The organism is Streptomyces sp. NPDC001714 (assembly GCF_042892755.1).
Taxonomy (GTDB): Bacteria; Actinomycetota; Actinomycetes; order Streptomycetales; family Streptomycetaceae; genus Streptomyces.
Window position 1 is genome coordinate 171,077 of sequence record NZ_JBIAUL010000013.1, and the last position, 184,241, is coordinate 355,317.

At 71.2% G+C, this 184,241-nt stretch carries 162 protein-coding genes, 2 pseudogenes and 1 riboswitch; of the genes and pseudogenes, 106 read left to right on the forward strand and 58 right to left on the reverse strand.

Going from position 1 to position 184,241, the window contains the following annotated elements:
* Positions 1 to 239: 239 nt before the first annotated feature.
* The 4 genes from ACFY0P_RS31210 to ACFY0P_RS31225 are packed head-to-tail and all read right to left on the reverse strand — an operon-like array spanning position 240 to position 3,764.
* Positions 240 to 863, reverse strand: a complete 624-nt coding sequence (locus ACFY0P_RS31210; protein ID WP_388920431.1) for a response regulator — start codon at positions 861 to 863, stop codon at positions 240 to 242.
* Entirely contained in the window at positions 860 to 2,056 is a 1,197-nt protein-coding gene (locus ACFY0P_RS31215) for a sensor histidine kinase (protein ID WP_388920860.1), read from the reverse strand. The genes ACFY0P_RS31210 and ACFY0P_RS31215 overlap by 4 nt, the downstream gene beginning before the upstream one ends.
* Positions 2,053 to 2,901: an ABC transporter permease gene (locus tag ACFY0P_RS31220; RefSeq protein ID WP_388920434.1), complete on the reverse strand. Its 849-nt coding sequence runs from the start codon at positions 2,899 to 2,901 to the stop codon at positions 2,053 to 2,055. Before ACFY0P_RS31220 ends, ACFY0P_RS31215 begins: the two co-directional genes overlap by 4 nt.
* Entirely contained in the window at positions 2,898 to 3,764 is an 867-nt protein-coding gene (locus ACFY0P_RS31225; RefSeq protein WP_388920437.1) for an ABC transporter ATP-binding protein, read from the reverse strand. Before ACFY0P_RS31225 ends, ACFY0P_RS31220 begins: the two co-directional genes overlap by 4 nt.
* Positions 3,765 to 3,910: 146 nt before the next feature.
* Between ACFY0P_RS31225 and ACFY0P_RS31230 the strand changes: the two genes are divergently transcribed.
* The 3 genes from ACFY0P_RS31230 to rpsD all read left to right on the forward strand — a co-directional run bounded on the left by ACFY0P_RS31230 (position 3,911) and on the right by rpsD (position 6,908).
* Positions 3,911 to 4,567: a vitamin K epoxide reductase family protein gene (locus ACFY0P_RS31230; protein ID WP_351487740.1), complete on the forward strand. Its 657-nt coding sequence runs from the start codon at positions 3,911 to 3,913 to the stop codon at positions 4,565 to 4,567.
* 59 nt (positions 4,568 to 4,626) lie between these two features.
* Positions 4,627 to 5,982, forward strand: a complete 1,356-nt coding sequence (locus ACFY0P_RS31235; RefSeq protein WP_388920440.1) for a replication-associated recombination protein A — start codon at positions 4,627 to 4,629, stop codon at positions 5,980 to 5,982.
* Positions 5,983 to 6,293: 311 nt separating this feature from the next.
* A complete protein-coding gene (rpsD, locus tag ACFY0P_RS31240) occupies positions 6,294 to 6,908 on the forward strand; it encodes a 30S ribosomal protein S4 (RefSeq protein ID WP_093505354.1) in 615 nt (204 codons plus the stop codon).
* A gap of 27 nt (positions 6,909 to 6,935) precedes the next feature.
* Here rpsD and ACFY0P_RS31245 read toward each other — a convergent pair whose 3' ends face one another.
* The gene (locus ACFY0P_RS31245) at positions 6,936 to 9,101 is read right to left on the reverse strand and encodes an ATP-binding protein (RefSeq protein WP_388920443.1); all 2,166 of its coding nucleotides are present in this window, start codon (positions 9,099 to 9,101) and stop codon (positions 6,936 to 6,938) included.
* A 180-nt stretch (positions 9,102 to 9,281) separates the two neighbouring features.
* Here ACFY0P_RS31245 and ACFY0P_RS31250 point away from each other — a divergent pair, with 180 nt between their 5' ends.
* The 13 genes from ACFY0P_RS31250 (at position 9,282) to nusB (ending at position 22,397) form a co-directional block, all read left to right on the forward strand.
* Entirely contained in the window at positions 9,282 to 9,722 is a 441-nt protein-coding gene (locus ACFY0P_RS31250; RefSeq protein ID WP_388920863.1) for a DUF948 domain-containing protein, read from the forward strand.
* 12 nt (positions 9,723 to 9,734) lie between these two features.
* Entirely contained in the window at positions 9,735 to 10,082 is a 348-nt protein-coding gene (locus tag ACFY0P_RS31255) for a hypothetical protein (RefSeq protein ID WP_362584750.1), read from the forward strand.
* Entirely contained in the window at positions 10,082 to 12,754 is a 2,673-nt protein-coding gene (gene alaS / locus ACFY0P_RS31260; RefSeq protein ID WP_388920446.1) for an alanine--tRNA ligase, read from the forward strand. Before ACFY0P_RS31255 ends, alaS begins: the two co-directional genes overlap by 1 nt.
* 14 nt (positions 12,755 to 12,768) lie before the next feature.
* Positions 12,769 to 13,233: a Holliday junction resolvase RuvX gene (gene ruvX / locus ACFY0P_RS31265; protein WP_388920449.1), complete on the forward strand. Its 465-nt coding sequence runs from the start codon at positions 12,769 to 12,771 to the stop codon at positions 13,231 to 13,233.
* Positions 13,234 to 13,356: 123 nt separating this feature from the next.
* Entirely contained in the window at positions 13,357 to 15,099 is a 1,743-nt protein-coding gene (mltG, locus tag ACFY0P_RS31270) for an endolytic transglycosylase MltG (protein WP_388920452.1), read from the forward strand.
* Positions 15,080 to 15,919 (forward strand): shikimate dehydrogenase, encoded by an 840-nt coding sequence (locus ACFY0P_RS31275; protein WP_388920455.1) that lies wholly within the window; start codon positions 15,080 to 15,082, stop codon positions 15,917 to 15,919. Before mltG ends, ACFY0P_RS31275 begins: the two co-directional genes overlap by 20 nt.
* A 166-nt stretch (positions 15,920 to 16,085) precedes the next feature.
* A complete protein-coding gene (aroC, locus tag ACFY0P_RS31280) occupies positions 16,086 to 17,270 on the forward strand; it encodes a chorismate synthase (RefSeq protein WP_388920458.1) in 1,185 nt (394 codons plus the stop codon).
* 32 nt (positions 17,271 to 17,302) lie between these two features.
* A complete protein-coding gene (locus ACFY0P_RS31285; protein WP_388920866.1) occupies positions 17,303 to 17,785 on the forward strand; it encodes a shikimate kinase in 483 nt (160 codons plus the stop codon).
* Positions 17,782 to 18,873, forward strand: a complete 1,092-nt coding sequence (gene aroB / locus ACFY0P_RS31290) for a 3-dehydroquinate synthase (protein ID WP_388920461.1) — start codon at positions 17,782 to 17,784, stop codon at positions 18,871 to 18,873. Before ACFY0P_RS31285 ends, aroB begins: the two co-directional genes overlap by 4 nt.
* A gap of 142 nt (positions 18,874 to 19,015) precedes the next feature.
* Positions 19,016 to 19,840 (forward strand): Pro-rich N-terminal domain-containing protein, encoded by an 825-nt coding sequence (locus tag ACFY0P_RS31295; protein ID WP_388920464.1) that lies wholly within the window; start codon positions 19,016 to 19,018, stop codon positions 19,838 to 19,840.
* A gap of 397 nt (positions 19,841 to 20,237) precedes the next feature.
* Entirely contained in the window at positions 20,238 to 21,344 is a 1,107-nt protein-coding gene (locus ACFY0P_RS31300; protein ID WP_388920467.1) for an aminopeptidase P family protein, read from the forward strand.
* A gap of 52 nt (positions 21,345 to 21,396) precedes the next feature.
* Positions 21,397 to 21,963 (forward strand): elongation factor P, encoded by a 567-nt coding sequence (gene efp, locus ACFY0P_RS31305; RefSeq protein ID WP_388920470.1) that lies wholly within the window; start codon positions 21,397 to 21,399, stop codon positions 21,961 to 21,963.
* 2 nt (positions 21,964 to 21,965) lie between these two features.
* On the forward strand, positions 21,966 to 22,397 hold the full coding sequence (gene nusB / locus ACFY0P_RS31310) for a transcription antitermination factor NusB (RefSeq protein WP_093505380.1): 432 nt from the start codon (positions 21,966 to 21,968) through the stop codon (positions 22,395 to 22,397).
* A 252-nt stretch (positions 22,398 to 22,649) separates the two neighbouring features.
* Here the strand turns inward: nusB and bldD are convergent, their stop codons facing one another.
* Positions 22,650 to 23,153, reverse strand: a complete 504-nt coding sequence (gene bldD / locus ACFY0P_RS31315; RefSeq protein WP_293993121.1) for a transcriptional regulator BldD — start codon at positions 23,151 to 23,153, stop codon at positions 22,650 to 22,652.
* Positions 23,154 to 23,406: 253 nt separating this feature from the next.
* Here bldD and pyrR point away from each other — a divergent pair, with 253 nt between their 5' ends.
* The 14 genes from pyrR to ACFY0P_RS31385 all read left to right on the forward strand — a co-directional run bounded on the left by pyrR (position 23,407) and on the right by ACFY0P_RS31385 (position 40,351).
* Complete coding sequence (gene pyrR, locus ACFY0P_RS31320; RefSeq protein WP_388920474.1) at positions 23,407 to 24,006, forward strand: bifunctional pyr operon transcriptional regulator/uracil phosphoribosyltransferase PyrR; 600 nt, start codon at positions 23,407 to 23,409, stop codon at positions 24,004 to 24,006.
* Positions 24,007 to 24,091: 85 nt separating this feature from the next.
* Positions 24,092 to 25,072, forward strand: a complete 981-nt coding sequence (locus ACFY0P_RS31325; protein ID WP_388920477.1) for an aspartate carbamoyltransferase catalytic subunit — start codon at positions 24,092 to 24,094, stop codon at positions 25,070 to 25,072.
* 5 nt (positions 25,073 to 25,077) lie between these two features.
* A complete protein-coding gene (locus tag ACFY0P_RS31330; protein ID WP_388920480.1) occupies positions 25,078 to 26,364 on the forward strand; it encodes a dihydroorotase in 1,287 nt (428 codons plus the stop codon).
* Positions 26,361 to 26,930 carry a hypothetical protein gene (locus ACFY0P_RS31335; RefSeq protein ID WP_388920483.1) on the forward strand — a complete coding sequence of 190 codons (570 nt, stop codon included), beginning with the start codon at positions 26,361 to 26,363 and terminating at the stop codon, positions 26,928 to 26,930. Before ACFY0P_RS31330 ends, ACFY0P_RS31335 begins: the two co-directional genes overlap by 4 nt.
* Positions 26,927 to 28,069 (forward strand): glutamine-hydrolyzing carbamoyl-phosphate synthase small subunit, encoded by a 1,143-nt coding sequence (carA, locus tag ACFY0P_RS31340; protein WP_388920486.1) that lies wholly within the window; start codon positions 26,927 to 26,929, stop codon positions 28,067 to 28,069. Before ACFY0P_RS31335 ends, carA begins: the two co-directional genes overlap by 4 nt.
* A complete protein-coding gene (gene carB / locus ACFY0P_RS31345; protein ID WP_388920489.1) occupies positions 28,062 to 31,370 on the forward strand; it encodes a carbamoyl-phosphate synthase large subunit in 3,309 nt (1,102 codons plus the stop codon). The genes carA and carB overlap by 8 nt, the downstream gene beginning before the upstream one ends.
* A gap of 129 nt (positions 31,371 to 31,499) precedes the next feature.
* The gene (locus tag ACFY0P_RS31350) at positions 31,500 to 32,606 is read left to right on the forward strand and encodes a quinone-dependent dihydroorotate dehydrogenase (protein WP_388920492.1); all 1,107 of its coding nucleotides are present in this window, start codon (positions 31,500 to 31,502) and stop codon (positions 32,604 to 32,606) included.
* Entirely contained in the window at positions 32,603 to 33,448 is an 846-nt protein-coding gene (gene pyrF, locus ACFY0P_RS31355) for an orotidine-5'-phosphate decarboxylase (protein ID WP_388920495.1), read from the forward strand. The genes ACFY0P_RS31350 and pyrF overlap by 4 nt, the downstream gene beginning before the upstream one ends.
* A 278-nt stretch (positions 33,449 to 33,726) precedes the next feature.
* Complete coding sequence (locus ACFY0P_RS31360) at positions 33,727 to 34,050, forward strand: integration host factor (protein ID WP_003977346.1); 324 nt, start codon at positions 33,727 to 33,729, stop codon at positions 34,048 to 34,050.
* 60 nt (positions 34,051 to 34,110) lie between these two features.
* The gene (gene gmk / locus ACFY0P_RS31365) at positions 34,111 to 34,704 is read left to right on the forward strand and encodes a guanylate kinase (RefSeq protein ID WP_352364534.1); all 594 of its coding nucleotides are present in this window, start codon (positions 34,111 to 34,113) and stop codon (positions 34,702 to 34,704) included.
* A 51-nt stretch (positions 34,705 to 34,755) separates the two neighbouring features.
* Positions 34,756 to 35,028 (forward strand): DNA-directed RNA polymerase subunit omega, encoded by a 273-nt coding sequence (gene rpoZ, locus ACFY0P_RS31370; RefSeq protein ID WP_005319902.1) that lies wholly within the window; start codon positions 34,756 to 34,758, stop codon positions 35,026 to 35,028.
* Between the two features lie 97 nt (positions 35,029 to 35,125).
* Positions 35,126 to 36,331, forward strand: coding sequence for a bifunctional phosphopantothenoylcysteine decarboxylase/phosphopantothenate--cysteine ligase CoaBC (gene coaBC / locus ACFY0P_RS31375; protein WP_388920869.1), 1,206 nt, complete (start codon positions 35,126 to 35,128; stop codon positions 36,329 to 36,331).
* Positions 36,332 to 36,570: 239 nt separating this feature from the next.
* The gene (gene metK, locus ACFY0P_RS31380) at positions 36,571 to 37,779 is read left to right on the forward strand and encodes a methionine adenosyltransferase (RefSeq protein ID WP_388920498.1); all 1,209 of its coding nucleotides are present in this window, start codon (positions 36,571 to 36,573) and stop codon (positions 37,777 to 37,779) included.
* A 406-nt stretch (positions 37,780 to 38,185) separates the two neighbouring features.
* On the forward strand, positions 38,186 to 40,351 hold the full coding sequence (locus ACFY0P_RS31385; protein WP_388920501.1) for a primosomal protein N': 2,166 nt from the start codon (positions 38,186 to 38,188) through the stop codon (positions 40,349 to 40,351).
* 98 nt (positions 40,352 to 40,449) lie between these two features.
* Here the strand turns inward: ACFY0P_RS31385 and ACFY0P_RS31390 are convergent, their stop codons facing one another.
* Positions 40,450 to 41,001 (reverse strand): hypothetical protein, encoded by a 552-nt coding sequence (locus ACFY0P_RS31390; RefSeq protein ID WP_388920509.1) that lies wholly within the window; start codon positions 40,999 to 41,001, stop codon positions 40,450 to 40,452.
* Positions 41,002 to 41,485: 484 nt separating this feature from the next.
* Here ACFY0P_RS31390 and fmt point away from each other — a divergent pair, with 484 nt between their 5' ends.
* The 3 genes from fmt to ACFY0P_RS31405 all read left to right on the forward strand — a co-directional run bounded on the left by fmt (position 41,486) and on the right by ACFY0P_RS31405 (position 44,732).
* Positions 41,486 to 42,418: a methionyl-tRNA formyltransferase gene (fmt, locus tag ACFY0P_RS31395; RefSeq protein WP_388920512.1), complete on the forward strand. Its 933-nt coding sequence runs from the start codon at positions 41,486 to 41,488 to the stop codon at positions 42,416 to 42,418.
* 82 nt (positions 42,419 to 42,500) lie between these two features.
* Positions 42,501 to 43,919: an RsmB/NOP family class I SAM-dependent RNA methyltransferase gene (locus tag ACFY0P_RS31400; RefSeq protein ID WP_388920515.1), complete on the forward strand. Its 1,419-nt coding sequence runs from the start codon at positions 42,501 to 42,503 to the stop codon at positions 43,917 to 43,919.
* Between the two features lie 270 nt (positions 43,920 to 44,189).
* Positions 44,190 to 44,732: an RICIN domain-containing protein gene (locus tag ACFY0P_RS31405; protein ID WP_388920518.1), complete on the forward strand. Its 543-nt coding sequence runs from the start codon at positions 44,190 to 44,192 to the stop codon at positions 44,730 to 44,732.
* Between the two features lie 170 nt (positions 44,733 to 44,902).
* Here ACFY0P_RS31405 and ACFY0P_RS31410 read toward each other — a convergent pair whose 3' ends face one another.
* The 6 genes from ACFY0P_RS31410 to ACFY0P_RS31435 all read right to left on the reverse strand — a co-directional run bounded on the left by ACFY0P_RS31410 (position 44,903) and on the right by ACFY0P_RS31435 (position 50,260).
* Positions 44,903 to 45,736: an SDR family oxidoreductase gene (locus ACFY0P_RS31410; protein ID WP_388920521.1), complete on the reverse strand. Its 834-nt coding sequence runs from the start codon at positions 45,734 to 45,736 to the stop codon at positions 44,903 to 44,905.
* Positions 45,723 to 46,994 (reverse strand): NAD(P)/FAD-dependent oxidoreductase, encoded by a 1,272-nt coding sequence (locus ACFY0P_RS31415; RefSeq protein WP_388920524.1) that lies wholly within the window; start codon positions 46,992 to 46,994, stop codon positions 45,723 to 45,725. Before ACFY0P_RS31415 ends, ACFY0P_RS31410 begins: the two co-directional genes overlap by 14 nt.
* A complete protein-coding gene (locus ACFY0P_RS31420; protein WP_388920527.1) occupies positions 46,991 to 47,209 on the reverse strand; it encodes a ferredoxin in 219 nt (72 codons plus the stop codon). The genes ACFY0P_RS31415 and ACFY0P_RS31420 overlap by 4 nt, the downstream gene beginning before the upstream one ends.
* Entirely contained in the window at positions 47,206 to 47,745 is a 540-nt protein-coding gene (locus ACFY0P_RS31425) for an aromatic-ring-hydroxylating dioxygenase subunit beta (RefSeq protein WP_388920530.1), read from the reverse strand. Before ACFY0P_RS31425 ends, ACFY0P_RS31420 begins: the two co-directional genes overlap by 4 nt.
* A gap of 2 nt (positions 47,746 to 47,747) precedes the next feature.
* Positions 47,748 to 49,124 carry a Rieske 2Fe-2S domain-containing protein gene (locus ACFY0P_RS31430; RefSeq protein ID WP_388920533.1) on the reverse strand — a complete coding sequence of 459 codons (1,377 nt, stop codon included), beginning with the start codon at positions 49,122 to 49,124 and terminating at the stop codon, positions 47,748 to 47,750.
* 179 nt (positions 49,125 to 49,303) lie between these two features.
* Entirely contained in the window at positions 49,304 to 50,260 is a 957-nt protein-coding gene (locus tag ACFY0P_RS31435; RefSeq protein WP_388920536.1) for a LysR family transcriptional regulator, read from the reverse strand.
* A gap of 208 nt (positions 50,261 to 50,468) precedes the next feature.
* On the opposite strand from ACFY0P_RS31435, the gene ACFY0P_RS31440 reads away from it, so the two are divergent.
* From ACFY0P_RS31440 to ACFY0P_RS31470, 7 genes are all read left to right on the forward strand, one after another.
* Positions 50,469 to 51,401, forward strand: coding sequence for a VOC family protein (locus ACFY0P_RS31440; RefSeq protein ID WP_388920538.1), 933 nt, complete (start codon positions 50,469 to 50,471; stop codon positions 51,399 to 51,401).
* Positions 51,402 to 51,522: 121 nt separating this feature from the next.
* A complete protein-coding gene (locus ACFY0P_RS31445; protein ID WP_388920541.1) occupies positions 51,523 to 52,407 on the forward strand; it encodes an ornithine cyclodeaminase family protein in 885 nt (294 codons plus the stop codon).
* 16 nt (positions 52,408 to 52,423) lie between these two features.
* Positions 52,424 to 53,902, forward strand: a complete 1,479-nt coding sequence (locus ACFY0P_RS31450) for an NAD-dependent succinate-semialdehyde dehydrogenase (RefSeq protein WP_388920871.1) — start codon at positions 52,424 to 52,426, stop codon at positions 53,900 to 53,902.
* Between the two features lie 96 nt (positions 53,903 to 53,998).
* Positions 53,999 to 55,018, forward strand: coding sequence for a dihydrodipicolinate synthase family protein (locus ACFY0P_RS31455; RefSeq protein WP_388920544.1), 1,020 nt, complete (start codon positions 53,999 to 54,001; stop codon positions 55,016 to 55,018).
* Positions 55,015 to 55,992, forward strand: a complete 978-nt coding sequence (locus tag ACFY0P_RS31460) for a cyclase family protein (RefSeq protein ID WP_388920547.1) — start codon at positions 55,015 to 55,017, stop codon at positions 55,990 to 55,992. Before ACFY0P_RS31455 ends, ACFY0P_RS31460 begins: the two co-directional genes overlap by 4 nt.
* 22 nt (positions 55,993 to 56,014) lie before the next feature.
* Positions 56,015 to 56,998, forward strand: a complete 984-nt coding sequence (locus ACFY0P_RS31465; RefSeq protein ID WP_388920550.1) for a fumarylacetoacetate hydrolase family protein — start codon at positions 56,015 to 56,017, stop codon at positions 56,996 to 56,998.
* 547 nt (positions 56,999 to 57,545) lie between these two features.
* A complete protein-coding gene (locus tag ACFY0P_RS31470) occupies positions 57,546 to 58,172 on the forward strand; it encodes a TetR/AcrR family transcriptional regulator (protein WP_388920553.1) in 627 nt (208 codons plus the stop codon).
* A 115-nt stretch (positions 58,173 to 58,287) separates the two neighbouring features.
* On the opposite strand, the gene ACFY0P_RS31475 is transcribed toward ACFY0P_RS31470, so the two are convergent.
* From ACFY0P_RS31475 to ACFY0P_RS31485, 3 genes and pseudogenes are all read right to left on the reverse strand, one after another.
* Positions 58,288 to 59,637, reverse strand: coding sequence for a ferric reductase-like transmembrane domain-containing protein (locus ACFY0P_RS31475; RefSeq protein WP_388920556.1), 1,350 nt, complete (start codon positions 59,635 to 59,637; stop codon positions 58,288 to 58,290).
* Positions 59,638 to 59,971: 334 nt separating this feature from the next.
* A complete protein-coding gene (locus ACFY0P_RS31480) occupies positions 59,972 to 60,316 on the reverse strand; it encodes a DoxX family protein (protein ID WP_388920559.1) in 345 nt (114 codons plus the stop codon).
* 464 nt (positions 60,317 to 60,780) lie between these two features.
* Positions 60,781 to 61,621: pseudogene (locus tag ACFY0P_RS31485) on the reverse strand (IS5 family transposase).
* A 61-nt stretch (positions 61,622 to 61,682) separates the two neighbouring features.
* On the opposite strand from ACFY0P_RS31485, the gene ACFY0P_RS31490 reads away from it, so the two are divergent.
* A complete protein-coding gene (locus ACFY0P_RS31490) occupies positions 61,683 to 62,384 on the forward strand; it encodes a transposase (protein ID WP_388920562.1) in 702 nt (233 codons plus the stop codon).
* A 112-nt stretch (positions 62,385 to 62,496) separates the two neighbouring features.
* Here ACFY0P_RS31490 and ACFY0P_RS31495 read toward each other — a convergent pair whose 3' ends face one another.
* Positions 62,497 to 63,249, reverse strand: a complete 753-nt coding sequence (locus ACFY0P_RS31495; RefSeq protein ID WP_351924646.1) for an EthD domain-containing protein — start codon at positions 63,247 to 63,249, stop codon at positions 62,497 to 62,499.
* Between the two features lie 265 nt (positions 63,250 to 63,514).
* Between ACFY0P_RS31495 and ACFY0P_RS31500 the strand changes: the two genes are divergently transcribed.
* Positions 63,515 to 64,432, forward strand: a complete 918-nt coding sequence (locus tag ACFY0P_RS31500) for a LysR family transcriptional regulator (RefSeq protein WP_351924644.1) — start codon at positions 63,515 to 63,517, stop codon at positions 64,430 to 64,432.
* A gap of 502 nt (positions 64,433 to 64,934) precedes the next feature.
* On the opposite strand, the gene ACFY0P_RS31505 is transcribed toward ACFY0P_RS31500, so the two are convergent.
* The 3 genes from ACFY0P_RS31505 to ACFY0P_RS31515 all read right to left on the reverse strand — a co-directional run bounded on the left by ACFY0P_RS31505 (position 64,935) and on the right by ACFY0P_RS31515 (position 67,696).
* Positions 64,935 to 65,840, reverse strand: coding sequence for a LysR family transcriptional regulator (locus ACFY0P_RS31505; protein ID WP_388920566.1), 906 nt, complete (start codon positions 65,838 to 65,840; stop codon positions 64,935 to 64,937).
* Positions 65,841 to 65,942: 102 nt separating this feature from the next.
* Positions 65,943 to 66,878 (reverse strand): dihydrodipicolinate synthase family protein, encoded by a 936-nt coding sequence (locus tag ACFY0P_RS31510; RefSeq protein ID WP_388920569.1) that lies wholly within the window; start codon positions 66,876 to 66,878, stop codon positions 65,943 to 65,945.
* 32 nt (positions 66,879 to 66,910) lie between these two features.
* Positions 66,911 to 67,696 carry an SDR family oxidoreductase gene (locus tag ACFY0P_RS31515; RefSeq protein WP_388920572.1) on the reverse strand — a complete coding sequence of 262 codons (786 nt, stop codon included), beginning with the start codon at positions 67,694 to 67,696 and terminating at the stop codon, positions 66,911 to 66,913.
* A 248-nt stretch (positions 67,697 to 67,944) separates the two neighbouring features.
* Here ACFY0P_RS31515 and ACFY0P_RS31520 point away from each other — a divergent pair, with 248 nt between their 5' ends.
* The 3 genes from ACFY0P_RS31520 to ACFY0P_RS31530 all read left to right on the forward strand — a co-directional run bounded on the left by ACFY0P_RS31520 (position 67,945) and on the right by ACFY0P_RS31530 (position 71,392).
* Positions 67,945 to 69,048 carry a zinc-binding dehydrogenase gene (locus ACFY0P_RS31520; RefSeq protein ID WP_388920574.1) on the forward strand — a complete coding sequence of 368 codons (1,104 nt, stop codon included), beginning with the start codon at positions 67,945 to 67,947 and terminating at the stop codon, positions 69,046 to 69,048.
* Positions 69,038 to 70,216 carry a DUF3500 domain-containing protein gene (locus tag ACFY0P_RS31525; protein ID WP_388920577.1) on the forward strand — a complete coding sequence of 393 codons (1,179 nt, stop codon included), beginning with the start codon at positions 69,038 to 69,040 and terminating at the stop codon, positions 70,214 to 70,216. The genes ACFY0P_RS31520 and ACFY0P_RS31525 overlap by 11 nt, the downstream gene beginning before the upstream one ends.
* Positions 70,217 to 70,525: 309 nt before the next feature.
* Positions 70,526 to 71,392, forward strand: coding sequence for an alpha/beta hydrolase fold domain-containing protein (locus ACFY0P_RS31530; protein WP_388920579.1), 867 nt, complete (start codon positions 70,526 to 70,528; stop codon positions 71,390 to 71,392).
* A 218-nt stretch (positions 71,393 to 71,610) separates the two neighbouring features.
* Here the strand turns inward: ACFY0P_RS31530 and ACFY0P_RS31535 are convergent, their stop codons facing one another.
* The 5 genes from ACFY0P_RS31535 to ACFY0P_RS31555 all read right to left on the reverse strand — a co-directional run bounded on the left by ACFY0P_RS31535 (position 71,611) and on the right by ACFY0P_RS31555 (position 76,967).
* The gene (locus ACFY0P_RS31535) at positions 71,611 to 72,165 is read right to left on the reverse strand and encodes a TetR/AcrR family transcriptional regulator C-terminal domain-containing protein (RefSeq protein ID WP_388920582.1); all 555 of its coding nucleotides are present in this window, start codon (positions 72,163 to 72,165) and stop codon (positions 71,611 to 71,613) included.
* Positions 72,166 to 72,291: 126 nt separating this feature from the next.
* Positions 72,292 to 73,617: an amidohydrolase family protein gene (locus ACFY0P_RS31540; RefSeq protein WP_388920584.1), complete on the reverse strand. Its 1,326-nt coding sequence runs from the start codon at positions 73,615 to 73,617 to the stop codon at positions 72,292 to 72,294.
* Positions 73,614 to 75,212, reverse strand: coding sequence for an FAD-dependent oxidoreductase (locus ACFY0P_RS31545; protein WP_388920586.1), 1,599 nt, complete (start codon positions 75,210 to 75,212; stop codon positions 73,614 to 73,616). Before ACFY0P_RS31545 ends, ACFY0P_RS31540 begins: the two co-directional genes overlap by 4 nt.
* Positions 75,209 to 76,114, reverse strand: a complete 906-nt coding sequence (locus ACFY0P_RS31550) for an alpha/beta fold hydrolase (RefSeq protein ID WP_388920589.1) — start codon at positions 76,112 to 76,114, stop codon at positions 75,209 to 75,211. The genes ACFY0P_RS31545 and ACFY0P_RS31550 overlap by 4 nt, the downstream gene beginning before the upstream one ends.
* A 19-nt stretch (positions 76,115 to 76,133) precedes the next feature.
* On the reverse strand, positions 76,134 to 76,967 hold the full coding sequence (locus tag ACFY0P_RS31555; RefSeq protein WP_388920591.1) for an alpha/beta fold hydrolase: 834 nt from the start codon (positions 76,965 to 76,967) through the stop codon (positions 76,134 to 76,136).
* 71 nt (positions 76,968 to 77,038) lie between these two features.
* On the opposite strand from ACFY0P_RS31555, the gene ACFY0P_RS31560 reads away from it, so the two are divergent.
* From ACFY0P_RS31560 to ACFY0P_RS31575, 4 genes are all read left to right on the forward strand, one after another.
* Complete coding sequence (locus tag ACFY0P_RS31560) at positions 77,039 to 77,488, forward strand: TetR/AcrR family transcriptional regulator (RefSeq protein WP_388920594.1); 450 nt, start codon at positions 77,039 to 77,041, stop codon at positions 77,486 to 77,488.
* Positions 77,410 to 77,715 (forward strand): TetR/AcrR family transcriptional regulator C-terminal domain-containing protein, encoded by a 306-nt coding sequence (locus tag ACFY0P_RS31565; protein WP_388920597.1) that lies wholly within the window; start codon positions 77,410 to 77,412, stop codon positions 77,713 to 77,715. Before ACFY0P_RS31560 ends, ACFY0P_RS31565 begins: the two co-directional genes overlap by 79 nt.
* 582 nt (positions 77,716 to 78,297) lie before the next feature.
* Positions 78,298 to 78,984, forward strand: a complete 687-nt coding sequence (gene rpe / locus ACFY0P_RS31570) for a ribulose-phosphate 3-epimerase (RefSeq protein WP_133026031.1) — start codon at positions 78,298 to 78,300, stop codon at positions 78,982 to 78,984.
* A gap of 78 nt (positions 78,985 to 79,062) precedes the next feature.
* Entirely contained in the window at positions 79,063 to 80,106 is a 1,044-nt protein-coding gene (locus ACFY0P_RS31575) for a sugar-binding transcriptional regulator (RefSeq protein ID WP_388920600.1), read from the forward strand.
* Positions 80,107 to 80,185: 79 nt separating this feature from the next.
* Here ACFY0P_RS31575 and ACFY0P_RS31580 read toward each other — a convergent pair whose 3' ends face one another.
* Positions 80,186 to 80,779, reverse strand: coding sequence for a TetR/AcrR family transcriptional regulator (locus ACFY0P_RS31580; protein WP_388920603.1), 594 nt, complete (start codon positions 80,777 to 80,779; stop codon positions 80,186 to 80,188).
* A 96-nt stretch (positions 80,780 to 80,875) separates the two neighbouring features.
* Positions 80,876 to 82,183, reverse strand: coding sequence for an MFS transporter (locus tag ACFY0P_RS31585; protein ID WP_388920606.1), 1,308 nt, complete (start codon positions 82,181 to 82,183; stop codon positions 80,876 to 80,878).
* 381 nt (positions 82,184 to 82,564) lie between these two features.
* Here ACFY0P_RS31585 and ACFY0P_RS31590 point away from each other — a divergent pair, with 381 nt between their 5' ends.
* The 5 genes from ACFY0P_RS31590 to ACFY0P_RS31610 all read left to right on the forward strand — a co-directional run bounded on the left by ACFY0P_RS31590 (position 82,565) and on the right by ACFY0P_RS31610 (position 86,671).
* The gene (locus tag ACFY0P_RS31590) at positions 82,565 to 83,530 is read left to right on the forward strand and encodes a Dyp-type peroxidase (RefSeq protein ID WP_388920609.1); all 966 of its coding nucleotides are present in this window, start codon (positions 82,565 to 82,567) and stop codon (positions 83,528 to 83,530) included.
* 5 nt (positions 83,531 to 83,535) lie between these two features.
* Entirely contained in the window at positions 83,536 to 84,204 is a 669-nt protein-coding gene (locus ACFY0P_RS31595; RefSeq protein WP_388920612.1) for an alpha/beta hydrolase, read from the forward strand.
* Between the two features lies 1 nt (position 84,205).
* A complete protein-coding gene (locus tag ACFY0P_RS31600; RefSeq protein WP_388920615.1) occupies positions 84,206 to 84,517 on the forward strand; it encodes a barstar family protein in 312 nt (103 codons plus the stop codon).
* A 159-nt stretch (positions 84,518 to 84,676) separates the two neighbouring features.
* Positions 84,677 to 86,119, forward strand: coding sequence for a GuaB1 family IMP dehydrogenase-related protein (locus tag ACFY0P_RS31605; protein WP_388920618.1), 1,443 nt, complete (start codon positions 84,677 to 84,679; stop codon positions 86,117 to 86,119).
* A 99-nt stretch (positions 86,120 to 86,218) separates the two neighbouring features.
* Positions 86,219 to 86,671, forward strand: coding sequence for an Lrp/AsnC family transcriptional regulator (locus ACFY0P_RS31610; RefSeq protein WP_046726552.1), 453 nt, complete (start codon positions 86,219 to 86,221; stop codon positions 86,669 to 86,671).
* A 205-nt stretch (positions 86,672 to 86,876) separates the two neighbouring features.
* On the opposite strand, the gene ACFY0P_RS31615 is transcribed toward ACFY0P_RS31610, so the two are convergent.
* Complete coding sequence (locus tag ACFY0P_RS31615; protein WP_388920620.1) at positions 86,877 to 87,617, reverse strand: GntR family transcriptional regulator; 741 nt, start codon at positions 87,615 to 87,617, stop codon at positions 86,877 to 86,879.
* Positions 87,618 to 87,854: 237 nt separating this feature from the next.
* On the opposite strand from ACFY0P_RS31615, the gene ACFY0P_RS31620 reads away from it, so the two are divergent.
* The 10 genes and pseudogenes from ACFY0P_RS31620 (at position 87,855) to ACFY0P_RS31665 (ending at position 99,302) form a co-directional block, all read left to right on the forward strand.
* Positions 87,855 to 89,015 (forward strand): ABC transporter substrate-binding protein, encoded by a 1,161-nt coding sequence (locus ACFY0P_RS31620; RefSeq protein ID WP_388920623.1) that lies wholly within the window; start codon positions 87,855 to 87,857, stop codon positions 89,013 to 89,015.
* Complete coding sequence (locus ACFY0P_RS31625; protein ID WP_388920626.1) at positions 89,012 to 89,911, forward strand: ABC transporter permease; 900 nt, start codon at positions 89,012 to 89,014, stop codon at positions 89,909 to 89,911. The genes ACFY0P_RS31620 and ACFY0P_RS31625 overlap by 4 nt, the downstream gene beginning before the upstream one ends.
* Entirely contained in the window at positions 89,896 to 90,714 is an 819-nt protein-coding gene (locus tag ACFY0P_RS31630) for an ABC transporter permease (protein WP_388920629.1), read from the forward strand. The genes ACFY0P_RS31625 and ACFY0P_RS31630 overlap by 16 nt, the downstream gene beginning before the upstream one ends.
* Before the next feature lie 6 nt (positions 90,715 to 90,720).
* Complete coding sequence (locus ACFY0P_RS31635) at positions 90,721 to 91,785, forward strand: ABC transporter ATP-binding protein (RefSeq protein WP_388920632.1); 1,065 nt, start codon at positions 90,721 to 90,723, stop codon at positions 91,783 to 91,785.
* Between the two features lie 42 nt (positions 91,786 to 91,827).
* Entirely contained in the window at positions 91,828 to 93,279 is a 1,452-nt protein-coding gene (locus ACFY0P_RS31640) for an HAD-IA family hydrolase (RefSeq protein WP_388920635.1), read from the forward strand.
* Positions 93,280 to 93,376: 97 nt separating this feature from the next.
* Positions 93,377 to 95,683, forward strand: coding sequence for a nitrate- and nitrite sensing domain-containing protein (locus ACFY0P_RS31645; protein ID WP_388920637.1), 2,307 nt, complete (start codon positions 93,377 to 93,379; stop codon positions 95,681 to 95,683).
* A 97-nt stretch (positions 95,684 to 95,780) separates the two neighbouring features.
* A pseudogene (locus tag ACFY0P_RS31650) lies at positions 95,781 to 96,200 on the forward strand (roadblock/LC7 domain-containing protein); the annotation flags it as partial.
* 8 nt (positions 96,201 to 96,208) lie between these two features.
* Positions 96,209 to 96,595, forward strand: a complete 387-nt coding sequence (locus ACFY0P_RS31655; protein ID WP_388920640.1) for a DUF742 domain-containing protein — start codon at positions 96,209 to 96,211, stop codon at positions 96,593 to 96,595.
* Positions 96,596 to 96,749: 154 nt separating this feature from the next.
* Positions 96,750 to 97,538, forward strand: coding sequence for a carbon-nitrogen hydrolase family protein (locus ACFY0P_RS31660; RefSeq protein WP_388920643.1), 789 nt, complete (start codon positions 96,750 to 96,752; stop codon positions 97,536 to 97,538).
* Between the two features lie 51 nt (positions 97,539 to 97,589).
* The gene (locus tag ACFY0P_RS31665) at positions 97,590 to 99,302 is read left to right on the forward strand and encodes a flavin monoamine oxidase family protein (RefSeq protein ID WP_388920646.1); all 1,713 of its coding nucleotides are present in this window, start codon (positions 97,590 to 97,592) and stop codon (positions 99,300 to 99,302) included.
* An 11-nt stretch (positions 99,303 to 99,313) separates the two neighbouring features.
* On the opposite strand, the gene ACFY0P_RS31670 is transcribed toward ACFY0P_RS31665, so the two are convergent.
* The 3 genes from ACFY0P_RS31670 to ACFY0P_RS31680 form a co-directional block, all read right to left on the reverse strand.
* Positions 99,314 to 100,243 carry an LLM class F420-dependent oxidoreductase gene (locus ACFY0P_RS31670; RefSeq protein WP_388920649.1) on the reverse strand — a complete coding sequence of 310 codons (930 nt, stop codon included), beginning with the start codon at positions 100,241 to 100,243 and terminating at the stop codon, positions 99,314 to 99,316.
* Between the two features lie 96 nt (positions 100,244 to 100,339).
* Complete coding sequence (locus ACFY0P_RS31675; protein WP_388920652.1) at positions 100,340 to 101,026, reverse strand: DUF5995 family protein; 687 nt, start codon at positions 101,024 to 101,026, stop codon at positions 100,340 to 100,342.
* A gap of 102 nt (positions 101,027 to 101,128) precedes the next feature.
* A complete protein-coding gene (locus tag ACFY0P_RS31680; RefSeq protein ID WP_388920655.1) occupies positions 101,129 to 102,508 on the reverse strand; it encodes a uracil-xanthine permease family protein in 1,380 nt (459 codons plus the stop codon).
* Positions 102,509 to 102,636: 128 nt separating this feature from the next.
* On the opposite strand from ACFY0P_RS31680, the gene ACFY0P_RS31685 reads away from it, so the two are divergent.
* Positions 102,637 to 103,896: an alginate lyase family protein gene (locus tag ACFY0P_RS31685; protein ID WP_388920658.1), complete on the forward strand. Its 1,260-nt coding sequence runs from the start codon at positions 102,637 to 102,639 to the stop codon at positions 103,894 to 103,896.
* An 86-nt stretch (positions 103,897 to 103,982) separates the two neighbouring features.
* Positions 103,983 to 104,441: an acyl-CoA thioesterase gene (locus ACFY0P_RS31690; RefSeq protein ID WP_388920660.1), complete on the forward strand. Its 459-nt coding sequence runs from the start codon at positions 103,983 to 103,985 to the stop codon at positions 104,439 to 104,441.
* Here the strand turns inward: ACFY0P_RS31690 and ACFY0P_RS31695 are convergent.
* Positions 104,401 to 105,615, reverse strand: a complete 1,215-nt coding sequence (locus ACFY0P_RS31695) for an MFS transporter (RefSeq protein ID WP_388920663.1) — start codon at positions 105,613 to 105,615, stop codon at positions 104,401 to 104,403. The genes ACFY0P_RS31690 and ACFY0P_RS31695 overlap by 41 nt on opposite strands.
* Before the next feature lie 123 nt (positions 105,616 to 105,738).
* On the opposite strand from ACFY0P_RS31695, the gene ACFY0P_RS31700 reads away from it, so the two are divergent.
* The 10 genes from ACFY0P_RS31700 to ACFY0P_RS31745 all read left to right on the forward strand — a co-directional run bounded on the left by ACFY0P_RS31700 (position 105,739) and on the right by ACFY0P_RS31745 (position 115,048).
* Positions 105,739 to 107,037 carry an ROK family transcriptional regulator gene (locus ACFY0P_RS31700; RefSeq protein WP_388920666.1) on the forward strand — a complete coding sequence of 433 codons (1,299 nt, stop codon included), beginning with the start codon at positions 105,739 to 105,741 and terminating at the stop codon, positions 107,035 to 107,037.
* 277 nt (positions 107,038 to 107,314) lie between these two features.
* Positions 107,315 to 107,445: riboswitch (FMN riboswitch) on the forward strand.
* Between the two features lie 156 nt (positions 107,446 to 107,601).
* Positions 107,602 to 108,207, forward strand: coding sequence for a riboflavin synthase (locus ACFY0P_RS31705; protein WP_388920669.1), 606 nt, complete (start codon positions 107,602 to 107,604; stop codon positions 108,205 to 108,207).
* A complete protein-coding gene (pnuC, locus tag ACFY0P_RS31710) occupies positions 108,204 to 108,854 on the forward strand; it encodes a nicotinamide riboside transporter PnuC (protein ID WP_388920672.1) in 651 nt (216 codons plus the stop codon). The genes ACFY0P_RS31705 and pnuC overlap by 4 nt, the downstream gene beginning before the upstream one ends.
* Complete coding sequence (locus ACFY0P_RS31715; protein WP_388920675.1) at positions 108,851 to 110,140, forward strand: bifunctional 3,4-dihydroxy-2-butanone-4-phosphate synthase/GTP cyclohydrolase II; 1,290 nt, start codon at positions 108,851 to 108,853, stop codon at positions 110,138 to 110,140. Before pnuC ends, ACFY0P_RS31715 begins: the two co-directional genes overlap by 4 nt.
* 75 nt (positions 110,141 to 110,215) lie before the next feature.
* Positions 110,216 to 110,701, forward strand: coding sequence for a 6,7-dimethyl-8-ribityllumazine synthase (gene ribH / locus ACFY0P_RS31720; protein ID WP_388920678.1), 486 nt, complete (start codon positions 110,216 to 110,218; stop codon positions 110,699 to 110,701).
* A gap of 34 nt (positions 110,702 to 110,735) precedes the next feature.
* Positions 110,736 to 111,008: a phosphoribosyl-ATP diphosphatase gene (locus tag ACFY0P_RS31725; protein WP_030946750.1), complete on the forward strand. Its 273-nt coding sequence runs from the start codon at positions 110,736 to 110,738 to the stop codon at positions 111,006 to 111,008.
* A gap of 47 nt (positions 111,009 to 111,055) precedes the next feature.
* Positions 111,056 to 111,904: an ATP phosphoribosyltransferase gene (gene hisG / locus ACFY0P_RS31730; RefSeq protein WP_388920681.1), complete on the forward strand. Its 849-nt coding sequence runs from the start codon at positions 111,056 to 111,058 to the stop codon at positions 111,902 to 111,904.
* Positions 111,905 to 111,922: 18 nt separating this feature from the next.
* Positions 111,923 to 112,378, forward strand: a complete 456-nt coding sequence (locus tag ACFY0P_RS31735) for a PH domain-containing protein (protein ID WP_388920688.1) — start codon at positions 111,923 to 111,925, stop codon at positions 112,376 to 112,378.
* Positions 112,379 to 112,634: 256 nt separating this feature from the next.
* Positions 112,635 to 113,963, forward strand: a complete 1,329-nt coding sequence (locus ACFY0P_RS31740; RefSeq protein WP_388920691.1) for a hemolysin family protein — start codon at positions 112,635 to 112,637, stop codon at positions 113,961 to 113,963.
* Entirely contained in the window at positions 113,960 to 115,048 is a 1,089-nt protein-coding gene (locus ACFY0P_RS31745; protein ID WP_388920694.1) for a hemolysin family protein, read from the forward strand. The genes ACFY0P_RS31740 and ACFY0P_RS31745 overlap by 4 nt, the downstream gene beginning before the upstream one ends.
* A gap of 245 nt (positions 115,049 to 115,293) precedes the next feature.
* Here ACFY0P_RS31745 and ACFY0P_RS31750 read toward each other — a convergent pair whose 3' ends face one another.
* The gene (locus ACFY0P_RS31750) at positions 115,294 to 117,153 is read right to left on the reverse strand and encodes an AAA family ATPase (RefSeq protein WP_388920697.1); all 1,860 of its coding nucleotides are present in this window, start codon (positions 117,151 to 117,153) and stop codon (positions 115,294 to 115,296) included.
* Between the two features lie 429 nt (positions 117,154 to 117,582).
* On the reverse strand, positions 117,583 to 118,203 hold the full coding sequence (locus ACFY0P_RS31755) for a uridine kinase (protein ID WP_388920874.1): 621 nt from the start codon (positions 118,201 to 118,203) through the stop codon (positions 117,583 to 117,585).
* 246 nt (positions 118,204 to 118,449) lie between these two features.
* Between ACFY0P_RS31755 and ACFY0P_RS31760 the strand changes: the two genes are divergently transcribed.
* From ACFY0P_RS31760 to ACFY0P_RS31780, 5 genes are all read left to right on the forward strand, one after another.
* The gene (locus ACFY0P_RS31760) at positions 118,450 to 119,400 is read left to right on the forward strand and encodes a hypothetical protein (RefSeq protein WP_388920876.1); all 951 of its coding nucleotides are present in this window, start codon (positions 118,450 to 118,452) and stop codon (positions 119,398 to 119,400) included.
* Positions 119,401 to 119,479: 79 nt separating this feature from the next.
* Complete coding sequence (locus ACFY0P_RS31765) at positions 119,480 to 120,934, forward strand: amino acid permease (RefSeq protein WP_388920879.1); 1,455 nt, start codon at positions 119,480 to 119,482, stop codon at positions 120,932 to 120,934.
* A gap of 186 nt (positions 120,935 to 121,120) precedes the next feature.
* Positions 121,121 to 122,545: a peptidase C39 family protein gene (locus ACFY0P_RS31770; RefSeq protein WP_388920700.1), complete on the forward strand. Its 1,425-nt coding sequence runs from the start codon at positions 121,121 to 121,123 to the stop codon at positions 122,543 to 122,545.
* Between the two features lie 106 nt (positions 122,546 to 122,651).
* Positions 122,652 to 122,792, forward strand: coding sequence for an SCO1431 family membrane protein (locus ACFY0P_RS31775; protein WP_388920703.1), 141 nt, complete (start codon positions 122,652 to 122,654; stop codon positions 122,790 to 122,792).
* Positions 122,793 to 122,845: 53 nt separating this feature from the next.
* Complete coding sequence (locus tag ACFY0P_RS31780) at positions 122,846 to 123,505, forward strand: TetR/AcrR family transcriptional regulator (RefSeq protein WP_388920706.1); 660 nt, start codon at positions 122,846 to 122,848, stop codon at positions 123,503 to 123,505.
* Positions 123,506 to 123,597: 92 nt separating this feature from the next.
* Here the strand turns inward: ACFY0P_RS31780 and ACFY0P_RS31785 are convergent, their stop codons facing one another.
* Positions 123,598 to 124,830: a glycoside hydrolase family 18 protein gene (locus ACFY0P_RS31785; RefSeq protein WP_388920709.1), complete on the reverse strand. Its 1,233-nt coding sequence runs from the start codon at positions 124,828 to 124,830 to the stop codon at positions 123,598 to 123,600.
* A 329-nt stretch (positions 124,831 to 125,159) separates the two neighbouring features.
* On the opposite strand from ACFY0P_RS31785, the gene ACFY0P_RS31790 reads away from it, so the two are divergent.
* Positions 125,160 to 126,332: an acyl-CoA dehydrogenase family protein gene (locus tag ACFY0P_RS31790; protein WP_388920712.1), complete on the forward strand. Its 1,173-nt coding sequence runs from the start codon at positions 125,160 to 125,162 to the stop codon at positions 126,330 to 126,332.
* On the opposite strand, the gene ACFY0P_RS31795 is transcribed toward ACFY0P_RS31790, so the two are convergent.
* Positions 126,295 to 126,546, reverse strand: coding sequence for a hypothetical protein (locus ACFY0P_RS31795; protein ID WP_388920715.1), 252 nt, complete (start codon positions 126,544 to 126,546; stop codon positions 126,295 to 126,297). The genes ACFY0P_RS31790 and ACFY0P_RS31795 overlap by 38 nt on opposite strands.
* Before the next feature lie 146 nt (positions 126,547 to 126,692).
* Here ACFY0P_RS31795 and ACFY0P_RS31800 point away from each other — a divergent pair, with 146 nt between their 5' ends.
* Together ACFY0P_RS31800 and ACFY0P_RS31805 are read left to right on the forward strand one after the other, a co-directional pair.
* Positions 126,693 to 127,793: a hypothetical protein gene (locus tag ACFY0P_RS31800; protein ID WP_388920718.1), complete on the forward strand. Its 1,101-nt coding sequence runs from the start codon at positions 126,693 to 126,695 to the stop codon at positions 127,791 to 127,793.
* 14 nt (positions 127,794 to 127,807) lie between these two features.
* On the forward strand, positions 127,808 to 128,911 hold the full coding sequence (locus ACFY0P_RS31805) for a phosphotransferase family protein (protein ID WP_388920721.1): 1,104 nt from the start codon (positions 127,808 to 127,810) through the stop codon (positions 128,909 to 128,911).
* Between the two features lies 1 nt (position 128,912).
* Here the strand turns inward: ACFY0P_RS31805 and ACFY0P_RS31810 are convergent, their stop codons facing one another.
* Positions 128,913 to 129,371 carry a hypothetical protein gene (locus ACFY0P_RS31810; protein WP_388920723.1) on the reverse strand — a complete coding sequence of 153 codons (459 nt, stop codon included), beginning with the start codon at positions 129,369 to 129,371 and terminating at the stop codon, positions 128,913 to 128,915.
* A gap of 267 nt (positions 129,372 to 129,638) precedes the next feature.
* Here ACFY0P_RS31810 and ACFY0P_RS31815 point away from each other — a divergent pair, with 267 nt between their 5' ends.
* From ACFY0P_RS31815 to fxsA, 4 genes are all read left to right on the forward strand, one after another.
* The gene (locus ACFY0P_RS31815; protein WP_066997022.1) at positions 129,639 to 130,079 is read left to right on the forward strand and encodes an Lrp/AsnC family transcriptional regulator; all 441 of its coding nucleotides are present in this window, start codon (positions 129,639 to 129,641) and stop codon (positions 130,077 to 130,079) included.
* 298 nt (positions 130,080 to 130,377) lie between these two features.
* Entirely contained in the window at positions 130,378 to 131,982 is a 1,605-nt protein-coding gene (locus ACFY0P_RS31820) for an amidohydrolase (RefSeq protein WP_388920726.1), read from the forward strand.
* A 587-nt stretch (positions 131,983 to 132,569) separates the two neighbouring features.
* Positions 132,570 to 133,364 carry a polyprenol monophosphomannose synthase gene (locus ACFY0P_RS31825; RefSeq protein ID WP_388920729.1) on the forward strand — a complete coding sequence of 265 codons (795 nt, stop codon included), beginning with the start codon at positions 132,570 to 132,572 and terminating at the stop codon, positions 133,362 to 133,364.
* 78 nt (positions 133,365 to 133,442) lie between these two features.
* The gene (fxsA, locus tag ACFY0P_RS31830) at positions 133,443 to 134,006 is read left to right on the forward strand and encodes an FxsA family membrane protein (RefSeq protein WP_388920732.1); all 564 of its coding nucleotides are present in this window, start codon (positions 133,443 to 133,445) and stop codon (positions 134,004 to 134,006) included.
* 138 nt (positions 134,007 to 134,144) lie between these two features.
* Here fxsA and ACFY0P_RS31835 read toward each other — a convergent pair whose 3' ends face one another.
* From ACFY0P_RS31835 to ACFY0P_RS31850, 4 genes are all read right to left on the reverse strand, one after another.
* Positions 134,145 to 134,519: an RNA polymerase-binding protein RbpA gene (locus ACFY0P_RS31835; RefSeq protein ID WP_351492306.1), complete on the reverse strand. Its 375-nt coding sequence runs from the start codon at positions 134,517 to 134,519 to the stop codon at positions 134,145 to 134,147.
* Positions 134,520 to 134,774: 255 nt separating this feature from the next.
* A complete protein-coding gene (locus ACFY0P_RS31840; RefSeq protein WP_388920735.1) occupies positions 134,775 to 136,121 on the reverse strand; it encodes an MFS transporter in 1,347 nt (448 codons plus the stop codon).
* Positions 136,122 to 136,162: 41 nt separating this feature from the next.
* A complete protein-coding gene (locus ACFY0P_RS31845) occupies positions 136,163 to 136,930 on the reverse strand; it encodes a glycerophosphodiester phosphodiesterase (protein ID WP_388920738.1) in 768 nt (255 codons plus the stop codon).
* Positions 136,927 to 137,580, reverse strand: coding sequence for a YitT family protein (locus tag ACFY0P_RS31850; RefSeq protein WP_388920741.1), 654 nt, complete (start codon positions 137,578 to 137,580; stop codon positions 136,927 to 136,929). Before ACFY0P_RS31850 ends, ACFY0P_RS31845 begins: the two co-directional genes overlap by 4 nt.
* Positions 137,581 to 137,705: 125 nt before the next feature.
* Here ACFY0P_RS31850 and ACFY0P_RS31855 point away from each other — a divergent pair, with 125 nt between their 5' ends.
* Positions 137,706 to 139,208, forward strand: coding sequence for a PLP-dependent aminotransferase family protein (locus ACFY0P_RS31855; protein ID WP_388920744.1), 1,503 nt, complete (start codon positions 137,706 to 137,708; stop codon positions 139,206 to 139,208).
* A gap of 237 nt (positions 139,209 to 139,445) precedes the next feature.
* On the opposite strand, the gene ACFY0P_RS31860 is transcribed toward ACFY0P_RS31855, so the two are convergent.
* Together ACFY0P_RS31860 and ACFY0P_RS31865 are read right to left on the reverse strand one after the other, a co-directional pair.
* Positions 139,446 to 141,002, reverse strand: coding sequence for a hypothetical protein (locus tag ACFY0P_RS31860; RefSeq protein WP_388920747.1), 1,557 nt, complete (start codon positions 141,000 to 141,002; stop codon positions 139,446 to 139,448).
* 37 nt (positions 141,003 to 141,039) lie between these two features.
* Entirely contained in the window at positions 141,040 to 141,234 is a 195-nt protein-coding gene (locus ACFY0P_RS31865) for a hypothetical protein (RefSeq protein ID WP_189268091.1), read from the reverse strand.
* A 340-nt stretch (positions 141,235 to 141,574) separates the two neighbouring features.
* Here ACFY0P_RS31865 and ACFY0P_RS31870 point away from each other — a divergent pair, with 340 nt between their 5' ends.
* The 5 genes from ACFY0P_RS31870 to ACFY0P_RS31890 all read left to right on the forward strand — a co-directional run bounded on the left by ACFY0P_RS31870 (position 141,575) and on the right by ACFY0P_RS31890 (position 147,096).
* The gene (locus ACFY0P_RS31870) at positions 141,575 to 141,967 is read left to right on the forward strand and encodes an ankyrin repeat domain-containing protein (RefSeq protein WP_388920750.1); all 393 of its coding nucleotides are present in this window, start codon (positions 141,575 to 141,577) and stop codon (positions 141,965 to 141,967) included.
* 301 nt (positions 141,968 to 142,268) lie between these two features.
* Positions 142,269 to 143,687, forward strand: coding sequence for a HEAT repeat domain-containing protein (locus ACFY0P_RS31875; RefSeq protein ID WP_388920753.1), 1,419 nt, complete (start codon positions 142,269 to 142,271; stop codon positions 143,685 to 143,687).
* A gap of 228 nt (positions 143,688 to 143,915) precedes the next feature.
* Positions 143,916 to 145,046 (forward strand): glycosyltransferase family 4 protein, encoded by a 1,131-nt coding sequence (locus tag ACFY0P_RS31880; protein ID WP_388920756.1) that lies wholly within the window; start codon positions 143,916 to 143,918, stop codon positions 145,044 to 145,046.
* Positions 145,043 to 146,248, forward strand: a complete 1,206-nt coding sequence (locus ACFY0P_RS31885; RefSeq protein ID WP_388920759.1) for a glycosyltransferase — start codon at positions 145,043 to 145,045, stop codon at positions 146,246 to 146,248. The genes ACFY0P_RS31880 and ACFY0P_RS31885 overlap by 4 nt, the downstream gene beginning before the upstream one ends.
* Complete coding sequence (locus ACFY0P_RS31890) at positions 146,245 to 147,096, forward strand: SGNH/GDSL hydrolase family protein (RefSeq protein WP_388920763.1); 852 nt, start codon at positions 146,245 to 146,247, stop codon at positions 147,094 to 147,096. The genes ACFY0P_RS31885 and ACFY0P_RS31890 overlap by 4 nt, the downstream gene beginning before the upstream one ends.
* A 50-nt stretch (positions 147,097 to 147,146) precedes the next feature.
* Here the strand turns inward: ACFY0P_RS31890 and ACFY0P_RS31895 are convergent, their stop codons facing one another.
* The 5 genes from ACFY0P_RS31895 to ACFY0P_RS31915 form a co-directional block, all read right to left on the reverse strand.
* Positions 147,147 to 148,016 (reverse strand): biotin-dependent carboxyltransferase family protein, encoded by an 870-nt coding sequence (locus ACFY0P_RS31895; protein ID WP_388920766.1) that lies wholly within the window; start codon positions 148,014 to 148,016, stop codon positions 147,147 to 147,149.
* The gene (locus ACFY0P_RS31900) at positions 148,013 to 148,636 is read right to left on the reverse strand and encodes an allophanate hydrolase subunit 1 (protein ID WP_388920882.1); all 624 of its coding nucleotides are present in this window, start codon (positions 148,634 to 148,636) and stop codon (positions 148,013 to 148,015) included. The genes ACFY0P_RS31895 and ACFY0P_RS31900 overlap by 4 nt, the downstream gene beginning before the upstream one ends.
* Before the next feature lie 104 nt (positions 148,637 to 148,740).
* A complete protein-coding gene (locus ACFY0P_RS31905) occupies positions 148,741 to 149,499 on the reverse strand; it encodes a LamB/YcsF family protein (protein WP_388920769.1) in 759 nt (252 codons plus the stop codon).
* Between the two features lie 19 nt (positions 149,500 to 149,518).
* Complete coding sequence (locus tag ACFY0P_RS31910; protein WP_388920772.1) at positions 149,519 to 150,367, reverse strand: putative hydro-lyase; 849 nt, start codon at positions 150,365 to 150,367, stop codon at positions 149,519 to 149,521.
* Positions 150,364 to 151,683 carry an MFS transporter gene (locus ACFY0P_RS31915; RefSeq protein WP_388920775.1) on the reverse strand — a complete coding sequence of 440 codons (1,320 nt, stop codon included), beginning with the start codon at positions 151,681 to 151,683 and terminating at the stop codon, positions 150,364 to 150,366. The genes ACFY0P_RS31910 and ACFY0P_RS31915 overlap by 4 nt, the downstream gene beginning before the upstream one ends.
* A gap of 173 nt (positions 151,684 to 151,856) precedes the next feature.
* On the opposite strand from ACFY0P_RS31915, the gene ACFY0P_RS31920 reads away from it, so the two are divergent.
* The 4 genes from ACFY0P_RS31920 to ACFY0P_RS31935 all read left to right on the forward strand — a co-directional run bounded on the left by ACFY0P_RS31920 (position 151,857) and on the right by ACFY0P_RS31935 (position 159,913).
* Positions 151,857 to 152,558: a GntR family transcriptional regulator gene (locus ACFY0P_RS31920; protein WP_388920778.1), complete on the forward strand. Its 702-nt coding sequence runs from the start codon at positions 151,857 to 151,859 to the stop codon at positions 152,556 to 152,558.
* Positions 152,559 to 152,717: 159 nt separating this feature from the next.
* Positions 152,718 to 154,247 carry a hypothetical protein gene (locus ACFY0P_RS31925; protein ID WP_388920781.1) on the forward strand — a complete coding sequence of 510 codons (1,530 nt, stop codon included), beginning with the start codon at positions 152,718 to 152,720 and terminating at the stop codon, positions 154,245 to 154,247.
* 134 nt (positions 154,248 to 154,381) lie between these two features.
* Positions 154,382 to 155,251 (forward strand): hypothetical protein, encoded by an 870-nt coding sequence (locus ACFY0P_RS31930; RefSeq protein ID WP_388920784.1) that lies wholly within the window; start codon positions 154,382 to 154,384, stop codon positions 155,249 to 155,251.
* 51 nt (positions 155,252 to 155,302) lie between these two features.
* Positions 155,303 to 159,913: a hypothetical protein gene (locus ACFY0P_RS31935; RefSeq protein ID WP_388920787.1), complete on the forward strand. Its 4,611-nt coding sequence runs from the start codon at positions 155,303 to 155,305 to the stop codon at positions 159,911 to 159,913.
* Positions 159,914 to 159,947: 34 nt separating this feature from the next.
* On the opposite strand, the gene ACFY0P_RS31940 is transcribed toward ACFY0P_RS31935, so the two are convergent.
* Positions 159,948 to 160,418 (reverse strand): hypothetical protein, encoded by a 471-nt coding sequence (locus ACFY0P_RS31940; RefSeq protein WP_388920790.1) that lies wholly within the window; start codon positions 160,416 to 160,418, stop codon positions 159,948 to 159,950.
* 433 nt (positions 160,419 to 160,851) lie between these two features.
* On the opposite strand from ACFY0P_RS31940, the gene ACFY0P_RS31945 reads away from it, so the two are divergent.
* Genes ACFY0P_RS31945 through ACFY0P_RS31965 form a run of 5 tightly spaced genes read left to right on the forward strand, consistent with a single transcriptional unit; the run spans position 160,852 to position 168,822 of the window.
* Positions 160,852 to 163,695: a nitrate- and nitrite sensing domain-containing protein gene (locus ACFY0P_RS31945; RefSeq protein ID WP_388920793.1), complete on the forward strand. Its 2,844-nt coding sequence runs from the start codon at positions 160,852 to 160,854 to the stop codon at positions 163,693 to 163,695.
* Positions 163,692 to 164,126, forward strand: a complete 435-nt coding sequence (locus tag ACFY0P_RS31950; RefSeq protein ID WP_388920796.1) for a roadblock/LC7 domain-containing protein — start codon at positions 163,692 to 163,694, stop codon at positions 164,124 to 164,126. The genes ACFY0P_RS31945 and ACFY0P_RS31950 overlap by 4 nt, the downstream gene beginning before the upstream one ends.
* Positions 164,127 to 164,135: 9 nt before the next feature.
* Positions 164,136 to 164,531, forward strand: coding sequence for a DUF742 domain-containing protein (locus ACFY0P_RS31955; RefSeq protein WP_388920799.1), 396 nt, complete (start codon positions 164,136 to 164,138; stop codon positions 164,529 to 164,531).
* Between the two features lie 24 nt (positions 164,532 to 164,555).
* On the forward strand, positions 164,556 to 168,236 hold the full coding sequence (locus ACFY0P_RS31960) for a hydantoinase B/oxoprolinase family protein (protein ID WP_388920802.1): 3,681 nt from the start codon (positions 164,556 to 164,558) through the stop codon (positions 168,234 to 168,236).
* The gene (locus ACFY0P_RS31965) at positions 168,217 to 168,822 is read left to right on the forward strand and encodes an ATP/GTP-binding protein (protein ID WP_388920804.1); all 606 of its coding nucleotides are present in this window, start codon (positions 168,217 to 168,219) and stop codon (positions 168,820 to 168,822) included. The genes ACFY0P_RS31960 and ACFY0P_RS31965 overlap by 20 nt, the downstream gene beginning before the upstream one ends.
* Positions 168,823 to 168,882: 60 nt before the next feature.
* On the opposite strand, the gene glpK is transcribed toward ACFY0P_RS31965, so the two are convergent.
* The 5 genes from glpK to ACFY0P_RS31990 all read right to left on the reverse strand — a co-directional run bounded on the left by glpK (position 168,883) and on the right by ACFY0P_RS31990 (position 174,940).
* Positions 168,883 to 170,400 carry a glycerol kinase GlpK gene (gene glpK, locus ACFY0P_RS31970; RefSeq protein WP_388920806.1) on the reverse strand — a complete coding sequence of 506 codons (1,518 nt, stop codon included), beginning with the start codon at positions 170,398 to 170,400 and terminating at the stop codon, positions 168,883 to 168,885.
* 110 nt (positions 170,401 to 170,510) lie between these two features.
* Positions 170,511 to 171,248, reverse strand: coding sequence for an MIP/aquaporin family protein (locus tag ACFY0P_RS31975; RefSeq protein ID WP_388920808.1), 738 nt, complete (start codon positions 171,246 to 171,248; stop codon positions 170,511 to 170,513).
* A 306-nt stretch (positions 171,249 to 171,554) separates the two neighbouring features.
* Entirely contained in the window at positions 171,555 to 173,195 is a 1,641-nt protein-coding gene (locus tag ACFY0P_RS31980; protein WP_388920810.1) for a GGDEF domain-containing protein, read from the reverse strand.
* A 111-nt stretch (positions 173,196 to 173,306) separates the two neighbouring features.
* A complete protein-coding gene (locus ACFY0P_RS31985; protein WP_388920812.1) occupies positions 173,307 to 174,497 on the reverse strand; it encodes a lipid-transfer protein in 1,191 nt (396 codons plus the stop codon).
* Entirely contained in the window at positions 174,494 to 174,940 is a 447-nt protein-coding gene (locus ACFY0P_RS31990; RefSeq protein ID WP_388920815.1) for a Zn-ribbon domain-containing OB-fold protein, read from the reverse strand. The genes ACFY0P_RS31985 and ACFY0P_RS31990 overlap by 4 nt, the downstream gene beginning before the upstream one ends.
* Before the next feature lie 194 nt (positions 174,941 to 175,134).
* Here ACFY0P_RS31990 and ACFY0P_RS31995 point away from each other — a divergent pair, with 194 nt between their 5' ends.
* Positions 175,135 to 175,668 (forward strand): NUDIX domain-containing protein, encoded by a 534-nt coding sequence (locus ACFY0P_RS31995; protein ID WP_388920818.1) that lies wholly within the window; start codon positions 175,135 to 175,137, stop codon positions 175,666 to 175,668.
* A 10-nt stretch (positions 175,669 to 175,678) separates the two neighbouring features.
* Here ACFY0P_RS31995 and ACFY0P_RS32000 read toward each other — a convergent pair whose 3' ends face one another.
* Entirely contained in the window at positions 175,679 to 178,039 is a 2,361-nt protein-coding gene (locus ACFY0P_RS32000) for a glycoside hydrolase family 31 protein (RefSeq protein ID WP_388920821.1), read from the reverse strand.
* Positions 178,040 to 178,253: 214 nt separating this feature from the next.
* Between ACFY0P_RS32000 and ACFY0P_RS32005 the strand changes: the two genes are divergently transcribed.
* The gene (locus tag ACFY0P_RS32005; RefSeq protein ID WP_388920824.1) at positions 178,254 to 180,221 is read left to right on the forward strand and encodes an acetoacetate--CoA ligase; all 1,968 of its coding nucleotides are present in this window, start codon (positions 178,254 to 178,256) and stop codon (positions 180,219 to 180,221) included.
* A gap of 18 nt (positions 180,222 to 180,239) precedes the next feature.
* Here the strand turns inward: ACFY0P_RS32005 and ACFY0P_RS32010 are convergent, their stop codons facing one another.
* Complete coding sequence (locus tag ACFY0P_RS32010; RefSeq protein WP_388920827.1) at positions 180,240 to 180,524, reverse strand: hypothetical protein; 285 nt, start codon at positions 180,522 to 180,524, stop codon at positions 180,240 to 180,242.
* A 116-nt stretch (positions 180,525 to 180,640) separates the two neighbouring features.
* On the opposite strand from ACFY0P_RS32010, the gene ACFY0P_RS32015 reads away from it, so the two are divergent.
* Complete coding sequence (locus ACFY0P_RS32015) at positions 180,641 to 181,534, forward strand: hypothetical protein (protein WP_388920830.1); 894 nt, start codon at positions 180,641 to 180,643, stop codon at positions 181,532 to 181,534.
* A gap of 73 nt (positions 181,535 to 181,607) precedes the next feature.
* Here the strand turns inward: ACFY0P_RS32015 and ptsP are convergent, their stop codons facing one another.
* Complete coding sequence (ptsP, locus tag ACFY0P_RS32020) at positions 181,608 to 183,278, reverse strand: phosphoenolpyruvate--protein phosphotransferase (RefSeq protein ID WP_388920834.1); 1,671 nt, start codon at positions 183,276 to 183,278, stop codon at positions 181,608 to 181,610.
* A gap of 105 nt (positions 183,279 to 183,383) precedes the next feature.
* Positions 183,384 to 183,833, reverse strand: coding sequence for a PTS glucose transporter subunit IIA (locus ACFY0P_RS32025; protein ID WP_388920836.1), 450 nt, complete (start codon positions 183,831 to 183,833; stop codon positions 183,384 to 183,386).
* Positions 183,834 to 184,241: the final 408 nt, after the last annotated feature.

Below are 184,241 nucleotides of genomic sequence, written 5' to 3' on the forward strand. Positions count from 1 at the left end.
CCCACCACCCGACTCGGTCGGCCGGGAAGCGAATCGCACCGCGAGGCGATCGGAGAAGCGGGCGGCGCGCAGCGCGCGAGGAAGCGGGTTGGGAAGCCGGGAGGGGCGCGGGTGCGGCGGCGGGTCGTCAGGGCGTGGAGAAGCGGGTGGGCGGGGCGGGTGGTTGTGGGGAGATGCGATGAGAGGGGCTCGACCTCGCTGCTCAACCGACCGAGTCTGGTGGGCGGGTGGGCGAGAGGTCAGTCCAGCAAGCCCAGCCGCATCGCGCCCGTGACCGCGGCCGTCCGGTCGTCCACGCCCAGCTTGGCGAAGGCCCGCAGCAGGTGTGTCTTCACCGTCGACTCCCCGATGAAGAGCCTGCGCCCGATCTCCGCGTTCGTGCAGCCTTCCGCCACCAGGCGCAGTACCGCCACCTCGCGGTCGGAGAGGCGCGGTCGCTCCGGCCGTACCCGCAGCTGGTCCACGAGCCTCGCCGCCACCGACGGCGCCAGCACGGTCTCGCCCCGCGCAGCGGCCCGTACCGCGTCGGCCAGTTCGCCCCGGGGCAGGTCCTTCAGCAGGTAGCCCGCCGCGCCTGCCTCGACCGCCCGGAGAATGTCCCGGTCGTTCTCGTAGGTCGTCAGCACGACCACCCGGCAGGGCAGGCCCGCCTCGGTCATGCGCACGATCGAGTCGACGCCCCCGCCGCCGGGCATCCGGAGGTCCATCAGCACGATGTCGGGGCGCAGTTCCGCCGCCAGCGCCTCCGCCCGCGGCCCGCTCGCCGCATCGGCGACCACCTCCAGGTCCGGCTCGGCGCTCAGCATCGCGCGCAGCCCCTCGCGGACGACGGGATGGTCGTCGGCGAGCACGATCCGGATCACCGTGGACCACCTCCCACGGGCAGCCGTACCGTCACCGTCGTACCGGCCCCCGGCGCGCTCCGCACCGTCGCCGTCCCGCCCGCCTCGGCCGCCCGGGCCCGCAGCCCCGCCAGGCCGTAACCGGAGCACACGGCCGCCGGGTCGAAGCCGCGGCCGTCGTCGTGGACGGCGACGGTGAGGCTGTCGGCGTCGTAGCGCAGACGGATACCGACCGAGACCGGACTGCCCGCGTGCTTACGGGCGTTGGTCAGGGCCTCCTGACAGGACCGGAGGGCGACCACCTCGGCGCCGGCGGGCAGCGGCCGTACCGGGCCGGTCACGTCCAGGCCCGCCGCCCCGTGCCGGTCCACCAGCCGGCGCAGCGCGTCCGGCAGCGAGGCGCCGTCCAGGTCGGCGGGTGTGCCGCCGGCGACGAGCGCACGGGCCTCGGCGAGGTTCTGCCGGGCCGTCTCGTCCATCAGGGCCAGGTGGCGGCGGGCCTGGGGCAGGTCGTGGTCCAGTTCCGCCTCGACCGCCTGGACCAGCATCAGCAGGCTGGTGAACCCCTGGGCGAGGGTGTCGTGTATCTCGCGTGCCATCCGCTCCCGCTCCGCGAGCGCGCCGTGCGCCGCGGAGAGCCGGGAGACCTCGTGCCGGCTGGCGTCCAGCTCCGCGATCAACTCGGCCCGTTCCTCGCTCTGCTCGATGATCCGGATGATCCAGCTGCCGATCACGACGGAGAACACCAACGTCACCGTGGAGAAGAGGAGGTTGCCGAACAGGGCCGCCGCGTCCGGCCGCCACAGCAGCGCCCAGCCCGCCACCGGCGCCAGGTTGATCACGGTGACGGCGATCAGCGCCCTGCGCCTGCGCAGGGTCATGAAGCACTGGGGGATCAGCGCGAACGCCATCAGCCGGGTCTCGCCGACCAAAACCGCCGACGGCAGGAACAGCACCATCGCGCCGGCCAGGTAAGGCGTCGTCAGTCGCTCGGCCGGCTGCTCCAGCTGGATCAGCGCCCGCCCGACCATCAGGTACCAGGGCACCAACGGCACCAGCAGCAGCGCCGCGACGAGCCGGACCGGCCACCCCGGGAACTCCGCGCCGAGCACGAAGGCCAGGGTCGCCGCCCACGCGATCGCGAAGTACACGTCCCAGAGCCGGATCGTGCGGTCCCAGGCGTGGGCGTCGCGCGCCGTGCCCCGGCCGGTCATCCGTCGCGCCGGTTCTTCCACCGGAAGGTCAGCAGACACAGCACCAATCCTCCGACGCACCAAGCGGCCAGCACCAGGGCGACCCGGCCGAACTCCCAGGCGCCCGCCTGCTCCAGGACCTTCGCCGAGTCCGGCAGGAACACCCCGCGCAGCCCCTGGCACAGCCACTTCAGCGGGAACAGGGCACCGATGTCCAGCATCCAGCCGGGGATCGTGTCCACCGAGATGTACACGCCGGAGATGAACTGCAGGACCAGGAAGGGGAGTACGACCACGGAGCTGGCGCTCTTCGCCGACTTCGGCACCGAGCTGATCGCGATGCCGAGCAGCGCGCACCCGGTCAGGCCCAGCACGAAGATCCACGCGAAGTCCAGCCAGCGCCCGGCGTCCGACGGGAGCGAGACGTCGTAGAGCGTCGTGCCGACGGCCAGGAGGATCGCGGTCTCCAGCACGCCCGTGCAGAGAACCAGCCAGATCTTGCCCAGGAAGTACGCGGCCGGCGGCATCGGCGTCCCGCGCAGCCGGCGCAGCGCCTTCTCGTCGCGTTCGACCGCGATCGAGATGCCCAGCGACTGGAAGCTGGTGGACATGATCCCGGAGGCCATCATGGCGGGCACGTAGAGCTGGGAGGCCGTGACGCCGCTGCCCCGGACGTCGTCGTGGAAGATCGACGCGAACAGGAAGAGGAAGACGACCGGGAAGGCGAAAGTGAAGACCACCTGGTCGCGCTGGCGGAAGAACTGTTTGATCTCCAGGGCGCCCCGGCGCAGGCCCGTCTTCCAGGCGCTCGGCAGGCGGGCGTCGCCGCTGCGGGCCCGCACGGACACGGTGGTCGTCGTGGTCATCGCGCGCTCTCCTGTCCGGTCAGGCGGAGGTAGACGTCCTCCAGGGTGGGGCGGCTCACCCGCAGCCCGGGTATCTCGCCGTCGAAGCGGCGCATCAGCTCGGCGACCTTCCTGGTCGGGGTCTCGGTGTGCTCCGCCCGCGTGGTGCCGTCGGGCTCGGTCCACTCGACGGTGGCGCCGGTGCCGAAGCGGTCCCGGAGCGCCTGCGGCTCGCCCTCGGCGACCACCCGGCCCCGGGCGACGATCGCCAGCCGGTGGGCGAGCGCCTCGGCCTCCTCCAGGTAGTGGGTGGTGAGCAGGATCGTCGTGCCCTCGTCGGCGAGCAGGCGGATCAGGTCCCAGAACCGCCGCCGGGCCGCCGGGTCGAAACCGGTCGTCGGCTCGTCAAGGAGCAGGAGCTCCGGGTCGCCGATCACACCGAGGGCCACGTCCAGGCGGCGGCGCTGGCCGCCCGAGAGGGCCTTGATCCGGCTGTCCGCCTTGGCCTCCAGACCGACCAGGCCGATCACCTGCTCCGGGTCGCGCGGCCTCGGGTAGTAGTGCGCGAAGTGCCGTACCGTCTCGCGGACCGTCAACTCGGCGGGCGCCGATTCGTCCTGCCAGACGATGCCCACCCGGGACCGCCACGCACGCGTGCCCGTCGCCGGGTCCGTGCCCAGGACCGACACCTCGCCCGCGTCCCGGCTCCGGTTGCCCTGGAGGATCTCCACCGTCGTGCTCTTGCCCGCTCCGTTGGGTCCCAGCAGGCCGAACACCTCGCCCCGCCGGATGCCCAGGTCGATGCCGTCCACCGCGGTCACGTCGCCGTACCGCTTGCGCAGCCCGCGGACGTCCACCGCGAGTTCGTGTCCCTGTGCTGTCATGGCCCCGAGCATCGGCCGGAACCGAGCGATCCGGGACGACCGTGCGTACTTCCTTATGTCCACCGAACGGTGGACAGGGCGCCTCGTGCGGCACAATGGCCCCTGCCCGAAGAAGTTCCAACTCTCAAACAGACGGAATCGGCGTGATGAGCAAGACGACAGTCAAGGACGTCTCCACCGAGCCCGAGCCCGAGCACGCTTCCGCGGCACCGCGCACGGAGGGCGGCAGTCGGGCCTTCGCGCTGCTGCTGATCATCACCGGCGCCGCCGGGCTGCTGGCCGCGTGGGTCATCACGATCGACAAGTTCAAGCTGCTGGAAGCCAAGGTCGAGGGCAAGACGTTCACCCCCGGGTGCAGCCTCAACCCGGTGGTCTCCTGCGGCAGCGTCATGGAGTCCAAGCAGGCCGCCGCCTTCGGTTTCCCGAACCCCATGCTCGGCCTGGTCTGCTACGGCATCGTCATCTGCGTCGGCATGAGCCTGCTGGCCCGCGCCCGCTTCCCGCGCTGGTACTGGCTGACCTTCAACTTCGGCACCCTCTTCGGCGTGGGCTTCTGCACCTGGCTGCAGTTCCAGTCCCTGTACCGGATCAACGCGCTGTGCCTGTGGTGCTCGCTGGCCTGGGTCGCCACGATCACCATGTTCTGGTACGTGACCTCGTTCAACATCCGCAAGGGCTTCCTGCCGACCCCGAACTGGCTGAAGTCGTTCTTCGGCGAGTTCACCTGGGTGCTGCCGGTCCTGCACATCGGCATCATCGGCATGCTGATCCTGACGCGCTGGTGGGACTTCTGGACCAGCTGACTACCGGGGCCGTCGACGGCCCCGGCGGGATTGTCAGTGCCGTGACTTAGGGTTTCAGCGTGGAACCCGACCTGTTCACCGCCGCCGCAGAAGAACGCCAGGAGAAGGACCCGACCGGGAGCCCCCTGGCGGTGCGGATGCGCCCGCGCACCCTCGACGAGGTGGTGGGCCAGCAGCATCTGCTCAAGCCGGGATCGCCGCTGCGCAGACTGGTCGGCGCGGGTTCCGGCGGCCCGGCCGGACCGTCGTCCGTGATCCTCTGGGGGCCGCCCGGCACCGGCAAGACCACCCTGGCGTACGTCGTCTCCAAGGCGACCGACAAGCGGTTCGTGGAACTGTCCGCGATCACCGCAGGCGTCAAGGAGGTCCGCGCGGTCATCGACGGCGCCCGCCGTGCCACCGGGGGCTACGGCAAGGAGACCGTCCTCTTCCTGGACGAGATCCACCGTTTCAGCAAGGCCCAGCAGGACTCCCTGCTCCCGGCCGTCGAGAACCGCTGGGTCACCCTGATCGCCGCGACCACCGAGAACCCGTACTTCTCGGTGATCTCCCCGCTGCTGTCCCGGTCCCTGCTCCTCACCCTCGAACCGCTCACGGACGAGGACGTCCGGGGCCTGCTGCGCCGGGCCCTCACCGACGAGCGGGGCCTCAAGGAGGCCGTCTCCCTCCCCGGGGACACCGAGGAGCACCTGCTGCGCATCGCCGGCGGCGACGCCCGCCGCGCCCTGACCGCCCTGGAGGCCGCCGCCGGGGCCGCCCTCGACAAGGGCGAGACGGAGATCGGCCTGGGCACCCTGGAGGAGGTCGTCGACCGGGCCGCGGTGAAGTACGACCGCGACGGCGACCAGCACTACGACGTCGCCAGTGCACTGATCAAGTCCATCAGGGGGTCGGACGTCGACGCGGCCCTGCACTACCTGGCCCGCATGATCGAGGCCGGTGAGGACCCCCGCTTCATCGCCCGCCGCCTGATGATCTCGGCGAGCGAGGACATCGGCCTCGCCGACCCGAACGCCCTCCCGATAGCCGTGGCCGCCGCCCAGGCCGTCGCCATGATCGGCTTCCCCGAGGCCGCCCTCACCCTCAGCCACGCCACCATCGCCCTCGCCCTCGCCCCCAAGTCCAACTCCGCGACCACCGCGATCGGCGCCGCCCTGGAGGACGTCCGCAAGGGCCTGGCCGGCCAGGTGCCCCCGCACCTGCGCGACGGCCACTACAAGGGCGCCGCCAAGCTGGGGCACGCGCAGGGCTACGTCTACCCGCACGACCTGCCCGAGGGCATCGCCGAGCAGCAGTACGCCCCGGACACGGTCAGGGACCGGGAGTACTACACCCCGACCCGGCACGGCTCCGAGGCGCGGTACGCCGACGCGGTCGAGTGGACCAGGAAACACCTCGGTCGCAGGCGGTCCTGAGCAGCCTGTAGACTTCCCCGAAGCGCCGAGTCCCGCGCAGTCAGAGCGGGACAACCGGCCGGAACCCCCGACAGGGGGATCCAGGAGCGTCGCGCACCGTCGAACGGTGTCGCGGGCAGCCCACCACCATCCGTCGGGTCACACACGACGGGACCGGTCGGTGGGCCACTCGCGTGCTGCACGTATGTGCCCAGACCAGGGGAGCGGCTGCCCACCAGAACCCGGCAACGGGATCCGGCGGGTTTCCCCGGCTGCGGATTGCGACCTCCCTCAACCCTGACAAGCCGAATATCAGAAGGAAGAAAGAGACAGTGGCGAACCAGTCCCGCCCCAAGGTCAAGAAGTCGCGTGCCCTCGGCATCGCACTGACCCCGAAGGCCGTCAAGTACTTCGAGGCCCGCCCCTACCCGCCGGGTGAGCACGGCCGCGGCCGCAAGCAGAACTCGGACTACAAGGTCCGTCTGCTTGAGAAGCAGCGTCTGCGCGCGCAGTACGACATCTCCGAGCGTCAGCTGGTCCGCGCCTACGAGCGTGCCTCCAAGGTGCAGGGCAAGACCGGTGAGGCCCTGATCGTCGAGCTCGAGCGCCGCCTCGACGCGCTGGTCCTGCGTTCGGGCATCGCCCGCACGATCTACCAGGCCCGCCAGATGGTCGTCCACGGCCACATCCAGGTCAACGGCCAGAAGACCGACAAGCCGTCCTTCCGGGTCCGCCCGGACGACGTCGTGCAGGTCCGCGACCGTTCCAAGGACAAGACGCTCTTCCAGATCGCCCGTGAGGGTGGCTTCGCCCCCGACGGCGAGACCCCCCGCTACCTGCAGGTGAACCTCAAGGCCCTGGCGTTCCGCCTGGACCGCGAGCCGAACCGCAAGGAAGTTCCGGTCATCTGCGACGAGCAGCTCGTCGTCGAGTACTACGCCCGCTGATCACCGGCCGGGTGTAGCACCTCAGCGTCAGCCCGCCGTCTCCCCGCCCTTCCGGGTGGGCGAGGCGGCGGGCTTCCGCATGTCGCCGCCCTCCCGCCGCTGCCGTACCGGCCCGCGCGGCGCGGGCAGCGCGTCCAGCGGCCGTACCCCGAAGTAGTCCAGCGCCCGGGCCACCGCCGCCTCCCGGTCCAGCAGCGCGCCCTGCCGTACGCACTCCGTGTACCGCGCGTCGCCCAGCGCCCGCCGGGCCGTCGCCTCGCACAGCTCGTGCGGGGCCTTGTAGTGCGCCGAGCCGAACAACGGCAGGCCCACCGAGGGCCACATCCGCCCGGCCGCGCCCTGCAGCACCGCCGCCTCCGCCGGGTCGCCCTGCGCCACCGTCACCAGGGCGAGCAGTTCGATCGACAGCACCGAACCCAGCAGGTCCCGGAAACCGTGGGCGTGGCCCAGGCAGTCGGTCAGCAGCTCCCGGGCTGCCGCGTGGTCGCCGTCCTGCCAGGCCGCGTACGCCAGCACGTACAGCGCGTACGAACGGGCCCAGCGCTCGCCGTGGTCCTCGCACACCCGGCGCACGTCCTCGCACAGCCGGACCGCGTCCGGCAGATCGCCGAGGAACGCCCTGGTCATCGCCAGCTCGACCTGAGCCATCAGGACATTGCTGTTGAGCTCGCCGATCTCCTGGTAGCGGCCGAGGGCCGAGCCCAGCAGCGTCTCCGCGCGCGCCATGTCGTCCGTGACCAGCGCCAGACACCCGGTCCGGTGCTCCGCGTACGCCACCGCCGTCGGGTCCGCGGCCAGCTCGGCCTCCGCACGGCACTCCTGGAGCGCGGCAAGGGCGGGCACCGCGTCGCCCTGGAGGATCGCCACATAGCCGAGCACCCACAGCGCCTTCAGCCGGGACCGCGGATACTCCGAGTCCAGCTCCAGGCTCCGCTCCAGCCAGCGCCGCCCCTCCGAGAGCCGCCCGCAGCCCGCCCAGTAGAACCACAGCGAACCCGCCAGATACTGGCCCAGATGCGCCTCGTCCGGCTCGGTCAGGCAGTGGTCGAGCGCCGCCCGCAGATTCGGCAGCTCGGCCTCCACCCGCGCCGCCACCTCGCCCTGCCGCGGCGAGAACCACTCCAGCTCGCACCAGGTCGCCAGCCCCATGAACCAGTCCCGGTGCCGGCGCCGCAGCCGCCCCGCGTCCCCCGCCGCCGCCAGCCAGTCCGCGCCGTACGCCCGCACGGTGTCGAGCATCCGGTAGCGCACACCCGACCGCGTCTGCGCACGCGAGACCACCGACTGGGCGAGCAGCTCCGCCAGCACGTCCAGGATCTCCTCGGCCGCCAGCCCGTCCCCGCTGCACACGTACTCGGCGGCCTCCAGGTCGAAGGTCCCCGCGAACACCGACAGCCGGGCCCACAGCAACCGCTCGGCGGGCGTGCACAGTTCGTGGCTCCAGCCGATCGCGGTGCGCAGCGTCCGGTGGCGGGGGAGCGCGTCCGGCCCGCCGCCGGTCAGCAGCCGGAACCGGTCGTCGAGCCGCTCCAGCAACTGCCCCGGCGACAGCGCCCGCAGCCGCCCCGCCGCCAGCTCGACCGCGAGCGGGATCCCGTCCAGGCGGCGGCACACCTCCCGCACCTCCGCGCAGTCCCGCACCCGAAGTCCCTGCCGCCCGGCACGCTCGGCGAGCAGCTCCACCGCCTCGTCCTCGCCGAGCGGCCCCAGCGGGAACAGCCGCTCGCCGGCCACCCCGAGCGGCCGCCGGCCCACCGCCAGCACGGCCAGGTCCGGCAGCCGCCGCAGCAACTCGGCCACCAGCTCCGCGCACGCGTCGACCAGGTGCTCGAACCCGTCGAGGACCAGCAGGACCCGGCGGCCGGCCAGCTGCTCGAGGAGCGTCTCGCGCGGCAGCCGGGTGGTGTGGTCGGTCAGGCCGAGCGCCTCCACGACCGCGTAGGCCACGAACTCCGGATCGCGCACCGGCGCCAGCTCCACCCGCCACACCCCGTCCGGGGGCGCCGCGCAGGCCGCCGCCCGGGCCGCCAGCCGGGACTTGCCGACCCCGCCGGCCCCGGTCACCGTCACCAGCCGGCCGGCCTGCAGGGCCCGGGACAGCTCGCCGAGTTCGGCCGAGCGGCCCACGAAGGCGGTCAGTTCCAGGGGCAGATTGCCGCCCGCCGAAGGGCCGGGGCGCTGAGGACCTCGCATGGGACACGGAGCGTACTTAACCGTGTTCGGTCCGTGCAATCGCTTCCCGTGACTCCGCCTCCCGCGCGCGGTAATCCGGTACGGAGTCCCATCCCCGGCGCGATAGGCTCGGTGCAGACTTTTCGATGTTGATCCACGTTGCAGTTGATCCACGTGGTCCAGGCACGAGACAGGGAGCGGGTGCGCGCGGTGTCCGGTGGAGAGGTGGCCGGGATGCTGGTGGCCGTCTTCTGGGCGATCCTGGTCTCCTTCCTCGCGGTGGCGCTCGTGAGGCTGGCCCAGACGCTCAAGGCGACCACCAAGCTCGTGGCGGACGTGACCGACCAGGCCGTCCCGCTGCTCGCCGACGCCTCGGCGGCCGTGCGCTCCGCGCAGACCCAGATCGACCGGGTCGACGCGATCGCCTCCGACGTCCAGGAGGTCACGTCCAACGCCTCCGCACTGTCCACCACCGTCGCCTCCACCTTCGGCGGCCCGCTGGTCAAGGTCGCGGCCTTCGGCTACGGCGTGCGCCGGGCGCTGGCGGGCCGCAAGGCGGACGTGCCCGTGAAGGAGCCCAGGCGTACGGTGATCGTGGGCCGGACCGTCCCCGCCGCACGTCGGAAGAACCGGGGAAAGTAGGAGCCAGGCCATATGTTCCGCCGTACGTTCTGGTTCACCACCGGTGTCGCCGCCGGAGTGTGGGCCACCACCAAGGTCAACCGCAAGCTGAAGCAGCTGACCCCCGAGAGCCTCGCCGCCACCGCCGCGAACAAGGCCCTGGAGACCGGCCACCGGATCAAGGACCGGGCGATCGGCTTCGCGCTCGACGTCCGCGACAACATGGCCCAGCGGGAGGAAGAGCTGGGCGACGCGCTCGGCATCAACGCGGACCCCGAACTCCCCGCGCCCCGGCGGTTCGCCGCCATCGAGAACCGCAGCAACCCGAAGTACGCCGATGACAGGACGACGTACTCGTACAACCGGAATGAGGACCACTGATGGAGTCGGCTGAGATTCGCCGCCGCTGGCTGAGCTTCTTCGAGGAGCGCGGGCACACCGTCGTCCCTTCGGCGTCGCTCATCGCGGACGACCCGACTCTGCTCCTCGTCCCGGCCGGCATGGTGCCCTTCAAGCCCTACTTCCTGGGTGAGGTCAAGCCGCCGTTCGACCGCGCCACCAGCGTGCAGAAGTGCGTGCGCACCCCGGACATCGAAGAGGTCGGCAAGACCACCCGGCACGGCACGTTCTTCCAGATGTGCGGCAACTTCTCCTTCGGCGACTACTTCAAGGAAGGCGCCATCAAGTACGCCTGGGAGCTGCTGACCAGCCCCCAGGACAAGGGCGGTTACGGCCTCGAGCCGGAGAAGCTCTGGATCACCGTCTACAAGGACGACGACGAGGCCGAGCGCATCTGGCACGACGTCGTCGGCGTGCCGAAGGAGCGCATCCAGCGTCTCGGCATGAAGGACAACTACTGGTCCATGGGCGTCCCCGGCCCGTGCGGCCCGTGCTCCGAGATCAACTACGACCGCGGCCCCGAGTTCGGCGTCGAGGGCGGCCCCGCCGTCAACGACGAGCGGTACGTGGAGATCTGGAACCTGGTCTTCATGCAGTACGAGCGCGGCGAGGGCATCGGCAAGGACAACTTCGAGATCCTCGGCGAGCTGCCCAGCAAGAACATCGACACGGGCCTCGGCCTGGAGCGTCTCGCCATGATTCTGCAGGGCGTGCAGAACATGTACGAGATCGACACCTCCATGGCCGTCATCAAGAAGGCCACCGAGCTGACCGGTGTCCACTACGGCGACGCCCACGCCTCGGACGTCTCGCTGCGGGTCGTCACCGACCACATGCGCACGTCGGTCATGCTCATCGGCGACGGTGTCACCCCCGGCAACGAGGGCCGCGGCTACGTCCTGCGCCGCATCATGCGCCGCGCCATCCGCAACATGCGCCTGCTCGGCGCCACCGGTCCGGTCGTCCTCGACCTGATCGACACCGTGATCGCCATGATGGGCCAGCAGTACCCGGAGCTGGTCACCGACCGCGAGCGCATCGAGAAGGTCGCCGTCGCCGAGGAGAACGCCTTCCTCAAGACGCTGAAGGCCGGCACCAACATCCTCGACACCGCCGTCACCGAAACCAAGGACGCCGGTGGCAAGGTCCTCGCCGGCGACAAGGCGTTCCTGCTCCACGACACCTGGGGCTTCCCGATCGACCTCACCCTCGAGATGGCCGCCGAACAGGGCCTCTCGGTGGACGAGGAGGGCTTCCGCCGCCTGATGAAGGAGCAGCGGGAGCGCGCCAAGGCCGACGCCCAGGCCAAGAAGACCGGGCACGCCGGCGCCGGCGCCTACCGCGAGATCGCCGACAGGACCGGCGAGACCGACTTCATCGGCTACAGCGACACCGAGGGCGAGACCACGATCGTCGGCATCCTCGTCGACGGCGTCTCCTCCCCGGCCGCCACCGAGGGCGACGAGGTCGAGATCGTCCTGGACCGCACCCCGTTCTACGCCGAGGGCGGCGGCCAGATCGGCGACACCGGCCGGATCAGGGTCGACTCCGGTGCCGTGATCGAGATCCGCGACACCCAGAAGCCGGTGCCGGGCGTCTACGTCCACAAGGGCGTCGTCCAGGTCGGCGAGGTGACGGTCGGCGCCAAGGCCCACGCCTCGATCGACTCCCGCCGCCGGACCGCCATCGCCCGCGCCCACTCGGCCACCCACCTCACCCACCAGGCCCTGCGCGACGCCCTCGGCCCGACGGCCGCCCAGGCCGGTTCCGAGAACCAGCCCGGCCGTTTCCGCTTCGACTTCGGTTCGCCGTCCGCCGTTCCGACGGCCGTGATGACCGACGTCGAGCAGAAGATCAACGAGGTGCTCGCCCGCGACCTCGACGTGCGCGCCGACATCATGGGCATCGACGAGGCCAAGAAGCAGGGCGCCATCGCCGAGTTCGGCGAGAAGTACGGCGAGCGGGTCCGCGTGGTGACCATCGGCGACTTCTCCAAGGAGCTGTGCGGCGGCACCCACGTGCACAACACCTCCCAGCTGGGCCTGGTGAAGCTGCTCGGCGAGTCGTCGATCGGCTCGGGCGTGCGCCGTATCGAGGCCCTCGTCGGTGTCGACGCCTACAACTTCCTGGCCCGTGAGCACACGGTCGTCGCCCAGCTCCAGGAGCTGATCAAGGGCCGTCCTGAGGAGCTCCCGGAGAAGGTCTCCGCCATGCTCGGCAAGCTGAAGGACGCCGAGAAGGAGATCGAGAAGTTCCGCGCGGAGAAGGTGCTGCAGGCCGCCGGCGGTCTCGTCGAGTCCGCCAAGGACGTCCGCGGCATCGCCGTGGTCACCGGGCAGGTCCCGGACGGCACCACCCCGGACGACCTGCGCAAGCTCGTCCTCGACGTGCGCGGCCGCATCCAGGGCGGACGCGCCGCCGTGGTCGCCCTGTTCGCGGTCAACAACGGCAAGCCGCTCACGGTCATCGCCACCAACGACGCCGCCCGCGACCGCGGCCTCAAGGCCGGTGACCTGGTCCGCACCGCCGCCAAGACCCTCGGCGGCGGCGGTGGCGGCAAGCCGGACGTCGCCCAGGGCGGCGGCCAGAACCCGGCCGCGGTCGGCGAGGCCATCGACGCCGTCGAACGCCTCGTGACCGAGACCGCCAAGTAAGGAAACGGTCGGAAATGCGTAGAGGCCGTCGACTCGCGATCGACGTCGGGGACGCCCGGATCGGGGTCGCCTCGTGCGACCCCGACGGGATCCTCGCCACCCCGGTCGAGACGGTCCCCGGCCGGGACATCCCGGCGGCCCACCGCAGGCTGCGGCAGCTGGTCGAGGAGTACGAACCGGTCGAGATCGTCGTCGGACTCCCGCGCTCCCTCAAGGGAGGCGAGGGCCCGGCCGCCGTCAAGGTCCGGGCCTTCGCCCAGGAGTTGGCCAAGGGCGTCGAACCGGTGCCGGTCCGGCTGGTCGACGAGCGGATGACGACCGTGACGGCCAGTCAGGGGCTGCGGGCCTCGGGGGTGAAGTCCAAGAAGGGGCGCTCGGTCATCGACCAGGCCGCCGCTGTGATCATCCTCCAGCAGGCGCTGGAATCCGAACGGGTGTCAGGTAAACCACCCGGCGAGGGCGTCGAAGTAGTCATCTGATCGCGATACGGTAACGTTCCGCGCGATGCGATGGTTTTCGAACAGCCACCGCACAGCAAGAGGCGGAACGGTCAGTCGGCCCACCAGCCGCGTGACGCGCCGCCTCGCGGCTCTAGGGGATCGATGACTGAGTATGGCCGGGGCCCAGGCTCCGAACCGTGGCACCCGGAGGACCCGTTGTACGGGGACGACGGGTGGGGAGGACAGCAGGCCCACGTGGGTCAGCAGTCCCCCTACGGCGGCCAGCCGCAGCACTACCCGCAGCAGTCGCAGCAGCAGTACGGCGACTGGAGCCAGCAGCCGCAGGGCGGGTACGACCAGCAGCAGTACGCGTACTACGACGAACAGGGCCAACTCCAGTACGCCGACGGGCACGGTCAGCAGGCCCACGGGCAGGCTCAGCAGCAGTACGACCAGCAGTACGACCAGCAGTACGTCGGCCATGCCCCGCAGCAGTACCACCAGGGCACCTGGGACGCGACGGGCACCCACGGCCATGTGCCCTACGCCGCCGACCCGGGCGACCCCTACGGCCAGCAGCCCGTGGCCTACGGCGGCGAGCAGCCCGACTTCTACGGCACCGAGGACGCCTACCCGCCCCCGGAGCCGCCCGGCCGCCGGCGCCCCGAGCCGGAACCGCAGCCGGAGCCGGCCGTCGAGGAGGAGGAAGAGCAGCATCCCTTCTTCACGGGCGCCGACGACGACGGCGACGAGGGCGACGACGACCCGAAAGGACGACGCGGTGGTGGCCGCGGCAAGGAAGCCAAGGGCGGCAAAGGCGCCAAGAAGCGCCGCAGCGGCTGCGCCTGCCTGGTGGTCTGCCTGGTCTTCGGCGGCGGCGCGGCCACCGTCGGCTACTTCGGCTGGCACTTCTACCAAAATCGTTTCGGCGCGGCCCCGGACTACGCGGGTAGCGGCAACGGCGAGACCGTGACCGTCCAGATCCCCAAGGGCGCGGGCGGGTACGAGATCGGCCGTCGGCTGAAGGAAGCCGGTGTCGTCAAGAGCGTCGACGCGTTCGTTCACGCGCAGACGCAGAACCCGAAGGGCGACACGATCCAGGCGGGCGCCTACACGCTCAAGAAGGAGATGTCCGCCGCGAGCTGTGTGCTGCTGATGCTCGACCCGAAGAGCCAGGCCAATGTGGTGGTCACCCCGGGCGAGCGCGCGGCGAAGGTCTATGTGGACCTCGACAAGAAGCTCGGCCTTTCCGCCGGCACCTCCAAGAAGGTCGCGAGGGCCGAATACAAGAACCTCGGTCTGCCGAGCTACGCGAACACCAACAGCAAGATCATGGACCCGCTGGAAGGATTCCTCTACCCGGGTACCTATCCCGCGGCCAAGGGCATGAAGCCCGACGCGATCCTGAAACAGATGGTCGCCGCGGCCAAGGAGGAATACGCCACCTACGACCTCGTGGCGGAGGCCAAGAAGTACGACCTGGACAACCCGCTCCAGGTCATCACGGTCGCGAGCCTCGTCCAGGCCGAAGGGAAGACGCACGACGACTTCCGCAAGATGGCGGAAGTGATCTACAACCGTCTCAAGCCCACGAACACCGAGACGAACCAGAAGCTGCAATTCGACTCGACCTTCAACTACCTGAAGGGCACCAGCAACATCCACATCAGCGAGTCGGAGATCAACAGCAACAGGGACCCGTACAACACCTACACCCAGAAGGGGCTTCCGCCCGGTCCGATCGGCAACCCCGGCGAGGACGCGCTGAAGGCGGCACTCAATCCGACCGACGACGGCTGGATGTATTTCGTGGCGACCGACGGCGTGAACAACACCGAATTCGCCAAGACCAACGACGAATTCGAAAAGCTCAAGGAAAAATTCAATGCCAACTCGGGCAACTGATGCCCGCCGGGCCGCCGTGCTCGGTAAGCCCATCGCCCACTCCCTCTCCCCGGTGCTGCACCGGGCCGCGTACGACGAACTCGGGCTCACCGACTGGTCGTACGAGCGCTTCGAGGTCGACGAGGCCGGGCTGCCCGGCTTCCTCGGGACGCTGGGGCCGGAGTGGGCGGGGCTGTCGCTGACCATGCCGCTGAAGCGGGCGGCCATCCCGCTGGTCGACGAGATCAGCGAGACGGCCGCCTCGGTCGACGCGGTCAACACCGTCGTCTTCACCGAGGACGGACGCCGGGTCGGGGACAACACCGACATCCCGGGCATGGTCGCCGCGCTCCGCGAGCACGGCATCGAACAGGTCGGCTCCGCCGCCATCCTCGGCGCCGGTGCCACCGCGTCCTCCGCCCTGGCCGCCCTGGCCCGGATCTGCACCGGCGAGGTCGTCGCCTACGTCCGCAGCGAGGAGCGCGCCGCCGAGATGCGGCACTGGGGCGAGCGGCTCGACGTCGACGTCCGCACCGCCGACTGGGCCGACGCCGAGCAGGCCCTGCACGCCCCTCTGGTGATCGCCACCACCCCCGCCGGGACCACCGACGCCCTCGCCGCCGCCGTACCCGAACGCCCCACCACCCTCTTCGACGTCCTCTACCACCCCTGGCCCACCGCGCTGGCCGCCCGCTGGTCGATGTCCGGAGGCGCCGTCGTCAGCGGCCTCGACCTCCTGGTGCACCAGGCCGTGCTCCAGGTCGAGCAGATGACCGGCCGCACCCCGGCACCGCTGGACGCCATGCGCCGGGCCGGGGAGAAGGCGCTCGCCGAGCGCTGACCTGACCGATCCGCGTCCGTCTGCTGGACCGGGCGCCGGGTCGGGGGCCCGGACGTGGGAGGATCGGACATGACGGACCGGGGCCCGCCCACCCGGTCGGCCGTCGCCGTGCGCGAGGACGCGCGTACGCAGGGCAGTACCAGGGCGCGAGCACTGAGGAGCATCGTTGAGCAGGCTGCGTTGGCTGACCGCGGGGGAGTCCCACGGTCCCGCACTTGTCGCGACGCTGGAGGGCCTTCCCGCCGGCGTGCCGATCACGACCGAGATGGTCGCCGACCACCTGGCGCGGCGGCGGCTCGGCTATGGCCGCGGTGCGCGCATGAAGTTCGAGCGTGACGAGGTCACCTTCCTCGGCGGTGTCCGGCACGGCCTCACCCTCGGCTCCCCGGTCGCGATCATGGTGGGCAACACCGAGTGGCCCAAGTGGGAGCAGGTCATGGCGGCCGACCCGGTCGACCCGGAGATCCTCGCCGGGCTGGCCCGCAACGCCCCGCTGACCCGGCCCCGCCCCGGCCACGCCGACCTGGCCGGTATGCAGAAGTACGGCTTCGACGAGGCCCGGCCGGTGCTGGAGCGGGCCTCCGCCCGGGAGACCGCGGCCCGCGTGGCGCTGGGCGCCGTCGCCCGGTCGTACCTGAAGGAGACGGCGGGCATCGAGATCGTCTCGCACGTCGTCGAGCTGTGCTCCGTGAAGGCCCCGGCCGGCGTCTACCCCACCCCGGCCGACGTCGAGAAGCTGGACGCCGACCCGCTGCGCTGCCTGGACGCGGACGCATCCAAGGCGATGGTCGCGGAGGTCGACCAGGCCCACAAGGACGGCGACACCCTCGGCGGTGTGGTCGAGGTGCTGGCCTACGGCGTCCCCGTCGGCCTCGGCTCGCACGTCCACTGGGACCGCAAGCTGGACGCCCGCCTCGCCGGTGCCCTGATGGGCATCCAGGCGATCAAGGGCGTCGAGATCGGCGACGGCTTCGAGCTGGCCCGGGTGCCCGGCTCCAAGGCCCACGACGAGATCGTCAGCACGCCCGAGGGCATCCGCCGGGTCTCCGGCCGGGCCGGTGGCACCGAGGGCGGCCTGTCCACGGGTGAGCTGCTGCGGGTGCGGGCCGCGATGAAGCCGATCGCGACCGTGCCGCGGGCGCTGCAGACCGTGGACGTGGCGACCGGCGAGGCCACCCAGGCCCACCACCAGCGTTCGGACGTGTCGGCGGTGCCGGCGGCCGGGATCGTCGCGGAGGCGATGGTCGCGCTCGTCCTGGCGGACGCGGTCGCGGAGAAGTTCGGCGGCGACTCGGTCCCCGAGACCCGGCGGAACGTCCGGTCGTACCTCGAGAACCTGGCCATCCGGTGACCAGTACGCCGAGGGTGGTGCTGGTCGGGCCGATGGGCGTGGGCAAGTCCACGGTCGGGCAGCTGCTCGCCGAGCGGCTCGGGGTCGGCTACCGGGACACCGACGAGGACATCGTCACCGCCGAGGGCCGCACCGTCGCCGACATCTTCGTGGCCGAGGGTGAGCCGGTCTTCCGGGAGATCGAGAAGCGGGCGGTGCGGGTGGCGCTGGCCGAGCACGAGGGGGTCCTCGCGCTCGGCGGGGGCGCGATCCTCGACGCGGAGACCCGCGACCTGCTCGCCGGCCGCCGGGTGGTCTACCTCTCGATGGACGTCGAGGAGGCCGTCAAGCGCACCGGCCTGAACGCGGCCCGGCCGCTGCTCGCCATCAACCCGCGCAAGCAGTGGCGCGAGCTGATGGAGGCGCGGCGGCACCTGTACGAGGAGGTCGCCACGGCCGTCGTGGCGACCGACGGCCGCACGCCCGAAGAGGTCACCCAAGCAGCCCTGGACGCACTGGAGTTGAAGGAAGCATGAGCGAGGCAGTCACCCGGATCCAGGTCGGCGGCACGGCGGGCACCGAGCCGTACGAGGTCCTGGTGGGCCGTCAGCTCCTCGGCGAGCTGGGCGGGTTGATCGGGGACAAGGCCAAGCGGGTCGCCGTGATCCACCCCGAGGCGCTGGCCGAGACCGGCGACGCGCTCCGCGCCGACCTGGCCGGGCAGGGCTACGAGGCCGTCGCCATCCAGGTGCCGAACGCGGAGGAGGCCAAGACCGCCGAGGTCGCCGCCTACTGCTGGAAGGCGCTCGGGCAGTCCGGCTTCACCCGCTCCGACGTCATCGTCGGTGTCGGCGGCGGTTCGACCACGGACCTCGCCGGTTTCGTCGCCGCGACCTGGCTGCGGGGTGTCCGCTGGATCGCCATCCCCACCACCGTCCTCGCGATGGTGGACGCGGCGGTCGGCGGCAAGACCGGCATCAACACCGCCGAGGGCAAGAACCTGGTCGGCGCCTTCCACCCTCCGGCGGGCGTGCTCTGCGACCTCGCCGCCCTGGACTCGCTCCCCGTCAACGACTACGTCTCCGGGCTCGCCGAGGTCATCAAGGCCGGCTTCATCGCCGACCCGGTGATCCTGGAGCTCATCGAGTCCGACCCCGAGGCCGCGCGCACCCCGGCGGGCCCGCACACGGCCGAGCTGATCGAGCGCTCCATCCGGGTGAAGGCCGAGGTCGTCTCCTCCGACCTCAAGGAATCGGGACTGCGCGAGATCCTCAACTACGGCCACACGCTCGGCCACGCCATCGAGAAGAACGAGCGCTACAAGTGGCGGCACGGTGCCGCGGTCGCCGTCGGCATGCACTTCGCCGCCGAGCTGGGCCGGCTGGCCGGCCGCCTGGACGACGCCACGGCCGACCGCCACCGCACCGTCCTGGAGTCCGTCGGCCTCCCGCTGCACTACCGCTACGACCAGTGGCCCAAGCTGGTCGAGACGATGAAGGTCGACAAGAAGTCCCGCGGCGACCTGCTCCGCTTCATCGTCCTGGACGGTCTCGCCAAGCCGACGGTCCTGGAGGGCCCGGACCCGGCCGTGCTGCTCGCCGCGTACGGCGAGGTCGGGCAGTAAGTCCGCCGCCGTTCCTTCCGCCCGATTCGCCACGCGGAACGGGCACTTCGGACCGCCCCCGGCCGTTTCACCAAACGACCACCGGGGGCGGTACCGTTCGGTAACGAGCGCAGCCGAACATGACGAGACGGAGTGGCACCGGATGCAGCACGCAGTGGGATCTCCGCTGCCGCCGCCCCATCAGCCGGGGCAGGGACCGACCGGTTGGCAGCCGGCCGCACACCACCCGGGAGCCCCACAGGGCCCCGCGCCCGTGCCGCCACCACCGCCCGCGCCCCCGCAGCCGCCGCTGCCCCCGCTTCCCTCGACCCCGCCGCCGCCCGACACCACGGGCCACGTCCCGCTGCCGCCGGGCGCCCCGGTGGGCATGCCGAGCGCGCCCCCCGCCGCCACGGTCCCCGACCCGACGACCACCACCCTGGCCGTCCTCCTCATCGGCCCGGCCGGCGCGGGCAAGACCAGCGTGGCCAAGTACTGGGCCGACCACCGCCGGGTCCCCACCGCCCACATCAGCCTCGACGACGTCCGCGAATGGGTCCGCTCCGGCTTCGCCGACCCCCAGTCCGGGTGGAACGACCACTCCGAGGCCCAGTACCGCCTGGCCCGCCGCACCTGCGGCTTCGCCGCGCGCAACTTCCTGGCCAACGGCATCTCGTGCATCCTCGACGACGCGGTCTTCCCGGACCGCCCGGTCATCGGCCTCGGCGGCTGGAAGCGCCACGTCGGCCCCGGCCTCCTCCCGGTCGTCCTCCTCCCGGGCCTCGACATCGTCCTGGAGCGCAACGCGGAACGCACGGGCAACCGCCGCCTCACCGACGAAGAGGTGGCCCGCATCCACGGCCGCATGGCGGGCTGGTACGGCTCGGGCCTCCCCATCATCGACAACTCGCAGTTGGACGTCCCGGCAACGGCGAGGGTCCTCGACGAGGTCCTGACCCGAGCGATAGCGAGCCCCCCGAACTGGTAGTCGGGGGACCTACACCCACCTTCTTGGGGGCGGGGGGACTGTGCGAAGCCCCCCACCGGCCGGTAGCGGAGACACGACCGGTCTGTCCGGGGGCGGGGGGACTGTGCGAAGCCCCCCACCGGCCGGTAGCGGAGACACGACCGGTCTGTCCGGGGGCGCGGGGACTGTGCGAAGCCCCCCCACTGGCCGGTAGCGGAACTACGACCGGTCTTTCCAGGGGCGCGGGGAACTGCGCGAAGCACCCCCACCGGCCCGCGGTCGACGGACGGCCTGCGGTTTCAGGGGCGCGGGGAACTGCGCGAAAAATCCCACGGCCCCGCACTCGACAACGGCGCCCAGCCACCCCACTCGGCCCCCTCAACCGGCACAAACCGCCCACCCCTCCTACGCTCGACTCATGTCAGACGTGTACGCGGCCCGCCGAACCAGGCTGAGGGAACGCTGCCACGCGGCCGGCAGCCAGTCCGCCGTCATCTCGCACCCGGCCAACGTGAGATACCTCGCCGGCGCCGCACCCCTTGGCTCCGTCCTGCTCCTCGGCAGACGCGAGGACCTCCTCGTCTGCCCCGGCCCGTTGGACGACCGCCCCACCGAGGCCCGCCCCGACGAGTCCCTGCGGCCGCACCTCCTGGAAGGCCCCGGCGGAGACCCCGCCGTGGCCGCCGCCGACCTCGCCGCCGCCCAGGACGCCGACATCCTCGCCGTCGAGGAGCACCACCTCACCGTGGCCCGGCACCGCGCCCTCGCCTCCGTCGCCCCCGGCCTCCGCCTGACCGACCTCGGCAGCGCCGTCGAACAGCTCAGGGTCGTCAAGGACGAGGAGGAGATCTCCTGCCTCCGCATCGGCGCCGAGATCGCCGACCAGGCCCTCGGCGAGCTGCTGGAGTCGATCCTCGTCGGCCGTACCGAACGGCACCTCGCCCTGGAGCTGGAACGCCGCCTCGTCGACCACGGTGCCGACGGCCCGGCCTTCCCCACCTCCGTGGCCACCGGCCCGAACTCCGGCCGCCGCGGCCACCGCCCCACCGACCGGCGGGTCGAGGAGGGCGACTTCCTCTCCGTCTGCCTCGGCGCCACCTACCGCGGCTACCGCTGCGAGATCGGCCGTACCTTCGTCATCGGCACCTCGCCCGCCGACTGGCAGATCGAGCTCTACGACCTGGTCTTCGCCGCCCAGCGGGCCGGCCGGGAGAGCCTCGTGCCCGGCGCCGCCCATCGCGACGTCGACCGCGCCGCCCGCCAGGTACTGGACTCCGCGGGCTATGCGGAAGGCCTCCAGCCCCTCACCGGACACGGCGTCGGACTCGAAATCGACGAGGACCCGCAGCTCGCCCCTTCAGCCATGGGTAAACTGGACGCTTGCGTGCCGGTCACCGTCGAACCGGGGGTCCACCTCCCGGGCCGGGGCGGCGTCCGGATCGATGACACGCTCGTCGTACGCCCCGAGGCGGACGGCGGACCCGAGCTACTCACCATCACGACCAAGGAGCTGCTCGCACTCTAGGCAAGGTGCGTGCCCCGGGGTCGTCCACGTCAGTCCAGGAGATTCCGCAACCGTGGCTTCCACGAACGACCTCAAGAACGGCCTGGTGCTCAAGCTCGAAGGCGGCCAGCTCTGGTCCGTCGTCGAGTTCCAGCACGTCAAGCCCGGCAAGGGCCCCGCTTTCGTGCGCACCAAGCTCAAGAACGTGCTGTCCGGCAAGGTGGTCGACAAGACCTTCAACGCCGGCGTCAAGGTCGAGACGGCCACTGTCGACAAGCGCGACATGCAGTTCTCGTACATGGACGGCGAGTACTTCGTCTTCATGGACATGGACACGTACGACCAGCTGCACATCGACCGGAAGACCGTCGGCGACGCCGCGAACTTCCTGGTCGAGGGCTTCACGGCCGTCGTTGCCCAGCACGAGGGCGAGGTGCTCTTCGTCGAGCTCCCGGCCGCCGTCGAGCTGACCATCCAGGAGACCGAGCCGGGCGTCCAGGGCGACCGCTCCACCGGTGGCACCAAGCCGGCCACCCTGGAGACCGGCCACCAGATCCAGGTCCCGCTCTTCATCACCACCGGTGAGAAGATCAAGGTCGACACCCGCACCAGCGACTACCTCGGCCGGGTGAACAGCTAACCGTGGCTGCCCGCAACACGGCCCGCAAGCGCGCCTTCCAGATCCTCTTCGAGGGCGACCAGCGCGGGGCCGATGTCCTGACCGTCCTCGCGGACTGGATCCGGCTCTCCCGGGACGACACCCGGCAGCCGCCGGTGAGCGAGTACACCATGCAGCTGGTCGAGGGCTACGCCGAGCACACCACGCGTATCGACGAGCTGATCGCCCAGTACGCGGTCGGCTGGACGCTGGACCGCATGCCCGTCGTCGACCGCAACATCCTGCGCCTGGGCGCGTACGAGCTGATCTGGGTCGACGAGACGCCGGACGCCGTCGTTCTCGACGAGATGGTGCAGCTCGCGAAGGAGTTCTCCACGGACGAGTCGCCCTCGTTCGTGAACGGGCTTCTGGGGCGGCTGAAGGAGCTGAAGCCGTCCCTTCGCCGGGAGGCGTGAGCCGACGAAACGCCGGAGGGCCTGCAGCGTGCCTCGCTGCAGGCCCTCCGGCGTTCGTGTGCCCAATGGGGTGGGTGGTGCGGTGGTAGGGCGGCTGCGGGCCGTGTGGGGCTTGTCGCGCAGTTCCTCCCCAGCCTTCGGACGGGGGTACCCCCAGCGCGCCTGACGGGGCGCTGAAAGGCCGCCGGGGTGGCCGGAACCGTCGAGTTCCGGCCACCCCGGCGGCACGTTTCTGCTCAGTCGTTGTAAGGGCTAGGCCTCTTCGTGGGTGGCCACCGCGCGGCGGGCGTCCGCGTCCAGGACGCCCCAGCTGATCAGCTGCTCGGTGAGCACCGACGGGGACTGGTCGTAGATGACGGCCAGTGTGCGCAGGTCGTCCTGGCGGATCGACAGCACCTTGCCGTTGTAGTCACCGCGCTGGGACTGGATGGTCGCCGCGTAGCGCTGCAGCGGTCCCGCCTTCTCGGCCGGCACGTTGGCCAGTCGCTCCAGGTCGAGGACCAGCTTCGGCGGGGGCTCGGCGGCACCGCCGGGGGTCGTGCCCGGCAGCAGCTCCTGCACCGGGACCCCGTAGAAATCCGCCAACTCTGCAAGGCGCTGTACGGTCACGGCACGGTCGCCGCGCTCGTACGAACCGACCACCACGGCCTTCCAGCGACCCTGGGACTTCTCCTCGACACCGTGGAGGGAAAGGCCCTGCTGGGTGCGGATGGCCCGGAGCTTGGCCCCGAGCTGTTTGGCGTATTCGCTGGACATATAGCTCCCCGGACACTGTGTCGACGCGGCCGGCCTTGGTTCCCGCCGCGCGGCTGGTAACTCACTGTGAGGTTACGCAGCGTTACTCTGCTGCGTCAAGCCGAATGGTCCGCGCCGACTCTTCCGTGGTAGCGATGGCCGATTAGGCCAGGGGGGTGATCAGGGGTCTGTCGGTCACCTGCTATGGTCGATGGCGCAAATCCGACGTCCTTTAAAGTCCGTCCCGTGAGGCGGAGAAGGGGGTCCGTTTCGTATGGACAAGCAGGAAAAGCCGGACCAGCAGGAAAAGCCCGACGCCGCGGCGCAGGCTTCCGATGCGCGGCCCGTTCTCGAGGGCCCGGACATCGCGCGGGTGCTGACCCGCATCGCCCACGAGATCGTCGAGCGCGCCAAGGGCGCCGACGACGTGGTGCTCCTCGGCATCCCGACCCGCGGCGTCTTCCTCGCCCAGCGGCTCGCCGCCAAGCTGGAGCAGATCACCGACCGCAAGATGCCCGTCGGTTCGCTCGACATCACCATGTACCGCGACGACCTGCGCATGCACCCGCCGCGTGCGCTGGCCCGCACCGAGATCCCCGGTGACGGCATCGACGGCAGGCTGGTGATCCTCGTCGACGACGTGCTCTTCTCCGGCCGCACCATCCGCGCCGCCCTCGACGCCCTGAACGACATCGGGCGCCCCCGCGCGGTCCAGCTCGCGGTCCTCGTCGACCGCGGCCACCGCGAACTGCCCATCCGCGCCGACTATGTCGGCAAGAACCTCCCCACGTCGCTGCGGGAGACGGTCAAGGTCCTGCTCGCCGAGGAGGACGGTCGCGACACCGTGCTGCTCGGCGCGAAGCCGACCTCCTAGCAGGCCGAGGGGCCCGCACCACCCCGGTGCGCCCACGCTTGCCCGCAATCTCCCCATATGTGAACTGCCTTACGGAGCCTGACAGATGCAGCGTCATCTCATCTCGGCCGCCGACCTCACCCGCGACGACGCCGTCCTGATCCTCGACACCGCCGAGGAGATGGCCCGGGTCGCCGACCGGCCGATCAAGAAGCTGCCGACCCTGCGCGGCCGCACCGTCGTCAACCTCTTCTTCGAGGACTCGACCCGGACCCGGATCTCCTTCGAGGCCGCCGAGAAGCGCCTCTCCGCCGACGTCATCAACTTCACCGCCAAGGGGTCCAGCGTCTCCAAGGGCGAGTCCCTGAAGGACACCGCCCAGACCCTGGAGGCGATGGGTGTCGACGCCGTCGTCATCCGGCACGGCGCCTCCGGAGCCCCCTACCGCCTCGCCACCTCCGGCTGGATCGACGCCGCCGTCATCAACGCCGGCGACGGCACCCACCAGCACCCCACCCAGGCCCTCCTGGACGCTTTCACCATGCGCCGCCGCCTGGTCGGCCGGGACGCCGGGATAGGGCAGGACCTGTCCGGCAAGCGCATCACCATCGTCGGCGACGTCCTGCACAGCCGCGTCGCCCGCTCCAACGTCGACCTGCTGCACACCCTCGGCGCCGGGGTCACCCTGGTCGCCCCGCCCACCCTGGTACCGGTCGGCGTCGAGAACTGGCCCTGCGAGGTGTCGTACGACCTCGACGCGGTCCTTCCCAAGTCCGACGCCGTGATGATGCTCCGCGTCCAGCGCGAGCGCATGAACGCCGCGTTCTTCCCGACCGAGCGCGAGTACTCGCGGCGCTACGGTCTCGACGGCGAGCGCATGGCGAAGATGCCCGAGCACGCCATCGTGATGCACCCCGGTCCGATGGTCCGCGGCATGGAGATCACCGCCGAGGTCGCCGACTCCGAGCGCTGCACCGTCGTCGAGCAGGTCGCAAACGGAGTCTCCATCCGGATGGCGGTTCTGTACCTCCTGCTCGGCGGCAACGAACCCGCCGTCAGCCACGCCCGCACCACCGAGGAGAAGTAAGACCCATGAGCAAGATCCTGATCCGTGGTGCGAAGGTGCTCGGCGGTGAGCCGCAGGACGTCCTGATCGACGGCGAGACGATCGAGGCGGTGGGTTCCGGTCTGGCCGCCGAAGGCGCCGAGGTCGTCGAGGCCGCCGGCAAGGTGCTGCTGCCCGGCCTGGTCGACCTGCACACCCACCTGCGCGAACCGGGGCGCGAGGACTCCGAGACCGTCCTCACCGGCACCCGCGCGGCGGCGAGCGGCGGCTACACGGCCGTGTTCGCCATGGCCAACACCTTCCCGGTCGCCGACACCGCCGGTGTCGTCGAGCAGGTCTACCGGCTCGGCCAGGAGCACGGCTACTGCGACGTGCAGCCGATCGGCGCGGTCACCGTCGGCCTGGAGGGCAAGAAGCTCGCCGAGCTGGGTGCCATGCACGAGTCGGCCGCCGGGGTCACCGTCTTCTCCGACGACGGCAAGTGCGTGGACGACGCCGTGATCATGCGCCGCGCCCTGGAGTACGTGAAGGCCTTCGGCGGGGTCGTCGCCCAGCACGCCCAGGAGCCCCGGCTGACCGAGGGCGCCCAGATGAACGAGGGCGTCGTCTCCGCCGAGCTCGGGCTCGGCGGCTGGCCCGCGGTCGCCGAGGAATCGATCATCGCGCGCGATGTGCTGCTCGCCGAGCACGTCGGCTCCCGCGTCCACATCTGCCACCTCTCGACCGCCGGCTCCGTCGAGATCGTGCGCTGGGCCAAGTCCCGGGGCATCGACGTCACCGCCGAGGTCACCCCGCACCACCTGCTCCTCACCGACGAGCTGGTGCGGTCGTACAACCCGGTCTACAAGGTCAACCCGCCGCTGCGCACCGAGCGCGACGTCTTCGCCCTGCGCGAGGCGCTCGCCGACGGCACGATCGACATCGTCGCCACCGACCACGCCCCGCACCCGCACGAGGACAAGGACTGCGAGTGGGCCGCGGCCGCCATGGGGATGGTCGGCCTGGAGACCGCGCTGTCGGTGGTCCAGGAGACCATGGTGGACACAGGCCTGCTGACCTGGGCCGGCGTCGCCGACCGGATGTCCTTCAAGCCCGCGCGGATCGGACAGGCCGCCGGTCACGGCCGTCCCGTCTCGGCAGGTGAGCCCGCCAACCTCGCCCTCGTCGACACGGAATACCGTGGCCTGGTGGACCCCGCGGGCTTCGCCTCGCGCAGCCGCAACACCCCGTACGAGGGACGCGAGCTGCCGGGCCGTGTCACCCACACGTGGCTGCGGGGCAAGGCGACGCTCGTGGACGGGAAACTGACGTGACACCTCTGATCCTGCTGGCCGACGAGAAGAAGTCGGCCGCGGTCACCGACTGGTCCGCCCGCATCGGCTGGCTGGTCGGCCTCGCCCTCTTCGTCGCCCTCGTCTACTGGCTGATGCGCGAGGGCTGGAAGTGGCGCGGCACCCTCCAGGGCGACCTCCCGGAGCTCCCCACCGCGCCGGAGGACCTCGGTGCGGCGAAACTGACGATGAGCGGCCGCTACCACGGCTCCACCACCGCCGGGCAGTGGCTGGACCGCATCGTGGCCCGCGGCCTCGGCTCCCGCAGCCGGGTCGAGCTCACCCTGACCGACGCGGGCCTGGACGTCGTACGCCCCGGCGCGACCGACTTCTTCATCCCCGCCGACGCGCTCCGCGAGGCCCTGCTCGGCAAGGGCATCGCGGGCAAGGTCCTCACCGAGGGCGGACTCCTCGTGGTGACCTGGGCGCACGGCGACAAGCTGATCGACTCCGGTTTCCGCTCGGACCACGCGGCCGAGCACACCGAGTGGGTCGACGCCATCAACTCCATGATCAAGACACCCAGCACGGAAGGCGCCGAACGATGACGACCTCCACAAGGGGAGCCGGCAAGGTTCCCGCGGTACTCGTCCTGGAGGACGGCCGGATCTTCCGCGGCCGCGCCTACGGGGCCGTGGGGGAGACCTTCGGCGAGGCCGTGTTCTCCACCGGCATGACCGGCTACCAGGAGACCCTGACCGACCCGTCGTACGACCGCCAGATCGTGGTCGCCACCGCCCCGCAGATCGGCAACACCGGGTGGAACGACGAGGACGACGAGTCCAGCCGCATCTGGGTCTCCGGCTACGTCGTGCGCGACCCCGCGCGCGTGCCCTCCAACTGGCGGGCCAAGCGTTCGCTTGACGCGGAACTGGTGGCGCAGGGCGTGGTCGGCATCTCCGGGATCGACACCCGCGCCCTCACCCGCCACCTGCGCGAGCGCGGCTCGATGCGCGCCGGCGTCTTCTCGGGCGAGGCGATCGCCACCGACGCCGAACTCCTCGCGCGCGTGCAGGCCCAGCCGCACATGAAGGGCGCCTCGCTGTACGAGGAGGTCGCCACCAAGGAGGCGTACGTCGTCCCGGCGGTCGGGGAGAAGCGATTCACCGTCGCCGCCATCGACCTCGGCATCAAGGGCATGACACCGCAGCGGATGGCCGAGCGCGGCATCGAGGTGCACGTGCTGCCCGCGACCGCCACCGAGGACGATGTGTACGCCGTCTCCCCGGACGGTGTGTTCTTCTCCAACGGCCCCGGCGACCCGGCCACGGCCGACGGCCCGGTGGCCCTGATGAGCGCCGTCCTGGAGCGCAGGACCCCGCTGTTCGGCATCTGCTTCGGCAACCAGATCCTCGGCCGCGCCCTCGGCTTCGGCACCTACAAGCTGAAGTACGGCCACCGGGGCATCAACCAGCCGGTCCAGGACCGGACGACCGGCAAGGTCGAGGTCACCGCCCACAACCACGGCTTCGCCGTCGACGCGCCGCTCGACAAGGTCAGCGACACGAAGTTCGGCCGCGCCGAGGTCTCGCACGTGTGCCTGAACGACGACGTCGTGGAGGGGCTGCAGCTGCTCGACCAGCCGGCCTTCTCCGTCCAGTACCACCCCGAAGCGGCAGCAGGCCCGCACGACGCCGCCTACCTGTTCGACCGCTTCGTTTCCCTGATGGAGGGCCAGCGTGCCTAAGCGCACCGATATCCAGTCCGTCCTGGTCATCGGCTCCGGCCCGATCGTCATCGGCCAGGCCGCCGAGTTCGACTACTCCGGCACCCAGGCCTGCCGCGTCCTGCGCGCCGAGGGCCTCAGGGTCGTCCTGGTCAACTCCAACCCGGCGACGATCATGACCGACCCGGAGATCGCCGACGCGACGTATGTCGAGCCGATCACCCCGGAGTTCGTCGAGAAGATCATCGCCAAGGAGCGTCCGGACGCGCTGCTGCCCACCCTGGGCGGCCAGACGGCGCTCAACACCGCGATCTCGCTCGACGAGAACGGCGTCCTGGCCAAGTACGGCGTCGAGCTGATCGGCGCCAACGTCGAAGCCATCAACAAGGGCGAGGACCGCGACCTCTTCAAGGAGGTCGTGGCGGAGGTCCGCAGGAAGATCGGGCACGGCGAGTCCGCCCGGTCGGTCATCTGCCACACGATGGACGAGGTCCTCGCGGGCGTCGACGAGCTGGGCGGCTACCCGGTCGTCGTCCGCCCCTCCTTCACCATGGGCGGCGCCGGTTCCGGCTTCGCCCACGACGAGCAGGAGCTGCGCCGCATCGCCGGCCAGGGCCTCACGCTCTCCCCGACCACCGAGGTCCTCCTGGAGGAGTCCATCCTCGGCTGGAAGGAGTACGAGCTGGAGCTGATGCGCGACAAGCACGACAACGTCGTGGTCGTCTGCTCCATCGAGAACTTCGACCCCATGGGCGTGCACACCGGCGACTCGATCACCGTCGCGCCCGCGATGACGCTGACCGACCGCGAGTACCAGATCCTGCGCGACATCGGCATCGCCGTGATCCGCGAGGTCGGCGTCGACACGGGCGGCTGCAACATCCAGTTCGCGGTGAACCCCGAGGACGGCCGGGTCATCGTCATCGAGATGAACCCGCGCGTGTCGCGGTCCTCGGCGCTCGCCTCCAAGGCCACCGGCTTCCCGATCGCGAAGATCGCTGCCAAGCTCGCCGTCGGCTACACCCTCGACGAGATCCCCAACGACATCACGCAGGAGACCCCGGCCTCCTTCGAGCCCACGCTCGACTACGTGGTCGTCAAGGCCCCGAGGTTCGCGTTCGAGAAGTTCCCGCAGGCCGACTCCACGCTGACCACCACCATGAAGTCGGTCGGCGAGGCGATGGCCATCGGCCGCAACTTCCCGGAGGCCTTCCAGAAGGCGCTGCGCTCGCTGGAGAAGAAGGGCAGCCAGTTCACCTTCGTCGGCGAGCCCGGTGACAAGCAGGCGCTGCTGCACGAGGCGGTACGGCCCACCGACGGCCGGATCAACACGGTCATGCAGGCCATCCGGGCGGGCGCCACGCCCGAGGAGGTCTTCGAGTTCACGAAGATCGACCCGTGGTTCGTCGACCAGCTCTTCCTGATCAAGGAGATCGCCGACGAGCTGGCCGGGTCGCCGGAGCTGACCACCGACCTGCTCGCCGAGGCCAAGCGGCACGGCTTCTCCGACCAGCAGATCGCCGAGATCCGCGGCCTGCGCGAGGACGTCGTCCGCGAGGTCCGGCACGCGCTGGGCGTACGCCCGGTCTACAAGACGGTCGACACCTGCGCCGCCGAGTTCGCCGCGAAGACGCCGTACTTCTACTCCTCCTACGACGAGGAGACCGAGGTCGCGCCGCGCGAGAAGCCGGCCGTCATCATCCTGGGCTCCGGCCCGAACCGCATCGGCCAGGGCATCGAGTTCGACTACTCGTGCGTGCACGCGTCCTTCGCGCTGAGCGACGCCGGCTACGAGACGGTCATGGTCAACTGCAACCCGGAGACCGTCTCCACCGACTACGACACCTCCGACCGGCTCTACTTCGAGCCGCTGACGCTGGAGGACGTGCTGGAGATCGTGCACGCCGAGCAGCAGGCCGGACCGGTCGCGGGCGTGGTCGTGCAGCTGGGCGGCCAGACGCCGCTGGGTCTGTCGCAGGCGCTCAAGGACAACGGCGTGCCGATCGTCGGTACGTCCCCCGAGGCGATCCACGCGGCCGAGGACCGGGGCGCCTTCGGCCGGGTCCTCGCGGAGGCCGGCCTGCCGGCGCCCAAGCACGGCACGGCGACCACCTTCGCCGAGGCCAAGGCCATCGCCGACGAGATCGGCTACCCGGTGCTCGTCCGGCCCTCGTACGTCCTCGGCGGCCGCGGCATGGAGATCGTCTACGACGAGACCCGCCTGGAGGCGTACATCGCCGAGTCGACGGAGATCAGCCCCACCCGGCCGGTCCTCGTCGACCGGTTCCTGGACGACGCCATCGAGATCGACGTCGACGCCCTCTACGACGGCGAGGAGCTGTACCTCGGCGGCGTCATGGAGCACATCGAGGAGGCCGGCATCCACTCCGGCGACTCGGCGTGCGCCCTGCCCCCGATCACGCTCGGCGGCTTCGACATCAAGCGGCTGCGGGCCTCGACCGAGGCCATCGCCAAGGGTGTCGGCGTCCGCGGCCTGATCAACATCCAGTTCGCCATGGCCGGGGACATCCTCTACGTCCTCGAAGCCAACCCGCGTGCCTCCCGTACCGTGCCCTTCACCTCGAAGGCGACCGCGGTGCCGCTGGCGAAGGCCGCCGCCCGGATCTCGCTGGGCGCGACCGTCGCCGAACTGCGCGCCGAGGGGCTGCTGCCGGCCCGCGGTGACGGCGGTGAGCTGCCGTTCGACGCGCCGATCTCCGTGAAGGAGGCGGTCATGCCGTGGTCGCGGTTCCGCGACATCCACGGGCGCGGTGTGGACACGGTCCTGGGCCCGGAGATGCGCTCCACGGGTGAGGTCATGGGCATCGACTCGGTCTTCGGCACGGCGTACGCCAAGTCGCAGGCCGGGGCGTACGGGCCGCTGCCCACCAAGGGCCGCGCCTTCATCTCCGTCGCCAACCGCGACAAGCGGTCGATGATCTTCCCGGCGCGCGAGCTGGTCGCCCACGGCTTCGAGCTGCTGGCCACCTCCGGCACGGCCGAGGTGCTCAAGCGCAACGGCATCAACGCGACGGTCGTCCGCAAGCAGTCGGAGGGGGTCGGCCCCAACGGCGAGCGGACGATCGTGCAGCTCGTCCACGACGGTGAGGTGGACCTGATCGTCAACACGCCGTACGGCACCGGGGGTCGCCTGGACGGGTACGAGATCCGGACGGCCGCGGTGGCCCGGTCGGTGCCGTGTCTGACGACCGTGCAGGCGCTGGCGGCGGCTGTGCAGGGGATCGATGCGCTGAACCACGGGGACGTGGGGGTGCGGTCGCTCCAGGAGCATGCGGAGAGGTTGACGGCCGCGAGGGACTGATAGGTCGTGGTTCGGCTGCCGACCGGTTGTGGCTGGTCGCGCAGTTTCCCGCGCCCCTGATGGGGCGCGTTGCCCAGCTGTCTGTGAGGGGGGCACCGGTGTCGGTGTCCCCCTTGGCATGAGGACGTCATGTACAAGATCTTTTTCCAGCTCGTCTTCCGGCGGATGGACCCCGAAGCCGCCCACCACCTCGCCTTCCGGTGGATCCGGCTCGCCGCCCGTGTCCCCGTGCTGCGCACGTTCGTCGCCGCCGCGCTCGCGCCCCGCTACGAGGAGCTGCGCACCGAGGCCTTCGGGCTGCGGATGCACGGCCCGTTCGGGCTGGCCGCGGGGTTCGACAAGAACGCCGTGGCGATCGACGGGATGTCGATGCTCGGGTTCGATCACGTCGAGATCGGGACCGTGACCGGGGAGGCGCAGCCCGGCAATCCCAGGAAGCGGCTGTTCCGGCTCGTCGCGGACCGGGCGCTGATCAACCGGATGGGGTTCAACAACGACGGCTCGCTGACCGTCGCCGCGCGGCTGGCGACCCGTGAGCCCGTGTTCAGGACCGTCGTGGGCGTCAACATCGGCAAGACCAAGGTCGTACCCGAGATCGAGGCCGTCGGCGACTACGTGAAGTCGGCCGAGCGGCTCGCGCCGTACGCGGACTACCTGGTCGTGAACGTGTCGTCGCCGAACACGCCGGGCCTGCGCAACCTCCAGGCCGTCGATCACCTCCGTCCGCTGCTGACGGCCGTGCGCGAGGCCGCCGACCGCGTCGTGGCGAACCGCCGGGTGCCGCTGCTGGTGAAGATCGCGCCGGACCTCGCCGACGAGGACGTGGACGCCGTCGCGGACCTGGCCGTGGAGCTGGGTCTCGACGGGATCATCGCCACCAACACGACGATCGCGCGGGAGGGCCTGGGGCTGCGGTCCGACGCCGCGCTGGTGAAGGAGACCGGAGGGCTCTCCGGCGCGCCGCTCAAGGCGCGCTCCCTGGAGGTGCTGCGGCGGCTGTACGCGCGCGTGGGCGACCGGATCACCCTGGTGGGCGTCGGCGGCGTCGAGAACGCCGAGGACGCCTGGCAGCGCATCCTGGCCGGTGCCACGCTGGTCCAGGGCTACAGCGCCTTCATCTACGAAGGGCCGTTCTACGCTCGCGACCTCCACAAGGGCCTCGCCGCGCGCCTGCGCACCAGCCCCTACGCCACCCTCGCCGACGCGGTCGGCGCCGACGTGAGGAAGACCGTATGAGCCCGCTGGAGCCCTTCGGCGCGCGGCTGCGCCGCGTCATGGACGAGCGCGGTCCGCTGTGCGTCGGTATCGACCCGCACGCCTCGCTGCTCTCCGAGTGGGGTCTGAACGACGACGTGGCGGGTCTGGAGCGGTTCAGCCGTACCGTCGTCGAGGCGGTCGCCGACCGGGTCGCCGTGATGAAGCCGCAGAGCGCGTTCTTCGAGCGGTTCGGCTCGCGCGGGGTCGCCGTCCTCGAAGGGGTGGTGCGGGAGGCGCGTGCCGCCGGGACGCTGGTCGTCATGGACGCCAAGCGCGGCGACATCGGCTCGACCATGGCCGGGTACGCGGAGGCCTACCTGAGCAAGGACGCCCCGCTCTTCTCGGACGCCCTGACCGTCTCGCCGTACCTCGGCTACGGCTCGCTCAGCCCTGCCGTCGCGCTGGCCCGCGAGACCGGGGCCGGCCTGTTCGTGCTGGCCCTCACCTCCAACCCGGAGGGCCCCGAGGTGCAGCACGCGGTGCGCGCCGACGGGCGCACGGTCGGCGCGACCGTGCTGGCCCATCTCGCCGCCGAGAACGCGGGGGAGGAGCCGCTGGGTTCCTTCGGCGCCGTCGTGGGTGCCACGGTCGGCGACCTGTCGTCGTACGACCTCGACATCAACGGTCCGCTCCTCGCGCCGGGCGTCGGTGCGCAGGGGGCGACGGCGGCCGACCTTCCCACGGTCTTCGGGGCCGCGGTGCGCAACGTGATTCCAAACGTGAGCCGAGGTGTTTTGCGTCACGGTCCCGATGTCGGGGCCCTGAGGGCGGCCGCGGAGCGGTTCGCGGGCGAGATCCAGGACGTCGTCGCAGGTCGGTGAGGACTCCGAGGAGGCTCCGACGGATGCTTCGGCGAGCCCTTCGGCGACTGCCCGATCGTGAATACATCCTCAAATCCGGGGCATTATGTCTTAAATGTCTGGCCTGACGGAGGCTGACCAGGACTTTTCCGCTGTTCTCGCTGACTCCGGCGGACTTGCCCGCTAGTCTCCGAGCAGAGTCAACGGGCAAGCGTGTTGCTCGTAGCTCCCCAGGTGTGGGGCGACTAGGTTCCTCACCGGTCCGTATCCGACAGTTCGACATCCGAGGTGACGTAGGCGTGGCTCTTCCGCCCCTTACCCCTGAACAGCGCGCAGCCGCGCTCGAAAAGGCCGCCGCGGCTCGCCGGGAGCGGGCCGAGGTCAAGAATCGACTCAAGCACTCCGGCGCCTCTCTTCACGAGGTCATCAAGCAGGGCCAGGAAAACGACGTCATCGGCAAGATGAAGGTCTCCGCCCTGCTCGAGTCCCTGCCGGGCGTGGGCAAGGTCCGCGCCAAGCAGATCATGGAGCGACTCGGGATCTCCGAGAGCCGCCGCGTGCGTGGTCTCGGTTCCAACCAGATCGCCTCCCTGGAGCGCGAGTTCGGCAGCACCGGCTCCTGATCACGGGGCCGTCCGGGAGGGCCGTCCCGGACGGCCTGCGATTGCTGGAATAATCGCTGCATGGCTGCAACATTCCGGGGGACGACCCCCGAGCCCCCGGACGATCGTCCGCGGCTGACCGTGCTCTCCGGCCCCTCCGGGGTCGGCAAGAGCACGGTCGTCGCTCATATGCGCAAGGAACACCCCGAGGTCTGGCTCTCGGTGTCGGCGACCACGCGCAAGCCCCGCCCCGGCGAGAAGCACGGCGTCCACTACTTCTTCGTCTCCGACGAGGAGATGGACAAACTGATCGCCAACGGCGAGCTCCTGGAGTGGGCCGAATTCGCCGGCAACCGCTACGGCACCCCGCGTGCCGCGGTGCTCGAGCACCTGGAGGCCGGCGTGCCGGTCCTTCTGGAGATCGACCTCCAGGGCGCCCGGCAGGTCCGCGAGACCATGCCGGAGGGCCGGCTGGTGTTCCTGGCTCCTCCTTCCTGGGAGGAGCTGGTGCGCAGGCTCACCGGCCGCGGCACCGAGGCGCCCGAGGTGATCGAGCGGCGTCTGGACGCGGCCAGGGTCGAGCTCGCGGCCGAGCCGGAGTTCGACGAAACCCTGGTCAACACCTCTGTCAAGGACGTGGCGCGCGAGCTGCTAGCCTTGATGGACGTTGTGTGATCGTTGCTGATCATTCAGACTGAATCTTTCCCATCCATCGGAAGGCAGAGCGTGTCCTCTTCCATCACCGCGCCCGAGGGCATCATCAACCCTCCGATCGACGAGCTCCTCGAGGCCACCGACTCGAAGTACAGCCTCGTGATCTACGCGGCCAAGCGCGCCCGTCAGATCAACGCGTACTACTCGCAGCTCGGCGAGGGCCTCCTCGAGTACGTCGGTCCGCTCGTCGACACCCACGTCCACGAGAAGCCGCTCTCCATCGCCCTGCGCGAGATCAACGCGGGTCTGCTGACGTCCGAGGCCATCGAGGGTCCGGCGCAGTAGTACTTTCGTATTGCAGTTGACTTATCCACAGGCCCGGCAGCCGACTGTCGGGCCTGTGGTGTGTGATGGCGTCATGGATTCGACGAGTGGAGGCCCGGTGGGCAAGCCGAAGGTCGTGCTGGGGGTCAGCGGCGGCATCGCCGCGTACAAGGCCTGTGAGCTGCTGAGGAGGTTCACGGAGTCGGGCCACGACGTCCGGGTCGTGCCCACCGCCTCCGCGCTGCACTTCGTCGGCGCCGCGACCTGGTCCGCCCTCTCCGGCAACCCGGTCTCCACCGAGGTCTGGGACCACGTCGAAGAGGTCCCGCACGTCCGCATCGGCCAGCACGCCGATCTGGTCGTCGTCGCCCCCGCCACCGCCGACATGCTCGCCAAGGCGGCCCACGGCCTCGCCGACGACCTGCTCACCAACACCCTCCTCACCGCGCGCTGCCCGGTCGTCTTCGCCCCCGCGATGCACACCGAGATGTGGGAGCACCCGGCCACCCAGGAGAACGTGGCCACGCTGCGCCGGCGGGGCGCCGTCGTGATCGACCCGGCGGTCGGCCGCCTCACCGGCGTCGACACCGGCAAGGGCCGCCTCCCCGACCCGGTGGAGATCTTCGAGGCCTGCCGCCGCGTCCTCGCCCGGGGGGTGCGGGAGCCCGACCTGACCGGCCGCCACGTCGTCGTCTCCGCCGGCGGCACCCGCGAGCCCCTCGACCCCGTCCGCTTCCTCGGCAACCGCTCCTCCGGCAAGCAGGGCTACGCCCTCGCCCGCACGGCCGCCGCGCGGGGTGCCCGGGTGACGCTGGTCGCCGCGAACACCGCGGGACTGCCCGACCCGGCCGGCGTGGACGTCGTCCCGGTCGGTACGGCCGTACAGCTGCGGGAGGCGGTGCTGAAGGCGGCCGCCGACGCCGACGCCGTGGTGATGGCAGCCGCCGTCGCCGACTTCCGCCCCGCGGTCTACGCGGCCGGGAAGATCAAGAAGAAGGACGGCCGGGAACCGGAGCCGATCGTCCTGGTGCGGAATCCGGACATCCTCGCGGAGATCTCGGCCGACCGGGCGCGGTCCGGACAGGTGATCGTCGGCTTCGCCGCCGAGACCGACGACGTCCTCGCCAACGGCCGGACCAAGCTGGCACGCAAGGGCTGCGACCTGCTCGTGGTGAACGAGGTGGGCGAACGCAAGACCTTCGGCTCCGAGGAGAACGAGGCCGTGGTGCTCGGGGCCGACGGCAGCGAGACGCCGGTGCCGCACGGGCCGAAGGAGGCTCTCGCCGACACCGTCTGGGACCTGGTGGCGGCCCGTTTGGGTTAACTTATTTCAGCCATATGTCAACTTTCCCGGACGCGACATTGCGGTGCGGGGGCTCTGGTCAAGGCCGCCGACCATTGGGCAGAATGCCCGTGCCGCAGGTCACAGCACTTCCGAGTGTCGAGACAGGTGGGCCGGCGGCCGAGTGCGACCGATAAACTGTTCTCGGACGACGCCCGGGTGCAGCCCCCGTGTCGTCCGCCAATGATCAGCCAGCAGCCGCTGCAACCCCAGGGAGCGTTGTGTCCCGTCGCCTGTTCACCTCGGAGTCCGTGACCGAGGGCCACCCCGACAAGATCGCTGACCAGATCAGCGACACCATTCTCGACGCGCTTCTGCGCGAGGACCCGACCTCCCGGGTCGCCGTCGAGACGCTGATCACCACCGGCCTGGTGCACGTGGCCGGCGAGGTCACGACCAAGACGTACGCGGACATCGCGACGCTGGTCCGCAACAAGATCCTCGAGATCGGCTACGACTCCTCGAAGAAGGGCTTCGACGGCGCTTCCTGCGGCGTCTCGGTCTCGATCGGCGCGCAGTCCCCGGACATCGCCCAGGGCGTGGACACGGCGTACGAGAAGCGGGTCGAGGGCGACGAGGACGAACTCGACAAGCAGGGCGCCGGCGACCAGGGCCTGATGTTCGGCTACGCGACGGACGAGACGCCGACGCTGATGCCGCTCCCGATCTTCCTGGCGCACCGCCTCTCCAAGCGCCTCTCCGAGGTCCGCAAGAACGGCACCATCCCCTACCTGCGCCCCGACGGCAAGACGCAGGTCACCATCGAGTACGACGGCGACAAGGCCGTCCGCCTCGACACGGTCGTGGTCTCCAGCCAGCACGCCTCCGACATCGACCTGGAGTCGCTGCTCGCCCCCGACATCCGCGAGTTCGTCGTGGAGCCGGAGCTGAAGGCGCTGCTGGACGACGGCATCAAGCTCGACACCGAGAACTACCGTCTGCTGGTCAACCCGACCGGCCGCTTCGAGATCGGCGGCCCGATGGGCGACGCCGGGCTGACCGGCCGCAAGATCATCATCGACACCTACGGCGGCATGGCCCGCCACGGCGGCGGTGCCTTCTCCGGCAAGGACCCGTCCAAGGTCGACCGCTCGGCCGCCTACGCCATGCGCTGGGTCGCCAAGAACGTCGTCGCCGCGGGCCTGGCCGCCCGCTGCGAGGTCCAGGTCGCCTACGCGATCGGCAAGGCCGAGCCCGTCGGTCTCTTCGTCGAGACCTTCGGCACGGCCAAGATCGACCACGAGAAGATCGAGAAGGCCATCGACGAGGTCTTCGACCTGCGTCCGGCCGCCATCATCCGCGACCTCGACCTGCTCCGCCCGATCTACGCCCAGACCGCCGCGTACGGCCACTTCGGCCGCGAGCTCCCCGACTTCACCTGGGAGCGCACGGACCGCGTGGACGCCCTGCGCGCGGCCGCGGGTCTCTGACCCCGCAACCACCTGGTGCGAGGCCCGGCTCCTTTTCGGGGGAGCCGGGCCTCGGCGTGTCCGGGGGCTGCGGAAAACGGCTGGCCGACGGGACGGGACGATCAGTACGGTGAAGTCGTCCCGGTGCGATGGCCGCGGTTACTTCCGTGGAGTGCGCCCACAGGCGCGCGGTGAAGCTGGTGTGTTTCGACCGTTGCCGGACTGACCTCGGGAAACCGGCGCCGCCCGGTGTGCGGGCCTCGGATACTTTCTTCCGGGTGATGCCCACGCAGGTTCGAATCCTGCTGCCGGTTGCAGACCGGTATGGCCGAGTGGCCCAAGGCAGAAGAATGCCGTCACGGCGTTCCGCGGCCGGAGTGAACTCGGGCGGCGCCGGTTGTCAGCGGCGTTTGGTAAGAATGCAAGGGTGAGCAGCGAGAACGGGCAGGGGGGCGGAAGCGCCGGAGGGGCGCCGCCGGAGCAGCTCGCGCTCATTCGGGAGAGCGTGCGGGGGGCCAAGGCGCCCCGGGCCAAGCCGCGGACCTGGCGGGGGGCCGCACTGGCCGAGCGGTTGCCGGTCGCGCGGGTGCTCGTGGACAAGGGCGTGCTCCATCTCGACCGCTACTTCGACTACGCCGTCCCCGCCGAACTGGACGCCGACGCGCAGCCGGGGGTGCGGGTGCGGGTCCGGTTCGGGGCCGGACGGCACCGGGTGCGGGACGGGCGCCGGGAAGGCGGGGGGCTCATCGACGGGTTCCTGGTCGAGCGGCTCGCCGAGTCGGACTACTCGGGGCCGCTGGCCGCGCTGGCCCAGGTCGTGTCGCCCGAGCCGGTGCTGAGTGAGGAACTGCTGCGGCTCACAAGGGCGGTCGCCGACCGGTACGCGGGGAGCCTCGCGGATGTGCTGCAGCTGGCGGTGCCGCCGCGCAGCGCGCGGGCCGAGAAGCGGCCCTCGCCCGAACCGCTGCCGCCCCCGCCGACGCCCGCCGCCGGATCCTGGACGCGGTACGAGCACGGCGCCGCCTTCGTCGAGTCGCTGGCCTCCGGCGGCGCGCCACGCGCCGTGTGGAACGCCCTGCCGGGGCCCGGGTGGAGCGAGGAGATCGCCCGGGCCGTCGCCGCCACGCTCGCCTCGGGTCGCGGCGCGCTCGTCGTCGTACCGGACGGGCGGGCCGCCGCGCGGGTCGATGCCGCGCTGACCGAGGTGCTGGGCGAAGGGCGGCACGCGCTGCTCACGGCCGACGCCGGGCCCGAGAAGCGGTACGCGCAGTGGCTCGCCGTCAGCCGCGGGTCGGTGCGGGCCGTCGTGGGGACGCGGGCCGCCATGTTCGCGCCCGTGCGGGATCTCGGGCTCGTCGCGATCTGGGACGACGGCGACGACAGCCACAGCGAGCAGCACGCGCCGCAGCCGCATGCGCGGGATGTGCTGCTGTTGCGGGCGGCACTGGACAAGTGCGGTTTTCTGCTCGGGAGTTGGAGCTGCACGGTGGAGGCCGCGCAACTCGTGGAGAACGGCTGGGCCCGGCCCCTGGTGGCGGGGAGAGAGCAGGTACGGCTGGCCGCGCCCTTGGTACGGACGGTCGGCGACGGGGACCTCGCGCGGGACGAGGCCGCGCGTGCCGCCCGGTTGCCCACGGTCGCCTGGCAGGCCGTCCGGGAGGGACTGCGGCACGGCCCGGTGCTGGTGCAGGTGCCCCGACGGGGGTATGTGCCGCGGATGGCCTGCGCCCAGTGCCGGGCGCCGGCGCGCTGCCGGCACTGTGCCGGTCCGTTGGAGGCACGGGACGCCGGGGCGTTGGAGTGCGGGTGGTGCGGGCGGGCGGAGAGCGACTGGCACTGCCCTGAGTGCGGCGGCTTCCGGCTGCGCGCCCAGGTGGTCGGGGCCCGGCGGACCGCCGAGGAGCTGGGGCGGGCCTTTCCCGCCGTACCGGTACGGACCTCGGGACGCGAGCAGGTGCTGGACACCGTGCCGGGGACGCCCGCGCTGGTCGTGAGCACACCGGGTGCGGAGCCGGTGGCCGAGGGCGGCTACGCGGCGGCCCTGCTGCTGGACGGCTGGGCGATGCTCGGGCGGCCGGATCTGCGGGCCGGTGAGGACGCGCTGCGCCGGTGGATCGCGGCCGGGGCGCTGGTGCGGCCGCAGGGCGACGGGGGAACCGTGGTCGTCGTCGCGGAGCCGACGCTGCGGCCCGTGCAGGCGCTGGTGCGGTGGGATCCCGTCGGGCACGCGGTGCGGGAGCTCGCCGAGCGGGCGGAGCTGGGGTTTCCGCCGGTGTCGCGGATGGCGGCGGTGTCGGGGACGGCGGAGGCGCTCGCCGAGTTCCTCGGTACGGCCGAACTGCCGCCGGACGCCGAGGTGTTGGGCCCGGTGCCGGTGCCCGTGGTGCGGGCCGGGGTGCCTCGGCGGGCGGGTGGGCCGCCGCCCGGGGAGCACTGGGAGCGGGTGCTGGTACGGGTGCCGCCGGGGAGTGGGGCGGTGCTCGCCGCCGCGCTGAAGTCGGCTCAGGCCGCCCGGATGGCGCGGGGGAGCGGGGGCGCAGGTGGGGGCGGGGAGGCGGTTCGGGTGCGGATCGATCCGCCGGACATCGGGTGAGCCGGCGGACGGCCGCCCTCCCGGATGCTTGCCGGGAGGGCAAGGGCGGGCGGGTCGGCCATCGAGGTCAGCCCTGTGTCGGTCGGCCCCGGCGGACGTCAGCCGTTGCGCGGGCCGGGGAAGGCCGTCGGCCGGGCCTCGTCGCGGAGGGTGGGGCTGCCCGCGGTCGGCTGGGTCGGCATGGAGCGGGCGGCCGGGACCGTGGGCACGGTGGGCAGGCCGCCGCCCACGTTGATCGTGCGGGTGCCCGACGATTCCGTGGACCGGTCGGGCTCGGCCGTAACCGCGGCGGTCTGGGACGCGGCGCGACGGGCGCCGTAACGGCGGTGCACCGCCTGCTTGGTGACACCGAGCGCGGAGCCCACCGCGTCCCACGAGAAGCCGAGAGAACGGTCGAAGTCCACGGCGGCCGTGACCAGGGTTTCGACACTGTCCCGGAGTTCCTGGGCGAGACGGACCGTCGGGGCGGGGGCGCGTCCGTAGACGACGAAGCCCGTGGACGGGCCGGAGCGGCGCGGGCGGTAGACGTTGCCCAACTGGGCGGTGAGCGTGCGTAGCGCGTCCACCTGGCGGCGGACCCGCTCGATGTCCCGCACCAGCAAGTGCAGGCTGGCCCGGGCCTGGGCGTCGTGGGTTGCGTGGTCGGCCATGAACAAGCCTCTCGAACCGGCGTTGAAAGGAATGGGCCGCGCATGCGGCCCGTTGTGGTCAACTCTCTCTTGACAACGCGTGGGCGCTCCGCTGGTCACGGTGTGGGGGCGTATGGGCATATGCGTACGCCGTGCGGCGGGGTTCGCACCACCGGGGTGTTCTCCCACCCGCGCACCGCCCCTTCCGGTCGGTGGAGAGGTTGAGACCTGTGGAGGCGCTCGTGGCCGGCGGGTTGCGGTTTCGTCGCCTGTCGCCTGTCGCCTGTCGCCTGTCGCCCGCCCGCGCGCCGCCCGGGCTAGTTGGTGGAGAGGTTGGGCGGCCTGTGGGGGTGTGCTCGTGGTCGGCGGGTTGCCGGTTCGTCGCTCGTTGGCCGGTTCGCGGCTGGTGGCCTGTGGTGTGTGGGCTGGGGGCGGTGGTTGGTTGGTGCGGCATAGACTTGCTTGTTGCCCGTGTTGATGCCGTTCGAGAGGGTCTCAGTCGCCCATGAAGCTTGTCTTCGCCGGTACCCCCGAAGTCGCCGTTCCCGCTCTGGACGCTCTCATCTCCTCCGGACGGCACGAGGTGGCCGCCGTGGTCACGCGGCCCGATGCGCCGGCCGGGCGGGGGCGCAGGCTGGTCGCTTCGCCTGTGGCCGAGCGGGCGATGGAGGCCGGGATCGAGGTGCTGAGGCCGCTCAAGCCGCGCGAGCCGGAGTTCCTGGAGCGGTTGAAGGAGATCGGGCCGGACTGCTGTCCGGTGGTGGCCTACGGCGCGCTGCTGCCCCGGGTTGCCCTCGACGTGCCGGTCCACGGGTGGGTCAACCTGCACTTCTCGCTGCTTCCCGCCTGGCGCGGAGCGGCTCCGGTACAGCACTCCATCATGGCGGGCGACGAGATCACGGGCGCCTCCACCTTCCTCATCGAGGAGGGCCTCGACTCCGGGCCCGTCTACGGGACCGTCACCGAGGAGATTCGGCCCGCCGACACCAGCGGTGACCTGCTGACCCGGCTCGCCTTCGCCGGGGCCGGACTGCTCGCCGCGACCATGGACGGTATCGAGGACGGCACGCTCAAGGCCGTACCGCAGCCGGGGGAGGGCATCACCCTCGCGCCGAAGATCACCGTCGAGGACGCGAAGGTGGTGTGGTCGGCGCCCGCGCTGCGGGTCGACCGGGTGGTGCGCGGGTGCACCCCGGCCCCCGGTGCCTGGACCACCTTCCGCGGTGAGCGGCTCAAGCTCATCCAGGTCACGCCGGTGCCCGAGCGGACCGATCTCAGCCCGGCCGAGATCGCCGTCGGGAAGAACAGCGTGCATGTGGGGACGGGGTCGTACGCCGTGGAACTGCTCTGGGTGCAGGCCCAGGGCAAGAAGCCGATGCGGGCCGCCGACTGGGCGCGTGGCGCGCGCATCGGCGCCGGGGAGACCCTCGGCCACTGAGCCCCTTTCCCCACCAGCGGCTTTCCGGCGTGCCCGGCGTACGCTGGGAGTCGCCTCATTCCCATACCCGGAGCACCTTTTCGTGAGCGAGCAGTCCCGGCGGCCGCGCAGGCCCGCCAAGCCCTACCGACGTCCCCAGAAGGACCCCGTCCGCATCCTCGCCTTCGAGGCGCTGCGCGCCGTGGACGAGCGGGACGCGTACGCCAACCTCGTGCTGCCTCCGCTGCTGCGCAAGGCGCGGGAGAAGGGCGACTTCGACGGGCGGGACGCCGCGCTCGCGACCGAGCTGGTGTACGGGACGCTGCGCCGGCAGGGGACGTACGACGCGATCATCGCCGAGTGCGTCGACCGGCCGTTGCGCGAGGTGGACCCGCCGGTCCTCGACGTGCTCAGCCTGGGGGCGCACCAGCTGCTCGGGACGCGGATTCCCAGCCACGCCGCCGTCTCCGCCTCCGTCGAGCTGGCCCGGGTGGTGCTGGGCGACGGTCGGGCCAAGTTCGTCAACGCCGTGCTCCGCAAGGTCGCGCAGGACGATCTCGACGGCTGGATCGCGAAGGTCGCGCCGCCCTACGACCAGGACCCCGAGGACCATCTGGCCGTGGTGCACTCGCACCCGCGGTGGGTCGTCTCCGCGCTCTGGGACTCCCTGGGCGGCGGGCGCGCCGGAATAGAGGAACTGCTGGCCGCCGACAACGAACGGCCCGAGGTGACGCTGGTCGCCCGGCCCGGGCGGGCCACCACCGAGGAACTCCTCGGTGAGGAGGCCGCGATGCCGGGGCGCTGGTCGCCGTACGCCGTGCGGCTCACCGAGGGCGGGGAGCCCGGCGCCATCACCGCCGTGCAGGAGGGCCGGGCCGGTGTGCAGGACGAGGGCAGCCAGCTGGTCGCTCTCGCGCTCGCCAACGTGCCGGTCGAGGGACCGGACGCGAAGTGGCTGGACGGCTGCGCCGGACCCGGTGGCAAGGCCGCGCTGCTCGCCGCGCTCGCCGCCGAGCGGGGGGCCGTGCTGCTCGCCTCCGAGAAGCAGCCGCACCGGGCGGGGCTGGTCGAGAAGGCGCTGCACGGCAATCCGGGGCCGTACCAGGTCATCGCCGCCGACGGCACCCGGCCGCCGTGGCGCCCCGGCACCTTCGACCGGGTCCTGATGGACGTCCCCTGCACGGGCCTGGGCGCGCTGCGCCGGCGCCCGGAGGCTCGGTGGCGGCGTCGCCCCGAGGACCTCGACAACTTCGGTCCGCTGCAGCGTGCGCTGTTGCGTACCGCGATCGACTCGGTGCGGGTGGGTGGGGTGGTCGGGTACGCCACCTGCTCCCCGCATCTGGCGGAGACGCGGGCGGTGGTCCAGGACGTGCTGAAGCAGCGTCCGGAGACCGAACTCGTGGACGCGCGACCGTTGCTGCCGGGGGTGCCGGAGCTGGGCGAGGGGCCCGATGTGCAGCTGTGGCCGCATGTGCACGGCACGGACGCGATGTATCTGGCCCTGATCCGCCGGACCGGCTGAGGTGGGGGTGGGTGTAGGTTCTCAAGGTCTGTGACCAATTCTCATTCCAGGTGGCCACTGTCTGGCCAACTGGCCAATGAACTGAGACGAACACCTGTTCTAGGTATTGCTCATGAGTGTGAACCTTGCGGCCCGCTATGTGTGTCTGCGTGCTCCCATGCAACCGTCAGAGGGACGGCCTGACGGCACCATGCTATGAGGCCGGCGCATGAATTGCTGGGGGACGCGTGAGCATTGCGGTCGGCTCTGCCTCGTTGACGGTACGCCGGAGTGACGGTGAGCTTGCGGCGGCGCCATGGCCGTATACGGACATTGAAAGAATGGAATCGTTGGTTTCCGTGGCGCACGTTCCGTTGGTATTACGGCCAAAAGCATTACTCGGGTTTCTACTGGTCCTCGACCATGCGTGGTCACGTGATTTATGAATCACGGCTGGAGTTGACGCGCCTGATCTACGCAGACTTTTCGCCCGAAGTCAGGTCGATCCATGCTCAGCCATTTTTGATTACGGCGGAGATCGATAAAGTCCAGCGACGGCACCGGCCGGACCGCCGGAGCGTGGATCACCCTCGCAGGCTCTTAGGGGGATACCTGCTGTGGTCGGGGCAGACTGCCGATCCGGCCCGCGTGTACTCGGGGGCCTATCTCACACGCATGCCAGCCGGCCTGCTCGAGGGCGTGTACCGGCTGGTGTCCGCCAACGGCGGCAAAGCGCTGGACAACGGCAATGTCACCATCGAGGGCAACGCGGTGATCCAGTACACATCCAACAGCGGCACCTCGCAGCAGTGGGCCATGACCAAGATCGGCTGACCGCCGGTCACCTTCCGTCTGCCCAACCGCCAGTCGTGCATGTGGGGTTCGGGACAGGCCGGCCAAGCGGCAAGGGCACGTACGTCAACGGTCGTACGGTTGATGCACGTCCAGCAGGAAGACGGCATGCGCGCCTCTGCGACCCGGTGTGGTGCGCAGAGGCGCAGCACTCAGGCCGACGGGTAGCTGCTGACGAGCTGGCCCATGCTCATGAGGGCCCGGTTCAGGGTGCCCGAGTCGGCGATCACGGTCTGGCCTGTCATCACCTTGTTGTGCCGGGATGCGAGGAGTGCGTAGAAGGGCCCGTACTCCTCCGGGGCGGGCAGGTGCTGAAGGGGCGTGGACCATTCGAACATCGCGCGGAAGGCGTCCGCGGGAATGTCCGACTGCTTGGACTCGTGCAGGTCGAGAGCGCCGGGCCCGCGGAGCTGACTGCCCGCGATGCCCGAAGGGGCGACGGCGTTGACCCGTACCCGCGGGGCGAACTCGAACGACAGCTGGTTCACCAGGCTGCGCACCGCCCCCTTGCTGGCCGTGTAGGCCGCACCGCCGCCGTCGGCTGCGAACGCCGCCTGGGACGCGGTGAGCACGATCGCCCCTTCCTCGGCCTGGAGCAGGTCGTGCATGATCCGCGCGGTCAGCGCGTAGCCCTTGACGTTGATCGAGAAGACCTCGTCGAACAGTTCGCCGACGCGCTCGACGGGGATGTCGGTCAGCCGGACGTTACCGTCGAAGATGCCCTGCGCGCCGATGAGGGAGGTGAGCCGGCCGTAGCGGTCCTCGATCTGAGACCGGCAGGCACGAAGATCGTCGATGCTGCGTACGTCGCCGTGCACGACGAGGACGTCGTCGCCGAACTCCTTCTTCAGCCCGAGTACCTTGGCCTGGTCGTATTCGAGGATCGCGAGCTGCGCGCCCTCTTCGAGACAGTGGCGGGCGACGCCGAGACCGAGGCCGGAGCCGCCGCCGGTGATGAGGACGACGTGGTCGTCAAGCAGCTTCATGGGTGGTGCGTTCCTTCCGGTCGGTGCACGACACGGTGGTGTCGAGGGCGGGATTGTTCGTGCGGGCGAGCGCGAGTGCCTCGTCCCAGGTGCCGCCGCGGGCGAGCAGCTTGCGATAGTCGCGCAGCGAGCGGACACGCCCGCAGGCGAACGCGGCGTGGAACTCGCCGGCGTGGCCGAACAGGACGAGAAACTCGCCCAAGTCGAGTGAACCCTCGACGACGAGGCCGCGGTCGCCCGCGCGGCGGCGGCCGTAGCACTGGAACCGCATGCCGTACTGGTCGGTCCAGAAGTACGGCACTCCCTGGTAGGGCGTGGTCTCGCCGCGGGCGATGTTCAAGCCGATGTGCCGGCCCTGCTCGACCGCATGGGTCCAGTGCTCCACGCGTACGCGCTGTCCCAGCAGCGGGTGGTGGAACGCGGCCACGTCACCGGCGGCCCACACGCCGGGTACGTTGGTCCGGCCGGCGGCATCGGTGACGATCCCGCCGGTCACCTCGATCCCGGAGTCCGCCAGCCAGTCGACGGCGGGTTCGGCGCCGATACCCGTCAGCACGAACGGGGTCCGGTGCGCGCTTCCGTCCGTGAGCCGGACCTCGTACGCCCCTGGTTGTCCCGTGACCGACGCCACCGCGACGGCACCGCGGAAGCGGACCCCGCGTGCGGTGTGCAGGTCGCGGAGATGGGTGGCCAGCTCGGTCCCCAGTACGGGCTCCAGCGGCAGCGGGAGCGCGTCGAGGACCGTGACCGCCACGCCCCGCGCGACGAGACCGGCCGCGACCTCCAGTCCGATGAAGCCGGAGCCGATCAGGGTCATCTCGCCGTATCGCGCCGCGGCCTCGCGCAGCACCCGCAGGTCCTCGGGGGTGCGCAGGGCCGGCAGTACCTCGCCCGCGAGGCTCCTCATCTCGCGGGGGCGGCTGCCGCAGGCGATGACCACAGCGTCCCAGGGAAGCGCCTCGCCGTACGTGGTCACCACATAGCGGCGGTCGACGTCGAGCCCCGCCGCGGCGTGCCCGAGACGCAGGTCGAGGCGGCTGGCCTCGATGCGTTCGGGAGAGCGGAGTTCGAGGAGTTGCGGGTCCTCCTCGGCGACAAGCAGGGCCTTCGACATCGTGGGCCGGTCGTACGGCTGGTGCAGCTCGGCGCCGAGGACGGTGATGGAGCCGGTGAATCCGGCCTCCCGGAGGCCGTCGGCGGCGCTGAGGCCGGCGGCGGAGGCTCCCACCACGACGACCCGTTCAAAGCCGCCGGTCACGGCTTGGGTCCCGGGTTGAGCGCGATGGCCTGTGCGGGGCAGACGCGGGCGGCCTCTTCGAGATCCTCCCGCTCGTCGGCGTCGACGGTGTCGCGCAGGAGAACAGCCGTCGGGCTGCCGGGCGGGGTGTCGAAGACGTCGGGCATGACGCTGACGCAGATGCCGTAGGACTTGCAGCGGGTGCCGTCGAGGGAGACGGAGAGGTTGTCGCTCACAGGAAGACTCCAAGGTTCGGAGTGGCCAGCGCCGTTTCGGTCAGCACGATTTCGCGGGACAGCAGACGTGGGCCCGACGGTGTGAGGCGGAGCTGGTCGTAGCGCCTGCACGGGATGAGATCGAAGTGCGGGTCTATGCCGCGCTGGCGGTAGACCAGCAGGGCGCTCGACACCTTGATGACGTCGGGGCGGTCGGTCTCCTCGACCTCGATGCTGCCCACGATGCGCAAGGTGCGGGACGGAGGTACCTCAGAGTACGCGTGGTCGGTGTTGAGCCGGTCCAGGCGCGTGCGTACGTGGGCCTTGGTGTCCCGGACCCGAAAAGCGTTGCGGTCGATCTCCTTGGAACGCGGTTCCGCTGCCTGTCGGATCGGCACGGTGTAGAGAAGTTCGTCGTCAAGGAGTCCGTACCACTCCTCCTCGCGGCCCTCGTCGAGCAGCCGGGCCTCCAGCGCCAGGAACTGGGTGGCCAAGGCCTGAAGTTCGCGGCCCGCGCTCACGGGCGGGACGATGCGGGGTGTGTCGGTCGTGGTCATGCTCACTCAGCTCCCTCGGTGCCGGCGCCGGTGTTCCCGCGCATCACGTTCAGCCAGTGGCGGTAGAAGTGGAGCTGCACGTGCTCGCCGTAGCCGGTGTTGCGCTTGCGGCCCGGGCCGGTCCACGAGGGGTCGTGCGACTGGTCGACCTGACTGTTGTTGCCCTGCTGGAAGTGGAACTCCATGCCGGCCTTGCGCATCCACGGACTTCGGGCGGCGCGCGGTGCGCCTTCCCAGGCGACGGTGTCGTCCTGCTCGAAGATGCCTGCCGAGCCGAAGGTGAACTGGCCGTTGACGTAGGAGTCGCGGGCCTCGTCCTGCGACATGAAGTCCCAGACGAACTGCCAGTTCCACAGTTCGATCTCGCCGGGGCCGATCGGCTGCCACTGTCGGAAGCTGGTGATCACCGACAGGGGACCGCCCGGCACGGACGGGGTGTTCAGCCGGAGGAAGCTGAGGTTCGGGAAGATCGTTCCGACCGTCGGCGGCTCGTGGTTGACCACGTGGAGCTGTGCCTCGTCCAGGCCCGACAGGTCGAAGTGCCGGGTGATCTCCGGCGCGTAGCCCCAGAGCACGTAGCCGGGATGGACCGCCTTGGTCCAGGCATGGCCGGTGAAGGCGTGGCCGTTCTCGAATTCGTAGAAGCGCGCGATCTCGCACGTCGACTGCAGCCCCTGGGAGAACGCGATTTCTTCCGTGCTCCAGTGCAGCGTGTCGACGTGGTAACCGTCGCCGGTGAAGTTCTCGGCGGCCGTCTTCCAGTCGGCGTGCAGCCGGTAGCGCTCCGGCGGCCCGGCGACCCGCATGCCGCCGGGTGCCAGCCCGACGATCAGGTCGAGCATCCACCCGGCCCCGCCCAGGTACTCGTCCAGCGACGGTCCGTCCGGGTCCAGCGAGGCGAAGACGAAGCCCTGCCGGGTGGCCACCCGGGGCGCGCGTATCAGGCCCCACGTCTTGGGGTCGAGACGCTCGCCGTAGGCGTCGTGCAGGTGCGGGGTGCCGACCAGGTCGCCGTTGTTGCTGTAGGTCCACCCGTGGTAAGGACACTTGAAGAACCGGGAGTTGCCGGCATCGGTCTGGCACACCTGGGTGCCCCGGTGACGGCAGTAGTTGGACAGCACGTTGATGCCGCCCTTGCCGTCGCGCGTGACGATCACCGGATCGAGGCCGATTCTGCGCTGCACGAAGTCACCCGCCTTGGGGATCTCGCTCTCGTGCGCGACGAACACCCAGCACTTGGTGAATATCTGCTCGATTTCGGCGCGGAACACCGCCTCGTCGTTGAAGATTTCCACCGGGACGAGATCGTTCTTCAGCGAGGCCTCGACGCGGTCCAGGATGGTAGCGGCATCGGCCGTTTCTGGAGAGATGGCAGTCATGGGGCTCCCTTGCCTCAGTCGTGCTCAGCAGGGGCGATCAGCGGAATTCCGTGGCCCTGCCTGCGGCTCGAGACGTCAGGCTATGGCTGTCATCACATGGTGAAAAGCAATTCCTGTCGATGCGTCGGCATTGATCCAATCGATGGAACGCGGCCAGGCTTCTCCTGACCGGTCCTGTCTCAGCCGGCTGCCGGGGCGGGCGGTGTGTCCCGGATGTAGGCATTTGCGAAATGGCGCATGCGCTGCCGCAGCCAGGCGTGGCCCGGATCGTCGTCCATGCGTTTCATCCAGACCATCATTTCGGTGCCCGGCTGCAGCTCCATGGGAGGTTCGAGCAGCCGCAGGCCTGTCGCCGGGGCGATGCGGCGCCCGAGCGTTTCGGGGATCAAGGTGATGAGCCGGGTACCGCGGATCAGGAACGGGGCGAGTTCGAAACTCGTGGTGACCTCGACGTGGCGCGGGATGCCGAGCAGGTCGAGATTCAGTTCGGCCAGGGAGGGTCGCCGGTCGGGGCTCGTCGCGAGGTACGGCAGCTCGCTGAACTGCTCGACCGAGATGCTCTCGCCCACATCGGGGTGCTCCTGGTCGACCGCGATCACGTAGCGGTCGGTGTACGCGGCCTCACTGCACAGGTCCGGCCCGCTGGGCACCAGCTCGCGCGGAACGATGACGAGGTCGATCTGGTGGCGGGTCAGCTGTTCCGCGTACTCCTCCGCGAAGGGCTGGATGCGCAACCGCACGTTCGGAGCCTCGGCCGGCAGCTGCACCAACAGCGGATGCAGTACGGCGACGGCCGCGTAGCTGCTCGCCATCACCGAGTACGTCCTGTGGTCGGTCGCGGGATCGAAGCTGTCGCGCTGTGACAGCAGCGACTTGATGTCGGTCAGCGTCTTCTGCACTGGCTGCACCAGCGACTCGGCAACCGGTGTGGCAACCATGGTCCGCCCCTGCCGGACGAGGATCGGGTCGTTCAGGAGCTTGCGGAGCCGAGCCAGCGTGGAGCTCATGGCCGACTGTCCGACGGCCAGCCGGGCCGCCGCCGCGGTCACGCTCCGTTCCGCCATCAGGGCGTCGAAGGCGACGAGCAGGTTCAGATCCACCCGGTTGAGATCCAGGGGCGCATTGGTGGTGGGCATCGACCGGAATTCCCGTCTGTGCTGAAGGCATGCCGACAGAAGTCGGCTGCCGCGGCTCGACGGTCGACTCCGACCACGGATTGATGTCATCAATCCGAACGCATCACTATCGATTGTTTGTATCGAGGAGTGCGTCTGTCTAGCGTCTTGCAGCGGGAAAAGCGACGCGAACGCCCTGTTCGGCGTCACTGAAGAGCAGGAGTCGACGATGACCGCAGCCTTCCGTCCGATCACCCATCTCAGGCATGTGGGTATCGGTGTGCCCGACTACGGCAAGGCTCTGGAGTTCTACAAGAACCTCTGGGGACTGCAGCCGGTGGCCGACGACAGCGGTGTGACCTTCTTCGCCACTCCCGCGGACCCGGAGCAGTACATCCTTCGGGTCCGGCAGGACCAGGACAAGCGACTGGACCTCATCGCCTTCGGTGTGAACTCTCCCGAAGAAGTCGACGAGTTGGCCCGTCGGCTGGCGGTCGGCGGAATCACGCTCGACCGGGAGCCCGGCAAGCTGGACACCCCGGGCGGCGGATACGGCGTCCGGTTCTTCGACCCCGACGGCCGACTCGTCGAGGTGTCCGCCGGGGTCGCGCAGAAGCCCTTCCGGGAGCTCGAGGAACGCGAATCCGTCCCCAAGAAGCTCAGCCACGTGGTGATCAACTCCACCGATGTGGCCGCGACCAAGGCGTTCTACGAGACCTACCTCGGCTTCCGCCTCTCGGACTGGCTCGGCGACCTGATGTGCTTCATGCGCAGCGGAACCCAGCATCACATCCTCGCCATCTCCCGAGCACCGCGCGTCTCGCTGAATCACATCTCCTTCGAGATGCGCGGCCTCGACGAGTACATGCGCGGGTCCGGGCGCCTGATGCGCGCCGGTCACCGCCCGCTGTGGGGCCCAGGCCGGCACGGCCCGGGAGACAACACCTTCACCTACTTCCTCGACCCGAATGAGAACGTCGTCGAGTACACGACGGAGCTCGAGACGATCGAGGACGACGAGGCGTGGGAGCCCCGCGTCTTCGACAGCACCTCTCCTCAGTCGCAGGACCAGTGGGGGACCGGCGGGTCGATGACCGAAAGCATGCTGCCGGTGCTGCTCAAGCAGACGGACGGCGGTCTGTGGACCCCCTCGCCGATCTGATCCCTCCCCCTCCTCCGTAAAGGCCACTGAAGTGACTCTTTTCCTTGATGACGCAGCGGTACAGGCGGCCTTCGACTGGGAGCTGGCAACCTCGGCGGTGCGCGAGGCATACGCGACGAGCATGGACGGAGCACGCTATCCGACCCGCGGCATGGCCCGCGGAGACCACGGCTGGCTGCGCACCCTCACCGGCGTACCGGCCGGACGCGAACTGATGGGAGCGAAGATCATCGCGGCCACGATGCAGACGCGCTGCGCCTCCTACCTCATCCCCCTGTTCGACCAGCGGACGGCCGAGCTGGTGGCCCTGCTCGACGGCCACTCCATCACCGGTTACCGGACGGCGGCCACCTCGGCCGTCGCGGCGGACCTGCTGTCGCTGCCCGGCGCCCTGACCGTCGCCGTGATCGGCTCTGGTTTCGAAGCGCGGAACCATGTGCGCGCCCTCGCCGTCGTACGCGACCTCAAGGACGTACGGGTGTACAGCCCACGACCGGAGAGCCGAGCCCGATTCGCCGCCGAACTGTCCGACCTGCCGATCACGCAGGCGGCCGGCGCCGAGGAGGCCGTGGCAGGCGCCACGCTGGTTGTCTGCGCCGCCCGGTCCCGCGACGAGACCCCCACCCTGCTCGGCAAGTGGCTCCGACCAGGCATGACCGTCGTGTCCATCGGATCCACCCTGCCCGAGCAGCGTGAGGTGGACCCCGAGGTGATCGCCCGTGCCGACGTGATCGTGGCGGACATGGTCGAGGAGGTGCTCGACGACACCGGGGACCTGATCGCTGCGCGAGCCGCCGGTCTCGACGTGGCGGGCGAGATCCGCTCGCTGGCCGACCTCGTCGGCGAGCGCATCCCCGGGCGCACCCGCGTCGACCAGATCGCGCTGTACAAGTCGGTCGGCTCAGCGGCCCAGGACCTGGCGGTCGCCGGCATGTGCGTGCGCAACGCCCAGCGGCTGGGACTCGGAACCCGGATGCCGGCCACCATTCATCCCGTGCAGAAGTGAGAGAGCCGCCATGACCATGGAGACGACCGTTCCACTCGGTCTGTCCGACCCCACGCTGCTGCGCACGGCCGCCTACGTCGAGGGCAAGTGGCTGGAAGCCGGCGACGGCGGTCGGCTCACCGTCCGCAACCCTTCGACCGGTGAACTCATAGCGGACCTGCCGGCACTCGGCAGAGCGCAGACCGCCCAGGCCGTCGACGCCGCTCATCGTGCTCTGCCCGAGTGGCGGGCACGGTCGGGCAAACAGCGCGCACAGGTGCTGCGGCGCTGGTTCGACCTTGTCACCGAGCACACGGAGGACCTGGCCCGGCTGATCGTCCTGGAGGAGGGCAAGCCACTCGCCGAGGCCCGCGGGGAAGTCGCTTATGCCGCCTCCTTCATCGAGTGGTTCGCCGAGGAGGCCAAACGGATCCGCGGCGACGTGTTCGCGGCACCGGAAGGCTCGCGCAGGGTGTTGGTGCTCAAGGAACCGGTCGGGGTGTGCGTGGCCATCACCCCGTGGAACTTCCCCGCCGCGATGATCACCCGTAAGGCCGCTCCGGCGCTGGCCGCGGGCTGCACGATGGTCGTCAAGCCCGCCGAGCAGACGCCCTTGACGGCACTGGCCCTCGCCGAGCTTGCCGAACGGGCCGGTGTACCGGCCGGGGTCCTCAACGTGGTGATCGGCGACCCGCACGAGATCGGGCCCGAGCTGACCGGTAACCCGCTGGTCCGCAAGGTCAGCTTCACCGGCTCCACCGAGGTCGGCAGGCTGCTCCTGGCCCAGTCCGCCCAGACGGTGAAGAAGACCTCGATGGAACTGGGCGGCAACGCGCCGGTGCTCGTCTTCGACGACGCCGACGTCGAGACCGCCGTCGCCGGTGTCGTCGCCACCAAGTACCGCAACACCGGCCAGGCCTGCATCAGCGCCAACCGTGTCTACGTGCAGGCGGGAATCCACGACCGCTTCGCAGAGGCGTTGACCCGCAGGGTCGAGGACCTCGTCGTCGGAGACGGCTTCGATGACGGCGTGCAGCAGGGACCGCTCATCGACGAGGCAGCGGTGGCGAAGGTCGAGGAACATCTCGCCGACGCCACGAACCGGGGTGCCAGGATCCTGTGCGGCGGTTCACGGCACCGGCGTGGAGGGCTCTTCTTCCAGCCCACCGTGCTGACGGACGTGGCCCCGGGCATGCTCGTCACCCGCGAGGAGACCTTCGGCCCGCTCACCCCGCTCATCCGCTTCACCGACGAGGCCGAGGCCGTCCACATGGCCAACGACACCGACTACGGCCTGGCCGCCTACCTCTTCACCCGCGACTCCGAGCGGACCTGGCGCGTCTCGGCCGCCCTGGAAGCGGGGATGGTGGGCATCAACACCGGCTTGATCTCCAACGAGGTCGCCCCCTTCGGCGGCGTCAAGCAGTCGGGGCTGGGGCGGGAGGGCTCCGTCTACGGCATCGAAGAGTACCTGGAGATGAAGTACCTGGCCTGGGAAGGCGCCGGCGCGCCCTGAGCCGACTGCCGCAGCACGAACGAGCGCCCCAGGACCGACCCGCCCAGGCGCTGAGTCACCGCCCCCCATCACCCACTCACCGAGGCAAGGACGACCATGCCCGCATACACCCGCACAGAGGCCCGGGACTGGGCCCGCGAAAAGCTCGTCGGAGCCGTCAACTGCACGATCCCGTCGTTCACCGCCGACCTTCGCGGCATCAACGAGCAGGGCATCAGGCACGACGTCCGGCTCGCCGAGCAGCACGGATTCCTCGGCACCCTCGGCGTCTCCGAGGTCAGCATCACCCTGCCCGAATACCTCGACTTCCTGCGGATCGTCCGTGATGAGGCGGGCGACGACTTCGTCGTGGTCCACCACGGCAGTTGGAGCACCCTGGAGCAGAACCTCGAGGCGGTGCGCGGCGCCGAAGAGGCCGGTGCCGACCTGGTGCTCCTGTCCTACCCGCCGAACTTCTACCCGGAGTCGGAACAGGAGATCTACGACTACACCAAGGCCGTCTGCGACGCCACGAACCTCGCGGTCATCCTGTTCCCGATGTACCTGTGGGGGTTCAGTTCCCGGGTGCACCCTTCGGACATCCCGACGCGGCTCATCCGCCGGCTCATCGACGACTGCCCCAACATCGCGGTCATCAAGGCCGAGGGCGGCTTCCCCAGCATTCAGAGCGCCATCGAGTGCCACCGGCTCTTCGGCGGCGAGGTCGTCATCTCGGTGCCCATCGAGGGCGAGCTCATCCCGCTGGCACAGGTCATGCCCATCCAGCTGTCCGCCACGAGCGACCACGAATACTTCGGGCCCATGATCCCGCGTGTCATGCAGCTGCTGCGCGAGGGCAAGTACGACGACGCCACCGACATCTACTGGCAGCTGCATCCGGCCCGCAAGATCAAGGGCGGCCTTGCTCCCGTGCTGCACGGCGGTGCCTTCATCAACCGGCAGGCATGGAAGTTCCAGGGGTGGCTGCAGGGCTACAACGGCGGACCGCTGCGCCAGCCCACCCAGCGCATCCACGACGCCCAGATGCACGCCCTGCGCAAGGGACTCCTCGACGCCGGACTCGAGCCCAGCATGGACCCGTTCCGTGAGTTCTTCATCGGAAGGAACCCGGCGTGACCCCGGACGAACTGGACCGTGCCGACCCCGCCGGCGCGATCGCCGATGCCGCCAAGCGCTGCTCCAACTGGGGACGTTGGGGACAGGACGACGTACTGGGCACCCTCAACTTCCTCGACGAGGGCAAACGGCGGGAGGGCGCAGCCCTGATCCGGCGCGGGGTCTCCTTCTCGCTCGCCCAGCGCTTCGACACGAACGGTCCGCAGAAAGGCTGGCGCCGCAGGACCAATCCCGTGCACACCATGCTCTCCTCGGGCCTGGACGCCGAGTTCGGTCCGCCGGAGTTCCCGCACGGCATCGGCGGTGCCGACGACGTGGTGTTCATGCCGTTGCAGGCGTCGACGCAGTGGGACGGCCTCGGACACGTCTTCGACCACGGCATGGCCTACAACGGACGACGCGCCTCCGCGGTGGTGACCAGCGAAGGCGATCAGCTCACAGGTATCGAGACCGTGGCCGACCGGATAGCGGGCCGAGGCGTGCTGCTCGACATCGGCCGGGCGATCGGCACCGATGGCGAACTGCCGGACGGCTTCGCCATCACCGCCGAGCACCTCGAAGCCACGATCACCGCACAGGGCGAATCCTCCCGAGTGGGCCGGGGTGATCTGCTGCTGGTCCGTACGGGACAGCTGGCGCGGACGCGTCGCGACGGCTGGGGCGACTACGCGGGCGGGCCGGCACCCGGCCTCTCGTTCACCACCGCCGACTGGCTGCACACCCGCGAGATCGCCGGTATCGCCACCGACACCTGGGGCTTCGAGGTCCGGCCCAACGAATTCGATCGGGCCTTCCAGCCCCTGCACCAAGTGGCCATCCCGCACATGGGCCTCTTCATCGGCGAGATATGGGATCTCGACGCCCTCGCGGCCGACTGCGCCGCCGACGGCATCTACGACTTCTTCCTCACCGCCGCCCCCATCCCCGTCACCGGTGCCGTCGGAGCCCCGGTCAACCCCATCGCCATCAAGTAGAGCCCCGGAAAGGACGCACACCATGCGCTTCGCCACCTGGGAAAGCGCCGGCCGCCGCGCCGCCGGGGTCGTCGGCGAGCACGGGCTGCACGCCCTCCCCGGTACGACGACGGTCCTGGACCTCGTACGAGCCGGACTGCAGGCCGCCCTTGAGGCCGGTGCCGCCGCCCTCGACAACTCCTCCCCGACACCGATCCATTCCGTACGGCTGCTGCCGCCGCTGCAACCGCCGACCGTGCGGGACTTCGCGGCATTCGAGGAGCACGTCGAGGGTGTCGTGCGGTCGGTCAGCGGAGGCGGCGTGGTCGAACCGGAGTGGTACGAGGCCCCGGCCTTCTACTTCACCAACCCCTATGCGTTGACCGGCGCGCACGACGACGTCCCGGTCCCGCCGGGCTCACACGTGCTGGACTTCGAACTCGAAGTGGCCACCGTCATCGGCAAGGACGGCGCCTCACTCACCCCCGAAGAAGCACGGGACCACGTGTTCGGCTACACCGTCCTCAACGACTGGTCCGCGCGGGACCTGCAAGGCCGCGAGATGAAGGTGGGCCTCGGGCCCGCCAAGGGAAAGGACTTCGCCACCACCCTGGGGCCGTGGCTGGTGACCGCCGACGAGCTGGACGCTTACCGCGACGACGAGGGCTTCCTGCAGCTGGACATGCGGGTGTCGGTCAACGGCACCGAGGTCGGCCAGGACCTGTTGAGCAACATGAGCTGGACGTTCGAGGAGCTCATCGCGTACGCATCCCGCGGCACCTGGGTGAAGGCCGGTGACGTCCTCGGCTCCGGGACCTGCGGCAACGGCGGCTGCCTCGGTGAGTTGTGGGGCCGCCGCGGGACGCGGACACCGCCTCCGCTCGAACCCGGAGACATCGTGGAAATGACAGTCGAGGGCATCGGTTCGATCCGCAACCGAGTCGTACCGGGCGAGCTGCCCACGCCGATCACCGCTGCACGCCGACGGCCGCGCCTGCGCAAGCGGACAGCCTCCGACAGGACCTGAATCAGGTCCAGGAAGGCCAGCACGACATGCGGGCGGCCGGCGACCCGGACCTCCTGAAGCTGCTTGGTCAACTCCTCGGCGAGGACGTCCAGTTCACTCCGAGGAGCGGTGATCCACTGCCGGTCCGGCATCCCGGACCCTCCCGCGATCTCGTGGCGTGCCGACCTGCCGACGGATCGTAGGCGGGGGTCGGCCACGGGCGCAGCCGACCCGGCAGACCGTCGGAACCGGACCTGCCCGATGATCTACGGCACAGACATCGGCCGCCGACCGGCACGAGTCCCCGAATCGTCACTCACACCAGGCCCGTGACCTGCGATTTCACGATGCACGCCAGTCAGTGGGATTGGGCGGTGCCGGAGTCCCCGATGAGCGGTCGTCGATGGGCTGATCGAAGGGGCGCTGCCGTTCCATGCCCAACCGGAGAGCTCCATACTGGATACGGTGTTGCTGTTATGGTGCTGGCTGAGGAGGTGGACGTTCAGTGGCAGCAGCTGGTCCCATGCGAGCGACCACGGCATCGGCTCGGCGCCCGGGGCGTCCGCCCGTGCCGCTGGAGCGCATCGTCTCTACCGCACTGCAGATCGTGGACGTTGAAGGGGCCGACGCTCTCTCGATGCGGACGCTGGCCCAGCGCCTGGGCTCGGGCACGGCGACGCTGTACCGGCATTTCGACAACCGGGCAGCGCTGGTCGCCCATGTCGTGGACCGCATGTTCGGCGCCGTGGAACTGAATGGCGACGAACTCCTCGCGATGGGCTGGCAGCAAGCGCTGCGGACGGTCGCGCACACCATGTTCGAAGCCCTGGCCCGGCACCGGAACGCTGCGCGCCTGATGGTCGAAGAGATTCCCCTGGGGCCGAACGCCATGGCGCTGCGGGAGCACTGTGTCGCGGCGCTGCTCGACAGCGGCTTCCCGCCGCGACTGGCCGCGCACGCCTTTGCCACCTTCTCCCGCTACGTCCTCGGATTCGCCATACAGGTCAACGGTCATGGCGGCGGCGGGCAACTCGACGACGCACAACTGTCCGCCGTCTTTCAGGGCGTCGATCCAGCCTTGTTCCCGGCAACGGTCACCGTCGCAGGGTCGATGCCCGTTCCGATCGAGGAGGAGTTCTCCTTCGGACTCGAACTCCTTCTCAGCGGGCTTGCCCACCTGCGCGACGACGCCTGACCAGCCAGGACGATGCGAACCTGAGGCCGCCCAACTACGGAGTCATCTCGGTCGGCATGGAGCGTCGCCACAGCTGCTGGTGCTGAGCGCGTGATCTCGTGTGGTCGGCGGCTCGTCAGCGGAAGGCGAAGTGCTCGGCGTGGAGATGCTGGCGGGGGACGCCCTGGCGATGGAGGGCGCGAGTGAGGTTTTCGATCATGGAGGCGGGGCCGCAGAGGAAGACGTGCGTGTCGGGAGTGATCGGTCCGGCCTCGGCCTGGATTCTTTCGGCGGTCAGACGGCCGTGGCTGCGGCTGAACGTCGGGTGGAGCCGGAACCCGGGCCGGTGTGCTGCCGCTGCGGTGAGTTCCGGGAGGAACGGTGCGTCTTCGGCGGTGGGGGCGCAGTAGAAGAGGTCGGTGCGGGGTGGCGCTGCACCGGGGTGGGTGAGCCAGCCGAGGAAGGGTGCGATGCCGATGCCCCCCGCGATCCATATCTGCCGGGGCCCGCCGAGGGTGTGGTCGAACATGCCGTAAGGACCCTTGAGGGTTGCGGGGTGTCCTTCACTTATGTCCGTGTAGAGGCCGCGTGTACCGCGGCCCAGGGCACGGATGGTGAGGCGTACCGAGCCGTCGGCCTGCGTTCCTGCGACGCTGAAGGGGTGTTCGTGCCAGCCGCCGACCCGCAGGTAGACGAACTGGCCCCCTGTCACGGGAAGCGTCGTCTCGCCGGTGGGCGTGAGGGTGAGGTCGAGGATGTCGGGTGTCGGCCGCTCGACACGGCGGACGGTGTAGTCCGCCCGGGGTTCCCTGTGCCGTAGCACCAGTTCGTCGTAGGCGTAGGCGGTCATGCCGATGGTGGCCATGGTGACGTAGATCGCCAGGAGGGGCGTGGATCCGTTGATGATGAGATCGAGGCTCCAGCCGTGCAACAGCGCCGACAGGAGCAGCAGGCCGGTGAGGCGATGCAGGAACAGCCAGCGCTCGTAGGGCAGTCGGAGGATGCGGCCGACCTGGCCGAGTGAGATGACGACGAGCAGCAGCAGGCCGATGGCGGAGACGGCACCGAGGAGATGACCCATCCCTACCGATGCGGTCCGGTGGGCGTAGCCGTACTGGCTCCCGTCGAAACCGGAGAAGAAGTGGAGGAGCAGGTGGGGGGTGAGCAGGAGTATGGACCATACGGCGTACAGCTTGTGCTGACGGTACATGCGGTCCAGACCGCCGAACCACTGCTCCAACCACATCAGGCGGGTGGCCAGCACCAGGGTGCAGGACATCAGGTAGGCGGACAGGACGCCGGCGAACTCGCCTACGAAATAGACAGCGCTGAGGCCCTCGGGCCTGAGCCAGTCCCAGGCCAGATAGAGCATGACCGCTCCGCTCGTGACCGACAGAGGCCCGACGTGGCGCTTCTTCAGGCGCGCGTCCAAGGGGGCGCGGGCGATGCGGATAGCGTAGATCGCTATCACGATCAGGACGGGCATCGTCTACCCCCCGGGGGTCGGCACTGTGGACGAAGGGGCGCTGGTGAAGGCAGGCGGACCGTGCGGTCGCGGCTTGAGCGCCCTCGAGCCCAGGTGGCTGCGTTTCCTGCCACCTCTAATATTGGCTACAACGTAGCCGTTTAGCTGGTTTTGGTCCAGTGGTGCATTCGGATGCCCGTTGGCCAGCCCTGGATCTGCCCTTCAGGAGTGTGGCGGTCCGAAGCCATCCCCGTCGGCCGGCTCTTCGAGGTGAAGTCACAGCTCGAGGCGGCATTGCTTTCAGGGTGACACTGCCGGAGCTGCCCTTCGTGGCATGGGCTCGATCCGCAGCGCTTCAGGCGAACAAGGCCGCGAGGTATGAGGCGACAAGCGCCGCGCACACAGCGGCGGGCACAAATTTGGCAACCGGGTCGCCCTTGCGCAGGTGTACGACCACAGCTCCGGCGAGCAGCAGGAGAAGCCCGGCCCCCGCGAGGCCGCCGAGCAGCGGCATGGCGAGGCCGAGCGCCACGCCGGCGGCTCCTGCCAGTTGCAGCACGCCGATGCGGCGATAGGCGGCGACGGAGAAGCCGGTCTCGGCGGCCAGCTCGCGCGCCTTCGGCAATGCGAGTGTGTTGAGCACTCCGATCCCCCCGAAGATCAGGGCGATGGCGCAGGCGAGGGTGATGGTGAGGATCATGAGGTATCTCCAGGTGCCGGCGTCGCGGCGGCGTGGGCGTCAAGGGTGACGGCCTGATGGCGGGCGGGGCGTCACGAGACCGTTATGGGATGTGTCGGGCGCGGTCGAGTTGCCGGCCGAGCGCATCGCTCGGCGCCCAGACGGGCGATTCGGTCGATCGATGCAGCGGCTCAGCCTAGCGAAATAACGGCAACAATGTAACCGTTATGGTGGTCGGCTTCGGAGCGAGTTCGCGGGGGCGTGGGCGTAACGACGTTCACGCAGCCGGTGCCGTCGCCAGGTTGTAGATGGTCCTGAGGGCAGGCCTTTGCTCAGCGAGTTGCCGAGGAAGTCATGGACGTCGCCCGCACGGGTTCACCGGTCGGCTGCCATAGGCATCCCGCATTCGCGAACTCCCCGACGGCCCCACTTCTTTACGGGCCCTTACTGAGCGTTTGGTCCGGTGATTCGTGTTTGGTCCCGGGTCAGGTTCCGCGCCAGTTCAGGGTGGCGTCGCCCTCTGAGTCTGCGGGCCATGAGGTCGATCATGGCGAGGTGGATCATGGCTTCGGAGCGGTGCGGGTGTGTCTCGTAGTCGCGGGCGAGGCGTCGGTGGTGCATGAGCCAGCCGATGCTGCGCTCGATGGTCCACCGTCTCGGGATGATCGTGAACCCGTGGGCGCCGGGCGGGCGCTGGACGGGATGGACATCGATGCCGAGGCGCGCTCCGTGGTCGATGACGGTGTTGCGGTAGCCGGCGTCCACCCAGGCCTTCGTGATGTGGGGGTGGGTGGCGGCGATGCGGGAGAGCAGGGTCACGCCGGCTGCGGTGTCGGAGACGCTGGCGGCGGTGACCAGCACGGTCAGTAGCAGGCCGAGGGTGTCGCAGCCGAGGTGGCGCTTGCGCCCGATGATCCGTTTCCCTGCGTCGGTGCCCTGGTCCGCGAGGGGCACGTTGGCGGAAGTCTTAATTGTCTGGGAGTCCAGCACGCAGGCCGACGGCTCCGCCCTTCGGCCCTCGGCTTCCCGGACCAGGCGTCGCAGCAGGCCGGTGAGCTGCTCGAATACTCCGTCGTGTTGCCACTTGGCGAAGTACCCGTAGGTCGTGGTTCAGGGTGGGAAGTCGTGCGGGAGGTAGCGCCAGGGGATGCCGGTGCGGTCCACGTACAGGATGGCGTTCATGATCTGGCGCAGGTCGTGTTCGGGCGGTCGGCCGATGTCCAACGCCCGGGCGCGGCGCTGGTCCCGCCAGGACGTCAGGACGGGCTCGATCAGTTCCCAGCGCGCGTCCGACAGGTCGCTGGGATACGGGCCGTGCGGGGTCATGTGTGCGAAGTAGCCGATGGCGGTCGGCCCCGCCAGCGGTCAAATGGCAGCGCTCGGGGGCGTGTTGGGAGCAGACAGGAGTAGTCGGAACGAAACGACTCCCGGGCGTCGAGGACGCGTCGACTGCCCCCACCTGGAACAAGCCGCCCGTGAACACCAGGTCACCGTCTCCGGGCCGCTGAAGAGCAACCCCACCCGCCAGCACCGCCGAAACGAGGGCTTCGCCCGCGACGACTTCCACATCGACTACGACAAGCAGCAGGTCACCTGCCCCCAGGGACAGGTCAGCGCGGGCTGGCACGGCCCCTACCCGACCTCCTCACCCACCGCCGCCCCGCTGATCGTGGCCAGGCTCACCAAGAGCCAGTGCCGCCCCTGCCCGACCCGCACCCAGTGCACCAGCACCGCCGACGACGCCCGCACCGTGGGATTTCCCCCACGAGAGCTCCGCGACCTGCAACTCCGCGTCCGCGCCGAGCAGCAGACCCCCGAGTGGAAGACCCGCTACGCGGTCCGCTCCGGAGTGGAGAGCACGGTCAACGAGTTCGCCCACGGGCACGGTATGCGGCGCTGCCGCTACCGAGGACAGGGAAAGGCCCACGTCCAGCACGTCCTGACAGCCATCGCCGTCAACATCGAACGCCTCCGCGGACTGCCACCGGCTGAGGAAGCCCCCACACCCCGCCGGCCCACTGCCTTCCAGAACTACCTCGACCAACGCGAGATCCCTCGCCTGAAGTCCTGGCGAACCCTGGGCACTTGACTCCGCCGGCACCAAGATCCCCGACAGAGTTAAGTTCGCTGTCCGATACGAGGCGGCCGTACTGGTCGCAGTCCTCAACGAGTGGCTGTGACCAGCACTTTCGCAACGGGCCCTAGGCGTGATACGGGTAATGTTCCAGTTCCTGCACGATCAGGAACATGGACTGAGAGGCATCGACCAGGCTGTCCGATGCCGAGACCATGATTTCGTCGAAGAGCTCGCGGTAGCGGGCGACGCCGGAAAGGTCGTCTGCCCTGTCCAGCCAGATGCTTGTGGCGCCGGCATGGACATTTATGGGGGCGCCGCCCAAAAGATCGCGCGTCGCTTCCTCGGGCACCGGCAGTGCATGACTGCGGGTGTAGCCACACAGCGCGGGCGACAATGAAGGATCAGCCACAATCGCCTGCGAGGCCGCACGCCATGCGGTGAAGAATTGTTCCCGGTCGACACCTTCGCGCGTGGCTATGAAATGGACAAGCTTGACGGCACCGCGCCGGGGCACGGCAACCTGCTCACGCTCCTCGGCTGTCACCAGCACCTTCAGGGCCGACCCGTCGGCGAAGAGGTGTTCGTCCGGCTGGATAACCGAAAGGTAATAGGGGTGCGACGTCAGGAGACCTACCGCTTCCGGCGAGGGGTTATAGATTTCGCTTACGACATCTATTTCGGCCGGCGCCACTCGTGCCGCATCCGGTGCGCCATAGGCAGCGTCGATCACAAAGTTTTGTACATACCTTGAGAGGTGGGCCAGCATATCGGCGGGGCCCGCCAGGATCTTGGCCGCATGGACGTTCTGATAATGCTGCCAATGCTTCTGACGTGTCATGCCCGGCAGGCGACGGGCCGCGACAATAAGTTTGATCATGATTCACTCCGATACGTTGCACCCAGGGAGAATCCTGGAGGTGGGGCGACCTGAAGCGGCCGATTGGAAGCGGTGGCGAGGAAACGCCGTTGTTGCTGGGTGGTTCAGCCCCCTGGGTCTTTCCGACTTGCTCGCGAATGGTCGATCCGTTGCGGCGGCGCGTGCTCGGCGCGGCCGCTGCTTTAGTCTCATCACACCCCATTCCATCTGTACAGTGGAACTTTGTTATGGGTTTCATTCACCGCATGGATGAAGTTGGAACGTGATGGGTCTCGATCTGAATCTGCTCGTGCCGCTGAACGCGCTGCTCCAAGAGCGCAGTGTGACGGCCGCGGCGCACCGTATCGGCCTCTCCCAGCCGGCCTGCAGCGCGGCGCTCAAGCGACTGCGCAGGCACTTCGGCGATGAACTGCTGGTCCGGGTCCCCGGCCAGGGAACCCAGCTCACGCTGCTGGCCGAGCGCCTGCGCGATCGGGTCTCACTGCTGACCGCGGAACTCGACGGCGTCTTCGGGGCCAACGCCGGCCTGCAACCAGGTTCGCTCGACCGCGAGTTCTCCCTGCTGCTCTCCGACTACGATTGCAGCACGCTCGCCACGTCACTGGTGCGCGAGGTCACGGCGCACGGCACTGGTGCACGTATCCGCCTGGATCTGCTCACGAACGACATGCGGGCAGGGATCGTCGAGGAGATCGACAGGCATGATGCAGTGATCGTGCCCCGGGCCGCGCTCCCGGACGGGACTCCGTCGCTCGACCTCTACGAGGACCAGTGGGTGCGCATCGTCAGCGCGACTCGGCAGTCCGAGGGCGACGATCTCGCGCAGGCACGGTGGGCCGTCTGCTACGACACACCGTTGATGCCGTGGTCGCCGGGCCAGCTGCTGGAGAGGGAGGGCCTCGCCGGGTCGATCACCGTGCGGGTGGAGAGCTTCGCGATACTGTTCCCGCTGGTGGCGGGTACGGATCTCACCGCGCTCGTGCCCAGGCGGCTGGCGGACACGTGGTGCGGGCCGACGGGAACGCGCCCTGCCCCGGTCCCCGCGTCCCTCGCCCGGCCCTACGTCATGGCGATGGCGTGGTCTCCGCGCTGGGCGTACGACCCGGCCCACTGCTGGTTCCGGGACCGGGTGTCCGCCGCCGCGCAGTGTGACGACGTAAGCCGGTTGCCCCGGCCGTTGTGATCGACCGCGCTGGAGCGAGCACTTCTCCGAAGGCTGAAGGCCGCGAATAGGGTCTTCTGGCGAACGGTCAATGGGCCTGGCTGGAGGCGTTGTTGCCGCAGCGCGTCAAGCCGGGGCGTCCGGCGGTGCGGACCCGGCGGCAGCTGCTCGACGGATACGGTGGCGGATGCGGATCGGTGTCACCCACCGCAGCGGAATGATGCGGAGCCCGCAATCTCTTTCAGGGCCTCGACGGGCCAGGGTGCGCCTGGCGGTGCCCCGCATCACTGCTCATGACGGGTGGGCCCCCGAGGGAAAGGCCCCCTCCTCAACTCTCCTTCTTCGCCCCGAACATCACCCTCCGCAGCGTCGCCAGCAGCCCCTTCCCCTCGCCCCCCGCCTCCCGGACCGGTTCGGGGTGCCGAAGCTTCACCCCCGGTGCCAGTTCGTACCGTACGGGCAGTACTGCCCGTCGATCTTGCTGCCGCACCGGGAAACTCCAAGATCCCCGACAGAGTCAAGCTTAGAAGCGGAGTGCTCCTTCTGGTAGATCCCGCTCCGCGGTCAGCGGCAACTCCACAGTGGTGAGCATGTCCCGGTACCGCTCGGCCAGTTGGGAGGGGACCTTCCTGCTGAACACCACCAGCTCCCGGAAACAGCCGGGCCCGATCCGCCGGGCGTGCCCCGACCAGCGCAGCGGCACCGCGTTCTCCGGTGTCACCGTCACACCGATCCCCTCGACCGCGAACAGGAGCGCCGCGGAGACCTGGCCCGTGCGTGCGACGGCGCGCGGCCTGAACCCGAGGTGCCCTGCCAGGCGGTCCACCACTTCGCTCATGCCCTGTTCCTGCTCGTAGAGCACCCAGTCGGCAGCGGCCAGTTCGGCCGGATCAGCCGCTGTCCCCGGCGGGTATTCGGCCGAGCCGGTCACCACCATCTCCTCATATCCCAGGGAGATGACGGGCCCCTCCCACGGGTCGGGCCGTGGACCGACCGCGATGTCGCCCTGGCCACTGCGCATGGCCTCCTCGAGGTCCCGGCGGTGGGAGTAGTCGTGCAGTCTCAGCACGGTGGAGGGGTACGTCGAGTGCCAGCGCGCCGCGGACGGCGGCAGGATCCCCGACGCGACGGACCGTACGGTCAGGACGTGGACATCGCCCTGACGGCCCTCCACCACCTCGCGCACCGAGTCCTGCGCGTCCTGAACCGCACGGACGACGTTCTGTGCTCGGGGCAGAAAGACACGGCCCACGGGAGTCAGCGTCACCCCCTGCCGGCCGCGCTCCAGCAGGACCGCGCCCAGTTCCTTCTCCAGGGCCCCGATCTGCTGGGACAGCGAAGGCTGCGTGACATAGAGCCGCGCAGCCGCTCCGCTGAAGGAGCCCGCCTCCCAGACCGCGAGGAAGTACTCCAGCTGACGTAGCTGCATGTGATCAAGTTACTCGGCCGAGCGTTGCCCAGTACTCGTGCTGTGACCACACATCCGGTGTGGTTCAGGATCAGTCGGCATGGCACGCAGCTCGCGTGTGCGTCATGCCGTGAGTGCGACCCTGCTGTCCTTGCGGGTGAGCCGGGACAGCAGGTAGTCGACCTCGGTGCGGGCACGCGCCGACAGCACGGCCCCGGGCTTGCGCTGGGTGTCGGAGGTCAGGATTCCGCGGCGCTTCATGACGTACTTGCGTACGGCCAGGCCGATGCCCGGCTGCTGTTCGTAGCGCAGCAGGGGCAGGTGGGCGTCGAAGATGTCATGGGCGGCGTCACGATCGCCGGCGGCGATGTGGCGTACGACGTCGACGAGGAGTTCGGGAACGCAGTAGCCCGTCATCGCTCCGTCGGCTCCGCGTTCGGTCTCGAAGTCCAGGAAGAGGCCGCCGTTTCCGCACAGGATCGACAGGCGCGGCATCGCTCCATCGGCTTCGAGTTGCCGGAGTGCGCTGATCTTCTCCAAACCCGGCCAGTCCTCGTGCTTGAGCATCACGCATCCTGGCGCGGCGTTCGCGATGCGGGCGATGACGGCAGGGGACATGACGACGGAGAACGACAGCGGATAGTCCTGGATCACGAACGGCACGTCCGCGCCGATGGCGCCCGCCGCTCCCTCGTAGTAACTCACGATCTGGTCGTCGGTACGCAGCGTGTTCGGCGGGGCGATCATGACGCCGCCGGCACCGGCCGACATGACGTCGACCGCGAGAGCCCGCATGGCGGCGTAGCCGGGTGCGGAGACGCCCACGACGATCGGCAGATCGGTGCGCTTGATGACGTGCTGGACGACGCGCACGCTTTCCTCGTGGGACAGCTTGGGTGCTTCGCCCATCTGACCCAGGAGGGTCAGTCCGGTGACGCCGGCGTCTTCGTAGAAGTCGACGAGTCGGCTGAGTGAGTCGAAATCGATTGCGCCTTCCTCGTCGAAGGGCGTTGGTGCGATGGCGAAAACACCATGGGTGTCGCGGTCCAGGGGTGCCATTGTTCTACCTCCTCAGAATTCCGATGTCTTTTTCAGAGGCTGGCGATGAGTCCGCCGTCGACGCGAATGACCGAGCCTGTGATGTAAGAGGCCTGGACGCTTGCGAGGAAGGTGACAGCGGCCGCGTATTCCCGCGGCTCGCCGTAGCGGCCCACAGGGATCGACGCGACGCTCTCGGCGGACGTCTCCGCGACGGACTTGCCCTCCCGGTCGGCCTTGGCCTGGTCGAGGTACTTGGTCCGCTGGGTGCCGATCCGTCCTGGAACGACCACGTTGCAGGTGACACCCTCCGCCGCGACTTCCCGGGCCAGCGTCTTGGACCAGCCGAGCAGACTGCCCCGCAAGACGTTCGACAGCCCCAGGTTGGGGAGGGGGGCGATCACCCCCGAGCTGGTGCTGGTGATGACCCTGCCCCAGCCGCGGCTCCGCATCAGCGGCGCGACCCTGTCCGTGATCGCGATGACGGACAGCACCATGGACTGGAAGTGCTTCTGCCAGAGTTCAGGGTCCTGTCCCGCAACCGGCGAGGGCGGCGGCCCTCCCGTGTTGTTGACCAGGATGTCCACGGGACCGAGCGCCCCTTCGACTGCCGCGATGTGCTGATCGATCGCGTCCAGGTTCGCGAGGTCCCATTCCAGGGGCACGGCTTTCCCGCCCGCGTCGGCCACCGCCTCGGCGGTGCTCTCTGCGGCCTGTGGGCTGATGTCCGCGACGGCGACAGCGGCGCCTTCCGCGGCGAGGGCCTGGGCGATCGCGCCGCCGAGACCCCCACCTCCGCCCAGTACGAGCGCGGTCTTGCCCGAAATTCCCAGATCCACAGCTTCGCTCCTTGGCCGCGTGGCCCCGTTCCCCGGCCGTACGGCCGACGGCTACGTCCGTAGCTTCCAACTGACACTGCCACGAGGTTGTGGTGGGTCTCCAATAGGAATCTCTCGCGACATGCATAAGGGATGCCTATGCGCCGCGAATAGGGAATAGGCGTTGCCGGCATGCAAGATGAGGTGGGGAACAGGGCCGTTTCGGTTCGATTTCCGACGCATGTTCATGGCCGTAACTGGAGGCCCCTATGTCCTTGCCGGAAACCATGCAGGCCGCGGTGCTGGGCGAGCCCGGCACCCTCGCCGTCACGACGCTGCCCGTGCCGCAGGTGGGACCGGAAGACGTTCTGGTTCACGTCCGCAGGGCGTCCCTGTGCGGAACGGACTTGAAGATCCGCAGTCGGCACTTCTTCAAGGACGGCGGCCCGGCAGCGGGCGAGTTCGTACCCGGCCACGAGTACGCCGGCGTCGTCGCCGCGGTGGGCAGCGCCGTGGACGAGCTCCGGGTCGGCGACCGGGTGGTGACGGAAGCCCACCGCGGCTGCATGCGCTGCGCCAACTGCCTGGCCGGGGCCTACACGGACTGCCTCAACTACGGCCTGCGGCACACCGGGCACCGTGTGCAGGGGATGACCGTCAACGGGGGCTTCGCGGAGTACGCGCTCAACCACGTGGCGACCCTCCACCGGTTGCCGGACACCGTGGACTTCGACGCCGCGGTCGTCCTCACCACCGTGGGCACCGTGATGCACGCCTTCGACGTGCTCGACACCCTGCTCGTCGGATCCACGGTCGCTGTGATCGGCCCCGGACCGATAGGTCTCCTCGCGGTACAGGTCGCACGTGAACTCGGGGCCAGGACCGTAGCCCTGGCCGGCACGCGGGAAGCCAGGCTCGCCATCGGCAAGTCCTTCGGCGCGGACCTGGTCGTCAACTCCCGGGAGGAGGATGCCGTAGCGGCGGTTCGGGAGGCGACCGACGGGATCGGCGCCGACATCGTCCTGGAGTGCTCCGGCGCCCCGAGTGCGGTGGACGACGCGCTGCGCATGGCCAAGCGATCCGGGAAGGTCGTCCTCGTCGGCTTCTTCGAAAAGCCAGTACAGGCCGACCTCAACCACGCCGTGATGAACGGCATCTCGATCCAGACGGTCCGCGGCGAGGGCACCGGTTCGGTGGCCCGCGCCGTGGGCCTGGCCGCCCGAGGGCGGCTGCGCACCGCGGAACTGGTCACCCACCATTTCGGACTGCCCGACGTCGCCGAGGCGTTCGACACCTACGCCGAGCGCCGGGACAACGCCATCAAGGTCATGCTCGACATCTCCGAGGACCCGGAGTCCACCCGTGACCGGTGACCGAGAGGACACCGTGCCCGACGCCCTGGCAGCCGGGCGGGAGAAGGCAGCGGCCACCATGGTCGATGCTGCCACCGCCTGGCTGAACAGCCTGAGCGAGGACCAACTCCCGCTCGCCGCCTACGACTCCCCGCTCCACCCGGATGCGGAGGCCGAGCGGCTGCGCTGGTTCTACACCCCCACCGACCACGGCGGGCTCGCCGTCCGAGACCAGAACGCCCGCCAACAGAGCCTGGCCATGCAGTTGGTGGCCACCGGACTGTCCATCCCGGGCTACGCCACGGTCACCACCGTGATGGGACTGGAGAACGTCCTGGACCAGCTGGAAGGGTGGCGGGTCCACTGGGGCCGGCTGCGTGGACGGGACCCCGGCCTGTACTGGCTGAGGATCTTCGGCCGCCCCGGCGACCGTGTCTGGGCGTGGCGGTTCGGCGGCCACCACATCTCCCTGAACAACCTCGTCGTCGCCGGCCGGCTCGTCTCCACGACCCCCTGCTTCATCGGTGCCGACCCGGCCACGACCGAGCTCATGGGAGGCACCCTGCGGCCCTTGGAAGGCCCTGAGGAGACGGCCCGTCAACTGGTCCGCAGTCTGGACACGGGCCAACTCCAAAGCGCCCTGCTCCACCCGTCCGCAGTCTCGGACATCGTCTCCGGCAACCGCCCACGCGTCGAACACGGTGACACGATGATGCACATGCAGGACCTGTGGCGCGGCCGGTTCGCCGACCCTGAGCTGGACCGGCTTGTCGACGACATCGACCGCCGGGCGGAAGCGGGCAGCGGATACACCGAGAACGATCACGCGCGCGTGGCCATCACGATTCCCCCCAAGGGCATCAGCGGTCGCGACCTGGACAACGAGCAGCGGCACCTGCTGCGCCGGCTCGTCACCCTTTACACCGCACGGGCACCCGAGTTCCTCGCAGACGCCTACGACACCCACTACGCCTCTGACACCGTCCTCGACGCGGTGCATTTCGGCTGGGCGGGCAGCACGGACGCCGGGGAACCGCACTACTACCGGGTGCAGGACCCTCGCGTCCTCATCGAGTACGACAACACACAGCGGTACGCCAACCACGCCCACTCGGTGTGGCGTGACCTGACCTCCGACTTCGGACTGGACGTACTCGCCGAACACCGCGCGCACATCGCACACGAGTAGGGCCTACTCGGGGAGCGCCGTACACGCCCGTACCGCCGTTCCATCCCCCCACGAAAGAACCAGCACCATGACCATCCCTGCTGATCGTCGACGACGAGTCACTGCAACGCCTTGCCGTGCGCATGATCCTCGAACGACAGCCTGGACTGACCGTCGTCGGCGAGGCCGACACCGGCTCCGAGGGGGTGCCCGGAACCGCGTCCAGGCGGTGGCTTTCGCCTACGACGTAGGGCTCGTCAGACCGGTCCTGCACATGTGACAACCTCCGCGATGCGGACGACATCGCGGTGCCAAGAAGGAGAGCCGGACATGAGCAGTCCCCAGATGAACGTAGTCGCCGCGTACCTGCGGTTGACCCGAAAACGCAGGACGGCCCCTGACCCCGTGGCTGCATCGAAGGAACCACCTCGTCCGCCCGCCAAACTGGTACAGCGGCACGACGTGAGATCGCGCAGCATCGACGGTTTCGAATGCCGCACCGTCAGTCCGCGCGGGCGCCGGGCGGAGCGAGCGGTCGTCTATCTGCACGGCGGCGCCTACATCAGCCACATGGTGCCCCAGCACTGGCAGTTGATCTCGCAGCTTGCGCATGCCGGTGTACGAGTCGAGGTGGCGCAGTACGGGCTGGCGCCGAAGTACACCTACCGTGACGCCTATCCCTTCGTCACTGCCGTCTACCGCGACCTGCTCAGCGACCTGGAAGCCGACCAGGTCACGATCATGGGCGACTCCGCCGGCGCGGGCTTGGCTCTGGGCGTGGCACAGAGCCTGGTCGGGTCGGGTCTGCCCCAGCCGGCCCGAGTAGTACTGATCTCCCCCTGGCTGGATCTGACTCTGACCAACCCCGCGATTCCCGAGGTCGAAGCCCGAGATCCGTTTCTCACCACCAGCCGCCTGCTCGCGGCCGGACGTGGCTGGGCAGGCGGGGACGACCCCGCCCAACCCCGGCTCAGTCCCGTCAATGGCCCGCTTGCCCCCCTGGCGCCCATCGACGTCTACATCGGCACTCGCGACTTGTTCTACCCGGACGTCCGGCGCCTGGAAGAACGGGCTGCTGCGGAAGGGGCGGCCGTGAATGTCATCGTGTGCGACGGGGCGGTCCATGCCTACCCGCTCGTCCCCGCTCCCGAGGGGCGTGCTGCGGCCCGCGCCATCGTGCGGTCCGCGGCCTCCTGAGCGAGTGAGAGGCGATCTTCAGCCGACGTCGGGCGAGCCCTCGCCCCGCTGTTCGAGAGAGCGGTGTTGCACACCGACCAGCAGCTGTTTCCGAACTCCTGGTACGACACAGCCTGCGGAGGCGTGAGGTTGAGGAGAGGTCAGGTCTCTTGCCCGTCGCCCTGTCCGTTCAAAGGAAGGCGGTCGAGTTGGGCGTCTGCCTCTTCTGCTGTGTCGGGTCAGGTACGGGCGGCAAGCCTGGCTTCGACGCCGTCGAGAAGCGCCTGCAGTCCGAAGGACACATACGGGCGAGGGGTGGCTGCGAGGGCGGCGCCGATCGCGAACGTGACGACGCTCTGGGCGGCCTGCTCGGCATCCCGCCCGGTGAGGCCGGACGCCTCGCAGACCGCGAGCAGGTGTTCGTCATGGCGGTCCCTGGCCGGGCCGTCGAGAGGCTGGACGGTCATGGCGGCCAGCAGCCAGGGGTGCCTGAGAAGCATCGAACGCAGGTTGTCGGCCATGGCCAGGAGGGCCGGACGCCATTCGAGGCCGTCGACAGCGGGGAGAGGTGTCTGCCCCCAGACGGTGTCAGCGGCCAGCAGGAGCAGATCGTGTCGGCTTTTGATGTGCCAGTAGAGTGCCGCCGCGGTGATGCCGAGACGGCTGCCGAGTCTTCGCATGGTCAGACTCTCGATGCCGCCCTCGTCCAGGAGGGCGATGGCCGCCTGGATGATCTGCTCTTGGTGGAGAGTGTCGCGGGGCATCCCCGCGGTAGTCGGGATGGGGCTGCTCACGGCACCTTCTTGCTGTGGGAACGAGGCCGCGGTGTGCGACTCTGAGGGCGCGTGGCCATCGCGCCGACGAGGACGGGGTGTCGTGTGCGTCGGCGCGCGGTTCATGGGTGGGGCCGTTGCGGTGCGTCAGCCGGGAGAGCCCGCGGGCCGGATGCTGCGCAGCAGCCGTTCTCCGGACTCGCGTAGCTGGTCCTTGACCTCGTCGAGGCCGGATGCGAGCAGGACGTGATCGCGTTTGCGCCACGTGCCGGCGACGATCACGGCTTCGATGTTGGCGATGTCGGCGTGCAGGACCGTGGCGACCGGGTCGTGCGCCGGCCACAGGTTGAGCGCTCGGGCGTCGACGGCGACCAGGTCGGCCTGCATGCCCGCCTCGATCCGGCCCACCTTGTCTGCCAGGCCCAGTGCCTTCGCTCCTTCGACCGTGGCCCAGGCAAGCGCCTGTTTGCCGGTGACGGACGGTGTGTTGGCGTACATGCCGGTCGTCTGCCGGTGGTGGGCATGGTCCAGGCTGCGCTGGTGGGCCAGGGCGATCCGGGCGGCGGTGAGGACCGCGCCGGGTACGGCGGTGTCGATGTCGGTGCCCAGGGAGGGTGCCGCGTCCAGGCTCAGCAGGGATCCGGTGATGGGTGTGCCGTGCCCCTGGCCCAGTTCGTTCTCCGGGGTGGTGGTGAAGGTGACGCCCGCCTCGACCAGCGTCTTCAGCCAGTCCGCGGGCAGGTCGGCTCCGTGCACGACGTTGGTCAGGGGGCTGAACAGCTCGGCGTTGCACACAGCTTCCCAGCCGGGTGAGGGTTCGCCGCCGCTCTGGTGCATCGAGACGACGAGGCCGCGTTCCGCACCGGCTCGGAAATCGGCCGCCGCCGTCTCCGGCGAGGAATACTGCGGCCCTTGCAGCGCCATGCCCAGAGTCAGGAGGGCGTGCTCGCGGACGGGACCGTCGAGCAGTCGGTCGATCTCGGCGAGAGGGTGAGGGGTCTCCGGTGACCTGTAGGGCGTGCCGTGCAGGAAGACGGCCCGGATTCCCGCCTGGAGCAGCCCCTCCACGGCCGCGTCGGCGTGCTCGGGCGAGAGGGCGTTGTGACACCAGTCGCCCACCGTGGTCGTACCGCAGTTGATCTGGTTCAGCGCGCCGGCCAGGTTGCTGATGTGCATGTCGGCCGGGGTGTAATGGCCGACGCACTCGCCGTGCAGGTGCGTGAGGTACTCCATCAGCGTCCAGTCGGCGCCCGCGGAGCGCAGCGCGGTCTGCCAGGTGTGCAGATGGGCGTTGACCAGGCCGGGGATGAGGATGCGGCCGGAGAAGTCGACGACCTCGGCGTCGGGCGCCTCGATGGTTTCGCCGACGGCGGCGATGGTCTCGCCGTCGACGAGGATGTCGACATGCTCGGCGTCCGGCCGGTCCGGCGTCATGGTGATGACTTGCGCCCCGCGCAGCAGTATGCGGCTCATTCAGTGGCCCCCGAACCGGGGGAGGTGTAGCTCGGCTGGGACATGGTGCGGCTCCTTGCCTGCGGCGTCATTGCCCGCACGGCGGCTTGTGTGGTGGTGAGGAAGTCCCGAGTGGCGATGTGCCCGATGTAGCCGTCGGGACGGATCAGCAGCAGCGTGTCCCCGGTCAGGCCGTAGGCGCTCTGCAGCGTGTTCTCGGGGTCGGAGAGGGCGCGGCCGTCGCCCGCGGCCGATCCGACGGTCAGCCGCTTCAGTCGGGCGCCCCTCGTCGGCCAGTCGAGGAGTTCGAGGTCCCGGGCGGCGCCGGGGCCGTAGGCGATGGCGGTGAAGTGCGGTCCCTGGAAGAAGTTGAACAGGCGGGTCTCGGCGCCGTCGGCGCCGAGCAGTCGGGCGTCCGGGGCGCGGTCGCCCACGCGCAGCGTGCTGGTGTCGCTGCTGTCGCCGTCGGCGGGGGCGAGCGGGCCGCCGTAGTAGGTCAGGGAGAGCTGCTGCTCGTCCTTGCCGCGCTTCATGCTGGAGGGGTCGAGCTTGGCGATGCCGCCCCATTTCTCCGTGGACAGGCCCAGGACCCCGGCGGCGATCGGCTGCCGCTCGGCCTCGTAGGTGCTCAGCAGGGCCGGGTCGGCTCCGGCGAGGACCTGGCCGAGCTTCCAGCCGAGGTTGTAGCCGTCCTGCATACCGGTGTTCAGGCCCTGGGCACCGGCCGGGGTGTGGACGTGCGCGGCGTCGCCGACGAGGAAGACACGTCCGCGGCCGTAGTGCTTCGCAAGACGGATGTTGGGCCGGAACACGGACTTCCAGTGGATCTCGTGCAGCTGGATGTGCCGGTTGCGGGTGTGGGAGTGGATCCGGTCGATGATGGCGCCGATCTCCTGGGGCGGCTTCTCGTCGGGCGTGAGCCGGATCATCCACTGGAACATGTCGCTGTGGGGCAGCGGGCAGGCGCCGATGAGCTTGCCGCCGAGGCCGGGCCACATGTGCCACCGGTTGCGGGCCAGGCCACTCACGGAGGCATCCACGATCAGCACGCGGTCGGACTCGTCCGTCGTCCCCACGAAACCGATGTCGAACTGCTTGCGCACCGCACTGGAGCCGCCGTCGGCCCCCACGGCATAGCGGGCGACGATCTCCTCGACCCCGTCCGCGCCCACCACCTTGGCGACCACGGTGTCCTCGTCCTGCGTCAGCTCGGTCAGTTCCTTGCCGAACTCGACCTCACGGCCGAACTCACTGAGCCGGGCGTGCAGGGCGCGGTCCGTGCGGAACTGCGGGATCAGCCAGGTGTTCGGGTACGGGACGTCCGGGGTCGCCTCTTTGTGGGGGAACATCTTCCACGGCACACCGATGGGACCTGCATGGAGCCCGAGCTTGGGATAGATGTCGCCGCCGGCCAGCACGTCGTCGAGAGCGCCGAGGTCTTCGAGGACTTCGAGGCTGCGGGGCTGGATGCCCTTGGCGCGCGAGCCGTCGAAAGCGTGGGGGGACCTGTCGACGATCCGGACGTCGAGTCCGCGCCGTACGAGGTCGATCGCCAAGGCGGAGCCCGAGGGGCCGGCGCCGATGACCAGTACGTCGATGGCCTGCGGCCTGTTCATGAGTCGAGCCTTTCGGTGCGTGCGGACACGAACGAGACGAGCTGATCGGCGACATCGCAAGGCCGTTCGAATGGGGCCATATGCCCGCATTTGGTAATTACATGATGTTTCTGAGGTTTCAGCAGAGCGCGCGCTGTGTCGAATTGCGCCAGCGGCGTGACGTCGTCCTCGTCGCCCCACAGCAGCAGCGTTGGAATGCCCAGTGCCCCGGTCCGCCGGAAGAGGTCCTCACGGCCGGTGAGAGGCAGGTGCTGCAGGGTGTCGAAGGCCGCGTACATCGAGCCCTCGAAGCGGAGGCAGTCGAGGACCATCTCGGTCAGTTTCGTGCCGAGTTCGGGGTCGCGGACGTTGTGCCCGAGGTGCCCCTGGAGCAGCTGAAGGCCGCGGCGGCGGGCGACCAGTCCGGCCGGCAGATCACTGCGCAGCAGCCGGTGGGGGGAGGTCAACTGCGGTTTCGCGAGACCGGCCGGCCCGACGATGGTGAGAGTCGACACCGACGAGCGGTACTGGGCGGCGTACGTCATGCTGACCAGCGCGCCCATGGAGGTGCCAACCAGGTGCAGGGGCCGCGCCGTCAGGCCGAGCCGGTCCGTCAGCTCGGCCAGCTGTCGCGTGAACAGCGTCTCGTCGTATCGCGCCTGTACCCGGTCGGAGTAGCCGCGGCCGTAGGCGCTGCAGGTCAGCGTGCGCAGCCCGCGGGCGTGCAGCTCGCTGACGAGGCCGTCCCAGTAGAACAGCGGGATGGTCAGAGCGCCCGCCATCAGGACCACTTCCCCGTCCTCGGGCCCCGTCAACTCGTAGTGGGTGACGCCGTCGGACAGCTCGATGAAACTGCCGCGCAGCGCCTTGCGCGAGTCGGCGGTGAGCTTGCGGTCCTCGCCCGAGGCGACGAAGTACTTCATGGAACGGGCCTCCTTGCCCTCAGTTCGCGGGGGTGTCGGCGCAGGAGCCGAGGAACTTCGCGATCGCGTCCGCGACCCACTCCGGTTCCTCCTCCGGCAGCAGATGTCCGCCGTGGGGGTGGACGAGCTCCTGGGCGCCGGGGATGTCGCGGGCGAAGTGCTGGCCGTCGATGCTCGCGCTGCGCAGCACCAGCGTGGGCACCGTGATGCGGGGGATCTGCGCGCTGCGGTCCGGCTGGTCGGTGTTGCAGAAGTCGACGAAGGCCGAGCGGTTACCGGGGCGGCTCATGAGCTGATAGGCGCGGTCCACCATGGAGTCGTCCACGATCTGCGAATACGGCCCGACGGTCTCGCGCAGGCTGCGCTCGATGGCCCCGCGCGGCATCACCCGCCTCAGCAGGGGCCGCACCAGCGGGTTGCGGGTCAGGCGCATCCCCGCGGGAACCGTCTTCTCCGGGTAGCCGGTGGCATTGACCAGTACCAGGCCGGTCAGCCGCTCCGGATGATCCAGCGCGACGTTCCAGGCGATGTTGCCGCCCAGGGAATTGCCGGCCAGCGCGTAGCGCGGCACGCCCAGCGCCTCCAGGAAGCCCGCCACCGTGGCGGCGTATGCCGGAACGCGGTAGTCGCGGTCCTTGCGCGGGCCGGTCAGTCCGAACGCCGGCAGGTCGGGACGGATGACATCGAACGAATCCGACAGCAGATCCGTCGCGCGGTCGAAGTGCTGCAGGGATGAGGCGCTGCCGTGCAGCAGCACGAGTGCCGGGCCGTGCCCAGCACGCTTGTAGTGGATCCGCAGGCCGTCCACCTCGACGAACCGGGAATCGGGCTGGGGCTCAGACCAGGTACTCATAATGGCTACACTGTTGCCGATATGGTGGTCGTGTCAAGAGGAACCCCCCGCGTGTTACGACCGCGGTGGTCTTGAGCGAGGAGATGGATCAGTTGGTGCGCCGCGCTGCCGGTCGTCCGCCGGTCCCACCGGACCGGATCGTCGCCATGGCGCTGCGGGTCGTCGACGAGGAGGGAGCGGAGGCGCTGTCGATGAGGGCCCTGGCCGAGCGCCTGGGCTCGGGTACGGCGACCCTGTACCGGCATTTCGCCAACCGGGCAGAGCCCGGGGCGCAGGTCGTGGACCACATGTTCGGCCTCGTGGAGCTGGACGATCGGGAACTGGCCTCGGCGAGCTGGCAGCAGTCTCCGAGGGTGGTGGCACACGCCATGTTCCGCGCCTTGGGTCGGCACGGGAACGCTGCCCGGCTGCCGGCCGAGCAGATTCCGGTCGGCCCAAAGCGATGGCGCTGCGGGAACGCTGTGTCGCGGTTCTGCTCAAAGCGGGATTCGAAGCCTCACTGGCCACGCACGCGTACGTGACGCTGGCTCGCTGCGTATGTGGCCTGGCGATACAGCTCACCCATGAGAACGATGCCGGTGGACGGCGCAACGAGGAGTCGGTCGCTGCCCTGCGGGGCGTGGATCCGGCACAGTTCCCCGCTGTCCACTCCATCGCGGAGGCGTTGCCGGTGCCTGTCGAAGAGGTCTTCTCCTTTGGGTTGGATCTCATCCTCAGGGGGCTGGGAGCCATCCGTGATGGTGGCTGACCAGGGCAACAGCTGCGTCGAGCGTCAGGTCGTAGCAAGTCCGGCGTGGACCCGGTAGGTCCTCGGCCTGAGCAAGACGGTTCGTGGGCTCTTCAAGTGCAAGGTCAACGAATCGCAGTGAGCATGTGGGGCCGGCCCAGCATGGACGCTCGCAATCCGGACTTGGGGCGTCTGAACGCGTGTATCGCCTTCCCGTGGCCACCACTGAGACGCGACTGATCAGTGCGGGTGGGCGAGGTGTCATTGGTCAGCGGATTCGAGACCCCACAGGTGGGGACGCTTACCGGCGCCCGCAGGGTGCCTCCCCCACGCCTCGGCTTCGCTCGCGCGGGAGGACCCCCATCGCCCACCCGTGCCGCCTGGGGGCACCTCCCAGGCCCCTGAGGCACTGGGGGAGGCACGCCTGCCCGCGGCTATGTGGTCGGCGTGACTGCAGCACCCGCAAGGGGCGCTGGGGGTACCCCCGGCCGAAGGCTGGGGGGGAACTGCGCGAGCAACCCCACCCACCCGCAGCCGACACTCATCCGCAACCTCCCCGAACCCCACTCGGCTCCCCCCGTCAGGGCATGGCACGCTTGGGGCATGGCCGTGCAGATCAACCCCAGCATCCTGTCCGCCGACTTCGCCCGCCTCGCGGACGAGGCGAAGGCGGTCGAAGGCGCCGACTGGCTCCACGTCGACGTCATGGACAACCACTTCGTCCCGAACCTCACGCTCGGTGTGCCGGTCGTAGAGTCCCTGGCCCGTGCTACGGACACCCCGCTGGACTGCCACCTGATGATCGAGGCCCCCGACCGGTGGGCACCCCAGTACGTCGAAGCGGGTGCCTCCTCCGTGACCTTCCACGTGGAGGCGGCGGCCGCCCCGGTGCGGCTCGCGCGGGAGATCCGGGCGAAGGGCGCCCGCGCGTCCATGGCGCTCAAGCCCGCGACGCCCATCGAGCCGTACGAGGACCTGCTCCCCGAGCTGGACATGCTGCTCATCATGACGGTGGAGCCGGGCTTCGGCGGCCAGGCGTTCCTCGACATCATGCTGCCGAAGATCCGCCGCACCCGGGAGTTGATCAGCAAGCACGGACTGGAGCTGTGGCTCCAGGTCGACGGCGGAGTTTCCGCGTCGACGATCGAGCGGTGCGCGGACGCAGGAGCCGACGTTTTCGTGGCAGGTTCCGCGGTGTACGGGGCAAACGACCCGGCAGAGGCGGTACGTGCACTACGCACCCAGGCGGCGACGGCCACCGCCCAGGCGTCGTGGGCGTGCGACCACTGAGGTACGGGAACGTGAACGGCTCCGATCAGGGCTGATCAAGTGCGCCGGATCTGCAAGGATGAACGGCGTATCCAGAGTGTGAACAGCAGTGAGGAGATGGCCGTGTCGGGTATGTCGGCGGGCCGGTCAGCCATGCGGATGGGACCCGCAGAGCTGGTGCAGGCGGCGGCCATGGCCCGCCGCTTCTACCTCGAAGGCAAGTCCAAGATCCAGATCGCTGAGGAGTTCGGCGTCAGCCGCTTCAAAGTGGCCCGGGTACTGGAGACTGCCCTCGAAAGGGATCTCGTACGCATCGAGATCCGCGTACCGGCCGAACTGGACGCCGAGCGCTCGGACGCGCTCCGCGCCCGGTACGGCCTGCGGCATGCCGTGGTGGTCGAGTCCCCGGCCGAGGCGGAGGAGACCCCCGACCCCGAGAACCTCGGCGAGGTCGCCGCGGACCTGCTCGGCGAACTCGTCAACGAGGGAGATGTGCTCGGCCTCGCCTGGGGCCGGTCCACCATCCACATGGCGGCCGCCCTCGACCGGCTGCCGCCGTGCACGGTGGTGCAGCTGACGGGCGTGTACGACGCCGGGACCTCCGAGCGCGGCTCGGTCGAGGCCGTTCGGCGCGCCGCGCAGGTGTCGGGCGGCGACGCGCACCCCATCTACGCGCCGATGCTGCTGCCCGACGCGGCCACCGCGGCGGCGCTGCGCAACCAGACCGGGATCGCCCGTGCCTTCGAGTACTTCGACAAGGTCACGGTCGCCTGCGTCTCCATCGGCTCCTGGGAGCGGGGCATCTCCACGGTGCACGACATGCTCAGCGACGAGGAGCGTGCGCACTACGCCACGCTGGGCGTCGCCGCCGAGATGGCCGCGCACCTCTTCGACGCCGAGGGCCGCCGGGTGGGACGGGACCTGGGGGAGCGCTGCATCACGGTCAAGGCCGACCAACTGCGCCGTATCCCGGAGGTCGTCGCGATCGCGGGCGGTCAGCGCAAGGCGGCGGCGATCGACGCGGTGCTGCGGTCGGGGCTGGTCACCAGCCTCGTCACCGACACCTCGGCCGCCGACTTCCTGATGACGGCGGGCACCACCCCCAAGCCCGCACTGAACCGCGCGGACCCGGACGGTCCCTGACCGGGACCATGGCGGCGCCGCGGTGGCCGGGTGACAACGCTGCCGCGGCGAGACGGAGGCCGGGAGAGAACGCGAATCCTCAGGACGCGGCCGGCGGCAGCGCCGCGTCGATCAGGACGGCCGCCGTCTCCCGGGCGACCGCACCCACCGACGGGTCGCGGTCCATCCGCGCGGACACCACGCCCCCGTCGTACAGCAGGTGCAGGCGGCGGCCCAGCACCTCGGGGTCCGGGGCGCCGGCCTCCCGGGCGAGGTCGGTGAACAGGGCCCGGATCCAGGCGCGGGAGACGTCGGAGGCCTCCTCGATGCTGCTGCCGTGCTTGGCCTCCGCGCTGGCCGCCATGAAGGCGCACCCGTGGTAGTTCTGCTCGGCGAACAGTTCCGCCTGCGCGTCGAAGACGGCCAGCAACCGGTCCCGTGGCGTGTCGGCGCCGTCGACAGCGCGCAGCAGCCGCTCGGTCAGCCTGGCGTGCCGGGAGTCGAGGTAGGCCCGGATCAGCTGTTCCTTGCCGCCGAAGGTGTTGTACAGCGAGGCCTTGGCGACCCCGGCGCGCTCGATGATCCGGTCGATCCCGACCGACTGCACGCCCTCCGCGTAGAACAGCTCGTTCGCCGCCGAGAGCAGCCGCTCCCGGGCGGTGGGGGCCTTGGCAGCGGTCAACGTCTTCGTCATGCCACTCACCTTCCCGACACTTCCAGTCTAGGGCTGACCAGACCGGTCTACCCAGTCATCTCTGCTCGGTCGTCGTGCCTGTACGACTCTGTTCGGTCATCGTGCCTGCGTGACGCGCTCAGGCTGTTCCGCCCGGACCGGCACCGTCTGCGGGCCGCCGGACGCCACCATCACCCCGGGGGCACTCTGCGGCCCGCCGCGCAGCAGCAGGGCCGCCAGGGCCAGCAGTGCCAGGGCGATGACCACCGCGCCGTACTCCTCGGAGGTCGGGATCAGCCCGCCCCCGTGCACCACCAGCGCGCCGGCGGCGACCGAGGGGACGCCCATGCCGAGGTAGGCGACGACGAACAGCAGGGACAGCACGCCCGAGCTCTCGTGGGGCTTGGTCAGCGGCAGCACGGTGCGGATGCCGCCCTGGAAACCGCTGCCGAAGCCGAAGCCGGCGACGGCCGTCCCGGCGAAGAACAGCGCCGGTGCGCCCAGGTCCACCGCGACCAGGGTCAGGCCGACCCCGGCGACGAGCGCGCCGATGCCGGTGTACATCACGGTCGCGGACCGGGCGTTGCGCAGGGCGAGGATCGAGGTGGCCGCGACGAACGCGAGGACGAAGAGGCCGAGGCCGCCCCAGACGGCGGAGGTGGAGCCGACCAGGGTGCGGACCAGGGCGGGGCCGAGGGAGCCGTAGAACCCGGCGAGGGCCCAGACGGCGAAGATGACGGGTGCCGCGGCGAGGACCGGACCACGGACCGTGCGCGGGAGCTTGATCTCGGGCACCAGGCTGGCCAGGGCGCCCGGCGCCTTGGTGACGGTCTCGTCGATCAGGGCGATGGCGGCGGCCTGGGCGACGAACACGGCCAGCAGGCCGAGGTAGATCGCGTGGGTGGGGGCGGGCAGGTACTGCACGACGAAGCCGCTGACCAGCGAGCCCGTCGCGGTGCCGAGGCCGGGGGCGAAGGCGTTCGCCATGGTGCCGCGGGAGCGGTTGATGTCCATCATCGCGGCGCCGACCGCCCCGAGCGCGGCGCCGGTGGACAGGCCCTGCACGACGCGGGCGAGGAGCAGTTCGCCGACGCCCCCGGCCGTGGAGAACAGCAGCATCGCGGCGGCCTGGGCGGCGATCGCGGTGATCAGGACCGGGCGGCGGCCGACGTGGTCGGACAGCTTGCCGAGGACCAGCAGGCCGGACAGGACGGCGATCGCGTAGACGCCGAAGACGACCGTGGTGGTGATCGGGGAGAAGCCCCATTCGGCCTGGTAGGTCGCGTAGAGCGGGGTGGGCGCGCTGGAGGCGGCGAGGAAGGAGACGACGACGGAGGCGAGCACGTAGAACGCCGCGCGCGGCGGGATCGGCCTGCGTGCTGCCGTCGTGCGCTCGGTGCGCTCGTACGGTGCGAGGTGGTTCATCGGAGATCCTTCGCGGGGACGGGGCCGAAGAGCGTCGGTCGGAGAAGCATGGTGAGTAGACCTGTCTGTCTACCTGTCCTGGTCAACCCCATAGACAGGTCTGTCTATTCCACCGCGCGAAAGATTCCTCGGGAAAGTTCGCGCCCGGACCGTCCCGGAGTGCTCGAACCACCCGGCCAGGCGGCGTCGCCGGTCGCAGTCCCCGCTGAGGCCCCGGACCTGGTCGCCCGGCACGCGTTCATGTGGTGCCGCGACGGCAGGCACTCGTGCTGTGATCCGACCGTCTCGACGCGGTTGAATGGAGCGTCTTCCTCCACTGAACGCCGTCAACCCCGAGTATGTGTACGACAGGCCGTGCGCCGATCGCAACGGGAGGACGCGTTGACCACTGAACCCCAGTCCGTGCCGGGAGCCGAACCGCAGCCGGTGCTCGGTCCGTTGACCACCGCCGCGATCTTCCTGGTGCTCACCGTCCGTCCTGGCGGCGAGGGGACGGCGCGGGAGGTGCTGGGCGATCTCCGGGCGCTGCAGCGCAGTTTCGGGTTCGGTGCTCCGGAGGCCGCGCTGAGCTGCGTGGCGGGGATCGGCTCCGATGCCTGGGACCGGCTCTTCGACCACGCCCGCCCGGCGGGCCTGCACCCCTTTCGTCCACTGGAAGGCCCCCGGCACACGGCGGTCGCCACCCCCGGCGACCTCCTCTTCCACATCAGGGCCACCCGGTTCGACCTGTGCTTCGGGCTCGCCGCCGAGATCATGCACCGGCTGCGCGACGCGGTGACCGTCGAGGACGAGGTGCCGGGCTTCAAGTACCTCGACGCCCGCGACCTGCTGGGCTTCGTCGACGGCACCGAGAACCCGGTCGGCGCCGCCGCCCGCCGGGCCGTCCTGATCGGCGCGGAGGATCCCGGACTGGCCGGCGGCAGCTATGTGGTCGTGCAGAAGTACCTCCACGACCTCGACGCCTGGAACGCGCTGCCCGTGGAGACGCAGGAGCGGATCATCGGCCGTACGAAGGCCACCAACCTCGAACTGGAGGAGCCGGCCTCCCACGTGGATCTGAACACGATCACCGGACCGGACGGCGAGGAACAGCAGATCCTCCGGGACAACATGCCCTTCGGCAGCCCCGGCGACGGCGAGTTCGGCACCTACTTCATCGGGTACGCCCGGACGCCGGACGTCATCGAGCAGATGCTGCGCAACATGTTCCTCGGCACCGAGGACGCCACCCACGACCGGATCCTCGACTTCTCCACCGCGGTCACTGGCACACTCCTCTTCGTGCCGTCCGACGACTTCCTGGACGACCTGCCCGCGCTCCCCGGAGCCGGCGAGAGAGGACGCTGAGAACGATGTCCGCGCATGTGATCGTGCTCCCGGGCGGCGGCTACGTGCAGTACGCCGAGCACGAGGCCGAGCCGGTGGCCGAGTGGCTCACCGGGCTGGGGCTGGGACTCGAGGCGAGCGTCTTCCGGTATCCCCTCGGGGTCCGGCATCCGGCGCCCCTCGAAGCGCTGCGCGCCGAGATCCGGCGCCTGCGTGCCGAAGGGGCCGACAGGATAGGGCTCGTGGGGTTCTCGGCGGGCGGGCATCTCGCGGGTCTGGCCGCCCTGGCCGCGGACGGCGACGTGCGGGCAGCGGTGCAGTTCGCCGTGCTCGGCTACGCGATCACCTCGATGGAGACCGAGACCTACCGGCCCTCCCAGAACGTCCTGCTGGGCGAGGACGCTCCGCCGGCGCTGCGCCGGGCCACCTCGCTCGACGCGCTGGTGACCCCGTCGGCGCCCCCGTTCTTCCTCTGGCACACGGCCGAGGACCCGTACGTCTGGCCCGAGCACACCTACCGCCTGGCCACCGCCCTGGCCGCCCACGACGTGCCTCACACCGTGCACGTCTACCCGCACGGCCCGCACAGCCTGGGCCTCGCCCACGACGCGGGGGAGGCCTCGACCTGGACCCGCTCGGCGGCGGCCTGGCTGGCCGAACAGACCGCCCCCGCCACCTCACTTGGACGCCACTGAGATGACGACGAGCCCCTATCCGGTCACGCTCGACCTCGCCGGAGTCACCGACAAGGCCGGCCTCATGGACCGGATCGCCTCCGCCCTGGACCTGCCCGGCTGGTTCGGGCGCAACTGGGACGCCCTCACCGACAGCCTCCGCGACCCCTCGGTGTGGCCGCCGGAGGCCGTCGACCGAGGGCTCCGGATCGTCGTCACCGCCTGGCAGGGATACGCGCGGACCAGACCGGACGAGTGGGAGACCGCCCGGCGGGTGTTCACCGACGCGTCCGCCGACGAACCCGCGCTGACCGTCACCCTCGTCCCCCAGTGAACCCACGTTGCGCCGTAGGTTCGTCCAAACGGTCTCTGACCTGCCTGGACGTTCGTCCCGGGCATGACGTGCCGGTCGGCATGGGAGAATGAAGTACGTGCTTTTCCCTCTGGCCGGCCGGTCCGGGGGTCACCTCTGATCGACTGGGATGTGCGGCACGTGCGTTTCCTCAATGACATCCAGCCCGCGTACGACCTGACGTACGACGACGTCTTCATGGTGCCGAGCCGCTCCGCGGTCGGCTCGCGGCAGGGCGTGGACCTCGGCTCGCCGGACGGCACGGGCACCACCATCCCGCTGGTCGTCGCCAACATGACCGCCATCGCGGGCCGGCGGATGGCCGAGACGGTGGCCCGGCGGGGCGGACTCGTCGTGATCCCGCAGGACATCCCGATCGACGTGGTCACCGATGTCATCACCTGGGTCAAGAGCCGCCACCTGGTGCTCGACACCCCGATCGTGCTGGTCCCGCACCAGACCGTCGCCGACGCGCTGGCCCTGCTGCCGAAGCGGGCGCACAACGCCGGCGTCGTCGTCGACGAGGACGGCCGCCCCGTCGGCGTCGTCACCGACCGGGACCTCACCGGCGTCGACCGGTTCACCCAGCTCGCCGAGGTCATGTCCCGCGACCTGCTGCTGCTCGACGCGGACATAGACCCCCGCGAGGCCTTCAACAAGCTGGACGCGGCCAACCGCCGCTACGCCCCGGCCGTGGACCGGGACGGCAAGCTCGCCGGCATCCTGACCCGCAAGGGCGCCCTGCGCGCCACCCTGTACACCCCGGCCACCGACGCGCACGGCCGGCTGCGCATCGCCGCCGCCGTCGGGATCAACGGGGACTTCGCGGACAAGGCCAAGCAGCTGCTCGACGCGGGCGTCGACACGCTGGTCATCGACACCGCGCACGGCCACCAGGAGTCGATGATCAACGCGATCAAGCTGGTTCGCGGACTCGACCCGCAGGTCCCGATCGCGGCCGGCAACATCGTCTCCGCGGAGGGGGTCAAGGACCTCGTCGACGCGGGCGCGGACATCATCAAGGTCGGCGTGGGCCCCGGCGCCATGTGCACCACCCGCATGATGACCGGCGTCGGCCGGCCGCAGTTCTCGGCGGTCCTGGAGTGCGCCGCCGAGGCGAGGAAGTACGGCAAGCACGTGTGGGCCGACGGCGGTGTCCGGCACCCGCGTGACGTCGCCATGGCGCTGGCCGCAGGTGCGTCCAACGTGATGGTCGGCTCCTGGTTCGCGGGCACCTACGAGTCCCCGGGCGACCTTCAGCAGGACGCCGACGGGCGGCTGTACAAGGAGTCGTTCGGCATGGCCTCCGCGCGGGCGGTGCGCAACCGCACGTCGGAGGAGTCGGCCTACGACCGGGCCCGCAAGGCGCTCTTCGAGGAGGGCATCTCCACGTCCCGGATGTTCCTCGACCCGGCCCGGCCCGGCGTGGAGGACCTGATCGACTCGATCATCGCGGGTGTGCGGTCGTCCTGCACGTATGCCGGCGCGGCGTCGCTGGAGGAGTTCGCCGAGAAGGCGATCGTGGGGATCCAGAGCGCCGCCGGGTACGCGGAGGGGAAGCCGCTGCACGCCAGCTGGAGTTAGGCCGCCGACGGGGGAGCGTTGCAGGCGACCGCTCGTGTTCTACTTCGTATGCGGCTGTCGCCGGTCCCGTCCTGCACCACCTGAAAGCTGAACGACCCCTTGCTGAACGATCTCGACGAACGCATCGTGCACGCCCTGGCCGAGGACGCCCGCCGCTCCTACGCGGACATCGGGCAACTGGTCGGCCTGTCCGCGCCCGCCGTCAAGCGGCGCGTGGACCGGCTGCGCGCCACCGGAGCGATCACCGGATTCACCGTGCGGGTCGACCCGGCGGCCCTCGGCTGGGAGACCGAGGGGTTCGTCGAGATCTACTGCCGGCGCAACACGTCCCCCGAGACCATCCAGCGGGGTCTGGAGCGCTACCAGGAGGTGGTGGCCGCGTCGACGGTCACCGGTGAGGCCGACGCCGTCGTGCAGGTCTTCGCCTCCGACATGCGGCACTTCGAGAGGGTCCTGGAGCGGATCGCGGGGGAGCCGTTCGTGGAGCGGACCAAGTCGGTGCTGGTGCTGTCGCCGCTGCTGAGGAGGTTCTCCTCGGGGGCGCCGGGGTGAGGAGCGGGGCAGAGCTCGGGGGTGCGGCGGTGTGCCGGGCGGGGGTGGTTCGTGGCTGGTCGCGCAGTTCCTCCCCCAGCCTTCGGCCGGGGGTACCCCCAGCGCCCCTTCAGGGCGCGGTTCCACCGCCGACCCAGGGGCGCGGGGAACTGCGCGAACGGCCCCCACCGGCCCGCGCCCGGCACACCGCCGCACCCCCGGAGCCCTACTCAGCGGTCTTCCTCGCCAACGCGTTGTTCCCGATGGAGTTGTGCACGCTGAAGCTCACCGCGTCCGAGCGATAGCGGTCGTCCGACCACTCCACCGGTCGGCCCTCCCGCGTGGTCGTCACGCGCCGCACCCGCAGCAGCGGGCTCGTGCGGCGGATGCCGAGCAGCTCCGCGTCCTGCGCACCGGCCGCCACCGCGTCTATGACGTGCTCGCCGTACGCGAAGACCAACCCTTTGTCCTCGTACAGGCGTTGCGTGACCGACGGGCAGTCCGGCTCTATCGCCTCGACCGCCGGAGAGATCCAGTCCGCGTACACCGTGCGCTCCAGCAACACCGGTTCGCCATCCAGCCCGCGTACCCGCAGCACATGCAACACGGGCGTACCGAGGGCCAGTTGGAGGCGCACACCGTCCTCCTGCGTAGCCGGCCGGTACTCCTGGGACACCACGTGTCCCGTCGCCTCGCGGCCCATCGCCTTCGCCCACTGCGCGAAGCTGCGCAGCTCCGCGAAGCTCTGGCTGCGCCGGGTGGCCAGGACCACGCGGCGGGCGCCCTGGCGGGAGCCGATCAGTCCCTCGGTGGTGAGCGCGGCGACCGCCTGGCGGACCGTGCCGCGGGAGACGCCGTACTCCGCGGCGAGCTCCGTCTCCGAGGGCAGCCGACTGCCGACCGTGTACTCCTCGCGGTCGATGGCGCGCCGCAGCTCGTCGGCGATCTCCTCGTGTCGCGCCGTCATGCTTCCCCTCTGAGTAGGCCGCTGTGCACAGCGTGACCAGCCTAATCGACGTTCCCGGGTGATTCGTGTCAGCCTGGGACCACCCAGGAATGTGCAGGGAATTGGGGGCCAGGATTTTTCCGGAGTTCACAGTCCCGACACCCACGCCGGGCGTACTGTGAGCCAACTTGTTCAGACAAGTTCGCCGGGCGCCGCCCACAGCGCCACCCACCCTCGTGCGTACTCCCTGGAGAGACCGTGACCGTGTCCCTGCCGAGAACCGCCCTCCTCGGCGGCTCTCTCGCCGCCGTAGCCGCGCTTGCCCTCAGCGCCTGCGGCGCCGCCCCCGACAACGCGTCGTCCACCACCTCCGACGGCAAGAACGCCGCCACCGCCACCTCCGCCGCCGACCTCGGCGGCATGGACAAGCTGATCGCCGCCGCCAAGAAGGAGGGCACGCTGCACATCATCGCCGTGCCCCGCGACTGGGCGAACTACGGCGCCATCATCGACGGCTTCCAGAAGAAGTACGGCATCAAGATCGAGGACGAGAGCCCCGACGGCTCCAGCCAGGACGAGATCAACGCCGTGACCTCGCGCAAGGGCCAGGACCGGGCGCCCGACGTCCTCGACCTCGGCTCGTCGTTCGCGCTCAGCGCGGCCCAGCAGGGGCTGCTCGCGCCGTACAAGGTGACCTCGTACTCCGACATCCCCACAGGCCAGGCGGACCCGCAGGCCCGCTGGTACAACGACTACGGCGGCTACATCTCCATCGGCTGCGACGCGAAGCGGGTCAAGACCTGCCCGACCACCTTCGCCGACCTGCTCAAGCCGCAGTACAAGGGCCAGGTCGCCCTCAACGGCAACCCGACCAAGTCCGGCTCGGCGTTCGGCGGCGTGTACGCGGCCGCGCTCGCCGACAAGGGCTCCTTCGACGACATCCAGCCCGGTCTGGACTTCTTCGCCAAGCTGAAGAAGAACGGCAACTACACGCCCGTCGAGTCCACCCCGGCCACCGTCGAGAAGGGCGAGACGCCCATCTCCATCGACTGGGACTACCTGAACGCCGGGTACGCCGACGAGTTCAAGTCCAAGGGCGTGGACTGGAAGGTGGCCATCCCGGCCGACGGCCAGTACGCCCAGTACTACTCCCAGGCCATCAACAAGGACGCCCCGCACCCGGCGGCCGCCCGCCTGTGGCAGGAGTACCTGTACAGCACCGAGGGCCAGAACCTGTGGCTCAAGGGCTACGCCCGCCCGGTCCTGATGTCCTCGATGGAGAAGGCCGGCACGCTGGACAAGACCGCCGCCGCCAAGCTGCCCGCGGTCACCGGCACGCCCACCTTCCCGACCGAGGCCCAGCAGGACAAGGCCAAGACGGTCCTCTCGACGGGCTGGTCGAAGGCCGTCTCCGGATGACGGCCACGCTCACGCGGGCCGACGTGGCGTCCGCCGCTTCCCAGAAGCGGCGGCGCCGCGCCCCCGGCTGGCTCGCCGTCCTCCCGCTCCTCGTCTTCACGGCCGTCGCCTTCGGGCTGCCGGCCGTGGCCATGCTGAACGGCGCCTTCACGGTCAAGGACCCGGCCAGCGGGGTGAGTTCGTACACCGCGAGCAATCTCGGCGACTCGCTCCAGGGGCCGTACCTCACCGCCCTCGTCGGCAGCGTCAAGCTGTCCGCGCTCTCCGCCCTCATCGCCGCCGTCCTCGGGCTGCCGCTTGCGCAGGCCGTCGTCAGCTCGCGCTCCCGGGCGCTGCGCGAGGCCGTGCTCACCGCCTCCGGTGTGCTCGCCAACTTCGGCGGCGTGCCGCTGGCGTTCGCGTTCGTCGCGACCCTCGGCAACGCCGGTGTGCTCACCGTGCACCTGCACCTCGCGGACCACGGCTGGGACCTGTACAGCTTCTGGGGGCTCGTACTGGTCTACCTGTACTTCCTGATCCCGCTGATGGTCCTCACCATCACCCCGGCCCTCGACGGACTGCGCACCCAGTGGCGGGAGGCCGCGCTCAACAACGGCGCCACCGGCGTGCAGTACTGGCGGTTCGTGGCCCTGCCCGTGCTCGCGCCCTCGCTGCTCGGCGGGCTCGTGCTGCTCTTCGGCAGTGCCTTCGCCGCCTACGCCACCGCCGCCGCGATGGTCGGCAGCGCGGTCCCGCTCGTCACCCTCCAGATCGCCGACGCCCTCTCCGGCAACGTCCTGGTCGGCCAGGAGAACGTGGCCCTCGCCCTGAGCCTGGACATGGTGCTGGTGGCGGGCGTGGTGATGGCCGTGTACCTGCCCCTGCAACGACGGAGCGCCCGATGGCTCGACGCCTGACCCCCTGGCGCTGGGCCGTCCTAGGCCTTGCCGCCCTCTACTTCCTGGTCCCGCTGGGCGCCTCCGTCGTCTTCACGGTCGACGTGCCCGGCCAGGGCGTCACCTTCGACGCCTACACCCAGATCCTGTCCGCCGACGGGTTCACCTCCAGCCTGCTGCTCTCGCTGGAGCTGGCCGTCGCCACCATCGCCGTCGTACTGCTGCTGATGGTGCCCGCCGTCGTCGCCCTGCGGCTCGGCGCGCCCAAGCTGCGTCCGGTGGTCGAGATCGTCTGCTCGCTGCCGCTGGTGGTGCCGCCGATCGCGTTCGTCGCCGGCATCGTGACCGTGCTGAAGTGGGGACCGGACTATCTGTCCAAGACCCCGCTGTTCGAGACGTTCGTCGCCGTCCAGAACCCGACCTTCCCGGTCGTCCTGGTCCTCGCCTACGTCGTGATGGCGCTGCCCTTCGTCTACCGGGCCCTGGACGCCGGGCTGCGCGCGATCGACGTGCGCACCCTCGTCGAGGCCGCCCGCAGCTGCGGCGCCAACTGGCCGCAGGCGCTCGTGCGGGCCGTGCTGCCCAACCTGCGCGGGGCTTTGCTGAACGCCTCGTTCCTCACCCTGGCCCTTGTGCTCGGCGAATTCACCGTCGCCCGGCTGCTCGGCTTCGAGCCGTTCGCCGTGTGGATCTACAACGTCGGCGGCTCGCAGGCCCAGATGTCCGTCGCCGTCTCCGTGCTCAGTCTCCTGGTGACCTGGGCCCTGCTCCTCGCGCTCGCCGGTGCCGGCGGCCGTGACCGAACCGCTTCCTCCCGGGGATGACACACCATGACCACCGCCACCCTTGAGAAGGCCGCGACCGTCGAATTCCGGTCGCTGCGGCGCGAGTTCGGCGCCACCGTCGCCCTCGACGGACTCGACCTGACCGTACGGCCGGGGGAGTTCCTGGCCCTGCTCGGCCCGTCCGGCTGCGGCAAGACCACCGCGCTGCGCATGCTCGCCGGCTTCGAACACCCGGACTCCGGCGCCGTTCTGGTGGACGGCGAGGACGTCACCCACGTACCGGCGCACCGCCGTGACGCCGGGATGGTCTTCCAGTCGTACAGCCTCTTCCCGCACCTGAACGCCGTCGACAACGTGGCCTTCGGGCTGCGGATGCGCAAGGTGCGCACGAGTGAACGGCGGGCACGGGCAGCCGAGTTGCTGGAGCTCGTCGGGCTCGGCGACAAGGGGGAGCGGTTCCCGCACCAGCTCTCCGGCGGCCAGCAGCAGCGCATCGCGCTCGCCCGCGCCCTCGCCCTGCGGCCCCGCGTACTCCTCCTCGACGAGCCGCTGTCGGCCCTGGACGCCAAGGTCCGGCTGTCGCTCCGCGAGGAGATCCGCCGCCTGCAGCAGGAACTCGGCATCACCACCCTGTTCGTGACGCACGATCAGGAGGAGGCGCTGTCCATCGCCGACCGGGTCGCCGTGATGCGCGCCGGACAGCTCGAACAGTGCGCGGAACCGGCCGAGTTGTACGGCCGCCCGGCCACCGCCTTCGTCGCCGAGTTCGTCGGCACGATGAGCCGGATCCCGGGGACGGTCAAGGACGACACCGTCGAGGTGCTCGGGCAGCGGCTGCCGGTCGACGGACAGGCGCCGGGCGCGGGCGAGGTCGACGTGCTCGTGCGGCCCGAGGCGGTCCGGATGCGCGCGGACGGCGCCGGTACGGCCACCGTCGTCGCCACCTCCTTCCTGGGCGCGGTCGTCCGGGTCACCGTACGGCTCGCCGACGGCACCGAGGCCAAGGCAGACCTGCCCGCCCACGAGGCCGCCGAGCTGGGGGCCGGATCCGCCGTGAGCGTGTCCCTGCCCGAGCGGCCGGTGCTCGTGGCACCACGCGTCCAGAAGTAACGCTTCCCGAAGTCCCGCCCCCACGTGAGGAATGACAACAACGTGACCCCCCACCCACGACTCCCGCTCCAGGCCGTCCTGTTCGACATGGACGGCACGCTCGTCGACACCGAGCGACTGTGGTGGGAGGCGGTGGAACAGGTCGCCGGGCGGCCGCTCACCGCGGCCGACGAGCCGGAGGTGCTCGGCCGGCCGGTGGAGCACACCGCCGGCTGGCTCGCCGCCGGGACGGGCCGGCCGGCCGCGGCGCTCGCGGCCGCGCTGCACCGGGATTTCGCGGACCGCGTCCGCACCGGCATCGTGCCCCGCCCCGGCGCCCTGGACCTGCTGGACGCGCTGGCCGCGGCCGGCGTCCCCACCGCCCTGGTCACCGCGTCCCCACGCGCGGTCGCCGACCTCGTCCTCGACGCCCTCGGCCCCGGCCGGTTCGCCGTCTCCGTCACCGCCGACGACACCGGCCGCACCAAGCCCGCCCCCGACCCGTACCTGGCCGCCTGCCGTGCCCTCGGCGTCGACCCGGCGGCCTGTGTCGCGGTCGAGGACACCGAGACCGGCGTCGCCTCGGCCGAGGCCGCCGGATGTGCGGTGCTGGCCGTGCCCTCGCTCGCCCCGATCGGCGGCGCGCCCGGCCGGACCGTCCGTGACACGCTGGTCGGGGTCACCCCGAAGGAGCTGAGCGCCATGGCCGTACCGCAACTGCGGGTGATGTCCTGGAACCTGTGGCTCGGCGGCAGTCCGGTCGACGACCACCGGGCCAAGCAGGTCAAGGCGATCATGGACGCGGGCGCGGACGTCGTCGGCCTCCAGGAGACCGCCGGGACCAGCGCGCAGGAACTCGCCGAGGCCCTCGGCTGGCACCACCACGCGGCCGGCGAGAATCTCGGGATCATCAGCCGCTTCCCGGTCACCGCCCGCCTCGGCGACCCGGACGTCGGCTTCTACGGCGCCGCCGGGGTGCGGATCGCCGTCCGCCCCGGCCGCGAGGTCGAGATCTGGACCGCGCACCTGCACTACACACCGTACGGGCCCTACGAGTTCCACTTCGACGGGCTCGGCGCCGACGAGTTGGTCACCCACGAGGAGGTGCGGCTCGGGCAGATGGGGGAGGCCCTGCGCCGGATCGGGCACGGCGACGTACCCGTGGTGCTGGTCGGGGACTTCAACTGCCCGTCCCACCTGGACTGGCCGGCGGTCGCGTGGCCGGTGACCAAGGCCGCCGAGGCCGCCGGGTTCCGGGACTCCTACCGTGAGGCGCACCCGGACCCGGCCGCCGCGCCCGGCCACACCTGGTCGCCGATCCACCCCGTCCACGAGGACGGCAGCGGGCGGCCCGAACCGCAGGACCGGATCGACTACGTGCTGCACAGGGGTCTGCGCGTGCTCGACTCCCGGACCTGCGTCGGCGGCACCCCGGTGCCCTGGCCCGACGTGGCGGGCAACGACTGGCCCTCCGACCACGCGGCCGTCGTCACCACGTTCGCCGTCGAGCCGTAACCAGGGGTTACCCGGGGCAACCATTGCGGTCGGGGTGACGATCCCGTAAGTTGTGCGGGCCTCCCCCCTACTCACTGGTAACACCGGTAGGTAACCCATGCGCTGGCCCCTCGGCCGACCCACCACCGTCCGCGCGCGGATCGTGGCGCTCGCGCTCGCCCCGGCCGTCGCGCTGACGGTCCTGTGGAGCTTCGCCATGGTGTCCGTCACCGCCGAGCTACGCGCGCTGATCCGGCTCCAGGGGGTGTACGGCGACTTCGGCACCCCCGTCGACACCGCCGTCGGGCAGATCCAGATCGAACGGCGGCTGTCGGCGGCCTACCTGGGGGCGCCCCTGGACACGGCGACCGCCACCGACCTGCTCGCCCAGCAGCGGCGCACCGACCGTGCGGTGGCCGCCATGCGGGACGCGATCCGGGACGGCGACCGCGGGCGCCTCAGCGACCGGCAGCGCGAGGTGCTCGACGCGATGGTGACCGCCACCGGCAGGCTGGAGAAGCTGCGCGGGCAGGTGCTGTCCCGGAAGATCTCCTGGGACGGCGCCGTCGCCGGCTACAGCGCCGTCGTGGAGCCCGGCTTCGACGTCGAGTCCACCCTCACCGCGCTCCAGGCCGGGCAACTGGCCCGGGAGGCCCAGGTCGTCGTCGAGCTGGTGCGGGTACGGGAGTTCGTCTCGCGCGAGGACGCGCTCGTCGCCGGGGCGCGGGCCGCCGGACGGCTCACCGACGGGCAGTACGACACCCTCACCGCGACCATCGAGGACCGGCGGGTCTTCGAGCGGACCTATGTCCCGGACCTGCCGTCCGACTCACGGGCGCTGTTCGAGAGGTTCCAGGACGGCGCGCTGCACCGCTCGCTGGTGCGCGGCGAGGACGCGCTGCTGCGGGCGGGCGCGGACCGGGCCGGTGCGGCCGTCGCCGCGGGCACCTGGCGGTCGACCACCGACCGGGCCGTCAAGCATTACATGCTGCTGTGCACGCACGCCGCCGAGAACTCCGCCGCCCGCGGACGGGCCTTCGCCTACCGGGAGCTGGCCAAGGCGGCCGTCGTCGGCGCGGCCGGACTCGCGGCGGTGGGCCTGTCGCTGTGGTTCGCGGTGCGCGGGGCGCGCCGCATCTCGCGCCGCCTGGAGATCCTGCGGGACGCGGCCGATCTGCTGACCGCACGCCAACTTCCCGCCCTCATGGAGCGATTGAGCGCCGGTGAGGACGTGGACGCGGTCATCGAGGCACCGCCGCTGGCCGCCGGGGAGGCCGGGGACGACGAGATCGGGGACGTCGGCCGCTCGTTCAACCGGGCGCGGCTGGCCGCCGTCGAGGCCGCGGTCAGGCAGGCCACGCTGCGCCGGGGCCTGTTCGCGGTCCTCCTCAACATCGCGCGCCGCAACCAGGCCCTCGTCCACCGCCAGCTGAAACTCGTCGACACGCTGGAACGGCGCACCGACGACCCGGCCGTCCTCGGCGAACTGTTCCGCATCGACCACCTCACCACCCGGATGCGCAGACACGCGGAGAGCCTGATCATCCTCTCCGGCGCGACCCCCGGACGGCGCTGGCGGCGGCCGGTGCCGATCGCCGACGTGGTGTCCTCGGCGGTCGGCGAGATCGAGGACTACCCGCGGGTCGTGGTACCGCCGATGCCCGAGGTGGGCGTGGCCGCCGACGCCGTCGCCGATGTCGTGCACCTGCTCGCCGAGCTGCTCGAGAACGCCACGGTGTTCTCGCCGCCGCACACCCAGGTCACCCTGCGCACCGGCCGGGTCGGCCACGGCTTCACCCTGGAGATCGACGACCGGGGCCTGGGCCTCGACGCCGACCAGCTCTCCGAGGCCCGCCGCACCCTCATCGACCCCGACGCCTTCGACCCGACCCGCCACGACCGGCTCGGTCTCTACGTCGTGGGCCGCCTCGCCGCCCGGCACGGCATCGAGGTGACCCTGCGGGAGTCGCCGTACGGGGGGACGACGGCGGTGGTGCTGCTGCCGGGGGCGGTGCTGGCCGAGGTGGAGCCGGAGGGCGGCCGACGGGACGGGGTACGAGGAGGCCGGCCGTCGTCGGCGGAGGAACGGGGACGGCCGTCGTCGGCGGAGGGACACGGACACCGGCCCGGGTCCGCGGTCGGTGTGCTGTCGCCGTCCGGGCCGGGTGGGTCCGAGACCTCCGCCCCCGGCACGGACCTGCCCCCGCCCCCGGTCCTGCCCACCCGCACCCGCCAGGCCTCCCTCGCCCCCGGGCTGCGCGCGGAGCGGCCTCCCGGTGAGGCGCGTGACCTGGACGCCGACGAGATGCGGGCGGTCTTCGGAGCCTTCCAGCGCGGCCTGGACCGGGGGCGCAAGGGACTTCCGGCCGGCCCCGAGGAACCGAACCACACCGAGGAAGGGACGCGTGCCGACGATGACCAGTGACGACCAGCCCCAGCCGCCCGGCACCGCGACCGCCCCGGGCTCGGGCACCGCGGCCGCCCCGGGCTCCGGTTCCACCGCCGCTCCCGGCTCCGGGCCCGCCCCCGCCGCCGGCGCCGAGCCGGCCGCCCGGCCCGGAAGCGACCTCGGCTGGCTCCTCGACGATCTCGTCGCCCGGACCGATCACGTCCGGCAGGCCGTGCTGCTCACCGCCGACGGGCTGCCGCTGAGCCACTCCGAGGGGATGCGGCGCCGGGACATCGAGCACCTCGCCGCCGTCTGCTCCGGCTTCCACAGCCTGGCCCGCTCGGCGGGGGACCGGTTCGGCGCCGGGGAGGTGCGGCAGACCATGGTGATGCTCGACGACGCCTACCTCTTCGTCACCCCGGCCGGACACGGCAGCCGGCTCGCCGTCCTCAGCGACGTCCGCACCGACGTCGGCCAGCTGGCCCACGAGATGGCGCTGCTCGTCCGCCGTCTGGGCCGGCACCTGGACGCCGCCGCGCGCACGGCCCCCTGACGACCGCGGTGAGCGACGAGCACTGGTACGAGGACGAGACCGGCTCACTGGTCCGCCCCTACACCGTGACCCGGGGCCGTACCGAACCCTCCGGCCGGCACACCATCGATCTGCTGTCCCAGGTCACGGCCGTGGACATGGGCGCGGACGCGGGCCGGCCGGACGTCGACCATGCCCGCGCGGCCCTGCTCGCGCTGGTGCGGCGCGGTGCCCGGCCGGTCGTGGAGCTCGCCGCCGACGCCGACCTGCCGCTCACCGTCGTACGCGTGCTGCTCGGTGATCTCGCCGAGGCAGGCCTGGTGCGGATCGACGCGCCGCGCCGGGTGGAGCCGGTCGGCCCCGCCGCCGACCCCGAGCTGCTCAAGGAGATCGTGGAGCGGCTGAGGGAGCTGTGAGCTCCTGCCCCGCGCAACGAATCGCCGCCGGGTCCCCGCCGGACGCAACGAACCGCTCACCGGCGCGCAACGGCTCCTCCTTGTCCGGTCCGGCCCGCCGACCGTACGGTCTAACTGACCCCCAGACCTCCTTCCGTACCCGGTGAGGACCCGCATGCGCACCGCCCTGCTCCAGAGCTCCGGCCGCCCCGGCTCGACCGTCGAGAACCTCAAGGTGCTCGACGAGGCCGCCGGCCGGGCCGCCGCCGCCGGCGCCGGGCTGCTCGTCGCCCCGGAGATGTTCCTCACCGGCTACGCGATCGGCGACGACATCGACCGCCTCGCCGAGCCGGCCGACGGCGACAGCGCGGACGCGATCGCGGAGCTGGCCCACCGGCACGGCCTCGCGATCACCTACGGCTACCCGGAGCGCGACGGCGATCGTGTCCACAACGCCGCCCAGCTGATCTCCGCCGACGGGACCCGGCTTGCGAACTACCGCAAGTCCCACCTCTTCGGCGGCTTCGAGCGGGACCACTTCACCCCGGGCGACCAGCCGGTCGTGCAGGCGGAGCTGAACGGCCTCACCGTCGGGATCATGATCTGCTACGACGTGGAGTTCCCGGAACTCGTCCGCGCCCACGCCCTGGCCGGCACCGACCTGCTGCTCGTCCCGACGGCGAATATGCACCCGTTCGAGCTCGTCGCCGAGTCCCTGGTCCCGGTGCGGGCCTGGGAGAACCAGATGTATGTGGCCTACGCCAACCGCGTCGGCCAGGAAGGCGAGTTCGAGTTCTTCGGGCTGTCCGCGCTGGCCGGACCCGACGGGGTCGCCCGCGCCCGCGCCGGCCGCGGCGAGGAACTCGTCCTCGCCGACCTCGACCCTGCTCTCCTCGCCGCCTCCCGCGAGGCGAACCCGTACCTGAAGGACCGCCGCCCCGGCCTCTACGGGTCCCTGGCCTGACCTTCCCCGCTCACTTCACACTTTTCGCTTTTCGCAAGGAGTCCGTACCCCATGACGTCCACGGTGCCCAACGCCGTCGAGCACGCCGACGAGCAGCAGCCGCCGATCACCATGTTCGGCCCGGACTTCCCCTACGCCTACGACGACTTCCTCGCCCACCCGGCGGGCCTCGGCCAGATCCCGGCGACCGAGCACGGCACCGAGGTCGCGGTCATCGGCGGCGGTCTGTCCGGCATCGTGGCCGCGTACGAGCTGATGAAGATGGGCCTGAAGCCGGTCGTCTACGAGGCCGACAAGATCGGCGGCCGGCTGCGGACCGTCGGCTTCGAGGGCTGCGACCCCTCACTGACCGCCGAGATGGGCGCGATGCGCTTCCCGCCCTCCTCCACCGCCCTCCAGCACTACATCGACCTGGTGGGCCTCGAGACCCGGCCCTTCCCCAACCCCCTCGCGGAGGCGACCCCTTCGACCGTCGTGGACCTCAAGGGCGAGTCGCACTACGCCGAGACGGTCGACGACCTGCCGCAGGTCTACCGTGACGTCGCCGCCGCCTGGGACAAGTGCCTGGACGAGGGCGCCGACTTCTCCGACATGAACCGCGCGATGCGCGAGCGGGACGTGCCGCGCATCCGTGAGATCTGGTCCAGGCTCGTCGAGAAGCTCGACAACCAGACCTTCTACGGCTTCCTCTGCGACTCCGAGGCCTTCAGGTCCTTCCGGCACCGCGAGATCTTCGGCCAGGTCGGCTTCGGCACCGGCGGCTGGGACACCGACTTCCCCAACTCCATCCTGGAGATCCTCCGGGTCGTCTACACCGAGGCCGACGACCACCACCGCGGCATCGTCGGCGGCTCCCAGCAGCTGCCGCTGCGGCTCTGGGAGCGCGAGCCGGAGAAGATCGTGCACTGGGCGTACGGGACGTCGCTCGCGAAGCTGCACGAGAACGGCGAGCCGCGGGCCGCCGTGACCCGGCTGCACCGCACCACCGGGAACCGGATCACGGTGACGGACGCGAACGGCGACATCCGCACCTACCAGGCGGCGATCTTCACCGCCCAGTCCTGGATGCTGCTCTCCAAGATCGCCTGCGACGACTCGCTCCTCCCGATCGACCACTGGACCGCGGTCGAGCGCACCCACTACATGGAGTCCTCGAAGCTGTTCGTCCCGGTGGACCGGCCCTTCTGGCTGGACAAGGCCGTCGACGACAGGGGAAATCCGACCGGCCGGGACGTGATGTCGATGACCCTCACCGACCGGATGACGCGCGGCACCTACCTCCTGGACGACGGCCCGGACAAGCCCGCCGTGATCTGCCTCTCCTACACCTGGTGCGACGACAGCCTGAAGTGGCTGCCGCTGTCCGCGCACGAGCGGATGGAGGTCATGCTGAAGTCGCTCGGCGAGATCTACCCGAAGGTCGACATCAGGAAGCACATCATCGGCAACCCGGTGACCGTGTCCTGGGAGAACGAGCCCTACTTCATGGGCGCGTTCAAGGCCAACCTGCCCGGCCACTACCGCTACCAGCGGCGCCTGTTCACGCACTTCATGCAGGACTCGCTGCCCGAGGACAAGCGGGGCATCTTCCTCGCCGGCGACGACATCTCCTGGACGGCGGGCTGGGCCGAGGGCGCCGTCCAGACCGCGCTGAACGCGGTCTGGGGCGTCATGCACCACTTCGGCGGAGCGACCGACGCGGCCAACCCCGGCCCCGGCGACGTCTACGACGAGATCGCGCCGGTCGAGCTCCCCGAGGACTGACCCGAGGCTGACTAGACCCCGGCCGCCCGCGCCTTCTCGTACACCTCGGCGGCGACGTCCTTGAGCTCCTGGGCGTCGCGCGCGGTGATCTGGAGGTCGACGAGGATCTCGTCCAGGCCGACCGCTGCGTGGGCCACGAGGTCCTCGACGATCTGGTCGACGCTGCCCTGGAAGGGGCGGCGGTCGGCGCCGTCGTAGGCCTTGGGCGTGTAGGCGGTGTTGACGCGCAGGACTGTCTGGATCGGTTCCGTCCGGCCGCGCTCGGCTGCCAGGTCCTGCAACTCCCGCCACTGCGTGGCCAGTTGTCCGACGCCCATGCCCACGGGCAGCCAGCCGTCCGCGCGGTCGACCAGTCGGCGCAGGGCCTTCCTGCCGTGCGCGCCCAGCATGACCGGAATCGGCCGGGCGGGCTTGGGGCCGACCACGGCGGAGGCGATCTTCGTGACCTCGCCGGTGTAGCGCACGGGGTCGGGGCCCCACACCGCCCGGCACACGTCGATGAACTCGTCGAGCACCTTGCCGCGTTCCTCGAAGGGCCGGACCCCGGCGGCGGCGTACTCGTCGAGGGACCAGCCGGTGCCCAGGCCCGCCACCACCCGGCCGCCGCTCGCCGCGTCCAGCGAGGCCAGGGCCTTGGCCAGTTGGAAGGGGATGTGCAGGGGGGCCACCAGCACACTGCTGCCCAGCCGGGCCCGCTCGGTGGCCGCGGCGGCGAGGGTGAGGGTGACCAGAGGGTCGGCCACGTTCCGGTACTCGTCGGGCCAGGGGACCCCGTCCATGCCGTACAGCCCCTGGGTGGCCGGCTCCGGGAACAGTGCCCGCTCGAAGACCCACAGGCTCTCGTAGCCGATCTGCTCGGCGGTGCGGGCCACGTCGGGGACGTCGGTGCCGAGGGAGTACTGCCGCATCTGGGGAAGACCAAGACCGAGCCTGGTGGTCATGCCGGTGCTCCTTCGCAGTCGGGTGCCTGCCGTCAACGTACGGGGAGCGTCCGAGGATTCCGGAGGCGGCGCGCATGCCGATCGGATCGCGCCACCTCAGTCGCGCAGCGGCGTGAGCAGCATCCGGCCCGCCAGGCCCACGGCCGCGTCCAGCCGCTCGGCGAACTCCTCGGCCACGTCCTCGAACCCGCGCAGCGCCCACAGCGCCCGTGCCGCCGCCCAGGTCGCGTCCCGGGCCCGCTCCAGGCTCCAGGAACCGAGCAGATGGGTCAGCGGATCGGCGATCTGGAGCAGGTCGGGACCCGGCATCAGGTCCTCGCGGATGCGCTCCTCCAGCGAGACGAGCAGGTCCCCCACGCGATCGAACTCGTCCTCCAGATCGGCCGGTGCGCAGCCGAGCGTGCGGCAGGCGTCCACCACGGCCAGCGCCAGGTCATGACCGATGTGCGCGTTGATGCCGGCCAGCGCGAACTGCAGCGGACGGACCCCGGGATGGCGGCGGAACTGGAACAACGGCCGCCAGCAGGCCGGGGGCCGGCGGCCGGCGGCCTCCGCGTCCACGGCGGCCAGATAGCGCTCGGCGAACCGCACGTCCAGGGTGGCCGCGGCCCCGGGGTCCGCGAACCTGCCCGCGTCCAGGCGCCGTTCGACCTCCTCCGTGACGGCGAGGTACACACGGTTGAAGACCGCGATCCCGTCCCGCTCGGGCAGGGCCGCGTCCAGGGCGCGCATCCGGGCGACGACGGTGCCGACCGGAGCGGTGAGGTGGTGCAACTGCGCCATGGGGGAAGGGTCCCAGCCCCGGCCCGGCGCGCGTGCCGACGGGCCCGGCGCTTCCCCGGAACGGGGGAACGGACGTGTCGCGCGGGAGGGTGCGCCGGGCGCCTACGGCCGGGTGTCGTCGTAGGAGCTGGTGCCCTCGTCGAGGAGCGGTTCCCGGCCTTTGAGGTGGGCCGGGGCCATGGCGCGCAGGGCGTGGTAGCCGATGATGACGACCAGGGTGCCGAGGGCGATGCCGCTGAGGGAGAAGGTGTCGGTGAACTTCATGCTGACGTTGCCGACCCCGATGATGATGCCGGCCGCCGCCGGGACCAGGTTCAGCGGGTTGCGCAGATCGACCTTGGCGTGCAGCCAGATCTGGGCGCCGAGCAGGCCGATCATGCCGTAGAGGATGACCGTGATGCCGCCGAGGACGCCGCCCGGGATCGCGGCCACGATCGCGCCGAACTTGGGGCAGACGCCGAAGAGCAGGGCGAAGCCGGCGGCGGCCCAGTAGGCGGCCGTGGAGTAGACGCGGGTCGCGGCCATCACGCCGATGTTCTCGGAGTACGTGGTGTTGGGCGGGCCGCCCACGGCGGTGGAGAGCATCGAGGCGACGCCGTCGGCCGAGATCGCCGTGCCCAGCTTGTCGTCCAGCGGGTCGCCGGTCATCTCGCCGACCGCCTTGACGTGCCCGGTGTTCTCGGCGACCAGGGCGATGACGACGGGCAGGGCGACCAGGATCGCCGACCACTGGAAGGACGGGCCGTGGAAGGACGGCAGCCCGATCCAGTCGGCCTTGCCGACACCGGAGAGGTCCAGTCGCCAGTGGTCGGTGACCTTGCCGCTCGGGCTCATGGAGTGGATCCGGCCGAAGATCCGGTCCAGGGCCCAGGAGAGGGCGTACCCGAAGACCAGGCCCAGGAAGATCGCGATGCGGGACCAGAAACCACGCAGACAGACGACGGCCAGACCGGTGAACGCCATCACCAGCAGGGCGGTCCACTGGTCCTGCGGCCAGTAGGTGGAGGCGGTGACCGGCGCGAGGTTGAAGCCGATCAGCATCACGACCGCGCCGGTGACGATCGGCGGCATCGCGGCGTGGATGATCCGGGCGCCGAAGCGCTGGACGGCGAGCCCGACCAGGAACAGCGCGACGCCGACCACGAAGACCGCGCCGGTCACCGTGGCGCTGGTGCCGCCCTGCGCGCGGATGACGGCGGCCACCCCGACGAAGGACAGCGAACAGCCCAGGTAGCTGGGCACCCGGCCGCGCGTGGCCAGCAGGAAGAGCACGGTCGCGACGCCGGACATCATGATCGCGAGGTTGGGGTTCAGGCCCATCAGGACGGGCGCCACGAAGGACGCGCCGAACATGGCCACCACGTGCTGGGCGCCGAGCCCGACCGTCCGTGGCCAGGAGAGCCGTTCGTCGGGGCGTACCACCGCTCCGGGCGCGGGCGTGCGCCCGTCGCCGTGCAGTTTCCAGCGCACGCCGAGGTCCATGGGGGGCTTCGCTTTCTTTGTACGTGAAGATGGTCCGAACCATTGTCACGGCTACCTGGCAGTTCTACGCTCACACGGTCCTACTCATGAACTGCGTTCATAAGTCTGAATAGACGATCGGAGTCCCGATGAGTGGAAGATCCCGCGCGGCCGTTCTGCTGACGACCCTGGTGGCGTTCGGAGCGGTCCTCGTCCCCTCCGCCCACGCCGCGACCAGAGCCCCGGACACCGCCGTCCTCGACGGCGCCCGGCTCCAGCGCACCAAGGCCGAACTGCGCGACGGCGACCCACAACTGCGGCGCGCGCTCCGTGACTTGACGACCCGCGCCGACACCTGGCTGGACCAGGGCCCCTGGACGGTCGTCGACAAGCCCAAGCCCGCCCCGGGCGGCGACGTCCACGACTACCTCAGCCAGGCCCCCTACTGGTGGCCCACCACCACCCCCACCGCCGACAACCCCTGGGGCTGCCCCTACGTCCAGCGCGACGGCCGGCGCAATCCCGAGGTCGACAGCGGCACCGACCGCCAGGACGTCGAGAAGGTCTTCGACTCGACGTACGACCTCTCCCTGGCCTGGTACTACACCGGCAACCGGGAGTACGCCGAGAAGGCCGGGCAGATCCTGCGCACCTGGTTCCTCGACCCGGCGACCCGGATGAACCCGAACCTGAACCACGCCCAGTTCATCCCGTGCAAGTACGACGGCCGGGCCATCGGCATCATCGACTTCTCCCAGTCGTACACGAGCGTGGTCGACGCGCTGGCGATCCTCGGCAGCGGGGCGCCCGGCTGGAGCGCCGCGGACCGGGCCGGGATGCGGAGCTGGAACACCGGCTTCCTCGACTGGCTGCAGAACAGCGCCTTCGGCAAGGAGGAAGGGGCCGCCGCCAACAACCACGGCACCTTCTACGACATGCAGCTCGCCGCCCTCGCCTACGTGACCGGCGACAAGGCGCTGGCCAGGAAGACCGTGCTGGACGCACGGGCGAAGCGGATCGACCCGCAGATCGCGGGGGACGGCGGTCAGCCGCAGGAGCTGGCCCGCACCAGGAGCTGGCACTACTCGACCTTCGACCTGGTCGCCTACACCCGGCTCGCGGCGATCGGCCGGCACGTCGGCGTGAACCTGTGGAGCTACCGGGGGCCGGACGGGCAGAGCCTGTTCAAGGCCGTGGACTACCTGGTGCCGGCCGCGACCGGGGCGGCCGCCTGGGCATACCCGGAGCTGGAGTTCCACCGGTACGCGGCGAGCGACGTCGTGCACGCGGCGGCCGACGCGGGCGACAAGGCGGCCCGGACGGCGGTGCGGCAGCTGGAGACGCCGCCCGGCGGTGACCTCTGGGCGCTGCGGCCGGCCGCCGAGCAGCTGGACTCGATCGCGGGCTGACCAGCCCCTTCCCGGCCGGGGCTCCTGAGCGTCCGCTTAGGATGGAGTGTCCCCACCGCTTCGTCCAGTGCTCAGGAGCCCCACCCGTGACCGCCGAAGCCCTGCCCGCCCCCGCCCTCTCCTACGGCCGGCTGCTGCCGGTCAGCGTCCACTTCGACGACCTCGACGCGCTCGGGATGCTGCACAACGCCCGCTACCCGCTGCTGGTCGAGCGCGCCTGGACCGAGCTGTGGCACGGGCACGGCATCCGCTTCGACGGCGACTGGGCCGCCGCCGGGGATGCCTGCAACGTGGTCAGGGAGCTGCAGATCGGCTACGAGGCGCCGGTCACCAGGTCGGGCACCTATGCCGTGCACCTCTGGCTGGAACGGCTCGGCACCACCGGCCTGACCTACGGCTTCCGCTTCTGCTCGGCGGACGGCGCGACCACCTACGCGCGGGGCACCCGGGTGCTCGTCCGGCTGGACGCGGCCACCCTGCGCCCCGCGCCGTGGAGCGAGACGTTCAGGGCCGTGGGCCGGGAACTGCTGCGGCCTCGGGGCTGACCTCCGCCCGGGAGCCCCGCGTCCCCGCGCGCAGCACGCCCGCGAACGCCACCAACCCCAGCGCCAGCACCGTGACCAGGCAGAACGACACCACCAGACTGGTCGCCTGGGCGATGCCGCCGATCAGGCTGGGTGCGATCAGGCCCGAGGTGTAGGTGATCGTCGCCACGCCCGCGATCGCCTGACTCGGGTTCGGCCCGGCGTGTCCGGCCGCCGCGAAGCACAGCGGTACGACGACCGCGATGCCGAGGCCCATCAGCGCGAAACCGGTCATCGCCACCGCCGGCTGTCCGGCGAGGACCACCAGCAGCCCGCCGAGCGCGGCCAGCACGCCCCCGGCGCGCACCGTACGGACCGCGCCGAATCGGTTCACCACCGCGTCCCCGCTGATCCGGGCCGCCGCCATGGCCAGCATGAACCCGGTGGTGGTGGCCGCCGCGAGCCCGGCCGAGCTGCCCATCCGGTCCCGCAGGAACACCGCCGACCAGTCCAGGCTCGCCCCCTCCGCGAACACCGCGCAGAAGCCCACCGTGCCGATGAGCAGCGCCGACCGGGGCGGCAGCGTGAACCGCGGCGGCGGTTCCTCGTCCTCGCCGGGCCTGACGTCCAGGACGAAGCCGGCCGCCAGCACGCCGAGCACGGTGAGAACGGCCGAGGCCAGGGCGAAGTGCACGCGGGCGTCCGTGCCCAGATGCGCGGCGAGGGTGCCCGCCGCCGAGCCGACCAGGGTGCCCGCGCTCCACATGCCGTGCAGCCCCGACATGATCGACCTGTCGAGCAGCCGCTCGATCTCCACACCGAGCGCGTTCATCACCACGTCCGCCATGCCGGCGCTCGCGCCGTACACGAACATCGCCAGGCACAGCAGGTACAGGTTGGTCGCCAGGGACGGCAGGATCAGCGACAGCGTCCACATCGCGATCAGCCCGCGCAGCGCCGTACGGCTGCCGAAGCGGTGGCTGATCCGGCCGGCCAGCGGCATCGAGCACGAGGCGCCGAACGCCGTGAACGCGAGCGCGAAGCCCAACTGCCCGGCGCTGAGCGAGGCATGGTCCTGGACCCACGGCACCCGGGTCGCGAACGAGCCGGTGACGGCTCCGTGCACGGTGAACACGGCGGCGACGGCGTACCGCGCGCGCCTCGCCCCGTGCTGCCCGTTACCCACGTCTTTCATGGTCCTGCCCCTCCCCGGGTGGGTGCCGCCCCGCTGTCCGCCGTAAACTATCAGGGACCCTGCCTGATAGATAGGGAGTTATGTGGCCGTCCTGGGCCATACGGATCTGGGAGGATGCCCGTCATGCCCGCATCACCGAGCACCGCCCGGGCCATCAACGACCGGCTCGCGCTGAGCCTGCTGCAGCAGGAAGGCCCGCTGACGGCAGGGCAGTTGAAACAGCTGACCGGACTGTCCCGGCCGACCGTCGCCGACCTCGTCGAACGGCTCACCGCGTCCGGCCTGATCACGGTGGTCGGCGAGTCGGGCGAGCAGCGCCGCGGACCGAACGCCCGGCTGTACGGCATCGTGGCCGACCGCGCGTACCTGGCCGCCCTCGACGTACGCACCGAGAGCGTCTCGGTGCTGGTCTCCGACCTGGTGGGGCGGGTGCTGGCGGAAGGGTCGGTGCCGGTCGCCCCGGAGGCGGGGGAGGCGGCGGCCGTGGAGCGGGCGGTGGAACTGGTGGAGCGGGCGGTGAAGGAGGCGGGGGCGTCCGGGGACGGCGGGCAGCTGCACACCGTGGGGATCGGGGCGCCCGGGCTCATCGACCCGGGCACGGGCGAACTCCGCGACTCGGCGGGCCTGCCCGCCTGGCACCGCCGGCTGGTGGCCACCCTCCAGGAGCGGTTCCCGCAGGCCCGGGTCAGTGTCGAGAACGAGACCAACCTGGCCGCACTCGCCGAGCAGCGGGAGGGTGTCGCCCGGGACCGCGACACCTTCGTCCTGCTCTGGCTGGGAGACAGCTGCGGCGCCGCCGTCGTCCTGGACGGCAGCCTGCGCCGGGGCGCCTCCGGCGGCACGGGCGAGATCGGCTTCCTGCCGGTGCCGGGCACGGTCGGACTGCCCACGGCGACGGACTGCTCAGGGGGCTATCACTCGCTGGTGGGAGCGGCGGCGATCGTGGAGCTGGCGGGGGAGTGCGGAGTGGGGGGCCTGTCTGCCGATCGCGTGGTCGAGGAGGCGGTACGCCTGGCAGCAGGCGGCACCCCGGTCGCGCCCCAAAGGGCCGCGGGCGGTATCGATATGCGGCTCCGCCGCGTGGGCGCGACCAGTCACGACGGCACCGTGGCCGCCCCCCGGCCGGACCCGGAACCTCCCACCGCACACGCCCGCTTCCTGGACACCCTCGCCGACCGCATCGCCGTAGGTGTGGCCGCTGTCGTCGCCGTCCTGGACCCGGGTTGCGTGGTCCTCGGCGGTGAGGTCGGCCCCGCCGGGGGAGCGGCGCTCGCCGCGCGGGTCGAGGCCCGGCTCCGCCGGATGTCCCCCCTGGCCACCGAGGTACGGGCGAGCACGCTCGGCGGCGCGGCCGTCCTGCGCGGCGCCCTCCTCACCGCCCGCGAGCATGCCCAGGACGAACTCTTCGCGGCACACCACTGACCCCGCGCCGCGGGCCGCCGGCGCGGGCGGCCCGGATTGGGCGGGCCCGGCGACGGGCAAGGGCCGTCGTCACCGCCACCGGGTCCGCCCGAACCCTAAAAGGACTAGACCAGTGGGGTCAATAGATGTGAACCACAGTCAAGAGTCCTGGTCCGGGCGCCCGTTGGGCACACGGCGGTCCGGCTGGGAAGTCCAGCGGCGCGAGCTGTGAGGCACCCCACACGGTTCCCCTGTATGGACCACGATCGGGCGTGGCACACTGGCCCTGTACCAGAAGCAGCGCACTCCGGGGTCGGTGAAACTCCGAACCGGCGGTTATAGTCCGCGACCCGTCCGCTTCCAGCGGCCGGTTGACCAGGTGAAATTCCTGGACCGACGGTTAAAGTCCGGATGGGAGGCAGTGCGCGGCGGGCGAGCATGTACGTGTGCGCGCCGCCGTATCTGGTCTCGTCCGTGGCGGACGGGACCTTCTCGGCGTCGCCCTCGGTGTGATCGTCCGTCCATTCTGTCGTCTGTCGACAGACCCCGGAGTCCGTGCCCCGTTGAGGCAGGAGGACCCGGGAAGTGTTCACCGGAATCGTCGAAGAGCTGGGTGAGATCACCGCCGTCGAGAACCTCGGCGACGCGTCCCGTTTCCGGCTCCGTGGCCCCGTGGTGACCGAGGGCGCGCAGCACGGCGACTCCATCGCCGTGAACGGCGTCTGTCTGACCGTCGTGGAGCACGAGGGCGACGAGTTCACCGCCGACGTCATGGCGGAGACCCTCAAGCGTTCCTCCCTCGGCGCCCTGGACGTCGGCTCCCGCGTCAACCTGGAGCGCCCCACCGCGGTCGGCTCCCGCCTCGGCGGCCACATCGTGCAGGGTCATGTCGACGGCACCGGCCAGGTCCTGGCCCGAACCCCCTCCGAGCACTGGGAGATCGTCAAGGTCTCCCTCCCGGCCGACCTCGCCCGCTACGTCGTGGAGAAGGGCTCCATCACCGTCGACGGCATCAGCCTCACGGTCGTCGAGGCGGGCCCCGACTACTTCACCGTCAGCCTGATCCCCACCACCCTCGACCTCACCACCCTCGGCCACAAGCAGCCCGGCGACCCCGTCAACCTGGAGGTCGACGTCGTCGCCAAGTACGTGGAGCGCCTGCTCGCGAACACGCAGGGAGCGGACCGGTGAACTGGCTGAACTCCGAGGCCTTCACCCTCCTCGATCAGCACATCATCTGGTCGGACATGATCGGCAACATCCTCGGGCTGATCACCCTCGCCCTCGGCTGGCGCCGCTCGCTGCTCACCTGGCCGGTGCAGTTCCTCTCCGGGCTGGTCCTGTTCATCGCCTTCTACGGCCACCTCGCCGGCAGCGCGGGCAAGCAGATCGTCGTCATGGTCGTGGCCCTGTACGGCTGGTGGCAGTGGAACCGCAACCAGGGCCGGGTCGAGGACGGCGGTGACGGCCACATCGCGCCCCGCTTCGCCACCTGGCGGGAGCGCGGCGCGATGGTCGCCGCCGCAGCCGCCGGCACGGTCGCCGTCGCCCTGCTCTTCAAGGCCTACCCGTCCCTGTCCTGGGACCCCTGGCCCGACGCCTACATCTTCGTCGGCACCGTCGTCGCCATGTACGCCCAGGCCCGCGGCATGGTCGAGTTCTGGATCGCCTGGCTCCTGGTCGACGTGGTCGGCGTCCCCCTCAACTTCGCCAACGGCTACGCCTTCTCCGGCTTCGTCTACGTCATCTACGGCGCGCTCGTCCTGTGGGGCCTGCGCGACTGGTGGCTGCGCTCCCGCCAGGGCACGCGGCCCGCTCTGGAAGGAGCAACCGCATGACCGCGGCACCCATCCTCTACAGCACCGAAGGCGTCGAGGACCTCACCCTCGACCCGGTCGAGCAGGCCATCGCCGACATCGCGGCCGGGCGCCCGATCGTGGTCGTCGACGACGAGGACCGCGAGAACGAGGGCGACCTCGTCATCGCCGCCGAGAAGATCACCCCCGAGATCGTCGCCTTCATGATGAGCGAGTGCCGCGGCCTGATCTGCGCCCCCATGGAGGGCGAGGAGCTGGACCGGCTCGAGCTGCCGCAGATGGTCGGTGACAACACCGAGTCCATGAAGACCGCGTTCACGATCTCCGTGGACGCCTCCGCCGCGCACGGCGTCACCACCGGCATCTCGGCCGCCGACCGCGCCACCACACTCCGGCTGCTGGCGAGCGGCGAGGCCGAACCGACGGACCTCGTCCGCCCCGGCCACATCTTCCCGCTGCGCGCCCGCCCCGGCGGTGTCCTGGTCCGCAACGGCCACACCGAGGCCGCCGTCGACCTCGCCCGCCTCGCGGGCCTGCGCCCGGCCGGTGCCATCGTGGAGATCGCCGGCGAGGACGGCCGGATGCTCCGCCTCCCCGAACTGATCCCGTTCGCCCGCAAGCACGGCCTGACGATCATCTCCATCGCGGACCTGATCACCTACCGCCGGGCCGCCGAGCCCACCGTGCGCCGCGAGGCCGAGGTCAACCTGCCCACCAAGCACGGCGGCTTCACCGCCTACGGGTACCGTTCCACCGCCGACGGCGTCGAGCACGTCGCCCTCGTCCACGGCGAGATCGGCGACGGCGAGGACGTCCTGGTCCGGGTCCACTCCGAGTGCCTCACCGGCGACGTCTTCGGCTCCGCCCGCTGCGACTGCGGCCCCCAGCTCGACGCCGCCCTGGACCGCATCCAGGACGAGGGCCGGGGCATCGTCGTCTACCTGCGCGGCCACGAGGGGCGGGGCATCGGCCTGCTGTCCAAGCTGCGTGCGTACGAACTCCAGGAGCGCGGCCGCGACACCCTCGACGCCAACCTCGAACTCGGCCTGCCCGCCGACGCCCGCGACTACGGCGCCGGCGCCCAGATCCTGGCCGACCTCGGGGTGCGCAGCGTCCGGCTGATGACCAACAACCCCGACAAGAGCGACGCGCTGCTGAGCCACGGTCTCAAGATCAGCGGACGCGAGCCGATGCCCGTGCAGGCGGGCGAGCACAACCTCCGCTACCTGCGCACCAAGCGGGACCGGATGGGCCACGACCTGCCCTGGCTGGACAAGCCGGCCGTGGCCACCTGCGGAAACCAGTGACAGTGGCCGTCCGCGGCCACCGGCAACCGTGGCCCACCTGCGGCCACCCGTACAGAAACAGCACTGAGGAGAGACGTGAGCGGCAAGGGTGCACCTGAACTGTCCGTACGCAATGTCAGCGACCTGCGGGTCGCGGTCATCGCGTCCCAGTGGCACGAGAAGGTGATGGACGGACTGGTGGACGGCGCCCTGCGCGCCCTGCGCGACCTGGGGATCGACGAGCCGACCCTGCTCCGGGTCCCCGGCAGCTGGGAGCTCCCGGTCACCGCCAAGGTCCTCGCCGGACGCGGCTACGACGCGATCGTCGCCCTGGGCGTGGTCATCCGCGGCGGCACCCCGCATTTCGAGTACGTGTGCCAGGGCGTCACCCAGGGCCTCACCCAGGTCTCCGTGGAGACCGGCGTCCCGGTCGGCTTCGGTGTCCTCACCTGCGACGACGAGGCGCAGGCCCTGGACCGCGCCGGTCTCGCGGGCTCCAACGAGGACAAGGGGCACGAGGCGGTCACGGCGGCGGTGGCGACGGCGGCCACGCTTCGCTCAGTATCTGAACCCTGGCACTGAGCGACGCGGCAATTGGCGTAGTCTGGCGCTCACCATGTCCAACAAGACTTTCGAGGAGCTCTTCACCGAGCTCCAGCACAAGGCCGCCCACGGCGATCCCGCCACCTCCCGCACCGCCGAGCTGGTCGGCAAGGGGGTCCATGCCATCGGCAAGAAGGTCGTCGAGGAGGCCGCCGAGGTCTGGATGGCCGCCGAGTACGAGGGCAAGGAAGCGGCCGCCGAGGAGATCTCGCAGCTGCTCTACCACGTCCAGGTGATGATGGTCGCCCGCGGCATCTCGCTGGACGACGTCTACGCCCACCTGTAGAACCCTTTCCGACAAACCACTCTTTCCGAGCAAAGGAAGCCGACCTCATGCTGCGCATCGCCGTCCCCAACAAGGGTTCCCTCTCAGGCCCTGCGGCGGACATGCTGCATGAGGCCGGTTACCGGCAGCGGCGGGAGTCCAAGGAACTCCGCATCGTCGACCCGGCCAACGACGTCGAGTTCTTCTACCTGCGTCCCCGCGACATCGCGATCTACGTCTCCTCCGGCCGCCTCGACATCGGCATCACCGGCCGCGACCTGCTCGTGGACTCCGGCGCCAACGCCGAGGAGATCCTGCCGCTCGGCTTCGCCCGCTCCACCTTCCGCTTCGCCGCCAAGCCCGGCGAGGCGAACGGCCTGGCGGACCTGAAGGGCAAGACGGTCGCCACCTCCTACGAGGGGATCGTCGCCAAGCACCTCGCCGACAGCGGCGTCGACGCCTCCGTCGTCCACCTGGACGGCGCCGTCGAGACCGCCATCGAGCTGGGCGTCGCCGAGGTCATCGCCGACGTCGTCGAGACCGGCACCTCGCTGCGCAACGCCGGCCTGGAGGTTTTCGGCGAGCCGATCATGAAGTCCGAGGCGATCGTGATCCGCCGCACCGGCGCGGACGCCGAGGAGCCCAAGGTCCAGCAGTTCCTGCGCCGTCTCCAGGGCGTCCTGGTCGCCCGGACGTACGTGATGATGGACTACGACTGCCGGGTCGAGCAGCTGGAGAAGGCCGTCGCCCTCACCCCCGGCCTGGAGTCGCCGACAGTCTCCCCGCTGCACAACGAGGGCTGGGTCGCGGTCCGCGCCATGGTGCCCACCAAGGACGCCCAGCGGATCATGGACGACCTGTACGACATCGGCGCCCGCGCCATCCTGACCACGGCCATCCACGCCTGCCGCCTCTGATCCGGGGCCACGCGCGAGATGTCCGAGCTTCCCGCCCTTCCCGTCACCTTCCGGCCGGGCCACACCCGCGTGATCCTGCTCACCGCGGGTGTCGCGATCTTCGCCACCATCTCCGGGGTCGCACTGCTCCTGGAGCAGCTCGGCCCGGGGGAGAAGCTCAGCTTCGTCGTCACCGGCGCGCTGATCTTCTGGGTGCTGGCCCGGCTGGCCCGGGTGAAGGTGGTCGCCGACGAGTCCGGGGTCACCGTCGTCAACATCGCCGGCGAGCGGCGCCTGGAGTGGGCGGAGATCGTCCAGGTGAACCTCCGACCGGGTGACCCATGGGTCTTCCTCAACCTCAGCGACGGCACCAGCCTGCCCGCCCTCGGCATCCAGCCGGGCATCGCCAAGCGGCGCGCCATCGCCGACGCCACGGCCCTGCGCGCCCTCGCCGAGGCCCACGCGATCCACGACCCCGAACAGCATCAGGGCTGAAATCACGCAACTTCGGGGGCGTCTTGGGGCCGTCGCCCCTGCCGCACCGGCCCCTGTCTTGATTAATCTGTTGGCGGAGGCTTTTCACGTCCCGCCTCCGCCCCTGTGGCGCGCCCCGCGCACAGGGGTTCCTGCTACCCGAGGAGTGACCCTCTCCGGCGATGGACGGATCGTCCTGTAGTACCTGCGCCGCCCCCTCCCGACATACCGCGGACCGCCTTCGCGCAGTCCGCGAGGCTTCGGAGGCGGCGGCATCATGACCACCCCCCTGCTGCTCCTGGCAGCCGCGTTCCTTCTCATCCTCGCCAACGGCTTCTTCGTGGCCGCCGAGTTCGGCCTGGTGACCGTGGAGCGGCCCGAGGCCGAGAAGGCCGCCGCCGACGGCGACAAACGCGCCCGCACGGTCGCCGAATCGCTGAAGGAGCTGTCCTTCCAGCTCTCCGGCACCCAGCTCGGCATCACCATCACCTCCCTCGTCGTCGGCATGCTCGCCGAACCGGCACTGGCCGAGCTGCTGCGCGGCCCGCTGACCGCGACCGGTCTGCCCGAGGGCGCGGTCTCCGGTATCGCCGTCGTGGTGGGCATGCTGCTCGCCTCGGCGATCCAGATGGTGATCGGCGAACTCGTACCCAAGAACTGGGCGGTCTCCAAGCCCCTCCAGGTCGCGCGCTTCGTCGCCGGCCCGCAGGCCCGCTTCTCCCGCCTGTTCCGTCCGGTCATCGCCGCGCTGAACACGGTGGCCAACCGTCTCGTGCGCGCCCTCGGCGTCGAGCCCGCCGAGGAGCTGGCCTCCGCCCGCACCCCCGGCGAACTGGTCTCCCTGGCTAGGCACTCCGCCCAGGCCGGCGCGTTGGAACAGGACACGGCCGACCTGTTCGTCCGCACCCTGTCCCTGGGCGAGCTGACCGCACAGCACGTCATGACCCCCCGGGTGAAGGTCAGCGCGCTCCAGGACACGGCGACCGCCGAGGACGTCGTCAACCTCACCCGGGCCACCGGCCTGTCCCGCTTCCCCGTGTACCGGGAGAAGATCGACGAGATCGTCGGCATGGCCCACCTCAAGGACGCGCTGGCCGTCTCGGTCCACGACCGGCTGCGCACCCCGGTCGGCCGCATCGCCCGCAAGGCCCTGCTGGTCCCCGAGACGCTCCCGGTCCAGCCCCTCCTCGCCCGGCTCCGCTCCGAGCAGCCCATCGCGGTCGTCGTCGACGAGTACGGCGGCACGGCGGGCGTGGTCACCCTGGAGGACATCGTCGAGGAACTCGTCGGCGAGGTCCGTGACGAGCACGACAGCCCGGACGCGCCGGAACTGGCCGCCGCCCCGGCCCAGGACGGCAGGCCCGCCTGGGACGTCGACGGCAGCGTCCGCGTCGACATCCTCCAGCGGATAGGCCTCGACGTGCCCGAGGGACCGTACGAGACGGTCGCCGGTCTGGTCGCCGACCTGCTCGGCCGGATTCCGGCGCCCGGCGACCGTGCCGAACTGCCCGGCTGGCGGCTGTCCGTCCGCCGGGTCGGCCACTACCGCGCCGAACGGGTCCGCCTGGTCCGCACCGCCCCCGCCGTCGCGGAGGCCGCCCGATGAGCGTCCTGCAACTGGTCTTCGCCGCGCTGCTGGTGCTCGCCAACGGCTTCTTCGTCGGCGCGGAGTTCGCCCTGGTCTCCGTCCGCCGCAGCCAGATCGAACCGCTGGGCACGGCCCGGGCCCGCCAGGTCCTCTACGGCCTGGAACGCCTCCCGCAGATGATGGCCGCAGCCCAGTTCGGCATCACCGTCTGCTCGCTGACGCTCGGCGCGGTGGCCGAACCGACGGTGGCCCACCTGCTGGAGCCGCTGTTCGAGGCGGTGCACCTGCCGGAAGGCGTGATCCACCCCCTGGGCTATGTGATCGCGCTCGCCGGAGTGGTCTTCTTCCACCTGGTCGTCGGCGAGATGGTGCCCAAGAACCTGGCGATGGCGGCGCCCGAGAAGGCGGCGCTCTGGCTGAGCCCGGGCCTGGTCGCCTTCGCCCGGGTGTGCCGGCCGATCACCGTCGCCCTCGGCGCCTGCGCCCAGGGCATCCTCAAGCTGTTCCGGGTCGAGCCGAAGGACGAGGTCGAGGCCGTCGTCACCAGCGAGCAGCTCAACCGGCTGCTGGAGGACTCCGGCCAGGCGGGCCTCCTCGACCCGGAGGAGCAGGAGCGCCTGGAGGACGCGCTGGAACTGGGCTCCCGCCCGGTGACGGACGTGCTCCTGCGCCGCGAGTCCCTGATCACGGTCCCGCCCTCGGTCACCCCGGGCCAGATCGTCGAGCTCACCGCCCGCACCGGCTACTCCCGTTTCCCGGTGGCGGCCGAGTCCGGCGCCTTCATGGGCTATGTGCACGTGAAGGACGTACTCGACCTGGAGGACTCGGACCGGGCGGTACCGCAGCAGATATGGCGGCCGATGACGACACTGCGGGCCGAACTGCCCCTCGACGACGCGCTCACGGTGATGCGCCGGGCGGCGACCCACCTGGCGCAGGTCGCTGACGCGAACGGCCGGGTGCTGGGGCTGGCGGCGCTTGAGGACGTCCTTGAGCTACTGGTGGGCGAGGTGACGGACCCGGCGCACCGGGAGCAGGCGGCAACGCCGAGGACGCCGGAGCCGAGGGGGAGCGGGGAGCCGGAGGAGGTCATGGCCGGGTGAGGTCCTAGTTCAGCTGCGGGCGCGTGGGGGTTGGTCGTGCAGTTCCTCCCCCGGCCTTCGGCCGGGGGTACCCCCAGCGCCCCTGACGGGGCGCTTCCCAGCCGTGTCTCACATAACCGCGGGCAGTCGTGCCGCTGGGGCGCTGGGGGCCCCGCTCGAGCGAAGCCGAGAGTGGGGGAGGGTGGGCGCGGCCGGCACCATGCAAGCGTCGGTAAGCGTCCCCACCCCCCGGCCCCCACCCGCAGCTACATCCCGGCCGCCGGATCCTGCGGGCCCCTCCCCGACAGCACCTCGCCGTACGCCTGCATCAGGTCCGGCAGCCGCAGCGTCGCCAGGTCGTCCCGCGACAGCACCCCCGGATACACGGACAACCGCAGATCCCGGTACGCACAGCTCTTCTCGTACAGCGTCCGCAGGAACCGCCCGTTGCCCAGTTCGTCGATCCACCCCTGGTCCACCACGTGCCCGGCGATCGACCGCAGCTCCTCCAGCGCCTCCTCGTCCCACGCGTCCCCGTTCTCGGCCGCCAGGACCTCGCCGATCGACGTCAGTTCGAGGGGACGGTAGGAGGGAAAGTCCACGCGGGTCGTGAAGCGGGAGGACAGGCCCGGGTTGGCGGCCAGCAGGCGGTCCATGCCCTCCGGGTAGCCGGCCAGGATCACCACCAGGTGGTCGCGGTTGTCCTCGGCCCGCTTCAGCAGCACCTGCAGCGCCTCGTCGCCGTACGCGTCCCCCTTGCCGTATCCGGAGTTGGAGAGCGAGTAGGCCTCGTCGACGAAGAGCACGCCGCCGATCGCGGAGTCGATCAGTTCGTTCGCCTTCACGGCGGTCTGGCCCAGGTACTCGCCGACCAGATCGGCCCGCTGCGCCTCCACCAGGTGGTCTCCGCCGAGCAGCCCCAGCGCGTAGAACACCCGGCCCAGGATGCGGGCGACGGTGGTCTTCCCGGTGCCCGACGGTCCGGAGAAGACGAAGTGGCGTTTCGGCGGCTGCACCGGCAGCCCCTGCCCGGCCCGCAACCGGGCCATGTTCAGCTGCGCGGACAGCGCCTTGACCTGCCGCTTCACGGGCTCGAGCCCGACCATGCGCTCCAGTTCGGCGAGCGCCTCCTCAAGTAACGCGGGGTCGGTCGGGCCGGCCGGCAGCGGAGGCGAGGGCACGGCCTTCTCGCGCACCGCCGGGTCGATCACCGACGGCATCGCCCCGGCCGGCGGCTCCGGGTCCCCGAGCCGCAGGTCGCGTCCCTCCGTACCGAAGAGCGGGTCGAGCATGTCCGGCCCGTCCACGACGTCCCCCGCACCGGTGAGGGTGATCGCGGCGAAGTCGGCGGTGTCGTCGTACCCGTCGCCCTCGGCTATCGCGGCCAGCCGCGCCGAGGTGTCCATGAAGGCGGGGTCGACGCGGTGCACGGCCCGGTAGAGGGGGAGCGCTGCGGCGCTGCGGCCGGTGCCCTCGTGCGCCCGGGCCAGCCAGTAGCGCAGCTCCTTGCGCTGCGGCTGCTCGCTGCGGCAGCGCATCAGCGCGGCGGAGAGCAGGGGTTCGGCCTGGCCGTACATCTCCAGGCGGACCCGGGCCATACCGCCGAACAGGCCCGCCTCGATGCCCAGCATGGGGTCGTCGAGGAGTGGATCGGTGTGCCGCACCAGCTGCTCCCAGTCCTTGACCAGGTAGGACCGGCAGGCGTGCAGGAAGCGGACCTGGGGGTCGGCGTCCACCGGCGGCAGCCCGGCGAGGGCCCGGTCGAGCTCCGGGACGTGCCGGCCGTCCAGCCAGTGCGAGGCGTGCGCGAGGAGGAGATCGCGCGGGCTCTCGAGCACCGGTTGCACCCACCAGCCCAGCCAGTACCAGGAGTTCAGGGCGCGGCGATGTCGGCCGCGCTGTTCGCCGAAGCGGTCCCGGTGCCGGAACATCCGCAGCAGCGCGGTCGTCGTGTCGACGCGGAGCGCGTGCAGTCCGAGCCAGGCGTCGGCCATCCCGGGATCCATCCGTACCGCGGCGCGGAACTCCTCCTCCGCCTGCGGATAGGCGCCCATCGTGTAGGCGTCCACGCCTCGCAGCCAGGCGAGGTCGGCCGGGGCCTCGGGGCCCTGCGTGCCGAAATCCATCACGTCCCCCACAGACCGTGCCCCCGTGGTTGGCCCCGGGCTCCCCCCGATGGCCGCCGTTGGTCGAACCGCTGTGCCGCGGACCGGAGTTGCAGGTGCGCGAAGCAGCCGTTCGAAGGTCGCACCGAGGGCATCGTACCTGCGGTTCCACCGCCCGCCGAAGGGTGCCGCACAGGTCGTTTGGCGAGGTGGGGGCAGACGGGGCGCACACGGGTCGGTGACCGAGGGTGAGCGTGAGGGCGCGCGCGGCGCACGCAAAAGGGGTAAAGGGCAGAACGAAGCCCCCGATCACGGGGGAACAACCGGGGGCTTCGCGTCTGCAGGGCGGCTTCGAACAGCCGCTCATTCAGAACGTAAGTCCTGTACGGCCCCCCGGTCAAGCCGAGTTGAGGTACTCGGGCAACTTCTTGGAGGCGCGTCTTCACAAGTTCAGCACACGGCCGACGGTCCGTCACGGTGGGTGATGGTCTGGTCCGGTCCAACCGTCTTCGCGGGCCCCGGCAGCACCTCGTATCCCTTTTGTGACTGTGTCACCAGAAGGTCGGCGTACGGCCTTGAGGGGTCTTCGCTGAAGTGTTCGTGTTCAGCCCTGACCCATTCGGCCCAGAAGTCCCGTTGTTCCGCGCCGTCCCGCGCCCTGCCCCGCGTCCAGGCCTCCTCGTGCGGCAGCTCCATCCACAGCAGCCGCGCCAGGTAGGGGCGCAGCGCGCGGCGGCCGGCGCCGACGCCCTCGACGAGGACCACCGGGGCCGGCGGCAGTGGGCGGGGCGGGCCGAAGCGGCGGGTGTGCCAGTCGTAGGGGGAGTAGTGCGCCGTCCCGCCGTGTCCGAGCGGCCCGATCACCTGGGTCAGCAGCCGGCCGGTCCAGGCGAACAGCTCCTCGTGGCTGGCGATGTCGTCGAGGTGCAGCACCGGCGCCCCGCCCAGGGCGGTGGCCAACCGGCCGGCGAACGTGGTCTTTCCGGACCCGGCGTGCCCGTCGACGCCGACGAGGCGGACCGGGCCGCAGGAGGGCGGCAGGGCTCTGAGTGCGGAGGCGAGCTGGTGAATGGCCGTTCCCGAGGTGTGCTGCGGTGTGGGGTGTTTTCCGGAAACATTCTAGTAGTGCGGCGCATAGCGGGCGTTTCCGGCTCCGGGAAAGTATCGGCTTGAACTAATTTCGAGCCGTTCTCCGCCGAGCCCATTAATATTTCCGACGGGCTGACCGATATGTCGACCTCGCGCGTTTCCGGTGCGCCCGGCCCTGAGTAGGGTGCCTTTAGTGTGCACGCGTCGAACGGGGACGGACAGGGGAAGATGGTCGCGGAGTTATTCGAAGGGCACTACGTATGGCATCCGGCGGCCGACGACCGCTTGCTCGCGAGCGTATGCGTGGACGTGCGCGCCGGGAGATATCTGAGTGCCCGTGAGGCACTGGCCGAGACACGTGCCGACTTCGCGCTGCGCGCCCACCGCTCCCTGGTCCTCGCCTCCGAGGCGGCCGGCACCGATCTGGTGGAGCGGTGGCTCGCCGAGGAGCCGGGCCCCGAGTCCGCGCTGATGTGGGCCCGGGTGGCCGTGCAGCGGGCGATCCGGGCGGCCGACTCCCGTGACGAGCGCGCCGAGGCGCTGGAGCGGATCGCCCTGGCCGCCTGCGAGCGGGCCAGCGCCATGGACCCCGCCGACCCCACGCCCTGGGCCGCCAAGCTGGCCATGGCCCGGCTGCACCGCCCGCACGACCCCGCCCCCGGCGGCCTGCTGACCTCCCCGGCCGGCCCCTGGCGGCTGTTCGCGCACACCCTCGCCCTCGACCCCTGGCACCGCGAGGCCCACCACCGCTTCCTGTCCTTCTTCTTCACCCGGTACGGCGGCTCGGTCAACGCGGCCTGGGACGTCGCCGCCTTCCTCGCCCAGCGTGCCCCCGCCGACTCCGCGCTGCGGCTGCTGCCGCTGGTCGCGCTGGTGGAGAGCCACAACCCCACCCAGCTGCTCGCCGAGCGGGTCTGGGAACAGCCCCAGTGGCGCAGCACCGCGTTGTCGATCTACCACAACTGGCTGCCCATGGTTGCCGGATACCGCTTCACCCCGGTGCTCGACCTGGCCTACCTCGCGCACGCGCTGGTCATGGCCCAGTGCGAGTTCGAGGCCCGGGCGGTCTTCACGGTCATGGGGCCGTACGCCTCACGCATGCCCTGGAGTGTCTTCGGCGAACCGGCCGACCAGCTCTCCCGGGCCCGCCGCGCCTGCGGCCTGCCCATCCCCTCCTAGAGTCCCAGAGAAAGGCCGGCACGTGTCAGAACGCACAGCGGACCCCGTCACATTCGACGACGACGCCACCCTGCACGCGATGGGTTATCCGCGGAAACTCACCCGCCGATTCCAGGCGTTCGACAATTTCGCCATCTCCTTCACCATCATCAATATTCTCTCGGGGATTTTCTCGTCCTTCGGATTCGGTATGAACGCGGGCGGCCCCCGCATTCTCGTGTTCGGCTGGATCGGCGTCTGCGTGATGGTGCTGTGCATCGGTGCCGCCATGGCGGAAGTGGCCTCCGCCTATCCGACGAGCGGCGCCCTGTATTTCTCCGCCGGTAAGCTCGCCAAACGGCACAAGGGCGCCTGGTCCTGGTACACGGGCTGGCTGAACTTCGTGGGCCAGATCGGCGGCACCGCGGCCACCGGTTACGCGGCCGCCACCTTCATCCAGGCCTTCATCGCCCTGCAGTGGCCCTCGTACACGCCGACCGCCCATCAGACGGTCCTGATCACGGCCCTGATCATCGTGGTCCAGGGGCTCGCCAACACCTACACCGTCCAGCTCGTCGCCGTACTGAACCGGATTTCCGTCTGGTGGCTGCTGATCGGACTCGTGGTGATCGTGAGCACACTGATCGTGATGCCGGACCATCACCGGTCGGCGTCCTTCGTGACGCATTTCGTGAACAACACCGGCTTCACCAACGGCCTTTACGGGGGCCTGCTCGGGCTGCTGGTCACCAGCTGGACCTTCACCGGCTTCGACGGCAGCTTCCACATGTCCGAGGAAACCGTCCAGGCGACCGTCAACGCACCCAGAGGGATCATCCGTTCCATCGGTTATTCGGCGATCACCGGCCTGATCCTGATGCTCGCGCTGGTGTACAGCATCGGCGACTACACCAAGGTGGCGAGCTCCTCCGCGCCGCCCGTCCAGATCCTCATCGACGGACTGGGCATGGGCTGGGCCAAGGCGATGCTGCTCGTCGTCATCGGGGCCATGCTCTTCTGCGGCCTCGCCAACCTCACCAGCAACACCCGGCAGATCTTCGCCTTCTCCCGGGACGGCGCGATGCCCGGCTCCCGCCTGTGGCACTCGGTCTCGCCCCGCACCCGGACCCCCGTCAAGGCCGTCTGGCTCGCGGTGGCCTGCTCGGTCGCCCTGGTGGTGCCGGGCTGGTGGTCGCACACGGCGTTCACCGCGATCGTCAGCGTCAACGTCGTCGGCCTGTTCCTCGCCTACGCCGTGCCGGTGTTCCTGCGGCTGCGCCTGGGCGACGACTTCCAGCCAGGGCCGTGGAACCTGGGCCGCTGGAGCAGGCCGGTCGGCTGGCTGGCGGTGATCTGGATCCTGCTCAGCAGCGTCCTGTTCATGCTGCCGCAGGCCTCGCCGATCACCGTCGACTCCTTCAACTACGCGCCGATCGCGCTGGCCGTCGTCCTGGCCGTGGCCACGGTCTGGTGGTTCGCCACCGCCCGCCGCCGCTTCCAGGGGCCGGTCAGCTACGGCCGCCCCGACGAGGTCGCCGCGATGGATCTCATCTGAGCCGGCGAGGACCCGTACGAAGGGGGCCCCGGCGACCGAGCCGGGGCCCTTTCAGCGGACGAGACCAATATTGGTGGGCGTGGCACGGGCCGAAGTGCTGGCAGGGGCATGGCGCCTGTTCCATAGTTGGCGCACAGCCCTTGCACCGGATCAGCCGTGACGCGCACACCTGGGGGTCCTCCACCCATGAGCAGAGCCGAACAGCCGTCCCGCAGAACCGTTCTGGCGGCCGCCGCCTCCGTCGCGGCAGCGGCCGTGGCCGAGAGCGTGGTCCCCGCGATGCCGGCGGTCGCCGCGCCGGAGACCGACTCCGACGACACCGCCCGGACCGAGACCCGTCGGGCCCGGCACGGCCGTCCCGGTCACGGCCGGGACGGGACCCGCCCGATCGACTACCGCTCCTGGACGACCTACAGCGACTGGAAGGCCGGCACCGCCCAGGGCGTCGGCGCCGTCGCCGGGGAGCGGCCCGGTGTGGTGATCGGCACCCCGGTGGGCACCACCTCCTACACCGACCCCCACACCGGCATCACGGCCGGCTGGGAGTACGCCACCTGGACCGGCCCGGTGCACCGGCTGGCCGTCCCCGCCACCGAGACCATCGCCTCCTGGAACGCGGACACCCCGGCAGGCACCTGGATCCAGGTCGAACTGCACGGCACCTACTCCGACGGCACCGCGACGCCCTGGTACGTCATGGGCCGCTGGGCGGCCGGCGACCAGGACATCAAGCGGACCTCGGTGGACGGCCAGACCGACGGCAAGAGCACCATCTGGACCGACACCTTCGCCGTCGACGACGCCAGCACCGGCCTGCGCCTCACCTCGTACCAGCTGCGCCTGACCCTCTACCGGAAGCCGGGCACCAAGCTCACCCCGACCGTCTGGCGGCTCGGCGCCATGGGCTCCGACATCCCGGACCGCTTCACCGTCCCGGCCTCCACCCCGGGCCTGGCCCAGGAACTCAAGGTCCCCCGCTACTCCCAGGAGATCCACAAGGGCCAGTACCCCGAGTACGACAACGGCGGCGAGGCCTGGTGCAGCCCCACCTCCTCGCAGATGATCGTCGAGTACTGGGGCGCCCGGCCCAGCGCCTCGCAGCTGGCCTGGGTCGACCCGTCCTACGCCGACCCGCAGGTCTGCTACGCGGCCCGCTACACCTACGACTACCAGTACGGGGGCTGCGGCAACTGGCCCTTCAACGCCGCCTACGCGTCGACGTACAAGGACCTCCAGGGCGTGATAACGCGACTGGCCTCGCTCACCGACCTGGAGACCCTGATCGCGGCCGGCATCCCGGCCATAACGTCACAGTCCTTCCTCGCGTCGGAGCTGACGGGTGCCGGTTACGGCACCTCCGGGCACCTGATGACCGTGATCGGCTTCACCGCGGACGGCGACGTGATCGCCAACGACCCGTTCTCGGCCGACGACGACGCGGTCCGGCGGGTCTATCAGCGGCGGGAGTTCGAGAACATCTGGCTGCGGACCAAGCGGTACAACGCCAGCGGCAAGGTCGTCTCCGGCACCGGAGGTGTCTGCTACCTGTACTTCCCGTCCTGCCCGACCTCGGCCCAGCTCAAGGCGCTCGCGGCGGTCGGCGTGCGCTGACCTGGTACGACACCGGCACGACAGCGGCCCCTGGCATCCCGGGGGCCGCTCTCCTGTGACCAAGCTCTCCGTCGCAAAAGCCGCAATCAATGGCATGGTGGACGTCATGACCACGCACTCCGCCACCGCTGCCCGCGCCCGTACCGGCGGCCCCCGGGACGACGGCCCGAAGGTTCTGGAACACGTCATGGGCTGGACCCTGGTCGTGGTCATCGCCATGTTGGTGACTCAACTCGGTCTGCTGTGACCTGAACTGACATACTGCGGATGTCCCGCAGCCCGTTGAGACCAGGGTCGAAATTGAATATCAGTCAACAGCGTGCCGCCGCCCGTCCCAGGGCGCGCGGCACCGAGCGCTCCGTGGCTCGTCGTGCCGAACTCATCGCCATCGGGCGGAAGTTGTTCGCCGACACCTCGTACGACGCGCTCTCCATGGACGACATCGCAAAGCAGGCGCATGTCGCCAAAGGGCTGATCTACTACTACTTCCAGTCAAAGCGCGGCTACTACCTGGCGATCATCCAGGACTCCGTCGCCGACCTGGTCACCTACGCCGCGAGCGGCCTGGAGCTGCCCCAGGTGGACCGCGTTCACCGGACCATCGACAGCTACCTGCGCTACGCCGAGCACCACCAGGCCGCCTACCGCACGATCGTCAGCGGCGGTGTCGGCTTCGACACCGAGGTGCATGCCATCCGGGACGGGGTGCGCGAGGCGATCGTCGCGACCATCGCCGAGGGTGCCTACGGCCGCACCGACATCGCCCCGCTCGCCAGGGTCGGTCTGCTCGCCTGGCTGTGCAGCGTGGAGGGCATCACCCTCGACTGGATCGACCGGCCCGAACTCTCCCGCGAGACCATGTGCGAGCTGCTGGTCAAGACGCTCGGCGGCACCCTGCGCGCCATCGAGGAACTGGACCCGGCCTATCGGGCCCCGGCCCCGGCGCGCCGGGACACCTGACGCACCGGGCCGGCCCGCCCGCGGGGTCCCGCCGGACGGGCCCGTGGGGCGGAGGGCTCGTGGTTCCCCCGCCCCAGGCCCCGTGACCGGGGTCAGTTGATGGCCTTGATCAGCTCACCGTTGGCGGTGTCGCCGCTCAGCTCCCAGAAGAAGGTGCCGCCCAGGCCCTGCTGGTTCTTGTAGGTCATCTTGGTCGCGATGGTCGCCGGGGTGTCGTAGCTCCACCAGTCGCTGCCGCACTTCGCGTACGCCGTGCCGCCCACCGTGCCGGTCGCCGGGCACTTGGTCTTGAGCACCTTGTAGTCGTCGATGCCCTGCTCGTACGTCCCCGCCGCCGGACCGGTCGCCGAGCCGCCGGGCGCCGCCTGGGTGACGCCGGTCCAGCCACGGCCGTAGAAGCCGATGCCGAGCAGCAGCTTGGCGGCCGGGATGCCGAGGCCCCTGAGCTTCGCAATGGTCGCCGAGGTGTAGAAGTTCGCCGTCGGGATGCCCGAGTAGGAGTTCAGCGGCGAGTGCGGGGCCGTCGGCCCGGTCGAGGCCCAGGCGCCGAAGTAGTCGTACGTCATCGGGTTGTACCAGTCGACGTACTGCGCCGCGCCCGCGTAGTCGGCCGCGTCGATCTTGCCGCCGCTGGTGGCGTCGGCGGTGATCGCCGCCGTGACGAGCGAGCTGCTGCCGAACTTCGCGCGCAGCGCCGCCATCACCTTCCGGAACGCGTCCCGGCCGCTGGTGTCGCAGGTGTTCCCGCAGGCGTTCGGGTACTCCCAGTCGATGTCGATGCCGTCGAAGACGCCCGCCCACTTGGAGTTCTTCACCAGGTCGTAGCAGGACTGGGCGAAGGCGGTGGGGTTCCTGGCGGCCTCGCCGAAGCCGCTCGACCAGGTCCAGCCGCCGAAGGACCAGAGGATCTTGAGGTTCGGGTGCTTCTTCTTCAGCTTCAGGAGCTGGTTGAAGTTGCCCCGCAGCGGCTGGTCCCAGGTGTCCGCGACGCCGTCCACGGACTCGGCGGCGGTGTAGGTGCGGTCGGTCGCCGCGTACGAGTCGCCCATCGCGCACTTGCCGCCGGTGACGTTGCCGAAGGCGTAGTTGATGTGGGTGAGCTTCGCGGCCGAGCCGGAGGTCTCGACGTTCTTGACCAGGTACTTGCGGTCGTAGGTACCCCATTCCGTGAAGTAGCCGACGACCTTGGAGCCGGCCTTCACCTGGGGAGCGGACGGGGCGGCCGCGGAGGCGGTGCCCGCGCCGGCCAGCAGCCCGGCGCCGAGCACGGCGCAACAGGCGGCGGAGAGCAGCGCCCGGAACCGGGAGCGGTGGGAGGTGTGCATCGGGTGTCTCCTCCTGGGGGAGAGGGGAACGATCGCCGATTGGCATGAACGCGGTAAAGCGTTGGTCATGAACCCTAGGAGGACTAGACCAGTCAGGTCAATGGTTCGGACCAATTTCGCGGGTTCGGAATGTTGGCCTGGATTTCCTGAAGTAAGCGGTCGTTAACTGGTGACGAGAGGTCCCCGATCGGGCATACTCACTGCGCAGCCGCAGGTCAGCAGCTTCCGAGACCCGGAACGCCGACCTCGGCCGCATCCGCACGACAGGCGGAGCCGCCCCTATCCACGGGCCGTGACCGCTGTTGCCCGACAGGGAGGAGACCGACGCCATGTCCGACCGCGACCCGCAGCCGGTGGAGCGTCAACTGCCCACGGACGAGGCGAGGGACCTGCTCGCGCTGGTCCGGGAGATCGCCCGGCGTGAGATCGCGCCGAAGGCGGCCGACGAGGAGGACGCCGGGCGCTTCCCGCGCGAGGTCTTCACCCTGCTCTCCGAGTCAGGCCTGCTCGGCCTGCCCTACGACTCCGAGTACGGCGGCGGCGAGCAGCCCTACGAGGTCTACCTCCAGGTCCTGGAGGAACTGGCCGCGGCCCGCCTGACCGTCGGCCTCGGCGTCAGCGTGCACACCCTCGCGAGCTACGCGCTCGCCGCCTACGGCACCAAGCAGCAGCAGGTCGAGCACCTGCCCGCGATACTCGGCGGCGGCCTGCTCGGCGCCTACTGCCTCTCCGAGCCGGCCTCCGGTTCGGACGCCGCCTCCCTGCGCACCAGGGCCGTCCGGGACGGCGACTCCTGGGTGATCAACGGCACCAAGGCCTGGATCACGCACGGCGGCATCGCCGACTTCTACACGGTCATGGCCCGCACCGGCGCCGAGGGCTCGCACGGGATCACCGCCTTCCTGGTCCCCGGTGACGCCGAGGGCCTCAGCGGCGCGGTGCCCGAGAAGAAGATGGGCATGAAGGGGTCGCCCACCGCCCAGGTCCACTTCGACGACGTCCGGGTCCCCGACGACCGCCGCCTCGGCGAGGAGGGCCAGGGCTTCGCCATCGCCCTCTCCGCCCTGGACTCCGGGCGGCTCGGCATCGCTGCCTGCGCGATCGGCCTGGCCCAGGCGGCCCTGGACGAGGCGGTCGGCTATGCCACCGGACGACGGCAGTTCGGCCACCCCATCGCGGACTTCCAGGGCCTGCGCTTCATGATCGCCGACATGGCCACCCAGATCGAGGCCGGCCGGGCCCTGTACCTCGCGGCGGCCCGGCTGCGCGACGCGGGCCGGCCGTTCGCCAAGCAGGCCGCCATGGCCAAGCTGCACTGCACCGACACCGCGATGAAGGTCACCACCGACGCCGTCCAGATACTCGGCGGCTACGGCTACACCGCGGACTTCCCGGTCGAGCGCTACATGCGCGAGGCCAAGGTCCTGCAGATCGTCGAGGGCACCAACCAGATCCAGCGGATGGTCATCGCCCGTCATGTGGCGGGGCCGGAAAGTCGCTGAACTCGCTGAACTGCCCGCGGGTGACCGTCGGCGCCGCCAGCCTGACCCACTCCGGGTCGTGGCGGCCCGGCAGGGCGCGGCCCCGGTCGGCCCAGGTCCGCATCAGATCGCGGTAGATGGGGGGATCCTGCGGCGGGGGCGGCGGAAGCGTCGCCGCGGGCGGGGGCACGAAGATCCGGCGCTGACGGCCGAGGGCGGTGTATGTGGTCGTCATGCCAGGCCAACGCAGGGGCGGCCGCCCTGGTCACCGATCCCCCGAATCGTGCGTGAGTTCGTGGACGTCCGCTCCCGGATCTGGCCTCCACCTGTTTTCTGACGTACCGTCAGCCGGACCGTCTTCAGCCTCCGGGGAGGCCCGCCATGGCCGACGACCGTCCCGTACCGCTCGACGAGTACCCCGTGCACCAGGTGCCGCTCTCGATGAAGCACGTCGCCACCGGGGACCGGAACGCCTACGACCGCTGCATCTTCCACGTCCTCGACCACGACGGCCGCGCCCTGCTCATCCTCGGCCTCGGCGTCTACCCGAACGTCGGGGTGATCGACGCCTACGCCACCCTGCGCACCGGGGACACCCTGCACGCCGTCCGCGCCTCGGACGCCCTCGGCGACGACCGGATGCGGCTCGCGGTCGGCCCGCTGCGCATCGAGGTCGAGGAACCGCTCCGGCGCTTCCGCCTGACCTGCGACGACGACGCCCTCTCCTGCGACCTCGTCTGGGCGGCCGGCTTCCCGGCCCTGTGGGAGCCGCACCACCTCCAGCGCCGGGGTGACCGGCTGACGTTGGAGGGCCGCAGGTTCGTGCAGGCCGGGGGAGTGTCCGGGGTGATCCGGGCCGGCGGCGAGGAGTTCCGGGTCGACCCGGCCGACTGGACCGGCACCCGGGACCGCAGCTGGGGCGTCCGCCCGATCCCGGGGGAGGAGCCCGGGCGGCTCGCCGAGGAGAACCCGACCGAGGGCTTCCACTGGATCTGGTGCCCGGTCCGCTTCGATGACCGCTTCCTGATGGTCATCACCCAGGAGGACGCCGACGGCCACCGCACCCTGAACGACGCCACCCTGGTCCGCCCCGGCGACCGTGACCGCCAACTCGGCTGGCCGCACACCGAGATCGCCTACCGCTCCGGCACCCGCCACCCCGAGCGTGCCGTCGTCCACCTCGGCGACCCGCGCAAGCCCCAGGAGCTGGAGGTGGAGATCCTCACCTCCTCGCCGCTCGCCGTCGGCGCCGGCTACCCACCGGCGGACGACTGGCAGCACGGCACCTGGCAGGGCCGCGGATGGGTGGACCGCCGTACCTACGACCTGACCGCACCGCACCCCCGCGCGGCCTACGGCGTCACCGACCACTCCGCCCGCTTCCGCCTGGACGGGCGGACCGGCCACGGCATCTTCGAGCACGGCTCGTTCGGCAGACACGATCCCAGCGGATTCACCGGCTTCGACTCGGTGGCGCCCTGAAGGAGGAGGCCGGGATGACGGCGAAACCGCGCCCACGCACCACCACGCGCGACCCGGAGGACCTCACGCGCCGGCTGACCGCCTGGCTGGACACCCGTCTGCCCGGCGCCAAGGCCGTCGGCGTCACGGTCCCCGCCTCCAACGGCATGTCCAGCGAGACCCTGCTCTTCGAGATCGAGCACGCCGAACCCCCGTTGCGCGCCTGCGCGTTGAGGCTGGCGGCGGATCCGTCGGCGTACACGGTCTTCCCGTCGTACGACCTCACCCGCCAGTACCGCACCATGCGGCTGGTCGCCGACCACACGGACCTGCCCGTGCCGCGTGTCCTGTGGCTGGAGGAGGACCCCGAACCGCTCGGCGCGCCCTTCTTCGTGATGGAGCGGGTCGCGGGGCGCGTTCCGCCCGACGTCATGCCCTACACGTACGAGGGGAACTGGCTGCACGCGGCGACCGACGCGGAACGCGAGCACCTCGAAGCCGTCTCCGTCGCCCTGTTGGCCCGGCTGCACGACCAAGTCCCGTCGGCCGAGACCGAGTTCCTCGCGTTGCCGGGGGACGGCGACGCCCTGCACCGGCATGTCGAGTCCCAGCGGCGCTACTACGACTGGGTGGTGGACGGACTCGCCCGCTCACCCCTGATCGAGGCGGCCTTCGACCGGCTGGCGGACCTGTGGCCGCGCGAGCCCGGCACATCCGTCCTCAACTGGGGCGACGCCCGCATCGGGAACGTCGTCTACGACGGCTTCGAGCCCGTCGCCGTCCTCGACTGGGAGATGGCGGCACCGGCCCCGCGCGAGGTGGACCTCGGCTGGACCGTCTACCTGCACCGCTTCTTCCAGGACCTCACGGCCGCCGCCGGACAGCGGGGACTGCCCGCGTTCCTGCGCCGCGACCGCGTCGAGGCCCGCTACGCCCGCCTGACCGGCCACACCCCGCGGGACATGGACTTCTACACCCTGTACGCCGCCCTGCGGCACGCGATCGTCATGCTGCGCATCGCCTACCGGCAGGTGTACTTCGGTGAGGTCGCCGTCCCTGCGGATCCGGACACACTGATCCTGCACCACGGCAGTCTGCGCGCCATGGTGCAGGGCAGCTACTGGGAGGCGGTGCGGTGACTCAGGCGGCCTGACGGTCGAGGGCGTAGCCGCCGGGGCGCGGCGCCGGTACGCGCATCGGGCGCGAGCCCGGGCCGCCGACGTGCGAGAAGGGCTGCGTCCGCCAGTTCAGACCCTGCGGGAGGGTGAGCAGGAGGGCGGTGTCCTGCTCCTGCGGCTCGGCCGACTCGTCCGCGGACGGGGCGTCGTCCGCCGCGCGGCCCGTACCGGCACAGACCGTGAGGCCGAACGGGTTCCACGGCGAGGCGCACAGCGCGTGCTCCGGCAGGAACTCCTCGTCCGCCAGCAGCGCGATGGACTGCGCGCAGTCCGGGCAGATCACCCGGAACATCTCGAAGGTGTCGTAGGCGTCCAGTTCCTCGGCCTCGTAGAGGTCGGGTTCGACGCCCTCCGGCTCGGGCTGGACCACCAACTGCGGGCGCTTGGACGTGGAACGACCAGGGCGCTTAAGACTCTGCATGGGTAACTCCCCCTCGGGCTGGGCCGTTACGGCGCTGCGGCCTCGACCACAGCAAGCACTTCCCGTCCGATCAAGGCGGTAATCACGAGACCATCACGGAGCCCGTTCGAGGGCTGTGGCGTTCGTCACATGCCGCACGCAGGTGCCCGCTGCGGTGGATTTGTCCGTCGGACGGTTCACAGCCGACGCTCCGTGACATCACAAACCGGCCATGACCTGGGCCGCTGAGCTATCCGAGGAGATCAGGCGCACTGTAGCTTTTGCGCCATGGAGGAGCTGGACCGTCAAATCGTGCAGCTGCTCGTCAAGGACGGGCGGATGAGCTACACGGACCTGGGCAAGGCCACGGGTCTGTCCACGTCGGCCGTGCACCAGCGGGTGCGCCGGCTGGAACAGCGTGGCGTCATCCGCGGCTACGCCGCGGTCGTCGACCCGGAGGCCGTAGGGCTGCCCATGACGGCGTTCATCTCGGTGAAACCGTTCGACCCGAGCGCCCCCGACGACATCGCGGACCGCCTGGCCGGTGTCCCCGAGATCGAGGCGTGCCACAGCGTGGCGGGCGACGAGAACTACATCCTCAAGGTGCGGGTGGCGACCCCGCACGAACTGGAGGAGCTGCTGGCCAGGCTGCGCAGCCTGGCGGGGGTGTCGACACGGACCACGGTGGTGCTGTCGACGCCGTACGAGGCACGTCCACCGAAGATCTGAACGCCGCGCCTGCCGCAGTCGTCGTGCCTGCTGCCGCTGCCGCTGCCGCTGCCGCTGCCGCTGCCGCTGGGACTGACACCGCCGTGGGCAGTCGTTCCGCAGGGCGGAACGGGTGGGCACGGCCGACAGCGCCGGGTGCCCTTGGGACATGGTCCGGGTGTCGGCTGCAGGTGGTTCGTGGCCGGTCGCGCAGTTCCTCCCCCAGCCTTCGGCCGGGGGTACCCCCAGCGCCCCGTCGGGGGCGCGTTCGGGTGCCCCTCGTTCGGAGTGATCGGCATGAGGGGCGAGACTGGTCCCCATGAGTGAGCGCGCCCCCGAGCCCAAGACCGTCCTTCTCCGCCGCGGCGAGGTCCACAGTCCCGCCGATCCGTTCGCGACCGCGATGGTCGTGGAGCGGGGGCAGGTCGCCTGGGTCGGTTCCGAGGGGGCCGCCGACGCCTTCGCGGACGGGGTCGACGAGGTCGTCGACCTGGACGGGGCTCTGGTCACGCCCGCCTTCACGGACGCCCACGTCCACACCACCTCGACGGGCCTCGCCCTGACCGGCCTCGACCTGTCCGGGGCCGGTTCCCTGGACGCGGCCCTGGCACTGGTACGGGACTTCGCCGCCGCCCGCCCCGACGACCAGGTCCTGCTCGGGCACGGCTGGGACGCCGCCCGCTGGGCCGGCGGCCGCCCGCCGACCCGCGCCGAGCTGGACGCGGCCACCTGTGGCCGCCCGCTCTATCTCTCCCGTATCGACGTCCACTCGGCGGTCGTCACCACGGCCCTGCTGGATTCGGTCCCGGGCGCGGTCCCGCGCCAGGACGCCCCGCTCACCGGCGACGCCCACCACGCCGTACGGGCCGCCGCGTTCGCGGCCGTGACGCCCGCCCAGCGTGCCGAGGCCCAGCGCACCGCCCTCGCGCACGCGGCCTCCCTCGGCATCGGCACCGTGCACGAGTGCGGCGGGCCGAAGATCTCCTCCGAGGACGACTTCACCGGCCTGCTGCGGCTCGCCGCCGAGGTGCCCGGACCGCGGGTCGTCGGCTACTGGGCCGAGGAGGACGCCGAGAAGGCCCGCCGGCTGGGGGCGCTCGGTGCCGCCGGCGACCTGTTCGTCGACGGCGCCCTCGGCTCCCACACCGCCTGCCTGCACGAGCCGTACGCCGACGCGGGCCACACCGGTGCCGGCTACCTGGACGCGGACGCCGTCGCCGCCCATGTCACGGCCTGCACCGAGGCGGGGCTGCAGGCCGGCTTCCACGCCATCGGCGACGCCGCCGTGACCGCCGTCGTGGAGGGCGTGCGCGCCGCCGCCGAGAAGGCCGGCCTGCCTCGGGTCCGGGCCGCCCGGCACCGCGTCGAGCACGCCGAGATGCTCACCCCCGAGCACATCGCCGGCTTCGCCGAACTCGGTCTGATCGCCTCGGTGCAGCCCGCCTTCGACGCGCTGTGGGGCGGCGCGGACGGCATGTACGCCCAGCGGCTCGGCGCCGAGCGGGCCCGCACCCTCAACCCGTTCGCCGCCCTCCTCAAGGCCGGGGTCCCGCTCGCCTTCGGCTCCGACAGTCCCGTCACCCCGCTCGGCCCCTGGGGGACCGTCCGGGCCGCCGCCTTCCACCACACGCCCGAGCACCGGGTCTCCGTACGCGCCGCGTTCACCGCCCACACCCGCGGCGGCTGGCGCGCGATCGGCCGGGACGACGCGGGCGTCCTGGTGCCGGGCGCGCCCGCCGACTACGCGGTCTGGCGCACCGACGAGCTGGTGGTGCAGGCGCCGGACGACCGGGTCGCCCGCTGGTCCACCGACCCGCGCTCCGGCACCCCCGGCCTGCCCGACCTAACTCCCGGCCGCGAGCTGCCGGTCTGTCTGCGCACCGTGGTGGGCGGCCGGACCGTGTTCGTACGACCGGGCGAGTGACCTCCCGCATTCGTACGGCCGGGCGAGTGATCTCCCGGGGTGGCGCGGCCGTGATCGACGGCCGCCGTCCCGTCGCGCGACCTGCGCATCCTCCGCGCTGACCAGGGGTTTGGTGTTGTTTCCGCAGGTCAAACGGCTGTTGACAGCCAGCGGCAGCGGGCCGGTAGGTTCGGCGGAGTCCACCACCGGACGCCCGACCGGGGAGCAGTTCGCGCACTTGTCGCAGCGCCGCTGGGTCAGGGACGGTGTCCCGCACCGGGGCACCGTCACTGGGAGCCAGGCTCAGCGCCCGCGCCGACGAGGGAACGTTCCAGCCGGTCGGGAGGTGTGACCCGGGTGGGGCCCGGACGCTCAGTAGACAACGGCTTTCGGTAGACCCGCAGCCAGCGGGTCCCAGGTCGGCCCGAAGGGCGCCGGGCCCCCATCCGCAGGGGAACAGGGTGACGAAAGAGCGTATGACCGCCACCCGAAACGGGCATCCTTACCCCGTTCTTGCGGAATCGACACCACCATACGAATGAGCCGTCGCGTCAGTGCAGGCCGCGGCCACTATGGTGGTCCCCTGCGTACGACATGAAGGGGCAGCAGTGAACGACGGCGACGGGACCCTCGCGGCCAAGGCCCAGGGGAGGCGGTTCGGCCCGCTCGGCACGGCCTTGGTGATCATTCCCACGTACAACGAGGCGGAGAACATCAAGTCCATCGTCGGCCGGGTGCGCCAGGCCGTCCCCGAGGCGCATGTGCTGGTGGCGGACGACAACAGCCCCGACGGCACGGGCAAGCTCGCCGACGAACTGGCCGCCGAGGACGACCATGTCCACGTGCTGCACCGCAAGGGCAAGGAAGGCCTCGGCGCCGCCTACCTCGCGGGCTTCCGCTGGGGCATGGACAACGGTTACGGCGTGCTCGTCGAGATGGACGCCGACGGCTCCCACCAGCCGGAGGAACTGCCCCGGCTGCTGACCGCGCTCAAGGGCGCCGACCTGGTGCTCGGCTCCCGCTGGGTGGCCGGCGGCCGGGTGGTCAACTGGCCGAAGTCCCGTGAGTTCATCTCCCGGGGCGGCTCCCTGTACTCCCGGCTCGCCCTCGACCTGCCCCTCCGGGACATCACCGGCGGGTACCGCGCCTTCCGCCGCGAGACCCTGGAGGGACTGGGGCTCGACGAGGTCGCCTCGCAGGGCTACTGCTTCCAGGTGGACCTGGCCCGCCGCGCGGTCAAGGCCGGCTTCCAGGTCGTCGAGGTGCCCATCACCTTCGTCGAGCGCGAGTTCGGCGACTCCAAGATGAGCCGCGACATCCTGGTCGAGGCGCTCTGGCGGGTCACCTCGTGGGGCGTCACCGAGCGGGTGGGCAGGATCACCGGCAAGGGCAAGCCGTCCTAGCGGACGCCCGGGAACCTCACAGTTCCGGTTGATCATCCCCTTATGCCGCACTGAGCCGGGCCCAGGCACACTGGGTGCATGACGACTGGCGCGCAGACCCCTCCGTACACCACCCGGCCCCGGCGCTCCCGGCTCGGCAGATACCTGCCGCTGGGTCTCGCGGCGTGGCTGGTGCTGGAGATCTGGCTGCTGACGGTGGTCGCGGGCGCGGCGGGCGGCATGACCGTGTTCCTGCTGCTGGTGGCGGGCTTCGTCGCCGGCTCCGTGGTCATCAAGCGGGCCGGCCGGCGCGCCTTCCAGAGCCTCAACGAGGCGATCCAGCGCGGCGGCTCCCCGGAGCGTGGCGGCGGCAACGGCCTGATGATGCTGGGCGGCCTGCTCCTCATGATCCCCGGCCTGGTCTCCGACGCCCTCGGTCTGCTGCTCCTGCTGCCCCCGGTCCAGAAGGCGGTCTCCCGCCTCACGGAACGCACTCTCGACCGCAGGCTCCGCGCCGCCGCCCCCGGCACCCTGGGCAACGCCTTCCAGCAGGCCCGCATGCACCGCCCGGACGGCAAGGTGGTCCAGGGCGAGGTGATCCGGAACGAGGGCCCCCGGTCGGGGGACGAGCCGACGGGGGAGCGCCCGCCGCTGACGCGGTGATGATCATTTGCCGCCCGGTGCCCACGGATGATCCGAGGGCGCCGGGCGTGGCAACGACCGAGGGCGCCGTACGTTCACGGAACGTACGGCGCCCTCGGTGGTTGTGTGTCGGCTTCCGTTACACGGAACTACACGGAACTATGCGGACTTGCGGCTGTCCCTGGGATGAATCGCGATGTTCATCGCCCCGGAACGCAGAACCGCCAGACGCTCCTCAAGGACCTCTTCGAGCTCCTCACGGGTGCGCCGCTCCATCAGCATGTCCCAGTGGGTACGCGCGGGCTTGGCCTTCTTCTCTTCAGGGCCGTCGCCGTCCACGAGGAGTGCTGGGGCCCCGCAGACCTTGCACTCCCACTCCGGCGGGATCTCCGCCTCGACCGAGAAGGGCATCTCGAACCGGTGCCCCTTCTCGCATGCGTACTCCACGGCCTGGCGCGGGGCCAGGTCGATACCGCGGTCCGTCTCGTAGCTGGTCACCACGAGGCGCGTACCGCGAAGAGCTCGCTCACTCATGAATCGTGCCTCCCGGGCTTGTCGCCCACAGGACAGGTGTCGCTGTCGTCGTCATCCGGTCAACGTCCGGTCGGCGGTAAAGATTCCCGTTCCGGGTCATGCGTCGCCGTCGTAGCCGCCCCTTGTTGTACCCACCAGCGCCCGGTTTGTCACATCTGCTAACAGATGTCACCCAGCGTTTCGGCATCTTTGACGCGCAGTAACGGTACGCCTGGCAGGCCAAACGCGTACACTACCGCCCTTCCGCGTTGAACGCTAAATCTTCTGCGGAACCGGGTTGCCGGCCTCGCCGATCGCCCGTCGCACCGGCACCCGCGCGAGCAGCGCGAACCCGATGACGAAGAAGGCCACCAGCGAGATGATCGCCGAGCGGTAGCTCCCGGTCAGCTGGTAGGTGATCCCGAACAACAACGGTCCCAGCCAGCTCATCCCCCGATCGCTCATCTCGTACGCCGCGAAGTACTCGGCTTCTTTTCCGGGCGGTACGAGATGGGAGAACAGGGAGCGGGACAGGGCCTGGCTGCCGCCGAGGACGAGACCGATGCCGGCTGCGAGGGCGAAGAACCACACGGGTGCCTTGGCCGGCAGGAAGTAACCGGCCGCCAGCGTCACCGTCCACGCCACCAGCGACCCCAGGATCGTGCGTTTCGCCCCGTACGTCCTGGCCAGCCGACCCATCGTCAGGGCGCCCGCCACCGCCAGCACCTGCACCATCAGGACGGCACCGATGAGCGTCGACTGGCCGAGCCCGAGCTCCTCGGAGCCGTAGACGGACGCCTGGGAGATCACGGTCTGGATGCCGTCGTTGTAGATGAGGTACGCCAGCAGGAAGGAGAGCGTCAGCGGATGGCGGCGCATGTCCCGGGCGGTCGCCGCGAGTTGACGCAGCCCCGGCGCCGTCGCCTCGGCTGCCCGGCCGCCCCGGTCGCGCAGCCGCCGCAGCGGTACGAGGGTGAAGGCGCCCCACCACAGGCCCGCCCCGGCCAGGCAGATGCGGACCGCCTCGGTCTCGGAGAGGCCGAAGGAGTCGTGTGCGGAGTAGAGGACCAGGTTGACGATCAGTACCAGTGAGCCGGCCACGTAGCCGAAGGCCCAGCCCCGGGCGGAGATGGTGTCGCGTTCCTCGGGTGGGGCGATCTGGGGGAGGTAGGAGTTGTAGAGCATCAGGGCGACGGACTGGGCGGCGTTCGCGACGATCAGCAGCAGCCCGCCGAGCAGGTAGCGGTCGCCGTCCAGGAAGAACATGCCCGTCGTCGCCGCGGCCCCGCTGTACGCGGCCACGCCGAGCAGCTGCTTCTTGCGGCCGGTGCGGTCGGCCGCGCTGCCCACCAGGGGCATCAGCACGACCGCGAGGATCACCGACAGGGAGACCGAGTAGGCGAAGAAGGAGCCCGCCCGGACCGGGATGCCGAGCGGGTGCACATAGCCGTCGGCATCCGCTGCGTGGTCGGCGACCGAGGTGAGGTACGGGCCGAGGAACACGGTGAGGACGCTCGTCGAGTAGACCGAGCACGCCCAGTCGTAGAAGTACCAGCCGCGCTGTTCGCGCCGCAGCTCGGTGGCCTCGTCCAAGACCCCCGTCCGCACGGTTTCGGTGCCCACCCGTGCCCTTGCCTCTCCCGCAGCAGTACCGCCCGCGCGCCTCAGAACCAGACGCCGCGCTTCTGCATGACCTCACGCAACGTGTCGATGTGATCGGTCATGATGCCATCGACTCCCAGGTCCAGGAGCCGGTGCATCCGCTCGGGTTCGTTGATGGTCCAGACGTGGACGTGCAGCCCGCGCGCGTGGGCGGCGCGCACGAAGCGCCGGTCGACCACCGGGACCCCCGACTGCGACTCGGGTACCTGGGCGGCCACCGCCGACCGGCGCACCGACGCGGGCAGCCCCCAGGAGCGCAGCCGCAGCCCGACCACCCCGCGGGTGCCGAACGAGGTCGCCAGGCGCGGCCCGGCCAGCCGCTGCGCCCGCAGCACCCGTGCCTCCGAGAACGAGCCGACGCAGACCCGGTCGTAGGAGTCCGTCCTCTCGATCAGGTCGAGCAGCGGCCGCAGGGCCGGCTCCGCCTTGGCGTCCACGTTCCAGCGGACGTCCGGGAACTCCTCGAGCAGCTCCTCGAAGAGGGGGAGCGGCTCGCGGCCCGCCACGCGCGCCTGCCGTACGTCCTCCCACGGCAGGTCGGCGATCCGGCCGGCCCCGTCGGTGACCCGGTCCAGGGTGTCGTCGTGGAAGGCGACGAGCCGGCCGTCCGCCGTGGCGTGCACATCGGTCTCGATGTACCGGTAGCCGAGTTCGACCGCGCGCCGGAACTGCGCCACGGTGTTCTCCAGGCCGTCCGCGGCCCCGCCCCGATGGGCGAAGGCGATGGGGCCGGGGTGGTCCAGGTACGGGTGGCGTGTCAGCGTGCTCACGGACGCAGTATGGCGCGCTCGGGTGACCCCACGGCAACGACCGTGCTGCCCGCGGATGCCGCCGGGACGGCGAACACCTTCAGGAACAGCTGTGCGAGAGGGCCGATGGACACGGCGTAGAGCAGCGTGCCGGCTCCGACCGTCCCGCCGAGCGCGAACCCGGTGACGACCACCGCGACCTCGATCGCCGTCCGGATGAGCCGGATCGAACGGCCGGTGCGCCGGTGCAGCCCGGTCATCAGACCGTCCCGGGGGCCGGCCCCGAAGCTCGCCGCGATGTACAGGCCGGTCGCCGCCCCGTTGAGCACGATGCCGGCCGCCATCAGCGCAATCCGCACGGCCAACGCGTGGGCCTCGGGGAGGGCGGCCAGTGCGGCGTTCATGGCGAGCCCGATGACGAAGACGTTGGAGACCGTGCCGAGGCCCGGCCGCTGGCGCAGCGGGATCCACAGGAGCAGCACGGCCGCCCCCACGATGATCGACACCGTGCCGATGCTCAGCCCGGTGTGCCCGGCGAGCCCCTGGTGCAGCACGCCCCAGGGCTCAAGCCCGAGGCCCGCCTCGACGAGCAGCGCGGAACTCACGCCGTACAGCGCGAGCCCCGCGTAGAGCTGGACCAACCGTCGCCCGAGACGGCCTTGCGTGGACAAGCGATACCCCCTGAGGCAAAAGGACGGAAAAGGTGGCGGTGGATAAGGTGGACCGACCCGTGTCACTCTGTGGCTTGGAGGGGAAAGCCATCCATGGCCAATTCGGGGAAGGTGGACTGATTCGCATGGCGCAGTGGACCTCGGCGGTGGGGGCCGCGCAGCTCGCCCGGCTGCTCAACTCGCAGCAGGACCGCCCGGCCGGCCCCGGCACCCGGCGTCCGCCGGCCTATCGCGCCCTCGCCGACGGCATCCGCCTGCTGGTCCTGGAGGGCCGCGTGCCGGTCGCGGCCCGGCTGCCCGCCGAACGCGAACTGGCCCTCGCCCTGTCCGTCAGCCGTACGACGGTGGCGGCGGCGTACGAGGCGCTGCGCGTGGAGGGCTTCCTGGAGTCCCGTCGGGGGGCGGGAAGCTGGACCGCGGTCCCGGCGGGCAACCCGCTCCCGGCCCGCGGCCTGGAACCGCTGCCCCCCGAGGCGCTCGGCTCGGTGATCGACCTGGGCTGCGCCGCTCTGCCGGCCCCCGAGCCGTGGCTGACCCGCGCGGTCCAGGGCGCCCTGGAGGAACTCCCCCCGTACGCCCACACCCACGGCGACTACCCGGCCGGGCTCCCCGTCCTCCGGTCGATGATCGCCGAGCGCTACACGGCACGCGGGATCCCCACCATGCCCGAGCAGATCATGGTCACGACCGGTGCGATGGGCGCGATCGACGCGATCTGCCACCTCTTCGGCGGCCGCGGCGAGCGCATCGCCGTCGAGTCGCCGTCGTACGCCAACATCCTCCAGCTGATGCGGGAGGCGGGCGCCCGGCTGGTGCCGGTGGCGATGGCCGAGGGGCTGGACGGCTGGGACGTGGACCGCTGGCGCCAGGTCCTGCGCGAGGCGGCGCCCCGCATCGCGTACGTGGTCGCCGACTTCCACAACCCCACCGGGGCGCTCGCCGACGACGACCAGCGGCGCCGGCTGGTGGACGCGGCCCGCTCGGCGGGCACGGTGCTGGTCGCCGACGAGACGATGAGCGAGCTGTGGCTGGACGACGACGTGGAGATGCCCCGCCCGGTGTGCGGCTTCGACCCGGCGGGCTCCACCGTCATCACCGTCGGCTCCGCCAGCAAGGCGTTCTGGGCGGGCATGCGCATCGGCTGGGTACGGGCGGCTCCGGACGTGATCCGCAGCCTGGTCGCCGCGCGGGCCTACGCCGACCTGGGCACGCCGGTGCTGGAGCAGTTGGCGGTGAACTGGCTGTTCAGCACGGGGGGCTGGGCCCAGGCCGTCGACCTGCGCAGGGCCCAGGCCCGCGAGAACCGGGACGCCCTGGTGTCGGCGGTCCGCCGGGAGCTGCCGACCTGGGAGTTCGAGGTGCCGAAGGGCGGCCTGACGCTCTGGGTACGGGCGGGGGGACTGTCCGGCTCCCGGCTGGCCGAGGCGGGAGAGCGGGTGGGGGTCCGCGTCCCGTCCGGTCCGCGGTTCGGGGTCGACGGGGCCTTCGAGGGTTATGTACGCCTTCCGTTCACCGTGGGGGGAGCGGTCGCGGAGGAGGCGGCGGTGCGGTTGGCCGCGGCGGCGCGGTTGGTGGAGTCGGGGGCTACCGGGGGGAACGGCGAGGCTCCGCGGACGTTTGTGGCGTAGCGGCGGGTCGTCGTTCGGCCGCGGCTGGGCGGGGGCCGGTCGCGCAGTTCCTCCGCCAGCCTTCGGCCGGGGGTACCCCCGGCGCCCCTTACGGGGCGCTTCGCCCGTCGCTTCTCCTCAGCCGCGGGCAGTCGTGCCGCTGGGGCGATGGGGGTCCCCCGCGCGAGCGAAGCCGAGCGAGGGGGAGGGGGCGCGGGCGGCAACCGGCAAGCGCCGGTGAGCGTCCCCACCCCCAGCTCAGCCCTCGGCGACCGCAGCTTCCAGGGGCGCCTCCTGCTCCATCGCCCCGCTGCGCGGCGGCAGCAACGCCAGCACCGCCTCCCGGTCCACCTCGCTCGTCGCGTCGTCGTACGGATCCGGAGTCGCCGGCACCTGAAGCCGCAGCACCGGTCCGTGCCCCAGCCGCGCGTACCCCCGCCCCGGCGGCACCTGGGCCAGCGGTGTCGTGTGCGGCGGAGCCCCCAGCGCCGCCGCCAGCTCGTCCGGCAGCGCCGGTCCCAGGACGACACGCGCGCGTGCGTGCTGTCGTACCGCCTCGCTCAACGCGTCCGCGCTGTCGAGCTGTTCGGCGACCACCACCGTGACGTTGGCCGCGCGGCCGTGCTGGAGGGGGACCTGGAGGAGGGCCTGCGGGTCCTTGTGGCCGTCCGCCGAGGCCAGGTGGACGAAGGCGCTCGGGCGGTCGAGGAGGATCCACAGGGGCCGCCGGCAGTCGTCCGGCGGCGGATGGCCCGCCTGACGTGCGCGGCTGAGCGCGATGAGCCGCCGCTCCGTCTCGTTCGCGGCCCACTCCAGGCTGGCCAGCGCCCCGGCGAGCCCGCACTCCACGGCCAGGACCCCGTCCCGGCCGGCGAGGCACATGTACTCGCCGGTGCCGCCGCCCTCGACGATGAGGACGTCGCCGTGCTGGAGGGCCTGCAGGGCGACCGAGCGCAGCAGGGTCGAGGTACCGCTGCCGGGACGGCCCATGACCAGCAGGTGCGGTTCGGTGGAACGGGCGCCGGTGCGCCAGACGACGGGCGGCACGTCACGCTGCTCGTCGCCGTACCCGAGCGGAAGCGTGCGCTGGACCTCGCCGGGGTCGGTGAACCCGAGGACCGTCTCGCCCGGCGCGGTGACGAAGCGCTGGGCCGCGATGTCGGTGGGCAGCGGGGCGAGGACGGTCACCGTGAGCCGGTTGCCCTCCTCGTCCCACGCGAAGTGGTACTCGCGGCCTCGCCCGGACTTGGCGGTGAGGAGGTTCTCGATCCGCGCGCGGGCCTGGGGCTCGCCGTCCGGGAAGTACGCGGGGTAGCGGAGCAGCAGCTGGCCGAGCCGGCCCGCGTCGTCGAACTCGTGGGCGAGGAAGGCCTTGTCCCACTCCCCGCCGTGTGCGTACAGCGGCGCCGGGTCCTCGGCGGCCGAGAAGTACGGCACCAGGGCCTCGTACAGGGACTGGAGCCGCTGGGTCTGCGACTCGTCGGGGCCCTCCGGCGGGGACGGGGTGCGGTCACGGCCCTGCCAGGCGCTCGCCGCCATCAGGGTGATGACGGCGAGCAGCGGTCCGTAGGGCACCAGCGCCACGACCAGGACGACCGAGGCCACCAGGAACAGCAGTGGCCCGCGCTTGTCCTTGGGTGTCTCCGCCCATCTGCGCCGCCCGGCCGAGGCCAGCCTGCTCAGCCCGCGGGTCACGGTGATGAGCGGGTGGAGGACGTCGGTGGCGCTGTCGGCGGCCGTCCGGGCCAGCTCCCGGCTCCGGGCGAGCTGCGCGCCGCCGTTGCTCAGAATGCGGGGGAGAGGGCGCCGGGCCACTGCTGTCTCCTCACGGTGCGTACGGGCGGGTGGGGCGTCAGAACTTGATGCCGCCGAGCAGGCTCGCCAGGCTCTCGCCGCCTGCCTTGATGCTCGGTGCGATGGCCGTGCTGGCGAGATAGAAGCCGAAGAGCGCCGAGACCGTGGCGTGCGACGGCTTGAGTCCGTCCTTGCGGAAGAAGAGGAAGACGACGATGCCGAGCACAATGACGCCTGAGATGGAGAGGATCATTTGAGATCTCCTGGTGTCGAAGGGGGACAGTCACCATGAGTTCTTCCAGGATCACAGCAGGTATCCATACTATTAAAGGTGCAAATGGGTGAAACTCGGCTTATTTCACCCATTTGGTGGATCATTCCGGTTCCGTGTCGGCCGGACCGGTCGCTTCGTGGCGCGGGAATGTGATCGTTCGGCAGGGTTGCGGTGATCTTTACCTCGGGCAGATCCGGTCATGTGCACCCTGAGCCAGTACGCTGGCGATTCACTCGTACGGACCCGCGGCCCGCCCGTTGCCGTACGCTCCCCCAGTCCGTGATAGTCCCCGCAGCGCACAGGAGAGGCGGTCCGGCCGATGAGCGAAGCCCCCGACCCCGAGGTCGTGGAGCTGGCGACCAAGATCTTCGATCTGGCCCGCCAGGGGCGGACCGAGGCGCTCGTGGCGTACCTCGACGCGGGCGTTCCGGCCAACCTCACCAACGACCGCGGCGACTCCCTCGTGATGCTCGCCGCCTATCACGGGCACGCCGGGGCGGTGCGTGAGCTGCTCGCCCGGGGTGCCGAGGCGGACCGGGTCAACGACCGAGGTCAGACGCCACTCGCCGGAGCGGTCTTCAAGGGTGAGACGGACGTGGTCAAAGTGCTGGTGGAGGCCGGCGCGGACCCGGCGGCGGGCACTCCCTCGGCCGTCGACACCGCACGGATGTTCGGCAAGGTGGAGGTTCTGGAACTGTTCGGTACCTCCTGACCCATCTGTTCTGACCAGCTAAAACACACAAAACGGGGGAGGCGGTACAGGGCCGCCGAAATTTCGGTCGCGGCAGGTCGAAGTGCCGGGTCATCATGACGTCGTGATTCACGGACGCGATGGCTGGGCAGGTGTTGCCGCACCACGCGGGCCGTGATGCGGCCCGCATGGGCCACTGACGAGAGGCAGAGAGAAATGGTCTACAGCAAGCAAGAGACGGCGGGCGCTCCGACGTTGTGTCACGCGGCCAGGTAGTGCGTGTTCTCCGGTTGCGTCGACGCTTGATGTGAGGCTGTTTCCCATGTTCGATCCGGTCATAGCGCCCAGCGGTACGCTGCTCGGCCTGCTTCAGCGGGGCCGTGGCGACGGCACGCTGCACGCGCTCACCGCCCCGCGCGCCGAAGCGCTCGCGGCGCTGAACCACTGTGTGCTCCACGACCCCCGCCATGACTGGCAGGTGGAGAACCGCTCCCTCTACTACGCCCGGCTCTACCTCGACCTGCACGGCGAGCTGGACGCCATCGAGGCGCACCTCTTCGATCCCGAGGACGTCCTCGACTCCGAGGAGTCCCGCACCGGCCTCGCGCTGGCCGTGCTCGGGCACCTCGCCTCCTACGGCAGACGGGACGCGCTCGTACTGCTGCGCAGGTACGCCGCCACCGGCTCGAACTGGGCCTGGGCGCTGGACGAGCTGGCGCTGCGCGACGACGACGCGGGCCTGCGTGCCCTCGCCGCCCCGGTGCTGGCGCGCTTCGGCACGGACGCCGAGGGCGAGGCCGAACTGGCCGCCGCCGTACGGGACGCCTTCGAGCCACGGCCCTGGCGACTGTGGGCCGAGGATCCCCGTGACCCGATCGCCACACGCGTGCGTGCCGCGCAGGAAACCGGCTGTTTCGATCGCTGGCAGCGCCAGATGCGACCTACCGGGCCCCGTCCGGGGTGGAGCGTGCGGGCCGTCTTCGAATGGGCCCAGCAGGGCGTCGAGCGGGGCGCGGCCCTCCATGTGCCGGCCGCCCGCTGCCTGGTCGCCGTCGCCGGACCCGAGGACCGGCCGGAGATCCTCCAGGCCGCCAAGGACGGCACCGACGGAGCCCGCTGCACCGCCCTGCGCTACCTCGCCGAAAGCAACGACCCCGACGCGCTGAACCTGATCGAGACCGCGGTGGCCGACGGCACGGCCACCGTCGTGGAGGCCGCCGTCGACGCCTTCGAACGCATGCGCAGTATCGCCGCCGTCGACCGCGCGCGCGGCTGGGCCCGCCGGCCCGACGCCCTCGGCGCCGCCGCCGGCCGGATGCTGGCCTGCCGGGGCGGAACCAAGGACAGCGAACTGGTCCTCGCCGCGTTGCGGGAGGCCGTACGCGGCGAAGGCCCCGACGCGCCGACGCTGTGGACCCTCGTCGACGGCACCGGACGCCTCGGCATCGTCTGCGCCGCCCCCGTCCTGCGCCACGTCTACCGCGAGACCGCCTCGTCCCACCTGCGGGGCCGCGCCGCCCGTGCCCTGGCCGCCACCGACCCCTCCTTCGCCACCGGCTTCGCCGTCGAGTGCCTGTGGGACTGCGAGGAGACCACCCGCGAACTCGCCGCCCGGCACGCCGAGACCGGTGACGCCCGGGTCGTCGAACAGCTCCGCCGGCTCGCCGCCGACCCCGCCGAGGAGGCGGAGGTACAGACGGCCGTACGCAGCCGGATCGGACCGGACACGGCCGCCATGTGACCTGTCACTGCGACGGGCGACTGCTTCACCACGGGAACCACGGGGGATCCCGTACACGTTCCATCCACGGAAGTCCGCCCGTCGGGTGAACAACCGGTGACCGTCGGGTCGGCCGGGCATGGACGCCGGTTGGCCCGCTCGGGTGTGCAGGGCAACGCTCATGGGACGTTTAACCATCGGAAAGATCCACTTTGACGCGGCCACGTCCAGCGCGGCGACAACACCGGTATGCGTGTCGTCATCGTGACCGAATCCTTTCCCCCCGATGTGAACGGCGTGGCCCACTGCGCGCTCCAGACCGCCCGACACCTCGTCGATCGCGGTCACGCTCCCCTCGTCGTCGCTCCGGCCCCCGCCCCCGGAAACAGGCTCGCCGCGGCCGCCGCGCCGTGCCCTGTCGTCCACGTCCCCTCCCTTCCGCTCCCGGGCTATCCCCAGGTCCGTGTGGCTCTCCCCAGCCGCAAGCTCGCCGCCGCCCTGATCGAGCACCGTCCCGACGTGGTGCACCTGGCCAGCCCCTTCATCCTCGGCGTCCGTGGCATGGCCGCCGCCGCCCGGCTCGGCATCCCGGCCGTCGCCGTCTACCAGACCGACCTGGCCGGATACGCCCGCACCTACGTGGGCGCCGGCGAGGCGGCCGCCTGGCGGCGGATCCGGTCCGTGCACGGCGCCGCCGACCGCACCCTCGCCCCGTCCACCGCCTCGATCAGCGACCTGGAGGCGCACGGCGTGCCCCGGATCCAGCTGTGGCAGCGCGGCGTGGACACCGTCCGCTTCCGACCCGGGTTCCGCGACGAGGCGCTGCGCCGCGAGATCGCCCCGAACGGCGAGGCCATCGTCGGCTATGTCGGCCGCCTGGCTCCCGAGAAGCAGGTCGAACTCCTCGCCGGGGTCTGCGGTCTGGAGGGCGTGAAGGTCGTGATCGTGGGCGACGGACCCGCACAGGCCCACCTCACCGAGGCGCTGCCCGGCGCGGTCTTCCTCGGCCGCCGCACCGGCGACGACCTCGCCCGGATCTTCGCCTCGTTCGACGTCTTCGCGCACACCGGCCCCTTCGAGACGTTCTGCCAGACCGTCCAGGAGGCCATGGCCAGCGGCGTCCCGGTCGTCGCGCCCGCCGTCGGCGGCCCGATCGACCTGGTCGACCACGGCCGCACCGGGTTCCTGGTCCCGCCGCGCGATGCCGGCGCCGTACGGGAGGCGGTGGCCTCCCTCGTCGCCGACGCCGGGATGCGGGCCGCGTTCGGCCGCGCCGCGCGGGCCACGGTCGAGGGCCGCACCTGGGCCGCCGTCGGCGACCAGCTCATCGGCCACTACGAGGACGTGCTCGCGGCGCGCCGGCCGGTGGTGGCGGCATGAGCGTCACCTCGCCGGGACCCCTGCGCATCGTCCGGCTGGCCAACTTCGTCGCCCCCGCCTCCGGCGGTCTGCGCACCGCGCTGCGCGAACTCGGCAAGGGCTTCGTGGCGGCCGGGCACGAGTCCGTCCTGATCGTGCCGGGCGAGCGCTACTCGGACCGGGACGAGGAGCAGGGCCGGGTCATCACACTGCCCGGCCCGCTGCTGCCCGGCACCGGCGGCTACCGCGTGCTCGTCGACAGGAAGCGCGTGCAGACCCTCCTGGAACACCTCGCCCCGGACCGCCTCGAGGTGTCCGACCGCACCACCCTGCGCTGGACCGGCCGCTGGGCCCGGCGCGCCCGGATCCCCGCGGTGATGGTCTCCCACGAGACCGCCGACGGAGTCCTGCGCACCTGGGGCATGTCGGAGAACATGTCCCGGCGCACCGCCGACGCGCTCAACATCCGTACGGCGCACACGTACGCGCGCGTGGTGTGCACCACCGAGTTCGCCGAGCGCGAGTTCATCCGCATCGGCGCGCGCAACGTCGTACGCGCTCCTCTGGGCGTGGACCTGGCAGGCCGCCACCCCTCGCTGCGCGACCCCGACCTGCGGGCCCGGTACGCGCGGGAGGACGAGGCGCTGCTCGTCATGTGCTCGCGGCTGTCCGTGGAGAAGCGGCCCGGCACCGCCATCGACACCGTGGAGGCGCTGGTACGGCGCGGCCGCCGGGTGATCCTCGTCGTGGCGGGCGACGGGCCGCTGCGGGAGCGTCTGGAGCAGCGGGTGCGGGAGCGCAGGCTGCCGGTGACCTTCCTGGGACATGTCTCCGACCGGGACAGCCTGGGCGCGCTGCAGGCGTCCGCCGACGTCGCCCTGGCGCCGGGGCCCGCCGAGACGTTCGGGCTCGCCGCTCTGGAGGCCATGGCCTGCGGGACGCCCGTGGTCGCCAGCGCCTCCTCCGCGCTGCCCGAGGTGATCGGTTCCGCCGGGGCCACCGCGGCCGACCGTGGCGAGGCGTTCGCCGACGCCGTGGAGATGCTCCTGGAGCGGCCCGGTGCCGAGCGCCGGGAAACGGCGCGCGCGCGTGCGGAGTGCTTCGGCTGGGGCACGGCCGTGGAGGCGTTCCTCGCCGCGCACGACGCGCCGGTTCTGTCCCGTCGTGACGAGAGCGGAACGACGGCACCGGTCCGTCGTGTCGTGCCGGAGGGCGTGGCATGAGAACGGTTCGCTTCGTGGCGCTCGGGGACTCGCTGACCGAGGGCGTGGGCGACCCCGCCGGCGACGGGTGGCGCGGCTGGGCCGCGCTGCTGGCCGGCGGGCTCGCCGCGAAGGAGGTGGAGTTCACCAACCTCGCGGTCAGCGGGGCGCAGACCCGGGACGTGCTGGAACGCCAGACCCCGGCCGCACTGGAACTGCGCCCCGACATCGTCGCCGTCGTCATAGGCGTCAACGACACCCTGCGCTGCACCTTCGACATCCACGCGGTGGCCGAACGGCTCGACAAGGTCTACGCCGCCCTGACCGCGCAGGGCGCGACCCTGCTCACGGCGTGCCTGCCCGACCCCGGTGCGATGTGGGGACTCCCGGGCGCCCTGGCCCGTCCGCTGGCCCGCCGGGGGCGTGCGGTCAACGCGGTGGTGCACGCCCTGTCCGAGCGGTACGGGGCCGTCCACCTGCACGCGTCGGAGGGCGCCTGGCTCACCGACCGCGAGATGTGGAGCGCCGACCGGCTGCACCCGTGCGAGCGCGGGCACCGGCAGCTCGCCGTCCGCTTCCACGCCCTGCTCGCCCCGCTGGGCATGGCGACGGGGACGGCGCCGTCCGCCGAGCCCGAGTTCCCGCCACCGACGAAGAAGGCGAGCCTCTTCTGGCTGGCCACGGCCGGCACCGCCTGGGTGATCAGGCGGTGCCGCGACCTGCTGCCCCAGCTGCTGCGGCTGGCCGTCGACGAGATGCGGCACCGCCGCAGGGGCACCAGCGCCCGCCTGGACCTGAGCGCCTCCGCCGCGGTCTCCGCCGCGCTGGCCGCCCTCCAGCCGCCGGAGCGGCCCGCCGACGCCGCGTGAGGACGACGAGGTCACACGGACGACGCACCCGGCGAGGCCGCCACGGCGGTTCAGCGCCGGCGTACGGCCACGAAGCGGACCGGGATGCCCGGGACCGCCTGGGCCGCCGCCGGGAGGTCGGCGGCCCGGACCACCGCGATCACCGGATAGCCGCCGGTGGTCGGATGGTCGGCCAGGAACACCACCGGACGGCCGTCCGGCGGCACCTGCACGGCGCCGAGGACCATGCCCTCGCTGGGGAGTTCACCGGGACGGGCCCGCTCCAGGGCGGGCCCTTCCGTGCGCAGCCCGATGCGGTTGCTCGCCGACGACACGCGGAACGCGCGCGAGGTGAACGCCCGGACGGCCTCCGGCGTGAACCAGTCGGCCCGCGGGCCCGGCGTCACACGGAGCACGAGTTCCGCCGGCGGGGACGGCTGCGGTACGACGTCCACGCGCGCGTGCGGTCCCCAGGGCGTGCCCAGCGGCAGCACCGTGCCGTCCGCCAGCGGAGCGGGACCGAGCCCGGAGAGCAGATCCGTGGCCCGGCTGCCGAGCACCGGCTCCACGGCGATCCCACCGGAGACGGCCACATAACTCCGTACGCCGGAGCGGGCCGCGCCCACTTCCAGCAACTCCCCGGCCGGCACCACGACGGGCGCGCCCCAGGCCGCCGGACGCCCGCCCACCGTGACGGCGCACGGCGCGCCGCCGACCGCCACCACGACGGTCGACCGCGGCCGCACGGCACACCCGTTGAGCGTGGTCTCCAGGACGGCCGCGTCCGGGGCGTTGCCCGCCAGCCGGTTGACCAGCGCCGCGGCGGGTGCGTCCAGCGCCCCGGAGCGGGGCACCCCCAGATGCGCGTACCCGGGCCGCCCCCGGTCCTGCACGGTGGTCAGCGCGCCGGCCCGTACCACGACGAGCGCACGGTCCGTCATACGTCCCCCACCGGCACGAACCGCACGCGCGTTCCCGGCGTCAGCAGCGCGGCCGGCACGCGCGCGTGGTCCCACAGCACGGCCTCCGTCGTCCCGATCAGCTGCCAGCCACCCGGCGAGGAACGCGGGTACACGCCGGTGTACGGCCCGGCCAGCGCCACCGCGCCCGCGGGCACCGCGGTACGCGGGGTGGCCCGGCGCGGCACGTCGTAGCGATCCGGTAGCCCGGTGAGATAGCCGAAGCCGGGCGCGAAGCCGCAGAAGGCGACCGTGAACTCGGCGCCCGCGTGGATGCGGGCCACCTCCCGTTCCGGAACCCGCCAGTGGGCGGCGACCTCGGCGAGGTCAGGGCCGTCGTAGCGCACGGGCAGCTCGATCGCCGCACGCGCGTGTGGGGGCGCGGGCGGGACCACGGCGGTGGCCAGTTCGGTGGCGAGGCGGGCCGGGTCGTCGAGGCCGTCGAGCAGGACCGTGCGGGCGGCGGGCACGATCTCGCGGACCGTCAGCGCGCCTTCCGCACGCCGGCGCAGCAACTCGGCGTGCAGGGCCTGGGCCTGCGCGCCGGAGCCGACCTCGACGAGCAGGGCGTCGTCGCCGACCAGGTGGACCGTCAGGGGCATGGCTTCGGCCGTGGCCGACTGCGTGCTCGTGCTCCCGCCCACGTTCGTGCTCGTGCTCCCGCCCACGTTCGTGCTCGTGCTCCCGCCCACGTTCGTGCTCGTGCTCATGCGAAGGCCGCCAGGGTCACGCCCGCGGCCGCGAGCCTCGCGCGCACCCTGCGTGCCAGTTCCACCGCGCCCGGGGTGTCGCCGTGCAGGCAGAGCGAGCGGGCACGCACCGCGATGCGTGCGCCGGAGTGCGCGGTGATCGCGCCGGAGCGCGCCAGTTCCACCGAGCGCTCCACGACCGCCTCCGGGTCGCTCACCACCGCGCCCTCGTGCCCGCGCGGGACGAGCGTCCCTTCGTCGGTGTACGCGCGGTCCGCGAACGCCTCCGTGACGGCCGGCAGCCCCGCTTTCTCGGCCAGCGCCAGCAGCCGGGAACCGGGCAGCCCCAGAACGGGCAGCGAGGCGTCCGCGAGGAGCACACCGTCGACCACCGCGGCGGCCTGCTCCTCGTCGTGCACGACCCGGTTGTAGAGCGCACCGTGCGGCTTCACGTACGCCACCCGGGCGCCGGCGGCCCGGGCGAAGACCTCCAGGGCACCGATCTGGTAGGCCACCTCGGCCGCCAGCTCGGCGGGCGGCACGTCCATCGCGCGCCGCCCGAACCCCGCCAGGTCGCGGTAGGACACCTGAGCGCCGATCGTCACCCCGCGCCCGGCCGCCAGCTCGCACACCCGCCGCATGGTGGCCGCGTCCCCCGCGTGGAAGCCGCAGGCCACATTGGCGCTGGTCACGACGGACAGCAGCTGTTCGTCGTCGGTGAGCCGCCAGCGGCCGAAGCCCTCGCCGAGGTCGGCGTTCAGGTCGATCGAGGTCATGGATGCGCTGTCTCTCCTGTCAGGCCACGCGGTACTGCTCGTCGCGGGCGTCGCTGATGAACATCTGGCCCGGTGCGTGCGTGATGGCGAACGGCGGCCGGGAGGCCGTCACCGCCGCCTGCGGGGTCACCCCGCAGGCCCAGAACACCGGGATGTCGTCCGGATCGGCGTCCACCGGGTCGCCGAAGTCGGGCCGGCCGAGGTCGGCGATGCCGAGCGCGGCGGGATCGCCGCAGTGCACGGGGCCGCCGTGCACCGCCGGGAGCAGACTGCTCTCCCGGATCGCGGCCGACAGGTGCTGCGGCGGGACCGGGCGCATGGACACCACCATCGGCCCGCGCAGCCGACCCGCCGGACGGCACGGCCGGGTGGTCACGTACATGGGCACGTTCCGGCCCTGTTCGACGTGGCGGATCGGCACTCCGGCCCCGGCCAGCGCCCACTCGAACGTGAAGCTGCACCCGAGCAGGAACGACACCAGGTCGTCGCGCCAGTGCGCGCGCACGTCCGTCGGCTCGTCCACCAACTCCCCGTCCCGCCACACCCGGTAGCGCGGCAGGTCGGTGCGCAGGTCCGCGCCCTCCGCGAGTTCGGTGCCGGTCGCACCGGCGTCGGTGACGTCGAGCACCGGACAGGGCTTCGGATTGCGCTGGCAGAACAGCAGCATGTCGTACGCCCAGTCGGCGGGCACCGAGATCAGGTTGGCCTGCGTGTGACCGGACGCGACCCCGGCCGTGGGGCCCGTGAGGCCCGCCCGGAACCGGGCCCGGGCACTTCTCGGGCTCCACGCGTGCGCGTGCTCGTCGACGAGGGTGACGGGCAGGTCTTCCGCGGGGCGGGCGACAAGGAGATCTTCCGTACGGTTCACGCCAGTTCCTTCCCGCGCGTCTCCGGCAGCCCGAACAGAGCCAGGGCGGCGAGTGCGTAGCCGGCCGCGCCGAAGACCAGCGCACCGCCCACGCCCCAGCTGTCCGCCAGGAAGCCCACCAGAGTGGGGAAGACCGCGCCCACCGCGCGGCCCGCGTTGTACGTGAAACCCTGGCCGGTGCCGCGCACCGCCGTCGGGTACAGCTCGCTCAGGTACGAACCGAAGCCGCTGAAGATCGCCGACATGCAGAAGCCGAGCGGGAAACCGAGCACCAGGAGCAGGGTGTTGGCGCCGCCCGGAATGTTCGCGTACGCCAGCACGCAGACCGCCGACAGCACCGCGAACAGCCAGATGTTGCGACGCCGGCCCAGCCGGTCGGTGAGGTAACCGCCGGTGAGATAACCGAGGAACGCTCCTGAGATCAGGAAGGTCAGATAGCCGCCGGTACCGACGACCGACAGGCCGCGCTCGGTCTTGAGATACGTCGGGATCCAGGTCGCCAGCGTGTAGTAGCCGCCCTGGACACCCGTGGACAGCAGGCCCGCGAAGACCGTGGTGCGCAGCAGTCCGGGGGCGTCGGCCGTGCCCGGCCGGAAGATCGTGGCGAACGAGCCGCGCCGCGGGCTCCGTTCGCGTACCGCGACCGCCTGCGGGGCGTCGTGCACCCGGCGGCGCAGCCACACCACGAGGAGCGCGGGCAGCGCGCCGGTCCAGAACATCACCCGCCAGGCCAGGTCGTCGCCGACGAACGAGAAGACCAGCGTGTACACGATCGCGGCCAGGGCCCAGCCGACGGCCCAGGAGCTCTGGACGGCGCCCAGCGTCCGGCCGCGGTGGCGGGCGCTCGCGTACTCGGCGACCAGGATCGCGCCGACGGCCCACTCGCCGCCGAAGCCGAGGCCCTGGAGCGCGCGGAACACCAGCAGGGTCTCGTAGTTGGGTGCGAAGCCGCAGGCCACCGTGAAGACCGCGTAGGCGATCACGGTGATCATCAGCGCGCGGACCCGGCCGACCCGGTCCGCGAACACGCCCGCCGCGGCGCCGCCCACCGCGGAGACCACCAGGGTGACGGTGGTGAACAGGCCGGTCTGGCCGCTGTCCAGGCCGAAGTACGCCGCCAGCGCGACCATGCTCAGCGGCAGGGTGAAGTAGTCGTATGAATCCAGGGCATATCCACCGAAAGCTCCGGCGAACGCGCGCCGGCCGCGCGGACCGAGGGCGCGCAGCCAGCCGAACGCGCCGTCCTCGGCAGGGCGTTCACCCTTGCCCGGGTGCGCGTCGGAGGTCAGGGCCTGCGGTGGAGGAGTCGTGCTCATGGGCACCTCGCAGATGAGGGACGGAGGGTGCGGGGACTGAGCAGTGCGGGGCCGTGCCAAGGGCCGTGTCGACGGCCGTACCAAGGTGAGCGTGATGAGCACCGTAGAGGATCGTTCAACGATCCTTCAATACCCGCGTTGTTTCGTTCCTGTGTCTGCGGTTGAATTCGGGCATGGCAGAGCAGCTGACGGGACTGGCCGACGACCGCGCCCTCCTCGGGCGGACCAGCACCGCGGAACGGGTCTCCGACATCCTCAGGAGCCGGATCGCCGACGGTTACTTCCCGCCAGGCACCCGCCTGTCCGAGGACGGCATCGGCGGCGCGCTCGGCGTCTCCCGCAACACCCTGCGCGAGGCGTTCCGGCTGCTCACCCACGAACGCCTCCTGGTCCACGAACTCAACCGGGGCGTCTTCGTCCGGGTCCTGACCGTCCAGGACGTCGAGGACATCTACCGCACCCGCGCCCTCGTCGAGTGTGCCGTCGTACGCGGCCTCGGCGACCCGCCGTACGCCCTGGAGAGCCTGTCGACGGCGGTCGCCGAGGGACGGTCGGCGGCCACCGCGGATGACTGGAAAGCAGTGGGTACGGCCAACATTCACTTCCACCGGGAACTGGTCGCCCTGGCCGGCAGCGAGCGCACCGACGAACTGATGCGCAGCGTCTTCGCCGAACTCCGCCTCGCCTTCCACGTGGCCGACGACCCCCGTGCCCTGCACGAGCCGTACCTGGCCCGCAACCGGGAGATCCTGGAGTCGCTGCAGGCCGGTGACAGGCCCGGGGCGGAACGCCTGCTGGAGACGTACCTCACGGACTCCCTGGAACGAGTGGTGGAGGTCTACCGCCGCAGGGTGGGCGAGGACAGCGCCCCATAGGGGCGCGGGGCTGTGTTGAATGTGCGGCTCCCGCCGCGTGGGCGCGACCAGCCCCCACCGGCCCGCACCCGGACAACCGCCCTGCAGTACCCGGCCCCACCGGCGGAGCCACCCGCGTCGTTTGGGCCGATGTCAGACCCAGGACCTAGTCTGTGCACCGTGACTTCGCCTGCATCGACGGACAGCGTGCCGCCCCAGCTCAGCGCGGGGCCGCGCCCCGCGCCGGGCCCGGCCGCCGACGAGGGGCTGGCGCGGCGGCTGCGCGCGCTCGCCTGCACGGCGCCGCTGCACGACCTCGACGCACGCAAGGCGAACCTGGCCGGCGAGTACTCGGTGTACGGCATGGCCGAGGTGGCCCTCTCCGCCATCGACCTGGTCACCCTCAACATGGACTTCGACACCGGCGCCGACCACGAGCAGATCGTCGCCCGGCTGATCCCGCGCATCTCCGCCCAGACCCCGCACCGCCCCGTCGCCGAGCACGAGCGCGTGGCCCGCTGGGTCCTGGAGAACCTGATCAACGTCGGCAGCGTCGACCGCGGCTTCCGCGCGGTGTACGGCACCTTCGCGCCGGACGGGTCGTACGTCCGCCGGGACTACGACTTCAAGCTCATCGAGGAGGTGCCCGGCCCGGGTGGCACGGTGTACCTCCGTACCACCGACGAGGCGGTCAACGTCCTCGTCGGCGCCCTCGACACGGACGTCACCAGCGCGCAGATCGCCGCCGAGGTCAAGCTGGAGGTGCTGATCAACCGCGGCCGGCTCGCCGACGCCCAGCTCGCCGCGGAGCAGGCCCGCTACCGGACGGTGCAGTACTCGGAGAGCCTGCGCCGGGCCCTGGAGGCCACCCGTCGCAACGTCCGCGCGGTGGACTGGCTCAACGCCGTCCCCGACATGATCGCCGAGGCCCTGGACCACGTGGCCGACCGGTACCGGCACGAGAACGCGATCCTCACCAACATCCGCAAGGCCCGCGACGAGACCGAGGAGCCCGAGAACAAGCGGCGCGCCGCCGAGCTCGTCGACATCGTCAAGGACTGCATCCGACGGCACACCCAGTTGCAGTCGCGACTGCTGGAGGCGGGGCCGCTGTTCCGCGCGGAGCAGGACCGGCAGGCGTTCGCGACACCCATGACGACGTCGGGGACGGACCTGTACGGGCACCTGCTCGCGCCGCTGCTGCCGTTGCCGCTGGAGCAGGCGAGCCGGGTCACGGGGGCGTTCTTCGCGCGCGGGACCGGGCTGCGGACGCCGGTGTCGGTGCGGGTGGGCGACCTTGTCGACATATTGCTGACGCCGCCGGTGGAGCGGGAGCACCTGGGTGCGGAGATGCCGGAGCCTGACCTCATCGCCACGCCGGACGACAGCCGGTTCAGCGAGGAGCAGCTGGCGGACGCCATGCGGCTGCTGGACCTCCCGGCAGACGCGCCGCGAAGGTTGTCGGGGCTGCTGGCGGAGGCGCGGCGCGTGGGGGGCGAGGACCTGGCCTACCTCGTTGCTCTCCTGGCGGTGCACGCTGCCAGCCCGGCTGTCGGTACCGCCTATCGGCAGGGTGAGGAGAAGCTGTTGTTCGCGGTGGACGACGGCACGGAGTTGGACGACCCCGGTTTCGGGGGTGCGGATCTCATCGTGGGGACGGCTTTGCTGGATGCGGTGGGGATGGCTGCGGATCGGACCGAGGCCGCGTGATGTCGTGTGCCGGGTGCGGGTCCGTTGTGGCCGGTCGCGCAGTTCCTCCCCCAGCCTTCGGCCGGGGGTACCCCCAGCGCCCCTGAAGGGGCGCACCAGTGCGTTCCTGTTTTCAAGATCGAGGAGTTGTCGTTGTGAGCGAGTACGTCGAGGCTGAAGCGGCTGTCGCGTCGGCGAGTGCTGCCGTCACGCCCGCCGACGCCGCCGACGCGGCTCGGCTCGTCGCCTTCGGGCTGCAGCCCAAGCTGCAGCCCGCGCGTGATCAGGAGTACACCGAGCTGCTGCGGCGCTATCGGGAGGACCCGCCGTTCGCGCGGCTCGCCGATGCGGTCGCCGCCGGGCTCGGGCTCGTGGTGCTCGAGGTGTCGCCCCGCGCGGGCATGGCCGTGACCGCCGCCGAGGACTCGGTGTTCGCCGTGCGCATGGGCGACTACGCGCGTCGTACGTCCGCGGACGGCAGCGACCGGTTCCTGCACGGGCTCGCCCATCTCGCCGTCGCCGCGCTGGCGTTCCCGCGCCCCGAGGACCTGGCCGACGACGGCTACATCGGGCGGATCACGGTCAACGGCGTCGACGCCTTCGTCCGGCAGGCCTGCCGGCGGCTGGAGGAGCGGGCCGAGGCGGCGGGGGAGAACACCGACCCGGCGACGGACGCGCCCGGGCTGGAGGCCGCCTGGCGGATCTGGGCCAGACGCAGCGCGACCGGCGCCACCAAGGACGCTCGCCGGCTTGCCGGTTCGACCACCGGCATCATCGGCAAGGCGGTCGTCTTCCTCACCGAGTCCGGGTTCCTCCAGCGCACCGGCGACGACCAGGGTGGCACGTACCGCACGACGGCCCGCTACCAGCTCCAGGTGCGCGACATGGCCGGCAGCGCCGCCATGGCCGAGCTGCTGGAGCTCGGCGTCGTCCCGGTCACCGACGGCACGGCCAGCCTGCTGCCCGCCGCCGACACCGAGGACCTGGACCTGGTCCCCGACGCCGGTCTGCCGTTCCACTCCTGAGCCGTTCCTGAGCCGTCACCACCCTTTTCCCACGTCTTACGAGAGTCCGCCATGTACGAGCTGTCCCGGGTCCGCCTCTACTCCATCGGGCCCGCCGGTGCGCGCTACGCCGACACCGTGCTGGACCTGCGGGGGGTCGGCGAGCCCGTGCCCGACCCCGCCCCCACCCAGGCGGAGTTCTTCGAGGAGGAGCCGGTCGGACCGCCGCGCCGGCCCGCGCCCGCCGGCGTGCTCTTCCTGGAGAACGGCGGCGGCAAGTCGGTGCTCCTCAAGCTGATCTTCTCGGTGATGCTGCCCGGGCACCGGAACACCCTCGGCGGCGCCAGCTCCGGCGTGCTGCGCAAGTTCCTGCTCGCCGACGACTGCGGGCACGTCGCCCTGGAGTGGCAGCACACGCTCACCGGCGAATGCGTGGTCGTCGGAAAGGCGAGCGAGTGGCGGGGGCGGCAGGTCTCCAACGACCCGCGGAAGTTCGCCGAGGCCTGGTACTCGTTCCGGCCCGGCCCGGGGCTCTCGCTGGACAATCTGCCGGTCGCCGAGTCCACCGCCGTACGGCCGCCCGTGGAGGGCACCTCCGGGGCACAGGGACGGCGGCGCACCATGAAGGGCTTCCGGGACGCCATCACCGAGGCCGGCAAGGCCTACCCGCACCTGGACGTGTACTGGGAGGAGATCCACGACCGCTGGATCGAGCACCTCGGCGAGCTGGGCCTGGACCCTGAACTCTTCCGCTACCAGCGCGAGATGAACGCCGACGAGGGCGAGGCAGCCGGCCTGTTCGCGGTGAAGAAGGACTCCGACTTCACCGACCTGCTGCTGCGGGCCGTGACCGACACCCGGGACACCGACGGACTCGCCGACCTGGTCGGCGGCTTCGGCAACAAGCTCGGGCGGCGCGCCGAGCTGATCGCCGAGCGGGACTTCACCGCCGGGTCGGTGGACCTGCTGGGACGGATCGTGGAGGCCGCGGAGGCGCGGTCCCGCGCACGTGACATCCACGCCGGCGCCGAACGCCGTACGCGTGCGCTGGCGCGCCGGTTGTCCGCGCGGGGCGTGCAGGAGCGGGTACGCGCCGCCGACCTCGCCCAGCGGGTCACGGCCGCCGCCTACGCCGTCACGCACTCCGAGGGCGCCCGCGAGCGCAGCGCGCTGATCGCCGCCGAGCTCGCCTACCGGCACGCCTCCCTGGCGCTGGCCGTCGGCGAGAAGTCCGCCGCCGCACAGAAGCGCGAGCTGGCCGACGCGCGCACCCTGCACTCCGCCTGGCAGGCCGCCGAGGCCGTGCTGCGGCACCGTGCCGCCGCCGACCGGGTCGCGCGCGTGGCCGCCGCCATCCAGGAGGCCGAGCGGGACGCGGCCCCCGCTCTCGCCGCCCGCGCCAAGGCCGCCGTCGAACTCGTACGGGCCCTGCACGGGGCCGCCGAGAGCGCCGAGCACCTCGCCAACGAGGAGGAGGACCGGTCCGCCGCGCTCCAGGAGGTCAGCGACACCGCGTACCGGGACTCGACCTCCGCCGCCACCGAGGCACAGCGCGCCCGCAGTGAGGCCGGGCACCTCAGGCAGCGGCTCGGCGAGGTCGAGCAGGAGACCGCCGAAGCGGTCCGCGCGGGCTGGCTCGACGACAGCGCCCCGGACGCCGACCCGGCCCGGGCCGCCCTCGCGGCGAGCGACGCCGAGAAGACGGCCGTGGCCGCCTGGGACGCCGCCCGTGAGGCCTCCAGCAGGGCGAGCGAGCACGCGCGCGAGGCGGCCTCCGCCGAGTCCCGCGCCGAACTCACCGCCGCCCGTGCGGCGGACGCGGCGACTGCGGCCGAGCGGACGTACGACGCCGAGAAGCGCCTGGCGGAGAGCCTCGCGGCGGAGGAGAGGCTCACCGAACTGCTGGGTCTCACCGGCTCGCGCACCGCTATTCCGCGGCCCCGCCACCAGGGCGGCGACGACACCCTCACGACCCTCACGCCCGAGGAACTCGACCGGTTCGCGGACGAGTTGCGGGAGCTGCTCGACGACGCCGTCGGGTCCGCCGAGCGGCAGCTGTTCGAACTGCGGACCGCCGCTGCCGACGACTCCCGGATCCTCGGCGCCCTCGGCGACGGCGGGCTGCTGCCGCCGGGCCCCGACGTGCTGGCCACCGTCGAGTTCCTCGGCGAGCACGGCATCCCGGCACTGCCCGGCTGGCGCTACCTCGCCCAGGCCGTCGACCCCGCCGACCACGCACGCGTGCTGGCCGCCCGCCCCGAACTCGTCGACGGCGTCGTCATCACCGACCCCGACACGCACGCCCGCGCCCGCGAGGCGCTCACAGAGGCGGCCCTGCTGCCCCGCTCCGCCGTGGCCGTCGGCACCGCCGCCGCCCTGCTCGCGCCCACCCCGGCCGCCGACGCCACCCCGGGTGACGTGTTCCTCGTACCGCCGAACCCGGCCATGCACGACGAGCACGCCGCCGACGAGGAGCGGCAGGCACTGCGCGCGCGGGCCACCGAGCGGGACGAGGAGATCCGCACCCTCGCCGCGCGGCTCGGCAAGGACCGCGAGCTGGCCGCGCGGCTCGCCTCCTGGCGCACCGGCTGCCCGGCCGGACGGCTCGTGGAGCTGGCGCAGGAGGCCCGGGACGCGCGGGTGTTCGCGGAGGAGTCCGAGGCCGAGCTGGCCGAGGCGCGGACCGTGCGGGCCGAGGCCGAGGAGGCGGCCGCCGAGGCCGCGCAGGCGCGCGACGAACGGCAGGAGGCCGCCCAGCGGGCGCGGCGCGCGGCCGACGCCCTCGCCGGCCTCGCGTTCCGGCTCCGCGAACGCGCCGGCTGGCAGGTCAAGCTGCGCGAACTGGCCGACGATGCCACCGAGTCGGAGGCCCGCGCCCAGTCCTGCCTGGAACGCGCCCGCGTCGCCGACGAGGACCGGCGCGCCGCCCAGCGCGCCGCCGACGACGCCCGCCGCACCGCCCGTGCGCTGCGTGCCGAGCGCTCCGAGATCGCCGGTGCCCCCGACGACATGCCCGAGACCGACGCGGACGCCCCCAAGTCCTCGTCCTCCCTGCCCGCCCTGCGCGAGGCCTACCGGGCCGCCTCGCAGGTGTACGAGAAGGTCGGCGTCGGCGCCGACCTGCGCGCCGAGCAGGCCCGCTCGGAGAGCGACGAGAGCGCCGCGCTCGCGGAGCTGGAGCGGCTGACCAACAAGGTCCGCACCCGCGCGGAGCAGCTGCTCCAGTCGCCCGACGGCTCCGACGGCCCCTCCCGGCAGGCCGCCGCGGCCCGCGCGGAGGAACTGGTGCAGCTCCTGGAGACCCGCATGTCGACCGCGAGCGAGCAGCTCGGGCGGCTCCGCGGCGAGGCCGAGCGGCACGCCCCCGAGGACGGCGAGGCGCACACCGAACTGCCCGCGGAGCTCCAGCCGCGCGACGCCGAGCACGCCCAGGCACTGCTGCGCACGGCGACGGCCGAACTGGCAGCCCGCACCGAGGCGCTGGCCCAGGCCCGGGAGGCGCACGCCGAACTGCTGGACGCACACCGCGCCGCCGAGGACGCGGCGGGCGGCTTCGAGGAGACCGCCGCCATGCTCCGCGACCTGCTGCGCGAGCACACCGCCGACGAGGAGCAGGAGGAGCCCGAGCCGTACCCCGGCAGCCTGGAGGAGGCCCGGCAGTCCGCCGCCGAGGCCCGCAGGTCGCTGCGCGGCTGCGCCGGTGACCTGTCCGCCGCCGAGGCCGCCGTCCGCGAGGCGAGCGACGTCCTGGTACGGCACGCCAACGCCACGCGGTACGAGGCGGTACGGACCCCCGCGCGCCAGCAGATCAGGGAACTGCCCGCCTCCGCGCTGCCCGAACACGCTCAGAAGTGGGCGGACGCCTTCGCGCCACGGCTTCGGGTGCTGACCGACGAACTGGCCCAGCTGGAGCGGAACCGGGACTCGATCGTGGACCGGCTGCGGGGGCTGGTCGAGTCCGCGCTCGCGACCCTGCGCTCCGCCCAGCGGCTCTCCCGGCTGCCCGAGGGGCTCGGCGAGTGGTCCGGGCAGGAGTTCCTCCGCATCCGCTTCGAGGAGCCCGATCAGGCCACGCTCACCGAGCGGCTCGGCGAGGTCGTCGACGAGGCGACCCGGGCCGCCGTGAAGAAGAACTCCGATCTGCGGCGGGACGGAATGTCCCTGCTGTTGAGGGGAGTCGCGGCCGCGCTTCAGCCGAAGGGCGTCGCCGTCGAGATCCTCAAGCCGGACGCGGTACTGCGCGCCGAGCGGGTGCCGGTCGGGCAGATGGGGGACGTGTTCTCCGGTGGGCAGCTGCTGACCGCCGCCATCGCCCTGTACTGCACGATGGCCGCCCTGCGCTCCAACGACCGGGGGCGGGACAAGCACCGGCACGCGGGGACGCTGTTCCTCGACAACCCCATCGGGCGCGCCAACGCGACGTACCTGCTGGAGCTTCAGCGAGCCGTCTCGGATGCGCTGGGCGTACAACTGCTGTACACGACCGGGCTGTTCGACACGACGGCACTGGCCGAGTTCCCGCTGGTCATCCGGTTGCGGAACGACGCGGACCTGAGGGCCGGCCTGAAGTACATCAGCGTGGAGGAACATCTCCGGCCCGGGCTGCCGCAGCAGCCGCAGGCGGGAGAGGCCGTGCACAGCGAGATCACCGCCACACGGATGTTCAAGAAGCCGTCAGCCTGACGGACGGTCCGGTACGGCACCGGACACGGCGGCCTCAGGGGTGCGACAGCTGCCCGGCCTGACCGCCCCGCCGCCGTATCCGCTCCTGCTCGCGCTCGGCGGCCCGCTTCTGCCGCCGGGCCGCGCGCCGTTCGCGGCGGAGCGTACGGGCCGTGCTGCTCGGCTCGGAGACCACGCCGTAGCGCTGGTTCCACACCTGACGGGTCACCAGGACGTCGACCGCGCTCCAGGTGGCCACCACCGTGCTCACCACGCTGCTGATCACCATCGGGAACGCCAGCCAGGACTCCGCCATCGTGCAGAAGAACGCCACCATGGCCAGCATCAGCGTGACAGCGATGATGATCACCGACCGCACCGCCGCCGTCCGCACCGGATCCGGCATCCGGTATCGCTTGGCAGGCTCCTCGACCCACAACGTCCGGTACTGCGCCTGCTGTTGCCGCACCGTCGAGTGCGTGGCCGCGCCGTCCTCGGGCGCCAGGCGCCGCTCAGCCGTCCCCATCAACGTGTCACTCCCCACCGCCGGCAAGCCCTCGCACCGGTGTCCGACGACCCCGGCTCCCCAGTGGCTGCCCGGCTTGCGCTGTTTTACGCCGCCCGGATGCGAGATGCGGCTCGTGTGGCCGAATCCGCACTCGTCACCTGTCTACAAGGACGAACGAACTCGCCCGATGATTCCCAACCAGCGAAAAATTCCGGCCAACTGATCCTTCGTGCCGTTCCCGCCCCACTCGCGTGAAGTCGACGCGATCGCGGTGACAATCTCCCGCAATGCCCGGACAACTCCTCCTGTCTGTCCGTCATGTCTCGGCACCGAGGCGGAAGTTCACCGTCCGGACAGTTCTTCGAGTTATCCCTGTGACGGTAGTAGGCTCGCGCCGTTTGTTGACGTACATGTGTACCCCCGGCCGGCGGGGGTCGAGCTGGGGGAGGCCATGCGCTTTCGCGGGAAGTCGATCCGCCGGAAGATCGTGGCGCTGCTTCTCGTGCCGCTGGTGTCCCTGACGGCCGTCTGGGGCTTCGCGGCCGTGCTCACGGGACGCGAGGTCACCCACCTCTTCCAGGTGTCTGCGATCGTCGAGGACCTCGGCTACCCCACCGAGGACGCGGTCCGCGCTCTCCAGCAGGAGCGCCGGCAGACCCTGGTCTATCTCGCCGACCCGCGCGCCTCCGACGCACTCACCGCCCTGAACCGCACGCGCGCCGCCACCGACGGGGCCGTGGCCGCACTCCGCAAGCACGCCGGGGAACAGCACGTACGCGACGGCCTGGACACCGACGACAGCGATCGCCTCACCGCGGAACTCGACGGCTTCGACGGCCTCGCCCCCTTGCGCCGCAGCGTGGAGCAGGGCACCGTCGACCGTGCCCAGGCCCTCGGTCTCTACAACGCCGTCGTCGACCCCTGCTACGCGCTGCTCGGTTCCCTCGACGGGATCGACGACGTCGAGATGGACAAGCAGGCCCGGGCCCTCGTCAACATCACCCGCGCCCGGGAGCTCGTCTCCCGCGAGGACGCCCTGCTCGGCTCCGCCCTGGTGGTCGGGAAGGTCTCCCGCGAGGAGACCCGCGAGATCTCCGACCTCATCGCCCAGCGCACCCTCCTGTACGACATCAGCCTCCCGCTGCTGCCGTCCGGCGAACGCGACCGCTTCGACCGCTTCTGGAGGAGCGCCACCACCGCCCCGCTGCTGACCGCCGAGAAGTCCGTCCTCGCCGCCGGGTCCGGCATACCGAACGATGTCGGCGCCAAGAGCTGGGACACCACCGCGGGCAATGTGCTCGATGAACTGCGCACCCTCGACGACCAGGTCGGCGACCGCGTCCAGGACCGAGTTCGGCCCGTCTCCATAACCGTGATCGCCCAGGCGGCGGTCGTCGGCGTCCTCGGTCTGGTCGCCGTGCTGTTCTCGCTGGTCGTGTCCGTCCGCGTCGGCCGCAGCCTCATCCGCGACCTGCGGTCGCTCGGCCAGGAGGCGCACGAGGCGTCCGGGATCCGGCTGCCGAGCGTGATGCGCCGGCTGTCCGCGGGCGAACAGGTCGACGTGGAGACCGAGGTCCCGCGCCTGGAGTACGACAAGAACGAGATCGGCGAGGTCGGCCAGGCCCTCAACACCCTGCAGCGCGCCGCCGTGGAGGCCGCCGTCAAGCAGGCCGAGCTGCGCGCCGGCGTCTCCGAGGTCTTCGTCAACCTCGCCCGCCGCAGCCAGGTCCTGCTGCACAAGCAGCTCACCCTGCTCGACACCATGGAGCGCAGGACCGAGGACACCGACGAACTCGCCGACCTCTTCCGCCTCGACCACCTCACCACCCGTATGCGCCGGCACGCCGAGGGCCTGGTCATCCTCTCCGGCGCCGCGCCCTCGCGGCAGTGGCGCCGGCCCGTCCAGCTGATGGACGTGGTGCGCGCCGCCGTGGCCGAGGTCGAGGACTACGAGCGCATCGAGGTCCGCAGGCTGCCCCGCGTCGCCGTCACCGGCCCCGCCGTCGCCGACCTCACCCACCTCGTGGCCGAACTCCTCGAGAACGCCACGGTGTTCTCGCCGCCGCACACCGCCGTACAGGTCCTCGGCGAACGCGTCGCCAACGGCTTCACCCTGGAGATCCACGACCGGGGTCTCGGCATGGCGGCCGAGGCACTCCTGGACGCCAACCTGCGGCTCGCCGAGACGCCCGAGTTCGAACTCTCCGACACCGACCGGCTCGGCCTGTTCGTGGTCAGCCGCCTCGCCCAGCGCCAGAACGTCCGCGTCTCGCTCCAGCCGTCCCCCTACGGCGGCACCACCGCCGTCGTCTTCATCCCGGACGTACTGCTGACCGATGACGTCCCCGACACCAACGGCGTCGGCTTCCGCCTCGACCGCAGCCGCCCCGCCGGCCGGCCCGAACCCGAGGAGAACCGCGCCGCCTCGCTCGCCCAGGTGCCGGGACAGCGGCCCGGGCTGCCGGCCGGGCTGCTGGACGGCCCGGTCGAGCTGGAGGCACCCGTCGACCTGGACGCGCTGGACGACTTCCCGGGCGCCCTCACCGAGGACGACAGCGAGCGCGGCGGCCTGTTCCGCCCACGCCGCTCCGTCGCCCGCGCCGACGACGCCACCACGCCCGCCGTGACCGAACTCCATCAGCCCGCCCGCGAGACCGCCGACGGCTTCGGCGACGAGCAGCCAGGCGGCCCCGTGCCACTGCCCGAACGGCGTACGCCCAAGCTGGTCAGCTCGCACGGCAAGCCGGTCATCGAGCAGCGCTCCCGCCGCGTCGGCCCGGACGAGCGGGATCCGGCCGACCAGGGCCGCCCCGAACCGGGCGGACTCGCCCCGCTGCCCTCCCGCCGCCGCACCGACCCGTCCTCGCACCGCGCCATCGGCTCGGCCGACCGCGTCGAGGAACGCCCGGCGCCCGCGCCCGGGGCCTCCGGCGGCCCGGAGGAACCCTCCGGACCCCCCGCCCTGCCCCGGCGCACCCGCCACGCCGCGACCACCCCCGGCAGCGGCACCGACGACTCCGTCCCGTCCCTCGGCAGCACACCCCCGGAGGCCGCGTCCGGCACCCGGCCGCTGCCGAAGCGGGTACGGCAGGCCAACCTGGCCCCACAGCTGCGACAGGGACCCGCATCATCCGCCGCGCGTGAGCCGGAACCCGTCGAGCGCGACGCCGACGAGGTCCGCAGCCGCATGGGCTCGCTCCAGCGAGGCTGGCAGCGCGGCCGTGCGGAGAACGCCGAGGGCGACGGCTCCCGGGACAGCACAGCACAAGGAACGACTAAGGGGGACGGTCGATGACCGATCCGAAGGCGACCGGCCACACGGCGACGAACAAGGGCGAGCTGAACTGGCTGCTGGACGACCTCGTGGACCGGGTCGCCAGCATCCGCAAGGCCGTCGTGCTCTCCGGCGACGGCCTGCCCACCGGTGTCTCCAAGGAGCTCACCAGAGAGGACAGCGAGCACCTGGCCGCCGTGGCCTCCGGCTTCCACAGCCTCGCCAAGGGCGTGGGCCGCCACTTCGAGGCCGGCAGCGTCCGGCAGACCGTCGTCGAGCTCGACGACGCCTTCCTGTTCGTCACCGCCGCCGGCGACGGCAGCTGCCTCGCCGTCCTGTCCGACGCCGACTCCGACGTCGGCCAGGTCGCGTACGAGATGACGCTCCTGGTCAAGAGGGTCGGCGTACATCTGGGGTCCGTTCCGCGCACCGATCTGCCCTCGGGCGGGTAGTGGGATGACATGAGCGGAGACGGTCAGGGAAGAAGTCACTGGTTCGACGACGAGGCCGGACCGGTCGTTCGTCCCTACGCCATGACACGGGGCCGCACCACCAGTGCGGCCCAGCACCGGCTGGACCTGATCGCGGTGGTCGTCACGGAGCCCGACGTGGACGACCCGGACGGCGACCGGACGCTGTCCCCGGAGCACGTGGACATCGTCGAGCTCTGCCGCGACGCCCCGCAGTCGGTCGCCGAGCTGGCTTCGGAACTCGACCTCCCCATCGGAGTGGTCCGGGTCCTCATCGGCGACCTCGTCGCCGGGGAACTCGTCCACGTCAACCGGCCGGTACCCCCGGCCGAGCTGGTGGACGAGAGTATTCTGCGCGACGTGATCAACGGCCTCCGGGCGCTGTGACCGGCGCGGAAGCGGAGTAGTGACGTGACAGGCTGGCAGTTCTGGGTCGACCGTGGCGGTACGTTCACCGACGTCGTCGCGCGGCGCCCGGACGGCCGGCTGCTCACCCACAAACTGCTCTCCGACAATCCCGCACGGTACGCGGACGCGGCTGTGGCCGCCGTCGGCGAGCTCCTCGAAGAATCCGGCGACCCCGGCGCCTCCGTCGACGCCGTCCGTATGGGCACCACGGTCGCAACCAACGCCCTTCTCGAACGCGAGGGCGAGCGCACCCTCCTCGTCATCACCCGCGGCTTCCGTGACGCCCTGCGCATCGCCTACCAGAACCGCCCCCGCATCTTCGCCCGCCGTATCGACCTGCCCGAGCTGCTCTACGAACGGGTCGTCGAGGCCGACGAGCGCGTCGCCGCCGACGGCACCGTCCTGCGCGCACCCGACCTGGACGCCCTGGCGGGCCCGCTCCAGGAGGCGTACGACGACGGGATCCGCGCCGTCGCCGTCGTCTGTATGCACAGCCACCTGTACCCCGCCCACGAGCAGGCGATCGGCGAGCTGGCCGCCCGCACCGGCTTCCCGCAGATCTCGCTGTCCAGCGAGGTCAGCCCGCTGATGAAGCTCGTCCCGCGCGGCGACACCGCCGTCGTCGACGCCTACCTGTCGCCCGTGCTGCGCCGCTACGTCCGCCATGTCGCCGACGAACTCGAAGGCGTGCGGTTGATGTTCATGCAGTCCAACGGCGGGCTCGCCGAGGCCGGCCAGTTCCGCGGCAAGGACGCCGTGCTCTCCGGTCCGGCCGGCGGGATCGTCGGCATGGCCCGGATGTCGCAGCTCGCGGGCTTCGAGCGGGTCATCGGCTTCGACATGGGCGGCACCTCCACCGACGTCTCCCACTTCGCGGGCGGCTACGAACGGGTCTTCACCACACAGATCGCGGGTGTCCGGCTGCGCGCCCCCATGCTGGACATCCACACCGTCGCCGCGGGCGGCGGCTCGGTGCTGCACTTCGACGGCTCCCGCTACCGCGTCGGCCCGGACTCGGCCGGCGCCGACCCCGGCCCGGCCTGCTACCGGGGCGGCGGCCCGCTGGCCGTCACCGACGCCAACGTCATGCTCGGCCGGATCCAGCCGGCCCACTTCCCCCAGGTCTTCGGGCCGGACGGGGACCAGCCGCTGGACGCCGGCCTGGTCCGCGACCGCTTCACCGAGCTCGCGCGAGACATCCGCGAACGGACCGGCGACGACCGCACCCCCGAGCAGGTCGCCGAGGGCTACCTGAGCATCGCCGTGGCCAACATCGCCAACGCCGTGAAGCGGATCTCCGTCCAGAAGGGCCACGACGTCACCCGCTACGCCCTCACCACCTTCGGCGGGGCCGGCGGGCAGCACGCGTGCATGGTCGCCGACTCGCTCGGTATCCGCACCGTCCTGGTGCCGCCCATGGCCGGGGTCCTGTCCGCGCTCGGTATCGGGCTCGCCGACACCACCGCCATGCGCGAACAGTCCGTCGAGGCCCCTCTGGAACCCGCCGCCATGCCCGGTATCCGCAAGACCGCCGACGACCTGGAGGCCGCGGCCCGCGCCGAACTCCTCGCCGAGGACGTCCCGGAGGACCGCGTCGAAGTCACCCGCCGCGCCCAGCTCCGCTACGACGGCACCGACACCACCCTCACCGTCGAACTCACCGAGCCCGACGCGATGAAACACGCCTTCGAAGAACGTCATCGCGCCACGTACTCCTTCACGCTCGACCGCCCGGTCGTCGTCGAAGCGCTCTCCGTGGAAGCCACCGGCATCACTCAACCCCCCGATCTCTCCGCCCTCGCCCCTTACGAGGGCACTCCCGCCGCCCCGGAGACCGTCCGGCTCCACACCGGCGGCGCCTGGCGCGACGTACCCCTCCACCGCCGCGAGGACCTGCCCCCCGGCGACCCCGTCACCGGCCCGGCGATCATCACCGAGGCCAGCGCCACGACCGTCGTCGACGACGGCTGGCGGGCCGCGGCGACCGACGACGGGCATCTGGTCATGGAACGCGCGACGGTCACGCAGAGTTCCGACCTAGACACGAAAGCCGACCCGGTTCTGCTTGAGGTCTTCAACAACCTCTTCATGTCGATCGCCGAACAGATGGGCGCCCGCCTGGAGTCGACGGCCCAGTCCGTCAACATCAAGGAGCGTCTGGACTTCTCCTGCGCGCTGTTCGACCCGGACGGGAACCTGGTGGCCAACGCCCCGCACATCCCCGTCCACCTGGGCTCCATGGGCACCAGCGTCAAAGAGGTCATCCGCCGCCGCGGCACCTCGATGCGCCCCGGCGACACCTACGCCGTCAACGACCCCTACCACGGCGGCACCCACCTGCCCGACGTCACGGTCATCACGCCGGTCTTCGACACCGACCGCCCGGCGGACACGGACGGTGACACCGGCCGGGCTCCGGAGATCCTCTTCTACGTCGCCTCCCGCGGGCACCACGCCGAGATCGGCGGCATCGCGCCGGGCTCGATGCCGGCGAACAGCCGCACCATCGAGGAGGAGGGTGTCCTCTTCGACAACTGGCTCCTCGCCGAGAACGGCCGGTTCCGGGAGACCGAGACGCACCGGCTGCTGGCCGGGGCCCGCTACCCCTCCCGGAACATCCCCACCAACCTCGCCGACCTGCGCGCCCAGATCGCCGCCAACCGCAAGGGCGTCGACGAAGTCGGCCGGATGATCGAGGAGTTCGGCCTCGACGTCGTCCAGGCCTACATGCGGCACGTCCAGGACAACGCCGAGGAAGCGGTCCGCCGGGTCGTCGACGCCCTCGACGACGGCGCGTACGCCTACGAGACCGACTCCGGCGCGGTCATCCGGGTACGCGTGCGCGTGGACCGCGACAACCGGCGCGCGACCATCGACTTCAGCGGTACCTCGGCCCAGCTCGCCACCAACTTCAACGCCCCGTTCGCCGTCGTCAACGCGGCCGTGCTGTACGTCTTCCGCACCCTCGTCGCCGACGACATCCCGCTGAACGACGGCTGCCTGCGCCCCCTCGACATCGTCGTGCCGCCCGGTTCGATGCTCGCCCCCGAGCCGCCGGCCGCCGTCGTCGCGGGCAACGTCGAGACCTCCCAGGCCATCACCGGCGCCCTCTACGCGGCGCTCGGCGTCCAGGCGGAGGGCTCCGGGACCATGAACAACGTCACCTTCGGCAACGAACGCCACCAGTACTACGAGACCGTCGCCTCCGGATCCGGAGCCGGTGACGGCTTCCGCGGCGCGAGCGTCGTACAGACCCACATGACCAACTCCCGGCTCACCGACCCGGAAGTCCTGGAGTGGCGGCTGCCCGTCCGCCTCGACGAGTTCGCCGTGCGAGCGGGCAGCGGCGGCGTGGGCCGCTGGCCCGGCGGGGACGGCGCGGTCCGCCGCGTCCGCTTCCTCGAACCCATGACCGTCTCCACCCTCTCCCAGCACCGCCGCGTGCCGCCGTACGGCATGGCCGGCGGCGGACCCGGCGCACTCGGCGCCAACCGGGTGGAGCGGGCCGACGGCACGGTCACCGAACTCGGCGGCAGCGATGCCGCGGACGTCGGCCCGGACGACGTACTCGTCATCGAAACCCCGGGTGGCGGCGGATACGGACGCCCCTCGCCCGGCACCCGACCCCATCCAGCAGGACCCCATCAAGCAGGAGAAGAAATCGATGATCTTCGGGCGATCTGAGCGCGGCAAGCCCCCGGTCGAGCCCGTCACGCTCAAGATCCTCGTGGCCGGCGGCTTCGGCGTGGGCAAGACGACCCTGGTCGGCGCGGTCAGCGAGATCCGGCCGTTGCGCACCGAGGAACTGCTCACCGAGGCCGGGCGACCGGTCGACGACACCTCCGGCGTCGAGGGCAAGCACACCACCACCGTCGCCATGGACTTCGGCCGCATCACCCTGCGCGAGGACCTGGTGCTGTACCTGTTCGGCACTCCCGGGCAGGAACGGTTCTGGTTCATGTGGGACGAACTCGCCGAAGGCGCGCTGGGAGCCGTCGTGCTCGCGGACACGCGCCGCCTGGAGGACTGCTTCGCCGCCGTCGACTACTTCGAGCGGCGTTCCATACCCTTCCTCGTCGGCGTCAACTGCTTCGCGGACGCAGCCCGTTACCCGGTGGAGTCGGTGCGCCAGGCCCTCGACCTCGACCCTGACGTACCGGTCGTGCTCTGCGACGCCCGGGACCGCGAGTCGGTCAAGGAGGTGCTCATCGGAGTAGTACGGCACGCGATGGCGTACACGGCGGGCCACCGGCCGGCCGTCACCACCTGAGGGACGGCGGCACGGCCCGCACCCCCGCCGACCGGGGTACGGGCCGTGGTCCCCGGGGGGTTACTCGCCGTCCTCCAGCCAGCCGAAGCTCTTCTCCACCGCCTTGCGCCAGTTCGCGTACTCCCGTTCGCGTATCGACGCCGCCATGGTGGGCGTCCACTCGACGTCCTTCTGCCAGTGCGACCTGAGCTCGTCCAGGTCGTTCCACACGCCGGTGGCCAGGCCGGCCGCGTAGGCGGCGCCCAGGCAGGTCGTCTCGGAGACCCGGGGCCGGATCACCGGTACCCCGAGGACGTCGGCCTGGTGCTGCATCAGGAGGTTGTTCGCGGTCATGCCGCCGTCCACTTTCAGGGTGGTGATCGGCACCCCGGAGTCCTGGTACATCGCGTCCACGACCTCCCGTGTCTGCCAGCTCGTCGCCTCCAGCACCGCGCGGGCGAGGTGCGCCTTGGTGACGTACCGGGTCAGCCCGGTGACGACCCCGCGCGCGTCGGAGCGCCAGTAGGGCGCGAACAGGCCGGAGAAGGCGGGCACGATGTAGGCGCCGCCGTTGTCGTCGACACTCGCCGCCAGCGTCTCGATCTCGTCGGCGGTGCGGATGATGCCGAGCTGGTCGCGGAACCACTGGACGAGCGCGCCCGTTATGGCGATCGAACCCTCCAGGCAGTACACCGGCGCCTCGGTGCCGATCCGGTACCCCATCGTCGTCAGCAGCCCGCTCTTGGACGGCACCGGCCGGTTGCCGGTGTTGAGCAGCAGGAAGCTGCCCGTCCCGTACGTGTTCTTCGCCGTGCCCACGTCGTAGCAGGCCTGCCCGAAGACCGCCGCCTGCTGGTCGCCCAGCGCGGACGCCACCGGCACCCCGGCGAGCTGGCCGACCGCGGTGCCGTACACCTCGGCGGACGACCTGATCTCGGGCAGGACCGCCTCGGGGACGTTCATCGCGGCGAGGATGGCGGGGTCCCACTGGAGGGTCTCCAGGTTCATCAGCATGGTGCGCCCGGCGTTGGTGACGTCGGTGACGTGCCGGCCGCCGTCGGTGCCGCCGGTGAGGTTCCAGATGAGCCAGGAGTCGATGGTCCCGAAGGCGATCTCGCCGCGCTCGGCCCGGTCCCGCAGCCCGGGCACGTTGTCCAGCAGCCAGGTCGCCTTGGGCCCGGAGAAGTAGCTGGCCAGGGGCAGGCCGGTCTGCTCGCGGAAGCGGTCCTGGCCGTCGCTGCCGCCGAGTTCGTGGCAGAGGGCAGCGGTGCGGGTGTCCTGCCAGACGATTGCGTTGTGCACGGGCTTGCCGGTCGCGCGGTCCCACAGGACGGTCGTCTCGCGCTGGTTGGTGATGCCCAGCGCGCTCAGCTGGTCGGGGCGCAGCCCCGCGTTGGCGAGCGCCCCGGCCACCACGGCCTGCACCTTGGACCAGATCTCGGTGGCGTCGTGCTCCACCCAGCCCGGCTTGGGGAAGATCTGGCGGTGCTCGCGCTGGTCGACGGCGACGATCGCGCCGCCGTGGTCGAAGATGATGCAGCGGCTCGACGTGGTGCCCTGGTCGATTGCGGCGACGTACTTCTCGGCGGTGTCCGTCATGGCTACCCCTTGGTCGCTGGGTCGGAAGGCTGCGTGGATGGGAGGGCCGCGTCGGGTCGGGAGGTCGTGTCGGCTCGGAGGACCGCGCCGACCGGGACGGCCGCGCCGAGTCAGAAGGCCACGTTGTAGATGAGGCCCGCGAGCGCCCCGCCGATCAGGGGGCCGGCGACCGGGATCCAGGCGTAACCCCAGTCCGAGGTGCCCTTGTTGGGGATCGGCAGGAAGGAGTGCACGATCCGGGGGCCGAGGTCGCGCGTCGGGTTGATGGCGTAGCCGGTGGGGCCGCCGAGCGACAGCCCGATGCCGACGACGAGCAGGGAGACGATGAGCACGGTGGTGCCGGACTCGCCGAGCCCCTTGGTCAGTCCGAACGCGAGGATCGGCAGGACCAGCGCGATCGTGGCGATGATCTCGGTGATCAGATTGGCTACCGGGTTCCGGATCTCCGGGATGGTGGAGAAGATGCCGAGCGTCGGCGTCGGCTCCTCTCCCGACTCCTCGTCGCGCACGTTGGCCTGGAACTGGGCCAGGTAGACCAGGTATGTCAGCACCGCCCCCAGCATCGCGCCGACGAACTGCCCGAGCAGATACACCCAGACCTTGCCCCACACGCCGGTGTCGACGGCGATGCCGATGGTGACCGCGGGGTTCAGCTGCCCGCCGGAGAGGGGAGCGGCGGTGTAGGCGCCGGCGAGGACGCCGAATCCCCAGCCGAACGCGATCACCACCCACCCCGCGGCCCGGGCCTTGGAGTGTCTGAGGGTGACCGCGGCGCAGACACCGGCTCCGAACAGGATCAGGATGGCGGTGCCGATGACTTCGCCGACGAAGATGTCTCCGTTGCTCATGGCGGCTCCTAGGGCGCTGGCCGGGGGAGCGACCCCGGCGCATTGAGCAGGAACGGTTCCCTTGGCGACGTCAGCCGAAGGCAGGGAAAGTCCCGCGCCCCGCCCGGCGTCCATGACGAGCGTGCCGTAGCGGCCGAATCGCCCATGGGGAAAGAGCCTCGAGACAGGAGCGGCCCATGGCGCAGTGCCTGAATACGCCGAGAATGTACGGCGATGTCGACCGACACCGGAAGTTTTCACCGGCACTCAGAAGGCGTCAAGGTCGGCGACGGCAACGATGACAGCCGACCCGCCGGAAAGGGGCTGTCACGGCTCCACCGCCGCGTACCCGGCCTGGGCCGGGTAGGCGCCCGAGCCGCGCCGGATCTCGTGCCCGGGCAGTCCTGCCCGCCCCAGCACCCAACTCGCCCCGTACAGCGCCTTGGCGGCCTTCTTGAGCGGCGCGAGACAGGCGGCCGCCTGCCGGTGGTCGGCCACACTGCCGGGACCGCACACGACGGTGGCCAGGGACAGCGTGACGGCACGCCCGCCCGCGGACCAGGGCGCGTCGAGCAGGGCGGCCACCTGGTCCAGTCCCGTCTCGTCGGCGAGCACCAGGAAGTCGTCCCCGCCGATGTGCCCCACGCGCGCGTGCCCGGCGGCGGCCTCCTGCAGCGCCCGTCCCACCGAACGGATCAGCTCGTCGCCCGCGGCGAACCCGGCACCGTCGTTCACCTGTTTGAAGTGGTCGATGTCCAGCCAGCTCAGGGCGAAGACCCGCCCGGCCGCGATCCACCGGTCCACCTCGCCCGTGATCGTGTCCGAACCGGGCAGCCGCGTCAGCGGGTTGAGCCCGGCCGCCTCCTCGACCCGGGTCTCGGCGAGCGCCCGTACGAGGTCGGCGAGGCGGACGACGCCCACGCAGCGCCCGAACCGGTCGACGACCGTCACATCGTCCGAGGTGCGGTCCGGGCCGCCGACGGCCACCACGTCCAGCACCTCCCAGGCGGTCGCGTCGACGCCGACCGTGCGCGGTGCGTCGCCCAGCTTGAAAGCCGGGCGGTCCGCGTACAGGGCGTGCCCGTAGCGGCCGGACATCGACAGCAGGAACCGGGAGCGGTGCACCGAGCGGACGGGGGCGCCGGTCTGGTCCACCAAGAGCACGCCGGAGACGTCCGGGGAGCCGGTCAGCAGCGCCCGCACCTGCAACGCGGACGCGGTGACCGGCAGGAGTGCGGCGGGCCGGATGAAGTCGCGCACGGACGGCCCGGAGCGCGGTGGCGGTACGGCGGCGGGGGAGGGCGGCGGAACGTATACCTCCGCGACCGGGATCCGGGCCGGGGGCGCGAACAGCTCGCCCTGCGCCAGCTGCGCCCCGGCCGACAGCGCGGCCGCGTGCTGGAGTTCGGTCTCCACGCCCTCGACGGCCACCAGGGCGCCGAGTTCCTCGCACAGGGTCCGCATCGCCCGCACCGCGGCCGGCCGGGCGAGCAGCGAGGCGTCGAGCTTGATCAGATCGGGGGAGAGGTCGGTGAGCAGCCGCAGCGGCACGTCCCCGTCCCCGATGCCGTCCGCGCTGATCCGGAAGCCCTGGCCGCGCAGCACCGCCACGGCCTCCAGCAGGGCCCGCTGCGGCACGTGCGTGTACGGCGGGACGATGTCCAGGGTGACTTCCCAGGGCATCCGGCCGGCCTCGCGGACGGCCTCGGGCAGTGGTCCGATGCCGCCCAGGTCGGCGAGGGTGGCCGCGAAGACGTTGATGTGCAGCGGTAGCAGCGTCTCTTGGCGGGCCGCCGCGCGGAGGGCCAACACCGCCAGCTTGCCGTCGAGTTCGGGATTCCGGCGGGCTTCGGCGAGGATGTCACCGGTCTCGGGGCGGGCGAGGATCTCCAGTGCGGCGATCCCGCCGGTCGTCAGATTGACCACCGGCTGGAAGGCGAAACGGAGAGCATCCGTCCAGGTGCGCACGGGAGCATGATGACGCCACCGGCGCACGCCCATGGGCAGTTCATGAGACGTTCACGCACCATTTCGGGGTGATCACGCAGGGTATGGGCCTTCGCTGTCACGCCCGTCCCGTCAGCGGACCGCTATCACGGACGAGCCGTGCCCGAACAGCCCCTGATTGGCCGTGATCCCCACACGCGCGTGCGCCACCTGCCGGTCGCCCGCCGCGTCCCGCAACTGCCAGGTCAGCTCGCAGACCTGGGCGATCGCCTGGGCCGGTACCGCCTCCCCGAAGGACGCCAGCCCCCCGCTGGCGTTGACCGGTATCCGGCCGCCCGGGGCCGTCGCACCCTCGCGCAGCAGCTTCGCCGCCTCGCCCTCGGCGCACAGCCCCAGATCCTCGTACCACTGCAACTCCAGCGCGGTGGACAGGTCGTACACCTCGGCGAGGGACAGTTCCTCGGGGCCGATGCCCGCCTCCTCGTAGGCGGCCCGCGCGATCGACGCCCGGAAGGGCTCCGTCGGCGGCTCCACCGCCGCCGCGGAGTCCGTGGCGATGTCCGGCAGGTCCAGCACCGTGCTCGGGTAGCGGGGCGTGACCGTGGACACCGCGCGGATCCGCACCGGTCGCGCCGCCCCGTGCCGGTGCGCGAACTCCAGGCTGGACAGGACCAGCGCGGCCCCGCCGTCGGAGGTGGCACAGATGTCCAGCAGCCGCAGCGGATCGGCGACCACCTGGGAGGCGGCGACCTCCTCGGCGGTGACCCGCTTGCGGTAGCGGGCGTACGGATTGAGCGCCCCCAGAGCTGCGTTCTTCACCTTGACCAGCGCGAAGTCCTCGGGGGTTTCCCCGAACACCGCCATGCGGCGGCGCGCGTACAGCCCGAAGTAGGTCGGATTCGTCGCCCCCAGCAGCCGGAAGCGCAGCCAGTCGGGATCGTCGGGCCGGTCTCCTCCGGCGGGCCGGAAGAAGCCCTTGGGGGCCGCGTCCGCGCCCACCACGAGCACCACGTCCGCGAGGCCCGCCAGGATCTGTGCCCGCGCCGCGGCGACCGCCTGGGCCCCGGACGCGCACGCCGCGTACACGCTCGCGACCCGCGCCCCCTGCCAGCCCAGCGCCTTCGCGAAGGTGGCGCCCGCCACGTAGCCGGGATATCCGCCACGCACCGTGTCCGCGCCCACGATCGAGCCGATGTCCCGCCATTCCAGTCCGGCGTCCGCGAGGGCCGCGCGGGCCGCCGCCGTCCCGTACTCGACGAAGCTCCGCCCCCACTTGCCCCAGGGGTGCATGCCCACGCCGAGCACCGCCACGTCCGCCGTCATGCCGTCACCTCCGTCGGCCGCCAGTGCCAGGTCGTCCAGGTCGTCTCCGCTTCCTCGCTGAGAACTCCGGGGACGGCCTCGACCTCCATGCCCACCGCCAGATCGGCGACGGTGATCCCGGGAACCGCCTGTCCCAGCACCACGATCCGCTCGGATTCCAGCTCCACAGCGATCAACGCGTACGGCTCCCACGGAAGTTCCGGGTCGCTCACATAGGGTGACGGGGGGCGGTACCTGCTGTCGGTGTACGACCAGATCCTCCCGCGCCGGGAGAGCGGGACCTCCTCCAGGTCGCCGCCCGCGCAGCCGGGATTGCGGCAGCGGACGTCCTCGCGCGGGAAGAAGAGCGAGGCACAGGCCGCGCAGCGGGTCCCCAGCAGCCGGAATCCGTCCCCCTCGCCGCTGAACCAGCCGTCGACCGCCGGCGTGCGTGTACGCGACAAAGCTCCTCCAGGACAACGGATCTGACGGAACGTCAGAAGTGTGCCACGCGCCGCCGCGATTGGGCAGGCCGCGTCGGCGCTCGCCGCGGGTCCCCCGGCTCCGGTTCCGGGGTCGTCAGATGTCGCTTCACTTCCGGAAGGAGACGTTCCCCTGACCGTAAGACGTCGATCTCCTGATCGGATAAAGTCCGCGCGTGTCCGAAAATCAGCACCTCATTGCCAACTCCGCTCCGGGCTCGCACTGTTCGAGCTGCGGAGCGGCCTACGGAGAGGGAATCTCCGGCTGGCCCCGCACCTGCCCGGCCTGCGGCCACGTCGCCTACCGCAACCCGCTGCCTGTGGCGATCGCCCTCCAGCCCGTCTACGACACGAAGGGCACCGCCCTGGTCGTCATCACCCGCACCGTGGCCCCCGCGCGCGGCGGCACCGCGCTGCCCGGGGGCTACGTCGACGACCGCGAGGACTGGCGGCACGCCGTCGTCCGCGAACTCAAGGAGGAGACGGGCATCGACGCGGCCGCCCGCGACGTACGGCTCGTCGACGCCATGAGCTCACCCGACGGGCACCTGCTGCTGTTCGGCCTCCTCCCGGAACGCCCCGCCGAAGGCCTCCCGCCGTCGGGCGCGACGGACGAGACGGAGGGCTGGCACCTGCTGCGCCGCCCCGAGGAACTCGCCTTCCCCCTGCACAGCGTGGCCGTACGCGCGTGGTTCGAGGGCCGCTACTGAGCCCTCCGGCTCATCCCAGCCCCCTGACCCGGACGGGCTGGGACGGCTCGCTCGCGCCGGTCTCGTCGTCGCGGGCGACCACCACCTGCCGGCCCACCCAGCGGGCGACGTAACGCTCGATCTCCGGCTCCTCCCAGCCGTCGCCCGCGTCCGGCACGACCAGCCCGCCCCCCGTCCGCCCCCGGGCCGGCGCCCACACCTCCAGCCGCGTCCCGCCGTCCTCGTCCCGCACGGGCAGGACGGCACCCGCGCGCGCCAGGACCGGGATCCGCGACAGCGGGGCATCGACGAGCACCTGCCCAGGACCGTCGTACGCCTGCTCGGTCGCCGTGTCGTACCAGCGCCCGCGGGGCAGCTGCACCGCACGCCGGTCGGCACCCGGATCCAGCACCGGAGCCACCAGCAGGGCGTCGCCCAGCAGGAACGTGTCCTCGCAGTCGCGCAGCGCCCGGTCCTCCGGCGCACCCCACCACACCGGCCGCACGTACGGCGCACCGGTCCGCCGGGCCAGCTGCGCCAGCGTCATGAAGTACGGCAGCAGACGCCGCCGTTCGAGCAGCGCCACGCGCGCGTGGTCAAGCACCTCGGGCCCGAACTCCCACGGCTCCCGGCGTCCCGCCCGCATGCTCGCGTGCGTACGGAACAGCGGCAGGTACGCGCCCAGCTGGAACCAGCGCAGAAACAGCTCCGGCGACGGACTCCCGTCGTAACCGCCCACGTCGGGCCCCGAGTACGGCACCCCGCACAGCCCGAGCCCCAGCACCAGCGACAGGGACGCACGCAGCCCCGGCCAGCCGGTGGCGATGTCACCGGACCACGTGCCGCCGTAGCGCTGCATACCGGCCCAGCCCGAGCGGGAGAACAGGAACGGCCGCTCCTCGGGCGCGAGTCCGCGCAGGCCCTCGTAGGCCGCCCGCGCCATGCAGAGCGCGTAGACGTTGTGCGCTTCCCGGTGGTCGCCGCCGCGGCCCTCCAGGGCGTGCCGCGCCGCGCGCGGCAGCGTCGACTCGCCGAAGGCGCTGAAGGACGTCGGCTCGTTCATGTCGTGCCAGAACCCGGCGAAGCCCAGCGCGAGCCGCTCCTCGTACAGCCCGCCCCACCACGCGCGCACGCGCGCGTCCGTGAAGTCGGGGAAGACCGTCTCCCCGGGCCACACCACCCCCTCCACCGTCCGCCCCGAAGGATCACGGACGAAGGCGTCGACCGCCGTCCCGCTGTCGTGGACCGCGTTGCCCTGCTCGGCCTTGACCGCCGGGTCGACGATCGACACCAGCCGGATCCCGTCCCGCCGCAACTCCTCCGCCAGCGTCGGCAGCTTCGGGAAGTGCTCGTGATCGACCGTGAACACCTGGTGGGCGTCGTAGTGGTCGATGTCCAGATGGACGGCGTCCAGCGGCAGACCGCGCTCCTGGTAACCGGCGACGATCCGCCGCACCTCCTGCTCGCTGCCGAACCCCCAGCGCGCGTGGTGATGGCCCAGCGCCCACGCCGGCGGCAGCGCGGGCGCGCCGGTGAGCGCGGCCCACGTGTGCAGCACGCGCGCGGGGGTGCCCACCATCACCCAGCAGCGCAGCGGACCGCCGTCCATCCGCAGCTCGCAGCGCCCGGTCCGGTCGTGTCCGGAACCGGCGCCCTCCTCGCCCTCCCGGAGCGTCACCGTCCCGTCCCAGGAACTGTCGTGGAACACCAGATGCGCCGCGGCGTCCGCCACCACCAGCTGGACCGGCATGGTGATGTACAGCGGATCGTCACCGGGGACGAAGGCACGGCCGGGATCGGTGTTCCACAGCCGGTACGTGCCGTCCCGCAGCCGGGGCCCCGAGGCACGCCCGCCCAGCCCGAAGAACCGCGCGTCCGCGGCCACCTCCGACCGCTGCACCCAGCGCGCCGCACCCCCGCCCACCGGCTCCCACCACCGCGGCGGCTGATCCCGCCGCAGCATCACACCACCGGGCGTGCACACCTCCACCGCGCCGTGCCGCGAGACGCTGACCGTCACCCGCTCCGCCACCACCCGCCAGCCGCCGTTCGTGTCCGGTTCGAGGACCGCCCGCGGATCCGGCTCCGGACAGCGCCCCGCGAGCGCGTACGACGGCTCGGGACCGGCCCCGTCCCAGCCCCAGAAGACGGCTCCGTTCACGGCGACCGTGATCCGCAGCTCGGACCGGCTGAACCGGATCACACCACCGCCCGGCCCCGGCTCCGCGTCCTGCACCGGCCCCGGCACCCGGGCCCGCTCCGCGCCCCGCGCGGGCAGCCCGGCGGCATCGATCCGCCTCCTGCGCCACGCGGCCCGTACGGTACGCAACCCCTGAGCCGCCTTCCTCGAACCGACCACTCTTACCGAACGCACCAGGTCACGACCGTCCATGCTGCTCACCCTGCCACTCTGCGCTCCACACGCGCGTGCCGTTCAACTGCCGTTCACCCGTGCCAGGACCACATCTTCACGACACGGACTATGTGGAGCGCACCCTGGTGTAGAAGTCGATCACATGGCATCGTCCCTGTCAGCCGCGTCACGCGCACACCCCAGCCCGTGCGCGTCCCACGCACACAAAGCGCAGCAGCCCGGGAGCCGCCCCATGTCGACCGCGAACCCCCAGCCGCTCTGGCGGCCCGATCCGCAGCGGATCGCCCAGGCACGCATGACCAGGTTCCAGTCCTGGGCGGCAGAACACCACGGAGCCCCCGCCGACGGCGGGTACCCGGCCCTGCACCGCTGGTCCGTAGACCACCTGGACACCTTCTGGAAAGCCGTCACGGACTACTTCGACGTGCGGTTCTCGACGCCCTACGCGCGCGTGCTCGGCGACCGAGCCATGCCCGGTACCGAGTGGTTCCCCGGCGCGCGGCTGAACTACGCCGAGCACGCCCTGCGCGCCGCCGCCACCCGCGCGGACGAACCCGCCCTCCTGTATGTCGACGAGACCCACGAACCCCGCCCGGTCACCTGGGCGGAGCTGCGCCGCCAGGTGGGCTCCCTGGCCGCCGAACTGCGCGCCCTCGACGTCCGCCCCGGCGACCGCGTCAGCGGCTACCTCCCGAACGTCCCGCAGGCCGTGGTCGCCCTGCTCGCCACCGCAGCCGTGGGCGCCGTGTGGACCTCCTGCGCCCCCGACTTCGGCGCCCGTAGCGTCCTGGACCGCTTCCAGCAGGTCGAACCCGTCGTCCTGTTCACCGTCGACGGCTACCGCTACGGAGGCAAGGAACACGACCGGCGCGAGATCGTCGCCGAACTGCGCCGTGAACTGCCCACCCTGCGCGCCGTCGTCCACATCCCGTTGCTCGGCACCGCGGCCCCCGAGGGCGCCCTGGAGTGGTCGGCCCTCACCTCCGCCGACACCGAGCCCGAGTTCGAACAGGTCCCCTTCGACCACCCGCTCTGGGTGCTCTACTCCTCCGGCACCACCGGGCTGCCCAAGGCCATCGTCCAGTCCCAGGGCGGCATCCTGGTCGAGCACCTCAAACAGCTCGGCCTGCACTGCGACCTGGGCCCAGAGGACCGTTTCTTCTGGTACACCTCGACCGGCTGGATGATGTGGAACTTCCTCGTCTCCGGCCTCCTCACGGGCACCACGATCGTCCTGTACGACGGCAGCCCCGGCTACCCCGACACCGGCGCCCAGTGGCGCGTCGCCGAACGCACCGGAACCACCCTCTACGGCACGTCCGCCGCCTACGTGATGGCCTGCCGCAAGGCCGGCGTGCATCCCTCCCGGGACTACGACCTCTCGCACGTGAAGTGCGTCGCCACCACCGGTTCCCCGCTGCCCCCCGACGGCTTCCGCTGGCTGCACGACGAGGTCCGCGACGACCTCTGGATCGCCTCCGTGAGCGGCGGCACCGACGTGTGCTCCTGCTTCGCGGGCGCCGTGCCCACGCTCCCCGTGTACACCGGCGAACTACAGGCGCCCGGCCTCGGCACCGACCTCCAGGCCTGGGACCCGGCCGGCCGTCCCGTCATCGACGAAGTGGGCGAACTGGTCGTCACCAACCCCATGCCGTCGATGCCGATCCGCTTCTGGAACGACCCCGACGGCAGCCGCTACCACGAGAGCTACTTCGACACCTACCCCGGCGTATGGCGCCACGGCGACTGGATCACCGTCACCGCACGCGGCTCGGTGATCATCCACGGCCGCTCCGACTCCACGCTCAACCGCCAGGGCGTGCGGATGGGCTCGGCGGACATCTACGAGGTCGTCGAGCGCCTCCCCGAGATCAGGGAGTCTCTGGTCATCGGCATCGAGCAGCCCGACGGCGGCTACTGGATGCCCCTCTTCGTCCACCTGGCACCGGGCGCGGTCCTCGACGAGGCCCTGCTGAACCGCATCAAGCAGGCCATCCGCGAACAGCTCTCGCCCCGGCACGTCCCCGACGAGGTCATCGAGGTCCCCGGCGTCCCGCACACCCTCACCGGAAAGCGCATCGAGGTCCCGGTCAAGCGCCTTCTCCAGGGGGCGCCGCTGGAGAAGGCCGTCAACCCGGGCTCCATCGACAACCTCGACCTGCTGAGCTACTTCGAGGACCTCGCCCGCAAGCGCGCCTGATCGCCCCCCGGGGCACGCTCACCCCCCCCGCAGGTGGCCTCGGACTCGCCCAGGACGGCGGTGAAGTCCGAGGCGAGCCGCGCCGGCCGGCTCCAGCCCGGCGATCGTGATCCGCACCCCCGCCCCGGCCGACAACCGGAAGCGCCCCCGCCGCCACCCAGCGTCGCCGGGCCGCGACTCCACGGACAGCAGCCGGCCGATCAGATCCAGTGCCCCGTGCGCGAACGTCACGTGCTCCACCGGCACGTCGTCCGCGGTCATCGCCACCGGACCGCTCGGCTGGACCGCGTTCGGCACGGTCATCGCTCTGACCTGCGCAATCCAGCACCGTCTGGCCCGTGACCGGCTTCCGCACCCGTCATTGTCAGTGGTGCCGGTTACTGTGAGTGAGCATTGATCGACCGCTCTCAGGGGGAACCATGGCGCACACCGACCACCGGACCATGCGACGCGTCCTGCGCCGCGAGATCGCCGGCACCATCGGCCTGCTCACCGACGAACACGACTTCCGCGCCATGCGGCGCTACCGCAGCTTCACCTTCGACGACCACCTCACCTACCTCCGCCAGATCGAAGCCCTCCTCAGGAGCCGTGCCGCCGAAGGCACCCACACCACACTCGCCCTCTTCGACCCGGAGGAATACGCCGAGTTCTGCACAGCCACCGGCCTCGACCCGGACAACCCGGCCAGCCGCACCCGCTTCACCGCCGAACTCGCGGCCACCGGCGCCACCGTCCCGTACGACGGCCGACCCCTCGACGCCCTCGTCCCCGCCCTCGTCGACGAAGCGGTACGACAGGCCACCTGGGAGTACGCCAGCACCCTCCTCGCCCGCCTCGGCCCCTGCCCCACCTGCGGCGAGGACGTCGGACGCGCCGCCTTCACCCGTGCCTCCCACCTGCTGACCCGCATCCTCGACACCGCTCCGGCCGGCAACCGGCACCTCGTGTGCAGCGTCTCCGGACCACCCGAAACCCTCGTCACCGTCCTGCACGCCGACCAGAACAGCGAAGGCACCACCCACCTCGACGAGGCCGAAGCCCTCGAATTCACCAGCGTCCTCGCCCTCGGCCTCGCCACCAACAGCCCCGGCGGACTCGTCATGCGCACCAGCGCCCCCGGCATCCCCGACCGCGTCTACGGCTGGCGGCTGCGCGGCAACAACCTCGGGCCCCTCACCGCCGGCGAGGTCTTCGACGCGTACTGCACCGACGTCGAATCCGGAGACCTCATCCCACCGGAATCGGACGTCGACTACTGTGCGCCGCCCGACCTCGGCGACCAGGCGACGACATCGGGCCACCACCACTGAAACGACCAGGGGCGCCCCACCCACCGGTGGTGCGCCCCTGGAAGGACAGCCGATCACGGCCGTGGCCGACTACCTACTCGCCGGACAGCACCGCCTGAGCCGCCGCACGGGCCTCGTCCGCACTGTCGGTGGCACGCGCGGCCGCCGCGGCCCGCTCGCACTGGGCCAGCGTGTACTTGGCCAGCATCGCCCGGACATAAGGAATCGACGCCGCACCCATGGAGAGGGAGGTGACACCCAGCCCCGTCAGCACACAGGCCAGCAGCGGATCCGAGGCGGCCTCACCGCACACACCACAGCTCTTGCCCTCGGCCCGCGCCGCCTCCGCCGACAGCGCGACCAGGTCGAGCAGAGCCGGCTGCCACGGATCCTGCAGCCGGGACACCGCACCGACCTGACGGTCCGCGGCGAACGTGTACTGCGCCAGGTCGTTCGTCCCCAGCGACAGGAACTCGACCTCCTGGAGGACCGAGCGCGCCCGCAGCGCCGCCGACGGAATCTCCACCATCGCGCCGAACTTGGCCCGCAGCCCCGCCGACCGGCAGGCGTCCGCGAACGCCTTCGCATCGGCTCGGTCCGCCACCATCGGCGCCATGACCTCAAGGTGGACGGGCAGCCCCTCGGCCGCCTTCGCCAACGCCGTCAGCTGGGTGCGCAGCACCTCGGGGTGGTCGAGCAGCGTCCGCAGACCGCGCACGCCCAGCGCCGGGTTGGGCTCGTCCCCCGGCGTCAGGAAGTCCAGGGGCTTGTCCGCACCCGCGTCAAGGACCCGCACGACGACCCGGCCCTCCGGGAACGCCTCCAGCACCTGACGGTAGGCCTCGACCTGCTTCTCCTCGGAAGGAGCGCTCTTGCTGTCGTCCAGGAACAGGAACTCGGTACGGAACAGACCGACGCCCTCGGCACCCGCCTCCACGGCGGCCGGCACGTCCGCCGGGCCGCCCACGTTGGCCAGCAACGGCACCTTGTGCCCGTCCGCGGTCGCGCCCGGCCCGGTCGACGCGGCCAGCGCCGCCTTCCGCTCGGCGGCCGCCGCCGTCAGCGCCGCCTTCTTCTCCGCACTCGGGTTCACGAAGATGTCGCCGGTGCTGCCGTCGACGGCGACCACGGTGCCCTCGGCGAGTTCCCCGGCACCCGGCAGCGCCACCACGGCCGGCACACCGAGCGCCCGCGCCAGGATCGCGCTGTGGCTCGTCGGGCCGCCCTCCTCGGTCACGAAACCGAGCACCAGAGTCGGGTCGAGCAGGGCCGTGTCCGCCGGCGCCAGATCCCGCGCCACCAGCACGTACGGCTCGTCACTGTCCGGGACACCCGGCATCGGAACGCCCAGCAGCCGGGCGACGATACGATTCCGCACATCGTCCAGGTCGGCCACCCGGCCGGCGAGGTACTCGCCCGCTCCGGCCAGCAGCTCACGGTACGCGGCGAAGGCGTCGTAGACGGCACGCTCGGCGGTGCTGCCCACCGCGATACGGCGATCCACGTCGGACATCAGCTCGGGGTCCTGCGCCATCATGGCCTGCGCCTCGAGCACCGCCTGGGCCTCGCCGCCCGCCAGATTGCCGCGCGCCATCAGGTCGGCGGCCACGGCGTCCACGGCCTGACGGGCACGCCCCTGCTCCCGCTCCGACTCTTCCGCGGGAATCTGCTTGGCAGGCGGCTCCAGGACCGCCGTTCCCATGTGCCGAACCTCGCCGATCGCCACACCGTGGCTCACGCCGACGCCTCGCAGCGTTGTCTCCATCTCACCCGTCTCCGATAGTGCGGCGGGTCCCGCCGCCGCGGTGGTTGTCGTGGTCGCCGCCGTTCCTTCGAGGGCACGGTGGCGGGGTTGTGGGTCCGGGACGAGTCAGCTCCAGGAGAAGAGGACGTCGCCGGCCTTCACGTCCCCGGTCTCATTGACGTCGGAGAGCGAGGCGGCCGTGGCCTCCAGGGCCACGACGGGGCAGACCGGAGACTTGCCGGCGGCCTCGACCTCGGCCGGGTTCCAGCGCACCACGGCCTGGCCACGGGTCACGGTGTCGCCCTTGTTGACGAGGAGCTCGAAGCCCTGTCCGTTGAGCTGCACGGTGTCGATACCGAGGTGGGTGAGTACTCCGTGGCCGTCTCCGTCGACCACGACGAACGCGTGCGGGTGCAGAGAGACGACGACTCCGTCCACCGGCGACACGACCTCGGAGGGCTCACGCGCGGGGTCGATGGCGGTACCCGGGCCGACCATGGCCCCGGCGAAGACCGGATCCGGCACTGCGGCCAGTCCGACGGCGCGTCCGGCGAGCGGGGACGTCACGGTGGTCATGGGAAGCCTCCCAGGAGTGGAGCTGCTTACGGGCCGTCACTGCCTGTTCCGGACGGCACTGAGCAGCAGCGTATGTCATATGAAGTGGCGGTTCCGCATGGAAGCTACCAGGTAGTGGTCTAGACCACCAGCCTATTCGATTTGCACGGCCTTCGGGGCTCCGTGTACAGTCGTACTCCTGCCTGGGGCCAAGGCGGTGCGATAAAGCATCGCTACTCGGCAGCAACCAAACTTGTCAGATCCTAACTTGGGATCACTTTCCGCATGCCTGCGGGAGGGTGGTCAGAGGGACGGAAAAACACTGATAGAGTTTGAAACACCGAAGGGAAGCCCGGAGGAAAGCCCGAGAGGGTGAGTACAAAGGAAGCGACCGTTCCTTGAGAACTCAACAGCGTGCCAAAAGTCAAC

Bases quoted from the DNA above. Each gene is read 5' to 3' on its own strand.
- ACFY0P_RS31215 (WP_388920860.1), bottom strand. From the start codon at position 2,056: ATGACCGGCCGGGGCACGGCGCGCGACGCCCACGCCTGGGACCGCACG.
- ACFY0P_RS31220 (WP_388920434.1), bottom strand. From the start codon at position 2,901: ATGACCACGACGACCACCGTGTCCGTGCGGGCCCGCAGCGGCGACGCC.
- ACFY0P_RS31225 (WP_388920437.1), bottom strand. From the start codon at position 3,764: ATGACAGCACAGGGACACGAACTCGCGGTGGACGTCCGCGGGCTGCGC.
- ACFY0P_RS31230 (WP_351487740.1), top strand. From the start codon at position 3,911: ATGAGCAAGACGACAGTCAAGGACGTCTCCACCGAGCCCGAGCCCGAG.
- ACFY0P_RS31245 (WP_388920443.1), bottom strand. From the start codon at position 9,101: ATGCGAGGTCCTCAGCGCCCCGGCCCTTCGGCGGGCGGCAATCTGCCC.
- ACFY0P_RS31255 (WP_362584750.1), top strand. From the start codon at position 9,735: ATGTTCCGCCGTACGTTCTGGTTCACCACCGGTGTCGCCGCCGGAGTG.
- alaS (WP_388920446.1), top strand. From the start codon at position 10,082: ATGGAGTCGGCTGAGATTCGCCGCCGCTGGCTGAGCTTCTTCGAGGAG.
- ruvX (WP_388920449.1), top strand. From the start codon at position 12,769: ATGCGTAGAGGCCGTCGACTCGCGATCGACGTCGGGGACGCCCGGATC.
- mltG (WP_388920452.1), top strand. From the start codon at position 13,357: ATGACTGAGTATGGCCGGGGCCCAGGCTCCGAACCGTGGCACCCGGAG.
- ACFY0P_RS31275 (WP_388920455.1), top strand. From the start codon at position 15,080: ATGCCAACTCGGGCAACTGATGCCCGCCGGGCCGCCGTGCTCGGTAAG.
- ACFY0P_RS31285 (WP_388920866.1), top strand. From the start codon at position 17,303: ATGGGCGTGGGCAAGTCCACGGTCGGGCAGCTGCTCGCCGAGCGGCTC.
- aroB (WP_388920461.1), top strand. From the start codon at position 17,782: ATGAGCGAGGCAGTCACCCGGATCCAGGTCGGCGGCACGGCGGGCACC.
- ACFY0P_RS31295 (WP_388920464.1), top strand. From the start codon at position 19,016: ATGCAGCACGCAGTGGGATCTCCGCTGCCGCCGCCCCATCAGCCGGGG.
- ACFY0P_RS31300 (WP_388920467.1), top strand. From the start codon at position 20,238: ATGTCAGACGTGTACGCGGCCCGCCGAACCAGGCTGAGGGAACGCTGC.
- bldD (WP_293993121.1), bottom strand. From the start codon at position 23,153: ATGTCCAGCGAATACGCCAAACAGCTCGGGGCCAAGCTCCGGGCCATC.
- pyrR (WP_388920474.1), top strand. From the start codon at position 23,407: ATGGACAAGCAGGAAAAGCCGGACCAGCAGGAAAAGCCCGACGCCGCG.
- ACFY0P_RS31325 (WP_388920477.1), top strand. From the start codon at position 24,092: ATGCAGCGTCATCTCATCTCGGCCGCCGACCTCACCCGCGACGACGCC.
- ACFY0P_RS31330 (WP_388920480.1), top strand. From the start codon at position 25,078: ATGAGCAAGATCCTGATCCGTGGTGCGAAGGTGCTCGGCGGTGAGCCG.
- carA (WP_388920486.1), top strand. From the start codon at position 26,927: ATGACGACCTCCACAAGGGGAGCCGGCAAGGTTCCCGCGGTACTCGTC.
- ACFY0P_RS31350 (WP_388920492.1), top strand. From the start codon at position 31,500: ATGTACAAGATCTTTTTCCAGCTCGTCTTCCGGCGGATGGACCCCGAA.
- pyrF (WP_388920495.1), top strand. From the start codon at position 32,603: ATGAGCCCGCTGGAGCCCTTCGGCGCGCGGCTGCGCCGCGTCATGGAC.
- gmk (WP_352364534.1), top strand. From the start codon at position 34,111: ATGGCTGCAACATTCCGGGGGACGACCCCCGAGCCCCCGGACGATCGT.
- ACFY0P_RS31390 (WP_388920509.1), bottom strand. From the start codon at position 41,001: ATGGCCGACCACGCAACCCACGACGCCCAGGCCCGGGCCAGCCTGCAC.
- fmt (WP_388920512.1), top strand. From the start codon at position 41,486: ATGAAGCTTGTCTTCGCCGGTACCCCCGAAGTCGCCGTTCCCGCTCTG.
- ACFY0P_RS31410 (WP_388920521.1), bottom strand. From the start codon at position 45,736: ATGAAGCTGCTTGACGACCACGTCGTCCTCATCACCGGCGGCGGCTCC.
- ACFY0P_RS31425 (WP_388920530.1), bottom strand. From the start codon at position 47,745: ATGACCACGACCGACACACCCCGCATCGTCCCGCCCGTGAGCGCGGGC.
- ACFY0P_RS31430 (WP_388920533.1), bottom strand. From the start codon at position 49,124: ATGACTGCCATCTCTCCAGAAACGGCCGATGCCGCTACCATCCTGGAC.
- ACFY0P_RS31435 (WP_388920536.1), bottom strand. From the start codon at position 50,260: ATGCCCACCACCAATGCGCCCCTGGATCTCAACCGGGTGGATCTGAAC.
- ACFY0P_RS31440 (WP_388920538.1), top strand. From the start codon at position 50,469: ATGACCGCAGCCTTCCGTCCGATCACCCATCTCAGGCATGTGGGTATC.
- ACFY0P_RS31445 (WP_388920541.1), top strand. From the start codon at position 51,523: ATGGACGGAGCACGCTATCCGACCCGCGGCATGGCCCGCGGAGACCAC.
- ACFY0P_RS31450 (WP_388920871.1), top strand. From the start codon at position 52,424: ATGGAGACGACCGTTCCACTCGGTCTGTCCGACCCCACGCTGCTGCGC.
- ACFY0P_RS31455 (WP_388920544.1), top strand. From the start codon at position 53,999: ATGCCCGCATACACCCGCACAGAGGCCCGGGACTGGGCCCGCGAAAAG.
- ACFY0P_RS31465 (WP_388920550.1), top strand. From the start codon at position 56,015: ATGCGCTTCGCCACCTGGGAAAGCGCCGGCCGCCGCGCCGCCGGGGTC.
- ACFY0P_RS31475 (WP_388920556.1), bottom strand. From the start codon at position 59,637: ATGCCCGTCCTGATCGTGATAGCGATCTACGCTATCCGCATCGCCCGC.
- ACFY0P_RS31480 (WP_388920559.1), bottom strand. From the start codon at position 60,316: ATGATCCTCACCATCACCCTCGCCTGCGCCATCGCCCTGATCTTCGGG.
- ACFY0P_RS31495 (WP_351924646.1), bottom strand. From the start codon at position 63,249: ATGATCAAACTTATTGTCGCGGCCCGTCGCCTGCCGGGCATGACACGT.
- ACFY0P_RS31500 (WP_351924644.1), top strand. From the start codon at position 63,515: ATGGGTCTCGATCTGAATCTGCTCGTGCCGCTGAACGCGCTGCTCCAA.
- ACFY0P_RS31505 (WP_388920566.1), bottom strand. From the start codon at position 65,840: ATGCAGCTACGTCAGCTGGAGTACTTCCTCGCGGTCTGGGAGGCGGGC.
- ACFY0P_RS31510 (WP_388920569.1), bottom strand. From the start codon at position 66,878: ATGGCACCCCTGGACCGCGACACCCATGGTGTTTTCGCCATCGCACCA.
- ACFY0P_RS31520 (WP_388920574.1), top strand. From the start codon at position 67,945: ATGTCCTTGCCGGAAACCATGCAGGCCGCGGTGCTGGGCGAGCCCGGC.
- ACFY0P_RS31530 (WP_388920579.1), top strand. From the start codon at position 70,526: ATGAGCAGTCCCCAGATGAACGTAGTCGCCGCGTACCTGCGGTTGACC.
- ACFY0P_RS31540 (WP_388920584.1), bottom strand. From the start codon at position 73,617: ATGAGCCGCATACTGCTGCGCGGGGCGCAAGTCATCACCATGACGCCG.
- ACFY0P_RS31545 (WP_388920586.1), bottom strand. From the start codon at position 75,212: ATGAACAGGCCGCAGGCCATCGACGTACTGGTCATCGGCGCCGGCCCC.
- ACFY0P_RS31550 (WP_388920589.1), bottom strand. From the start codon at position 76,114: ATGAAGTACTTCGTCGCCTCGGGCGAGGACCGCAAGCTCACCGCCGAC.
- ACFY0P_RS31555 (WP_388920591.1), bottom strand. From the start codon at position 76,967: ATGAGTACCTGGTCTGAGCCCCAGCCCGATTCCCGGTTCGTCGAGGTG.
- ACFY0P_RS31565 (WP_388920597.1), top strand. From the start codon at position 77,410: ATGGCGCTGCGGGAACGCTGTGTCGCGGTTCTGCTCAAAGCGGGATTC.
- rpe (WP_133026031.1), top strand. From the start codon at position 78,298: ATGGCCGTGCAGATCAACCCCAGCATCCTGTCCGCCGACTTCGCCCGC.
- ACFY0P_RS31580 (WP_388920603.1), bottom strand. From the start codon at position 80,779: ATGACGAAGACGTTGACCGCTGCCAAGGCCCCCACCGCCCGGGAGCGG.
- ACFY0P_RS31585 (WP_388920606.1), bottom strand. From the start codon at position 82,183: ATGAACCACCTCGCACCGTACGAGCGCACCGAGCGCACGACGGCAGCA.
- ACFY0P_RS31595 (WP_388920612.1), top strand. From the start codon at position 83,536: ATGTCCGCGCATGTGATCGTGCTCCCGGGCGGCGGCTACGTGCAGTAC.
- ACFY0P_RS31600 (WP_388920615.1), top strand. From the start codon at position 84,206: ATGACGACGAGCCCCTATCCGGTCACGCTCGACCTCGCCGGAGTCACC.
- ACFY0P_RS31615 (WP_388920620.1), bottom strand. From the start codon at position 87,617: ATGACGGCGCGACACGAGGAGATCGCCGACGAGCTGCGGCGCGCCATC.
- ACFY0P_RS31625 (WP_388920626.1), top strand. From the start codon at position 89,012: ATGACGGCCACGCTCACGCGGGCCGACGTGGCGTCCGCCGCTTCCCAG.
- ACFY0P_RS31630 (WP_388920629.1), top strand. From the start codon at position 89,896: ATGGCTCGACGCCTGACCCCCTGGCGCTGGGCCGTCCTAGGCCTTGCC.
- ACFY0P_RS31635 (WP_388920632.1), top strand. From the start codon at position 90,721: ATGACCACCGCCACCCTTGAGAAGGCCGCGACCGTCGAATTCCGGTCG.
- ACFY0P_RS31645 (WP_388920637.1), top strand. From the start codon at position 93,377: ATGCGCTGGCCCCTCGGCCGACCCACCACCGTCCGCGCGCGGATCGTG.
- ACFY0P_RS31660 (WP_388920643.1), top strand. From the start codon at position 96,750: ATGCGCACCGCCCTGCTCCAGAGCTCCGGCCGCCCCGGCTCGACCGTC.
- ACFY0P_RS31665 (WP_388920646.1), top strand. From the start codon at position 97,590: ATGACGTCCACGGTGCCCAACGCCGTCGAGCACGCCGACGAGCAGCAG.
- ACFY0P_RS31670 (WP_388920649.1), bottom strand. From the start codon at position 100,243: ATGACCACCAGGCTCGGTCTTGGTCTTCCCCAGATGCGGCAGTACTCC.
- ACFY0P_RS31675 (WP_388920652.1), bottom strand. From the start codon at position 101,026: ATGGCGCAGTTGCACCACCTCACCGCTCCGGTCGGCACCGTCGTCGCC.
- ACFY0P_RS31680 (WP_388920655.1), bottom strand. From the start codon at position 102,508: ATGGACCTCGGCGTGCGCTGGAAACTGCACGGCGACGGGCGCACGCCC.
- ACFY0P_RS31685 (WP_388920658.1), top strand. From the start codon at position 102,637: ATGAGTGGAAGATCCCGCGCGGCCGTTCTGCTGACGACCCTGGTGGCG.
- ACFY0P_RS31695 (WP_388920663.1), bottom strand. From the start codon at position 105,615: ATGAAAGACGTGGGTAACGGGCAGCACGGGGCGAGGCGCGCGCGGTAC.
- ACFY0P_RS31700 (WP_388920666.1), top strand. From the start codon at position 105,739: ATGCCCGCATCACCGAGCACCGCCCGGGCCATCAACGACCGGCTCGCG.
- ACFY0P_RS31715 (WP_388920675.1), top strand. From the start codon at position 108,851: ATGACCGCGGCACCCATCCTCTACAGCACCGAAGGCGTCGAGGACCTC.
- ACFY0P_RS31725 (WP_030946750.1), top strand. From the start codon at position 110,736: ATGTCCAACAAGACTTTCGAGGAGCTCTTCACCGAGCTCCAGCACAAG.
- hisG (WP_388920681.1), top strand. From the start codon at position 111,056: ATGCTGCGCATCGCCGTCCCCAACAAGGGTTCCCTCTCAGGCCCTGCG.
- ACFY0P_RS31735 (WP_388920688.1), top strand. From the start codon at position 111,923: ATGTCCGAGCTTCCCGCCCTTCCCGTCACCTTCCGGCCGGGCCACACC.
- ACFY0P_RS31740 (WP_388920691.1), top strand. From the start codon at position 112,635: ATGACCACCCCCCTGCTGCTCCTGGCAGCCGCGTTCCTTCTCATCCTC.
- ACFY0P_RS31745 (WP_388920694.1), top strand. From the start codon at position 113,960: ATGAGCGTCCTGCAACTGGTCTTCGCCGCGCTGCTGGTGCTCGCCAAC.
- ACFY0P_RS31750 (WP_388920697.1), bottom strand. From the start codon at position 117,153: ATGGATTTCGGCACGCAGGGCCCCGAGGCCCCGGCCGACCTCGCCTGG.
- ACFY0P_RS31760 (WP_388920876.1), top strand. From the start codon at position 118,450: ATGGTCGCGGAGTTATTCGAAGGGCACTACGTATGGCATCCGGCGGCC.
- ACFY0P_RS31765 (WP_388920879.1), top strand. From the start codon at position 119,480: ATGGGTTATCCGCGGAAACTCACCCGCCGATTCCAGGCGTTCGACAAT.
- ACFY0P_RS31770 (WP_388920700.1), top strand. From the start codon at position 121,121: ATGAGCAGAGCCGAACAGCCGTCCCGCAGAACCGTTCTGGCGGCCGCC.
- ACFY0P_RS31775 (WP_388920703.1), top strand. From the start codon at position 122,652: ATGACCACGCACTCCGCCACCGCTGCCCGCGCCCGTACCGGCGGCCCC.
- ACFY0P_RS31785 (WP_388920709.1), bottom strand. From the start codon at position 124,830: ATGCACACCTCCCACCGCTCCCGGTTCCGGGCGCTGCTCTCCGCCGCC.
- ACFY0P_RS31790 (WP_388920712.1), top strand. From the start codon at position 125,160: ATGTCCGACCGCGACCCGCAGCCGGTGGAGCGTCAACTGCCCACGGAC.
- ACFY0P_RS31795 (WP_388920715.1), bottom strand. From the start codon at position 126,546: ATGACGACCACATACACCGCCCTCGGCCGTCAGCGCCGGATCTTCGTG.
- ACFY0P_RS31800 (WP_388920718.1), top strand. From the start codon at position 126,693: ATGGCCGACGACCGTCCCGTACCGCTCGACGAGTACCCCGTGCACCAG.
- ACFY0P_RS31805 (WP_388920721.1), top strand. From the start codon at position 127,808: ATGACGGCGAAACCGCGCCCACGCACCACCACGCGCGACCCGGAGGAC.
- ACFY0P_RS31810 (WP_388920723.1), bottom strand. From the start codon at position 129,371: ATGCAGAGTCTTAAGCGCCCTGGTCGTTCCACGTCCAAGCGCCCGCAG.
- ACFY0P_RS31815 (WP_066997022.1), top strand. From the start codon at position 129,639: ATGGAGGAGCTGGACCGTCAAATCGTGCAGCTGCTCGTCAAGGACGGG.
- ACFY0P_RS31820 (WP_388920726.1), top strand. From the start codon at position 130,378: ATGAGTGAGCGCGCCCCCGAGCCCAAGACCGTCCTTCTCCGCCGCGGC.
- fxsA (WP_388920732.1), top strand. From the start codon at position 133,443: ATGACGACTGGCGCGCAGACCCCTCCGTACACCACCCGGCCCCGGCGC.
- ACFY0P_RS31835 (WP_351492306.1), bottom strand. From the start codon at position 134,519: ATGAGTGAGCGAGCTCTTCGCGGTACGCGCCTCGTGGTGACCAGCTAC.
- ACFY0P_RS31855 (WP_388920744.1), top strand. From the start codon at position 137,706: ATGGCGCAGTGGACCTCGGCGGTGGGGGCCGCGCAGCTCGCCCGGCTG.
- ACFY0P_RS31865 (WP_189268091.1), bottom strand. From the start codon at position 141,234: ATGATCCTCTCCATCTCAGGCGTCATTGTGCTCGGCATCGTCGTCTTC.
- ACFY0P_RS31870 (WP_388920750.1), top strand. From the start codon at position 141,575: ATGAGCGAAGCCCCCGACCCCGAGGTCGTGGAGCTGGCGACCAAGATC.
- ACFY0P_RS31875 (WP_388920753.1), top strand. From the start codon at position 142,269: ATGTTCGATCCGGTCATAGCGCCCAGCGGTACGCTGCTCGGCCTGCTT.
- ACFY0P_RS31880 (WP_388920756.1), top strand. From the start codon at position 143,916: ATGCGTGTCGTCATCGTGACCGAATCCTTTCCCCCCGATGTGAACGGC.
- ACFY0P_RS31885 (WP_388920759.1), top strand. From the start codon at position 145,043: ATGAGCGTCACCTCGCCGGGACCCCTGCGCATCGTCCGGCTGGCCAAC.
- ACFY0P_RS31890 (WP_388920763.1), top strand. From the start codon at position 146,245: ATGAGAACGGTTCGCTTCGTGGCGCTCGGGGACTCGCTGACCGAGGGC.
- ACFY0P_RS31895 (WP_388920766.1), bottom strand. From the start codon at position 148,016: ATGACGGACCGTGCGCTCGTCGTGGTACGGGCCGGCGCGCTGACCACC.
- ACFY0P_RS31900 (WP_388920882.1), bottom strand. From the start codon at position 148,636: ATGCCCCTGACGGTCCACCTGGTCGGCGACGACGCCCTGCTCGTCGAG.
- ACFY0P_RS31905 (WP_388920769.1), bottom strand. From the start codon at position 149,499: ATGACCTCGATCGACCTGAACGCCGACCTCGGCGAGGGCTTCGGCCGC.
- ACFY0P_RS31915 (WP_388920775.1), bottom strand. From the start codon at position 151,683: ATGAGCACGACTCCTCCACCGCAGGCCCTGACCTCCGACGCGCACCCG.
- ACFY0P_RS31920 (WP_388920778.1), top strand. From the start codon at position 151,857: ATGGCAGAGCAGCTGACGGGACTGGCCGACGACCGCGCCCTCCTCGGG.
- ACFY0P_RS31935 (WP_388920787.1), top strand. From the start codon at position 155,303: ATGTACGAGCTGTCCCGGGTCCGCCTCTACTCCATCGGGCCCGCCGGT.
- ACFY0P_RS31940 (WP_388920790.1), bottom strand. From the start codon at position 160,418: ATGGGGACGGCTGAGCGGCGCCTGGCGCCCGAGGACGGCGCGGCCACG.
- ACFY0P_RS31945 (WP_388920793.1), top strand. From the start codon at position 160,852: ATGCGCTTTCGCGGGAAGTCGATCCGCCGGAAGATCGTGGCGCTGCTT.
- ACFY0P_RS31950 (WP_388920796.1), top strand. From the start codon at position 163,692: ATGACCGATCCGAAGGCGACCGGCCACACGGCGACGAACAAGGGCGAG.
- ACFY0P_RS31955 (WP_388920799.1), top strand. From the start codon at position 164,136: ATGAGCGGAGACGGTCAGGGAAGAAGTCACTGGTTCGACGACGAGGCC.
- ACFY0P_RS31965 (WP_388920804.1), top strand. From the start codon at position 168,217: ATGATCTTCGGGCGATCTGAGCGCGGCAAGCCCCCGGTCGAGCCCGTC.
- glpK (WP_388920806.1), bottom strand. From the start codon at position 170,400: ATGACGGACACCGCCGAGAAGTACGTCGCCGCAATCGACCAGGGCACC.
- ACFY0P_RS31975 (WP_388920808.1), bottom strand. From the start codon at position 171,248: ATGAGCAACGGAGACATCTTCGTCGGCGAAGTCATCGGCACCGCCATC.
- ACFY0P_RS31985 (WP_388920812.1), bottom strand. From the start codon at position 174,497: ATGACGGCGGACGTGGCGGTGCTCGGCGTGGGCATGCACCCCTGGGGC.
- ACFY0P_RS32000 (WP_388920821.1), bottom strand. From the start codon at position 178,039: ATGGACGGTCGTGACCTGGTGCGTTCGGTAAGAGTGGTCGGTTCGAGG.
- ACFY0P_RS32005 (WP_388920824.1), top strand. From the start codon at position 178,254: ATGTCGACCGCGAACCCCCAGCCGCTCTGGCGGCCCGATCCGCAGCGG.
- ACFY0P_RS32010 (WP_388920827.1), bottom strand. From the start codon at position 180,524: ATGACCGTGCCGAACGCGGTCCAGCCGAGCGGTCCGGTGGCGATGACC.
- ACFY0P_RS32015 (WP_388920830.1), top strand. From the start codon at position 180,641: ATGGCGCACACCGACCACCGGACCATGCGACGCGTCCTGCGCCGCGAG.
- ptsP (WP_388920834.1), bottom strand. From the start codon at position 183,278: ATGGAGACAACGCTGCGAGGCGTCGGCGTGAGCCACGGTGTGGCGATC.
- ACFY0P_RS32025 (WP_388920836.1), bottom strand. From the start codon at position 183,833: ATGACCACCGTGACGTCCCCGCTCGCCGGACGCGCCGTCGGACTGGCC.